The sequence below is a fragment of the Frigidibacter sp. genome, from assembly GCF_030695035.1.
In the GTDB taxonomy this organism is placed as follows: domain Bacteria; phylum Pseudomonadota; class Alphaproteobacteria; order Rhodobacterales; family Rhodobacteraceae; genus Frigidibacter.
In genome coordinates, this window is sequence record NZ_JAUYTT010000005.1 from 168,727 (window position 1) to 391,686 (window position 222,960).

A 222,960-nucleotide genomic window follows, 5' to 3' on the forward strand; every position below is an offset into this window, starting at 1 on the left:
GAAATGCGCGGCGTCCCCAATTCGGAACGCGGGCCCAAGGTCCAGCGCGCGCTCGACATGGTCAAGCTTGGCCATCTGGGCGACCGGCGCGTCACCCAGCTGTCGGGCGGCCAGCAACAGCGCTGCGCCATCGCCCGCTCGCTGGTGATCGAACCCGAACTCCTGCTGCTGGACGAGCCGCTGTCGAACCTCGACGCCAAGCTGCGCGACGAGATGCGGGATGAGATCCGCGAGATCCAGTCCCGCACCGGCGTGACGGCGATCTTCGTGACCCATGATCAGGACGAGGCGCTGTCGATGGCCGACCGGCTGGCGGTGATGTCGGCCGGCCGGATCGAGCAGATCGGCACCCCGCGCGAGATTTTCGACGCGCCCGCCAACGAGTTCGTCGCCGGCTTCATCGGGGCTGGAAACTTCCTGTCGGGCCGCGTGACCGCGCCGGGACAGGCCGAAATCGAAGGGCTCGGCCCGCTGCGCTTTGCGGCGCCGGCCAGCGTCGGCTCTCGGGTGCAGCTGATGGTGCGCCCGCACCGCTTCAAGCTGGCAGCGCCGGGGCCGAATGCCTTTACCGGGCAGGTCGAAAGCCTGGTCTATCGCGGCCAGATCCTGACGCTTGCCATCACCGTCGGTGGCAGGCGGCTGACGGCAGACCTGCACACCCATGCCGGCACCCTGCCCGCCAAGGGCGATACGGTCACCCTGGCCGTCGCGCCCGGCGACGTCACCTTCCTGTCCGAGGCCGCGGCATGAGCGGGGCCGCGGCCCCCGCGCAGCAGATGACGGGCTCGAACCGCTATATGCTGCTGATCTTGCTGGTGCCGGGGCTGCTGGCGCTGATGACGACCTTCCTGTTGCCGATGGTCTGGCTGGCGCGGGCGTCGTTCTCGACCTCGTCGATGTCCGCCTTTGGCGGTGGCGTGACGCTGGAGCATTACCACGCCGCGCTGACCGATCCCTTCTACTGGAAGGTGGCGATGAACACCCTCTCGCTTGGGGTCACGGTCAGCTTCTTCGCGGTGATCCTGTCCTATCCGATCGCGCTGTTCCTGACGCGCAGCACCAGCCGCTGGCGCGGGGTGCTGACCGCGCTGGCCGTCGCACCGCTGCTGACCTCGGCCGTGGTGCGGACCTATGGCTGGATGGTGATCCTCGGCGACCGCGGCGTCATCAACAGCACGCTGCAATCGCTGTCGCTGACGACCGATCCTGTGCGCCTGTCCAACAACACCTTCGGCGCCACCGTCGCGCTGGTGGAAATCCTGATGCCCTATGCGATCCTTGCGATGCTGGCGGGCTTTGGCCGGTTGAACCCGCAGCTGGAAGAGGCCGCCTCGATGCTGGGGGCCAGCAAGCTGCGCGTCTTCTGGCGCATCATCCTGCCGCTGTCGCTGCCCGGCATTCTGACCGGGGCGCTGCTGGTCTTCGTGCTGGCCATCTCGGCCTTTGTCACGCCGCGGCTGATGGGCGGCGGCCGGGTCTTCGTGCTGGGGACCGAAGTGTTTCAGGAGGCAACGGTCACGCTGAACTGGCCGCTGGCCGCGGCGCTGTCGGTCGTCCTGCTGGCGCTCTTCTCCTCGGTCATCGTCATCTATCAACGCGCCCTGCGCCGGCTGGAGGCCTGACATGTCCCGCACCCTCTGGCACTTCCTGATCGCGCTGCTGTACCTGTTTCTGCTGGCGCCGATCCTTGTGGTGGTGATCGTGTCCTTCGACACCCGCCAATATCTGGCCTTCCCGCCCGAAAGCCTGTCCTTCGGCAGCTATGCCAAGGTCTTCGCCAACCAGACCTTCATCTCGGCCTTCGGGCGCAGCGTGATGATCGGGCTGGCGGTCGGGCTGGCGGCGGTGGTGATCGGCACGCTCTTGTCGATGGCGCTGGTGCGCTACCGCTTCCGCGGGCGCGAGGGGGTCAACTTCCTGATCCTCGCGCCCTTCCTTGTGCCGCATATCGTGCTGGCAGTGGGGATCATGCTGGTGCTGGCGCCGATGCAGCTGCTGGACAGCTATACCGGCATCATCCTCGCCCATCTTGGCATCACCGTGCCCTACACCGTCCGCACCATCACCATGAGCCTGATGTCGGTAGACCGGCGGGTGGAAGAGGCGGCAATGGTCCATGGCGCCACCCCCTTCGCGGTGTTCCGCCGCATCACCCTGCCACTGATCGCGCCGGGCCTGATTGCGGGCGGGGTCATCGCCTTCCTGATCTCGTTCGACGAGGCGACGATCTCGCTGTTCATCGTGTCGGTGAAGGTCTCGACCCTGCCGACAGAGATCTACAACTACCTCGAGGTCTCGACCGATCCGCAGATCGCCGCGCTGTCGGTGCTGCTGATCGCGGTGTCCATCGTGGTGGTGATCGCGGTCGAGAAGCTGATCGGCCTGAGACGCGCCCTGTGACTCCGGTCGTCCAGACCGAGGCCGGCCGCGTCTCGGGCCTGATCGAGCCGGGGGGCACCTACGCCTTCCTCGGCGTGCCCTATGCCGCGCCGGTGACCGAGGCGCGGCGCTTCGAGGCGCCCGCGCCGGTGGAGCCCTGGGAAGGGGTGCGCCAGTGTTACCGGCACGGGCCGGTCTGCCCGCAGCTGCCGACCTATGGCCCGGTCGGCACCGCGGCAGCCTCGGATCTGGCGCAAGGCTTAGATTTTCTAAGCCTCAATATACGCACTCCGACCCTGTTTGGTCGGGTGCCGGTGCTGGTCTGGATCCACGGCGGCGGCTATGCCGTCGGCTCCGCGAATGAACCCGTGGTGCAGTCTGGCGCCTTCGCCGCCTCGGGCGTGGTCGAGGTGACGGTGAACTATCGCCTTGGCGCGCTTGGATTTCTCAGCCTGCCGGGCAAGCCCGAGAACCGCGGGCTGCTGGACCAGATCGCCGCGCTGCACTGGATCCAACGCAACATCGCCTTCTTCGGCGGTGATCCCGCCCAAGTCACCTTCGCCGGCCGATCCGCAGGCGGCTTCGCGGTGGCGGCAGTCATGGCCATGCCCGCCGCCCGCGGTTTGTTCGCGCGGGCAATGCCGCAGTCCGGCGCCTCGACCGGGCTGGCGATGCCGGAGGATGCGGCGAAGCTGACGCGCCGCATGGCGGCGGCGCTTGGCACCGACGTGGCCGGGGTCGCCGACGTGCCGTTGAAGGCGTTGATCGCCGCGCAGCGCGACCTGTGCAACGAAAGCTATGACCGCCACGACGCCGCGCGCGACGGGCGGGCGTCGATGCTGGGCGTGCCCTTCGTGCCGGTGATCGACGGCAACAGCCTGCCGGAGCACCCCGAGGCGGCGGCGGAGCGCGGCGAGACGGCGGCGGTGCCGATGATGATCGGCTGCACCACGGCGGAATACCTGACGCATTCGACGGTGCTGCCCGCGGACCTGACCTATAAGGTGGCCGCGCGGCTTCTGGATCAGCGCGTGCGCCCACTAGCGCTGACCGGCGCGCAGATCGTGGCCCGCTACCGCAAGGCGCTGCCGGACCACAGCCCGCAGGGGATCTGGCGCGCGGTGGGCGGCGATCTGGTGTTCCAGTGCCCTGCGATCCGCTTTGCACGCGCCCATGCCCGCCATCAGCCGGTGTGGAAATACCTCTGGGGCGCGCTTGCCCCCGATGAGACCGGCGCCGCGCATGGGGCCGAGGTGGGCGAGGTCTGGTATCGCCCCGGCATGGACCAGTCCACCCGCCCCGAGCGCCAGCGCATCAGCGATCAGGAAGCCGCCTCGCGGACGCACCAACTGTGGTTGTCCTTCATCCGGGGCGAGACGCCGGCCACCGGCGGTGTTACCACCCCAGCATATACCGCCCGCGATCCGCGGTTGATCTGGCTGCGCCCGGACGGGGCCGAGATCACCCGCGACCCGTTCGAGGCGCGCATGGCCCTGTGGGCCGTCGACTGCACAGCACAAGGATGACCAAGATGCCTGATCCCTGCCTTTGCCCCGACCTTGCGCCCCTGCCGGATTGCAAGAACCGGGACTGGGCCCGCCGCGCCATCGCGCTGCTGGAGGGGGATGGCCGCCGGTCTGCCGATACCCATCTGGTCAAGCCGGCCTTTTCCGGGCTGGGGGACATCCAGATCTATCTGAAGGATGAAAGCACCCATCCCACCGGCAGCCTCAAGCACCGGCTGGCGCGGTCGCTGTTCCTGTATGGCATCTGCAACGGGCGCATCGGGGAAGGCACAACACTGGTCGAGGCCTCCTCCGGCTCCACCGCCGTGTCCGAGGCCTATTTCGCGCATCTTCTGGGGCTGCCGTTCATCGCGGTCATGCCCCGCTCGACCAGCCCGTCGAAGATCGACGCGATCAGGTGCTTTGGCGGGCGCTGCCATTTCGTGGACCATGCAGGCGAAGTCTATGCCACGGCCGAGAGGCTGGCGGCGGAAAGCGGCGGCCATTACCTCGACCAGTTCACCTATGCCGAGCGGGCGACGGATTGGCGCGGCAACAACAACATCGCCGAAAGCATCTTTGCGCAGATGCAGGGCGAGGAGCATCCGGTGCCCGACTGGCTGGTGATGAGCGCGGGCACGGGCGGCACCTCGGCCACGCTTGGCCGCTATATCCGCTACCGCAACCTTGCCTCGCGGCTGTGCGTGGTCGATGTGGAAAACTCCGCCTTCTATGACGCCTGGGTCAGCGGCGACCGCGAGGTGACCGCGCCCGGCAGCCGGATCGAGGGGATCGGGCGGCCGCGGGTGGAGCCGTCGTTCATTCCGGGCGTGATCGACCATATGATCCGCGTGCCCGATGCTGCCTCCATCGCTGCGGCGCATGTGCTGTCGGACCGGCTGTTCCGCCGCGTCGGCGCCTCGACCGGCACCAACTTCTTCGGCCTGCTGTGGATCGCGGCCAATATGCGGCGCGAAGGCAAGTCCGGCTCGCTGGTGACGCTGATCTGCGACAGCGGGGACCGATATGCCGCAACCTATTACAATCCCGAGTGGCTGGCTGCGAACAGCCTCGACATCGCGCCGTGGCGGCGGATGATCGAGACATTCCTGAACACCGGGATCTGGTCCGAATGCAGCCCATGACGAGCCCCTATCTGGATACGCGGCAGCTGGAAGCCTTTGTCGCGGTGATCTCGATTGGCTCCATGACCGGGGCCGCGCGGGCGCTTGGCCGCTCGCAGCCGGTGGTGACGCGGCTGATCCAGGAACTGGAGGCGGAACTGGGTTTCCCGCTGCTGCATCGCAACGGGCCGCGCATCTCACCGACCCAGCAAGGCGTGGCGTTCTATGGGCAGGCCGAGGTGATCCTTGGTGGGTTGCGCACCATTGCCGAGCGGGCGCGGGGCATCGCGGGCGCCGCACCGCAGCCCATCGAAATTGCCTCGTTGCCGTCGCTGGCTGCCAGCGTGGTGCCGAAGGTTCTGGCGGGACTGACCGAAGGCGAGACGCCGGCGCGCATCCATCTGCGCACCGCCGCGGCCGAGGCCATCGTGCAGGCCGTGGCCGACCGCACCGCCGATATCGGGCTGACCTCGCTGCCGCTGGACAACCCGGGGGTGGAGGTTCACTGGACGGCGGAAGTGCCTTGCGTCGCTGTCGTGTCCACCAGCCACCGCCTTGCCGGTCGCGCCGAGATCACGCCCGAGGATCTTGTCGGCGAGCGGATGATCGCCTCGCACAATCCCTACCGGCTGCGCCTTGCGATCAATCAGGCGCTTGGGTCCTTCGATGTGACGCCGATGGCGCTGATCGACAGCAACTCCAGCCCGGTGTCGATTGCGTTGGCGCGCGAGGGGCTTGGCGTGGCGGTGGTGGAGCCGCTGACGATGACGGGCCTGCCCGTGGCGGGTGTCGCCGTGATCCCGCTGAGCTTTCACATCCCGTTCCGCTTTGGCGTGATCACTGCGGCGGGCCGGCCCCTGCCGCCGCTGGTCCAGCGGCTGATCGGCGACATCAAGGCGCAGCTGGCGGCTCTGGTGCCGGGCTACCGCCTGCTGGACGATGCCGATACAGGCAAAGCCTGCTAGCTTGGACCCTCGGACGCGAACCATTCGGCAAGTATATCAACGTCGAAGGCGGCTTGGAGTATGACAGCGTCATGCAGCTACGCCTCGTAAATGTTTTCTGATCACTTCCCGGCCCGGTGGCGTCTTGGGCCGGACCACGCAAGAAGGACCAACCGTGCCCAAGACCATCATCTCCTGCGCCATCACCGGCTCGATCCACACGCCCTCCATGTCGCCCTACCTGCCGGTGACGGCAGACCAGATCGCCGAATCCGCCATCGGCGCGGCAGAGGCGGGGGCGGCAATCCTCCACCTGCACGCGCGGGTGCCCGAAACCGGTGCGCCCAGCCAGGACCCTGTGCTCTACGCCGCCTTCCTGCCCCGCATCCGCGAGGCAACCGATGCCATCGTGAACATCACCACCGGTGGCGGCCTTGGTATGTCCTTGGAGGCCCGCATCGCCCCTGCCTTGCAGGCCGCGCCAGAGCTGGCCTCGCTCAACATGGGGTCGTTCAACTTCAACATCTCTGCGGCCGAAAAGGCGCTGAAGGATCCCCAGCCCTGGGAGGTCGACTACCTGCGCAGCACCCGCAACCTGATCATGTCGAACACCTTCACCCAGATCGAGGAAGTGGTGACGCGGCTCTCGGCGCAGGGCACGCGGTTCGAGTTCGAGTGTTATGACACCGGCCACCTCTACAACCTCGCGCATTTTGCCGATGCGGGCCTGATCAAGCCGCCGTTCTTCGTGCAGGCGATCTTTGGCGTCACCGGCGCGCAGGGCACCGACCCGGAAAACCTGATGCACATGAAGGCCACCGCTGACCGCCTGTTCGGGAAGGATTACCTGCTGTCTGTCCTGGGCGCGGGCCGGGCGCAATTTCCACTGGTCACCATGGGTGCGATCCTTGGGGGGCATGTGCGCGTCGGGCTGGAGGACAACCTGTATATCGCCAAGGGGGAACTGGCAAAAAGCAACGCGCAGATGGTCGCCAAGGTGCGCCGCATCCTCGAAGAACTGGGCCACGAGATCGCCACCCCCGACGAGGCCCGCGCCCTGCTGGCGACCAAGGGCGCGGACAAGGTCGCGTTCTGATGACGACCGGATAAGTAGATTCTGGGCGCGTCTGGGGGAGGCGGAGCCGATGCCCGGGGGCCTTCCTCAAGATCCCGTCAAACCAGCCCAACTGGCGCAACTGCACGCTTCGCTTCTGCCAGCTTCGTAGCGAGACGGCGAAGGACCGTGTCGGCCGGCAGGGTATCTTCGGGGCATGGCGCTGCGGCTTGCGGGCAGCGTTCCCCTGCCGCAGACTCGGGCGATGTTCAACCTGCCCAGCCTCGAGATCAAGCCGGCGCGCGCACTGGCAATGACGCAAGACCTGCGTGCCGCCATCGGGCTGCTTCGCTGCACGAACACCGAGCTTTCGGGCGAACTGGAACGGCTGGGAGGCGGAGATCCGTGCCTGCAGATCGTGCCAAGCCCCTCCAGCAGATCGCGTCGATCTGGCAGGACCTACGGACCACGCCCCCACCTGCCCCGCAGGGGCTTGGCAGGTCTCGGCGGAGCATAGGGCGGCCGGCGCGCCGGGGCTGCATGACCATGTTCGCCGACAGATCGGGATGATGTTCCGCGATGAGCGGCAGCACCAACTGGCGCTGTGCTTTGCGGATGCGCTTGAACCCACGGGTGGCTGGGCCTGTCCGTCGCCGGGATTGCACAATCCTGCGGGGTGCCGCTGCACGAGGCCGAGGCGGTTCTGGCCCGGCTGCAGCAGGTCGAGCCGGCGGGGCTGTTTGCGCGCCCGCTTGCAAGATTTCGGCCGCCTCGGTTCGCCACCAGATTGCCGCGCTGATTGCGGCCCAGCGCCCCGAGGCACCGCTGAGCGAAGCGGCGATTGCAGCGCATTTCCAGGCTCAAGGTGTCACATTGGCACGGCGCACCGTGGTGAAGTATCGCGAGATGCTGAAGCTTCCTGCCGCCGTGCGTCGTCGCATGGCGCCGCGGTAGCCCCTGGCACGTAAGGCATCGCCATTCGGCACGCAGCGAGGGGCGCGCAGGCCGCGCATCTTGCGTGGAATCTGCGCGAAGATTTTGCCGCTGACGGGGCGCAAGGCGCCTGACAGCGGCCGATTATCGCGCTGGCACCGGGGCCCCCGCGCCCCTAATATGGCGGAATGAGCGATCCAACAGATGAACAGGTTGCCGATCTTGCCGCTGCGCTGGATGTGTTTTCGCGGCGCTTCAAGCTGACGGATGTCGGCGCCGGCCGGGCGCTTGCCGAGATCGACAAGCACATCTTGCACTATGTCGAGGCGCATCCCGATTGCGGGCCGACGGATGTGGCGCGCAGTTTCGGCGTGGCCATGACGACGATTTCGTCGGCAACCGACCGCCTTGCCAAGCGCGGGCTGCTGGAACGGCTGCGCCCCTCGGACGACCGGCGGGCCGTTGCGCTGCGGCTCACGGCCGATGGCACAAGCTACACGGCCGACCACAAACGCGCCTACATGGTCATGTTCAGGGCGATGCTGGCCCCACTGTCGCCGGCGGAGCGGGATGCGTTTGTGGCCATGATGACGAAAATCGCATCATACGAGTCTTGAATACTACGAACTACGTATTAAACTGATAGCCACTCGTCATCGCTCCAGCCAGAAGCAAGGGGATGCAGACATGGCCATATCCGTCAACGGGACCGACATTCCCATCCCCGATGACCCGCGCGTTTCGCTGCTGGATCTGCTGCGGGAACGCGCGCATCTGACCGGCACGAAGGTCGGGTGCAATCAGGGGGCCTGCGGCGCCTGCACCGTGCTGGTCGACGGCGAGCGGGTGCTGTCTTGCCTGACCCTCGCCGTGCAGGCCGATGGCCGCACGGTCACCACGATTGAGGGGCTCGGCGATGGCGCGACCCTTCACCCCCTGCAGCAGGCCTTCATCGACCATGACGGTTTTCAATGCGGCTATTGCACCCCCGGCCAGATCTGCGCCGCCGTTGCCATGCTGCGCGAGCTTCAAGGCGGCGTGCCAAGCTATGTCACCGCCGATCTGGCGGGGCCCGGGGCGCCGACGGCAGAGGAAATCCGCGAACGGATGAGCGGGAACCTGTGCCGCTGCGGTGCGCATAACGGCATCGTCGAGGCGATCTTGCAGGTCGCGAAGGAGCAGGCGGCATGATCCCGTTCACCTTCGCCCGCGCCACCTCTCCCGAAGACGCCCTTGGACTTGCCGCGCTGGAGGGGCACCGGCTGCTGGGGGGCGGCACCAACCTTGTCGACCTGATGCGCAAGGGTGTCGAGCATCCGGTAACGCTCGTGGACGTCACCGCGCTGTCCTCGGATATCAGCGAAACGGCCCAAGGCGGCCTGCTGATCGGCGGCGCCACCCGCAACACCGCGCTGGCCGCCCATCCGCTGGTTCGGACGCGCTATCCGGTCCTGTCGCGCGCCATCCTTGCGGGCGCTTCGGCGCAGATCCGTAACATGGCCACGGTTGCGGGCAATATCCTGCAGCGCAGCCGCTGCGCCTATTTCAACGACCCCGCCGCCTCTCGCTGCAACAAGCGCCTCCCCGGCAGTGGCTGCGATGCGCGCGAGGGCCTCAACCGCTATCACGCGATCCTCGGCGGCTCTGCCTCCTGCATCTCGGCCCACCCGTCGGACATGTGCGTGGCGCTGGTCGCGCTGGACGCGCAGGTCCACCTGCTCGGGCTGGCCGGGGCCAGAACGGTGCCGCTGGCGGAGTTCTACCGCCTGCCCGGCGAGACGCCGCAGATCGAGACCGTCATGGCCCCGGGCGAGATCATCACCGCCATCGAGCTGCCACCCTTGCCGGTTGCGGCGCGGTCGGCCTATCGCAAGGTCCGCGACCGCGCGAGCTATGCCTTCGCGCTGGTTTCGGTCGCGGCCTGTGCCAGCGTGCAGGACGGCGTGCTGACAGAGCTGCGGCTGGCCTTTGGCGGCATCGCGCCAAAGCCGTGGCGGGCTCTGCGCGCCGAACAGGCGCTGCTTGGCGGCCCGGTCACGCGCGACGCGGTTTTCGCGGCGATGGATCTGGAACTGGCGGAGGCCGCGCCGCTGGCCGGCAACGCCTTCAAACTGGAACTGGCACGGCGGACCGCATTTGCCGTGCTTGCCGATCTGACCGGAGAGACAGCATGAGCAGGGTTCAGAATGCCGTCATCGGCTCGGTCAAGACGGTGCTTGGCTGGATGCCGGAACGCTGGCTTCCCGGCGGCACGCCCGATCCGCTGATCGGGCGGCATGGCGAGGTCGGGCGCCAGGCCTCGCGCCTCGACGGACCGCAGAAGGTCCAGGGCAAGGCCCGCTTTTCGGCGGAAGTTGCGATGGAGGGCATGTGCTATGCCGCGCTGATCAACAGCCCCATCACCCGCGGCCGCATCGCGCGGCTGGACACCGCCGCGGCCGAGGCGGCGCCCGGCGTGGTGCTGGTCCTGACCCACCGCAACATGCCGCGGCTGGAGATCGTGCCGGTGATGAGCATCACCAACATGGGCGCCGTCGGCAACAGCGCGCTGCCGATCCTGCAGGACGACCAGATCCGCTATAACGGTCAGGTGATCGCGCTGGTGCTTGCCGAAACGCAGGAGCAGGCCGACCATGCCGCAACGCTGGTCGGGATCGGTTATGAAGAGGCCCCGGCGCGGACGCGGTTCGAGGAGGCGAAATCCAGCGCCCGCAGCCTCGCCTCAATCATGGTCGAGAAGAACCAGGTCTCCGTGGGGGATGCGCCGCGCGAATTGCAGCAGGCGCCCTACAGTGTTGACAACATCTATCGCACGCCGGGCCACAATCACGCGGCCATCGAGTTGCACGCGGTCACCACCGCCTGGGACGGCGATGCGCTGACGCTGCACGATTCGACGCAGGCGATTGCGCCGACCGCCAATGCGCTGGCCAAGCTGTTCGGCGTCAAGCGCGAGGGCGTTCGCGTGCTGTCGCCCTTCGTCGGTGGCGGCTTCGGCGGCAAGGCGTTCTGGGATCATCAGGTGGTGGCCATCGCCGCCGCCCGGATCGCCGCCCGCCCGGTGCGCCTGATGCTCAGCCGCGAGGCGGTCTACCGGATGATCGGCGGTCGCACACCAACCGAACAGCGGGTGGCGCTGGCGGCTGATCACGAAGGCAAGTTCACCGCGGTTGTCCACACCGGCTATTCCGTCATGCCGACCTATGCAGTCTGCCCGGAGCAATACTCCCTTGGCAGCCGGGCGGCCTATCGCTCGAAGACCTACCAGTTCGGGCAGCGCCACCTCGACCTCGACGTGGTGCCCAACACCTATATGCGTGGTCCGGGCGAGTCGGTCGGCAGCTTTGCGATGGAAAGCGCCGTGGACGAGCTGGCGCACCAAATGGCCATCGACCCGATCGAGCTGCGCCGGCGCAACGAGCCGGACAAACACCCGCTGTCCGGCACCGCCTTCTCGCAGCGCGGGGTGCTGGAAGCGTATCGCATGGGCGCCGAGCGGTTCGGCTGGGACCAACGCAGCGCGCAGCCCGGCACCCGGCGCGACGGTGAATGGCTGACGGGCATGGGCTGCGCCACGGGCAGCTTCCCCTATGTGCGGATGCCAGCGGGCGCGGTGCGCATCCATCTGACGAAAGGTGGGCAGGCAACCGTCTCCTGCTCGGCCCAGGACATGGGCATGGGCACCTCGACCGTGCAAAGCCAGCATGCCGCCGACAGGCTGGGCCTGCCGCTGGACGCAATCACCTTCGAGATGGGCGATTCCGACCTGCCCCCTGCCCCGATGGCAGGCGGCTCGGCGCAGACGGTGTCGATTGCCGCCGCCATTGCTGCGGCGGCCGACAAGCTGGCGGGCGAATTGCTGCGGCTTGCCGGCAATGCCAGCCCGGTCGCGGGCCTGCGCGCCGGCGAGGTGCGGCTGGTCGATGGAAGTCTGGTCAGCCTTGAGAACCCTTCGCGCCGCGACAGCTTCCACGCCATCCTGTCCCGCGCGGGGCGCGAGGCGGTCGCCGTGACCGCCAGCGCCAGCGCGCCGCTGGAGATGCTCAAGTTCGCCATGCAAAGCATGTCCGCGATCTTCTGCGAGGCGCGGGTCAGCGAGGTGACCGGCGAAGTGCGGGTGACGCGCCTCTTGGGGTCGTTCGACTGCGGCACGATCCTGAACCCCAAGACCGCCGCCAGCCAGTTCCGCGGCGGCATGATCATGGGGCTGGGGATGGCGCTGACCGAGGAAACCCTGTTCGACGAACGCAGCGGCCGGATCATGAACGCCAACCTGGCCGACTATCACATCCCCGCCCATCTGGATGTGCCCGAGATCGACGTGATCTGGACCGGCATCCCCGACCCCAGATCGCCACTGGGCGCGCGCGGGATCGGCGAGGTGGGCATCACCGGCGTTGCCGCAGCCATCGCCAACGCCGTGTTCAACGCCACCGGCAAGCGCGTGAGGGACCTGCCCCTGACGCTCGACAAATTGCTGTAAGGTCACCAGATGTACCCACAATTCACACTCGCGCCTCTCCCTGCGCCCCGGCATCCCGCGATGCTGGACCCGTGGGACAGCGCCTTGACATGGGGCGCCGGCACGGTTCTGGCCGTGCTGACCGCGACCGAGGGACCGGCCTACCGCAGCGCGGGCGCGGCGATGGCCATTCACCCCGATGGCAGGTTCGCGGGGGCGATCACCTCGGGCTGCATCGAGGCGGACCTGATCTTGCGGGCGGCAGAGGTGCGCGAGACCGGGCAGGTTCAGGACCTGCGCTATGGGCAGGGCTCGCCGTTCTTCGACCTGCGCCTGCCCTGCGGCGGCGCGGCCCAGATCCGGCTCTTCCCGCTGCAGGACACCGACATTCTGGACGATCTGGCCCAAGCCCGTGCTCGCAGGCGGCCCGCCTCGCTGCTGGTCTCGGCAGAGGGGCGGCTTGCCATTGAGGGCTGGCAGCCAACGCGGCTGCAGGGCGCAGCGCTGCGCATCGGCTTCCTGCCGCCCCTGCGCTTCCTTGTCTTCGGGACAGGCGCCGAGGCGGCGGCCTTCACCGGGATCGTGCGGGGCATGGGCTATGAGCACATCCTGCTCTCGCCCGAGGATCTGAGCCTTGGGGTCGTGCGCGCCGCCGGCAGCCCGGTCATGCAGATCGATCCCGGCTTGCCCGCCGCGCCCTTGCACGCAGATGCGGATACGGCGGCGATCCTGTTCTTTCATGACCACGACCTTGAGCCGGCCATCTTGCAGCATCTGCTGCAGACGCCGGCCTTCTACGTCGGCGCCCAAGGCAGCCGCGCCGCGCAAGCCGTGCGCCTGTCCCGCCTGCGCGAGATGGGCGTTCCCGAGGATCAACTGGGGCGCATCCACGGGCCGGTCGGACTGATCCCCTCTTCGCGCGAACCGAATGCGCTGGCGGTTTCCGTCCTGGCCGAGATCATCGACCTGCATGTGCAGCGCGCGACGGCGACAGCATGATCCGAACCGGTTGCACCGCAACGACGATGGTGGCGCGAAAAGCCCGACCCGTGACGGCGGATCGGGCCACACATTTCACGCGCCGGATCAAAGGAACATGCCACCCGAGGCCTCGATGCGCTGCCCTGTCATCCACCCCATCTCGCCCACCAGCAGGCTGGAGATCGCACCGCCGATATCATTGGGCAGACCGAGGCGGCTCATACCCGTCTGGCTGGCGATATACTGGTTGAGCCTGACCACGTCGCGCACTACGCCGCCGCCAAAATCGGTTTCGATCGCACCCGCAGCGACCACGTTGACGGAAATGCCGCGCTCTCGGGCGGGGCCGGTCGCTCATTGTCAGCCTCGACCTTCCCGGCCTGTTGCGCATCACCCGTGCCAGCGCGGCCGAGCCCTATGTCGCCCTCGCACTCGAATGCGGGGCAGCGCCGAGGTCTTCGTGCTGTCGCCCATATAGACAGCGAGAATCCGCACCCGGCCGCTCCCCATATTGGGCGATTGTGCGGCCAGTTCACCGCTTCGACCAGCGTATCCCCCGTGAGTAGAGGCAAAGGCCCTTGATGCCATAGTCAACGGTCAATTGGCCCTCAAGCACCTGCGCGAGGAACGGCACCTCATACAGGTGCCAGCCGGTCGAGACGTCCTGTTCCAGATGCACGATTGCAGCGGTGACGACGGCTGTCCCCGAAGGATAGAAGATCGGCTGGACGACCGCGTCTGTCGAGGTTTGCATGATGGGTTGGACCGTAGGCCCCAGGCGCCGAGGGCAGAGCTGCGCCCGCCAGCAGGGTCGCGTCACGCAAGCGCGGACAGGCCAAGCAGCACGCCTTCCACATGGGTTCGGGTCCGGCCACCGATCCAGACATCGCCCGCCGTATCCCGCATCGCATGAACACGACCCTTCCGGCCCAGCCTTGTGCCTTGCGCGGCGATGTAGCCGGCATCCGCCACCCCTGCCGCGAACAGCCATTGCGCGAGCGACGCGTTGAGGCTGCCGGTGACCGGGTCTTCCATGATGGATCCGGTATGATCGCTGAAGAAGGCGCGTACCTCGAACGCAGCCTCAAAGCCCGGCGCATGGGGGCCTATCACCCCGATCTCCATCCGCCGCGGCCAGCTTCGCGCCGGATCAAGGGCCAGAACCGCCTCGGCCGAGACCAGCCGGAGGCCAAGCCATCCCGGCCCGTTATCGACCCAGGCGGCATCGACGATCTGGCCGCCGTCGATCCCCAAAAACTCCAGCGCCTCGGCAAGCTCGTCGGCCGAGGGCGCACCGGACCGGATCAGCGGCGGCGCGGCAAAGGACAGCCGCCCTTGATCGCGCCGGATGCGGACGAGGCCCGCCCCGCATTCCTGCACGATCTCTGCCCCGCCTTTCGGCACGCCGCCGCTTTGCAGCCACGCATGACAGGTGCCAAGTGTCGGATGCCCGGCGAAGGGCATCTCGCGATCCAGCGTGAAGATCCTGACGCGATAATCCGCCTCGGGATGGACCGGGGGCAGCAGGAAGGTCGTCTCCGACAGGTTGAACCAGCGCGTCAGGCGCTGCATCTCCTCTGCCGCAAGATCACCGGCGCCGAGGATCACGGCCAGAGGGTTGCCCGAGATCGCGTTCGATCCGAAGACGTCGATCATGTGAACCGAAGCGGTCATCGGCCTGTCACCTCTCGGACGTAAGCAGTTTCAGCCCGGCGACGGCGAACAGGGCGCAGAGGCCGCCCTCGATCCAGCGCCGTAGCCGCGCATAAAGGCTGATCATCGGCGCGGTCGAGAACAGCACCGCATAGCCGCCGAAGACCAGAACCCCCAGCACGGCACAGCCACCGATGATCGCCGGCAGCACCCCGGCGGGGGCATCCGCCCCAAGCCCCAGCGTCATGATCGCCATCCATCCCAGCACCGCCTTGGGGTTACCAAGATGCATCAATACGCCCTGACGATAGAGCTTGCGATAGGACGGCGTCAGGCGGGCACTGTCCCGGCCGCGGGTGCCGGTATCCGGGCGCATCGCCGATCGGCCCGCGCGGAACGCCAGATAGAGGAGATAGATCCCGCCCAGAATCTTGAGGGCGAACAGCGCCTCGGCATAGGCCGCCAGCAGCGCCGACAGGCCGGTCGCCGCAAGCATCGCCCAGAACAGCGAGCCCGTCATGACCCCGGCCGCCAGCACCAGCGCCGGACCACGGCCATCGCGCATCGCTGTGGCCATGATCGCCATGTTGCTTGGCCCCGGGCTGGCAGTTGCGAGCAGATAGGCGCCGTAGACGAGGGCAAGCTGGGTGAGGATCATGCGAAAGGCTCCTGAAGGGCGACAGGCATTTACATGGCGGAACTCGGCCGCGGCAGGCAATGTGAATATTGTATCGGTGGGGGTCACGCCTGCCGAAGGGCCCGGCGTTTAGGGTTGGCCTCGCTGGCGCTATCCGGCAAACTTGCTTGACGTGATCGCCCGCGTCGGCTCCAGCGACAGGATCGTGGTCACGATGCGGTTGCGGAACAGCTCCACATGCTCGCCAGCGCAGCGCTCGGCCGTATCGGCATCACCGTCGGCAATGGCCTGCACGATGGTGCGGTGGTCGCTGATGGTCGCCTCCAGATGCTCATGCTGGCGCGCGCGGACCCCGTCATGTTCGGCGAAGGTGACATGGCCGATGCGCATCCCCTCGACCAGACTGCGCAGATAGGCGGTGTGCAGGTAGCCCGATTGCGCGGCGGCCCCAATGGTGGCGTGGAAGGCATAGTTGATCTCGTTGATCTGGTCGACATCCCGGCGCGCGGCGGCGGCTTCGAACGCTGCCATATGGGCGCGGATGCTGGTCAGATCGACAGCCGTCCGGCGCAAGGCGGCCAGCCGGGTCAGCGAGCGTTGCAGCACATCCAGCCCTTCGAAAAAGTCCCGCAGGTTGGCAAGGTTCATCGCGGCGACCCGCGCGCCGCGGCCGCGGGCAGAGCTGACCAGCCCCTCGGCCGTCAGCCGGATCAGCGCCTCGCGCACCGGGGTGCGGGACACGTCGTAGCGCACCGAGATCGCCGCCTCGTCCAGATCGGCGCCGGGGGGCAGATCCAGCCGCAAGATCGCCTGGCGCAGCAGCTTGTAGACCATATCACCGCCCGAGCTTGCCGCCACGATGGTGTCTTCGCTCTTGGTCATTGTCTCGGCTCGTTTCCTGAAAGTTCAACTTTTGGGCAGCGGCGGCAGGCATCCCCGGATCATCGCGGTTTTCTGCGGGTGTTCCAAGAAGATGACTTGACGCAATGCCAGTATACTTTGAGCATACATATAACATACAGGTAGAACACGGGTTGCACCAGAATGAAGACAGGCAGCTGGACGGTAGGGGTCGATGTGGGGGGCACATTCACCGACCTTTGCGCCGTGGATCAGCAGACGGGGCAGGTGGCGCTGCACAAAGTCTCCAGCACGCCGGCGAATCCGGCCGCCGCGATTATCGCCGGGCTGGAGGGGCTGGCCGCTAAGATCTGCATTGATCTGGCAGACGTCAGCGCCGTGGCGCATGGCACGACCGTGGCGACCAACGCGCTGATCCAGCGCCGGGGCGCGCGCGTGGCGATGGTCACCACCCGCAACTTCCGCGACCTGGTCGAGATCGGGCGGCAGATCCGGCCCAGGATGTATGACCTGAAGGCCGATTTCCCGATGCCGCTTGCCCCGCGCGAGCTGCGCTTCGAGGTCGATGAACGCGTCGGCCCGGCGGGCGAAGTGATCACGCCGCTGGACATGGCAAGCGTCGATGCAGTGATCGACCGGCTGCGCGCCGAGCAGGTCGAGGCCGTCGCCATCGCCTTCCTGTTCGCCTATCTGAATCCCGCACATGAGCAGGCGGTGAAGGCCCGCATCGCGGCGGCGCTGCCGGGCGTTGCCATCTCGACCTCGTCCGAGGTGCAGCCGGAGTTCCGGGAATATGAGCGATCCTCGACCACGCTGCTGAACGCCTACCTGCAGCCCACCTTCTCGACTTACATGACCACCTTGAAGGATGAGGTGGCAGCGCGCTCGCCCGGCGCGACTCTTGGGGTCAATCAATCCAACGGCGGGTTGATGTCGGTCGATACCGCCCGCGACTTCCCGATCCGCACGGCGCTGTCCGGCCCGGCGGCGGGCGCGATGGGGGCGATCCACACCGCGCGCGCCTCGGGCCTGTCGAGCATCATCACCTTCGATGTCGGCGGGACCAGCGCCGATGTGGCCCTGATCCGCGACCTGCAGGTGAAGCTGTCCTTCGACCGCGATGTGGCCGGCTTCCCGGTGCGGATGCCGATGGTGGATATCAACACGGTCGGCGCGGGGGGCGGCTCCATCGCCTGGCAGGACAGGGACGGGCTGCTGAAGGTCGGCCCAGCCAGTGCCGGCGCGCAGCCGGGGCCCGCCTGCTATGGCCGCGGCGGCACGGAGCCGACGGTGACCGACGCGAATGTGGTTCTGGGCCGACTGTCCACGCGCGGGTTGCTGGGGGGTACCATGTCGCTGGACACCGATGCATCCTTCCGCGTGGTGGGCGAGATGGCGGCGCAGCTCGGGCTGAGCGTGGAGCAGGTGGCGCGCGGGATCCTCGAGATCATGTCGGCCAACATGGTGCGCGCGATCCGCGCCATTTCGGTGGAGCGGGGGCATGACCCGCGTGACTTCGTGCTGATGCCGTTTGGCGGGGCAGGGCCGCTGCATGCCGAGGGATGCGCCCGCGCGCTTGGCATCGGCCAGATCCTGATCCCGCTGCTGCCGGGCATCCTGTGCGCGCAGGGCCTGCTGGTGTCGGACCGGTCCGAAAGCTTCGTGCGCTCCAAGCGCATCGCGGCGCGGGAGGAGAATGCCGGCGCGCTGGCAGAGATGGTCAGTGCGATGCAGGTCGAGGCAGAGGACTGGTGGGCGCGCGAAGACATCGACCCCGCAGACCGCAAGGTGCAGCTGGCCGCCGACATGCGCTATGCCAGCCAGAATTACGAGCTGCAGATCACGCTCGACGCGCTGCCGGATATCGCCACGCTAAAGCAGATGTTCTTCGCGGCCCATGCGCAGGCCTACGGTTTCTTCAACCCCGACGATCCGGTGGATGTGGTGGCGCTGCGGCTGACCGCGCTTGGTACCCGCCCGGCGCTGCAGACCCCGGCGCAATCGGGCACGGCGACAGCGGCGCCCCAACCCCGCTCGCATCGCCCCGTGTGGTTCTATGGCGTCACGCCAATCACCGCGCCCGTCTATGACCGCGCCGACTTCGCGGCGGGCACCACCCTCACCGGGCCCGCCGTCATCGACCAGTTCGACGCGACGCTGCTGCTGTTCCCCGGCGATACGGCGCGGGTGGACGATGCCCTTAACATCCTCATCCAGCGCGGGAACCTTGACCTGTGAGTGCCACCGTTGATCCGATCACCATCGAAATCGTCACCAGCGCCTTCCGGTCTGTCGTGGACGAGACGTTCATCGCGCTGATGAAAAGCGCCTATTCCACCAATATCAAGGAACGGCACGACCACTCCACCGCCATCTGCGACCGGGACGGGCGGCTGATCGTGCAGGCGGAAATGTCCCTGCCGATCCACATCGCCTCGATGACCGGGCTGATGGAGACGCTGCTTGCCAAGTATCGGCTGGATGAGATTCATGAGGGCGATGTCTTCGTCGCCAATGACCCGCATGTCGCAGGCGGCACCCACCTGCCCGACATCAACTACGCCGCCCCGCTGTTCCTTGAAGGCGAGCTGGTCGGCTTCATCTGCAACATCGCCCACCACGCCGATATCGGCGGTATGGTGCCCGGGTCGATGGCGGGCGGCATGTCGGAAATCTATCAGGAAGGGCTGCGGATCCCGCTGGTCCGCCTGTTCCGCAAGGGCGAGCTGCAGCAGGACATCATGGACCTGTTCCTGTTGAACGCCCGCATCCCCGACGAGCGCCGGGGCGATCACTTCGCGCAGATTGCGGCCTGCAAGCTGGGGGTGCGCCGCGTGGCCGAGATCGGAACGCGCTATCCGCTGCCGCTGATCCGCGAGGTCTGGGACGAGCTGATCCGCCGCACCCATGACCGGATGCGCGCCGCCATCACCGCGGTTCCCGATGGTGTCTATGCGTTCGAGGACGTGATGGATGATGACGGGCTGGGTACCACCAACATCCCGCTGAAGCTGAAGATCACCGTTGCGGGCGACCGCGTGGTGTTCGATCTGCGCGGCTCTGCCCCGCAGGTGCGCGGCAACATCAACCTGCCGCTGAACGCCACCAAGGCGGCGGTGGCCTATGCGCTGCGCACGCTGCTGGACCCTGAGATCGCCAACAACCAGGGCATCATCGATTGCTGCGAGATCGTCGCCGATCCGGGCAGCATCGTGAACTGCCAGGCGCCCGCCCCGGTGGCGCAGCGGCTCAACACCTCGCAGCGGCTGGTTGATGTCATCATCGGTGCCTTTGCCCCAGCCATTCCGGGCCGGGTCGTGGGGGCCGCGAATGGCGCGAACACCACCGCCGTGTTCTCGGGCATCGATCCGCGCAACGGCCAGCCCTACCTCTATTTCGAGACGCTGGGGGGCGGCTTTGGCGGGCGCGATGACCGCGATGGCAAGGACGGGGTGCAGGTGCATATCACCAACACCTCGAACCTGCCGATCGAGGCGATCGAGACGGAATATCCCCTGCGCGTCGTCAGCTACGGCTTCATCGAGGATTCGGGCGGGGCGGGCCAGTATCGCGGCGGGGCGGGCCTGCGCCGTGTGATCCAGCCGGTGGGCCATGACTGCACATTCAACGGCGCGGGGGAGCGGTTCACGAACGCCCCTTGGGGCATCTTCGGGGCCGGGCCGGGGGGAACCGGCCGCTTCGTGCTGACCGGCCCCGCAGGCGAGACAGTGCTGGAGGTGAAACCCTCGGCGGTCGCCGTGCCCGAAGGCAGCTCTGTCACCGTTGAAACCCCGGGCTCGGGCGGATACGGGCCCGCCGAGGATCGCAGCGCCGGGGCGGTGGCCGGGGATGCAAGGTCCGGCAAGTTCTCGGACGGCTTCTTGCGCCGGAACTACCCCGCCCAGATGACTGCCCAGAAGACCCCGCGGACCGAACCCGCGTGACCGAACACCCATAACGACAGAGGCGCCAAAGCGCCCGAATGCCGAAACCCACCTGCCAAATGGTCCCCGGACCGACGGCACCCAACAGGGAAACGACACATGACCACACTCCGCAGCGCCCTTTTCTCGCTTGGCCTCATCGGCCTTGCAGGCACCGCCTCCGCCCAGTCCGTCACCTGGGATCTGGCGAACGAATACCCGCCGAACTCCGTCCACGCCCAGTCGGCCGACACCTTCATCGCGGCCCTCGCAGAGCTGAGCGCTGGCGACATGGTGGTGACCGCCCATCACGGCGCCGCCCTTGGCTACAAATCCGTGGATCAGTATGACGCTGTGGGCGATGGCGCGGTCGATATCGCCTCGTCCTTCGCCACGCCGTGGTCGGGCGTTCACCCGGTCTTCACGCTGTCCTCGATTCCGTTTCTGGCGAAGACCGCGGACGAGAACCGCAAGCTCTATGACATCGCCAAACCCTATTACGCCGCGGTGCTGGAAGAGGATAACCAGATCCTGCTGTTCGCCACGCCCTGGCCGCCGAGCGGCCTGTGGGGGCGCGAACCTCTGGACTCGATGGAGGCTATCGCCGGCGTGCGCATCCGCACCTATGACGCGAACGGCACGGTGACCTTCGGCAATGCCGGCGCCACCCCGATCCAGCTGTCCTGGGCCGATACCGTGCCGCAGCTGACGACCAACGGCCTCGACGCGGTACTGACCTCGGCCGATGGCGGCGCGGCCTCGCAGCTGTGGGAGCATCAGTCGCATTTCACCGAAGTGAATTATGCGATGCCGCTGCAATTCGTGCATATCAACCGCGATGTCTATGATGCGCTGTCGGACGAGCAGAAGGCCTGGGTTGCCGAAGCCTCGGCGACGGCCGAGGCCTTTGGCTGGGACCTGCTGGCGAACCGCGTGGGTGAGAATTACGCGCAGATGGAGCAGAACGGCATGACCATCGTGAAGGACGTGTCGCCCGAGTATCTTGCCGCCCTCGGGGCGGCGGCAGAGCCGACGCTGGTCGACTGGAAGCAGAAGCTTGGCGCCGATGCCGATGCGATCCTGTCTGCCTATGAGGCTGCGAAGTAAGCCATCATGGTTTTCGGGCCGGCTGTCCGCCGGCCCGGACCTGACCGGGAGCGTCCCCTTCATGACCGGAGCGCGAATGAACACCTTCCAGACCGCGGCTTTTGGCCTGTCCCGGTTCTGCGCCGCCCTTGCGGCGCTGATGATCGTGGCGATGACCCTGCACATCCTGACCGAAATCGTGCTGCGAAGCTTCTTCGCGACATCGACCTTCGTGCTGGATGAGATGGTCGGCTATTGCATTGCCGCGGCGACCTTCCTGTCGCTTGGCTATGCGTTCGAGCATTCCAGCCTCGTGCGCGTCGGCCTGCTGGTCGACCGGTTGTCGGGCCGCCCGCGCCGGGCGCTGGAGGCGTTCTGCGCGCTGGCGACGCTGGCGGTGATGGGGCAGATCACCTGGTATCTGATCAATACCGCCCTGCGCAGTCATTCGCGCGGCCGTGTCAGCAGTTCGGTGGCCGAGATCCCGCTGTGGATCCCCGAGGCGCTGTGCGCCTTCGGCCTCGCCACGTTCTGCCTGCAGGTCATCGCCTACCTTCTGCGCCAGATCACTGGCGCGCCGGGCCCGGTGCAGGTGCCAGACGGCGACCTGCAGAACGACCTCTGACCCTTTACGGAGACGCCGATGGACCCCTTTATCGCCGGTGCCGCGCTGACCGCCTTTCTGATCGTGTTTCTGGGAAGCGGGATCTGGATCTTTGCCGGACTTATCCTCGTCTCGGTCGCGGCACTGCATTTCCTTGTCGGGATGAATCTCGACCGGATCGGAACGATTGCCTCGTCCATCGCCTATCGCAGCGCGGCGACGTGGGAGCTGGCGGCGGTGCCGCTGTTCATCTGGATGGCCGAGCTGATCTTTCGCACCGATGTGTCGGAACGCCTGTTCCGCGGCCTTGTGCCGTTCGTGGACAAGATCCCCGGGCGGCTGCTGCACACCAACGTTCTGGGTTGCACGCTGTTCGCGGCCATCAGTGGATCCTCTGCCGCGACCACCGCGACCGTCGGCAAGATCACGATGGGAGAGCTGAGCCGCCGTGGCTACAACACCAGGATCGCGGTCGGCTCGCTGGCCGGGGCGGGCAGCCTTGGCCTGCTGTTGCCGCCCTCGATTGCGATGATCATCTATGGCATTCTCGCCGAGGTCTCGATCAGCCGGCTCTTCGCGGCGGGGGTGCTGCCGGGGTTGCTGGTGGCCGCGCTCTACTCAGCCTACATCATCGTCGTCGCGCTGATCCGGCCGGAGATCGCACCTGAAGGGTCGAACCGCTATCGCCCGCTGGATTACCTGATCGCGCTTGGCAACCTGACGCCGATCATGTTCCTGATGGCCGTCGTCCTCGGCTCCATCTACACCGGCATCGCTACCCCGTCCGAGGCGGCGGCGGTCGGCGTCTTTGCCGCGGTGGTGCTGGTCAGCGCGATGGGCCAGATGTCCTTTGCCCTGCTGCGCGACAGCCTGATGGGCACGGTGCGCACAAGCTCGATGGTCTGCATCATCCTTGTGTCGGCGGCGCTGTTGTCCACGACGCTTGGCTATCTGCACCTGCCGCAAGAGCTTGGCGCAGCGATTGCCGCACTGGAGCTTGGGCCGGTAGCGCTGATCCTCATCCTCAGCCTGTTCTACCTCGCGCTCGGGATATTCGTCGACGGTGTGGCGATCATCGTGATGAGCCTGCCGATGACCCTGCCGCTGGCGCTCGCCGCCGGTTATGACCCGATCTGGTATGGTGTGTTTCTGGTGCTGATGATCGAGATCGGGATGCTGACCCCACCCGTGGGCATCAATCTCTTCATCCTGCAGGGGATGACGCGCTGGACCCTGTGGCAGGTGTCCGTCGCGTGCTTCCCGTTCTTCCTGCTGTTCAGCTTTGCCGTGGTCCTGCTGGTGATCTTCCCCGAGATCGCGCTTTGGCTGCCGCGGGTGCTTTACGGCTGAGGAGCCCGCGAGACGCGCCCGCCTCAGAACCCGGGGGCCTCTATCCCTGCCGCCATCTCAGTCTTTCTCGCCGCGTTGGCGATGGAGAGGCTATGCGACCTGCCGGATGCGAAGCTAGACGCAGATGCGGGTTTAGCGGCCCAGAGGGTGAGCAACCTCGCAACCTGCGCGAGATGTCGCGGCCAGATGACGCTTGCCCGAGTCTTAGGTTCAGAACCGCAACGGTCCAACGAATCGCTGGCCCATCGCCTCAATGGGAAGTGCCCGCATGGCCCATGGCGTCTGGCAGCAGAGCCGAATGGCCCGGCAGATCCTGGGCGCACGACGGGCTTTCATCCTGTGCAGGCTGCGGAAACTCTCGGCGCAAGCCCCGCCGCGTGATCCTTTATCGCCGCGAACCCCCCAGTTGTTCACAGGGCTCTTGACAGACCGTCAGGGTGTTTATCAAGGTGTGTCATAATATGGCATACCAAAAACAACAGGGAAAATGAGACATGACGCTTCAGCCTTCCACCTCCCGCTTTTGCGCAACCTCTTCGCGTGCCGCGCTGTGCTCTGCGCTCGTCATCCTTGCGGCCGGCACTGCCCAGGCCCAGGACTGCGCACCGCGCATTGCCGACGAGTTTCTGGTCGAACCCGGCACCCTGACGATGGCCACCAGCCCGACGCTGCCGCCGATGGCCTATGCCGACCAGAACGGCACCTTGATGGGCCTGCGCATCGAACTGGGGGTTGAGGTCGCCAAGCGCCTCTGCCTTGAGCCCAAATATATCAGCACCGAATACGCTACGATGATCCCGGGCCTTCAGGGTGACCGCTGGGATATGGTCAATGCCGGCCTGTTCGTGACCGACGCCCGGCGCGAGATCTTGCTGATGATCCCCTATGAAAGCCTTGCGATCAGCATTTCCACGGTGACGGGCGATACCTCGATATCCGAGATCGACGATCTGGCCGGCAAGACCGTCAGCGCCGATATCGGCGGTTATGCCGAGCGGAAGATGAAGGACCTGAACGCCGAGTTCGAGGCGCGCGGGCTGGAGCCGATGACCATCAACCTCTTCGACAATTACGCAACCGTCTATCAGGCGCTGCGTGCGGGTCAGGTTCAGGCCGCGGTGTCGATCGACCCGGTCGCCAAGCAGTATCAGGACCGCGGCGAATTCACCCAGGCGATTGCGGGAATGTATGCGACGCCGGGGTCCTTCGCCTTCATCTCGCCGGAAGTTGCCGAGGGGATTTCGACGGCGCTTAAGGAAATGAAGGCCGACGGCGCGTTCGATGCGCTGATGGACTCTTATGGCGTGGTCCCCGCGCCGGGCGATCTGAGCTACCTGCCGCTGATCCAGTGATCCTCCATGAGACGCCCGGCCGGCATGGCCGGGCACGATATCCGACTGCAGAAGGGAACATGTGGTGAAAGGCTGGAACTGGGACGGCTTCTTTGACTACCTGACGAATTACTACCTGTTCGAAGGGGCCCTGGTGACCCTCGGGCTGACCGTCTTCGCCATGACAGCGGGGCTGGTGATCGGGTTCGTGCTGGCGATGATGCGGTTGTCCAGGCACAAGCTGCTGTCAGGCCCCGCCGTCTTCTACATCTGGGTGTTTCGCGGCACGCCGCTGCTGGTGCAGCTGATCATCATCTATACCGGCCTGCCGCAGCTTGGCATCAAGTTCACGGTGATCGAATCCACGCTGATCGGCCTTGCCATGTGCGAAGGCGCCTACCTTGCCGAAATCCTGCGCGCCGGGATCACGGCGGTGCCCTCTGGTCAGGTCAACGCGGCCCGCGCCATCGGCATGACCGAACCGCAGGTGATGCGCTACGTCATCGCGCCGCAGGCGCTGCGCATCGTGATCCCGCCGCTGGGGAATTCGGTCAACAGCGTGCTCAAGACCACCTCGATCGCCTCGATCATCTCGATGGAGGAGCTGCTGAGGCGCACGCAGGTGCTGATCCAGGAGAGGTTCCTGGTGCTCGAGCTGTTCGTGGTCGCGGCGCTTTACTACCTGGCGATGACCACCGTCTGGGACCTGATCCAACGCCGGATCGAGCGCCGCTTTGGCAAGGCCTATGGCCCCATCTCGGCCGGAAAACACTGAGGAGGCCCGCATGGCAAACCCTGAAACCGTGATTGAACTGCACGATGTCAGCAAATGGTATGGGCCCAGCTTTCAGGTCCTGAAGAACTGCAGCCTGACGGTCGCGAAGGGGGAAGTCGTGGTGATCTGCGGCCCCTCCGGTTCCGGCAAGTCGACGCTGGTCAAATGCGTCAACGCGCTGGAGCCGATCCAACAGGGCCGGATCAGCGTCACCGGAGTGGAGGTGAGCGCGCCGAAGACCAACCTGCCCAAGCTGCGGGCACGGGTGGGGATGGTGTTCCAAAGCTTTGAGCTGTTCCCGCACATGACGATCCTTGAAAACCTCTGCATCGGGCAGCGCAAGGTGCTGGGGCGCAGCACGGCCGAGGCCATCGTCAAGGCCAAGGCGCTGCTGGAACGGGTCGGCCTGACCGCGCAGGCCAGCAAATATCCCGGCCAACTTTCGGGCGGCCAGCAGCAGCGCGTGGCGATTGCCCGCGCGCTGGCGATGGACCCGGTGGCGATGCTGTTCGACGAGCCGACATCGGCGCTCGATCCCGAGATGATCAACGAGGTGCTGGACGTGATGGTCGCGCTGACCCGCGAGGGGATGACGATGATGGTCGTCACCCATGAGATGGGCTTCGCGCGCAAGGTCGCCGACCGGATCGTCTTCATGGACGAGGGCGAGATCGTGGAGGTCGGAGAGCGTGGCACCTTCTTTGACAACCCGCAGACCGACCGGGCCAAGGCCTTCCTTTCCAAGATCCTCTCGCATTGACCGGACGCGGCCAGAAAGACCCCAGACCATGATCAACCGCATCCTGACCCCGCGCGAGCTTCTTGTCGGTGGCGGCGCGCGCCACAAGCTGGCCGGGCTGCTGCAATCGCTCGGCGTGCGGCGCCCCCTGGTGGTGACCGATCCGACCATGGTGAAGGTCGGCCATGCGGCCGAGATGATGGAGGGCCTGACCGCCGCGGGCCTGGGCGCGGGCCTGTTCGCCGAGGTGGTCGAGGACCCGACCGATCTGTCGGTCGCGGCGCTGGTCGCCGCGGCGACAGCAGGGGGGCATGACGGTCTGGTCGCGCTTGGCGGCGGCAGCGCCATCGACACGGCCAAGGCGGCGGGGATCGTCCTTGCCACCGGCGAGGCGCTCAGCGCGCTCAAGGTGCCGCGGATCGTTGACCTTGCCACCATGCCGCTGGTGGCGATCCCGACCACGGCGGGCACGGGCTCAGAGGTGACGCGCGCAGCCGTCATCACCGACACCGGCGCGAACGAGAAAATGCTGATCCTCGGCTCCGCCGCGCTGCCGGTCGCGGCGATTGTGGATTACGAACTGACCTTCACCTGCCCGTTCCGCGTGACGGTGGATACCGGCATCGACGCGCTGACCCATGCGCTGGAAGCCTTGGTCAACCGCAACGCCAATCCCCATTCCGATGCGCTGGCCCTGTCGGGGCTGGCGCTGATCGGCGCGCATCTGGAAACAGCCGCGCGCGAGCCCCAGAACGCGGTGGCGCGCGAGGCAGTCATGCTCGGCGCAATGCACGCGGGGCTTGCCGTGTCCAACACCTCCACCGCGTTGATCCACGGGCTCAGCCGGCCGATCGGGGCGTTCTTCCATGTGCCGCATGGCATGTCGAATGCGATGGTCCTGCCGCTGGTCAGCCAGTTCTCCATCGCCGCCGCGCCTGCAAAATACGCGATGGCGGCCCGGGCGCTTGGCCTTGCGCCGGCCTCGGCCCCGGATGCCGAGGCGGCCGCGCTGCTTGTCCCCGCGTTTCAGGATCTGAACCGGCGGCTGGAGGTGCCGACCCCGCGCAGCTTCGGCATCGACCCGGACCGCTACCGCGCGCTGATCCCGGAAATGACCCGGCAGGGCATCGCCTCGGGCACGCCCGCCAACAATCCGCGCGTACCGACGCCCGAGGAAATGGCGCGCCTCTACACCCTCGCCTTTGACGGATCGCTCGACTCCGATCTCTGACCGTCCCGCCAAACGGCGCCGCTGTTCGACCAATATAAGGACCATCCAAATGGCTATCGAGATCCGCAAGACCCTGCTTCAGGTCGAGACCACCCTGATCGAAGGGGGCAAGACGGCGCCGCAGCCGATGAAGCTCTATTCCGCGTTCGCCGTGGTCAGGAACCCCTGGGCCGGGCGCGGCTATGTCGAGGACCTGCAGCCGGAAATCCGCACGGCTGCCCCGATCCTGGGCGCCCTGCTGACGGAAATGATCCTCGATGCCGTCGGGTCGGGCGAGGCGGTCGAGGGCTATGGCAAGGCGGCCGTCGTCGGGCTGGACGGCGAGCTGGAACATGCCAGCGCGCTGATCCACACACTGCGGTTCGGCAACCACTACCGCAATGCCGTGGGCGCGAAATCCTATCTGGCCTTCACCAATACCCGCGGTCCCGCCAATGCGCCGATCATGATCCCGCTGATGGACAAGAATGATGCTGGCCGCCGGTCGCATTACCTGACGATCCAGACCGCGATTGCCGATGCGCCTGCGGCGGATGAGATCGTGATCGCCCTCGGCGCCTCGGTCGGCGGGCGCCCGCATCACCGGATCGGTGACCGCTACCTGGACCTGGCAGAGCTTGGCCAAGGCGTCGACAATCCGGCAGGCGTGTGACCGTGGCGCAGGACACAATGGTGCCGCCGTCGCTGCGGGGCGCCTTTGCGGAGCTTGGCACCGCCAAGCGCCGCCAGACGCGCCGCGGCACCGCCTATGTCCAGATGGGCGCTGGCGAGCCGCTGGTGCTGGTCCACGGCGTCGGGATGCGACTGGAGGCGTGGGCCCCGCAGATCGTGCATTTTGCCCGTAGCCACACCGTCATCGCGCTGGACATGCCCGGCCACGGGGACAGCGCGCCGCTGCCCATCGGCAGCAACCTGCGCGACTTCGTGGGCTGGTTCGGCGAGGTGCTGGACGATCTTGGGCTGGAAGCGGTGAATGTCGCTGGCCATTCCATGGGCGCCCTCATCGCCGGGGGCGCGGCCGCCAGCCTGCCGGACCGTATCCTGCGCGTCGCCTGCCTGAACGCCGCCCATTGCCGCAGCATGGCCGCCAAGCGCGCCGTCCTGGAACGCGCCGCTGCGATCTGGACCGAAGGCGTCGATCCCGACGGCCCCATCGGTCGCTGGTTCGACAGCTCGGAAGGCAGCCGGGAGGTCAGCTCTGTCGTGCATGGCTGGCTGGCGGGGGCCTCGGCCCAAAACTATGCCGTCACTTACACCGCCTTCGCCACGGGGGATGAGATCTATGCGGCTGCATGGCCCGGCGTCACGGCGCCAGCGCTGTTCCTGACCGGATCGGACGATCCCAACTCCACGCCAGAGATGTCGCGGCAGATGGCGGCGCTCGCCCCGCGCGGGCAGCTCGCGATCATCGAGGGGCACCGGCACATGGTCAATCTGACCGCCCCCGGCCCCGTGAACGCCGCGATGGAGGCATGGCTGGCCACTGCCTGCGCGATGCCAGCAGGGGCGAGGTAAACGATGAGACAATTCCAGCACTATATCGATGGCATGCTCTGCGACGGCCCGGCCGTCTTCCCCAGCATCGACCCGTCCAGCGGCGAGCCTTGGGCGTTGATGCCCGAAGCGCGCGAAGCCGACGTGGACCGGGCGGTCATGGCCGCGCACCGCGCCCTGCACGATGGCCCTTGGGCGACGATGACGGCGACGCAGCGCGGCAAGCTGCTGTACCGCCTTGCCGATCTGGTCACCCGGAATGCCCCGGCGCTGGCTGAGCTGGAAACCCGCGACACCGGCAAGATCATCCGCGAAACCTCTGCTCAGATCGCCTATGTGGCGGATTACTACCGCTATTACGCGGGCCTTGCCGACAAGATCGAAGGCGCGCATCTGCCCATCGACAAGCCCGACATGGAGGTCTGGCTGCGGCGAGAGCCGGTCGGCGTGGTGGCGATGATCGTGCCGTGGAACAGCCAGCTGTTCCTGTCGGCCGTCAAGCTGGGGCCCGCGCTTGCGGCGGGCTGCACGGCGGTGCTCAAGGCCTCGGAAGACGGCCCCGCGCCGCTGCTGGAATTTGCGCGGCTGGTGCAGGAGGCGGGGTTTCCGCCGGGCGTGGTCAACATCCTCACCGGGTTCGGCCCCAGTTGCGGCAGCGCGCTGGCGCGCCACCCCAAGGTCGCGCATATCGCCTTCACCGGCGGGCCCGAGTCGGCACGGCATATCGTGCGCGGATCGGCCGACAATCTGGCGACCACCTCGCTGGAGCTTGGCGGCAAATCCCCCTTCATCGTCTTCGCCGATGCCGATCTGGAAAGCGCCGCCAATGCGCAGGTGGCGGGTATCTTCGCCGCGGCAGGCCAAAGCTGCACCGCAGGATCGCGGCTGGTGGTGGACCGGCGGATAAAAGACCAATTTCTGGCGATGCTGAAGGCCAAGGCCGAAGCCATCCGGATCGGTGACCCCTCCGACATGGCGACCGAGATGGGGCCGCTGGCCACCGTCCGGCAGATCGCCCATGTCGGCGCGCTGATCGGCCGGGCGGTGGAGGCAGGGGCGCGGGTGGTCTGCGGCGGCAGCGCGCTGGACCGGCCGGGCTTCTATCACGCGCCGACCATTCTGGATTGCGACGGCGTCTCCTCGCCCTCGATGGTGGAGGAGTTCTTCGGCCCGGTGCTGTCGGTGGTGTCCTTCGAGACGGAGGCCGAGGCGCTGCGGATTGCCAACGACACCCCCTTCGGTCTGGCCTCGGGGGTCTTCACCAGCAACCTGCCGCGCGCCCACCGGATGATCCGCGGCATCCGGGCCGGGGTGGTCTGGGTCAATACCTACCGCGCCGTCTCTCCCATCGCACCCTTCGGCGGCAGCGGCCTGTCCGGTCAGGGGCGTGAGGGCGGCCTTGCCGCGGCGCTGGACTACACCCGTACCAAGACCGTCTGGCTGCGCACCTCGGACGACCCGATCCCGGACCCGTTCGTGATGCGGTAGAGGCCTGTTGCCGCACACCGAAAAACAGGGTGTCATTGCGCAGGATGCCGCTGTACTCGGTATCCCATATTATGCCTGCAAAGTGCGGGACAGGGTGGGCGAGGGTGACGGATGGACAGCAAGGCCGCGAAAACGGGCATGAAGGTCGAGCGACCGGCCAAGACCCTGCGGGAACTCGCCCTTGGCAACCTGCGCGAGGCGATCCTTGAGGGTGTCTTCAAGCCGGGGGATCGTCTGGTAGAGCGGGATCTCTGCGAGCAGCTCGGCGTCAGCCGCACCATCGTGCGCGAGGTTCTGCGCCATCTGGAATCCGAGGGGCTCGTCAGCACCCAGATCGGCAAGGGGCCGATCGTCGCCCCGCTCGATGCCGACATCGCGCAGCAGATCTATGAGGTGCGGGGGGCGCTGGAAGCCATGGCCGCGCGCCTTTGTGCCGAAAGCGACGATCCGACCATCGCACCTGCGCTCGATGCGGCGCTCGCCGGCATCCGCAAAGGCTATGCCACGGGCGATATGGGCCATGTGCTGACCAGCACGTCAGAGTTCTACCGGGTGCTCTTCAGCAAGGTGAACCGCCACGTCGCCTGGGACATCGTCAACATGCTGACGGTGCGGATCAACCACCTGCGGTCCATGACCATCAAGACCGACAAGCGCGATGTCGAAGGGCCCGCGCAGATGGCTGCCATTGTCGATGCGATCCGCGACCGGGACGGCGCCCGCGCCTACCGCGTGGCGACGGAGCATGTGGCGAGCGCAGCGGACATCGCCATGCAGATATTTGCGGATCGCGAGCAGACTTAGGCGGCAAGCGCCTTTGGTGCGCGCGGCGATCTGAGGCTGGCCTTCGCCAGACCCTGACTGCGCCGCACGCAGCTGGCCGCGTCTAAAGCCCTGCCTCGATCAGAATAACCGATGGAGCCGCCGCGGTTGTTGATCCAGTCATGCGGCCCGGCCCCGGCGCAGGCCGGGAACAGATGCACGCCGCTGGTGGTGGATTCGTGGACGATGATCGCATTCGCGGGCATGGCATGGGCGACGACCCCGGCCGGCGTTTTTGGCGTGATTGGGCCGGATTGGGGCGGGGCGACGTCCTCGGCCACCATGGTCCCGAGCGCGACGGCCAGACTCTGCAACAGCCCGTCCAGATCGGCCAGCGGCGGCGACAGGGTCAGCACCTCGGTCGCCTCGGGCGGCAGGACGTGGATCAGGCCTGAGCGGGCCTACTGCCTTCCGCAGTCCGGTTCAGGGCCGCCAACACGGCATGTGGCACGGTGCCCGCCCGCTTGCGCCATCCGGGCAAGGCCGCGGAAGTCGAGCCGCTGGCCGCTGGTCTGCAGGTCCGCCTCTGGCCCGCACAGTAGGCCCTCGACCGCCATCTCCACACCCTCCTTGCTGAGGATCGAGACGGTCTCGCTGATGGCGTCGAACCGGAAGGGCACCGACAGCCCGCCACCCGGCGACGGGGGGACGCGCAGCACATACCAATGCGCCAGCGTCACCTCGCAGACGGTGCCGGGCGGGCCCTCGATGCTGACGGGGGCCGGGACCGGGGCCGCCGAGGCCGCGCCCCCCATCAGCATCAGCGCGAGGGCGGCGCGGATCATGCGGCGACCTGCGCCTTGAAATCGTCCATGTCCCAGAAGTCGGTCGTCTGCACGATCCGCCCCTCGGCGATCTCGAACAGATGCACCCCGTGCAGCGCGATCTTCTGCCCGCGCGCCTGCATCGGGCCAAGGTCGCGGGTCATCACCCCATGCATCACATAGGGCACCACCACCTTTGCCCCGGCCCGTACCGGCCGCGAGGTCTCAAAACGCAGCCCGTCCAGCATCCCCAGAAAGCCGCGAAGTCCCTTCAGCAGCGCCTCGTGCCCCTGCCGCGCCTGCCCCGAGGCTGCCTCGACATGCGCCCCATCCTCGGCATAGAGCGCCACCGCCGCCTCTGCCTGCCCGGTATTGTAGGCGCGGTAGAAGTCGTCGATCAGATCCTGATAAGCCAAGATCAGACCCCGGCCAGCTTGCGCGCCAGCTTCACATGCTCGGACCTGTCATATTCGTTGAACAGCCGCGTCCGCAGCATCGGTGCCGCGCCGGCGTTGACATTTTCGAACAGCGCCACCCGCCCGGCATGGCTGGAGGTGGTCAGGTCCCAGATGAAGTTCATCACCCGCTCCTTCTCCATCCCGGTCACGCCATGGCCGGGCAGCAGCTCCTGCAGGTGGTGGCCGATATCGGGGCTGAGGAAGGCCTTGCGGCCGAAGCGCATCACAAGGCCCTGGCCGCACAGCTCTTGCAGGGTGTGGATGATGTTGGGGTAGTGCTGGATCGAATACATCCGCCCGGCCGTCAGCAGCGGGATATCGGGGGCCATCACGCCATTCTCGGTCGGCTTCGCCTGCGCCTCGGCGGCAAGGACGAAGGCGCGCAGGGTCTGGGCATATTGGATGAGGTCGGCCACCAGCTGCTGCACCGGGCCGATCTTGCCCGTTCCCAGCACATCCAGCACCAGCTGCGCGGTGCCCACGAACAGCTCTGCCTTGACCATCAGCCGGGTCAGGATGTGCCAATGCGCCCAGTTGCAGGTCTTGCCATACATCGTCACCAGTTCGGGATCGCCCAGATTGAAGATCCGTTCCTTCGGCACGAAGACATTGTCGAAGATGCACAGCTGGTCCGCCTCCTCGCCCTTGTGGTTCAGCGGGTGGTCGAACGGGTCGGCGCCCGGGTTCGACAGGCATTCGCGGCTGACCAGCATCAGCCCTTCGGTCGCCATCGGGATCGAGCCCCAGATGCAGCTTTCGGGCGGCGTGCCCTCATAGGCGAGGTTGGTGAAGAACAGCTCGTTGGTCTGCGCGGCGATGGAGCCCACAGATTTCGCGCCCGAGATATAGACGCCGTCCTTGGTGGCCTTCTTCACCCGCAGCAAGGACGCCGCCTGCGCGAGGGGTTGCGATCGGTCATTCTGCGGCCCGGTCAGGCTTTCGGCGCAGGTGATGTTGTTCAGGCGGCCATGCTCCATATACCGCTCGATGTTCTCGGCGAAGTCGGGCTGGCATTCGGCAAAGGCCGAGGCGCGGCCCTTGAAGGTGGGCAGGAACGCCCAGAGGCCCATGGCGATGGACGGGCCCAGATCCGGTGGGCGGCCATAGGTGCCGGCGGTCTTCTTTGACGTGTATTCGATCATCTTGCGGCGGGCGACCAGCTCTTCGGCGCTCATCGGTGCCTGCCAGGACCGGGTGACGATCTTGCCGAGCTTGGGTTCGTAATAGGTCGTCGCCTCGGCATGTTCCTCGGTGAACTGGTCGTCGAACATCTCGGCCAGCGTGTCGATCCCGGCGGCAAGATGCGGCGCCTCGAACACATCGCCCAGAAGCTCGCCATCCAGCCAGACCTTGCGGCCGTCCTTCAGCGAGGCCTTGTATTCGGCGCCGGTGCGCAGCTGCTTTTCTGGCATCATCGTGCTCATCTCGTTCATGGGGAACTCCTAGCGTTGGCCGCGGTGGTAGGGCTGCCCGAGCGCGCGGGGGAGCCGGGCGTTGCGTCCGAAGAGGACAAGCACGGCCATCACCGCAAGGAAGGGCAGCATCTGGATGAAATCGGTGGGCACCTCGATGCCGCCGACCTGCAAGGCGGTGGTGGCGGAAAGGCAGAACCCGAACAGCAGCGCCCCGCCGACAACCCAGAGCGGGCGGTCGCGGGCCAGCATGGCAAGGACGATGGCAATGTATCCGGCGCCGCCGGTCATGTGCGGCACGAAGATGCCCGACCCGATGACGGCCATGTATGCGCCGCCAAGCCCGGCCATCGCGCCCGCCACCATCACCGCCACGCTGCGGGTGCGGGTCACGTCGATCCCGGCGGCATCGAGCGCGTCGGGCTTCTCCCCCGCCGAGGCGAGGTTGAGGCCCAGGAAGGTCTGGCGGTAGACGAAGGCGAAGACCAGCGCCACGAACAGCCCCGCCCAGGTGGCCGGATGATGGGTGAAAAGGCCCGGGCCAAGGACCGGGATCTGCGATAGGCCGGGCAGCGCGATTTTCTCGGCCGCGTCCAGCCGCGGATAGGTGCGCGAATACCAGGCGTTGTGCATCAGCGAGGTGACGCCGGTGGCCCCCAGCGTGATGGCAATGCCGACGATGATCTGGTTCATGCCCTGCCGCACGCAGAAAAGCACCATGATCACCGACACCGCCGCGCCAACCAGCCCCCCCGCCAGCATCCCGCCCCAAACGCCAAGGCCCGCCAGCGTGGCGGCAAAGCCCGCCAGCGCGCCGGCCATCATCATCCCCTCCAGCCCGATATTCATCACCCCGGCGCGTTCGGACATCTGCTCTCCCAGCCCCGCAAGGATCAGCGGCAGGGCGGAGATGATCGCGCCGGTCAGCAGCGCGGCAAGGAAGGGCTCATTGAAGATCGGCGGCATCGGTCAGACCTTCTTGGCACGAAGACGCTCGCCCGCATATTCGGACAGCGCGAGGAACAGGAGGAGGAAGCCCACAAGGACCAGGGTGAAATCCTGCGGTACGCCAAGGCGCGTGGCGGCAGAGGCAGATCCAATCTGCAGGACGGAAAAGGCAAAGACGAAGACGATCACCGCCCAGCCATTCATCCGCGCCAGAAACACCAGCGGCACCACGGCAAAGCCGTAGCCCGGATGCCAGCTGGCCTGCATCTTGCCTAGAACGCCCGTCAGCTCGACCGCGCCCGCCAGCCCGCCAAGTGCGCCGGACAGGCACAGTACCGACAGCGTCAGCTTCGGCACGCCAAGCCCTGCATGGGTGGCCGCCGCTGGGTTCAGGCCAAGGATGCGGAAGCGCAGGCCGGTCGCACTGCGCATCATCAGAGTATGCGCGGCGATGACGAGGCCGAGGGCGATGAAGATCCCGATATTGATGTCGGTACCCGCCAGCAGCGGCAGCCGGTCCTCCACCGGCAGGGTCAGCGTCTGCGGCTCCAGCGAGGCCGGGTCCTTCAGCCACAGCTTGATGGCGGCGGCGGTCAGGGATGCCGCAATCAGCGACATCATCAGGCCCGAGATCACCTCGTTGATCCCCGCCCGGGCGCGCAGCAGGGCGGGGGGCAGCGCCCAGAGCGCGCCCGCGACGGCGCCCGCCAGCATCGCCAGCGGCAGCGCGACGATGGACGGGAACGCGCCCGCCAGCAGCGGCGCGGTGGCCCCTGCCGTCAGCGTGCCAAGCAGGTACTGCCCGTCGATGCCCAGATTCCACAGGCCAGAGCGGAAGCTGACGATCAGCGCCCCGCCAAGGATCAGCAGCGGCACCATGTTCACCACCGTCGCCTGCAGCCCGCGCCAGCGCAGCAGCCCGCGCTGGACCACGTAGCTGTAGTATTCGATGGGGTCAGAGCCCAGAACCAGCAGCACCAGCCCCGCCGCCACCAGCGCAGCCATCACGGGAAGCAGCGCCAGCCCCAGCGGCAGAAGGAAGCCGAAGCGCGGTGCGGCGGGCGTGGCCCCGGTGATGAATTCGGTAGATTCGGTCATGCCGCCTCTCGCTCTGTGATGCCGGCCATCAGGCGGCCCACTTCCAGCCGCGCCTCGGGGCCGTTCTCGACGATGCCCACCAGCCTGCCGCGGACCATCACCCCGATCCGGTCGGACAGTGCGAGCACTTCGCCAAGGTCGGTGGAGATGAGAACGGTCGCCACGCCCGCCTCAGCCGTCTCGCGGATGCGGCGGCGGGTGGCCTCGATATTGCGCAGGTCAAGCCCGTGGGTGGGCTTGGAATAGACGATCACCTTGGGGCTGCCCGACAGCTCGCGCGCCAGCAGAACCTTCTGGATATTGCCGCCCGACAGGCGGCCAACCGGCGTGTGGATGCCGGGGGCGCGCACGTCATGGGCGGCGAAGAGCGCGCTGGCATGGGCGTCAATCGCCGCGCGCCGCTCGATCCCGCGGCGCCAGAAGGGCGCGGCGCCGATTTCCTTCAGCACCATGTTGGTCGAGATCGGTAGCTTTCCGACCATGCCCTCGCCATTCCGGTCATCGGTCGCGTAGCGCAGGCCAAGCTGGTAGCGCAGCGCCACGTTGGCGGGGCCAAGCTCGCGCCCATCCAGCACGACGGATCCGGTGGCCGCGATCTGCCCGGCCAGCGCCTCGGCCAGCGGGGTCTGGCCGTTGCCATCGACGCCGGCGATGCCGAAGATCTCGCCCTTGCGGACATGGAAGGACACATCCTCGAAGCTGGAACCCGAGCGGGGCGAGCGGCCGGACAGGCCCACGACCTCCAGCATCTTCGTGTTAGGCAGGGCCCGGGGAACATGTGCACCGCCTTCGGCAGCCTCGGCAGAGGCAAGGCCGGTGCCGAACATCAGCCGCACCACCTCTGCCATCGCGTCCGCCCGGGGCAGGGCGGTCAGCGTCTCGGGGGCGATCCCGCCGACCGACCGGCCACCGCGCAGCACGGAGACCCGGTCGCCGAAATCAAGTGCCTCGGTCAGGTGGTGGGTGATGAAGACGATGCCGATGCCAAGCGCCTTCATCCGCCCCATCATCGCGCCCAGTTCCTCGACACCCTTGGGCGACAGCATCGCCGTGGGCTCGTCCAGCACCAGCAGCCGCCCGCCGCGCCACAGCGCCCGGATGATCTCTACCTGCTGCTGCTCTCCCAGCGACAGGTTTTCCACCCGCGCATCAGGATCGACCGAGACGCCGAAGGCCGCCGCCGCCTCGCGGAAGCGCGCCCGGACACCGCCAAGCGCCGGGCGCCGCCACCAGGGCGCGCCCAGCATCAGGTTTTCCGCCACCGTCAGCGTCGGCACCAGCATCCGGTGCTGATAGACCGTGCCGATCCCCAGCGACAGCGCGTGCCTGGGCGAGGCGATGGCCACCGCCGCGCCGTCCACCGCGATCTCTCCCTCATCCGGGCGCTGCACGCCCGCAAGCATGGAAATCAGCGTGGACTTGCCCGCGCCATTTTCGCCAAGCAGGGCATGAACCTCGCCCGGGAAGAAATCGAGCGAGACCCGGTCATTGGCGATCACGCCGGGAAACCGCTTGGTGACCTCGCGGAGCGACACGACAGGGGAGGGCGCGGCGGTCATCGGCTTACTCGGCCGCGGCGACCGTCGTGGACATCATCGCCCGCGTCGCCGCCGGTTCCAGTACCAGATCCACGGTGATCTCACCGGCCATGATCTGCGCCTTCACCGCCTCCAGTTCTGCCCAGATCTCTGCCGGGATATGGTCCGTCTGCAGCAGCCGCTGGCTGCCATCCTCCAGCGCCAGCGCATAGGTGGTGGTGCCGAAGACATCGGCGCGCACATCCTCGACCATCTGGGTGAAGACCGGGGCCATGTCCCAGATCACCGAGGACAGCAGGTGGCCCTTGTCGATCGAGGTCTTGTCGCCGATCACGTCGATGAACCAGACCTTCTCGCCCGAGGGCGGCGTCACCGTCTCCACCGCTTGGATCATGCCGAAGGATGACCCGTTACCCTGCCCGAAGATGATGTCGGCATTGGAGGCGATGACGCTTTCCGTCACCCGCCGGGCGCCGGCCACATCGGCATAGGCCGCCGGCCCGATGATCGCATAGCGTAGCTCGATCTCCGGCGACACGGCGCGCACGCCCTGGGCGAAGCCGGCCGATTGCGCATTCCAGTTCGGGCTTTCCGAGGAGACGACGATGCCAAGCACCTTGGTCTTGGTCATCTTCGCAGCCAGCACGCCGGCCAGATAGGCGCCCTTCTCGGCGGTCAGGTTGTAGTTGGCGACCAGCGGCGGTTCCGACGGGTTGCCCGTGACCATGTGGACGCCCATCTCCTTGGCGACCTCGATGGCCTCGGTCGAATAGCCCGAGGCATGGGCGATGATCAACTGCGCCCCATCCTCGGCCAGTTCGCGCAAGGTCGGGCGCACGTTGCCGTAGCCAAGCCCTTGGGCGATGATCGCCTCGGTGCCGGTTGCCTCGGCGGCGGCTTCCAGCCCTTCGATGCCCTGCTGGTTCCAGCCAAAGTCGGTGCCCTGTTCGGGCGTGACGATGGCAATGGTGTCCACATCGGCCGCGAGGGCCGGGGGCAGGGTTACCGCAAGAAGGGCAAGCGCGGCAGAGGAGGAGCGGAGCAGGCTGAGCATGTCTGGATTTCCCTGGGTGATGACACGAGCGATCTTCGGATGCCGCTCTCGTTGTTCCCAAAGCACCGCTTCCTGCCGACCGTCGTCAATGGTTATGAAAACCACAGAATTGGTTTAGATGTTGGTTGAAGGCTGCCCTAGGGCGTTGCGCATAGATTTCATGCGCCGGCCGCGATCAAATTGTGATAATTGCGCATATCAATGATGGCACCGACGCGACGCCGCACCCGAGTCGTGGGCCCAACCAGTTGTTAGTGGTTGAATCCCTGGCCCGACCCATGCCAAGGGGACACGTAGAACGGGAGTTGGGTGTGGGGGAGAGACGTTGAGTAAGGGTGCTGATCAGACTGTGCGATTCGCGGATAAGGATGGTGACGATCTTGCCCCGGTGACGGAGGCGATCTTGCGCATTCAGGCGCAGGACGGATCGCTGCCGGCAGAACGCGCGCTTGCGGACAGGCTGAACATCAAGCGGCACCTGCTGCGCCGGGCACTTCTGGCGCTGCGGGACCGCGGCGCGCTGCCGACCCCGCTGCCGCGCCCGCGGCGCCCGCAACCGACCACGGGCGGGGCAGGGGGCATCGCGCGCGACACCAACCCTGTAGAGGTGATGGAACTGCGCCTGATGGTCGAGCCGCCGCTGGCGCGGCTGGCCGCGGTGCGTGCCACGCCCAACCAGATCGCACAGATGCGCGCGCTGATCGAGGGCGGCGTGCGGCAGGGCGGCTCGGCGGCCGATCTGCACCGGATGATCGCGGCGGCATCCGGCAATGCGCTGGCGCGCGTCATCCATGACATGATCCGCACCATCGACCATGAGGTCCGGGAAAGCGTTCATGCCGCGAACCTGCGCCCCGCCAATGACGCGGACGAGCATCGCGCCATCGTCGAGGCCATCGCCGGGCGCGACCCCGAGGCCGCAGAGGCGGCGATGCGCGTTCACCTGACCTCGATCCACCGGGTGCTGTCGGCGATCCTTGGCTGACCCGGCGCCGCGCCCTCAGGCCCGCAGCTCTGCCGGATAGGCGAAGCTGCCGGCCGAGTAGATCAGGCTGCGGCTATCGTCATTGCGGACCATGCCCATGACGCGCCCGATCAGGATCGCATGGGTGGGGCTGTCATGTTCCCGCTCCAGCTCGCAATCGAACACCGCCAGCGCGTCCATCAGCACCGGCGCGCCGGTTGCCAGCGTCTGCCAATCGCCCTCGGCGAAGCGATCCGCGCCGTAAACCTTTGTGCGGCCTGCAAAACGCTCGGCGACATGGCTTTGCGCGTCGGTCAGGAAGTTCGCGCTGAAACATCCGGTCTCGCGGATCAGCGGCAGCGCTGCCGAGGCCAGGTTCACGCAGGCGAGGATCATCGGTGGCGTGTCGGACAGCGAGCAGACGGCCGAGGCGGTCAGCCCGCCCCGCGCGGCGCCGCTGCCCGCCGCCAGAACGGTCACTGAGGTGGCCGGCAGCCGCATCGCGGCCCGGAAGCTGATTGCGTCGGGCGGGGGAAGCAGTCTGGTCACGTCCGGGTCTCCGTCATTTCACGGCATAGCGCGCGGGGTCGGCGCCGCCGTTCAGCCATTGCAGGATCGCGGTCAGGTGCAGCCGCATCGCGTCTTCCGCCTCTGCGGCGTGCCGCGCGCGGATCGCCTCGACCAGCATTTCGTGGTGCCGCCAGCCGGTTTCGGCGGTGAAGGCCGGAAAGCGCGAGCGAAAGCCCGGATCGCGCGTCACGTCCATCACCTGATCGATCAGATGCAGGGCCAGCGCATTGTGGCTGGCGATGGCGATGGCGCGGTGGAAGGCGATGTCGAGCTCCAGATCGAACACCGTCGGTTCCGACCGCTGATGGGCGGCCTTGATCGCATCGAGTTCGGCCGCGGTGCCGCGCACCGCTGCCAGCCGCGCAATCTCGGGTTCCAGCGACAGACGTACCTCCCACAGCTCGGCCGGGCTGGTCAGGTCGATAATGCCGCCCGCACCGACCGAACGGCGCTTGCCGCGGTTGCGGGGCCGGCTGGCGGGGATTTCTTCGTTCTGGCGCAGGCCATCCAACGCCTTGCGCAGCACATAGCGGTTCACGCCAAGCCTGTCCGCAAGGTCGCGCTCTGCCGGCAGCCGCCCCCCGGCGGCCAGCGCGCGGATCTGCGCGGCGATCTCGGTGATCATGTCCTGACCGTCACTGCTCATGCTGCCGAACGTCCCGTGCCTATGGCGAGCAGTGTCGCCGCTTGATCCATCCTTCAACCAATCCTCACCCACACCGCAAACCAAAAGACGGCAGCGCGCCGGATTTGGTTGGTTGGCGGCTACCTCTGCATTGGTTGACGCCTTGGTTCACTGCATTTTCTGCAGTTGCAGAGGCGATAATGATTTATTTGAGGCAGATATTTAACTGATTAAGTCATTAATTCACAGTTTGTTGCGAGAATTTCCTCAGCTTGGTGCTGCCCTTTCAGCCCCCGAGCCTCTCGCATCTGCAAAAACTCTCCGCTTTTTCTCAACTGGCAACCAGACCTATGGTTGCGGCAACAGGTTCGGTTTGGTTGAGGCGAATCGCCACGCCATCCGGACCATGGGATCAGACGGAAGGACCACCATGAACAGCATCGCCCTCGGGACGAAACCCGCCCATGCGCTGAAGACCGGCGCCGAGTTCAAGGCCTCGCTCGACGATGGCCGCCAGCTTTGGGTGAACGGCAAGAAGCTTGCCAAGGTCACCGACGAACCGGCGCTGGAGGCGGGCATCGACCTGATGGCCTCGATGTTCGACGACCAGTTCGACCCGGCCTTCGAAGAGGCGACCACGACGTTGGACCCCAAGACCGGGCTGCGCGTCGGGCGGTCCTGGCAGGTGCCGCAGACTGCCGAGGACATCAAAGGCCGCCGCGCCATGATGGAATACACCTCGCTGAAGACCGTGGGCACCTTTGGCCGTCCGGTGGATCTGGGCCCGACGCTGGCGGTGGGCATCCTCGCACATCTGCACATGTTCAACGGGTTCAAATCCGCCTTCGACGGCTGCCAGCCCGACTTTGCCGAGAACGTGCAGCGCTATGTCGAGGAGGGCCGCCTCAACTCGATCACCTGCGCCGAAAGCCTGACCGGGCCGCAGAATGACCGCTCCTCGCCGCTGGCGCAGGCCGCGTCGCTGCTGCGGGTGAAGTCGGTGGAAAAGAACGGGGTCCGCATCTCGGGCGCGAAGTCGGTCGGCTCCATCGCGGCGCAGACCAACGAGATCTTCTTCTCGAACCTCGGCTATCCGGGCACGCCCGCCGAAGCCTGCGTCTGGGGCGCGGTGCCGATCAATTCCGAAGGCATCAAGCTTGTCTCGCGCGAGATGCTGTCGAACCCGGGCGCCGACCCGTTTGACCACCCGCTGACCCACAAGGGCGAAGAGGCCGACCAGCTGGTGATCTTCGACAACGTCTTCGTGCCGAAGGAGCGGATCTTCAACCTCGGGTCTGAACATGGCCTCGCCATTTCCGGCAAGGCGACGATCTTCGCGCATTGGCATGTGCTGACCCGGCTGAAGGTGAAGTCGGAAATCTTCGTCGGCTGCGCGCAGATGGTCACGGAAATCCTCGGCACCGACACGATCCCCGCCGTCCGCTCCATGCTGGCCGAGATCATCGAATACAACCGCACGCTTGAAGCCTTCGTGATCGCCGCCGAGGCGGGCGCCTTCGTCAACGAAAGCGGCGTGATGGTGCCCGACGTGATGATGCTGACGACTGGCCGACTCTACGCGATCCGCAACTACCCCCACATCATCCATGTGCTTCAGGAAATGTGCGGCCAGGGCCTGGTGATGCGCTTTGGCAAGGCCGCGTTCGAGAACCCGGATATCGGCCACCACCTGATCGAACTGCTGCCCGGCAAGGGCGTCAGCGGGATGCACAAGGAACGGCTGATGAACTTCATCTGGGATCTGACCTGCTCATCGCTCGCGGGCCGCGTGGCCCTGTTCGAGAACGTGAACGCAAGCCCGGCGCCGCGGATGCGCGAACGCCTTGTCGCCGAATTCGACCGCTCGGACCTTGTTGCCAAGGCCCGGGACGCGGCCGGCCTTTGAGGGAGACGCCGATGCCCAGCCAAGTGGAAATGGTGAAGCTGTTCACGGAACAGCTGAAGCTGTGCAAGATGCAGCCGCATGAGACGGTGATCATCCTGTGCGAGGATGATATCCGCGTCGATTATGCGCAGGCCTTCATGCTGGCGGCGCAGGGGCTGGGGGCGACGCCCTTCCAGATCACCCTGCCGCTGCGGGCCAAGCGAACCGACAAGCAGACCACCGGCAAGAACGCCCTTGCCGGCAACCGCCCGGCCATCGAGGCGCTGAAGAAGGCCGACCTGATCGTCGATGTGATGGGCACCCTCTTCTCGCCCGAGCAAGATGAGATCACCGCCGCCGGCGCGCGGATGCTGTTCGTGCGCGAGCCCTTCGACATCCTCGCGCAGAACTTCCCGAACGAGGACCTGCGCCGCCGGATCGAGTTTGGAGAGAGCCTGCTGAAGAAGGCCGAGGTGCTGCGCATCTGGTCCGACGCCGGTACCGACTGCACCTTCGAGATGGGCGGCTACCGGGTGATGACCCAGTATGGCTATACCGACACGCCCGGCCGCTGGGACCATATGGGCACCGGCCAGGTGCTGAGCCAGGCCCATGATGGCCGCGTGAACGGCAAGGTCGTCATCATGCCGGGCGATACCGTCACCGCCTTCCAGCGGATGGTCGAAACCCCGGTGACGCTGACGATTACGGATGGGTTCGTGACGGATATTGCCGGCACCGGCATGGATGCGGCGCTGCTGTCCGACTACATGGAAAGCTTCCGCGACCCGCGCGCCTATGCAATCAGCCATATCGGTTGGGGCCTTCTGGATACCGCGACCTGGTATCACCGCGCCATCACCCGCACCCGCCCGGCGGAGATCAGCGTCAACTCGCTGTCCTATTACGGCAACGTGCTGTTCTCCACCGGACCCAACACCGAGCTGGGGGGCAAGAACGACACGATGTGCCACATGGATATCCCGCTGCGGAAAACCTCGCTCTCGCTCGACGGGGTGACGATCGTGGACAAGGGCCGCATCGCCATCCCCGAAATGGCTGTCTAGGGAAGGGCGGGGGCATGGCGCAGATCGAGGTTGCAGACGGGGTGGGGCGGCTGAAGCCCTCGGGTTCGCCCCAGACCACCGCATGGGACCTACAGCGGCGGCGGCTGACGCTGTCGCTGATGGCCCTGCCGCTGGCGGCGATGGTACTGCTGTTCATCGCGCCGATCCTCGTGCTGGTCTGGATGAGCTTTGGTGGCGGATCGGCGGACGCCGCCCCCTTCGCCGGATATCAGGCGCTGCTGCAGCCGGTCTATCTGCGGCTTCTGGGCTTCACCTTGCAGCTCGCGCTGACCACGACGCTGATCTGCGCGCTGCTGGCCTATCCGATCGCCTATCTGATGGTGAACATTGAATCGCGGTTCAACCAGTGGATGGCCATCACCCTCTTCATCGCGCTGTGGCTCAGCTTTCTGGCGCGGACCTTCAGCTGGATCATCATCCTGCAACGCCGGGGGGTGGTGAACAACTTCCTCGTCGGCACCGGGATCACCGATCAGCCGCTGGAACTCGTCTACAACAAACTGGGCGTCTATATCGGGATGGTCCACATCCTGCTGCCCTTCATGGTCATCACCCTGATCCCGGCGATGAAGGCGATCGACCCGGCCTATGTGCGCGCCGCGTTGTCGCTGGGGGCGACCCCTGCGAAGGTGTTCCGCCAGATCTACCTGCCGCTGTCGCTGCCGGGGCTGGTGGCGGGGTCGATGCTGGTCTTCACGCTTGCCTTCGGCTTTTTCATCACCCCGGCGATCCTGGGCGGCGGGCGGGCGCCGACCATCGTTCTGGCGATCCGCGACCAGATCCAGCAGCTGGGGAACCTGCAACTGGCGGCCGCCACCTCGATGGTGCTGCTGGTGATCTGCCTCGGGCTGCTGGTCGCGTATGACCGGGTGTCGGGCGTCGACAAGCTCTATGACAGAGGGGGGCGCTAGGATGGAGCTTCTGGCAAAAGGTTGGACCCTGACCGCGCTCAAGGTCTATGGCTGGGTGATCCTTGCCCTGCTGGCCGCGCCCGTGCTGCTGCTGGTGCCGATCTCGTTCGGGCAGGGGCAGGCGATCACCTTCCCGCCCAAGCACCTATCGTTCGAATGGTATACAGAGTTGGTGGACGATCCCCGCTGGGGCCGCACCGCCTGGCTGTCCTTGCAGGTGGCGGCGCTGGCGACGGTCATTGCCACGATCATCGGAACCGCCGCCGCCATCGGCATCGCCCGCGTGGCGAACCCCAAGCTGGCGAAGGTGCTGAAGATGTTCTTCATCGCGCCGATGATCGTTCCCTTGATGGTCATTGGCGTCGGGCTCTACATCGTCTTTGCGAAACTCGGTCTGCTCGGCGCCGTCTGGCCACTGGCCTTTGCCCATGCCATCGTCGTGCTGCCCTTCGTGGTGATGCCTGTGATGTCGCGGCTGACCTCGCTGGACCCGGCGTTTGAACGGGCCTCGGCCTCGCTTGGTGCGGGGCAATGGTGGACGCTGGTCTTCGTCACGCTGCCGTTGCTGGCCCCCGCGATCATCGCCGCCGCCGTCTTCGCCTTCGTCTTCTCGTTTGACGAGGTGGTGCTGGCCCAGCTTCTGGCCGGCCCGCGGTTTGAGACCCTGCCGCGCAAGATCTATGAAAGCCTGACGCAGGACGGGCTCGACAAGACCATCACCTCCATCGCCTCGCTTCAGCTGTATCTGGTGCTGGCGGGCTTGGGGCTCCACGCCCTTTGGCGCCGCCGCAAGACCCGCCGGGTGGCGCGGTCGCTGTCGGCCGCCGCCTCGGCCGAAAAGCTGCAGCCGGATCTGACGGGCCTGCCAGAAGCCCCGCCCGCCCTCGTGCCCCTGCCCGGAAAGGCGCCCGCCATGAAAGATGTCTCCACGCTCTTCCCCGCTCCGGCCGAACAACGCGGCTTCGGCATCCAGTTCCAGCGGCTGACCAAGTTCTACGGCGACAAGGCAGCGGTCGAGGAAGCCGATTTCACGGTGCAGCCCGGTGAGTTTGTCACGATCCTCGGCCCCTCGGGGTCCGGCAAGACGACGCTGTTGATGCTGATCGCCGGCTTCATCTCTCCCGATGCCGGGCGGCTGGTGCTGGGGGACCGCGATATCAGCCGCGTGCCGCCGCATCAGCGCGACATCGGCGTGGTGTTCCAGTCCTACGCGCTGTTCCCGCATATGACCGTGGCGCAGAACGTCGCCTATCCGCTGAAGGCCCGCGGCATCGCCCGGGCCGAGCAGGAGCGGCTGGTGACATGGGCGCTGGACCGGGTGCACATGGGCCAATACGCGGACCGGCGCATCCCGCAGCTGTCGGGCGGCCAGCAACAGCGCATCGCGCTGGCCCGGGCCATCGCCTTCAGCCCCCGCGCGCTGCTGATGGATGAGCCGCTGTCGGCGCTCGACCGCAACCTGCGGGTGGAAATGCAGCGCGAGATACGCTCGTTGCAGCGCGAGCTTGGCCAGACGGTGATCTTCGTCACCCATGATCAGGACGAGGCGCTGAACATGTCCGACCGCGTGGCGGTGATGAACGAGGGGCGCATCCAGCAGGTGGCGACGCCCAAGGATCTGTACCTGTCGCCGGTCAACAGCTTCGTTGCTGATTTCTTCGGCGAATCCAACCTGTTCCGCGGCGTTGCTCATGCAGATACCCTTTCGCTTGGCGGCTCCGCGCTGCCGCTTCCCGCGCGGAAGTCCGGCGCCGCAGTGCTGTGCGTGCGCCCCGAGGTGGTGCGGCTTGACGATCCCCTCGCGCCGGACTGGGCCTTTGACGGGGTCGTCACCGATGCCCGTTTCCTTGGCTCGTTGCTGCGCATGGAGTTTGCCACGCCCTTCGGCCCGATGGTGGTGACGCGCCAGACCGACGGGCTTTCCGCCGCGCCCGTTGTCGGCGACCGCCGCAAGATTTCCTGGGTGCCTGCCATGAGCCATGTGATGGCGACCTGACGGGCCCCGACACTCCCAATTCACCGACGAGGCCAGAGCAACCGGCCCGCATCACCCGACAGGAGAGAAGGACACCATGTTTAAAGCACGCATGGCGCTCGCCGCGGCGACCGCCCTTACCATCGCACTCCCCGCCCTCGCGCAGGACGCGCCCGAAGCCTTCAAGGGCTCGGGCACGCTGATCGTCAACAACTGGGGCGGCCCCACGGTCGAGAAGATGCACGATGCCTGGTATGGCGACTTCCCCGCCGCCACTGGCATCGACATCGCCTTCACCTCGGTCCCCGATGTCGCCAAGCTGCAGATCATGGCGCAGGTCGGCAATATCGAATGGGACATGGTGGACTTCGAGGGCAACCAGATGCTCATGGCCATGAAAGAGGGCCTGCTGGAGCCGATCGACTATGACCTGCTGTATTCGCTGGTGCCCAAGGAGAATCTCGACGCCGCGGTGCTGACCGAATACGGCGTGGGCTCTGTCGCCTTCTCGACCGTCATCGCCTGGAACACCGAGCTGTTCCCCGAAGGCGGCCCCAAGGACTGGGTCGAGTTCTTCGACACCGACAAGTTTCCCGGCCGCCGCGCGCTCTATGCCAACCCCAAGCCCGCGCTGGAAATTGCGATGCTGGCGGCGGGCAAGGCGCCCAACACCCTCTATCCGATGGATATCGACGAGGCCTTTGCCGCGCTGGATGCCATTGGCCCGAAGGTCGACCTTTGGGTCGAGAAAACCTCGCAATGGGATGTGCTGATCCAGAACAGCGAGGTTGACCTGATGGGCTCCTCGCTGGCGCGGACGATGGCGCAGATCCAGGCGGGCGAGCCCTATGCGCTGACCTACAATCAGTCGATCTCCGAGCAGTCCTACTGGACCATCCCCAAGGGCGCGCCGAATGTGGCAGACGCGCAGAAGCTGGTCGCGTGGACGGTGCGCGAGGAGGGCGCGAAGAAGGCGCTGGAGCTGCTGCCCTATTACGGGATGACCAATATCGCGGTCTATGACGACCTCGCGCCAGAGCTGAAGTCCGAACTGCCCGGCGCGCCCGAGAATGCCGCGACCGCGCACAAGATCGACGCGCAGTGGTGGTTCGACAATGGCGCCGAGGTCCGCACCCGCTGGCTCGACTGGCTCAGCCAGCAGTGACCCCGGCCTGATCGCAGATTACCACGGCCTGCACCCTGCCGGCCGTGGTCCCCGACCTGGAGCCTGATATGGAACTGTCCAACCTGACCGCACGGCAGATGTTCGAAAACCTCGCCGCGAACCCCGCCCGCAAGCCCTATGGCTTTGGCACAAGGCCGATGCTGATCAACGTCGATCTGCAATGCGCCTATACCCAGCCCGGCACCTATGTGACGGCTTATGAGACTGACCCGAGGCAGGCCGAGTACGTCAACCGCCTCGCCACCTATACGCGCAAGCTGGGGATGCCGGTGATCTGGACCTATGTGGCCTTCTCGACCTCGGGCGATGATTGCGGAGTGTTCGGCACAAGGGCGGATGACCCCGACGCGCTGAAGAACATCAAGATCGGGTCGGACCGCGCGGCGCTGGACCCGCGGCTGGAGATCGGGGCCGAGGATGTGGTGCTGAACAAGAAGATGCCCTCGGCCTTCTTTGAAACGCATATCGACAGCCTCGCCCGCTTTCACAAGGTGGATACGGTCATCGTCACCGGCGGCTCTACCTCGGGATGCGTGCGGGCGACGGTGGTCGATGCGCTCTCGCGCAGCTTCCGCACCATCGTGCCCATCGAATGTGTGGCGGACCTGCATGAAAGCCCGCATTTCGCCAACCTCTACGACATGCACAAGAAATACGCCGACTGCATCCCGGTGCAGGAGGTCTTCGACTGGTTCGACAGCCTTGCGTGATCTTGCCGGCCTTCTTGCCCCGCGGCCCTTCGTGACGGATGGCACCCAGCCGCCGCCCACGGGCCTGCGCGGCGGGGTGATGCTGCTTGGCAGCTTTGATGGGATGCACCGCGGCCATGCGGCGCTGGTCGCCGCCGGGCGGGTCGAGGCGGCACGGCGCGGGGCGCCGCTGGCCATCTTGCAATGTGACCCGCATCCGCGGGCGCATTTCGCCGGCCCCTCGCGCTTTCGCATCAGCCCCGGCCTCGCGCAGGCGGCGCTGATCGCCGAGGCCGGGATCGACCTGATCTATGCTCCGCGCTTCGATGCAGCCTTTGCCGCGACGCAGGCCGAGCAGTTCGTGACCGACCTTTTGCTGGCGCGCCTGCAGATCGGCGGGGTCATCGTCGGGAGTGATTTCCGCTTTGGCTGCAGCCGCAAGGGCGACCCCGGGCTGCTGCGCGCGCTTGGCGCCCGCCACGGCTTTTCGGTGACCGTGGTCGCGGACGAGGTGGAGGGGGGCGCCCGCGTGTCCTCGACCGCGATCCGTAGCGCGATAGTCGCCGGGCGGCTGGACGAGGCGCAGCGCCTTCTGGGCCATGTCTGGACAACCCATATCCAGCGCAGCGCTTCTGGCTGGCGCTTTACCGAGGACCAGATCCTGCCGCCGCCGGGCCTTTGGCCGGTGACGGCGCTGGATGGCAATGGCCGCCCGCTCACCCCCGCCCGCCTGGCGCTTGGGCCAGACTGCAACGCCCGCGCCGAGTTGCCTTCCCAGACCGCCTTGCTTGCCTGGCACGCCCCGGCCACGATCCCCACCGGAGACACAGAATGACCGATTACGACACGCTCGATGCGCTTGCGATGGCCGATCTGGTGCGGCGCCACGAGGTCGCGCCGGATCATTTCGTGCAAGAGGCGGCGGCCCGCGTGGCGGTGCTGAACCCCGTGCTGAACGCCGTCGTGCATGACTTCGCGCCCATGGACGCGCCGGTGGAGGGCGCCTTTGCCGGTGTGCCGCTGTGGCTGAAGGATACCGGCGTTGCCATCGCGGGCGAGCCGATCACCTCGGGCACGCGGCTGCATGAAGGGGTCAGGGCGCTGACCGACAGCACGGTCGGTACGCGGATGCGCAGGGCCGGCTTCGTCTTCATGGGTCGCACCAACACGCCGGAACTTGCGCTGTCCTTCACCACCGAGGGCGCGCATTTCGGCCCCGCCCGCAACCCCTGGGATATGGAGCGCACCCCCGGCGGATCCTCTGGCGGCGCGGCGGCGTTGGTGGCCGCGCGGGCGGTGCCGCTGACGCAGGCGTCGGACGGCGCAGGATCGATCCGCGTTCCTTGCGCCCATACCGGCACCTTCGGCTTCAAACCTTCGCGCCTGCGCAACCCCGCTGGCCCCGCCGTGGCCGAAGGCATGGCGGGGATGGCGACGCTGCACGGCATCTCGCGCACTGTCCGCGACAGTGCGGCGCTGCTCGACGTGACCCACGGGCCGGACCGGGGCGACCCCTGGGCCTGCCCGGCACCGTCAGGCAGCTTCCTCGCCGCGGTTTCGGCCCCGCCTGGCAAGCTGCGCATCGGGATGCAGCTGGAAGGGCCCGACGGTTTTCCGCTGGCGCCAGACGTGGTTGCCGCCACCACCGCCGCGGCCCGGCTGCTGATCGACCTTGGGCATGAGATCGAGCTGGCGACACCCGCCTATGACAATTCTGCCCTGCGCGAGGCGTGGTTCGTGATCGCCGCGGTGAATGTGGCGCGGGGGGTGAAGGGCTTCGCGCGGGCCAAGGGGCTTGCCGATCCGCTGTCGCTGCTGGAGCCGGTGAATGCCGAATGGGTGCGCCGCGCAGCGGGGATTTCGGGCGAGGATTACCTTGGCGCCCTGCAAACGCTTCACGCCACTTCGCGGGCGATGGGGGCGTTCTTCGACCAGTATGATATCTACCTTTCGCCCGTCGCCGCCGAGGTCGCCCCGAAGTTGGGCGAGCTTGCGGGCGCGGGAAAGGGGCCCGAGGAGTTTTTCCACCGCTTCTGGGCCCATGCCCCGCTGACCGCCGTGTTCAACGCCTCGGGCTGCCCGGCGATGAGCGTGCCGCTGCACTGGACCGCCGCGGGCCTGCCGGTCGGCGTGCATTTCGGCGCCGCGTTCGGCGCGGATGAGCGGCTGTTCTCTCTCGCGGGTCAGCTCGAGGCCGCACGGCCCTGGGCTGCCCGCCGACCGGCGCTGGAGGCGCTTTCCTCGTGACCCCATTCAACCCGAAGACCGCCACCGCCCGCGGGATCGCTGCTGCGGTGCGCAGCGGCAGCCTTGCGCCCGAAACCGTCGCCGAGGCCTATCTGGACCGTATCGCCGCGGTGGAGCCCAGCCTTCACGCCTTTGCCTGGCTCGATCCGGCCCATGTGCGGGCCGAGGCCGCGACCCGGTGCGGCGGGTTGCTGGCCGGCGTTCCGATCGGGATCAAGGACGTGCTCGACACCGGCGACATGCCAACGGAATACGGCTCGCGCGCTTACCCAGGCGTGCGCCCGGCGCGGGATGCCGGCGCCGTTCATATCGTGCGGCAGGCGGGGGCCTTTGCCATCGGCAAGACCGTCACCACCGAATTCGCCACCGCCGCCCCGGGCGCGACCGTCAACCCCTTCGACAACGCCCGCACCCCCGGCGGGTCGTCCTCCGGCTCTGCGGCGGGGCTTGGCGCCGCGCTGTTCCCGCTGGCCTTTGGTACGCAAACCTCTGGCTCCACCGTGCGCCCGGCCTCGTTCTGCGGGGTCGTGGGCTACAAGGCGAGCCCGCATCTGATCGACAGGACCGGGGTAAAGCCGCTCTCTGAAACCCTCGACGTGGTGGGCTTAATGGCACGCGACACCCGCGATTGCGCGCTGCTGGCGGCCACCGCCATGCGCCGCCCGGAGCTTGTGCCGACCGAAGAGGCGATAGACCTGCCAGCCATCGGCCTCTTTGCCCCCGATGAGGCTGACGCCCCCTCGGCCCAATCCCTTGCCGTGCTGGACCGCGTGGCGGGCCTTGTCGCGCGGCCGGGGGCGCGCCCGATACCCGCATGGTGGGACGGGCTTGGCGCCGCGCAAAGCGACGTCTTCGCCTGGGAGGCCTCTGCCTGCCTTGGGCCGGAACGCGATCTGCACTGGGATCTGCTGCACCCCGCTACCCACGCCTTCCTTGGCCGCCATGACGGCATCACCCGCGATCACTGGCTGGCCGGCATCGCGGCGCGGGACGCGGCCCTGCGCGACCTGGATGCACTGTTTGGCGATTGCGACATGCTGATCACCCAATCTGCGCCTGGCGAGGCGCCGCTGGGGCTCGGCTCCACGGGGCAGGCGGCCTACAATATCCGCTGGACGCTGCTCGGAACGCCCTCGCTGTCCATCCCCGCCGGGCTGGGGCCCAATGGCATGCCCATCGGCATCCAGCTCGTCGCCCGGCCCGGAGAGGATGCGCGCCTGCTGGCCGCGGCCGCCGCGGTCGAGGATGCGCTGCGCGGCGCCGGTCTGGTGGCACGGCCGGAATGAGCGCAGTGCATTCGTCCGGGCTGGGGCGCTGGCCCCAAGCCGTCCAATGGCTGCTGCTGCTTGGCGGCGGCATCGTGCTGGCGCGGGGGATGGAGCTTGCCCATGTTCCGGCCGCGTTGCTGCTGGGTCCGCTGATCTGGGGCGCGGCGCTTGCCATGCGCGGCACCACCGTGCGCATCGGCCGTCTGCCGCATCTGTTCGGGCAGGCCATCGCCGGCACGCTGATCGCCAACAACCTTGATCCGCAGGTGCTGACCCAAACGTTGGATCTGTGGCCGGTGGTCATGCTGTTTGTGGTGCTGACCCTCGTGCTGGCCTGCGCGGTCGGCCTTGGCGCGGCAAAGGTCTCGGGGCTCGACCGCGAGGTGACCGTCTGGGGCTTCCTGCCCGGCATGGCGGGCACGATGATCGCGCTGGCCCATGAACGCGGGATCGACAGCCGGATGGTGGCCTTCATCCAGATCCTGCGGCTGCTGATGGTGATTGGCGCCATGGTCACGGTTGGGGCGGTGCTTGTCGGCCCGGCGGTTCCGCATGGCGCAGGCGCGTCGCCGCCCGATCTGGCCTCCACGCTGTGGGTGCTTGCACTCTGCGCCCTTGGGGTTGCGGTGGCGCGGCTGTTGCCGATGGTGCCGGCGGGGGCCTCGCTGGTGCCGCTGTTCATTGGCGGGGCGCTGTGTGTGAACGGCGTCAACCTTGCCTCGCCGCATTGGTTGATCGCCTTTGGCTATCTGATGCTGGGGGCGCAGGTCGGGCTGCGCTTCACGCCCGAGATGATCCGCACCGGCGCCCGTGCGCTGCCGATGCTGGTGCTGGCCGTGGTTGCGCTGCTGCTACTGTGCGGGGCGACCGGGGCGCTGCTTTCTGTCGTTGCGGGGGTGGATCTGATGAGCGCGATGCTGGCCACCGTGCCCGGCTCCATCGACTCCATCGCGCTGATCGCGCTGTCCACCGGCAGCGACATCTCGTTCATCATGACGCTGCAGACGGTCAGGCTGTTCGCGGTGGTGCTGCTGGGGCCACCGCTGGCGCGCTGGATCCTTCACCTCGCGCAGCGGATGAGCCGCCCGGGCACCGGCTGAAGGACTGCCCGTCAGTCGGGCGCATCAAGTTACAGGCCGCCCGGGGTGACATTCAGCGCCTCGAGCTTCGCCTGCCCGCCGCGGAAGGCAAGGACGGTCAGGCTGGCGGGACCGACCGGCAGGATGCGGCGCGGTGCCGGGCCGATCAACCCGTCCAGCAGAGCGCGGATCACGCCGCCATGGCAAACCATCAGGACCGCCTCCGTCTCCACCTCCTCCACCCCGGCGACCACGTCGCAGACCCGCGCGCGGAACGCCTCCCACGGCTCGCCGCCTTGCGGGCTATGGGTGCCGGCCCGCCAGCCCTGATACTGGGTGGGGTCCAGCGCCTCGATCTGTTGGCCGGTCCAGTCGCCGACCGAATGCTCGCGCAGCAGCGGTTCGGGCAGGGCATCGGTGTGGCCCAGGATCTCCGCCGTTCGCCGGGCGCGCTGCAGGTCCGAGGTGAGGGCTAGCCCAGAGCCAGCCGTGCGATGAGCGGCGAGAGAGCCCGTGCCTGATCTTCCCCGCGGGTGGTGAGCGTCATGTCGGCCTGTCCCTGAAGGCGGCGAACGGCGTTCCACGTGCTCTCGCCTCGGCGCACCAGAAGAAGTCGTTTCATGCCAGGCGGTTTCCTTTTGCGTCGAAGAGAGCCGCGGGCGCAGAGGGCAGGCGGAAGTGGAGATCGGGCGGGAGCGGGCTGTAGGCATCCGCGATGGCGGTGATGCGCTGGCCATGGGCGATGCCGGTGTCCGCATCTCGACGCGCAGGGTGGCGTCGACGATCCCCATCCCCTCCAGCAAGCCGTCGCCGCCGACCCGGCCATTGCGGAAGACCGTGCCCCAGGCGAGGGCGGTGGCAAAGCTGGGGATCATGAAGGGGAGGGTGGCCAGAAACCCGATCAGCCCCCGGAAGGGCATGTCCGTCATCACCACCAGCCAGGCAAGGACCCCGCCGATCAGTACGCAGCCGGCGGCGACGCCAAGGCCGAGGATCATCGTGTTACCGGCAGGCCGCCAGAACAGGTTGCGCGACAGCGGGCTTGCCAGCACATCGCGCCATGCGCCCGCCCGGCCCGGCTCCAGCGTCTGCATCAGGATCGTCAGCAGCGGCGCGGCCACCAGCAGCGCCAGCAAGACAAGGTTGAGGCCAAGCCCCGCCGGCAGGCGCAGTCGTGAACACGGGTGTGCGGTCATCCCGGTGGCTCCTTCATTGGGCGAGCGGGTGGCAGATGCCACCCGCCCGCGTCCGTTGGTTATTGCAGCTGCAGGATCAGGTCCGCGACCTCCGGATCCCGCCGGAGTGAATCGGCGCGGCCCCATTGATTCCAAATCGTAATTGGATATCGGCACCCCCGCCGGGCCATGCTTGGGCCCGGAGGTGGCATCATGTCCGCCTATCTGTGCAAGATCGATGCCGCCGGGAACATGGCGCGTTTCCACCATGTCGATCTGGCGCCGAACCTCTTTGGCGAGGTCTGCGTGCCGCGCGCCTGGGGCCGGATCGGCATGCAGGGACGCGCGATGGTCGAGACCTGCGCGTCACCCGCGGCGGCGCAGGCCTGCGCAACCCGGCTCGTCCGCGCCAAGCTGCGCCGCGGATATGTGGCAGCGTCATCGAGAGGGCTCTGGCACCCCGAGCTGGCCGCGCGGCCGCATCACACCTGCCCCTTCAGTGCCTTTTGCAGGAACCCGTAGAAGCGCGGGTCTTCCGACCGCGTGATATTGATCCGCAGGGCAGGGGGCCCAGGCTCTTTGTCATTGACGCGAAAGACGCTTCCGGGGGCGAAGAAAATGCCATGTGCGGCGCCGCTGCGGACGAACCCGGCCTCGTCGGTGGCGGGGGGCAGCAGAAGATAGCTGTAATACCCCTCCCCATCGCCCCCCAATGTCTGCAGGCCCAGCTTGCGGATGCGCGCCAGATAGTCGGCGCGGGCCAGCGCAAGCCGTGTCTCGATCTTGCGGACATGGCGCTGATAGCGGCGGTTGGCCAGAAGGTCGGCCACCAGCGTCTCTGCCAGACCCGAGCTGTTGACGATGGTGACCAGCTTCAACTCGGCAATGCGCTCGCAAACCTCGGTCGGCGCGATGATGTAGCCCACGCGGATGCTGGCCGACATCAGCTTGGAATAGGAGCCGATCTGGATCACCGAGCGGAACTGGTCGAGCTGCCCCAACCGTGTTCCATTGGTGCCAGGCAGGTCGATGAACGGGTCATTGTCGACGATGGCGAAGCCGTATTGCTTGGCCAGTTGCAAGATGCCGTGCGCGGTGGGCAGGTCGATCGAGGTGCCGGTCGGGTTCTGGCACAGCGACTGGGTGAAGAACATGCGCGGGGAATGGCTGACGGCAAGCTGTGCCAGCGCCGCCAGATCGGGGCCGGTCGCGGTGCGGGGAACGCCGACGACCTTCAGCCCCTGCAGCGACAGCTTGGCGAACAGCGGGTAATAGCCCGGATCGTCCACCAGTACCGTCTGCCCCTCGGCCAGAAGGCGGCGGATCACCAGGTCCAGCGCGTGATTGGCGCCAAAGGTGGTCAGGACATTGCCGGCGTGGATCTGGATGCCCTTCAGCCGGTGGGACAGAACGATCTGGTCGCGCAGGGCCGCGCTGCCATGGACATTGCCATATCCGGTCTGGTCGCCCCCCAGCTCTGCCAGAACCTTGGGGCCAAGACGGGCCGGGATGACGCCCTGGCTCCACGAGGTGGGCGGCCGGCCATCGCCGACGCGGAGGCTGAAATCGCCCCCCAGCTGCGCCCCCAGAAGCGAGATGCGGTCCACCGCCTGCGTGATGCTGGGCGGCGGTGGGGCGGGGGTCATCGCGCCCATGCTGCGCTGGTCCGACACGTAGAAGCCAGATCCCGGCCGCGCCTCGATCAGGCCCTGCGCGCAGAGCCGGTCATAGACCCCGACCACGGTGTTCTTGGAGACGCCGAAATGCTCCGCCGCGCGGCGCACTGGGATCAGCTTGCGCCCCGGTGGCAGGGTGCCTTCGCGGATCTGGCCAGCGATCAGGTCCAGGATTGTGTCGGTCTTGGTCATGGCGGTCCCGGCTGTACCTACGGCGGGGAGGGTACAGCCGCGAGATTGTGCCTGCAACCGTGCCAGTTGCTATGCAGCAGCAAGCCCCGCCACGATTGCCTCGGCCTTGCGCAGCGCCTCCATGTCGATGCCATGCGAAAAGCCACGGCGGGCAATCATGTCCAGCGCGCGGCGCGTGTCGATGTTGCCCGGCGCGCCCGGCGCATAGGGGCAGCCGCCAAGCCCGCCGACCGAGGCGTCGAAGCAGCGCAGGCCATGATCCAGCGACAGGCCGATCAGATCGGCCGCGCGGCCCGACGTGTCATGAAAATGCCCGGCCAGAGCCAAGGGATCGACATGCTGCAGCAGCGTTGCGAACAGCGCTTCAAGCGTGCCCGTCGTTCCCGCCCCTATCGTGTCGCCCAGAGACACTTCGTAGCAGCCGATCTCCAGCAGCCGTTCTGTCCAGCGCCGCACGGCTTCGGGAGGGGTGGGGCCGTCGAAGGGGCAGGCGATCACGGTGGACAGATAGCCGCGCACCGGCAGGCCCTGTGCGCGGGCCAGATCCATCACCGGGGCGAAACGATCGAGGCTTTCAGCAATCGAGCAGTTCAGGTTGGCGTGGCTGAAGCCCTCGGAGGCGGCGGCAAAGACCGCCACCTCGTCGCATCCTGCCGCCAGTGCCGCCTCGAGCCCGCGCAGGTTGGGCGTCAGGGCCGCGTAACGCACGGCAGGCACGCGGCGGATGCTGGCCATGACCTGCGCGGCATCGGCCATCTGCGGCACCCATCTGGGGCTGACGAAGCTGGTCGCCTCGATGCTCGCAAACCCTGCGGCGGATAGCGCGTCGATCAGGGCGATCTTGGTTTCGGTCGGGACCCAGGCGCCTTGGTTCTGCAATCCGTCGCGGGGGCCGACCTCAAACAGTGTCACATGGACTGTCATGGCCGGGATTCGCTCATCAGCTCTGGCAGCCAGGTCACCATGCCGGGGAAGACGGCAAATAGGATCAGCGCGGCGACCTGGATGAAGAAGAACGGCATTACGCCGCGATAGACCTGGCCCATGCCGATGCCCGGCGGCAACACACCCTTCAGGTAGAACAGGGTATAGCCGAAGGGGGGCGTGATATAGGCCATCTGCGCGGTGATCATGAACAGCACCCCGAACCAGAGCGGGTCGAAATCCAGCGCGGCGACGATGGGAATGAACACCGGAACGCAGAGCAGGATGATGCCGATCTCATCCAGGAACAGCCCGAGGAAGATCAGAATCACGATCATCGCCCCCAGGATCACCCAACGCGACGCCTCGAGCCCTTCGACAAAGCCAAGGATGCCATCGGCCCCGCCGGTTGCGACGAAGACCGACACGAAGGCCCGCGCGCCGATGGTGATCCACAGGATCATCGCCGTGACGCGCAGCGTGTCGGTGGCGGCCGCGGAGAGCATGCTGAACCGGAAGCCGCGCACTGCAATGGCCGAGACCATGGCCCCCAGAACCCCCACGGCGGCAGCCTCGGTCGGGGTCGCGATCCCGGCATAGATCGATCCAAGGACGCCGACCACCACAAAGGCGGGCAGGATCAGCGCCTTCAGCTTGGCCAGCTTGACCCGCAGCGGAATGACGTCGACCTGCGGCGACCGCGGCGCCAGCGCCGGGTTCAGCCAGGTAAGGATGGTGATATAGGCGATGTAGCTGCCGGCCAGCACCAGCCCGGGCACCACGCTCGCCGCGAACATCTGCCCGATCGAGATCTGCGCCGTGATCGCATAGACGATGGTCACCACCGAGGGCGGAATCAGGATCCCCAGCGTGCCGCCCGCGCAGATCGTGCCCAGGGCCAGCGGCGGGTAGTATCCGCGCGACAGCATCGAGGGCAGCGCCAGAATGCCCATGGCGGCCACGGCGCCGACGACGACGCCCGTCATCGCGGCCAGGATGGTGCAGATCACGATGGTGCCGATTGCCAGCCCGCCATTGACGCGGGCGAACCAGGTTTCCATCGCGTCATAGAGCGACTCGATGATCCCGGATTTCTGCAGGATCGACGCCATCAGGACATAGAGCGGAATGGCCATCAGCGATTCCGAGGTCATGGTCTCGAAGGTGTTCAGGACCGCCACGATCAGCGCGGAGGGCCCCCAGAGCAGGATGGTGGAGACGAAGGCGATGGCCCCCAGCACGAAGGCGAGGCCGGCGCCGGTCAGCATCAGCAGGATCAGCGAGGCGAACATGAACAGAAGGACGAAGGAGCTTTCCATCAGGCGGCCTCTGCCATGCGCGGGGTAAGGATCGCATCGGCCAGCGCCTGCAGCGACAACAGCAGCGCCGACAGCGGCAGAAAGGCCTTTGCGGGCCACAGCACCGGGTTCCAGGCGGAATAGCTGGTCTCGCCATAGCTGAAGGATTGCAGCGCCAGCGGCAGGCTGAACCACAGGAGGATCGCCCCGAACGCCGCCGCAAGGGCCAGCCCGACCAGCCGCAAGACGTAGGCCACCTGTCCTGTCGCCTTGGCCGACAGGATGTCGACCGCGACATGGCCGCCCAGATGCAGCAGATGCGGCCCCCCCAGCAGGAAGAACGGCCCGAAGATCAGCATCGCCAGTTCCGGTGCCCAGGATGTGGGGCTGCCAAACGCATAGCGTGACAGCACTTCCCACAGCATCAGGAAAACAATGGCGTAGATCAGCCATTTCGCCAGCTCGAACAGCCAGCGGTTAAGCGCGGTGATGGACCGGGCCAGCAGGATCATGGAGAGGCTCCGCGAATATAGGATCGGCCCCGCGCGCGGTGGACCGGCGCGGGGCGTTCGACGTTCTGACCCTTGGATCAGAGCAGGCGCAATTCCTGCATCAGCGCCACCTGGCTGTCCATCATGCGCTTGGACAGGTCATCCGTTGCCGCCTTTGCCCAGGAATCGACGGCCCTGACCCGCGCTTCCGCGATGTCGGCCGGATCAAGGTCGATCACCTCGACGCCCGCCTCCTGGAACTTGGCCAGATACTCGCCGTTCTTGACGATGATGTTCTGGCGCAGCGAACCCGAGATTTCGCGTGCTGCCACTTCCAGCGCCACCTTCTGCTGGTCCGACAGCGCATTGTGCGCCGCCGTGTTCGCGACATAGGAGGTGGCGGTCGAGGGCTGGTGAAAGCCCGGCAGGATCAGGAAGGGCGCCACTTCGTGCAGGCCTTCTTCGTAATTGGCCTGAATGTCGCCGCGGTCGGCCATGTCGACCAGCCCCTTGTCCAGCGCAGAATAGACCTCGCCGGTGGGCAGCGGCGACACGGCAACGCCGAAATCGCCCATCACCGCCGCGGCAAGGCCGACGAAGCGGCCCTTCTTGCCGTTCAGATCGGCGATGGACCGGATCGGCACCGTCGAATGCAGCGGCTCTTCGCCATAGACGGTGGGGGCGATGTAGGTCATCCCGGCCGAGGCATAGCTTTCGCGGGCCAGCTCCAGCCCGCCGCGTTCGTAGAACCAGGCCTCGTACTGGTCCGCCTCGGGGAAGCCGAAGGGCACGGTCGAGGAAAACCCATGGGCCGGGATCTTGCCGGCGGTATAGCCGTCGAAGGTCTTCATCATCTGGAAGGCGCCGCCGCGCACGGCGTCGAAGGCCTGCGCCGCGGGCACGATCTGCCCGCCGGCAAAGGGCGTGATCTCCAGCGTGCCGCCCGTCAGTTCCAGCACGCGCGCACAAAAGCGTTCCTCATAGAGCATCGGCGTCGTGCCGCCGCCCCACAGCGCCTGCATGCGCCAGCGGGTTACGTCCTGCGCGCCGGCGCGTCCCGATGCCAGAATGGCGGGCGCTGCCAGCGCAGCCGCACCGACCGTCACAAAGTGACGACGAGTCGTATGTGTCATGTGGTATTCCTCCCTTTTGGTTTTTTTCGTCAGGTGCCCTCCAGCACCCGTTTTGCGCAGCCGACACTGACATCGCCCTGCTCAACAATGGCGCGCGCAACCCGGTCGACGTCGGCCCCGGTTGCCCCCGCAGTAATCGCGATGTTGCGCGCGTGCAATTTCATGTGTCCGCGCTGGATGCCCTCTGTCGCAAGCGCGCGCAGGGCCGCCATGTTCTGTGCCAGCCCGACGGCGGCGGTCACTTCGCCCAGTTCCTGTGCGCTGGTGATATCCATCAGCCGAAGCGCCGCCTGCGCCGCCGGATGGGTGCGCGTGGCCCCGCCGACGATACCCATCGCCATCGGCATCTCCAGCGTGCCCACAAGCGCGCCATCGCGGCCGATCTCCCAACGGGTCAGCGAGGTATAGCGCCCCGACCGCGCCGCATAGGCATGGGCACCGGCCTCGATTGCACGCCAGTCATTGCCGGTGGCCACGACGACCGGGTCGATACCGTTCATGATGCCTTTGTTGTGGGTCGCGGCGCGATAGGGGTCGATGATCGCAAGCGCACAGGCCTCGACGATGCCCGTGGCAACGTCCTCGCCGGGCAGGTCGCGTGTGCTCAGCGCGGCGGCAGGCACCCGGACGCTGGCCGTCACCACCCGCCGATCCGCGAGGTTCGACAGGATGCGCAGACAGACCCGGCCGCCGGTGATCTCCTCGACTCGCGGTGCCAACATCTCGGCCATGGTGTTCACCGTGTTGGCCCCCATCGCATCGCGCACATCGACCAGCAGATGCACGACGACCATGGCGCCGATCGGGCTTTCGTCAAAGACGGCAACCTCGATATCCTTGCACCCTCCGCCGAGTCCGATCAGGACCGTATCCTTCGAGTTCGCCAAGGCGATCAGCTCATCCCGGTGCGCCAGCAGCACAGAGCGCGCGCCGTGGGGGTCGCCCAGATCGAGGATCTGTATCTGTGCGCGCATGATCGGCAGGGTCGTGCTTGCGGTGAACCCTCCGCCTGCACGGGCCAGCTTGGCCATATAGGACGCCGCCGCGACGACCGAGGGCTCCTCGACCGCCATGGGCACCAGATAGTCGCGCCCGTTGACGATGAAGTTCGTGGCGACGCCCAGGGGCAGCTCGAACGTGCCGATCACATTTTCGATCATGCCATCGGCAACATGGATCGGCAGGGCGGGGCGGGCCGACAGGGCCTCGCCGGTCGCGACGTCCAGGCCGCAGGCGTCGACGATTGCAGCGCGGCGCGCATCAGGGTCCATGTCGCGCAGGCCCCCGATACGCGATGACGCGGCGGGGCGGATGCCACCCAACTTGAGATTCATTGTTCTTCTCCTCCACACGCCGACGACTATTCCCCCAGAGACCGAGATTGTATTGGTACAGTTGCGGCTTTTATAGGCAATCTGTGCCCTTTCAAAATTAGGTACGAATCTAGATTGCATGGCGTGGTCGTGCGAGGCGCCCTGCCGGGGCCTTGGCCCTCGGGCCGCGCCTGACGCAAAAAATGACCAGATGTGATCCGCCAAGGCCCCAGCGACGTGTTAGCTTTGCCCGGACGGGATGCACAGGATGTACCGCCCCGGCGCCGCAGGTGTCAGGTCGCGGCACAGACAGAATTGGACCCGCTCCAGAAGGAGGCACTCCCATGGCTACTCCATCTTTCGACCGCCGCGCATTCCTGGTGACGGGCAGCTCGGCGCTCGTCATCGGCACTGCGGCACCGATCCTGCCTGCCTATGCCCAGTCACTGGCGCCGACCGAAAGCATGCGCGGCGGGGCCAACAACTACATTCCCGGCGCGGCGGTCGTGGACCGGATCGGCGGCGGCGGGTTCTGGATGTCCGGCACCGTCCGGCGGGCAGGGGATGGCGCACCCCTGGCGGGCCAGCGCATCCAGATCTGGGCCCACACCACCGAGGGGCGCGAGAGTGACCCGCATAGCCACGGCGCGACGCTGACCGACGCGAATGGCGTGTTCCGCTTGGAAATGCCGCAGATTGTGCCCACCTTCGGCCAGCCCCATGCCCATTTGGCCTATGACAGCAGCGAATTCAAAACCGTCTTCCTCCGGCCGATCCTTGCGAGTGCGCGGGACACGAGCCTTGAGGCGCATTTCGTGCTTCAGCCGGTTTGATGTCGCCTGAGCACAGCAGGATCCGGGCAATCGCCATCTGGTCTGGCCTGATCGCGGCCGTGGGCATTCCGCTTGCCGCGGCCGCGACAAGCCCGCTGCTGGCGTGGCGTGATCCCGTCTACATTCTGGCGGCCTTTTTCGGAGTGGTTGGCCTCGCGCTTCTGCTGCTGCAACCGCTGCTGATCGCGGGGGCCCTTCCGAACGTCCCGCGGGTGACCTCGCGCCGACTGCACCGCCTGACCGGCGTGTGCCTTGTCGCGGCAGTCACCCTGCATGTTGGCGGCCTGTGGATTACCAGCCCGCCCGACATGATCGACGCGTTGCTGTTCGCATCCCCGACGCTGTTCTCGGTCTGGGGGGTGGTGGCGATGTGGGCGGTGATCTTCACCGCCCTTCTTGCGGCGCGGCGACGCCACCTCGGCTGGCGACGATGGCGATATGCCCATGTCGCGCTGTCCGTGATCGTGGTTGCGGGCACGATTGCCCATGCGCTGCCGATCGAGGGGACGATGGGCCAGAGGTCGAAGATTGCGCTGTGTCTGTTGGTAGGCCTTGCGACGCTGGCCGCACTTGCGAAACACGTCTGGCCAATCCGCCGCAGTGCGCCTGCGCGATCCTGACCAAGGCATCCAGCGCCGGAACACCACCGAACACTGCCAGCAGCAGGGCCAGCGCCGCCATCGTCAGCGGCATCATGACCAATGCAAGCCGCAGCGAGCGTTGGATCAGGAAGGCGATCAGTAGGTTCCGAGGAAATTGGCCAGACCAAAGCCGAACAGGATCGCGGTCACGCCATCCACGCCAACGCCGGTGATGTTTTCCAGAAACGGGCGGATAGCCATGAACCAGTAGATGGCCCCATCCAGCGACAGGTGCCTGAGGCCGGGAAGCAGATCATCTCGCGCCTGCGCTCTTCATGTCCGATAATCTTGCATTCCCGGAATGGATAGAGCGCGCAGGGCACGGCGGTTCTGGTGGTATATGCTGGCGATATACCGCCGCGGCGAAGTAGGCTCGTGCATGATGAAACCGCTCGCCTCCCCATCCCCCGACGCTGACACGATCCGCTGGCTGCCGGGCTGAATTGCCGCAGGTGCCGCGAAAGACTCGGAGGACACAGCCTTTTTGGCAGGCGCAGCGCTCGCATCTTGATCAGCTGCTGCGCTCTGAACACCGTCCAGCCGTCGGCCGATCTGGGCCGAGCGGCCGGTTCACGACGGCAACGGATGCCCGCGGCAAACGCCGTCCCGGTATGTCATCCGCGGCGCTGACCAAAGGCAGGTACGAGCTTTGCAGCATCGCCGATGCTTGACGCGGTCGGAGCATTGAGCTAATAGACTACTTGATTATCTTTGGCTGTGCGCGCCATCATAACCAACATTCAGTCTAGGCCAGCCTCCAGTAATGTTTCCTGATCGGCCGATTGTAGCAAAAGGAACCAGGGAGTTGGACGAAGGATCACCCGGGGCGCTACACCTCCGCCTGTCACGGCGGCTTCGCCCGCTCGGCATCGGCGCGATAGAGCAGATCCTCGACGGATTCTGGGGTGGGTCGAGGGCGATATGGCCGCGCTGGCCAATGCCATTGTGGCGGTGCCGAACCTTGCCGACGCGCAGGGTGTTTGGGTCGCCGAAGCGGAAATCAATGCGGTGCTGGTGCTTTTCGAAAAGCAAGGCTTTCTGGCGGCCGATGGTCTGGCAAGGGTGATAAAGACATGAGCGGTACCGTCCATCTGCAGCGCGAGGGCGCAGTCGGCATCCTTGTCATTGACAATCCGCCGGTGAATGCCGGCTCGTCGGACATCCGCAAGGCGCTTCTGGCGTGCATTGCCGAAGTTGAGGCCGATGCCGCTCTGGCCGCGGGCGTGCTGATCGGCGCGGGCAAGACCTTCATCGCCGGGTCAGACTTGCGCGAGTTCGACCTGCCGCTCGCCACGCCGCAACTGCCCGCAGTGATCGTGGCCCTGGAGGGCTCTGCCAAGCCCTGGGTAGCGGCGCTGCGGGGCGCAGCGCTTGGCGGCGGGTATGAGCTGGCGCTTGGTTGCGACGCGCGCATTGCAGCGGCGGGCACGGTCGTCGGCCTGCCGGAATGCGGGCTTGGGATCATCCCCGGCGCGGGCGGCACGCAAAAGCTGCCGCGTCTGGTGGGCAAGGTGGCAGCCATTTCGCTGATCACCAGCGGTCGCAGGGTCGGCGCAGAGGAGGCGCTGAAGCGGGGCATGATCGACGCGCTGGCGCTCGGCGACCTCAGGGTGGAAGCGGCGGCGCTCGCACTGTCGCTGGTAGGCCGCAAGGTGCGGGTCATCGAGCGTGATGCGCCCACGGAAGATGAGGCTGCCATCGAGGCAGCGGCACGCAAGGCTGCCGCCTCCGGCCGTGGCCGCCCGCATATCCTGTCGGCCATCCGCCATATCCGCGCTGTGGGCAGCGTTCCTGCCGCCGAGGGGCTCACAGCCGAACGTGCAGATTTTCAGGACCTGCGCATCTCGGCCGAGGCCAAGGCCCTGCGCCACATCTTCTTTGCGGAACGCGAGGCGGCCCGCGGCGCGGCGCCGGCCGGCCTGAAACCGGCCCCCTTCGCCAGCTTCGGCATTCTTGGCGCGGGCACCATGGGTGCAGGCATCGCGCTCGCCTGCCTGCAGCGCGGCTTTGCCACCACCGTGGTCGACACCGACCCCGCCGCCATCGGGCGGGCCCGCACACGGATCGAGGAGGAGATCACCAAGTCCTCCACTGCGGGCCGACTGACCGAAGCCGAGGCGGATGCCGCCCGCGCCGGCCTGACGCTCGGCAGCGACATGGCATTGCTGGCGGGCAGCGACGTGATCATTGAGGCGGTGATCGAGGATATGACGGTCAAGCAGCAACTCTTCGAGGCAATCGACAAGGTTGCGCGCCCGGATGCGCTGCTGGCCACCAACACCTCCTATCTCGACGTCGATGCCATCGCCGCGGCTGTGGCGGACCCCGGCCGCTTCATCGGGCTGCATTTCTTCAGCCCTGCCAACATCATGAAACTGCTGGAGGTTGTCGGCGGCACCCGCAGCACGCCCGAGGCGCTGGCTACCGGCCTTGCCGTGGCGCGCGCGCTTGGCAAGCAGCCGGTGCAGGCTGGTAATGCCTTCGGCTTCATCGGCAACCGGATCTACGCTGCCTATCGCACCGCCTGCGAATTCATGCTGGAAGACGGCGCCATGCCGCAAGACGTGGACAAGGCGATGACCGAGTTCGGCTTTGCAATGGGCCCCTTCGCCGTGGCCGATCTATCGGGCCTCGACATCGCATGGCGGATGCGCCAGCAGCAGGCCCCCAGCCGAGATCCCGCTGCCCGCTATGTCCACATCCCCGACCGGCTGTGTGAGGCCGGGCGTCTCGGGCGCAAGACTGGCGCAGGCTATTACAGCTATGGCGCCGCCGGCATCCCCCAGCCGGACCCGCAAGTAGAGGCCGTCATCGTCGCGGCTTCGGCCGAGAAGGGCATTGAGCGCCGCCGCCTCACCGCTGAGGAAATCCAACGCCGTGCCCTTGCCGCCATCGTGAACGAGGCGGCGCTGGTGGTGCAGCAGGGCGTCGCGCTGCGGCCCGGGGATGTCGATGTGGTGATGGTCAATGGCTATGGCTTTCCGCGCTGGACCGGGGGGCCGCTGCACTGGGCCGGCACGCAGGAGCTCGCGCAGCTGGCAGCCGACTGCGCCGCCGTCGCGGCAGCTGCGGGGGCGGGCCGGGAACTGGCCGATCTGGCCGCGGCCGGTATCCTGAAGTCCTGACTGGGGCGGCCAGCCGCTGCGCAAGGCCGCCAGACCCCCTGCGCCGGCACGAAGGATCGTCCGCTTCCAGCCCGCCGCCCTCGACAAAGACCATCCACCTCAGCACCATTGCAAATCCTGAATGTGGATCCGGCCCACGGGCACCCATCGGGGCCAATGAGCGCTTGAATCATAGAAATATATCATGCATTTATTAACTATCCAGAGCTCGCGTGCCGGTAGCGGGACCGGCCGTCAGTCCTGCGGCGCCTGACAGTCGCCGTTATCAACACACGAAAGCCGGAGGGTGGAATGTCAAACTATCGCGTTGCGATCATCGGGGCGGGGCCGGTCGGCCTGCTCTGCGCGCTGGGACTTGCCCGGAAGGGTGTGGACAGCGTTGTCATCGAGCGCGAACCCGGCGTCGTCGACAGCCCACGCGCCATCGCACACCACTGGTCGACGCTTCCCGGCATGGACGAGCTGGGGATCCTCGACAAGGCGATCGCCCGCGGCTTTGCGAAGAATGACTTCGCCCTGAAGGTCCACAAGACCGGCGAGGAGATCCGCTGGAACCTCGATGTCCTTCAGGGGCATGTGAAGTTTCCGTTCAATGTCTATCTGCCGCAGCACATCCTGGCGGATGTCATCCTGGAGGAGCTGGCGGCCTATCCGGGCACGCGGGTGCTGTGGGGCACCACCTTTGCCGGTCTCAGGCAGACCGACAAGACTGTGACCATCAGCCTGCAGAACGACGCCGAAGGTGCCTTCGAGATGAATGTCGAATGGCTGGTCGGAGCGGATGGCGCCCGTTCGGCGGTGCGAAAGGCCTTGGGTGTCGGCTTTGACGGATTCACCTGGGACCAGCAATTCGTCGCCACGAATATCCGCATCGACCTGAGCAAGCATGGCTATGCGCGCTCGTTGCTGCTGGTCGACAAGCCGAACGGCGCAGTCCTCGCAATGATCGACAATGAGAACCTGTGGCGTTGCGCCTATGCCGAGGATTCCGGGCTGCCGGCCGAGGGGGTCGTTGAGCGCATCCACGCCATGCTGCCCAGGATCATCCCAGAAGCGCGCGACGGGTATGCGCTGGAGCATCACTCCGTATACCGGATACACCAGCGCAACGCCACCGAGTTCAGGGTGGGGCGGGTGTTGCTGGCGGGGGATGCGGCGCATGCGACCAACCCTGCAGGCGGCTTCGGGCTGACGACCGGCTGTCTGGACGTGTTCATCCTCTATGAAGCGCTGGCCGCCATTCTGGGCAATCAGGCCCCTGTCGATATCCTTGATACCTATGCCCGCGAGCGCAAGCGGGTCTTCCTCGAATTCACCTCGCCACAAGCTACCCGTCTGATGAAGCTCCTCCTTCAGGAAGAAGGCCTTCAGGAGGGTCTGGAGCGTTTCCGGCTGCTGGCGACGGATGAGTCTGCCCGCCTGAAATACTCCCTCTTTGCCGGAAACCTGGAAACACCGTCGCTGGTGACAGGGCGGCGCCACAGTCCACAAGTCGCGGCATGACGACCGCAGTGCGCGCACGCGCGCCTCTTGTCGCCCTGTTCACCTACGCCGCGGCGGACCCGGGGCATGTCGCGGTCATGGACGTGGCGCAGGCGCATCTGGAGCGGCAGGGGGTCAGGGCTACGTATCTGCGGGTGTTCGGCAACCGCGACATCCTCAGGACCGGCCAACTGGCGAAGGAGATTGTCGCGCGTCGGCCAGATGTGGTGCTGTCGTTCATGACCAACGCCAATCTGGCGATGATCGCGGCGACACAGGGTGGCGTCTGTCCCGTCGTGGGCTGGTCGATGGATCTGACGGGTGCCTGCCTGCAGAACCTGCAAACCGGCGCGAAGGGAAACGTGACTGGCGTTTCGTTTCCCGCCAGCGTCCAGCACGATCAGCTGACCTTGCTGAAAGCGCTCAAACCCGGGGTACGACGCATCGGCCATCTGTACAATCCGGGCTATGCCGTGGCGCAGCCTGTTCTTGAACGGATGCAGAAGGCGGCTGCCGGTCTTGCGCTGGACGTTACGCCCTATCTGTGCGAGGCGGCCGGGGAATTTCCCGCGGTCATCGCCCGCATGGCGGGGGAGGGCATCGAGGCGCTGACAGTCGGCCCGCATGAATTGTTCAATGCCCACGGCAAGGCCATCTCGGCCGCCGCGATGCATCTTGGCTTGCCCGCGGTCGGGCTGGAATCGATTGCCGTAGAGGACGGTGTAGCGGGATTTGCCCCTGATTTCCCGGCGATCTGGGAACGCGGCGCTGAAATGGCGGCGCGTATCCTGCAGGGTGAAAGCGCAGGCGCGATCCCGGTGGACGTGAGCATTGCACCGCAGATCATCCTCAACCTGCGTTCGATACGTCGTCTCGGCCTGCAGGCGTCAGTGGGCGTTATCAGGAGCGCGACCCGCGTGATCAAAGAGTGACGCGTCATTCGACTGCGTCAAGTCGGTCACGCGCGAGGCCCTGCCCACCGCCGGGAGCCGCCGGATGCTGGTGCTAAGCTGCTTCTCTTGGTTATCGGCAAGCCCTGCGTCGGATGCGCTGCCTGAGGGACCGGGACGCGCCTTACGTGCGAGACACCGCTTGACAGGCTGGGTTTCAACTTATAAATCACTTTTATGATTTATTTAATCCCGCAGGGGCGCGGGAAAGCCGCGTCGTCTGGGCCAACCAGGGTACAACGACGGGTGACCAAGGGGGGGGACGGCGATGGAATGGTTGAACGGCACCAGCGGTGAGCCGCCCAGTCCCTACAGGCCTGCGCCCGAATATGACGGGCGAATTGACCAACCCGATGTCCGCGTCCCGATGCGCGATGGCGTATCGCTTTGCGTTGATGTCTATCGCCCGGAGACCGCCGACCCGCTGCCGGCGCTGCTGGCTTTCGCGCCCTACAACAAGGATCTGTCAGGGCGCGAGTATGCCAGCGTTGTGGGGCCGCAGCCGCCATGGTCGCCACTCTGGGCCGGGGAGATCGAGGCCGGAGACACCGACTTCCTGACAGCCCGCGGCTATGTGCATGTCATCGGCACTGCGCGCGGCAACGGCAAGTCAGAGGGCGGCGGCAATCCTGAGACCGACCTTTACGACCTGATCGAATGGATCGCCGCGCAGCCCTGGTGCGACGGGAATGTCGGGATGATCGGCATCTCGGCCTTTGGGGCCGCGCAACTGCAGGCCGCAGCCTTGCAGCCGCCCTCGCTCAAGGCGATCTTTCCCTATGATCCGGGCCCGGCCTACCGAGAATTCCGCGACCGCAACCCCGGCGGAGTGGTCCATGCTTTCCCGCTGATCATCGACGCAGGTTCGGTGGCGCACACCAGATCCGGTCCGCCGGGCGCGCTGTCGGAAGCCGATGAAGCGGCGTGGCGCGAGGCGATGGCCAACCCCGACTACATCGCGCACAGCAAGATCTACAACATCCTCGCCATGAAGGGGCAGAAGGCGCCGATCTTCTTCCGGACGCTGATCCAGCCCTTCGATACGGCCCAGGCCGTGGAAGCCGCCGAGAAACGGTTCAGTGATCTAAAAATCCCGGCCTATTTCGGCACCGGCTGGTATGCGCAGACCTACAAGTCGCATTTTCAGGGCACGCAGAACTGGTACCGCAACACCACGGCGCCCAAGCGCCTGATGTTCACCGGCAATGCACAGGTCGACCGGCCGTTCCGCGCCTTTCATAATGAGATCCTGCGCTGGTACGATCACTGGCTGAAGGGCAGGGACACCGGCATCATGGACGAGCCGCCGGTCAGGATGTATGTGACTGGCGCGAACCGCTGGCTGACCGCCGCCGACTGGCCGCTGCCCGAGGCGATGTGGACGGAATTCTACCTCGATTCCTGGGAACGGCTGCGCCGGGAACCCTTTGCCCCCAGAAGCCGGGATGGCAGTGGTGGCCCCGATGCCTTTGTGCAGATGCCGGCAACGCAGACCCGGACCATCCAGAAGCTTCGCTACCTGTCCGAGCCTCTGGGCACCGACATGCTGTCCGCCGGACCGGTCAGCGCCACACTCTTTGCCTCGATCGACTGCGCCGACACCAACTGGTTCGTCACCATCAAGGACGTCGGACCCGACTGGCCGCTGCGCATGGCACAGGACACGGATCCTGTTCAGGCAGCGGAACATGTGGTCAGCCGCGGGTGGCTCAAAGCCTCGTACCGCGCGCTGGACGAGGACCGCTCCACCCCCTGGAAACCTTGGCACAAGCTGACGCGCGAGGCGCGTCAGGCGGTGACGCCCGGCGAGGTGGTCGAATACAGGATCGAGCTGATGTCCTTCGCCCATTTGTTCCGTCGCGGGCACCGGCTGTGCGTCGAGATCAGCAGTGCCGATTTCACTACCGGCATCGGCGGGGGCAACAACGTGGAATACATCCCCTATCACATCGGCCGCAGTGAGACGGTCCTGCACAAGGTGTATTTCGGGCCCGATCATCCCTCGCATGTCCTGCTGCCGCTGGTGCCGCTGGGCGCCATCCACGACGCCGGAGATCAGACATGAACTGGGTCGAAGCCAACGGCGCCGTGTTGCGCTATGTCCGCTCTGGCGATTGGACGTCGGGTCGCATCCCCGTTGTCCTGCTGCACGAGGCGGGCGGGGCCATCGAAAGCTGGGCCGAGGTTGCCGCGCTGCTATCCCCGTCATGGCAGGTTCTGGCCTATGATCAGCGCGGGTTCGGCCAGTCCGAACGGGCCAAGGTACTTGATCTGGCGACCATGACCGCGGACCTTGGCGCGTTGCTGGAGGCGCTTGGCATTGAGCGGGCGCATCTCGTTGGCACCGCGATGGGCGGCACCATCGCCCTGGCCTTTGCTGCGGAATCTCCGGACCGGGTGGCATCGGTGGTGACGAACAGTCCGGCGACGGGGAACGTGTCAGAGGTTGCGCAGAAAAACCTGCTGGCGCGAGCCGATTATGTCGAGCGCGCCGGAATGCGGGCAGTGGCCGACGCGGGGCTGGAGAAGGCCTATCCCGAGGGCCTGCGCGGCGCGGGCTTTGCCCAGTACCGGCTGCGCTATCTTACTAACGACCCGGCCAGCGTTGCGGCCCTGAGCCGGATGTTCGTCACCCTCGATCTGGGGCCGCTGGTGCCCCGGATCACCGCACCCACGCTGATTTTGGGATGCACGCTGGACCCGATCAAGCCGCTCGAGGAATGCCGCACCCTCGCCGGGCAGCTTCCGGACGGGCGCTATGGCGAGCTGGTCACCGGCCATTTCGCCGGATTGATCTCGCCCGGGCCTTTCGCGGCAGTCATCACCGGTTTTCTGGAGAGCCTCGATGCGTGATTCCGCCAACCCCGATTGGGTCAACCAGTTTCGGTCCACCCCGAAAAATCCGCTTCCTGCCGGCGCCTGGGACACCCATGCTCATGTGTTCGGTCCCTTCGCGCAATACCCGCTGATGCCGGGCTGCCCCTACCTGCCGCCCATCGCACCGCGCGAGGCGCATCTGGCCGGGCTCGAAACAGCGGGGTTCGGGTTTGGCGCGCTGGTGCATGCCTCCGCCAACGGTTTCGACAATTCCGGCGTGCTGGATGCCGTCGCCGCGGCGCCGCAGCGCTTGCATGCCGTGGGTGTCGTGGCCGCGGACAGCCCGGCGACTACGCTGGAAGCGATGCACTGGGCCGGTATGCGGGCGCTCAGGTTCTGCGAGACGGGGCCGGCTTACGGCGGCCCCAAGCCCATCGGAGTTCTGGGGCTGGAAAGCCTGAAGGACTTCGCACCCGTGATGCGCGAACTGGGCTGGTATGCCGATATCTGGGCCAAAGCGGCCTATGTGGTCGAGGCGATGCCCTGGCTATCCGCGCTCGGTTTGCCGCTGGTCCTTGATCACATGGGCAATTACGACGCGGACGAAGGGGTTGATGGACCCGCGATCAGCGCGCTCCGCAATCGGGTGGCCGAGGGCAATATCTGGGTGAAGCTCTGCGCGACAAGGGTCACGCGCGGCGCCTGGCCAGACTACGCGGATGTCCGGCCGTTCCACGACGCCTTTCTCGAGGCCGCGCCGGACCGGATGATCTGGGGCAGCGACTGGCCCTATATCATGATGGACAAGGCGACGCCCGATATCGGCGGGCAGGTCGACCTGTTCGACGCCTGGACCGCCGACGACACGCTGCGCCGGAAGGTGTTTGTCGACAACCCCCGCGCGCTGTTCGGCACGCCCTGACACAGGAGGCTGCAATGAGCGCCTATGAAACCCTCGCCCTGAGCGTCACCGATCATGTCGCCACGATCACGCTGAACCGCCCGCCGGTGAACGCGCAGAACAACCGCCTGCGCGAGGAACTGGTCAATGTGATCGACGCCCTCGGCGACCGGAGCGATGTGCGCGCCATCGTGCTGACCGGCGAGGGGAAGGCCTTTTCTGCCGGGGCCGACCTCTCCGAACGCCCGACGCAGGATCCGGGTCATTACACCGCCCATAATCGGCGGGTGCGGGCCAGTTTCGACTGCCTGCTGGAATGCCCCAAACCGATCATCGCCGCGGTCAACGGCGCGGCAATTGGCGCCGGCTGCGTGACGGCGCTGTGCTGCGATATCCTCGTGGTTTCGGAGAAGGCTTTCCTGCAGATGACCGAGGTGACGGTCGGTCTCGCCGGCGGCGTGGCGCATCTGCGGCGCCATTTCGGCGAAAGCGATGCGCGGCTGATGATCTATACCGCGCGCCGGGTCTATGGGCCGGATCTGCTGCGCATGAACGTCGCCTCGGCCTGCGTCGCGCCCGAGGCCTTGCTGGACACTGCGCAGGCCATTGCGGCCGAGATCGCGCGCGCCAGCCCTTCGGCTGTCCGCGCCGCGAAGAAATCGTTCCAGATGACAGAAGGTCTGTCGATCTATGAGGGCTACCGCTTCGAGCAGGGGCAGACCAAGGCCCTATCCCTGTCCGACGATACGGCCGAAGCCATGGCCGCCTTCCGCGAGAAGCGCGCGCCGGTGTTCAGGAGCTGAGCGCTCTCAGCGCAGCTTCATCTCGATGCGCACGCTGTCGCCGCGATAGAGGCCGATGGCGAAGACCAGCGGCTTGCCGTCGCGGTCGAAGATTTTGCGTACCACTCTGGCAATCGGGAAATCCGGCTGGATCTGCAGTTGCTGGGCGACGGCGTAGTCCGCCCGCTCGATGGTCAGGATCTGGCTGGCGTCGGCGATTTCCACATCTTTCAGATCGGCCACCAGCCGGGTCGCGGTCTTGGTCCGCAGATCTTCCTCGGTCAACATGGCGGCGATGCCCTCCGGCACGAAGACATGGCCCAGCAGGAAGCGGACATTCTCGCGCGTGTGGCGGCGGACGAGGTGGCGGTAACGCAGGCCCTCGGAGGCAACACCCTCGATCGTGTCGGGCAGCCGATCCACCATTTCGTCTTCCAGCACCTCGATCGTCGCGCCGAGCCGCGACATCAGCAGGCCGGACAGATCCGTCTTAACGTCGCACCACAGATCCCGTTTCGGCCGCGCCCGAACGAAGGTGCCCTTGGCGCGGAACCGCTCGATCAGGCCTTCGGCTTCCAGGATCCCCAGCGCCTGACGGATTGTCATCCCCGCCGCGCCATAGGACTTGGCGAGGTCCTCGACCGTCGGGATGCGGCCCCCGACCACCCATTCGCCCGAGTCGATGCGCGACCGGAACATGCTTGCCAGCTTGGCATAGAGCGATACGCCCGGACGGTCGTCGCTGAGCGTGGATTCTGCCAGTGTCTGTTTCATCGCCGATCTCCGTTCGTCGCCGCAGGTGTCAAATAAATCATTAATATGGCACAATGGTTCAGGTTTGCCTTGCCACCGATCTGCCTGCCCTATAAAAACATATAGTTAGGTTATCGATCTTACAAGCCACAGCCAAGGAGCAAACATGCCGGGGCCCCTGGAACATTTGCGCGTACTGGACCTTAGCCGGATCATGGCCGGTCCTTGGTGCTGCCAGATTCTGGCCGATCTGGGCGCCGAGGTCATCAAGGTCGAGCGTCCCGGTCTGGGCGACGACACCCGCAGTTGGGGGCCGCCTTATCTCAAGGACAGCGAAGGCCGAGACACTCGCGAATCCGGCTATTACCTGTCGGTCAACCGGGGAAAGCAGTCGATCACCCTGGACCTCGCGACCGACGAGGGCCGCAAGACGGTGCTTGCGCTGGCGGCGACCTGCGATGTGGTGGTGGAGAATTTCAAATCCGGCACGCTGGACCGGATGGGCCTTGGCTATGCTGCGCTGCTCGCAGCAAATCCCGGCATCATCCTCGCCTCGGTGACCGGCTTTGGCCAGACTGGCCCTCGGGCCGGCGATGCGGCGTATGATTTCATGATTCAGGCGATGAGCGGGCTGATGAGCGTTACCGGCCCGGCTGATGGCGAAACGGGTGGTGGGCCGCAGAAGGTGGGCGTGCCGATCGTCGACATCATGACTGGCATGTACACCGCTATTGCAGTGCTGGCGGCGGTCGCCAACCGCGAGCAGAGCGGCAAGGGCGACCATATCGACATCGCCATGCAGGATGTCGCGGTGGGCTTTCTGGCCAATCAGGCGATGAACTATCTGGTTTCGGGCACGGTCCCGGTGCGGCGCGGCAACCGGCACCCCAATATCCAGCCGCAGGACGTGTTCCAGGTGGCGGACGGGCATCTTGTGCTGGCGGTCGGCAACGACGGCCAGTTCAGGGCCTTTGCCGAGGCGCTCGGCCGGCCGCAATGGGGGGATGATCCGCGGTTCTCGCGCAATGATGCGCGGGTCGAAAACCTCGCCGCGCTGCATCCCCTGATCTGCGAAGCACTGAGCGCCCAGCCTCTGGCGCATTGGCTGCAGGAGCTCGGGCACCGCGGCGTGCCCTGCGGTCCGATCAACACCATCCCGATGGCGCTGGAGGACCCGCAGATCCAGCACCGCCGCATGGTGCGCGAGCTGCCGCATCCCTTGTCCGGCAGTGTTCGGCACGTAGTCAGCCCGATGAATTTCGCCAATTCCCCCCTCGCGCTGGATCGCAGCGCGCCGCTGCTGGGCGAGGATACCGAAGCGGTTTTGGCAAGGCTGGCAGGCAGCGCCTAGAAGGCCGGGCGCTGCAGTATCAGGGGCATGACCACATCGCCCGTATCCGCCGCGCCGTCATCCTGTACGCCTGTGGCTGCCAGAGATGGCCGGCGGTTGAGGTCTTCGGCCCATTCGGCCAGAGCCGGAAAGGCAAGGCGCCAGCCGCAGTGGGGATAGCGGAAGTCCAGCTGTCCGAGGGCGCAGGCGATGGCGATATGCCCCAGCCCAAAGGGCACCGCAGCAAGCGCCGCACATTCCGCTTCAAGGGACGACAGGATCGCCGGGATCTTGCCGCGGTACGAGTCCGAGATCGGCGAGTCCGCGGCAATGCCGTTGCGGATCAGGCTTCGCCATAGCAGCAGGATATCGGTGAGACCGTCGCCGAGCACCTCCCACCGCAGGCTGTCCAGACGAGCGCGAGGATCGGCGGGCACCAGTCCCGGGCCGTCGCCGAGGCCACCCAGAAACGCGCAGATGACGGGCGAGCCGAGGATTACGCGCCCCTCGTCGCAGACCAGCGCCGGGATCTTTCCCAATGGGTTGACGCGCATCAGCGCCGGATTCAGCGGTCCGTCAAGCTGCACCGGCGCGCGGATCAGTTCCACCCGGTCGAGCAACCCCCGCTCATGCAGCACGATCATCACCTTGCGCACGAAGGGCGAGCGTGGCGACCAGTAGAGCTTCATCCGTTCAGGTCCGCGCTGAGGAACGGAAGCACAAGCGCGTTGAACGCCTCGGGACGCTCGAAATTCGGGACGTGCCCTGAAGCCGCGACCGTTTCGATCCGCGCGCCCGGCACCGTGCCAAAGACCCGCCGCATGGTTTCGGGCATCGTGCCGTCCTCTGCCCCGGCAATGACGAGGAGCGGGCAGGTGATCGTCTCGACCACCGCGGTGTAATCGTAATCCTGCAACGCCCGGACCGATTGCACCAGACCGTCGAAGGGCGTCGCGGCGATCATCGCCTGCAGCCGCTTACCCAGCGGTCCGTCCCGCGTGTCGGGCTGAAGCCAACGTTCCGTGATCGTGGCGGCGTAGCGATCCATACCAAGATCGCGGGCCGTGGCCAGGCGCTCGGCCCAGGCCGCCGCGCCGCCCGGCGCAGTCCGCGCCATCCCGTCGACCAGGATGAGCCTGCCAAAACGGCCGGCAGCGCGTCGATAGGCTGCAAGCCCGGTCGGAACCCCCATCGACAGGCCGACCAAGCTGCAGCGCTCGATCCCGACATGATCGAGCAGGGCGACCAGATCGCCGCCCAAGGTCTCGAATCCTGCGTCGATGGCAGCGACCGGCGAGGCGCCGTGCCCGCGCTGGTCATATCGCAGTAGATTGAACCGGGGGCGCAGCGCCTCGGCCTGCGCATCCCAGACACTCAGGTCGGTGGTCAGTGAGTTGCTGAAGACCACCCATGGGGCAGCGGGGTCGCGGATCTCTACCCGCAGGTTCAGCCGGGTGTCGCCGATAGCCACGATACGGTCCATTGTCGCTCCTGACGCGTTGGTCGGCGCTTCCGGCGCCAAGTCTAGATCGGGCCCTCGTATGAGCCGCCGTCAATCTGCAGGTTCTGACGGGGCGGCACCGCCAACAGCCCCCGCAAACGCGGGTATCGAGGGCGTCGATCGTCGCCTGCCATATGGTTTCATCACGGCGATGCCATTGCCCGGCTCTCTTTCTCAGGCGAGGTGAAGCGGTCAGTGCAAGCGGCGAACTTGCGCTTCCCCGGCGTGGGGAAGCGCGGGGCCGGGTTTACTGCGCCGCGTAAGCGGCTTCGAAGGCGCTCAGATAGGCCGCGCCATTCTCGGTGGTTGCGACCCAATGATTGCGAACCGCGGCGAAGGCGGGCTCAAGAGTGGTGAGGTCAGCCTCGCTCAACTCGGTGAGAGTGATGCTGCCTGCCGTTTGAAGGGTCTGCAGCTCCTCTTCCTCGTACTTCTGGAACAGATCAGAGGCCCAACGCGAGGTCTCAGCCCCGGTATTGTTGTCGATGACCGCCTTGAGATCATCGGGCAGCGAATCGTACCAGGCCTCATTGAGGAAGACGATAGAGACGCCGGCGCCCCAGGGCGCGACATAGCCGTTCGGAACCATCTCGTGATAGCTGTAGGTCAGGAACGCGCCGGCATTTGTCATCACACCTTCGGCTGCACCACGCGCAAGCGCCTGATAATACTCGGGAACGCGCAGGGACAGCGGCACACCACCCATGCCGGAGATGGTCATGCCGCGCAGCGCCGATCCGGCGATGATCCGCTGGCCTGCAAGGTCGGTCGCAGTCGCCAGCGGCTCTCTGGTCCAGACCATCACGGTGTTCTGAACCTGGAACATGGCCATTTTAACACCGGGGATCGCCGGAAAAGTTCCGTCTTCCTGCAAGGACCACAGGGCCGCAGCGGTGTCGCTGGCATCCTCGCCCAGACCCGGAATGCCGACCACGCCGTAATGCGCGAACCGCGCGCCGTAGACGTTGGGCAGATCGAAGCCCGCATCCGCCACCCCCGCGGCGACCCGGGTCACGGTATCGCCTGGGCGGCTCAGCGTGCTGTCACAGAGCACCTCCACGTCGATGCGTCCGTCGGACTCGGCCTCGATCTCTGCCGCCCACATCGTGAAGATGTCGGTGCAGACGAAACCGGTGCTCACCGAGGGTACCGAAATGCGCATGGTCACCTCTTGCGCAGCGGCGGCAGTTGTCATGCCTATGGTTAGGCAGAGGGCGCTGGCCCCCCATGTGCAGAGTCTCATTCTGTTCCTCCCTGTTTACCTGTCCGCCAGTCCCTGCGGGCTGACGTTCCCTCCCTGTCCAACGGAAAATCCGCTCCCATTGTACCAAATAATATATATAGCTATCATATAGCCTTAAATGTCAAGCCCGTCGGGTTCCGCCGCCGTTGATCTGCCCGGGGAGGAGGCCCGAAAGAACGCAACCAGCGCTGCGTTGAACGCCTCGGGAGCTTCCACATGCGGTGCATGGGCGGCGTCCTCGAACACCGTCACCCGGTCTATTCCCGCCTCGAAGGCGACCTGCCTGAGCAGTCTGGGCGGCATGTAGGCATCCGCGGCCCCGGTCATCAGCAGGACCGGAACAGGACACCTGCCCAGCCCGGCGGTGGTGATGTCGGTGCGCAGCGGTTGTTGCAGGAAGCGGGTGCCCTTGGGCGCCGCCACCGGCGGATTGAGCGCCTGAAGGCGGGCCCATTCGGCGACCCCCTCTGGGGAGAAGCTGCGGAACCCCGCGCCCAGTTCCTTGGCTTCGGGCGGCAGGGCACGGAACCAGTCCGCGGTGAGGATCGAAACCCGCGCCCGGAACTGCGGATCATCCAGCCCCATCAGGCTGGAAGCAGCGCAGACCGATAGAGCCCTGTGGGGATACGACAGCGCCATATCCAGAACGCTGGCGCCCCCGGCGGCGACGCCGACAAGATGGGCCTGAGCCACGCCGCGGGCATCGAGCAGCGCCGCAAGGTCATCGGCCTGGGTGCCGGCATCATCCGCAACCAGCGGCGAGGACCGGAAGTAGCCGCGACGGGACCAGGCGATGATGCGGAAACCCTGCGCGGCAAGGGCCGGAACCTGATGCGCCCAGGACAGGTAGTTACCGGTATGCGCATGCGCCAGGACAACAGTCTCGCCGACCCCGCCGGAATCCCAGCACCACACTTCCGCGCCGTTGCCGACCTCGACAAGCCCGTCATGGGCCGCGTCTAATGCATAGCGCCACATGTCAGCTTCCATCGGTGCGTGGCCCCCCTGAGGTCCTGTCGCCACGCCTGCGAGGGCGTGGCACATCGGAGCATTAAGATCATATAACTATCTTTTGACTTCATGCCATCGCTCCGCTAGACGTTTCAAGCAGATTCTGGACCGTGGAACAATTTCGAAAGGCGCCCCTATGTGTCACAGCGATGTCCAAAGGCCTGATGCAGCGCTCGACGGGATTGATGAAGACTTCCTCACCTTCGCCTCTGATCGCGGTCCTCATTTCGCGTCGCTGTTCCGCCCACAGCAGGAACCGCGGGGCTGCGTCCTTGTCGCGACCGATGTTTTCGGCCGCAGCCCGTTCTACCGCCAACTGGGCAAGCGACTCGCCGCCGCGGGTTTCGTCGCGGTGGTGCCGGAAATGTTCAGCCATCTCTGGCCGGTTGCGGATGGCGATGTCAGATCCGCGGGCGAGCGTCTGGCCCGGCTCGACCGTAGCGCAACGCTCGAAGAATTTGTCGTGCTGTCCGATCATCTGCGGTCGACCCATCCGGGGCAGGGCGTCGGCGTCATGGGGTTCTGCCTCGGTGGTGCACTGGCGCTGACGCTTGCAAACCGGACCCGTCTTGATGCGGCCGTCCTTTACTACGCCACTATCGAGCGTCGACCCACCAGCGGGCTGTCGCCTTTCACGGCGATGGACGAACTCCAGAGCCTTCGCACTCCGCTCCTCGCCCATTGGGGCGACCTGGATGAGTTTGTCTCCGCTGCCGCCATCGCCGAGGCCAACGGCATTTTGCAGGGCAGCGGCACACCACATCAGGTCAGCATCCTGCCGGGGCAACGCCACGCCTTTCTGACCTTTGACGAGCGTGATCCGGCCTATGCAGCTTCGGCGCAGTCCTGGGCGCAATCGCTCGATTTCCTTGGCGCCCGGATGATGGCTTTCCGGGGCGGCGCCGCGAACTGATCACCGGGTCCGCCCGACACCGATATCAGGAGCACCATGATGACCGATGCTACGATGATGAACGCCATCCGGTTCCACACCAATGGAGGGCCCGAGGTTCTGGTCTACGAGCAGGTCAACCGACCGGAGCCCGCGCCCGGTGAGGTGCTTGTTAAGACCCGGGCGACCGGTGTCAACTTTGCCGACATCCTGCGCCGCAAAGGCGGGGTCTATCCCGTGCCATCGGTCATGCCCTACCTGCTGGGCGGCGAAGCGGTCGGCATCATCGAGGCCTTGGGCACAGGTGTCGATCCGGCGATGCTGGGTGAGCGCGTTCTGGTTTTCCCTGGGCAGGGCAGCTATGCGGAATGGGTCGCCGCGCCGGTGGACCGGGTCTATCCGCTGCCGATGGGTTTGCCGGACAGTACAGCGCTGGCGCTCTTCGTTCAGGGGCTGACGGCGTCGCTGATCCTCAAGCGCCACCTTCGGATCGCCAAGGGCGAATCGGTGCTGGTGCAGGCCGCTGCGGGGGGCGTGGGCTTGATCGCGGTCCAACTGGCGCGCCTTTACGGCGCAGGCACGGTCATCGGTTGCGTGAGCACGCCCGAAAAGGCTGATCTGGTGAGATCATTGGGGGCCGACGCTGCGGTGAATTATACCGCGGAAGGCTGGGACGAAGATGTCCGCAATATCATGGCGGGGCGGGGGATCGATGCCGTGCTGGACTCGGCCGGCGGTGAGGTTTCGCGAAAATCCTTCGGGTTGCTGGCCACCTTTGGCCGCGTGGCGGTCTTTGGTCAGACCGGCAACGAGCGCTGGAGCCTCGATACGCAGGCGCTCTGTCCGCCCTGCGCCTCGGTTTCCGGTTTCTGGCTCAAACCGCATCTGGCCGACAGGGGCACCATCGTATCCGAGTTTCATGCCCTCGCCGAGCTCGTGGTGCAGCAAAGGCTCAGGATCAAGCTGGGCGGGGTGTTTCGGCTGTCTGACGCCGCCGCCGCGCATCGCGCGCTGGAGAGCCGGGAAACGTCCGGCAAGCTCGTTCTCGTGCCAGACGCGCTTGCTGACCAGGCAGTGACGCCAACAGGCGGTAGAAACAAAGTCTGAAAGACCCGTTGCGCCGCATTATTTTATTCGCTAGCTTTATGTCTTATATGGGCGGGGCAGCGCCGCCCTGCTGGGGGGGACCATGACTGTGAACATAGAGCCGATGGAAAACCTGGGGGACACCGGCAACGGCTTCGTGCGTCTCGTTGCGCGCATCGAGGCGTTCCTGCTTGGTATCGCGCAGAAGATCGCCCTCACAGCCGTCGCCGCAATTCTGCTGATCTCGTTTTCAACCATCGCCGCCGCTGGCGATCATCAGCGAGATCATCGCCCCCGCAAAGGTGCCAAGCGCGACCCCCGCCAGCAACATCGGGCCGGGGGCAAAGCGGTTGCGCGCCGCCAGCACGATGACGACGGCGAAGGCCACCAGCGCCCCCGCCACCGCCCCGGCCAGCATGGCCGCCGCCCCGCCCGCGAACAGCCCCGCGATGATGCCGAGACCCGCGCCCGAGCTGATGCCAAGGCTTTCCGGGCTTGCCAGCGGATTGCCGGTGACCGCCTGCATCACCACCCCGGCCAGCGCCAGCATCAGCCCGGCGCTGGCGGCGGTCAGCACCCGCGGCCAGCGCCCGCCCCACAGCTCGGACGCGGCCAGCGCCGGAAGGTGAAGTGTCTCGGTCAGCGATAGGGCGATGGCAGCGATCAGCACGGCGATGGCCAGCGCGGTGGCCAGCGTCGGGCGGCGCGAGGGCGCGGCCAACGGCTGGACCGGGCGGTCGGCGATGCGTCTCTGCCACAGCAGGCCCAACAGGATCGCGCCGCCCAGAACCGGCGTCAGGATGCCAGTCGGGAAGATCAGCGCGACATGCTCCCCCAGCAGCCGGCCAAGCGCCTGCGCGGTCCCGTCTGCCGCCAGCAGCAACGCCGCGCCCACCGCCGGGGCTGCCAGCGCGCGGCCCTGCAGCGTCCGGATGCCAAGGCCCTGCGCAATCATCGGCGCGGCCAGGCCGATAAAGCCGATGACGCCGACCCGCGCGGTGACCATTGCCGCCAGCAACGTCGCCAGCACCAGCGCCGCAAGCCGCAGCCGGCCGACATTCGCCCCCAGCCCGCGGATGCTCTCGTCGGACAATGTGAACAGCACCAGCGCCCGCAGCGCCAGCAGCAGGACCGGCCCCAGAACTGCCAGCCGCAGGGCCAGGGCAATCGCATCATCCGGGCCGTTCTGCGAAAGATTGCCGCTGGCCCAGACAAAGACCGACCGCAGGTATTCATGCCGCAGCAGCGCCAGCACCACGAAGACCGAGCCGATGACGAGGTTCACCACCAGCCCCGCCACCAGCAGCACCGGCCCTGAGGCCCGCACCCCCGCCAGCAGCACCACGGCGGCAAGGGCCAGAAGCCCGCCGCCAAGGCCCACCGCCTCTCGCAGCGCAGGATCGAGCGTGACGGTGCCGAGGCTGGCCAGCGTGATCGCCAGCTGTGCGCCGGACAGAACGCCAAGCGTGCCCGGTTCGGCCAGCGGGTTGCGCAGCACTTGCTGGAAGATCAGCGCCGACAGGCCAAGGGCCGCCCCTGCCAGCAGCGCGACCCAGACCCTTGGCACCAGCGCATGCGCCCGCCATGCGCGCACGAAGCTGTCGGGCAGGCCATCCTGCGCGGCGCCGGGCACCGTCAGCGTCCAGATCGTGAGCGCGACCACGGCCGCAATCAGGGCCGCCGGCGGCAGCAGGGCTGACCGGAAGACGGTTCTCATGCCGCCCCCAGCAGGTCTGCGAAACGGATCGCCGAAGGCACGCCGCCGAATACCCAGACCGGCGGCAGCACCGTGACCTGCCCCGCCTGCATCTGCGGCAGCGCGCGCCACAGGGCACTGTTCAGCAGTCGGGCGGGCGGCGCAGGTTCGATGATGACCAGTCGCGCGGCCGGATAGCGGGCCAGCTGATCCAGCCCGGCGGTGGCAAAACCCCAGCTGTTGGTCGGTCCGGTCCAGGCATTGCGCAGGCCCATTGCCGCCAGCACGTCGTGAAACAGGCTGCCCGGCCCATAGACATCCAGCAGCCGGTCATCGGCGAATTTCACGATCAGCAGCGGATGGTCATCGGGAATGCCCCGGGCCAGCGCCACATCCAGCGCCGCCAGCAGTTGCGCCCCTTCGGCATGGCGGCCCGTCAGCGCCGCCAGATCCCCCACGGCCCGTCGGGCCAGCGCCAGCGGCTTCCGCTCGGCCGAATACAGCGGCAGTGCCCGCACCGGCGCGATGCGCTCGAGCCGCGCGGGCGGGATGCCATAGCCTTCCATCGTCACAATCAGATCCGGGCGCAGGGCGCGCAAGGCCTCAAGGTTGGGCCAGCTGCGCAGACCCACATCCTGCGTCTGCGCCGGCAGCGCGGGCTGGACCACCCTTTGCGCATAAAGCGGCGCCTCGGCCACGGCGACAAGCGGCGCGCCGAGGGCCGCCAGCGTTTCGGCCATCGCCCAGTCCAGCGCAACGATCCGGCCGGGCACGCCTGCAAAGGCGTCCCGGCCGGACAAGACCGATGCAACCAGCGCCCCGGCGACCATGCGCCGCCGGGACAGCAGCCCCGCTCCTACCATGTGTAGTTCAGGCTTGCCGTGACGGCCCGCCCCGGACCCCAGTAGCAGCCCGAGGTGCCAAGGCAGGTCGAGACATATTTGCGGTCCTCGAGGTTGGTGACGTTCAGGCTGGCCTGCGCCCCCTCATGGCCGATGGCGGCCAGATCATAGCGGATCGCCGCATCGATCAGCGTGAAGGAGGGCACGCTGAACGCGTTGGCATTGTCGCCATAGGTCTGGCCGACATGACGCGCCCCGCCGCCCAGGCTGAGCCCGCCCCAGGCCGTATCGGACTGCACCCGGTAATCCAGCCACAGCGCCGCCTGCTGCTTCGGAACAAAGGCCGGGCGATTGCCCTCATACCGGGTGTCGCTGGTTATCTCGGCATCGCTATAGGCCCAGGACCCGATCAGGCTGAGCCCGCTTGCCAGTTCGGCCTTTGCCTCCAGCTCCAGCCCGCGCACGCGCACCTCGCCGGTCTGGGTGTTGTAGCTGGTGTTGGCGGGGTCGGGGGTCAGCACGTTCTGCTGCGTCAGATCATAGGCAGAGAGGCTGACCATGAGCGGCACCCCCTCGGGCGCATAACGCAGGCCGATCTCTACCTGCTCTGCCGTGGTAGGCTCGAACGGGGTGCCCGCGCGATCTGTGCCGCCTGCTGGATAGAACGAGGTGGAATAGCTGGCATAGGGCGAGATGCCGTTGCCGAAGTGATAGACCGCCCCGATCCGCCCCGTCAGTTCCTCGTCATCCTGATCGACGGTGCTGTCCGCCGTCGATGTGACGGTGCGGGTACTCGTCTCGGCCCAGTCATAGCGCAGCCCGGCCGAAATCACGGCCTGGCCAAGGGTGATCTGGTCCTGGGCGTAAAGGCCCATCTGCTTGCGGGTCTGCGCGATGGTCATCGCAACCGCCGGGCGAGTGACGCCGCCCACATAGCTGGGATCGAACACATCCCATCCGACCGACACATAGCTGAGCGCGGTTTCGTCGAAATGGCTGTCTTCCTTGGACACATCGAAGCCGAACAGCAGGTCATGCTGCAACGCCCCGGTCTGCACCTGTCCGTTCAGCCGCGCATCATAGGACCACAACTCCGAGGTTTCGGGAAAGCCCCAGGCGTAGCGGACCGCCTCGGAGGGGCCGCAGGCCAGGGTCAGGCAGTAAAGCTGCACCCTTTGGGTATCCACATCGACATCGCTGTAGCGCAGGGTCTGACTGAGGTTCCAGTTCGGAGAGAGCTGCTTTTCCAGCGTGAAGCCAGCCTGCGTCTGGCGCGCATCGAATTGGTCGAAATCGGGCTCGCCCACGAAGGTCGAACGGGGCAAGTACCCATCTGGTGCCTCGTAGAGCGTGCCCGTTGCGGGCAGCGCAGGGGCGCCGCCGCCGCCGGGCGAGTCGATGTCCTGATACTCGGCAAAGACCGTCAGCGTCAGGCTGGGATCGATCTTCCAGGACAGCGACGGCGCGACATAGAATTTCTGTTCGCTGACATGGTCGTACTCGGTATCGCCATCCCGGGCCATGGCGACGAAGCGATAGAGAATGTCGCCATTCTCATCCAGCCTGTCGCCGATATCGACGCCGATCTGCTTGCGGTGATATGATCCGTAGGACAGTTCTACCTCGCGCACCCGTTGGTCGACGGGGCGCTTGGACACGACGTTGACGATACCGCCCGGCGTGGCCTGACCATAGAGCACAGAGGCCGGGCCCTTCAGAACCTCGATCCGCTCCAGCCCGAAAGGCTCGGCGCGGGCCTGCGCATAGCCGCGGGCGCCGAAGTTCTGGCGCAGCCCATCGGCATAGCGGTCGGGCCGGAAGCCACGGACGGTCAGCCAGTCATGGCGCACATCGGTATCGCCATATTGCCCGACAACCCCTGGCGTATAGGACAGGCCAGAGACCACCGAGCGCCCGCCCTGCGCCGCCACCTGATCGGCCGTGACCACATTCACCGCCTGCGGCACGTCGCGCAGGTCGGCTCCGGTCTTGGTTGCGGTGCCGCTGGACCGGGCGATCAGTCCCGGGGCCGCCCCGAATGGCTGTTCACCCGGCGCAACCACCACGATCGGATCAAGCAAGATAGTGCCGCCTGCTGCAGTCGCCCCGGGCCCGGCCTGCAGGGTCAGCGTGTCGTCATTCACGACGCCGGGCTGCAGCCCGCTTTCGCCCATCATGATGCGCAGCGCCTGCTGCGGGGTCATGGTGCCGGACACTCCAACGCTGCGCCGGCCCGCCATGAGCCGGTCATCGATGACGACCTGCAGGCCGGTCTTCCGCCCCAGTTCCAGCACCGCTGACGCCAGCGGCTGCGCCGCAATCTCGATCCGCCGCGCGTCCTGTGCCTGCGCGGCGCCGGCCGCAAGGCTTGCCAGCGTCACAAGCATGGCAAACTTGCCTGTCATTCTCTGCATTCCGTCATCCCCATCTGGCCGGTTACCAATGACAAGACAATCGGGGCGGCCCGGGTAATTACAGCGGCGCCGAAATAAATCCCGGGACCTCACCGAAGGCGCAGCACGACGATATCGCCCGGCAGCCGCGTCACCCGCACCGGCAGCGTTCGGGCTATTGTTTCCGGCGCCTGATCCAGCTGTGCCTGATGGAACATCGCAGTCACGGGCAGGCGCCGGGCAGGTTCGGTGATCACCACGGTCCAGCCGGCATTGCGGCCCAGAACATCCATCACCTCGCCGAGGGTTGCGCCCTGGAAGACAAAGGCCCCCTGTCGCCATGACGTCGCCTGATCGGTCGGAATGGTCTGCACCGTCCCGGGACCGGCCGGGCCATAGACCAGCCTCTGCCCTGCCGAGACGACCCTTTCCCCCGCCCCGTCGCTGCGCGCCCGCACGGCATGCTCAGTGACGGAAACACTGACATCCTCACCCGTCAGGCGGATGTTGAAGGCAGTGCCAAGGGCGGCGACCTCCCCGGCGCCGGCCCGCACCACGAAGGGCCGCTGCGGATCGGGCGCCACCTGAAAGAACGCCTCGCCGACATGCAGCGTCAGCCCCCGCCGCGACGACCCATAGGCCAGCGACAGCGCGGATCCGGCCGCAAGATCGACGGTGCTGCCATCGGGCAGCGCCAGATGCCGCGTCTCGCCGGCTGCCGTACGGTAATCGGCAAAGCGGCCCGACCTCGTTGACCATAGCAGCGCCGGAGCCAGAAGCGCCGCCGCGCCAATCGCCAACGCGGCGCGGCGCGTCATACGGCGCTGCCGCCCCATCTCTTGCGTGACCGGGCTCAGCCTGATCCACAGCGCCTGTGCCCGGTCCCAGGCCTCGGCATTGCCGGGCCGCTCCAGCCAATGGGCGAAATCCCTGCGCGCCGCCGCCTCGACTCGGATGTCGTTCAGGCGGACCAGCCATTCCAGCGCTTCGTCATCGGCAGCGCTCATGTCCTACATGTCCAACGCGCGGCGCAGGTCCGACAGGGCGCGGACGATCTGCACCATGACGGTGTTGCGCGAAATGCCCAACTGGGCCGCGATCTCGTCATAGGTCCGGTTGTCGACGCGCGACAACACGAACACCTCGCGCCGCCGCGCAGGCAAGGCGGCAATCGCCCGCATCACGCGCAGCAATTCCTCGCGGGCGATCAACCTCTCGACCACCGGGGGCGCCGGGTCGGGCATCTCGGCCGCGGCGTCATCGGACACATAGCGCTGCTGGCGCCGCAGCGCATTGATCGCTATGTTCCGCGCGGACTGATGCAGGTAGGCTCGCGGGTTGCGGATCTGGCTCGCCCGGACTTCGGTTTCCATCAGCCGCACGAAGACATCCTGCACCAGATCGTCCGCCATGCTGAGGCTGCCCGTCATCCGCGATAGCAGGCGGCGCAGGGCGGGCTGCTCATGCAGATAGAGGCAGGCAAAATGGACAGGATCATTCATCCGAGATGTTCCTGGGTGCAGGGAAAATGTCGCAGGCCACGCTGCGATCTTGGTACCTGACTAAATCAATAAGTTAATTGCATCAATGCAAAACATTCATGGCCAAGACGACCTGCCCTTTGGCTGGCTGCTTTCATATGATCAAGGACGAGCGCGGCGATGCTCAGGCGGGTCTTCCGGTGCGAAGTGCCCGCCCATCCTCAAGGATGGTCAGCCGCGATCCGGGGATGGCGCGATGGAGCTTGTCCTCCATGATCTTGGCAGGCCGAGTGCTCGACTCGGTAGGACCGTCTTGCCGAGACCATTGAAGCACGTGATGCGGTGCCATTCTGTGTCCATGGTCCGGTACACCTTATCCCGCACATGCCTTTCACATCCATGCCTTTGTCTTCGTGCTGACGATGGTGCTACTTGCCGTAATCAATGCCACCAGCGGTCCACCCTTTTGGGTGCTTTGGGCGTTCCTCGGCTGGGGGATCGGCTTGCTAAGCCACTGGTGGTTCGTTCTTGGTCCAGGAGCAAGGCCTGAAACCGAATGGCGCAACTCGGAGCGTCGCCATCGTTCAAGGGAGGGTTGCGCAAGCGCCTTGCCTCGGCCGATCGGATCGGCACGGCGACTGACGCATCAGCACGCGTCCGAATGGTTCGGAGAGCAGCGACCAATGACAGCGACCTCCTGCGCGGGCAGATCGCCGCGAAAGGCACCATCGCGAGCATCCCTTTAAGCGCAACCGCAAGAAGACCCTCGCATTCAGCCGCGACATCTACCTTGCCCGCAACCATCGAGCGCTTCTTCGGAAAGCTCAAGCACGCCAAGGGACCTGCCACTCGCTACGACAAGCGCGCCATCAAGATCCTCTCGCCGCGCATCTGGATCAAGGCTTATGAGTCTACGGTCTAGGCGGACAATCGTTCGAACAAGCGGGCCACGGCCTCGGCTCCGGGGTCAATATGCCCCTTCAGCTGCTCGGAGTTGATGTAGGCAGACCGCCCGGCATTCGCCCTGGTCATCTGCGCCGTCCGATTGGCGCCGTCCCGCGCGGCCCTCGCGGCTTCGGGCAGACCCTCCGGCAGTTTTTCGAGCGCCGGCAGAAGGGCGTCGATCATTGTCCGGTCGCCCATCTGCGCCCCGCCGATCTCCTGCATCCGCGACAACCCCGCCTTGAAGGCCTCGCGCTGCGAGAGACCGCTGGAGGCTGCGTCCCCGGTCGCGGCAAAGAAGATGGCAAGCAACACGCCCGACGAACCGCCCATTGTCTGGCTCAGCTCCAGCCCGATCGCGCGACAGAGCTGGGTGTGATCCGCGAGCGGCAACCGGTCCATCGCAGCAATCAGCGCCCGGGCAGCGCCCGCGACGGTAGAGCCGGTGTCGCCATCGCCCGCCCGTGCATCGAGCGCGTTCAGGTCGTCCTCTGCCTCGATGAATACCTCGCAGCAGCGTGTCAGGAAGGCGCGGGTCGGGGGATGATCGGACGGCACCGGCCGGATCGGCCGAAGCCCGTCGGGCAAATCCACGACAGTCACCTTGCCAAGGGCAGACAGGCCCGGCCAGGCGGCGAGCGGGGTCTGCGCGGTCAGCGCAACGATGTCGTCTGGGGTTGCCGGATAGACCGAAACCGAGAACCCTCGCATTTCGAGAGACGTCATCATGGCCGCCGGCCCGATGAGGTGTCCTAGGCGCTCCCCTATCGGAGAATGCGCAAGTTCGTAGGCGAGGATCTGCATCTCCAGCACCGAGGTCCCGCCGAGGTTGTTGAGCAGGGCCACATGGGGCGTGCCGGGCGACATATGGGCCGAAAGCCGCTCGGCCACCATCTGCATCGCGGTCCGCGCATCGGTGTAATCGACCTGCTCGACGCCGGCTTCGCCATGGATGCCGAGACCGAGTTCGGCCTTGCCGCTCTGGATCCGCAGATCCTTGGGCATCCCCGGGACCGTGCAAGTATCGAGCGACATCCCGATCGACCGCGTTCCCGCGATCACCCGCTCGGCGGCCGCCTTCACCGTATCGAGGTCGGCGCCGCTTTCGGCAAGCGCCCCGGCGATCTTGTGCACGAACAATGTGCCAGCGACGCCACGGGCTTGCGGCAGATCCGGCAGCGCGATGTCGTCATCGACCACGACCATGCTCACTTTCAGGCCGAAGGCACGCGCACGTTCTGCCGCAAGGCCGAAGTTGAGCCGGTCTCCGGTGTAGTTCTTCACGATCAGCAGGCATCCCTCGGGACCGGTCACTGCAAGGATGCCCGCAAGCACGGCATCCATCGACGGCGAGGCAAAGATGTCGCCGCAAACGGCGGCGGTGAGCATTCCCTTGCCAACGAACCCTGCATGCGCCGGTTCATGGCCCGATCCGCCGCCCGACACCAGGGCGACCTTCGATTTGTCCCAGTCGCTGCGCAGGACGACGCGGATATGCGGATAGCCGTCCAGCCGCGCAAGCCTTCCCCCAGAAGTGGCGATCATCCCGTCCACAGCCTCGGCGACAATGTCTTCTTTCCGGTTGATGAACTGTGTCATTGGCTCCTCCCTCAATGGACACGCGCGCCCGAGGCGTCGAAATAGAACGGACGTTCCGGCCGGATCCTCACGACGTCGCCGGACCGTAGGGCCGTATGCGGGTCGGTCACGGTGACAAGGGCGTGGTGGCGGAACGACAGATGCAGGCGGGTCTGGTCCCCAAGATGCTCGACGCGGGTCACGATGCTGTCCTCGCCCTCGCCCTGGCGGATCTGTTCGGGGCGCAGCCCGATCGTCTTCGCGCCTGCGGGGGCGCCGGCGAATAGGTCTGCCGGAAGCACGTTGATCCGCGGTTGGCCAAGGCGGCTTGCGGCATAGATGCTGATCGGGTTTTCGTAGATCTCGCGCGGGCTGCCGATCTGCACAAGGCGGCCCCGGTCCAGAACGCCGACATGGGTGGCCATGGTCATGGCCTCGGTCTGGTCGTGGGTGACATAGAGGAAGGTCGCCCCCATCTCCGCCTGGATGCCCTTCAGTTCCACCCGCAGGTCTGCGCGCAGCTTGGCATCGAGCGAGCTGAGTGGCTCGTCCATCAGATAGACCGCGGGGTTGCGCACCAGCGCGCGGCCGATCGACACGCGCTGCATCTCGCCGCCCGAAAGCGCGGTCGCCCGGTTGTCGAGCTTGTGCGAGATCTGCAGCATCTCGGCCACCTCGCGCAGCTTCCGCTCGATCTGTTCGGGCGGCGTCCGCAACTGGGGCGACTTCAGGGGAAAGGCGAGGTTCTCGCGCACGGTCATGTGCGGGTAGAGCGAGTATTGCTGGAACACCATCGCCACGTTGCGTTGGGCAGGGGTGAGGGATGTCACCGGCATCCCGCCGATCCTGACCTCGCCGCTTTCGGGGCGTTCGAGGCCCGCAACGATCCGCAGGGTGGTCGTCTTGCCGGCGCCGGTCGGGCCGAGCAGGACGACGAAGGCGCCATCAGGCACGGTCATGGACACGCCGTCCAGCGCGCAGGTACGCCCGAAGTTCTTGGTGATGGCGGCAAGCTCAACCTCAGCCATGGGCCAGCACCCTCTCGCTTGCCGCCGAGCGCAGGGCCCTGCCGCTTTTTCGGTCGAACAAAGTCAGGGTTCGCGCATCGAGCGAGAGGCCGGTAGTTTCCCCCTCCCGCACCAGCGTGTCGCCCAGGACGCGCGCCTTGATGTCTCCGTGGCCGGTCCGCAGCGTGACGATCTGCGTGGTGCCGAGATATTCCACCGCAACCACGCGCGCCCTGTAGTCCGACGCGTCGTCGAGCCGGACATGCTCGGGGCGGACACCCAGGGCGAGCTCGCCGCTGCATCCCTCGCGCAGTTCCGGAATGCCGAACCGGCTGTGCCCGAGAGCGACCTCGGTCGTTCCAGGCGGCGCCGTCCCCTCGTAGCTGAGGAAGTTCATCGGCGGCGAGCCGATGAAACCTGCGACGAACATGGTCGCTGGCCAGTCGTAGATGTCCTGCGGCACGCCGAACTGCTCGACCTCGCCATGGTTCATAACGACGATCTTGTCGCCCATCTGCATGGCCTCGAGTTGGTCGTGGGTGACATAGACCGTGGTCGCCCCCATCCGGTCATGCAACGCCCGCAGTTCCTCGGCCATGTGTTCGCGGAACTCCGCATCGAGCGCCCCGAGCGGCTCGTCCATGAAGAACGCCTTCGGTTTGCGGACGATGGCGCGGCCCAGAGCGACGCGCTGCCGGTCGCCGCCCGAAAGCCCGCCCACCGGCTTCGTCAGGATGTCCGCGATGCCGAGGATCCGCGCGACCTCGGCAACCGTCTCGCGGATCTCGCGCCTTGGCATTCCCTGGCTGCGCAGCGGGTAGGCGATGTTCCCTTCGACCGACATGTGCGGGTAGAGCGCGAACATCTGAAAAACGAAGGCGATGTCGCGCTGGCGCGCGCGCTTCTGCCCGACCTCTTCGCCGTCGATGTAGATCTGCCCCGAGGTCGGCAGGTCCAGACCCGCCATCATGCGCAGCGTCGTCGTCTTGCCGCAGCCCGAGGGGCCGAGCAGCATGAAGAACTCGCCATCCTCGACCGTGAAACTCGACGAGCGGACCGCAGTGAAGCCGCCGAAATCCTTGCGGACCTTCTCGATCCTGATCTGCGCCATTCGCTACTCCGGGAAATGGCTGACGATGATGAACATCACCGTGCCGGTCAGGGTCACCAGGAAGGACCATGTATAGGCCCACAGGAAGAATGGCTGCATCAGCATGATCACCCCGAGACCGATCAGGATCGAGGCTGCCATCTCCCACGGTCCCCGCACCAGCAGCCGGTCGGCCGGGTGGATGCGGTAGCCCCTTTCGGCCGCCTCGCCTGGCGTGCCCAATTCGGGCCGGGGCAGCGTTCTTTCCGCCTTCAGTTCGTCGTCCGTCAGGTTGCGGTTGGGGTCGAAGGGAGAGTGGATCGGGGTCATTTGCGCACCGCTCCAAAGGTGATCCCGCGCAGCAGGTGCTTGCGAAGGAGGATGGTGAAGACCATCACCGGCAACAGGAAGATTGTCGCGCCGGCGGCGACGGCGGGCCAGTCCTGGCCGCCGACGCCGATGATGGTCGGGATGAAGGGCGGCGCCGTCTGTGCGGTGCCCGACGTCAGAAGCACAGCGAAGGCATACTCGTTCCAGGCGAAGATCAGACAGAAGATCGCGGTCGAGGCGATGCCCGTGGCTGCCTGCGGCAGCACCACCTTGTAGAACGCCTGAAGGCGGGTGTAGCCGTCAATGAGCGCCGCTTCCTCGTATTCCAATGGGATCTCGTCGATGAAGCCCTTGAGCAGCCAGACCGCCAGCGAGAGGTTCACCGCCGTGTAGAGCAGGATCATCCCGGCATGGGTGTCGTTGAGCCCCAGCGAGCGGAACATCAGAAAGACCGGGATCGCCACTGCGATCGGCGGCATCATCCGGGTGGAAAGCACGAAGAACAGCAGGTCGTCTTTCAGCGGCACCTTGAAGCGCGAGAAGGCATAGGCCGCGAGGGTGCCGAGGAACACCGACAGGAAGGTGGAGCCGAAACCGATGATGACCGAGTTCATGAACCGCTCGCCGAAACGGGACGGTCCGGCGATGACCAGCCCCCGCTCATGCACGATCCCGTCGTACCAGGTCTGCGGCGGATTGGCGGCAAGGACCTCTGGCGACTGCCGGGTCTGGGTGGTGAAGAGGTTCACATATCCTTCGAGCGTCGGTTCGAACAGCAGCGTCGGCGGGTAGGCGATCGAGTCGGCAGACGACTTGAACCCGGTTGCGACGATCCAGACCAGCGGCAGGATCGTGATGAGCGCGTAGCCCGCGACAAGGATGCCTGCGATCCACTTCTGGCCCGGCGACACGTTGGTGACAGAGAACGCGCTCATCTTTCCTTCACCTTGTTCAGCGCCTTCACATAGATCGAGGCCAGTCCGAAGACCGTCACGAACAGGATGATGGCATAGGCAGAGGCATAGCCCGTGCGCCACTTCTCGAACGCCTCGCGCTTGAGGTTGATCGACGTGAGTTCCGTGGTCGATCCGGGGCCGCCCCCGGTAAGCTGCACCACCAGGTCGAACATCTTGAAGTTCTCGATGCCGCGGAACAGGACCGCAAGCATCAGGAAGGGCAGCGTCATCGGGATGGTGATGGTCCAGAACTGCCGCCAGTTCGACGCCCGGTCGCATTCGGCCGCCTCGTAGATCGAGTCCGGGATCGATCGTAGCCCGGCAAGGCAGATCAGCATCACGAAGGGCGTCCACATCCAGGTATCGACGATCACGATGGACCAGGGCGCCAGCGCTACATCTCCGATCATGGAGAAGCTGGTAGGGTCGGCGCCGGTGAGGAAGGCGACCGTGTAGTTGAAAAGCCCGATCTGCGGCTGGTAGAGAAAGGTCCAGAAATTACCCACGACCGCAGGGGACAGCATCATCGGCAGCACGATGATCGTGGTCCACAGGTCGTTGCCCCGGAACTTCCGATTGATCAGCCAGGCCAGCGCGAAGCCGATCAGCACCTGGAAGAAGATTGTCCAGAGCAGAAAATGCGCTGTGGCCTGCATCGTGGCCCAGATGTCGGCGTCGGTCAGGATGCGCTGATAGTTGCGCAGGCCCACCCATTCCACCTCGGCGTTGGGCCGGTTGGCGCGGAAGTTCGTGAAGCTGAGGCGGATGGTCCAGATCAGCGGGAAGATGTTCACTGCCAGAAGCAGGAAGATCGTCGGCGCGACGAAGATCCAGGCAATGGCCCGGTCCGACAGGCCGCGGATGCGCCGTGCGGTAACGCTTGGCGTTGCGGCGGCGGCACGCTCAATCATGGAGTTCGCCATCTGTCGTTCCTCGGGGCCTTGCGATTGCGTGCGCGGTGCGGGGCCTTCGACAGGGCTCCGCACATCGGCCCCTTGCCCGGAGGGGAGTTGTCCGGGCAAGGGGCGCAGGTCACATCTTGCCTTCGTCTTCGAAGACCTCGGTCCAGTCCTCGACAAGGGAATCCAGCGCCTCCTGCGCGGTACCCTCGCCGGCCACCACATAGCTGTGCACGTGGTCCTGCATCGCCAGCAGCAGCGAGGCGTAGGCAGGTTCGGCCCAGAAGTCCTTCACGATCGCCATCGAGTCGAGGAAGGTCTGCGCATAGGGCTGGCTGGTTGCAAAGCCCGGATCCTCGACCACGGCGCGAAGGGCCGATGCACCGCCCATGTCCCACCAGCGCTGCTGGACCTCTGGTCCGGCGAACCACTTGATGTATTCAAGCGCCGCATCCTGGCTGCCAGAGTAGGACACGACCGAGATGCCCTGCCCGCCAAGCTGAGCGAAATGACCGGCAGGACCTTCGGGATTGACGAAATAGCCCGACCTGCCGCCGCCGACATTCGGGTCCGCCTCGACCCCCGGCCAGATGAAGGCAAAGTTCATCTGCAGCGCAACCTGACCGGATTTGTAGGCATCGATGTTCTCGGACATGTACCAGTTTGATGACCCTGGCGGGGTGCAGCAATCGTAGAGCTCCTTGTAGAATTCCAGTCCCGCCGCGGCCTCGGGCGAGTTCACCACGCCCTCCAGCAGATAGGGATTGTCAGGCGTGCCATAGTCGAAACCGTAGTTGTACAGCGCGTTGGTCGCGCCCATGGTGATCCCTTCCGAGCCGCGCTCGGTGTAGATCGCCGCCCCGTAGACCGCTTTTCCGTCAATCTCGCGGCCCTGGAAGAACTTCGCGACATCCATCAGTTCGTCCATCGTCTTCGGCGCCTCGAGCGGGCGACCATATGTCTGCTGGAACTCGGCCTGTAGCTCCGGACGCTCGAACCAGTCCTTCCGATAGGTCCAGCCGACCACGTCGGCATAAGCCGGCAGAGCCCAGTAATTGGGCGTGCCTTTCGGCCATTCGGCATATCCGGTCACCGTGGCCGGCAGGAAGTCGTCCATGGTGATGTCGTTGGCTGCGAAGAAATCGTTGAGCTTGATGTAGTGACCCGCCTCGGCGCCAAGGCCGATCCACTGGCTGTCGCCGATCATCAGGTCGCAAAGCTGCCCGCCCGAGTTCAGCTCGTTGAGCATCCGGTCGGCAAAGTTCGGCCACGGCACGAATTCGAACGACATCCGGTGGCCGGACTGCGCCTCGAAATCCTTGGAAAGCTCCACAAGGGCGTTTGCCGGATCCCAGGCAGCCCAACATAGCGTGAGGTCGTCGGCCCACGCGGCGGACGATGCGGCCAGCAATACAGCCGTCGCCGCAGGAAAGGTGCGTTTCATTCCATTTCCTCCCTGGAAGGCCGGGACCTCCTCGCCCCGACACATGTATTTTTGTCATTATTACATGAGGCACGCACCTCAGCGCAAGCAAATTGTGAGGTACGCACCTCATTCACATTGCGCCCACCTTCTGAAACGTGAAACACTGGGGCCCCAAGACCCAGGAGATAGAGGCATGCGCCCCACGACCAAGGATCTCGCGAAAGCTGCCGGGGTCAGCCTTGCAACGGTCGACCGCGTCCTGAACAACCGGCCCGGCGTGCGCAGGGAAACCGTGGACTCGGTCACTGAAGCGATCGAGAGGATCGGCTTCGTGCGCAACCAGTCTGCGGCCAACCTGGCGCGCGGACGCAGCTATCGCTTCGAGTTCCTGTTGCCGAAGGCTGGAGACGATTTCATGGCTGCGGTAATCGACCGGATCCGGGAATCGAGCGAGGCTTTCCGGCTCGACTCGATCGAGGTGTCGTTCCGCTGCGCTCTGCCGAACGATCCCCACAAGGCTGCAGAGCTGCTTGCCCGGATCTCGCCCGAACGGATCGACGGCGTCGCGATAATGGCACCGGAAAGCCCGCAGGTGCGCGATGCGACGACACGTCTGATCGAGCGCGGGGTCCGGGCGGTGCAATTTATCTCGGGTCAGCACGACCTGCGCCCGATCGACTTCGTCGGGGTGGACAATGATGCGGCAGGCGCAACCGCCGCGCGTCTCCTCGGCCGCTTTCTCAGCCCGCGAACCGGCAAGATCCTCGTCGTGTCCGAAACGATGAACTCCCTGGACAGCGTCGAGCGGCGTCTGGGTTTTGACCGCGTCCTGACAACCGACTTTCCCGGCCTGATCCCGCTGCCCTCGCTCGAGACGTTCGGGGATGCGCAGCGGACCCGGACCGTCGTCCGGACGTCCTATGCCAACCATCCCGACATCGTCGGGGCCTATGTGCTGGGATCGGAAGCGCGCCTCTCTCTTGAAGCGATCCGCGAGTTCGGTGATCCGGACAATGAGGTCATCATTGCCCATGAACGGACACGCTACACCGAGGAAATGCTGCGCAAACGGATCCTTGATGCCGTCATCGCGCAGAACCCCGGTCACCTCGTCCGCAGCGCGATCAGGTTGCTGAAGGCGCGCTGCGACGGGCGCGAGCCGCTCGCCTCCCAGGAGCAGATCCGCATCGAAGTGCTGATCGAAGACAATCTCGAGGCCCGCTGCCCGGATCTTCCCGGCCGCTCAGCTGGTCCAACGGAACGGCATCGCGCAGATCTCCGGGCGCCGTGAACGCGGGCTTCGTCCGGTCACCGGCAGCCGCTTGAGCAAGACTCCCCTACGACGCTCGGCTTGGACACCTCGCCCCGGGCGGGTGGCCCTTTTCATCAGCACTTTTGCGCGCGCACTGGTCGGCCAGCTGGACGACATCGGCCCAGAGGCCGAACCGCGCCGTACGCGCTGAAGCGCCTTGCAGGTCCAGTACCTTCGAAATCGTCAGTCTCATAGCACCATTCCGGCCGCCTGCATTTGCTGATCGGGCGAAATCAGCAGTTACGTTGGAGGGGTAGCAGAGCGCTGTTCCTTCCGCGCCTCGCGGGCTAAACCTGTCTGCGGAGAGCACAAAGGAGACAGCGATGCGCAGAACCCTCTTTCGCTCGGTGGTGGCGGGCGCATTGGCAGCCGTGCTTGGCGCCGCGCCGGCAGCTGCTGGCTGGCGCGACCGCTATGAGGTTCATGGCGTCGAGGATGATGACATGCTGAAGATGCGCGCGGGTCCCGGAACGGGCTATGTCGTGATCGCCGGCCTTCCGAACGGCACGGTCCTGCGTGTCCACAGTTGCCAGCAGACCGGCGGCACCCGCTGGTGCAACGTCTCCCTGGAGCGGGCTCGTACGCTCAAGGGCTATGTCTCATGGGCCTATTTGCGCAAGATGTGACCCTGCGGCGATCCGCCCCGGATCGGTTAGGGGCCGACGGAGGCCTTATGGTCCGCCGAAGGGTCGCACGGTTGTCTGCATCGGCTCGCTTTGCGCCACGACCGTCCCGTCCGAGATGACGGCAAGCCGCGCGGGGCGCAGGCGCAGGGCCTCGATGGGATCGGCGCAGTCCAGCACTACAAGGCTGCCACGCGCGCCGGGGTGCAGGCCAAACTCCAACCCCAGGATCCGGGCCGGGGCGGCGGTGACCATGTCGAAACAGCTGCGCATGGCAGTGGGAGAAGTCATCAGCCCCACATGCAGGCCCATATGCGCCACGTCCAGCATGTCGCCCGATCCCAGCGGATACCACGGGTCCTTCACGCAATCCTGCCCGAAGGCAACGGTCACGCCAGCTGCCAGCAGCTCCGGCACCCGCGTCATGCCCCGCCGCTTGGGATAGGTGTCGGATCGGCCCTGCAGGGTGATGTTGATCAGTGGGTTCGGGATCGCCGCCACCCCGGCCTCGGCGATCAGCGGGATCAGCTTGGAGACGTAGTAATTGTCCATCGAATGCATCGAGGTGAGGTGAGAGCCCGCCACCCGGCCCTGCAGCCCATGCGCCAGTGTTTCCGCCGCCAGCGTCTCGATATGGCGCGACAGGGGATCGTCGCTTTCGTCGCAATGTAGGTCGACCATCAGCCCGCGCTCGGCCGCCAGCCGGCAGGCGGCGCGCACCGCCTCGGCCCCGTCCGCCATCGTGCGTTCGAAATGCGGGATGCCGCCCACGACATCGACGCCGGCATCCAGCGCGCGGATCACCTGCGCGCTGCCGCCGGGCGCGCGGAACCAGCCATCCTGCGGGAAGGCCACCAGCTGCAGGTCCATCATGCCCTTGATGCGATCCCGTACCTCCAGCAGGGCCTCTACCGTGTGAAAGGCGGGGTCGGTCACATCGACATGGCTGCGGATCGCCAGCACGCCGCGGCCCATCGCCTCGCGGCAGTACTTCAGCGCGCGGGCGATGATGTCTTCGCGGGTCTGGATCCGCTTCAGCTCGCCCCAGAGGGCAATGCCTTCCAGCAAGGTGCCCGATGCGTTGACGCGGGGGCGGCCGTAGCTGAGGGCGGAATCCATGTGGAAATGCGCGTCAATGAAGGGCGGGCTGACCAGCTTGCCCGCCGCGTCGATCACCGTTCCGGCCTCGGCGGTGATCCCGGGCTCCACGGCAGAGATCCGGCCCTTTGCTATGGCGATATCCGCCTGCCGCCCATCCGCCAGCACTCCACCGCGGACGATCAGGTCAAAGCTCATGTCTGACGCTCCGTATAGGTCGGGAAGGGCAGCGTGCGCAGGCGGCCTTCGCGGCGCAGGGCCTCGGCATGATCCGCAATCTCGCCAAGCGTGGCGAACCACGCGCCAGAGGTCAGCGCGGATTCCAGCCAGCGTTCCACCACTTGCCAGCGCGCCCGCCGCCCGGTCAGGAACGGATGCCAGACCGCGTGCCATAGGCCCCCATCCTTCTTGGCCGCCTCGAACTCCTCGAAGAACGGCGCCAGCCCCTCGGTCGGGCCGCGCACCGGCATCATGTAGCCGATCTCGGCGTAATGGGCGAAGGGCGGCCAGTCGTCGATGCCCCAATGCGTCGGCACCTCGATCAGGGTGCGCCCGCCCAGATCCAGCGCGTAGGGATCATCATCGGCCATCATCGAGCTGTCATAGGCAAAGCCGCGATCGGCAATCAGCGCCGGGGTGTCATTGGTTAGCAGATAGACCGGCGCCCGGTAGCCGCGCGGGCGGTATCCGGAAAAGGCGGCCATCGCGTCCAGCGCGCGGTCAAGGTCTTCGCCCTGTTCCGCCAGCGTGCGCGCCGAGGGGTTCTCGTGGATCCAGCCGTGGCAGCCGATCTCATGCCCGCCCTCCAGGATCGCCTCGACCGCGCGGGGATAGGTCTTCACGCACCAGCCGGGGATGAAGAAGGTCTGCCGCATCTCCAGCCGGCGGTAGGTCTCCAGAATCCGCGGGATGCCGACGGTGGGGCCATACTGGCCCATGCTGATCACATAGGGGCGCTGCCAGCCATCGGGTTCGGCGGCATGGATCAGGCTGTCGGCATCCATGTCGAAGGTGATTGCCGCCGCGAAGGGCGCGTTGTTGGGCCAGTCCATCCGTCAGCCTCCCATCACATGCACGCGGGCCGGATCCCAGGACAGCCAGAAGGCCGCGCCGGGTTCGGGCTGCAAGTCTGCCAGTTGCTCTTCGGTCACCTGCGCCTTGAACTCGCTGCCATCGGCAGCTTCGAAATAGCAGATGATGCCGGTCCCGGCGAATTCTTCGGAGAGGAACGCCACCTTGACCGCGGGGCCGGCCTCCGGCGGGGCGCGCAGTACGGTCACGGTGTCCGCCGCCACCACGATCTCGGCCGAGCCATCGGGGGCCGCGATGGGGAATGCTCCATGCTCGGAGCTGAGGATTCCCCCGGCAACCACGCCCGCGATGATGTTGTTGCGCCCGACGAATTCCGCCACGAAGCGGGACCGGGGGGTGCGGAAAATCTCGCGCGGGGCACCGATCTGCTCGATCTCGCCATGGCCCATGATGACCACGCGGTCGGCCATCGCGAAGGCTTCGGAGTGGGAGTGGGTGACGTAGACGAAGGTGATCCCAAGCTCGCGTTGCAGTTTGGTCAGCACGCCCTGCATCCGGATCACCAGATGCGCATCCAGCGCCGAAAGCGGCTCATCCAGCAGCAGCATCTCTGGCTCGGTGACCAGCGAGCGGGCCAGCGCAACCCGTTGCCGTTGCCCGCCCGACAGCTGGTCGATGCGGCGCGCCTCGAACCCCTGCAGGCCCATCCGCTCCAGCCACATCATCGCGCGGCTGCGGCGTTCACCCGCGGCCACTCCGCGCATCCGCAGGCCGAATTCCACATTCTCGACCACGCTGAGGAACGGGAACAGCGCCAGCGATTGCCAGACCAGCGGCGTATCGCGCTGATGGGCGGGCACGTCGTTCATCAGCTTGCCGCCGATGGTGATGCTGCCAGCGGTCGGCGTCTCCAGCCCCGCCAGCATCCGCAAAGTGGTGGTCTTGCCGCAACCCGAAGGCCCCATCAGCGCGACGAACTCGCCCCGGCCGATATCAAGGTCCAGCGATTTGACGGCAATGGCGGAGCCATACAGCTTGCGCACCCCGCGGAACTGCACAAGCGGGGTTGGGGTAGGGTCAGTCATGGCGCCTCCGCCGGAAGATCATCAGTTGCGCCAGAACCACCAGCGTCATCGAGGTCAGGAACACCACGCTGCCGATGGCATTGATCTGCGGGTCGACATTGCCCTGCAGGATTTCCAGGATCATCACCGGCACGGTCCGGTTCAGGCCCGACACGAACCACGCGACGATGAATTCATCGAAGCTGACCGCCGCCGTCAGGCACAGCGACGAGACGATGGCAGGCGCGCAGAACGGCAGGATCACATGGCGCATCGCGCCCCATTGCCCGGCACCAAGGTTCCAGGCCGCAGCCTCCAGCGTCGTATCCATCTGCGACAGGCGCAGCCGGCAGATTGCCATGGCAAAGGGCGTGGCCAGAACGGTATGGGCGATGATGATGCCCCGCAGCGTGCCTGATAGCCCAAGCTGCGACAGCCAGGCCAGCATCGCCAGCCCCATGATCACCAGCGGCATGGTGGGCGGCAGCAGCGCCAGCGCCAGATAGGCCTGCTTGAACCGAAAGCCATAGCGGAAATCGGTATAGGCGGTGGCAAAGCCGATGAAGGTGGCCAGCACCGAGGTGACGGCTGCGACCAGCAGGGAGTTGGCAATCGCCTCCCACAGCTCGGGCCGCGAAAAGGCGCGGGCGTACCAATCGGTCGTGAAGCTCCCCAGCGGCAGCGTCGGGAAACGGTCGGAGTTGAAGGAGAACACCACGCTGGCCGCGATGGGGGCGAAGACAAAGACGAAGAGCGCGACCAGATAGATGGCGCCCAGAAGATCCCCCGCCCGCCTCATCCGCGCCGCCCGTAAGCAAGGCGCAGCGCGGCGGCGGCAGTGGCGAAGAGCGTGACGATCATCATCACCGAAACGACGGCAGCCCGCGGCCATTGTTGGCCCGATTTCGTGGTGTCGATGATCAGGATCGACAGGGTCGGCGGCTTCGATCCGCCAAGGTAGGCCGGGCTGACGAAATCGCCGAAGCTCATGATGAAGGCGAAGACGGCGCCCAGCAACAGCCCCGTCCGCGCGGCAGGCAGGATGACGCGCAGCAGCGTTTTCACCGGGGTCGCGCCAAGGTTCCACGCCGCCTCGATCAGCGCGCGGTCGATGGCGGCAAGGCTCCATGTCTGGAAGATCACCACCAGCGGCAGGACAAGCGTCAGATAGCCGACCATCGTGCCGAAGCTGGAGTTGAGCATGGTGAACGGCCCCAGACCCACCCCGCCAAGCACCGCGTTGACCGGGCCGCTTTCGGCAAGGATCACCTGCCAGGCATAGGCCCGCACCAGGAACGAGGTGAAGAACGGCACGATCAGGCACAGCAGCACGAAGCGCCGTCCAGCCTCGCCCATGCGGAAGGCCAGCACATAGGACGCCGGGAACGCCACCACCGAGGCGATGAGCCCCGCCAGTGCCGCGCGCCAGAGCGTGACCCAATAGGCATCCCAGAATACCGCCCGCCCCAGCATCCGCTGCCAGTTGGTCCAGACGAAGGCCGGTTCCATCCGGTAGTTCTGCACCAGCCAGAAGGTCATTGCCGCCATGAAGCACAGCGGCACGACGAAGAACGCCCCCTGCCACAGCAGAAGGGGCAAGCGCCATGTCAGGCGGTAGAGGCCGGAACGGTCGATCATGCATTCGCTTTCTGGGAAACGAGCCGGCGCGCGTGTCGCCGGCCCCGTCGGACCTTAGGCCGATTTGTAATCCGACCAGAAGTCGTTCCAGTCTTCCAGCGTCTGCTGCTTGGGCGTGTCGCGGTAGAAGATGCGCCCCTCGCGGAACAGCTTGATCGGGTCGTTGTCATCGCCCTCGATCAGGCCGGACCGCTTTGCCTCGTCCGGGTTCGCCTCCTGAATGGCCTTCCAGCCGGATTTCGTGGGCGACAGGCCCGGATAGGCCGCCATCTGGATGGATTTGACCTGACCCTTCGGCCCCAGCATGTAGTTGATGAACTTGTTGATGATCTCGGTCTTCGAGGTGCCCTTGCCGATGGAATAGCTCTCGGTCCACTGGATGCCGCCCTCTTCGGGGATCACGCTGTCGACCTTTGCGCCATCCTTGCGCAGCACGCCGGTGATCCAGTCGCCGATGCCGACCATCGCCAACATCTCGCCGTTCTTCAGGCTGGAGAACGTGCCGCCATAGTCGAAATACCCGCCGACCTGCGGCTTGAGGCTGAGGGTCTTTTCCTGCACCGCCTCCCATGCCGCCTCGTCGATGTCGAAGGGCGTGGGGGACTTGTTGCCGTTCAGCAGCGAGATCTGACCAAGGCTGGGCAGATGCCAGTCGAAATGCCCGACCTTGCCGGTCAGCTTGGGGTTCCAATAGGCATTGTAGCTCATGGCTTCGGCGCGGGTCAGCGCGTCGGTGTTGTAGGACACGCCCAGAAGGCCGTAGCGCACCATCACCGACCACAGGGTATCATCGGTCCAGTGGCCGGGGAATTTCTGGAACTCGGGGAAGAAGTCGTCGAACGGATAGAGCGAGGGGTCCATTTCCTCGATATACCCGGCGGCGTTCAGCTGCTGCACGAACTCGGCATCCGACAGGATCAGGTCATAGGTGCCGGGTGGGGATTGCGAGATCAGCGCCAGCATGTTGTCGCCGCCGGCATAGTATTTCGGCACGAACTTGACGTTATTCTCGGCCTCGAATTCGCCCACCATGTCTGGCTCGGCATGGCCATACCATGCCAGCATGGTGATCTCGGTGGGGCTTTGCGCCCAGGCCCGGTTCAGCATCGGGGCAGAAAGGGCGACGGCCCCGGCGCCGCGCAGCAGCGTGCGGCGGGTCAGCGAAAGTCGGCTCTGTGTCATGTGAGAAGATCCCCGTTGTGATGGCCGTGGTCTGATTCGCCGTGGCCTTGGGGAAGATTAGGGGCGGCTATCTGCGTTATGGAAATTTGGTCTGCGTATGTCATCATAAGCGGCGCTTATGCACCGGCATCGCCCCCGGCCGCCTGCCCGGCAAGGGTGATATGCTGCATCAGCCATTGCGCAAGGCCATGCCCCGCCTTCGACAGGCGGGCGTGTTTGTAGAAGAGGCCAATGCGCAGCGGGGCCAGCGGGGGGAAGCCTTCATCCGCGCGCCCGATCCGCATTCCGGGCACCAGCGTGGCGGGCGTCAGCGCGCTGACGCCGATGCCGGCGCAGATGGCCGCCTGAATGCCGGCCACATCCGTCGCCACCATCATCGTGGTCCAGCTTTTGCGCGCGCCGCGCAGTGCGGCCACCATCCGTTCAGCGTATTCGCAAGGATCGGGGTGGCGCACGATGGGCAGCGCGGTGCGCGGCTCCCACCGAAAGCCCTCGGCCACGGCCCAGAGGGGAGTGATGCTGGCGGAGTTGACCAGGAACGCCTCATCTTGCGTCGGCGCGATGCCGGCCACCAGTTCCAGCCGGTCCGCCGCAAGCTCGGTGCGCAGGTTGCGCGACAGAAGGCTCGTCACCTCGATCCGCACATCGGGATGGCTGGCGGCAAAGCGGGTGATGGCGTTCAGCAGGAACGAGTTGGAAAAGTCGGTCGGCAGCCCGACCCTGATCCAGCCCGACAGCGATTCATTGGCGAAATGCGCGACGATGTCATCATTCAGCCGCAGCATCTGCCGTGCATAGGGGCCAAGCGCCACGCCTGAATCCGTCAGCCGCATCTGCCGGCCTTCGGTCTTCAGCAGGTTGGTGCGCAGCAGCTCTTCCAGCCGCCGGATCTGCAGGCTGATCGCCGGTTGCGTGCGCCCCAAGGCCGCCGCTGCCCGGGTATAGCTGCCAAGGTCCACCACGGTCACGAAGGTGCGCAGCAGGTCTGTCGGAACGTTGATGGGCATGGCGATCCATTTCCAGCTCTTATGGGAGCATTGTAAATATAAATTTCTCCAATCCTCAATCGCTTCTTACGCTCCCTCAAGTCGAAGGAGCCTGACATGGACCGAAGCGCTTTCCACCGTCTGTTCAAATCGCCGGGTCCGGTGGTCACCCCGGTGATCCATGTGCTGGGCGCCGCACAGGCGCTGCGCAACATCTCCACGGCGGCGCGGCTGGGTGCCCCAGGCATCTTCCTGATAAACCATGACTTCCCGGTGGACCAGTTCTTGCCGATCCTGCGCGAGGTGCGGGCGGCCTGCCCCGACATCTGGCTGGGCGTGAACTTTCTGGCGCAGTCGGGGCGCAGCGCCTTCCCGGTTCTGGGCCAGCTTGCGGCAGAGGGCTTCGCCCTCGATGCCTACTGGGCCGACGATGCCGGAATGGATGAACGCCAGCCGACCCAGTCCGAGGCCGAGGCCATCGCCGCGATCCGCGATGCCAGCGGCTGGCGCGGGCTTTATTTCGGCGGCGTCTGCTTCAAGAAGCAGCGCCCTGTCGATCCGGCGCTGAATGAGCATTCCGCCCATATCGCCCGCCCGTTCATGGAGGTGGTCACTACCTCGGGCCTCGCCACCGGCCATGCGGCGGATATGGACAAGATCACCGCCTTCCGCCGCGGGCTCGGGCCTGCGCCGCTGGCGGTGGCCTCGGGCATCACCCCCGACAATGCCGCCAGCTACGCCGCCGATGTCGACTGCTTCCTGGTGGCGACCGGCATCAACCATCCTGGCGATTTCTACACCATAGACCCGGCGCGCCTTGCCGCGCTGCTTGACCTGTCCCGCGATTTCGGAGCACCCCGCCCATGACCGACCCCAAAGGCCCCCGCGACGACCGCTGGTATCTGCCGCTGATGTCCCCCAACACCAAGGGCCCCAAATTTGCCTGGCTGGACCCGACGTCGATCTACATCAATGCCGCCGCGTTCGAGGATCTGCTGGATGACCTGATCGCGGACCTGAAGGGCGTCGATTTCGACGTGGTCGGCGGATGCGACGCGATGGGCTTTGTCCTTGGCGCCGGCATCGCCGCACGCACGGGCCGCGGCTTCCTGCCGGTGCGCAAGGCGGGCAAGCTCTGCGTCGATACTGACCGCGTCAGCTTTACCAACTATTCCGGGCGCACGCAGGACATGGAGATGCGCCTGCCGGCCTTCGCGCCCGGAACGCGGGTGCTGCTGGCGGATCAGTGGATCCAGACCGGCGGCACGATGGAGGCGGCCATTGCCCTGGTCGAGCGCCAGAACGGCGTCGTCGCGGGCCTTGTCAGCATCGCGATGGAAACCTGCCCCGCGACGCAGGGATTCCTTGCGCGGTTCCCCGTGGTCACCGCCGTTGTGCCGGGCAGTCATTGGCAGCGGGACTGCGATGCGCAGGTGCTTGCCAGCTTCGGGACCTATGACCCCGCGCTGACCTTCCCCACTGCGGGCCGGACCACGCCGCTCATGGCCTGACGCCGCGCAAGCTCCTCTGCGCCGGCGATGTCGAGGTGGATGGACGTGTCGATATGCGCCCGCACGGCACGTTCCGCCTCGTCCGGCCCGGCCGCGGTCAGCGCCCGGTACAGGTCCTCATGCTCGGCCACCAGCGGGTTGCGCAGCGGCCAGTGCCGTTCCGACCAGCGATAGAGCCACTCGACCTTGCCCGCCAGGGACCGGTGCCGCCGGATCAGGTGGCCGTGGCCGGTCTGGGTGACGAAACTGGCGTGAAAGCCGAGGTCGGCGGCGACGCGCGCATCCGTGTCATTGCCATCGGCAAGGTGCAGTGCCTCGAAGGCCGCATCGACCAGGTTGGTGCCAAGCGCCGCGCGCCGTTGGGCCAAAATCCGGGCGGCGAGGCCTTCGAAGGCGGCGCGCAGGGTGTAGATTTCCCAGATGTTCTGCGCATCGAGCGGGGCGACGCGCCAATTCGAATAGGGCGTGCGCATCACCAGCTCTTCGCCCTCGGCCATGAACAGCGCGGCGCGCACGGTGCTGCGGCCCACACCGATGGCCTCGCTCAGCGCAATCTCGGTCAGCACCGATCCCGGAGCGAACTCTCCCAGGATGATCGCGCGGCGCAGCCAGTCCGTCGCATCATCCTGAAGGCTCTTCCGCTCCAGTTTCTGCCGCATCACCTGTTCCTTTGAAAATGGCCCGACACGAAGGCGCGGCAACGGTCGGAAACCGGGTTGCCGAACACCTGATCCGGGTGACCATCTTCCTCGATCAGCCCCTGATGCAAGAAGACCGTACGCGACGAGACTTCGCGCGCAAAGCCCATCTCATGCGTGACGATCAGCATGGTGCGGCCTTCCTCGGCCAGGCTGCGGATGACCTTCAGCACCTCGCCCACCAGTTCGGGGTCGAGCGCGCTTGTCGGCTCGTCGAACAGCAGGGCGCGGGGGTGCTGCGCCAGCGCCCGCGCGATGGCGACGCGCTGTTGCTGGCCGCCCGACAGGTGGACGGGCCAGGCATCGCGCTTGTCCGACAGGCCAACCTTGTCCAGCAGTGCCTCGGCCTCCTCAACGCACTCGGCGCGGGGGCGGCCCTGCACGTGGATCGGTGCCTCGATGACGTTTTCCAGCACGGTGCGATGGGGCCAGAGGTTGAAGCCTTGGAAGACGAACCCCAGCTCGCTGCGGATTGTGCGCGCCGTCACCTTGTCGCGCCGCGACAGGATCCCGCCGCGGGGTTCGATGACATGCTCGCCGACTGCGACGATGCCGCTGTCTGGCACCTCCAGCATCGGGATGCAGCGCAGGAAGGTCGACTTGCCGGAGCCCGAGGCACCGATCAGCGAGATCACGTCGCCATCTTGTGCCTTCAGGTCGATGCCGCGCAGCACGGCATTCGCCCCAAAGCTCTTGTGCAGGCCGGTCACGGCGATGGCGGGGATGCTCATGCAGACACTCCAAACTTGTACGGAGAGAGGCGCCGTTCCAGCCAGCCCGCGCCCCGTGTCACCAGCAGCGACAGGGCAAGGTAGATGACGGCGGCGCAGAGGAATATCTCGACCGCGCGATAGGTGGCCGAAACCTCGGCCCGTGCGAGGCCGGTGACATCCAGCAGCGTGATCGTGCTGACAAGCGCGGTGGCTTTCAGCATCGAGATGATCTCGTTGCTGTAGGCAGGCAACGCCTGCCGCATCGCCAGCGGCAACACGATGCGGCGCATGACCATGATCCGGCTCATGCCCGACACGCGCCCGGCCTCGACCGCACCCTGCGGCACGGCGCGCAGGCCCCCGCGCAGGATCTCGGAGGTATAGGCGGCATCGTTCAGCGCCAGCGCCAGCAGGCCGCACCAATAGGGCTCGCGCAGGAAGGGCCACAGGAAACTGCTGCGCACGGCGTCAAAGCTGGCGAGGCCATAGTAGATCATGAAGATCTGGATCAGCAGCGGCGTACCGCGGAACACGAAGACGTAAGTCGCGGCGATGGTATTGCCGAGGCGGCTCGCGCGCATCAGGTTCAGCAGCAGCGCCAGCATCCCTCCGCCCAGAAGCGACAGCGCGGTCAGGTTCAGCGTCAGCGGCAGGCCGGTCAGCAGCTTGAGGAAGATCCCCGACAGGAATTCGGTATCCATGTCAGGCATGTCCCTGCTGATGGCCGCGCAGCGAGCGCCGCTCGGCAATGCGGAAGACGATGTCCGACAGGCTGGTGATGATCAGGAAGATCACCGCGCCGGCGAGGTAGAACATGAAATGCTCTTGGGTGGAGCCTGCGGCGATGGAGACCTGGCGCATCGTTTCGACCAGCCCGGTGACCGAGATCAGCGCCGTCTCCTTGATGACGGATTGCCACTGGTTCCCCATTGCCGGAATGGCGGTGGTCAGGGCCTGCGGCGCGATCACCCGGCGGAACAGCGTCAGGCGGCCCATGCCGACCACGCGCCCCGCCTCGATGGTGCCGGTGGGAACCGCGTAGTAGGCGCCCCGCAGCACCTCGGATTGCGCGGCGCCGGAGATCAGGCCGATGGCCAGCACCCCCGCGACAAAGCCGCTGATATCGAAGGGCCCCTCGAACCCAAGCGCGGTGCCGACGGCCGCCACCACCTGACGCCCGCCAAAGTAGAAGAGGTAGATCACCAGAAGGTCAGGCACGCCGCGCAGCACGACGGTATAGCCGATGGCCAGCCGCTGAACCCAGCGGCTGCCGGCGATCCGGGCCCAGGCACAGAGCGTGCCCAGGACCAGACCCAGCATAAAGGCGCAGATGGACACGACCAGCGTCATGCCGCCGGCCCGGATCAGGACCATGCCCCAGCCTTCCGGGCCGAAGCCGAGCAATGCCCAGTCGAAATCCACCTGAGGCCTCAGAGCTTCGGGGTGACGTCGATGCCGAACCACTTGGCCGACAGGTCCGACAGGCTGCCGTCATCCGACATCGCCTTCAGCCCCTCGTTGAACATCGCGGCAAGGTCGCTGCCCTTGGCGATGGCGATGGCCGCGCCATTGCCCATCAGCCCGCCGCCGAAGGTCGGGCCGCTGATTGCAACCTTGCCCTCGTTCTTCTTGAGGAAGGCCGACAGGTTGGTGACCGAGGCCATGACCGCATCCGCCCGCCCGTTGAGCAGATCCTGATAGGCCTCGGGCCCCGTCTGATAGGCGCGCACCGTCACGCCCTGCGGCGCAAGATAGGTGTCAAGGAATCCCGACTGGATGGTCGAGACCTGCACCGCGACGGTCTTGCCTTTCAGCGCTGCGGCAACGGCGTCGATGGCGGGTTTTGCACCGGCCTCATCCGCAAGGTCCACCTTGATCCCGGTCTCGGGCAGGGTCAGGCCGGTTTCATTGACCGTCACGAAGGCCGATCCGCCGGTGGTGTAGGGCAGCGAGAAGTCGATCACCTCCTGCCGCGCCGGTGTGACGGAAATGGCATCGACCACGGCGTCATACTTGCCGTCGATCAGGCCCTGGATCATGCCGTCCCAGGCCTGGGCGATCAGCTCGAATTCAAAGCCCTGACGTTCCGACAGCGCCTGCACCAGCTCCGGCTCGAACCCGGTGATCGCGCCCGAAGGGGCGGTCTGGTTGAACGGAGGGAACGCGCCCTCCGTGGCGAAGCGGATGGTGCGGGCCTGCGCGCGCAGCAGGCCGGGGGCGGCCAGCAGGCCGGTGCCGGCGGCGAGGGTCGAGACGAAGGTTCTTCTGGTGACGGTCATGGGAGGGGCCTCTGGGTCAGGATGATCAGGACAGGAGTTCGACGGCCATTCGGGTCAGGGCCACCGCGCTTTGCGCGATGCAGGCCTCATCCGGCTGATAGTCGGAGTTGTGGACGCGGTCGTCGCGCCCCGGCTGGCCAGAGCCGACATGGATCTGGATCGAGGGCATCCGTTCCGAGAAGAACGAGAAGTCCTCGGCCCCGAAGCTGGTGCCTTGCTGCACCTCGGGTGCGGCGCCGAATTGCGCGGCCAGCACGGTTGCCGCCAGATCGACCAAGCGGTCATCGTTCAGCACCATCGGCGCGCCGCGGACATACTCGACCTCGGCCCGCAGGTTCTGCGCCATGGCGACGCCCTCGCAGATCCGGCGCAGCGATGCCTCGGCCCGGTCGCGGGATGCGGGCGTGCGGGCGCGGACGGTGCCCTCGAACATGCAGCTGTCGGGGATGATGTTCTGCGTGGCCCCGCCGGTAATATGGCCCACGGTCAGCACCGCCGACATCGCCGGGTCCATCTCGCGCGAGATCACGGTTTGCAGCTGCGCGATGACGAAGGCCGCCGCGACGATGGGGTCGGCGGCGGCATGGGGGCGCGCGGCGTGCCCCGATTTGCCATGCATCACCACGCGGAATTCGTCGCTGGAGGCTGTGCTGGCGCCGCGGTTCAGCAGCACTTGTCCTGCCGGGATTTCCGGGCGGTTGTGGAAGGCAATCGCCATGTCGGCCCCGTCGGCCGCCCCATCGGCAACCATCGCGGCGGCGCCGCTGTCTTGCGTCTCCTCGGCCGGCTGGAACACCAGCCGCACGGTGCCGCGCAGCCGCGGGGCCAGCTCCTTCAGCGCCGAGGCTGCGCCAATCAGCGCCGCCGTATGCAGGTCATGCCCGCAGGCATGCATCTTGCCGGGAATGGTCGAGGCGAAGGGCAGGCCCGTCATCTCGTGGATCGGCAGCGCATCCATATCGGCGCGGAGGATCAGGCACGGGCCGGGCGCGGCACCGGCAATCTCGGCCACCACGCCGGTCCGGCCGACGCCGGCTTTCGGCGACAGGCCCAGGGCTTCCAGCTCGCGCATGACGCTGGCGGCGGTGCGGACCGTCTCGAATCCGATCTCGGGATGGGCGTGGATGTCGCGGCGGATCTCGATGAGGCGCGCCTCGACCGACTGGATGAGGGCGGCGATTTCCGGCCCTGGATCGTTGACGAGAGTTTGCGCCATGATGCGTCCTTCGAATGTGCCTTGCAGTGACCGGCCTCTCTAGGGCACGTTGCGAGCGGCCGATGTCAAGGATCGACAATCGACAGTCAATCCTCAAGACGAGATACGACGAAATTTTGGGCGGTTGCACAAGAAGATGAAGATCGACACCCTCCTTGCCGGGCTGGACGGCGTCACCGATGGCGCAGGCGGGCTGGTCCCGCCGCTGCGGCTGTCGGTCACCCATGCCGCGCAGCCGGGCGGGCCGTCGCGTGGCTATGCCCGCTCTGGCCCAGACGGCGAGACGCTGCTGGAAACGATCCTCGCCCGGCTGGATGAGGCGGCAAGCGCTCTCGCCTTCGCCTCTGGCGCCTCGGCGGCGCAAGCAGCGCTGGCCCTTGTGCCGCCGGGGCGCGAGGTCTTGCTGGAGGCCGAGGGCTATTACGAGTTTCGCGGCATCGTGCAGCGCGCCACTGCCGCGCGCGGGCTGTCGCTGCGACTGGTCGAGATGACCGACCTTGCTGCCGTCGCCGCGCAGTTGTCATCGGGACGTGTGGGCATGGTCTGGGCAGAGTTTCCCGGCAACCCGCTGTGGCAGGTGCCGGACCTGCGCCGCCTGTCGGCCCTGTCGCACGGCGCGGGCGCGCTGCTGCTGGTCGATGCGACCGCCGCCACGCCCCACCACATCCGCCCGCTGACACTTGGGGCCGATGTGGTGCTGCATTCGGCGACCAAGTTCCTGAACGGGCATGGCGACCTGATGGCAGGAGCACTGGCCCTGGCCGATCCCGACGCGCGCGCGGCGCTGGTCCAGCACCGCACCGATACCGGCACGATCCTGGCCCCCTTCAGCGAATGGCTGCTGCTGCGCGGCCTGCGCACCTTCGTGCTGCGGATGGAGCGGGCCTCGGCCACGGCCGCGCGGCTGGCGGTCTGGTTGGCGGATCAGGGGCTGACGGTCCATTATCCCGGCCTGCCGGACCATCCGCAGCACGCCATCGCCTGCGCGCAGTACACCAATGGTTTCGGGCCGATGCTGTCCTTCCGGATGGGCACTGCCGCCCGCGCCGATGCCGTGGTGGCGGCGGTGCGCATCTTCCGCCGCGCCACCTCGCTCGGCTCGACCGAAAGCCTGATCGAGCGACGGGCGGCGACCGAGGGCCCGGGCACCCGCTGCCCGGCGGATCTGATCCGGCTCTCCATCGGGCTGGAGGCGGCGGAAGACCTGATCGGCGACCTTCAACACGCCCTCGATACCATCAACCGCACAAAGGACAACCCCACATGATCACGATCCTGGACGGCGGCATGGGCCGCGAGCTCGAGCGTAGCGGCGCCCCCTTCCGCCAACCCGAATGGTCGGCGCTGGCGCTGATGGAGGCACCCGAGACGGTGCGCGCCGCGCATGAGCGCTTCGTTGCGGCGGGGGCGACCGTCATCACCACCAACAGCTACGCGCTTGTGCCCTTCCACATCGGTCAGGCCCGGTTCGATGCCGATGCCGAGCGTCTGGCCTCGCTGGCCGGGCGGCTTGCCCGCGAGGCGGCGGATGCTGGCACCGGTGTGCAGGTGGCCGGCTCCTTGCCGCCGGTCTTCGGCTCCTACCGCCCCGACCTCTTCCGCGCAGGCGAGGCCGCAGCACTGCTGGCCCCGCTGGTCGCGGGCCTTGCGCCCCATGTCGACCTGTGGCTGGCCGAAACCCAGAGCAGCCTAGAGGAGGCCGAGGCGGCCGCCAAGGCCGTGGCCGGCACCGGCAAACCGATCTGGCTGTCCTTCACCCTGCGCGATGGCGATGAGGCGACGGACGAGCCCTGCCTGCGCTCTGGCCAGCCGGTGGCGGAGGCGGCGACATTGGCGCTGCGCGTCGGGGCCTCGGCGATGCTGTTCAACTGCTCGATGCCCGAGGTGATGCAGGGCGCGCTGGACGCCGCCCGCGCGGTGATCGGCGACCGGATCCCGCTTGGCGTCTACGCCAATGCCTTCACCTCGCAAGATGAGGATGGCGGCGCGAATGAGGTGGTCAGCGCGGTACGGGATGACCTGACGACATCAGCCTATACGGCGATGGCACAAGGCTGGGCGGCGGGGGGTGCCACGATCATCGGCGGCTGCTGCGGGATCGGGACGGAGCATATCCACGCCGTCGCGGGCGCCCTGCGACGGTAAACGGCACGCATAAATCCACGGACAAGGGCAGGGATGGTACGCATCCATGCCCTTGTCGATGCGCGTTCAGCCGATCAGCTTCGCCAGCTTCATCGCCACCGTCGGGTCGCCAGACACCTTCAGCTTGCCCGTCACCACCCCCGTCATCGGATTCAGCTTGCCGGTCAGCAGCTTCACCAGATTGTCCTCGGTGATACGGATCGTGCAATCCGCCGCCCGGTCGTCCCGGCTCGCCGTGCCATCCGCCAGCACGATCACCCCCGCCTCGCCGCAGTCGAATTTCAGCGAGCCGGAGAACGGCGTCACCGCCAGTTTCTCGCGCATCTTCTCGGTGATCCTGTCCAGTGCCATCAGCGCCCCCTTGCCATCTCAGGGCACCCTGCTGCGGGGCCAAAAGCCGGGCAAGTGTGCCGCTGCGTCACGGACCCGCATTGCATAGAAAAAGGGCGGCCCCGTGAGGAACCGCCCGTAACCCGTTGCTGCGCCTCGCTTACTTGAACCGCGCGTTCCGCGTGGCCAGCAGTTTCAGCCGCAGCGCGTTCAGGCGGATGAAGCCCGCCGCGTCCTTCTGGTCATAGGCGCCGGCGTCTTCCTCGAAGGTCACATGCGCCTCGGAATAGAGCGAATGGTCCGACCAGCGCGCCACGGTTCGGGCAAAGCCCTTGTACAGCTTCACGCGCACGGTGCCGGTCACATGCTCCTGGCTCTTGTCGATCAGCGCCTGCAGCATCTCGCGCTCGGGGCTGAACCAGAAGCCATTGTAGATCAGTTCCGCATAGCGCGGCATGATCGAGTCCTTGAGGTGCCCCGCGCCGCTGTCGAGTGTGATCTGCTCGATCCCGCGATGCGCCTCCAGCAGGATGGTGCCGCCGGGGGTCTCATAAATCCCGCGCGATTTCATCCCCACGAAGCGGTTCTCCACCAGATCCAGCCGGCCGATGCCGTGCTTGCCACCCAGCTCGTTGAGCTTCGTCAGGATCGTGGCCGGGCTCATCGCCTCGCCATTGATCGCCACGGCATCGCCCTTCTCGAAGGTGATCTCCACCATTTCGGCCTGATCGGGCGCCTGTTCGGGGCTGACGGTGCGCTGATACACATAATCCGGGGCTTCCTCGCCCGGGTTCTCCAGCACCTTGCCCTCGGAGGAGGTGTGCAGCAGGTTCGCGTCCACGCTGAACGGCGCCTCGCCGCGCTTGTCCTTGGCGATCGGGATCTGGTTGGCCTCGGCGAATTCCAGTAGCTTGGTGCGCGAGGACAGATCCCACTCGCGCCACGGCGCGATCACCCGGATCGAGGGGTCGAGCGCATAGGCCGAAAGCTCGAACCGCACCTGGTCATTGCCCTTGCCGGTGGCGCCATGAGACACCGCGTCTGCGCCCGTCTCATGCGCGATCCGCACCAGATGCTGCGAGATCAGCGGCCGCGCGATCGAGGTGCCCAGCAGATACAGCCCTTCATAGAGCGCGTTGGCGCGGAACATCGGGAACACGAAATCCCGCACAAACTCCTCGCGCACATCGACGATATGGATGTTCTCGGGCTTGATCCCCAGCATGATCGCCTTCTGGCGCGCGGGTTCCAGCTCTTCGCCCTGGCCGAGATCGGCGGTGAAAGTCACGACCTCGCAGCCGTATTCCGTCTGCAGCCATTTGAGGATGATCGAGGTATCGAGGCCGCCGGAATAGGCGAGGACGACTTTCTTGGGCGCGGACATCAGGGCGGCTCCATCGCATTGGGTCAACTGACACGCGGGCGTAGTCGGTTTTTCCCTGTGCGACAAGGCCCGCGCTTGGGCAGGGCTTCGGCAAATTGTATCGGGCGCAATGCCGGATCGGGCTTGCCAAGCCGGAACGGCAGCGGCAGGACTGGCGGATGACCGATTTTCCCCAGAACGCCCGCCTTGCCACGGCAGCCTTGCGCGACCTGTTTGACCCAACCCCCTTGCAGCGGAACGACTTCCTGTCGGCCCGCTACGGTGCCGAGATCTGGCTGAAGCGCGAGGATCTGACGCCGGTGCGCAGCTACAAGCTGCGCGGCGCCTTCACTGCGATGCGCAAGGTGCGCGATGCGCAGCCGGGGCAGGGGCATTTCGTCTGCGCCAGCGCCGGCAACCACGCGCAGGGCATGGCCTTTGCCTGCCGGCATTTCGGCGTGCAGGGCACCATCTTCATGCCGGTCACGACGCCGCAGCAGAAGATCGACAAGACCCGCGCCTTTGGCGGCGACAAGGTGCAGATCGTGCTGACGGGGGATTATTTCGACCAGACGCTCGCCTCGGCCCAGACGTTCTGTGCGCAGGCGGGGGCGCATTTCCTGGCGCCCTTCGATGATGAGGACGTGATCCTGGGCCAGGCCTCGGTCGCGGTGGAGATGATGGAGCAGCTTGGCCGCGCGCCCGATCTGGTGGTGCTGCCGGTGGGTGGCGGCGGGCTGTCGGCGGGCGTGACCAGCTACCTGCGCGAGGTGGCGCCAGAGGTGGACTATCGCTTTGTCGAGCCGCTTGGCGGCGCCAGCCTGATGGCGGCGCTGCAGGCCGGGGAGCCGGTGACGCTGAAGCGGGTGAACAGCTTCGTCGATGGCGCGGCGGTGGCCCGGATCGGTGCCCGCACCTTTGCGCGGCTGGCTTGGGCAAGCCCCGATCAGGTGCTTCTGGCGCCCGAGGACCGGATCTGCGGCACCATGCTGGAGATGCTGAATGTCGAGGGGATCGTGCTGGAACCGGCGGGCGCGCTGTCCATCGACGTGCTGCCGCTGTTGGCAGACCGGATCGCGGGCAAGACGGTGGTCTGCGTGACGTCGGGCGGCAATTTCGACTTCGAACGTCTGCCCGAGGTGAAGGAACGCGCGCAACGCTTTGCCGGGCTGAAGAAATACTTCATCCTGCGGATGCCGCAGCGCCCCGGTGCCCTGCGCGAGTTTCTGGAGATGCTAGGCCCCGATGACGACATCGCCCGCTTCGAATACCTGAAGAAATCGGCGCGCAACTTCGGCTCGGTCCTGATCGGCATCGAGACCAAGCAGGCCGACAGCTTTGGCCGGCTGACGGCCCTTCTGGATGCGGCCGGCTTCGCCTATCGGGACATTACCGATGACGAAGCCTTGGCCGAGTTCCTGATCTAGGCTGCGGCGCTGCGCCCCTCGGCGCTGCAAAACTCGCCGAGCCGCAGCATGAACTCCTGCCGCGAGGCGCCGTAGCAGGCGAGGATCGCCGCAATGTCGATCTCACCCCCGCGCCCGGCGACGGCCTTGCGCTCGCCATCTTGGCACAGCGCGCCGAAGGCGGCGAAGCCAAGGTTCCAGGCGCTGCCCTTCAGGAAATGCAGGTCATCCTCGAACTTTGCCGGGTCCGGCGCGGTGCCAAGGCGCATCACGACGCCTTCCACCTCATCAAGGAACAGATCGACGACCTCGCCAAACCCCTCCGCGCCAATTTCAGAGCACAATTCCACCACTCGATCCCAATCGATCATCCCACACCTCACCCAATGATGCCCCACACACCAAGGGCCACCATGATCCCGCGCGTTTAACGGGCGGTTAATCCGGGTCGGCATCTCCTGCACATTTGCAACTTCATCGCCCCTTAACGCCGCACAGTATTAATGGCCCGAAGCGAGGAGGAGCCACCGACCTTGAAGCTGCCCCAACAGACGCAGATCACGGAGGACGGCAGCCCCGGCTTCGGGGCGGTGCGCCGGGTGCTGGTCGTCGATGACAGCCGGATGCAGCGCCGCATCCTGTCGGCCACGCTGGCCCGCGCGGGCTATGAGGTGATCGAGGCTGCCTCGGGCGCCGAGGCGCTGGAGATTGCGGCGCGGCTGGTGCCCGACCTGATCCTGTCGGACTGGATGATGCCGGGGATGGACGGGCTTGAGTTCTGCCGGGCCTTCCGGGCGCAGATGCTGGGCCGCTATGTGTACTTCATCCTGCTGACCTCGAAGACCGAAACCAACGACGTGGCAGAGGGGTTGCAATCGGGGGCGGATGATTTCCTGACCAAGCCGGTGAATGGTCAGGAGCTGAGGGCGCGGATCGCCGCGGGCGAGCGGATCTTGCGGATGGAGCGCGAGCTGAACGAGAAGAACCGACTGGTATCCTCGACCCTCGATGCCCTGCAATCCCTCTACGACTCGCTGGACCGCGACCTGATCGAGGCGCGCAAGCTGCAGCAAAGCCTGGTGCGCGAGCGCCATCGGAGCTTTGGCAATGCCGAGGTGTCGCTGCTGCTGCGCCCCTCGGGCCATGTGGGTGGCGATCTGGTCGGGTTCTTTCCGATCAACGCGCGCCGGGTCGGGCTGTTCTCTATCGACGTGTCGGGGCATGGCGTCACCTCGGCGCTGATGACGGCGCGGCTGGCGGGGCTGCTGTCGGGTACCTCGCCGGAACAGAACATTGCGCTGGTGCTGTCGGATTTCGGCATCTACGACGCTCGCCCGCCCGCCGAGGTTGCCGCGCATCTGAACCGCGTGCTGCTGGAGGAGATGGACACTGAAACCTACTTCACCCTGCTTTATGCCGATGTGGACCTGATCTCGGGGCAGGTGGCGATGGTTCAGGCCGGGCATCCGCACCCGGCGATCCAGCGGGCCTGCGGGCGAATCGACTATCTTGGTGCAGGCGGCCTGCCGGTCGGGCTGCTGGAGGGCGCGGCCTATCAGGACTTCACCGCTACGCTGCGCCCCGGCGACCGGCTGCTTCTGGCCTCGGACGGGATCACCGAGGCGGCGGATGCCGAGGGGGTGCAACTGGGCGAGCAGGGACTGTCGCGCCTGATGACCCGCAGTGCCGGGCTTGGCGGACCAGCGTTTCTCGAGGCGCTTGTCTGGGATCTGGAGGCGTTCACGGGCGGCGCGTTCACCGATGATGTGTCGGCGGTGTTCTTCGAGTTTCACGGCGCCAAGGAGAATGTCGGCTAGCGGTGCCGGGCCATCGCCTCCATCAGGAAATGCCGGTCGCCCTCATTCCCCAGATGCGCCGCTGCATCCGCCGCGGACATCCAGACGGCGCTGTGCCCGGGTTCAGTGGGCGGCCCCAGCGGGCGCACCGGGCGCGCCAGATAGACGGTGCAGAGCTTCTCGGCCCAAAGGTCATATTCCGGCATGTAGGTGAAGCGCCGGAATGCCCCCAGCCTCCGTGCCCCCGCGATGGTCCAGCCGGTTTCCTCCATCACCTCGCGGTGCAGGGCGCGCAGGGGGTGCTCGCCCGGATCGATCCCGCCGCCGGGCAGCTGAAACTCCGGCACCGGGGCGGATTGATGGGTCAGCAGCACGTCGCCTGCCAGCGCCAGCACCGCGTAAACCCCGGGCCTCCGCGTGTAGCGCTGCCCGGCTTTCGGCGGCTCGCCCACCCGTCTGATCATTGCATACCCCTTGGTCCAAGCGTTGCCGCGCCTATATGATCGCGGTATGCCAAGGCGCAAGCGCCAAGAAAACCCCCCAAGACTCGTCTGAAGTCTCCCCCGAAGGATACCCCATGACCACGCTGTCGCAGATCGCCTGGGACGATACCGTCCTGCCGTTTCAACTCGACAAGGCCGATATCCGTGGCCGTGTCGCGCGGCTGGATGGCGTCCTGGAAAATGTCCTGAGGCAGCACAACTACCCCGCGGCCATCGAGGCGCTGGTGGCGGAGGCTGCGCTGCTGACCGCGATGATCGGCCAGACCATCGACCTGCGCTGGAAGCTGTCGCTGCAGATCCGCGGCGACGGGCCGGCCCGGATCATCGCCACCGATTACTACGGCCCTACGGCCGAGGGAGAGCCGGCGCGGATCCGTGCCTGGGCCAGCTATGATGCCGACCGTCTGGTCGAGGGCGTGCGGCCGTTCGATCTGATCGGCAAGGGCTATTTCGCGGTGCTGATCGACCAGGGCGAGGGCACCGTGCCCTATCAGGGCCTGACCCCGATTGCCGGCGAGTCGTTGTCGGACTGCGCCGAGGCGTATTTCGCGCAGTCCGAACAGCTGCCGACCCGGTTTGCGCTGTCCTATGGCCGCTCCACCCTCGCGGGCCGCTCCGAGCGTTGGCGGGCGGGCGGGGTGATGCTGCAGCACATGCCCAAGGCATCGCCCTTTGTCGCGCTGGAAGGCGGCAGCGGCGAGGGCGGGCTGCTGTCGGCATCGGATCTGCTGGATGGTGATGAGGGCGAGAACTGGACCCGCGCCAACCTGCTGCTCGACACGGTCGAGGAGCTGGAGTTGATCGGCCCGACCGTGCAGCCGACCGACCTGCTGGTGCGGCTGTTCCACGAGGAAGGCACCCGTGTCTACGATCCGCAGCGGGTGGAGTTCGGTTGCACCTGCTCGGCCCAGAAGGTCCGGCAGAGCCTGTCGATCTATTCGGCCAAGGACATCCGCTACATGACGACGCCCGAAGGCACCGTTACCGCCGATTGCCAGTTCTGCGGCGCGCATTACGTGCTGGACCCGCTGACGCTGGGGTTCGAGGCGACGCGCACGCCGGAGGGTGACGATGCCTGATACGCTGGCCCCCCGTGACCCGCTGGCCCCGGTGATCCGGGCGCTGGCGCGTCCGGGGCGGCCCTCGTCGGATTATGACCTGGCCCGCGGCATCACCTTGCCCGCGGGCCGGGTGCTGCGCGCGGCCGGGGTGCTGGTGGCGTTTCAGGACGGGCCACGCGGGCCCGAGGTGGTGCTGACCAAGCGCTCCTCGCGGCTCAAGCACCATCCGGGGCAGATCGCCTTTCCGGGCGGCAAGGTCGATCCGGGGGATGAGGGTTCGGTGGATGCCGCCCTGCGAGAGGCGGAGGAGGAGGTGGGGCTGCCCCGCGACCGCGTCGAGGTTCTGGGCGTGATGCCGGCGCATGAGACGGTGACGGGTTTTGTGGTGACCCCGGTTCTGGCGCGCATCCGCGGGGCGTTTATGCCGGTGCCCGAGGCGGGCGAGGTGGAGGAGGTCTTCACCGTGCCGCTGTCGCATGTCGGCAACCCCGCGCGCTATCGCATCGAGCATCGGCGCTGGCTCGGGGTACAGCGGCCCTATTGGGTGGCCCCCTACGGCCCCTATTACATCTGGGGCGCGACCGCGCGTATGCTCAAAGCGCTGGCGGATCGGATGGCCGAAGATGCGGATCACGGATGACTGGATAGCAGAGCCGGGGCTTCAGGCGGTGCTGGCGATGCTTGGGGACGCGGGGCACCGGGCGCTGCTGGTGGGCGGCTGCGTGCGCAACGCCCTGCTGGGCGCGCCGGTCAGCGATATCGACATCGCCACCGACGCGCCGCCGCAGCGGGTGATGGACCTGGCGGCGGCCGCGGGCCTGAAAGCGGTGCCGACGGGGTTTGACCATGGCACGGTGACGGTGATCGCCGCCCATGTCCCGCATGAGGTGACGACCTTCCGCCGCGATGTGGAAACCTTCGGCCGCCACGCGACCGTGGCCTTCGCGGACAGAGTCGAGGATGACGCCTCGCGCCGCGACTTCACCATGAACGCGCTTTATGCGCAGGCGGATGGCACGGTGGTCGATCCGCTGGGTGGCCTCGCCGACCTGCGGGCGCGGCGGGTACGGTTCGTCGGCGATGCCGATGCCCGCATCCGCGAGGACTATCTGCGCATCCTGCGCTTCTTCCGCTTTCACGCCTGGTATGGCGATGCAGGGGAGGGGCTGGATGCGGACGGCCTCGCCGCCTGTGCCGAGCATTCGGCTGGAATAGAGACGCTTTCCCGCGAACGAGTGGGCGGCGAGATGCGCAAGCTGCTGGCCGCGCCCGACCCCGCGCCGGTAATGGCGGCGATGCAGATCAGCGGCGTTCTTGCCCATGTGCTGCCGGGGGCCGAGATGCGGGCGCTGGCGCCGCTGGTGCATCTGGAGGACGGGCTGGCCCCCGACGCGATCCGGCGTCTGGCGGTTCTCGGCGGCGATGACCCGGTAGAGCGGCTGCGACTGTCCCGCGCCGATGCGCGTCGGCTGGACCTGTTGCGCGGGCTGATCGGCAGCATGGCGGGGCCGGCGGAATTGGGCTTTGTCCACGGTACCGACATGGCGCGCGATGCGCTGCTGGCGCGGGCGGCGGTGATGGAGCAGCCCTTGCCGGAGGGGTGGGAAGAGGCGGTGGCCAAGGGTGCCCAGGCCACCTTCCCGGTGAAGGCCGCCGACCTGATGCCCGCGCATGAAGGCCCTGCCCTCGGCGCGCGGCTGGCAGAGCTGCAGGCGCGCTGGATCGCCTCGGGTTTCACCCTTGGGCGCGAAGACCTCCTCGGCTGACCGGCGGTTTCCCTTCCCGGCAAACAGGTTTATATGCGGGGGGCAACGGAAAAGGCGCGCCCTCCCATGTTCCGCTTCTTCGAAAATCTTGTCGATCCCTTCGCGGCTTACACCGAGTCGGACGTGCCGCCGCGCAAGCTGTGGCCGTTCCTGTGGAACTATTGCCGGCCGTTCAAGGCGGTGTTCGCCGCGACGGCGCTGCTGTCGGTGATCGTCGCTGCGCTGGATGTGGTGCTGATCTGGTATGTGGGGCGCATGGTCGACCTGCTGGCCAGCGGCGCGCCGGCGGCGGTCTGGGCCGAGCATGGGACGGAGTTCATTCTGGCCGGCCTCGCCATCGTGTTCCTGCGCCCCGTGCTGGCGGGGGCCGACGTGGCGCTGCTGCACAACACCATCTTGCCCAACTTCGGCACGCTGATCCGCTGGCGGGCGCATCGCCATGTGCTGCGCCAGCCGGTCGGGTGGTTCGAGAACGATTTTGCCGGCCGCATCGCCAACCGGATCATGCAGACGCCGCCCGCCGCCGGGGACGCGGTGTTCCAGACCTTCGACGCGGTGGCCTTTGCCGTCACCACGGTCATCGGCTCCATCGCGCTGCTGGCCGGGTCCGACCCGCGGCTGGTGGTACCGCTGCTGCTGTGGCTGCTGGGATACGGGCTGCTGCTGCGCTGGACGATCGGGCGGGCGGGGCCGGCGGCCAAGGCCTCGTCCGATGCGCGGTCTGCGATCACCGGGCGGGTGGTGGACAGCTATTCCAACATCCATTCGGTGAAGCTGTTCGCGCATCATGATCGCGAGATCACCTATGCCCGCGACGCCATCGAACATGCGCGCACGACCTTCCAGAAGGAAATGCGGATCATCACCACGATGGATGTGGTGCTGACGCTGCTGAACGGTCTGCTGATCGTGGGCGTGACCGGCTGGGCCGTGGTGCTGTGGTATCAGGGATCGGCCACTGTCGGCGTGGTGGCCGCGGCGGCCGCGCTGGTGCTGCGGCTGAACAACATGACCTATTGGGTGATGTGGGCGACCACGGGCCTCGTGCAGGCGCTTGGCGTGGTGGCCGAGGGGATGGAGACCATCGCCCAACCCATCGCGCTGACCGACGTGAAGGATGCCAAGCCCCTGAACCTGACCGACGGGCGGATCGAGGTGCAGGGCCTGTCGCACCACTATGGCCGTGGCAGCGGCGGTCTGGACCGGATCAGCCTGTCGATTGCCCCGGGCGAGAAGGTGGGGCTGATCGGCCGCTCTGGCGCGGGGAAATCCACGCTGGTGAAGCTGCTGCTGCGCTTCTACGACGCCGAGGGCGGGCGGATCCTGATCGACGGGCAGGACATCGCGCAGGTGACTCAAGACAGCCTGCGCGCCCGCATCGGCATGGTGCAGCAGGACAGCAGCCTTCTGCATCGTTCGGTGCGCGAGAACATCCTCTATGGCCGCCCCGATGCCACCGAGGCAGAGATGATCGAGGCGGCGCAACGGGCGGAGGCGCATGACTTCATCCTGACGCTGCAAGATCCCGAGGGGCGTGCGGGCTATGACGCGCAGGTCGGTGAGCGGGGCGTGAAACTGTCGGGCGGCCAGCGGCAGCGGGTGGCGCTGGCGCGGGTCATCCTGAAAGACGCGCCGATCCTGGTGCTGGACGAGGCGACAAGCGCGCTCGACAGCGAGGTCGAGGCGGCGATCCAGGACACGCTCTATGGCGTGATGGAGGGCAAGACGGTGATCGCCATCGCGCACCGCCTGTCGACCATCGCCCATATGGACCGGATCGTGGTGATCGAGGATGGCCGCATCGCCGAGCAGGGCAGCCACGGGGAGCTGCTGGCCAGCGGCGGGCTTTATGCCCGGTTCTGGGAGCGGCAATCGGGCGGCTTCATCGGCACGGAGGACGCAGCAGAGTGAGCTCGATGAAACGGCTGGGCAACCTGATCGACGCCTTCCGCCCCGCGACAGGAGAGCCGCCGCGCAAGCTGTGGCCTTTCATGCGCTGGTGCCTTGACGGGGCGTGGCCGATGCTGGGCGTAGCCGGGGCGATCTCGGCGCTGACCGGCTCGCTGGAGGTGGTGTCGGCGCTGATCCTCGGCTGGCTGATCGACGGGGCGCTGGCTGCGGGGCCGGAGAGCTATTTCAGCGCGCAATCGGGAATGCTGGCGCTGTTCGTGCTGTTCTACCTTGTGCTGCGGCCGATGGCTTTCGGCTTTGCCTCGGCCTCCAACGCCATCATCGTCGGACCCAATGTCATGCCGCTGGTGCTGAGCCGGCTGCACCGCTGGACGCTGGGGCAGGCGGTCACCTTCTTCGACAACGATTTTGCCGGGCGCATCAGCCAGAAGCAGATGCAGGCGGCGCGGGCGGTCACCGATGTGGCGACCGAGATCATCAACACCGTCTGCTTCGCGCTTGCCTCGATCATCGGTTCGGTCATCTTCCTGATCGCGGTCGATTACCGGGTCGCGCTGGCGCTGGCGGTCTGGCTGGTGGCCTATGTGCTTCTGATCCGCCATTTCATGCCCCGCGTGCGTGAAAACTCTGCAGCGCGGGCCGCGGCGCGGGCGATGGTGTCGGGGCAGGTCGTGGACACGATCACCAATATCAAGACGGTCAAGCTGTTCGCCCATGCCGCCTATGAGGATCAGGTCGCGCTGAAGGCGATGGAGCGGTTCCGCGAGAAGAGCGTGGAGTTTGGGATCATCTCCACCTGGTTCCGCACCGCGCTGATGACGTTGGCGGGGCTGCTGCCCGTGCTGCTGATCGGCGGCACGCTGCTGCTGTGGCAGCAGGGGCTGACGACGGCCGGGGCCATCGCGGCGGCGGGGGCGATCTCGATGCGGATCGCGCAGATGTCGGGCTGGGTCAGCTTCACGTTGATGTCGATCTACACTTCGGTCGGCGAGGTCGAGGATGCGATGGCCACGCTGGCGGTACCGCATGGCCTGCAGGACGCGCCGGCGGCGGTGGGCCTTCAGAAGATCCGCGGCGAGATCACCTTCGAGGATGTCAGCTTCAGCTATGGACGCAAGCAGGGCGGGGTGCGCAACATCTCGCTCCACATCGCGCCGGGCGAGAGGCTGGGGATCGTCGGCGGTTCCGGCGCGGGGAAATCCACGCTGGTGGCCTTGCTGCTGCGGCTTTACGACGTGGAAAAGGGGCGGCTGCTGGTCGATGGCCAGGACGTGCGCGAGATCACGCAGGAAAGCCTGCGGCGGCAGATCGGCATGGTCACGCAGGAAACCGCGATGTTCAACCGCTCGGCCCGCGACAACATCCGCTACGGCCGGCCCGATGCCAGCGATGCGGAGCTGCTGGACGCGGCCCGCGCCGCCGAAGCGGATGAGTTCATCGAGGGCATGATCGATCATACCGGCCGCACCGGCTATGATGCCTATCTGGGCGAGCGGGGGGTGAAGCTGTCGGGCGGGCAGCGCCAGCGGATCGCGCTGGCCCGCGCCTTCGTCAAGGACGCGCCGATTCTGGTGCTGGACGAGGCGACGAGTGCGCTGGACTCAGAGGTGGAGGCGTCGATCCAGACTGCGCTGGTGCAGGTGATGCAGGGCAAGACCGTGCTGGCCATCGCGCACCGCCTGTCCACCATCGCCGAGATGGACCGGATCGTGGTGATGGAAGACGGGCGCATCGTCGAGCAGGGCAGCCATGCCGAGTTGCTGGCGCAAGGCGGGCTCTATGCGCGCTACTGGAATCGGCAGTCGGGCGGGTTCATCGGCACCGATGAAGCTGATGAGGCCGCCGAGTGATCCTGACCATCGACAGGCTGGGCCATCTGGGCGACGCCATCGCACAGGGACCGGAGGGGCCCGTCTATGTGGCGCAGGCGCTGCCGGGGGAGGTGGTGGAGGGCGAGCCGGTGGCGGGCCGCATCGCCGCGCCGCGGATCATCACGCCCTCACCCGACCGAGTGCGCGCGCCTTGTCCGCATTTCCGCGCCTGTGGGGGGTGTTCGCTGCAATACGCCTCGGACGGGTTCGTGGAGGGGTGGAAAGCCGATGTCGTGCGCTCTGCGCTGGCAGGGCAGGGGCTGGAGGCGCCGCTGCGCCCGGTGGTGACCTCGCCCGCCCGGTCGCGCCGCCGTGCCACGCTGGCGGGGCGGCGCACCAAGAAGGGCGCTCTGGTCGGCTTTCACGGTCGCGCGTCAGAGATGCTGACCGAGATCGAGCAGTGCCTGCTGCTGCACCCGGCGCTAATGGCCACGCTGCCGCTGCTGCGCGAGGTGACGGTGGCAGGGGCAAGCCGTCAGGGCGAGCTGGGGCTGATGGTCACGCTGACGACCGGCGGCTTGGATCTGGCGGTGACGGGCGGCAAGCCGATGGACGCAGCCCTGTTCGCGGCGCTGGCGGGGCTTGCCGAAGCCGGCGATCTGGCGCGGCTGTCCTGGAACGGTGAGCCGGTGGCGACGCGCCGCCCCCCGGCGCAGCGCTTCGGCGCCGCCGAGGTGGTGCCGGCCGCCGGTGCCTTCCTGCAAGCCACTGCCGAGGGCGAGGCGGCTTTGCTGGCTGCTGTCACGGAGGCTGTGGGCGGCGTGCGCAGCATCGCCGATCTGTTTGCCGGGTCGGGCACCTTCGCCCTGCCGCTCGCATCACGCGCCGAGGTTCATGCAGTCGAGAGTGAGGTCGCCGCGCTCGCCGCCCTGGATACCGGCTGGCGCCGCGCGGGCGGGCTGCACAAGGTCAGCACCGAGGCCCGCGATCTGTTCCGACGTCCGCTGCTGCCCGACGAGCTGCGCCGCTTCGGGGCCGTGGTGATCGACCCGCCGCGGGCCGGGGCCGAAGCGCAGGCGGCGGAGCTCGCGCGCAGCGCGGTCCCGGTGATCGCCGCAGTGTCCTGCAACCCCGTCACCTTCGCCCGTGACGCGCGGCTGCTGCTGGCGGGCGGCTACCGGATCGACTGGCTGCAGGTGGTGGACCAGTTCCGCTGGTCGCCGCATGTGGAGCTGGTGGCGCGGTTCTCGCGATAGGCTCACCGTTCCGTGAGTCCAGTCCGGCCATCTTTGCGGCGAAGTGATTCCAGTGTATCACTGGAAAAAACGGGACAGGCACTTTTCCTCATGCGCATCATCAGAACACTTCTGCTGCTTGCAGGACTCGCAACGCTTGCGGCTTGTGGGGATTCGAAGTTCAAGACCTACAAGGGGCCCGAGGTAACGCAGGTCTATGTGAACAAGACCGCGCGCAAGATGTATCTGTTGCACCACACCAAGGTGCTGGAATCCTATGACATCGCGCTTGGCTTCGCGCCGCAGGGCCACAAGCAGTTCGAAGGTGACGGTCGCACGCCTGAAGGCGTTTACTACATCGACCGGCGCAACCCCAACAGCGCCTATCACCTGTCTGTCGGCATCTCCTACCCCAACCCCTATGACCGCCAGGCCGCCGAGGCGGTGGGCAAGCGGCCGGGGGGCGACATCTTCATCCACGGCCAGGCCGGCAAGAACAAGGGCGCGCCGCCCGACTGGACCGCGGGCTGTATCGCCGTAAAGGACAAAGAGATTGAGGATATCTATGCGATGCTGCGCGACGGAACGCCGATCATCATCGCGCCGTAAGCCCCTGGGCAGCCAAATGCAAAAGGGCGGCCCCCGAGCCGCCCTTTGTGTTTTCAGCCGCCGGTGATCATCGTCCACCAGAGCTTGCCGCTTGGCTCCTGATACCAGGCAAAGCCCAGATCCCGCGCTGCCGGGTCGACGACGACGGCAGCGGTGGTCGCATCGCCCATCCAGGCAGAGAGGGTTTCCAGCTCTGTCTCGAAGGTCTCGGAGATGTTCTCGCCCAGCATCGTGCCCATGTAGCCCGCGCGGCGCACCCGGTCGATCGGCGAGGAGCCGTCAGAGCCGAAGTGCCAGGGCCGGTTCTGCACCGCCATGTCGCGCGAATGGGTCGCGGCGGCGGCGTTCAGGGCCGAGTTGAGCTGGAGCGGCGTCGCGCCCCGTGCCGAGCGCAGGGCGTTCACCGAATCCAGCAGGCGATACTGAACCTCGCCTTCCGTCCCCGGCTGGATCAGATAGGCCCGCGGCATCGGCTTGCCGTCGGGGCCAAGGCGCGGCGGCTCGCCCGTGGCGCAGGCCGAGAGCGCGAGGGCGGCGGTAAGAAGAAGTCCGTGAAGGGGTGTCATTGGTTCTGGCCCGATGTTCCGTTGCCGGCCAGCCTTACAGCCTTGCCCGGCGCGGATCAAACCCAAGCCTTCGTGAAGCGACCGAATTACGCGGGTTTGATTTGCGGCAGTGCCGCAAACCCAATATCCTGAACGGCGATCTGGCGTAGAGAGCCGGACCACGACCCATCGAGGAGTAGAGAACATGAGTGAAGATCGCCTCGGCGGGTTCGGCCGCCGTGCATTCCTTGGCACCGCTGCCGCCTTCGCCTCCGGGCTGGCCGCGCCGGCGCTGGCCCAGTCGATGAATGGCAGCACCGAGCTTGAGGGCAGCATCGTCACCGGCACGCGGCGCAATGCCTCCAGCTTCCGGTCGCTGCAATGGCAGCCCTATTTCAACAGCACCCGCAATGGCGCGATCCTGGTCGATATCACGTCGCGGGCGCTGCATTACTGGTCCGAGGATCAGACGATCTACAAGCTGTACCCGACCTCGGTTCCGGTGTCGGAAGAGCTGACGCGGCGGGGGCATACAGAGGTGGTGCAGAAGGTCGTCGCCCCGACCTGGCGGCCCACCCCGTCGATGAAAGCAACCAATCCCGACTGGCCCGATGTGGTCGAAGGCGGCTCGCCCGACAACCCGCTGGGGCCCTACGCGCTGTACCTGTCGTGGCAGTATTATCGCATCCACGGCACCCATGATACGCGCAAGATCGGGCGGCGGTCGTCGAACGGCTGCGTGGGGCTTTACAATGACCACATCGAGGAACTTTTCAGCCTGGCAAAAGTAGGCACGCAGGTGTTGCTAATTTGACGACATCATAAGGCCGTCTGCAGCATGACCAAGAGGTGCCCGTTGCAAATCGTTTCGGATGCTGGTTAGACGGAGACACGAGGTACAGACTTGAGAGCCCTATGCCGTCCTCACGCAATCGTCCTAGGGCCTAACTGGAGGTTATCATGAAGAAAATCGCGCTCGCCGCTGCTCTGTCGGTTGCCGCTTCCACCGCTTTCGCCGGCGGCTATGTTGAACCGATCGTGGAACCGGAAGTCATCGTCGAGGACACCTCGTCCTCGTCCGCTGGCATCCTGGTGCCGATCCTGCTGCTGATCCTGGTTGCTGCCGTCGTTTCGGCTGACTAATCAGATCCAGGCCGCAAGGTCTGAACGTAAAAAGGCGGTGGTCTCCACCGCCTTTTTCTATTTTCGGCACGGCTTGCCGGCCCTGCGCGGAACGTGACATCCCTGCCGTGCCCTGGTGCGATTATGTCGCACCAGGGTAAAGGGCCGCAGCGTCAGTGGATCCAGCCGGCGAGGTTGTCACCGATCACCGCCATCAGCGCAGCGATATGCGCGTCATCGTCATTCAGGCAGGGGATGTAGGTGAAGCTTTCGCCGCCCGCATGTTCAAAGGCCTCGCGAATCTCGCCGTTGATTTCCTCCAGCGTCTCGATGCAGTCGGCCGAGAAGGCGGGCGAAATCACGGCAATGTGTTTGCGCCCCTGCTGGGCCAGTTCGGCGACATGCTTGACGGTGTAGGGCTTCAGCCACTCTTCGGGGCCGAACACCGATTGGAAGGTGGTGTCGATCGCGCCCTTGTCCCAGCCCAGCCGTTCGCGCAGCAGGCGCGACGTTTTCTGGCATTGGCAATGGTAGGGGTCGCCCTCCATCAGATAGCGCTTCGGCATCCCGTGATAGGAGGCGACCAGCACGTCCGGCTTGCGCTCCAGCGCGGCATAGCCCCGCTCCACCGACTGCGCCAGCGCCTCGATATAGAGGGGGTGGTCGAAATACTCCGGCGTGGTCCGCACAGTGGGCTGGCGCTTTTGCGTCATCATTGCGCGGAAGAATTCATCATTGGCGGTGCCCGACGTGGCACCGGCGTAATGGGGGTAAAGCGGGAAGAACAGGATCTTCTCGCATCCCGCCTTCACCATCCGGTCCACCACCGACTTGGTCGAGGGGTTGCCGTAGCGCATGCAGTAATCGACCATAACCTCAGACCCGTAGCGCGTGGCCACTTCTGCGGACAGTTTCGCCACCTGCGCCTTTGTAATCGTCATCAGCGGGCTTTCATCCGCCTCGGTGTTCCAGATCAGCTTGTAGTTCGCGCCAGAGCTGAAGGGGCGCTTGGTCAGCACGATGGCCTGCAGGATCGGCTGCCATTTCCACGACGGATAGTCGATCACGCGCTTGTCCGACAGGAACTCGTTCAGGTAACGTCGCATGGACCAGTAGTCGTACCCGTCGGGCGTGCCCAGATTGGCGATCAGGATCCCGATCTTCGCGGCCGGCACCGGCGGATGATCGGCGGGCGCATGCAGCAGGCGGGGGGCGCGAGAGGTCTCGTTCATGGGATCTGTCCTGGTCTGAGAGCGGTCTGGGCTGCGTTTTGTCGGAACCGAACCGCACATAACCCGTTTTATCACGGGGTCAATCGACGGATGGACGCAGCCGCCCGCAGAAACCCGCAAGGACAGGACATTGAATGACGACTGACACCCTCAACACCGCGCCGCCTGAACTGGTTCCTGATGAGGATGCGATTTTTCTGGATTTTGACGGCACGCTTGTCGACATCGCCCCGCGCCCCGATGCGGTGCAGGTGCCGGACGGGCTTGCCGAAATGCTGATGGATCTGCACGCGATGTGCGGCGGCGCGCTGGCGCTGGTCTCGGGTCGGGCAATGGGCGAGCTGGCGGCGTTCCTGCCGCAGTTCACCGGCCCGCTGATCGGCAGCCACGGCGCCGAAAGCCGCGGGCTGGATCTGCCGGGGGCGAGCCACGCGGTGGACCTCGCCGCGCTGCACGCCTGCTTTGCCGAGTTTGCCGGGGCGAATGACCTGCTGGCCGAGGCCAAGCCCCACGGCGCCGCAATCCACTTCCGCAGCCGTCCCGAGGCGGAAGCCATGGCCCGCGCCTTTGCCGAAGAGATGATCGCCCTGCATCCCGGCCTGACCCTGCAACCCGCCAAGATGGCCTTTGAGCTGCGCCCCGAAGGCGCGACCAAGGACACGGCGCTGCGGTTGCTGGCCGGTGCCGCACCCTTTGCCGGGCGCCGCCCGGTCTATCTGGGCGACGACACCACCGACGAGCCGGCGCTGATCTGGGCGCAGGAGCTTGGCGGAATGGGCGTGAAGGTCGGCGAGGGGGACAGCGCGGCGCGCTGGCGTCTCTCAGGGCCCGATGCCGTCCGCACCTGGCTTGCCGCAGCGACAGAAACCTGAACAGGAGACATTTTCATGGGCAGGCTCATCTGCATCTCGAACCGCATTCCCCTTGGCCCCAACCCGTCGGGGGGCCTCGTCGTGGCCCTCGCCGATGTGCTGGAGCGGACCGGGGGCATCTGGATCGGCTCTGCCGCCGAAACGGTCGAGAACCCCGCCGACACCTTCACCGAGATCGAAGGCGGCAAGTTCCGGCGGCTGAGTTTCGATCTCTCGCCCGAGGACAAGGACAACTACTACGCCGGCTACGCCAATTCGGTGCTCTGGCCGCTGTTCCATGACCGCACCGACCTGATGGAGATCCGCAGCGAGTATTACGACGCCTATCGCAGCGTGAACCGGCGGCTGGCCAAGATGCTGATTGGCATCCTGCGCCCCGATGACCGGCTGTGGGTGCATGACTTCCACCTGATGCCACTGGCGCATGAGCTGCGGCTGCTGGGGGCGAAGAATGCCATCGGCTTCTTCCTGCACACGCCGTTCCCGACGCATCTGGCGATGCAGGCGATGCCCTACGGTGCCGAGATGTGCAAATGGCTGATGCGCTATGATCTGGTCGGCCTGCAGGTGGAGCGGGACGTGGTTCATGCCCGCGTCGGCCTGACGCTTCTGGGCGGTGCAGAGGAAGGCGAGGGCGACACGCTGCGGCTCGGCAAGGAGACCACCCGCGTGGTCGCCTTCCCCATCGGCATCGACGCCGCCGACTTCGCCAAGCTGGCGGCGGAACAGTTCGAGATGCTGCCGCAGGGCATCGTCAAACCCACCCGGCAGATGATGATCGGCGTGGACCGGCTGGATTATTCCAAAGGCCTGCCGCAGCGGTTCCGCGCCTTTGGCACCTTCCTCGAACGGCATGAGGACTGGCACCGGCATGTGTCGCTTCTGCAGATCTCGCCGCCCACGCGCGAGGGCGTGAAGGCCTATGACGACATCCGCGATGAGCTGGAGCATCTGGCCGGCCGCATCAATGGCCGCTTCGCCGACATCACCTGGGCCCCGATCCGCTACATCCACCGCCCGATCCCGCGCGAAACGCTGGCGGGCCTCTATCGCGCCGCGCATGTGGCCTTGGTGACCCCGCTGATGGACGGGATGAATCTGGTGGCGAAAGAGTTCATCGCCGCGCAGAACCCCAATGATCCGGGCGTCCTGATCCTCAGCCGATTTGCCGGCGCCGCCGAGCAGATGACCGACGCGCTGATGGTCAACCCGCATGATGACGAGCAGATCGCGGCGACGATGCTGACGGCGCTGACCATGCCCCGCTCGGAACGCAGCCGGCGCTACGAGGCGCTGATGGAGGGCCTGCTGCGGCAGGACGTGCATTGGTGGTCGGAAAGCTTCCTTGCGGCGCTGGACGAGGCGGCCTTGGCCTCAGCCTGAGCCGTCTTCCGGGATCCGCAGCGCATCGGCCAGCCGGTGCGTCGCCGATCCGGGGCGCAGCGGGGCCTGCTGGCCCTCATGCGGGGCCCAGCCGGTCAGGAAAATGGTCTCGAAACTGGCGCTGATCCGGCCTTCAGGCGCGGGGAAGCTCTCGGAATAGATCTCTGCCGCGCGGGCCAGCACCGGCCGGGGCAGCGGGCCGGGGCGGCGGGCGGCCAGCGCGTTGGTCTCGCCCATCCCGCGCAGGTCGCGCGTCAGGTGCCACAGGTCGCGGTAATGCACCGTCTTCACCGCGGCATCGGCCACCGGCAGCGCCAGCCCGGCGCGTTGCAGCAGCCCGCCCAGATCGCGGATTTCGCCCATCGGCAGCACCCGGGGCGACAGCCCGCCGGTCAGCGCCACCTCGGCCTCGGCCAGCGCGGCGCGCAGTTCCGCCAGCGTTTGCCCGCCGAACAGCACGCCCAGGAACAGCCCGTCCGGCGCAAGCGCCCGGCGGCATTGCACGAGCTGCCCTACCGGATCGTTCGCCCAATGCAGGCACATCGCGTGGATGACCAGATCATGAGCGCCCTCGGCCAGATCGAGGCGGTCGTCATCCGGCACCACCCGCGCACCGGGCAGGACATTGCGCCAGAACTCCGGGAATCCCGTCACGATCGCTGGTGCCGTAAACCTCCTGTTAACCTCACTCAGCCTTTGCTGGATCTCGTCCGCCGCATCCTGGTGCAGGAACAGGTCCGCGCCCTGCAGGGTGGCGCGGGCACGGTGCAGGGCTAGCGCCTTGCGGTCGGTCAGGTGCGGAGGACTGGGGGGCAGCATGGGCGCAGAGCTTACGGGGCTTCGGGAAGGAATGCAAAGCGGGCTGCGAGGTGGCTTGCGGCGCGGCTTGCGCCTCCTGTTCCCGCCGCAATGCATCTCTTGCGGCGGCGCGGTGGCCGAGGAGTTCGGCCTCTGCCCCGACTGCTGGCGCGACACCGGCTTCATCCGCGGCCTCGCCTGCGACAAATGCGGAACCCCGTTGCCGGGGGAGGCGGACGGCCGGGCAGAGTTCTGCGACGATTGCCTGACCATCGCCCGCCCCTGGGACCGGGGCCGCGCGGTGCTGGTGTATCGCGATACCGGGCGCCGGCTGGTGCTGGCGCTGAAACATGGCGACCGGCAGGATCTGGCGCGGCCCTTGGCGGGCTGGCTCGCCGCTTCGGCCGCGCCGATCCTGCTGCCCGGAATGCTGGTCACGCCAATCCCGTTGCACTGGCGGCGGTTCCTGAAGCGGCGCTTCAACCAATCGGCGCTGCTGTCGGGCGCATTGGCGAGGCTGGCGGGCCTGGACCATTGCCCAGACCTGCTGCAGCGGACCCGCGCCACGCCGAGCCAGGAGGGCCGCGGCCGCCATGAGCGGTTCGAGAACATGGCAGAGGCGATTCGCGTCAACCCCGCCCGCGGCGCACGCCTTGCCGGGCGGTCCGTGCTTATCGTCGATGACGTGATGACCTCTGGCGCGACTTTTGCCGCCGCCGCGGACGCATTGCAGGCCGCGGGCGCGGGTTCGGTTTCGATCCTGGCGCTTGCGCGCGTTGCGAAGGACGGCTGACTCCTTATATGGTCCTTAACAGAACAAGGACCCTCCCATGCAACGCGTTGAAATCTATACGACCCCCTGGTGCCCCTATTGCGTCGCCGCCAAGCGGCTGCTGACGGCGAAGGGCGTTGCCTTCGAGGAAACCGATGTCAGCTCCGATCAGGCCAAGCGCGCCGAGATGATGCAGCGCGCCAAGGGCCGCACTTCTGTGCCGCAGATATTCATCGGCGGGCAGGCGGTCGGCGGGTCGGATGACATCCACGCGCTGGACAAGGCCGGCAAGCTTGACGCGATGTTGAAGGGCTAAGCGATGCGCGCCGCCCTGTTCTTTGGCGATCCCCGATGACCGACGCGGTCGATCACCAGATCGAGTCCCTGGCTGCGGCGCTGTTCGCTGAAGTGTTCATGGCAGATCAACTGGCGCGCGGCGTTGTGCAGAAGGCACTGCCCAGGGGCATGGAAATCTCGCATTTCTCGGTGCTTAACCATCTGGCCCGCTCGCAGGAGGAACGCACCCCGGCGCAGCTGGCGCTGACCTTCCATGTGACGCGCGGTGCGATGACCAACACGCTGTCAAAACTGGAATGGGCCGGGCATGTGCATATCCGCCCCGATTGGGACGATGCCCGCCGCAAATTCGTGTCGATCAGCCCCGCCGGGCGCGCCGCGCGCGATGCGGCGCTGGCGGCACTGACGCCGGTGCTGTCCGAGGTGGTGAAGGCCGTGGGGGCCGACAAGGTGCGTGCCGTGCTGCCGGTGCTGCGAGAGTTCCGCAGCCGACTCGGCCTCGGCGACTGAACCTTCGCGCCCCTGCCGCGTTGGACCCCAGCAGCAGAAGGACCGCCGCCATGCCCAACTCCCCCAAGGAAGCCGAAGAGAAGCGCCCGAAGACGACGCGCCATCAGAATGCGCAGGATGACCATGAGGGCAGTGCGCACACGCCTGATGAGTTCATCAAGGGCGACCCTGTGCCAGCACCCGACAAGAAGACGCCCGGCAACAGGGCTCCCGACAAGAAGGACTGACCGTCAGGCCCGCTTCACGCTGGCGGTGACGTAGTTCACACTCAGGTCGGTCGCAGACAGCGACCATGACCAGCCAAGCGGGTTGAACACCATGCCCTGCCGGTCTACCGGATCAAGGCCCGCTTGGCGCAGCAGCCCGTAAAGCTCATCCGGGGTGATGAACTTCGCCCAGTCATGCGTGCCCTTGGGCAGCCAGCGCATCACCCATTCCGCGCCGACAATCGCCATCATGAACGACTTGGCATTGCGGTTGAGGGTGGAGCAGATCATCAGCCCGCCCGGTTTCAGCAGCATCCGGCAGGCGGTCAGGTAGTCGATCGGGCTCGCCACATGCTCCACCACTTCCATGTTCAGCACGACGTCGAACTGCTCGCCCGCCGCTGCCAGCGCCTCGGCGGTGGTGTGGCGATAGTCGATCTGCAGCCCCGACTGTTCCGCATGAAGCTGCGCCACCGGGATGTTGCGCGGGGCGGCATCGGCGCCGACCACTGTGGCCCCCAGCCGCGCCATCGGTTCGGCCAGCAGCCCGCCGCCGCAGCCGATATCCAGCAGCTGCAGCCCGGCGAAAGGCTCAGGGCCGGTCAAATCGCGCCCGAACTCCGCCGCGATCTGGCGGGTGATGTAGTCCAGCCGGCAGGGGTTCATCAGATGCAGCGGGCGGAACTTGCCGTTCGGGTCCCACCATTCTGCGGCCATCGCCTCGAATTTCGCCACTTCGGCCGGATCGACGGTGTTGGTATCGGCAGCTGTCATGTTGGTCCTCGGCAAATGCGCCCGGCGGTAGCGGGCAGTCGTTTTGCGTTATATAGTGCGATCATGGACAGAACCGCAGGTCAAAAGCGCGCGCCCGGCGCCTATCTCTATCCGCCGGCTGATCCGTTCGATCAGCGGATGCTGGAGGTGGGCGATGGCCACCGGCTTTATGTAGAGCAATGCGGGCATTCGCAGGGCCTGCCCGTGGTCGTGCTGCATGGCGGGCCGGGGGGCGGATGCTCGCCGGCGATGCGGCGATATTTCGATCCGGACACCTATCGCATGGTGCTGTTCGACCAGCGGGGCTGCGGGCGTTCGCGCCCCCATGCCGAGGTTGCGGCCAACACAACCTGGCATCTGGTCGCCGATATCGAGCGGATCCGCGAGGCGCTTGGCATCGACCGCTGGATCGTGTTCGGCGGCAGCTGGGGCGCGACGCTGGCGCTGATCTATGCGCAGGCGCATCCGGACCGGGTGGCGCATCTGGTGCTGCGCGGGGTGTTCCTGGCGACGCAGGCAGAGCTGGACTGGTTCTATGGCGGCGGTGCGGGGGCGTTCTGGCCCGATCTCTGGGCCGAGTTCCTGCGCCCGATCCCCGAGGATGAGCGCGGCGACCTGATCGCGGCTTACAATCGGCGGCTGTTCTGCGGTGATTACACCACCGAGGCGCGCCATGCCCGCATCTGGGCGCATTGGGAAAACGCGCTGGCGACGGTGGACCATGCCCTGCCGATTGGCGAGGCCCCGCCCGACTATGCCCGCGCCTTTGCCCGGCTGGAGAACCATTACTTCCGCAACTCGGCCTTTCTGGAGGAAGACGGCCAGATCCTGCGCCAGCGTCCGCGGATCGAGCATATCCCCGCCACCATCGTGCAGGGCCGTTACGACATGATCTGCCCGCCGGTGTCTGCCTGGAAGCTGGCCGAGGGCTGGGGCCGCGCCGATCTGCGAATGGTGCCCGCGGCGGGGCACGCACTGTCGGAACCCGGGATCAGTGCTGAGCTGGTGCGGGTGATGAACGCGCTGCGCGACGGGGACTGAGCCAGTGCCTCTGAGGGGGCTGTTCCCGTGCCGTGAAACGCACCCCAACGGCGTTGTGCGCCAAAAGCCAAGACATCTGCGCCTCGCAGCGAGAGTAGGCCCGGTCTCTGCGGTTTGAAATGGTGCCCCAGGAGGGACTCGAACCCCCGACCTCCTCATTACGAATGAGGCGCACTACCAGCTGTGCTACTGGGGCAGCGCGGCGCGACCTTTAAACGCGCGGGCCGCTTTTGTCTAGGGTCCTGCCACCCCCCTGCGCGATTATTGCGCGGACCCCCGAACTGGCAGCGCCGACTGGGCCAGACGTCCTCTATCCGCGTGCAGCCTGCGTCTCAGGCGGCGGGGTCTGGCTTGACCCGGAACACGAGCGATCAACGGTCAACGTTTGCTGCGCTTAACCGCCCCCCGGGGGGTTGAACGGCGATTTTCAGAGGTGAGGACGCGCAGCGTGCCCTGCCCCGTCCGCCATTCGCCCTCACCACTTCTTGCCCCGCGGAACCACCGTCCGGTTCCCCCGCGGCCCCGTCTCCACCGGCGTGTTGTCGCGGTTCTCCTCGACCAGCTTGCGCCAGCGGTCGAGGCGGGCCGGGTCCAGCGTTCCGGCCTTCACCGCGGCCTGAACGGCGCAGCCGGGCTCGTGCCCGTGGGTGCAGTCGCGGAAGCGGCAGTTCGGGGCCAGTTCGGTGATCTCGGCGAACAGCGTCTCCAGCCCCGCCGCCACGTCGCTGACATGCAGCGTGCGCATTCCGGGCGTGTCGATGACCCAGCCGCCGCCCTTGATCCCGTGCAGGGACCGCGAGGTGGTGGTGTGGCGGCCCTTCGCATCATCCTCGCGGATATCGCCGGTTTCCTGTTCATCCTCCGGCGCCTTGTCGGCGAGGATGTTCAGCAAGGTGGACTTGCCGACGCCGGATGAGCCGACCAGCGCCACGGTCTGCCCCGGGCCGCACCAGGGCGCGAGGATCGTTGCCGCCTCGGGGCTTTTGGCGTTCAGCGTCACCACGTCCAGTCCGCGTTGCAGGGCCGCGGCCTGCTGCTGGAAGGGTGCGGGGTCGTCGACCTGATCGGCCTTTGTCAGCAGGATCACCGGGCGGGTGCCGGCCTCGTTGCACAGGGCCAGATAGCGCTCCAGCCGCGCCGGGTTGAAATCGGCGTTGCAGGAGGTGACGATGAACAGCGTGTCGACATTGGCGGCGATCAGCTGCGGGACGCGGGCGCCCTCGGTATGGCGCTGCAGCAGGGCCTTGCGGTCCAGCCGGCGGATCAGCAGATGGGTTTCGGGCTCGGCCAGGACCCAGTCGCCCACCGCAAAATCGCCGGTGTTGAGCTTGGGGGGCAGGCGCAGCTTGACCGCGCCGGCCGCGCCAATCGCGGTCATCCTCGCGCGGTGGACGGTGGCGATGCGCTGCGGGGCAAGCGCGGCCTCACCTTCCGCCAGCTGATCGCTGAAGAAGTCGGACCAGCCAAGGGCGGGCAGGGTGGGGAATGCGTCATGTGCGGTGTCGGTCATGGCATAGCCATGTCTGCGGGGCCGGGCGGATGCAAGCGTTTCCGCATCGGCCCACGCTGGCGTCTGCACAAGTCCGCAGCAATGCGCTATCAAGGGACATGGTCGATCTGCCAACCCGCCTTGCGCCTGCCGCCCTTCGACCCCTGCGGCTGCCCCGCTGGGGCGCGCTGCTGCTGTTGGCTGTGCTGCTGGCTGCTGTTGTCGTGGTGCCGGGGCGCGAGCGGCTGGTGCGGCTGGCGCTGGAGGAAGCCGAGAGCCGCGCCCAGAACACGCTGCGGCTGGCGGTGGCGGGCCTGCGGGGCGAGCTGGCGCGGTTCGAGCGATTGCCGCAGTTGCTCGCGCAGCAGGCGCGGATCGCCGAAGCTGTCGAATTGGCGGCCCCGGCGCGAAGCATCGATGTGGCCAACCGCTATCTGCATGATGTGAACCGCCTGATGGGCTCTTCGGACATCTACGTGATGCGCCCCGATGGCCGCACCGTTGCGGCCAGCAATTTCAACCAGCCGGCGCCGTTCAACGGCCAGAACTTCGGCTACCGGCCCTATTTCACCGAGGCGCTGGCAGGGGGCGAGGGCCGGTTCTTCGCGCTTGGCACCACCTCGCGCAAGCGCGGCTACTATTTCGGTGCGCCGATCCGCCGCGAGAGCGAGATCCTCGGCGTGGTCGCGCTGAAGATCGACGTGGATGCGCTGGAGGATTCCTGGCGCGCCGCAGATTACGAGATCATCGTGACCGATCCGCAGGGGATCGTGTTCATGGCCAGCCGCCGCGCCTGGCATTTTGGCACCCTTGCGCCACTGCCCGAGGCGATGCTTTCCGAGGTCGCCGCGACCAGGCGCTATGACGGAAACCCGCTGACGCCGCTGCCGTTGACTCCGGCGGGGCAATTCCAGGGACATGAGCTGCTGCGCCTGACCGAGGCGGAGGGCAGCCGCGAGTTCATGGTGCTGTCCGAACAGATGCCGCTTGCAGGCTGGACGGTGAACGTGCTGATGGACACCGCTTCGGCCCGCGCGCAGGCCTGGACCAGCACGCTGACCGCGCTGCTGGCGGTGGCGCTGGCGACGCTGGGGCTGGCGGTCTATCTGCAGCGCCGGGGCCGGATGCGCGAGCGGCTGGAGATGCAGCGCGAGGCGCAGGCGCAGCTGGAACAGCGGGTGGCCGAGCGCACGCGCGAGCTTGATGAGCTGAACACGCGGCTGCGCGGCGAGGTGGCCGAGCGGCGGGCGACAGAGGCAGAGCTGCGCCGCACCCACAGTCGGCTGATCCAGTCGGGCAAGCTGGCGGCCCTTGGCCAGATGTCGGCGGCACTGTCGCATGAGTTCAACCAGCCGCTGGGGGCGCTGCGCAACTTTGCCGACAATGCGCTGGCCTATATCGACCGCGGCCGCGTGCCCGAAGCACGGGAGAATATCGGGCGTATACTGGGGCTTGCCGAACGGATGAGCGGGATCAGCCGCACCTTGCGCAACTTCGCCCGCAAGCCGAACAGCCACCTCGGCGCCGTCGATGTGCATCAGGTCTGGGCCGATGCGCGCGAGGTGATCGACTGGCGGCTGCGCGGCACGGAAGTGGTGCTGGAGGCGGATCTGGGCCCCGCGCCGCTGAGGGTGCAGGGCGGCGCGGTGCGGCTGCAGCAGGTGCTGGTGAACCTGGTGTCCAACGCCATCGACTCGCTGGAGGGGCGCGAGGGTGGGCGGGTGCTGATCGCGGCGGGTGCCGAGGGCGAGCGCGTCAGGATCACCGTCACTGACAACGGTCCGGGCGTGGCGCCGGGGCTGGCGGAGCGGATTTTCGATCCGTTCTTCACCACCAAGGGCGTCGGGCGGGGGCTTGGTCTGGGGCTTTCGATTTCCTACAATATCGTCAAGGACTTCGGGGGTGATCTTCGTGTAACTGGCGCTGCAGGTGGCGGTGCCTGCTTCGAGATCACCCTGCCGGTCCCTGCCGCGGGCATCTTGTCTGCAGAAGACAGTGACGAGGATATGGGCGAGGCATGAACGGCGGGCGGATCCTTCTGGTCGATGACGAGGCCGATATGCTGCTGTCCACCAGCCAGACGCTGGATCTGGCGGGGTTTGACGTGGAATCCTTCACCAGCGTGCAGCCGGCGCTGGATCTGGTCAGCTTCGGCTTTCGTGGCATCGTCATCACCGACATTCGGATGCCGGGCATGGATGGCCTCAGCCTGATGCGGCGGATCCATGATATCGACCCGGAAATCCCGGTCATCCTGGTCACCGGGCACGGCGATGTGCAGCTTGCGGTGCGGGCGATGCGCGAGGGCGCGCATGACTTTGTGGAAAAACCCTTCGACGGCTCGCAACTGGCCGAGATCACTGCGCGGGCGCTGGCCTACCGGCGGGTGGTGCTGGAAAACCGGGTGCTGCGCGCTGCGGCGGGGCAGGTCGATGATCTGGAAACCCGGCTGGTGGGGCGCACCAACCCGATGGTCGACCTGCGCCGCCGGATCCGCACCATCGGCCCGACCGATGCCGATGTGCTGATCATCGGCGAAACCGGGTCGGGCAAGGAGGTGGTGGCGCGGGCGCTGCACGACCAGTCGCCGCGGGCCAACAAGTCCTTCATCGCCATCGACTGCGCCGCGCTGCCCGCCAACCTGATTGAATCAGAGCTGTTCGGGCATGAGGCCGGGGCCTTCCCCGGCGCGCTGCGCCCGCGCTTTGGCAAGTTCGAACATGCGCAGGGGGGCACAATCCTGCTCGATGAGATCGGGTCGATGCCCATCGACCTGCAGGGCAAGTTCCTGCGCGTGGTGCAGGACAGGGTCATCACCCGCCTTGGCTCGCATGAGATCCGCCCCCTGGATGTGCGCTTCATCGCTACCTCGCGCAGCCCGCTGGAGGGGGAAGTGGCGGCGGGGCGGTTCCGGGCCGACCTGCTGTATCGGCTGAATGTGGTCACGCTGACGGTGCCGCCGCTGTCGGCGCGGCGCGAGGATGTGCAGTTGCTGTTCATCAAGCTGGTGCAAGAAGCCGCCTCGCGCCACCGGCGTGACCCGGTGCCGGTGCCGCCGCAGCTGCTGGAAGAGATTGCCCGCCGCGACTGGCCCGGCAATGTGCGGGAGTTGCGCAATGCCGCCGACCGCCATGCGCTTGGCATCGCCTTGCAGCCGGCGGACCGCCCCCTCGCCTCGCAGCGGCTTGCCGACCGGGTGACGGGGTTTGAGCGTGAGGCGATCGTGGCGGCGCTGGCGGCCTATGGCGGGCGGCTGAAGCCGGTCTATGAATCGCTCGGCCTGTCGCGCAAGACACTGTATGAGAAAATGCAAAAACACGGCATCGACAAGGCCCAGTTCGGGGTGCATCCCGAGGACAGCGGCGAAGAGTAACGGGCGCATGGGAGGATTTCCACCCGCGTCCTTATGCCGATGTAACGAAATCCACCCATTGCCGCAGTGCAGAGCAGGGTTTCGTTAACGGAATGGCTCCACGGGTGTTGCGCGGCGCGGCTGAGGCAGGCTTCCTCCGTCTGTCTGGTCGCCGGGGCCTCCTGTGCGACCTGCCACAGAAGCATTGGGAGGAAATCCATGCGCATTCTTACTGCTGCCGCCGCTGCGGCAAGCCTCGCCCTGTCCGTTTCCGGCGCCGTCGCGCAGGACCGGGCCGACTGGCCCTCGAGCCTGACCATCGGCACCGCGAGCCAGGGTGGCACCTACTTCATCTACGGCACCGGCCTTGCCGGTCTGATGACCCAGAAGCTGGGCATCAACACCTCGGCCGAAGTCACGGGCGGCCCGACCCAGAACGCGACTTTGGTCGAGACCGGCGATCACCAGATCGCCCTGCTGACCATGGGCCCCGCCTATGAAGCCTGGGTCGGCAAGAGCGAGCTTGCGCCAGGGCTGGAGCACAAGAACATGCGGGCGCTGTTCCCGATGTATCAGACCCCGTTCGAAGCGGTGGCGCTGAAGTCTTCGGGCATCACCGATGTTGCCGGCATGGACGGCAAGCGCGTTTCTGTCGGCCCGGCCGGCGGCACCGCCGCTGCCTACTGGCCGCGCTTCTTCGAGGTTCTGGGCGTGTCGCCTGACGTCAGCTTCTCGGGCGCCAATGACGCGACCGGGCAGGTGAAGGACGGTCTGATCGACTCCTTCGCCTTTGCTGCCGGGGTGCCGATCTCGGCCTTCGCGCAGATCGCCGCCGAGAACGAGGTGAACATCTTCGGCTTTACCGAAGAGCAGCGCGCCCAGATCCTGGAAGCGATGCCGGAAGTGGCGGCCTTCGACGTGCCGGGCGGCATGTATCAGGGTTTCCCCGAAGGCCACGGCACCGTCGCCATGTGGAACTTCGCCGTTGCCACCGCCGACATGCCCGAGAGCCTCGCCTACGAAATCACCAAGATGGTGATGGAGAACAACGAGTCGATGATGCAGATCCACGCCACGGCGGCGGAAACCATTCCGGCCAATGCCGACAAGAACAGCTTCCTGCCGTTCCATCCGGGCGCCGTGAAGTACTTCGACGAAGCGGGCATCGCGATCCCGGACGAACTGCGCGGCTGACCTGCGCTGCTGCGGCCCGTGCCGCGGTGAGAATGCGGGGCGGCGGTTCCCATGCGGGGCCGCCGCCTCTGCGGCCAGGGCGGCCTGAAGCCTGACCCCAAAAGTCTGAACCCCCCTTTTCCAGTCAACCGGCGCCGTCCTGCGCCATCCGACGTTTTGGAGAGACCCATGTCACACCCCTCTGCCCTGCCGCAGGACGCATCGCCCGTCATTGCCAAGGGCGTCGATGACGAGCCGCTGGCCAGCAACCAGCGCGAAGCCACGAACCAGCTTGGTCTGGTGATCGCGGTGATCTGCGCGCTTTACACTGCGTTCCACATCTTCGTGATGAACGCCTATCCGCTGGAAACCTGGACCTACCGGATGATGCACCTGTCCGGCGGGCTGGTAATCGGCTTCCTCGCCTATTCGGCGCTGGTGCAGAAGGCGGTGCCCGAAGAGGGCATGGCCCCGCCCCGCGGGATCGTGGAAATGGCGGTACTGGGTCTGGCCGCGCTTGGTGTCGGCTACGGCTTTGCGATGGTGGCCTTTGCCTGGGCGGGCTGGTGGGTTGCGGGCGTTGCCGCCCCGGCGCCGTTCGTGCTGCAAAGCCACGGGCTGCCGCTGGTGGCGGGCACCGTGCTGGCCGTAGTTGCGGGCTGGATCTGGTCGCCGCGCGACCGCAGCCGTGTCTATCTGGGCGACTGGCTGCTGTGTCTCGCCTCGATCACCGTGGCGGGCTACATCCTGTTCGTGGTAGGCGCGCTGCGCCTGCGGGCCGGCACCTCGCTGGCACAACCGGCAGACCTTTATGCCGCCCTCGCCGGGGTGATCCTGATCCTCGAGCTGACGCGGCGGCTGACGGGGCTGGCGCTGGTGGTGATCGTCGGCGTGTTCATCGCCTATTCGTTCCTTGGCCCCTGGCTGCCCGGCTTCCTCGCGCATCGCGGCTATGACGCGAAGCGCTTCTTCACCTATATCTTCACCGATCAGGGCATCTTGGGTGACCCTATTGCGGTATCCTCGACCTATATCATCCTGTTCATCGTCTTCGCGGCCTTCCTGCAGGCCTCGAAAGTAGGCGATTACTTCGTGAACTTCGCCTTTGCCTGCGCCGGCCAGACCCGCGGCGGCCCGGCCAAGGTGGCGGTCTTCGCCTCGGGTCTGATGGGGATGATCAACGGCACTTCGGCGGGCAACGTGGTGTCCACCGGATCGCTGACCATCCCGCTGATGAAGAAGGTGGGCTATGCGCCCAAATCCGCTGCGGCCATCGAGGCGACGGCGTCCTCGGGCGGGCAGATCCTGCCGCCGATCATGGGCGCGGGCGCGTTCATCATGGCCGAGGTGACCGGCATCCCCTACACCGACATCGTGATCGCGGCGATCATCCCGGCGGTGCTGTACTTCATCTCGGTCTATTTCATGGTCGACCTGCAGGCGCTGAAGCTGGACATGAAGGGCCTGCCGCGGTCGGAGCTGCCGAAGTTCAGCGTGCTGATCCGTCAGGTCTATCTGTTCTTGCCGATCATCATCCTGATCTATACGCTGTTCGCTGGCTATTCGGTGATCCGCGCCGGCACGCTCGGCATGGCCTCGGCGGCGATGGTCAGCTGGCTGACCCCGTTCAAGATGGGCCCCAAGCAGGTGTTCCAGGCGCTGGACCTTGGCGCGAAGATGTCGGTGCAGATGGTCGCGGTCTGTGCGGCGGCCGGTATCATCGTCGGCGTCATCGCGCTGACCGGGGTTGGCGCCCGCTTCTCGGCGCTGCTGCTGTCGATTGCGGACCAAAGCCAGCTGCTGGCGATGTTCTTTGCGATGTGCATCGCCATCATCCTTGGCATGGGGATGCCGACGACAGCGGCCTATGCGGTGGCGGCGGCGGTGGTTGCACCGGGTCTGGTGCAGCTGGGGGTGCCGGTTCTGGTCGCGCACTTCTTCGTCTTCTACTATGCGGTGATGTCGGCGATCACGCCACCTGTGGCCTTGGCTGCCTATGCCGGGGCGGCCTTGGCGGGCTCTGACCCCATGAAAACCTCGGTCGAGGCGTTCAAGCTGGGGTTGGCGGCGTTCATCGTGCCGTTCATGTTCTTCTCGTCGCATGAGCTGCTGATGCAGGGCGAATGGGCCGACATTGCCCATGTCTTCGTCTCGGCGATGCTGGGCATGTTCCTGCTGTCGGCGGCGGTGATCGGCTACTTCTTCGGCCGCATCGGGGTCATCCCGCGGGTCCTGTTGCTGGCAGCGGCGCTGGCGATGACCGATGGCGGCTGGCTGACCGATGGGATCGGGCTGGCGGTGGCGGCGGCGCTGTTCTTCTGGCAGCGCAAGATGGTCACCCCCGCCTCGCTGAGCCGCGGCGCGGTGGACTGACCTTGGCGCGGGGTCTGACCTCGCCCCATCCGTGACGCGCAAAGAAAAGGGAGCGGGGCCTGCAGGCTCCGCTCCCTTCTTTTCGTGTCAGGCTTGGGTCAGGTTTTGTAGCCGCGGGCCGCCGCGACCGATGGGGGTTCGGCGAAGGGATCTGCCTCTTCGGGTTCCGCGGGCGGGGCCGGCTGAGGCCCCGGTTCCGGTTCGGGCGGCGTCACGTCCACCGGCTCGCGCGGCGGGGGCGGCGTCTCCACCTCCTCCTGCACCGGCGCGGGGCGGCCCACGATCAGCGGCAGCATTTCCGCCCCATGCGGCAAGGGCGGGGTATCGGGCGCTTCGCGCCAGCTGAGCGTGTCGAACCCGCCGCAGGCGCCGCAGACCGGCGACCAGTCGGCGGCGACGGTCTGGCACTTGTCGCAGATCCATTGCGGGCCGCGGCTCGCGGACACCGCCCGCGTCAGCCAGCCGCGCACCTCTGCCTCGTCGGCGCCCTCGCCGCGGGCGATGGCGGCCATCAGCGTCAGCGTGCGGGCGGTGGGGTGACGCTCGGCCAGATCGCCCATCACCCGCCGCGCGCCGGGGAAGTCTTCCGCGGCGATCAGCAGCTCGGTGCGGGTCAGCACCGTTTCCTCGGCGCCGGGGTTGGCCTTGAACAGCGTCTCGAACCGCGCCAGCCGGTCGATCGGCGATTCCTCGGGCACCATCCCGGCGAAGGCTGCGGCGAGGTCGGGATGCGGCTGCACCTCCCAGGCCTTGCGCAGCACCCGCAGCGCGCTTTTGGGCTCGCCCTTCGCGATATAGCTGCGCGCCGCCATTACCGCGGCGGGGATCAGGTCGGGCGAGGCCTTGTTGGCGGCAATCGCCGCCTCGCGCGCTTCGATGCTGTGGCCATCGGCGAACACGTCCTTCGCCTCCTGCAGCGCCAGCAGCGCGTCGCGGCGCTTGTGCACGTCGCGCGGCAAGCGGCCCTGCCGTGCCTCTGCCCCCAGCGTGGTGCGCGCGCCGGCCCAGTTGCCCGATTCCGTTTGCAGGCGCAGCAGAATATCCTGCACCTCTTCATGCCGGGGCTTCATCTCGAAGGCCTTCTCGGCCAGCCGCAGCGCGGTTTCGGTATCGCCCTCGGCCAGCTTCTGGTGCATCAGCCCGCGCACCCCGGCAAAGCGGGTACGGTCGTCGGACAGAAGCCGCTTGTAGATCTCGATGGCGCGCTTGCGGTCGCCCTGCATCTCGGCGGCCTGCGCCGAAATCAGGTTGGTCAACTCGGGCCGGTGCAGCAGACGCTCGGCACGATGCGCGCGGGTCTGGGCCAGCTTCCCCTCGCCCGAGGCCAGCGCCATCATCCCCTCGGCCAGCGCCTCATAGCCCTTGCGCTCGCGGTTGCGGTCGAAATAGCGGCTGATCGCGGTTTCATCGCCGCTGAGGAATTTCAGCACGGCGACAATAAACCCCAGTACCTTCAGGAACAGCCAGACCGCCAGGATCAGCACCACTGCGGCAATCGCCGCCTGCAGCGCGCCAAGGGTGAATTCCATCCCGGCGACGGCGACGCGGATGCCCTCGCCGCTGTCGGACAGCCAGGTGGCGCCGAGCGTCAGCGCGGCGATGGCGGCGACAAACAGCGCGACCTTGACGAAAGACCAGATCATACGCGCCCCCTCACTGGATGTCTGCGGCGAGGGCGTCGGCCGCCCCGGTCGCGGCGATGCGGGATGCGGCCTGCGCCTCCCATGCGGCAGTCTCGGCGCGGCCCTCGGCAGGCAGCCCTTCAAGCTCTGCCAGCGTGCCGGGCAGGTCGCCAGCGGTCAGCGCGGCTTCGGCGCGGGAGAGGACGGCGTCGGGATCTGTGCCCTCACGGGGGCCGAGGCTACGGGCCCCCGTCTGCGCCTGCAGGAAGGCGCCGACGCGGTCCCAGGTGCCGGTGCCGGCGGTGACGGGGAGGGAGGCGGCCAGCGCGGCGCGGGCAGCTTCGGGGAAGCTGTCCTGCAGGCTGCCGAGCGTTGGCACGCCATCGGGCAATGTGGTCAGTGCCTCGGGCACGGTCAGGCCCGCGGCGCTCAGGTTTTCGATCACCGGTGCCAGCGGCGCGCCGCTTTCCAGCGCGGCCCGCAGGTGTGACAGCGCGGCGCGGGACTGGGCGGCGGTGGCGGCGGCTTCCGCCTCTGACGCGAGGCGGGCGGCCTCGGCCTCGGCGGCGGCGAGGCGTTCCTCGGCAGAGGCTGCTGCTGCGGCCACCTCCTGCTGCGCGCCGCGCTGTTCTTCGATCAGTTGGCGCATCGCCTCCATCTCGGCGCGCACGGCATCGACGGTGCCGGGTTCGACGCCACCGGTGCTGCCGCCAAAGCCGGTGCCGGATTCGAGGCTTTCGAGCCGGGTTTCGATGTCTTGAAGTCGCGTAAGTGCCTCGGCCTGCGCGTCATTCGCGGCGGCGAGGTCGCGGGACAGAGCCTCGGTCGTTTCCACCAGCGAGGTGTCGGGCTCGGGGGCCGGGGCGGATTTCAGCGCTTCGATCTCGGCCGTCAGGGCGGCGAGCTGTGTTTGGGTCGCCTCATCGCGGGCAATCTCTTCGGCCGAGGGGCCGGCCGGCTGCCAGCCTTCCGGCAGCAGATAGAGTGCGGCCCCGGCACCGAGGCCGGCCGCGATCACGCCTCCCAGCAGGGCCGGGAAGAACCCGCCGCGGCGGCGGGATTCGGGGGCGGCCTCCGGGTCGGATTTCGTGGAAATGGGTTCAGCCACCGGCTTCGGCTCCGGGTCAACCGTATCCAGAACCGGCGGGGGCAGGACAAAATCCGGCTGGGGTTCGGGGACGGGCTCGAAGGGCCCGGGCAGCGGGTCGCTGCGCAGATCGGGGGCTTCGGCCTCCGGCTCGGGCGTCTCCATTGGCTCTGTCAGCGGGTCGTTGCGCAGGTCGGGGGCGTCGCCTTCCGGCTCTGTCGGCGTGCCCATTTCCGGGCCCAAGATCAGCGGATCCTGCGGTGCGACCGGGTCTGGCGTCGGGGCTTCGGTCTTGGCGTCGGCATCCGTCTGCGGGCTGGTCTTGCGGGGCGTTTTCACCGGGCAGCATCCTTATCTCGGGGCGGTCCTGCCAACACCTTAGCGGCGCACCCGGGATGCCTCAAGCGCCGTGCGGCGGCGTTTGCTGCAGGGTGGCAATCAGCCGCCCCAGGGCATCCAGCAGGGCGCCGGCGTCGGGGCGGGCCGCAAGCTCAAGCCGCAGCGGGGCGAGTGGTTCCGCAGCTTGGGCGACGGCGGGGCTGATTGCGGCGATGTGGAGGCGGTGGGGAGGGGCGGCCTCGGCCAGAAGGCGGGCGGAGCGGGGGGAGAAGAGGGGTGCCAGAACCGGGCCGGGGCGGGTGAGGAGGGCGCGGGCTTGCTCGGTCAGGGGGCAGGCGGTTTGGTCGTAAGCCATTGCTTCAGCGACGGTAATTCCGGCGGGGGCCAGCGCAGTAGGAAGGTCCGCGACGACGTGGCGGCCTCGGGCATGGAGGAGGTTGGTGCCTTGGGCGTGGGTTTTCAGGAGGTTGGTTAGGCTGGCGGCGTCCTCGGCCACGCCTGCCACCGGAAAGCCTGCCGCACGGGCGGCGGCGGCGGTGCGGGAGCCGACACACCAGGCGGGGAGGCGGAGGGCGGTTTGCGGGGCGAGGGCGGAGACGGCGTTTTCGGAGGTGAGGATGAGGGCGTCCACGCCCGCAACATCCTGTGAAAGCGGCAGATTTACAATTTGCATCAGGGGCGAGATCAGCACCGGCACGCCCGGAAAGCGTTCCGCAAACTCTGCCGCGAACCGCTGGGATTGCGGGGCGGGGCGGGTCAGCAGCAGGGTCGGCTGGGCCATCGGTGCCCCCGGGATTGTGTGGATGCCCTACGGGTGTTACCTGCGGCAAGGGGTTCCCGCAACGGTTGGTGCGATGGGCGAGACGATCACCTTTCTGGGGCTGGAAAGCAGCTGCGACGATACCGCGGCGGCGGTGGTGCGGCTGCGGGATGGCCGCGCGGAAATCCTGTCTTCGGTGGTGGCCGGGCAGGTGGCTTTGCATGCCGATTTTGGCGGGGTGGTGCCGGAACTGGCGGCGCGGGCGCATGTGGAGAAGCTGGATCTGTGCGTGGAAGAAGCGCTGGATCAGGCGGGTTTAGCCCTTGAAAACATGGACGGAATTGCGGTGACAGCCGGGCCGGGGCTGATTGGCGGGGTCATGGCCGGGGTCATGTGTGCCAAGGGGCTGGCGGCGGGGGCGGGGTTGCCGCTGGTGGGGGTGAACCATCTGGCGGGACATGCGCTGACGCCTCGGCTGACGGATGGTTTGGCGTTTCCGTACCTCATGCTGCTGGTGTCGGGCGGGCATTGCCAGTTCCTGATCGTGCGCGGGCCGGAGGAGTTTACGCGGCTCGGTGGCACCATTGACGACGCCCCCGGTGAAGCCTTTGACAAGACAGCGAAATTGCTGGGGCTGCCGCAGCCGGGCGGGCCTTCGGTGGAGGCGGAGGCGCGGAATGGGGATGCCAAGCGCATTCCTTTTCCGCGGCCGCTGCTGGACCGTCCGGGCTGTGACATGAGCTTTTCGGGGCTGAAAACCGCGCTGTTGCGGGCTCGGGATGCGGCGATGGCCGAGAAGGGCGGGCTGACGCGGCAGGACCGGGCGGACCTCTGCGCGGGGTTTCAGGCGGCGGTTTCGGATGTGCTGGCCGAGAAGTCGCGGCGGGCGCTGAAGCTGCTGGGCGAGGCGTATGGAAACCATGCAGAACCCATGCACATGTCATATGCAAACCAGAATGGTCAGGAATACGCGCCGGTTCTGGCCGTCGCGGGCGGTGTTGCGGCCAATTCGGTGATCCGCGCGGCGCTGGAGCGGGTGTGCGACGAGGCGGGCGCGCGGTTCCTGGCGCCGCCGCTGCGGCTGTGTACCGACAACGCGGCGATGATCGCCTGGGCGGGGATCGAGCGGTTCCGGATCGGGGCGCGCGACGGAATGGACCTTGCGGCGCGGCCGCGCTGGCCGCTGGACCAGCACGCGGCGCCGATGCTGGGCGCGGGCAAGCGGGGGGCCAAGGCATGATCGCTGTGATGGGCGCGGGCGCGTTCGGGACGGCGCTGGCGTTGGCGTTGGCGCGGGGCGGGCAGAGCGTGGGGCTATGGGCCCGCGATGCAGATCATGCGGCGGCGATGGTGGCGAGCCGGAGCAATGACCGGAGGTTGCCGGGGGTGGAGCTGCCGGAGGGGGTGACGGTCTCTGCCAAGCTGGAGGATTTCGCGGACGCAAAGACGGTGCTGCTGGCGATGCCGATGCAGCAGATGGCGGGGGCGCTGGGCGCGCATTGCGCGAGCCTGTCGGGGCGGGCGCTGGTCGCCTGTTCCAAGGGCATCGACCTTGCCACGCTGGAGGGGCCGACGGGGCTGATCGCGCGGACCTGCCCGGGGCTGGCGCCGGCGATCCTGACCGGGCCGAGCTTTGCCGCCGATATCGCGCGGGGGCTGCCGACGGCGCTGACGCTGGCTTGTGCCGATGCGGCGCTGGGGGCGCGGTTGCAGGGGGAGCTGTCGGCACCGACGCTGCGGATCTACCTTTCCGCCGACCCGCTGGGGGCGGAGCTGGGCGGGGCGCTGAAGAATGTGATCGCCATTGCCGCGGGCGTGGTGATCGGGGCGGGGCTTGGCGAATCGGCGCGGGCGGCGCTGGTGACGCGCGGCTTTGCCGAGATGAGCCGGCTGGCGCTGGCGCTGGGCGCGCGGGCGGAAACGCTGGCCGGGCTGTCGGGGCTGGGCGATCTGGTGCTGACCTGCACCTCGGCCCAGTCGCGCAACTTCCGGCTGGGGCAGGCGCTGGGGCGCGGCGAGGGCTTCGACCCGGCCGTGACCGTGGAGGGTGTGGCGACTGCCGCCGCCGTGTCGAAGCTTGCGGCGCAGCGCGGGGTGGAGATGCCGCTGGCCGATATGGTCACGGCGCTGTGCCAGCACAAGATTACCGTGGCAGAGGCCGCCGAGGCCCTGCTGTCCCGTCCCCTGAAGAAGGAATGACCTGATGCTTTATGCCGTGATCTGCCGCGACAAGCCCGGCCATCTGCAAACCCGGCTGGATACGCGGGACAGCCATGTGGCTTATCTGAAATCCACTCCGGTGGTGCTCGCCGGGCCGTTCCTGGAGAATGGCGAGATGTGCGGGTCTTTGGTGGTGGTGGAGCAGCCGGACCTTGAGGCGGCGCAGGAGTGGGCGGCGGGCGATCCCTATGCCCATGCCGGGTTGTTCGAGAGCGTGAGCGTGACCGAGTGGAAGCGGGTGATCGGCTGATGGCCTACTGGCTGTTCAAATCGGAGCCCGATGTCTGGGGCTGGGACGCGCAGGTTGCCAAGGGTGACGTGGGCGAGGAATGGGGCGGGGTGCGGAACTATCAGGCCCGCAACCACATGCGCGCCATGAAGATCGGCGATCTGGGGTTCTTCTACCATTCGAACATCGGGAAAGAGATCGTCGGGATCGTCGAGGTCTGTGCCGAGAGCCATCCGGACAGCACCACCGAGGATGCGCGCTGGGACTGCGTGGATATCCGGGCAGTGCGGCCTCTGGCCCGGCCGGTGACGCTGGCCGAGGTGAAGGCGGATCCGCGGCTGAAGGATATGGCGCTGGTCACGTCGATGCGGCTGTCGGTGCAGCCGGTGACGGACGCGGAATGGAAGATGGTCTGCGAGCTGGGTGGGGTGGAGCCCTAACCCCAGCAGTTGGCGGGCACGCGCCAGAGGGTGATGGTCTTGCCTTGCCATGTGCCGCGGGCGGGGGTGATGGTTTGCAGCGGGGCGGCGGCGCAGTCGGGTGCGCCGTCCATGCTGACCAGCAGCACGTCGCCCGGCAGGCCCGGCTCCAGCGGGAATTTCAGCGCGTAGTGATGCTGGGGGCGGCCGGGTTGCGGCTCTGCCCGGTAGGTGAGGCCTGCCTCGCGGCCGGTGTAGAAGAGGTCGGCGAGGATGTCGCGGTTGCGGGCGACGACGGTTTGCAGGTTTTCGGATTGCGCCTCGGCGATGATCTGGTGCGAGAGCTCTGACTGGCCGATCTGGCGGGCGAGGAGGAGGTCGTCGGGGTCGCCCAAGGTCAGCCGGTCGGCGAAGATCGCGGCGAGGGGCAGGGCGAGGCAGAGCGCACCGTTGACCGCGAAGGAGATGCCCAGCCAGGCGCGGGCGCGGGCCAGCAGCCACGGCACCACGGCGAGCGTGCCGGCGAGGTAGGCGGAGGCGGCCCAGTTGGCATAGGCATCGGACAGGAAGGCCTGCACGGTGACGACGGCGAGCGCGGGCAGGGTGAAGGCCAGCAGCAAAGGGACTGGCGCGCCGGTGCGGCGGCGGAGGGTGGAGACGGTCAGCGCGCAGAGTCCGCCGAACAGCACCGGGCCGAAGACGGCGAATTGCGCGGCGAGGAAGGCGGCGGGGCCGGCCAGCGACAGCTCTATCCGCGCGGCGGGGTCGCGGACCCAGTCGGCATTGTCGAGCGTGTGTTCCAGCGTCGAGAAGCCGTTGGCCATGTTCCACAGGATGTTCGGCGCGACGGTGGCGGCGAAGGCGAGGAGGGCGAGCAGCGCGAGGGCCGGTTTCACGCGTGCGGCGGGGGAGAGCAGCGGGGCGAGGACGGCGCCGATCAGGAAATATATGGCTGCGTATTTGGCGAGGATGGCGAGGCCGAGGCAGAGGCCTGCGGCGATTGCTGTGGTGGCGCGGGGGCGTTCGGCCGTTTGCAGCCACAGCAGCAGGGCGGCGGCGAGGAAGGGGAACATCACGCTGTCGGTCGAGATCAGCAGCGAGGCGACGCCGACCATTGGCAGGGTGGCATAGGCGAGCGCGGTGAAGAGCGCGGCGCGGGGCGACCAGAGCCGGGCGGCGATGGCGCCGAGGAGGAGGGCGGTGGCCATGTGGAGGAGGGGGCCGGGCAGGCGCACCCAGAAGGGCGCGTCGGAGCCGGCGAGATCGGTGACGGCGCGGATCAGCCAGGCGATGAGCGGGGGTTTGGAGTAGTAGCCGAAGGCGAGGTCCTGACCCCAGAGCCAGTATTGCGCCTCGTCCACGAACAGGTCCATCGGGGTGAGGGCGAGGGACAGGATGCGGGCGGCTGTGAGGACGGTGAGCGCGACGAGCGCCGGGCCCAGCCAGCCGGCCGAAGTGTCAGGCCGCACGACGCTCTGCCCGGATCAGCCACAGGTTGCGGACGTAGATGAAGAGGCCCATCGACTGGCCGAGGATGAAGACCGGGTCCTTGCGGTAGAGTGCATAGGCCAGAAGGATCAGCCCGCCGCCGATGGAGAACCACCAGAAAGCCACCGGCACGACGGACTTGCGGGCCTTCTCTGACGCGAGCCATTGCACGAGGAAGCGGCCGGTGAACAGGAGCTGCCCGACGAGGCCGATGATGACCCACCAGAACTCTGTCCAGCTTTGCACATGCAGGAAGGAGAAGACGGCTTCGGTCATGCGCCCGCCCCCGGCAGCGTGACCTCGGTGGGCCGCGCGGTCTTGCGGCGGCGGATCAGCCAGGCGACGCCGATCAGGTCATAGGCGCCGACCAGCGCGCGCTGCAGGTTGGAGTAGTTGGAGCTGCCCGCCTGCCGGTTGCGGTGGCTGACATCGACATGGGCGATGTCCCAGCCGTCGCGCCGGAACAGCGCCGGCAGGTAGCGGTGCATGTGGTTGAAATAGGGCAGCGCCAGAAACGCCTCGCGCCGGAAGGCCTTGAGCCCGCAGCCGGTGTCGCGGGTTCCGTCCTTGAGCATTGCGGCGCGCAGGCGGTTGGCGGCGCGGGAGGCGAGTTTCTTCGACCATGTATCCTGCCGTGCCACGCGCTGCCCGGCAACGAGGCCGAGGCGGCCGGTGCCATCGGCCAGCAGCGGGGCCATCAGGCCGGGAAGTTCCGAGGGCGGGTTCTGGCCGTCGCCATCCAGCGTGCAGCAGATCGCGCCGCGGGCCGCCAGCACGCCCGAATGCACCGCGGCCGATTGGCCGCCAGAGACGGGGTGCCGCAGCAGGCGCAGGTTGGGGAGGGTGGCGGCAAGGCGGGCCACAGCCTCGCCCGTGCCATCGGTGGACCCGTCATCGACCACGATGATCTCGAAGGCGGGGCCGGCCGCGCAGGCGGCGGCGATATCCGTCACCAGCGCCGCGACGTTCCCGACCTCATTCTTCATCGGGATCACGATGGATACTTCTGTCATCGCGTCCGCCCGGATCTGGCCAGTTGTCATTGCCGCGCCGTTAAACACGACGGCGCGGCGCTTGTCCATCTAGGCGCCTTACAGCTTGCGGATCGTGTCGCCCGGTTGCAGGCGCGGGGTCAGCTCCACCCGCTCGCCGCCCACCAGCCCGCTGCCGCTTTGTCCCGCGATGATCTCGGCCGCGCGCTGGCCGATCTCGCGCCGGCAGGCGTCCATCGTGGCGAGCTTGCGGGGCAGGCCGTCCAGCAGATCGACGCCGTTGAAGCCGGCGAGGCCGAGCTTGCCGGGGACGTCGATGCCCTTCTCCAGGCACCACAGCAGGCCGCCGGCGCCGATCATGTCATTGGAGTAATAGAGGAAATCGAGGTTCGGGCTGCGCGCCAGCATTGCTGCCGTCATCTCGCGGCCCTTGGCGAGGGCGGAGCCGCCGGAGTAGAACTCGCGGTCCTCGATGCCCACCCCGGCCTCGGCCAGTTCCGCCTCGAAGCCCTGCATCCGTTTGCGGGCCCGGTAATCCTCGGGCATCTTGGTGCCCAGAAAGCCGATGCGGCGATAGCCCGCCGAGATGATCGCCCGCGCCATTTCGCGTCCGGCGCGGACATGCGAGATGCCGACGACCGAATCGATGGGATCGCCATCGACATCCATGATCTCGACGATCGGGATGCCGGCATTGCGCAGCATGGCGCGCGAGGCATCTGAATGCTCCAGCCCCGCCACGATCACCCCAGAGGGGCGCCAGGACAGCATCTCATAGAGCACCGACTCCTCGCGTTCGGGCGAGTAGTTGGTGACGCCGAAGACGGGTTGCAGGCCGGTATCTTCCAGCGTTTCGGAAATGCCGCCGAGAACCTCGGGGAAGACCAGATTGCTGAGCGAGGGCACCACCACCGCCACCAGGTTCACCCGCTGGCTGGCCAGCGCGCCGGCGATCTTGTTGGGCACGTAGCCCAGCATCTTGGCGGCGACCAGAACCTTGTCACGCGTCGCATCCGACACGTCGCCGCGGTTGCGCAGCACCCGGCTGACCGTCATCTCCGACACGCCCGAAGCCTCGGATACATCGCGCAGGGTCAGTGGCCGCAGGGCCGGGTTGCGCGGAAGGGGCCGGCGGGTATCGGGATCGGTCGGTCGGCTCACGGGCGCATCCTTGTTGCAGCGAGGTCACTGTCCCTGCTTATCGCCAAAGGATTTCCTTGTGCAAGCGAGGCGGCGAAGGCTATGTGACCGCTAACAGCCCCGGCTGACAAGACCCCGCGCGCCCTGCAAGCCTTCCATCCGAAGGGCGCGATGGACCTGGAGGGGGAGCGGTGGGCCAAACAATCTGCTCCCCCGCCTTCTTTTGCCCGACCCTTGCTGCACCCTTGCCCGCATTTCCCAAGCCCTGATCCCGCTGCGCGGCTTGCAACGCAGGCCATTTGCCAGCATGAAGAGCCCCGTGGGCCCCGTAGCTCAGGGGATAGAGCGGCCGCCTCCTAAGCGGCAGGTCGATGGTTCGAATCCATCCGGGGTCACCAGTTCAACCTCTTATGTGATGCTGATGAAGCATAACCATGCACGAAATGGCCATAAGCGTGCACACCCCCGTCAAGAGAAATCTTGCCGAGTTGCGAAGATACGCTCCTAAGAGGCTGTGATTGCAGGCTAGATTTCTGTGGGCGTGGCGTAGTTTGTGCGGCGGCGTCGACAGGCCCGAGGCAATGCTCCGATTAGTCCAACTTGTCAAACTCTGCCCGAGACACCAGGAAGCCTGATACGGGTGATCGCTTGGCTGCATGCGGACGCGAATCCGCTTCTCGCGGATGCCAGAAATTATGCGGCCCAGGCTATCCGAGCGCGGCTAGGAGCTCGCAACCGGCGATGCCGGCGCTGTTACACTCATTGTCCCAGCCGTCATGGTAATTGACCGGCAGTTGCCTGCGCAAGAAATCCGCGACCAGGGTCGCGGTCTCCTCGTTGGCCCTCATCTTTACCTGGTGCACTGATGAACTTGAACCAGCTGGAGACGAGCCTCAATCGGTGAGTAGGGCCATGATGGCACGCTGGGCGCTCATCACGCCATGGTCGGCCTGGCGCTGCTTTGTATTGTGTCGTGGCGCAGAACCGGCGCGCGTCATCCGGACACGAAGCGTGCGCACCGCGTCAGTTTGGATGAGGTGGAGGACGCTGTGGCTCGACTCCCGCTGGATGCATCGTTCAGGAGGACGGCGCGCACCACGACATGTCCTGTTCCAAACCGCCCTTGCCACCGCTCGTCACAGTCCGGTTCTGAAACCGGGCGCGCGCGTCAGAATGCGCGGCAAACCGCACAAGCTCGTCATCATCGCCGTCGCCCGCAGATTGGTCACCATCCCAAACGCTACCCTCAAAACGGGCGTCGCATGGCGGCAAAACACCGTCACCTGAACAGTTGCTAGTCCGTCCCCGACCCCGGCGCGTCATCGTAGATGGCCCAGCCAAGGTCTCGCCCAGTCTCCGGCAGGTCGGTCGGTTTCAGGTTCCTGGCCATGTAGGTCTTGGCTATGAAATGCGCAGTGATCGGTGCCGTCAGGAATAGAAAGAGCGTGATCAGGAGTTCGTGGAAGGAAAGCGTGCCGCCGACCAGAAGGAAATAGAGCATCGAGGCGATCAGCACGCCACCCACACCGAGTGTCGTCGCCTTGGTGGGAGAATGCAGGCGTTGCATTGTCGTGCGCAGCTTGAGCAGCCCAAACGAGCCCACGAGCCCGAAGATGCCGCCGACGACAAGAAAGAACGACACCAGTATCTCGGCGATGACAGTCATTCTGGATCCTATTCGATGATGTCGCCGCGCAGCACGAAGCGGCAGTAGGCGACCGTCGAGACGAAGCCGACCATGGCGACCAGCATTGCGGCCTCATAATAGATCGTGGTGCCGCGGAGGATGCCGTAGACCATGACCAGCGCGATGACGTTGATCACCATGGTGTCGAGCGCGAGGATCCGGTCGGCAGCGTCCGGGCCCACCACCATCCGCCAGGCGTTCATCAGCAGGCCAAGCCCGAAGCAGGCGAAGGCGAACCAGAGGGCGGCGGCGATCATGGGAATATCTCCTTCAGCGGGGCTTCGTAACGGGCCTTGATCGTATCGCGCACGTCGCCCGGATCATCGGTATGCAGGCAGTGCACCAGGATACTACTCGCATCGGCCGACAGCGTCGCGGAAACCGTCCCGGGCGTCAGGGTGATCGTGCCAGCAAGCCAGGTGATAGCCTCGGGCGACGTCAGATCAAGCGGGATGACGATCCATTGCGAGTGGACCTCGTCCCGTCTCTTGAACAAGATGATCATCGCGACCTCGACGTTGGCGATGACGATATCCCACAGGACCATCCCGATATACCTGGCGGCGACCATCGGTTTGCGCAGCCTGGGCCTGTTTGGCCAGTAGGCTGCCGTCAGCATTGGAATGGCAAGTCCCAGCATGGCGCCGAGCAGAAGGTTGCCGAGCGTGACCTTGTTGACGAGGCCGAGCCAGACCAGGGTCAGGGTGGCGCTGAGGATCGGGTGGGGAACAAGACGCGTGATCATGGCTGGTCCTCCGCCCCGGTTCCAAGCACGGCCCCGATATAGCCGTCGCGATCAAAAATCTGCTCGGACGCGTCAGCCAGGTAGGCCGATACCGGCCCGGCGAAGACCGATAGCCCTGCTAGCACGGCCAGCGCAGTCAGGGTCGGCGCGATCTCGATCGCCGAAGCGGCCCGGACGGGCGTGACAGGCCCGCGATCGGGCCCTTTCGGAGCCGGGGCCGGAATGCTGGTCGATTTCCAGAAGAGCTGGCTGCCCGCGCGGGCAAAGCCGACGATGGTGACCAGCGAGCCGGCAAGCACCGCGCCCCAAGCCCAGGGCATCTGGCCGGGATCGCGCAGCGCGTCGAGGATCAGCAGTTTTCCCAAGAAGCCGCTGAGCGGGGGCATGCCCGCCATGCCGATTGCAGCAGCAAAGAAGAGGCTGGCGAAGAGCCCATTCTGCACGGTAGGCGGCAGCGGGATCAGCGTCTGGTCCTTGCGGCGTGACAGCAGCAGGTCGGCCACGAGGAACAGCGCGGCGCCGGCGAAGGTCGAATGGACGAGGTAATACAGGGCGGCCAAGGTCGCTTCGGGAGTGAAGCTTGCCACGGCGACCATCAAGGTCCCCATCGACCCCAGGATCGAGAAGGCGATCAGCGGCAGCAGCCCGCGGGCGCCCAGAACCCCCAATGCCCCGATCACGATGGTGACGATGGCGGCCGGAAACAGCCATGTCGCGGCGAGCGGGCCGGTTGCCTCGATATCCGGCCCGAAGGCCAGGGTATGCACCCGGATGATCGCATAGGCCCCGACCTTGGTCATGATGGCGAACAAAGCGGCGACCGGGGCGGGCGCGTTGGCGTAGGTGCCCGGCAGCCAGAACTGCAGCGGGAACAGCGCCGCCTTGAGCGCGAAGACGATCATCAGCAGCATCGCGGCGACCCGGACCAGCGCGGCGTCCTCGATTGGGATCTCGCGCAGCCTGAGCGCGAGATCGGCGATGTTCAGCGTTCCGGTGCTGGCGTAGAGGACGCCCAATGCGAACAGGAACAGGGTGGACCCGGCAAGGTTCATGACGATGTATTGCACGCCCGCCTGCATGCGTTCGCGCCCCCCGCCGTGGATCATCAGGCCGTAGGAGGCGATCAGGAGAACCTCGAAGAAAACGAAAAGGTTGAAGATGTCTCCGGTCAGGAAAGCCCCGCAGATGCCCATGATCTGGAATTGGAACAGGGCGTGGAAATGCCGTCCGCGGGCGTCCCAGCCGGTGGCGACGGCGTGAACCAGCACGATCAGGGCAAGAACGCTTGTCAGCAGCACCATCAGGGCCGAGAGCCGGTCGAGCACGAGCACGATGCCGAAGGGCGCCGGCCAGTTGCCAAGGTAGTAGACCTGTGTTTCTCCGCTGGCCGAGGCCACCGTGAGGCCGACCGCTATGGCGACGATGGCCACCGCCCCTGCCAGAGAGGTGGTGCGCGCAAGCGTCAGGTCGTGGCGCATGACGAAGGCGATCAGCGGCGCCAGCAGCGCCGGCAGGATCACCGGCGCGATAATCCAGTGGTTCATCTGTGGCTCTCCCGGGGTTCGGCATCGTCCTCGCGCGGGGCGATGTCGATCCGGTCGGTGCCGGATTCCAGGAACGCGCCAAGCGCGACGATGACCAGCACTGCCGTCATCCCGAACGAGATGACGATTGCGGTCAGGACCAGCGCCTGTGGCAGGGGATCGGTGTATGTGGCGTCACCGTATCGCGACAGGACAGGCGGCAGGCCGGTTGCCAGCCGACCCGAGGCGAACAGGAAGATGTTCACCGCATATGACAGGAGGGCAAGTCCCAGGATAACGGGGAAGGTGCGCAGACGCAGGATCAGGTAGACACCCCCTGCCGTCAGCACCGCCACCGAGCTTGCGACCACGATCTCCATCTCACACGCCCTCCTTCGGGTCTGTCTTACGTTCCGTCGGATCAAAGTCCATAGGCTCGAGATTTGTGGATTCGCCAGCATAGCGCGCGATCCGCGACAGGCTGTAGAGCATCAGCATCACGGCTCCCAGCACGGCAAGAAATACGCCGAGGTCGAATGCCATGGCGGTTGCCAGCTCGAACTCCTCGATCGGCGGCAGATGGACATAGCCAAAGGCGCTGGTCAAGAAGGGCCGGCCCGCAAGCCAGGCAGCCGCGCCGGTCAGCCCTGCGATCAGGACTCCCCAGCCGATCATGGTGTGGTACTCGACCCTCTGGCGCGCCTGCGCCCAGGCGAAGCCCGAGGCCATGTATTGCATCAGCAGGGCAATCGAGACCACCAGACCGGCCACAAAACCGCCGCCGGGCTGGTTGTGGCCGCGCAGGAAGATGTAGACCCCGACCATGATCGCGATTGGCATCATCACGCGGGTGGCGACGACCATCATCAGCGGGTGACGGTCGCGGGACCGGTCCTGCGCATAGTTGGTATTCCGGATCCGGGCCGCCGCGGGGCCCCTCAGCAGGGCCTCTATCGCGGCAAAGATGACAAGGCCGGCGATCGCCAGAACGATGATCTCGCCATAGGTGTCGTAGCCGCGGAAATCGACGAGGATGACGTTGACGACATTGGTTCCGCCGCCGCCCACGTAGGAATTGGCCAGATGGTAGCCCGAGATCGTGTCGACATCCCTGAGCATGAAGACATAGGCCAGCGCACCGACGCCGCCGCCCGCGGCTGCGGCGATCACGCCGTCGCGGATCCGGCGGAACCAGCTGCTTTCGATCGGGGTCGTCTTCGGCAGGAAATGCAGCGCCAGCAGCAGCAGCATGATCGTTACGGTCTCGACCGAGATCTGCGTCAGGGCCAGGTCGGGCGCCGAGAGGTAGACGAACCCGGCCGAGATCATCAGCCCGATGATCGAGATCAGCACCAGCGCCAGAAACCGCGAGCGATGTGTCACCACGACCGAGACCGCGCCCAGCAGCAGCAGCGCCCAGCCAATCGCGACCACAAGCGGGACAGGCTGCAACCCGCGGGTCGGCGGGGGTGTGCCGCCGCCGGTCCAGGCGACCGCACCGAGCGCAACCGTGGCCACCACGAAGATGGCCAGATAGCGGCTCATGGCACCGTCATGGGCCCCGTCCGTGATCCGGCGTGCCAGCGAGACGGCGGCCGCGATCAGCCGGTCGAAGATCACCTTGGCCTCCGGGCGCGGTGCCAAGCTCCACGCCCTGTCGAGAGATGCGTGTCGCCACAGCAAGGCGAGGCCGCCGAGGATCGCGGCAGCCGACATGAAGAGCGCAGGGGTGACCCCGTGCCAGATCTTGAGCGAATAGTAGGGCAGCTCGCCGCCGCCGATCACCGCGCCCCCGGCGACGGCGACCAGAGGACCGACGATCAGTGCCGGAACGAGACCGATCACGACGACCCCGACCACAAGCAGCGCCGGCGCGGCCCAGAGGCCGAAGGGGGGGTCGTGCGGCTCCGCCGGGTAGTCGTCGCGCACCGGGCCGAAGAAGACATGCATGATGAAGCGGAAGGAATAGGCGACCGACAGCAATGCGCCGAGGGTTGCCAGAGCCGGCACCACCCAGGCGCTGCCTGCCCAGCCGGTACGGGCGGCCTCGTCCAGCATCATCTCCTTGGACAGGAAGCCATTGAACAGCGGGATGCCGGCCATCGACAGCGCTGCGACGGTGCCGATGACGAAGGTGATCGGCATCAGATGCCGGAGCCCGCCCAGCCGCTTGATGTCACGGCTATGCACCGCGTGATCGACGATGCCGGCGGTCATGAAGAGCGCCGCCTTGAAGGTCAGGTGGTTGATGATGTGGAACACCGCGACGATCGCCGCGAATTTGGTTCCGAACCCCAGGAGCATCGTCAGCAGCCCCAGGTGACTGACCGTCGAATAGGCCAGCAGCGCCTTCAGATCATTCTTGAACAGCGCGATCAGCGCGCCAAGCACCATCGTGACCAGCCCGGTCGTCGCCACGATGTAGAACCACGCATCGGTGCCTGCCAGGACCGGCCACATCCGCGCCAGCAGGAACACGCCCGCCTTCACCATCGTTGCGGAGTGCAGGTAGGCCGAGACCGGGGTCGGCGCCGCCATCGCATGGGGAAGCCAGAAGTGGAACGGGAACTGCGCCGACTTGGTGAACGCGCCGAGCAGGATCAGGATCAGCGCGGGAAGGTACCACTCGGATGCGCGGATCGCATCGCCCTGGCTCAGGATGTCGGTCAGGTTGTAGCTGCCTGCGATATTGCCGAGGATGAGCATCCCCCCGATCATCGCCAATCCGCCGCCGCCGGTGACCGCCAGCGCCATGCGCGCGCCCTGACGGCCCTCGGGAAGGTGCTTCCAGTAACCGATCAGCAGGAAGGACGACAGCGAGGTCAGCTCCCAGAAAATCAGCAGAAGCAGGATGTTGTCGGACAGGACAATGCCCAGCATCGCGCCCTGGAACAGCAGGAGGTAGGTGTAGAACTGACCCATAGGGTCGTCGCTCGACAGGTAGAAACGCGCGTAGAGCGTGACCAGAAGCCCGACGCCGAGGATCATGCCGGCGAAGAGAAGTCCCAGACCGTCGAGAAAGAACGACACCGAAAGCCCCAGCTGCGGAAGCCAGTCAAGCTCGACCCGGATCACCTCTCCTTGCATGACCGAAGGCGCCAGGATCAGCAGCATCGTCAGCGCAAGCGCCGTCGGCACCGCCGCGAAGGTGGCGCAGGCCGTCCGCCCTGCACGGATCATCAGCCCGGGGATCAGCGCACCGAGAAACGGAAGCGCGGACATGACAAGAAGAAACACGCCCTCGCGCGACATTGCTGGTACCCGCCTGTTGGTCCTTGGTTCTAAGTCACGGTAAGATAGGTCAAGTTCGCGGCGATGGAAACCAGCTAGACGCGCAATCCCATGGTCTCGGGAAACGCGCCGCGGGTAGCGCACAGTTTGGTCTTGAGCGCCGCGTGAAGTGTCAGACAAAACCGGCTTGCGGCCGCCACGGATTCTGCGCGATCTGCTCCGTCAGGTGCTCGACCCGCCCCTTGGCATCCCCGATGGCATCGATGTAATCCCGAAGGACAATCTGTTGCGCCGGATGCGTGAAACGCACCGTCGCCAGCCAGCGCCGATTGCCCCGTGCAGCCATTCTTGCCGGGGTAGATCCGACCGTGGCGCAGCACAAAGCCCTGAAGGTGCTGGCGCGCCTTGCCCCCGTCACCCGCATCGCCGTCGAGCGTGCCCGCATCAGATCGCGCATCGCCTCTTGCGCCGCGTCCGCACCCAGGCCGACGTCAGATCTCGGGCCCGATGCAGCGCTGAATGACCTCCATGCGACAGACGAACGTCTAGCCTGCGCGCGTCGGCATGACCGAGGAAGGGTGGGCGCGGTGGACAGAGGGTATTCTCATGTCTACCGATCTTCGTCCTCCGCTCCTCGCACCTCATAACGCTTGGAACAAGGGCCGCATCATCGGCCAGAAGCGCTTCCCCTACTTCCCCGGCCCGTCTGGTCCATCAGGGCGACGAGATCCTCAGCGATGCCGAGTTTCTCGTCGCGACGACTGGAGAACGGCACGCTCGAAACAAACGCGGTGGTGGCAGCACCGAAATCCGCGCTCTCGTTGTGGGCGAGTATGTCGAGATCGACGAGTGCAAGGCATCCCTCGTCGTGTCGGCAAAGATGCGCGGAACGTGAGAGAGCCTCGGGCGCGGGACCGGACAACCTGATGAGTCTCATCGACCACGCCGACTGAACCACATCCCTTCATTCGGAGTTCGAAAGCCCGCCTCGTGCGGGCTTTTCGCGCTTCCACGTCATGTGGACAGGGGGTGTGTGCACGCTTATGCATAATCTGCACTTATGTGATCGGCAGAGAAATCCCGCCCCGTCCGAAGCACACTTGGGCGCCGGCTCCGCTGTTCGACGCAAGCGCGCTGGCAGCTAGGTAGCTGGGCCTCCCCCTCACATCGGATGCACATCCCGCCCCATGCCCGGCGCAGCCTCGTCGCCGGTGTTCGGCACCCCGTCCTCGCCGCGGATCTCGTCGCCTTCGGGGCCGAGGGGGGCCGGGCGTTCGCCGCCGAGGAAGTTGCCGAGCCGCTCCAGCCCCGGGATGTGGTCGCAGAGCACGCGGAACACCACCAGCATCGGTACGGCGACGATCATCCCCGCGACTGACCAGAGCCAGGCCCAGAGCGCGACGGTGATGAAGACCACGACTGTGTTCATTTCCAGCCGGCGCGAGACGCTGTAGGGGGTGATGAGTTGGCCCTCGATGGAGGAGAGGCCGGCATAGGTGGCGCCGACCAGAAGCGGCGCGAGGAACCCGTCCATCGTGACCAGCGCGATGGCGGTGGCCATGATCATGCCGAACAGGAGGCCGATATAGGGGATGAAGTTCAGCAAGAACGCGCCGACGCCGAACATCGCCGGGGCCGGCATCCCCCACCACCACATGGCCAGGCCGATGGCGATGCCAAGCCCGGCATTGATGACGGTGATGGTGCCAAGATAGCTGCCAAGGCTGTCCTCGATCTGCCGCAGCGCCGCATAGGCGCGGCGCTTTTGCGACATGGTGGCGAAGCTTTGCACGATCTTGAGGTACAAAAGATCGCCCGACGCGAGCATGAAGAACAGCAGCAGCAGCACGAAACCGATCTGCCCCAGAAGCGCCGGGGTGGAGCTTGCGATGGACATGATGAGGTTGGTGCTGTCGACCGGGACCAGGTCTTCTTCTTTTTCCTCGGGGGGGGCCTCCTCCTCGGCGGGGGGCAGCTCTTCGAGGCCAAGCGAGCTTGCCACGGACCTGGGGCGAAGCGGGGCATCTGCCTCGTCAGCGGGCTTGTCGCCGTCCAGCCGGTTCAGGAAGCCGCGCATGTCGGAGACCCGTTCGCGCAGGCCGCCGAATTTCTCTTCCAGCCGGTCGGCGATCTGCGGGGCGCCGCGCACAAGGTCGCTGGCGGGGCCGGAGAGGATGAGGCCGATGGCGAAGATGACCCCGATCAGGCCAAGGGTGACGCCCGAGGCGGTCAGCGCCGGGGGCACGCCGCGGCGGCTGAGCCGGCGGCGCAGGGGGGCGAAGACGAAATACAGCAGCACCGCCATCGTCAGCGGCATCAGGAACACCCGCGCCAGCATCAGAGAGGCGAAGAGCAGGATGATGAAGATGCCGACGACGGCCCAGCCGGGCGCCCAGTTCGGCGGGGGAGTGACTGGCCCGAGCGGCACATTCTGATCGTACGGCCCTGGCGTCTGCGACATCGGTCACTCCCATTGCGGCGAAAGCGCCGCGCATCGCCAACCGGCTGCGCGGCGATTGGTTGCATCCGCGCGGCCGGCGCAAGCGGATTAATCCCGGACTGTGCCCGGAATGGCGGGTCAGATCATGCGGATCGTGTCCTTGCCGACCGACAGGACATAGCCCTTGCGGGCGATGTTCTTGACCAGCAGTTCCGACACCAGTTGATTGCCAAGCGCGTCGCGCAGCCGCTTGATCCGCGTCGCCCCCGCCGCCTCGTCGCAATCGGCGGCATCGCGGCCAGAGATGACGGCCTCGATCTGCGCGCCGGTCATCACCTCGTCATCCATCCGCGCCTCGGCCAGAACGGCGAGGGTTTCGATGGCGGCTTCGGTCAGTTTGAAGGTCATGTCGTTCAGCACCACGGCATTCTCGGCGCGGCTGATGAGGAAGGAGGAGACCTCGATCCCCTGCCGCTGAATTTCCGACATGCGGCGGTTGAGGCCGAGGATGACGACGAGGAAGACCAGCGCCGCGATCAGCAGGGCGGCGGCGAAGACCAGCAGCACGAAGATGATGATCCGGTAGGAGGTGAGCACATCCGAAAACGCGGTGCCGGATTGCGCAAGGATCTCCAAGAGGCGGATCACCTCGGGGCCGATCAGCGCGTCATTCTCGACAAAGATCCGCTCCACCCGCGCATTGAAGGCATTGGCGTCGGGCAGCGACAGGAACAGCAGCACCGCTGCGCCCAGAAGCAGCACGACAATGGCGGCCAGGCCGAAGCCCAGCACCCGGCTGCCCCGGCGCAGCGTTTCAGTAGCGGAGGAAGAATTGTCCGGCACTGTCTTTCCTTTGCTCCAATCCGTCGGGGCCAAAGATCGACAGGACGTTTAGAAGGGTCCACCCCCCGGCGGCAAGGCGCGGGGCAAGCGCGTCGGCGGCATCTTGCTTGGAGCCGCAGGCGCGGTCCGGCAGTTCGGCGATGCCGTAATGCAGCTTGAGCGCGCCACCATCCTGCTTGGCCTTGTAGTCGGCAAAGCACCCGGCCGCGGCCGGGGCAGCGGTGGCGAGCGTCAGGGCGAGGGTGAGGGCGATGCGGGTGATCATGGCCGAACTCTGCCGGTCTGCGCGGTGATATTCAATCACAACACGGGCTCCGGGCGCCGGGGGCGGGCTGTTATCGGATAACAGGGGGCCGATATTGCTAGGCAGCGGCGGTTGGGCGCTTCTGGATCCATCGCATCGGGTGGCCCATCGGCAAGTCGCCGCGGCCCGCCTCCCCCTGAAGCTGCCCCTCGGAAGGATTGCCCCCATGAAACGCCTCGTCACCGCCGCCAGCGCCCTTGCCATCGCGCTGACCTCCTTCACCGCCACCCCGGCGGCCGCGCAAGATAACCGGAACCGGGATGCCATGGCGCTGGTGCTGGGTCTTGCCGCCATCGGTGTGATCGCGCACCAGGCCGACCAGAAGCGGGAGAAGGAGAAGAAGAAGGACAAGAAGAACAACACCTACTATTACGACGACCGCAATGACGGTCGCAACGATGGGCGCCACAACAGCCATAACGGCGGCCACAATGGCCGCGACGACTGGCGCGATGACAACCGGCACGACAACCGTGGCAACCAGCGCGTCGATCAACGCAAGCTGATCCCCGAGCAATGCGTGGTGCAGGCGCGCGTCAATGGCCGCAATACCAACGTGGTGTCGGAACAGTGCTTCCGCCGGGCGCAGGGCGCGAGCCTGCCGGGTGCCTGCGAATTCGAGATCCGCACCGATCGCGGCCGTCAGGACGTGTACGGCATGAACTGCCTGCAGGACCGCGGCTTCCGCGTCACCCGGCGCTGACACAAGTTACAGGCAAGAGGGCCGAGCTACGGCCCCGGGCAGCCGGCCGGCATCAACCCCCTTGGCGCCGAGCCGGATGCGGGACGGGGGCGGAGAAATCCGCCCCCGTCTTTCTGTTTGTTCTTTTGCCCCGCCTACTTTTTCGTTGAAGCGTGGCGCGGTTTGCGGTTTGCAGGGCGCATGTCCATGCTTGCTCTCATCGCTCCCGATTTCAGCCGCGAAGACGCCGCCCAAGCCCGCGGCGCCACCTGTATCGTCGGGCTGGACGAAGCTGGCCGTGGCCCGCTTTGCGGCCCTGTCACCGCAGCGGCAGTGCGGCTGTTTCCGGGGCGCATCCCCGCGGGACTCAACGATTCCAAGAAGTTGACCGCCGCGGCGCGGGAGCGGCTGCATGACGAGATCCTCGCCAATGCCGAATGCGCAATCGCCCATGCCAGCGTGGAAGAGATCGACGAGCTGAACATCCTGCGCGCCTCGCATCTGGCGATGTGCCGGGCGGCGGCGGCGTTGCCGACCCCGCCTTGCCATGCGCTGATCGACGGCAACATGATCCCGCGGGATTTCGGCTGGCCGGCCGAGGCGGTGATCGGCGGCGATGCGCTGTGCCTGTCGATTGCCGCGGCCTCGATCCTGGCCAAGGTGGCGCGCGACCGGATCATGGTGGGATTGGCGCAACAGCATCCGGGCTATGGCTGGGAGCGGAACTGCGGCTACCCGACGAAGCAGCATCTGGAGGCGCTTCTAAATCTTGGTGTGACCCCTCACCATAGGCGTTCGTTCAAGCCCGTCCACAACATCTTGTATCAAGAAGTTTCTGTAAGTGCTTGATTCAAAAAGGATTTGACGGCGAATCGCCTGTGACTCATCCTGTGTTCAACAAATCGGCACCATAAGCCGTGGAACGAGGCAGAGATGACAAAGACCATGACGCAGGGGGCGGCGCAGGCCGCGCTTCCCCTGAACCAGATCCTTGCGGGTGATTGCATCGAGGTGATGCGCAGCCTTCCCGAGGCGAGCGTGGACCTGATCTTCGCCGATCCGCCCTATAACCTGCAGCTGCGGGGCGATCTGCACCGGCCCGACAACTCCAAGGTGGATGCGGTCGATGATGCCTGGGACCAGTTCGCCAGCTTCGAGGCCTATGACCGTTTCACCCGCGACTGGCTGGCGGCGGCGCAGCGGCTGCTGAAGCCGAACGGCGCGATCTGGGTCATCGGCAGTTATCACAACATCTTCCGCGTCGGCTCGGCCATGCAGAATGCCGGCTTCTGGATCCTGAACGATGTGGTCTGGCGCAAGTCGAACCCGATGCCGAACTTCCGCGGCAAGCGGCTGACCAACGCGCATGAGACGCTGATCTGGGCCTCGAAATCCGAGGCCGGGAAATACACCTTCAACTACGAGGCGATGAAGGCCCTGAACGAGGGCGTGCAGATGCGGTCCGACTGGGTGATCCCGCTGTGCACGGGGCATGAGCGGCTGAAGGACGCCGCCGGCGACAAGGCGCATCCGACGCAAAAGCCCGAGGCGCTGCTGCACCGTGTGCTGGTCGCGACGACCAACCCCGGCGATGTGGTGCTGGACCCGTTCTTCGGCACCGGCACGACCGGCGCCGTGGCCAAGATGCTGGGCCGCGACTTCATCGGGATCGAGCGCGAGGAGAATTACCGCGCCGTGGCGCAGGACCGCATCGACCGGGTGCGCAAGTTCGACAAGTCGGCGCTGGAGACCACGGGGTCCAAGCGCGCCGAACCGCGGGTTCCCTTCGGGCAGGTGGTCGAACGTGGAATGCTGCGGCCGGGGGAGGAGTTGTTCTCGCCCCGCGGCGGCATCGCCAAGGTGCGGGCCGACGGCACGCTGGTCGGCAATGACGTGAAGGGCTCGATCCATCAGGTCGGCGCGCATCTGGAAGGGGCGCCGTCCTGCAACGGCTGGACCTACTGGCACTTCAAGCGCGACGGCAAGCTGATCCCCATCGACCTGCTGCGTCAACAGATCCGCGCCGAGATGGACGCCGATCTGGGCCGGCCGAACTGATTTCCTGACAGTCTTGCGCGCGGCCCACGGCTGCGGCGCTGCGAACCGCCGGTGCCGTGGCCCTTTTGCCGCGGCACATACCTGCCCCGCCGTGCGTGACGCCGGCGGGGTTTTTTTTGTGGGGGGTTAGGAGAGGGCGGAGAGCTTGGCGCGGATGCGGTTCAGTGCTTCGCTCGCGGTCTGGAAATTGTACGGCATATGCTCGGGATCATAGACCCGCATCGCCGCCTCGAAACATTGCGCCGCCCGCATCCACTCGGCCCGCTTGTCGGGTGAGGTCTCGTTCTCGGCCAGCGTCTCATGCGCCAGCCCGAGATTCTCCAGCGTCATCGCCCATTGCACCGGATGCTCGCGCTCGGTGCGGACGCGGAGCGCGACGCGGTAGGCCGCCACCGCCTCTGCCAGCAGCGCCGCGCCCTCCGCGCCGTCGCTGCGGCGGCCCTGCTCTGCAAGCGCATTGCCGATGTCGTTCTGGCACATTGCCCACATGTAGGCGTCTGTGGTTTCATCAAGTGCGTCGAGATTGACCCTCCCGAGTGCGATTGCGCCGGCTAGCGCGATTCCACCATAGCGGAGCCCGTACTCGCAGAGGGCGTCCAAATAGCCCCTGCGCCGTTCGACCGCCTCAAACCTATCGAACGGCGCGAAGCTGTCCGCCGCACCTGCCAGCAGCCGAAGCGCCTCGCCCGCCTCGCCTTCCAGCAGCGCGATCTCGGCTTCGGTCTCGACAAGGGCGGCGTCGTCGCGCAGGGCGGCGAGGGTGCGCTCGGCGCGCTGGACGGCGATGGCGTCGCGGATCAGCTGCTTGGCCTCGTCGAGCCGCAGGGCGCGGATGGCGTCTTCGGCGGCGGCCTTGAGGTTGGCGATGCGGCCGTCGCGGTCCTGCAGGGCTTGCACCTGCGCAAGCAGGCGGTGGTAGTCCTTGGCCTTGTCGATCAGGATGCCGCGCAGTTCGGCCAGTGGCAGGCGCTCGGGCTCGGTGATGCCGAAGCGCAGGGCGAGCGCCTCCAGCGTATCGCGGGACTGGGCGGCGATGTCGTCCAGTTTGGCACCGAAATTCACGATCTCATGGTGGGTGGCGGCCGTCTGCGCGTTGATCCGGTCCAGCAGCTGCAACTGCAGGCCGTGCTGGCGGGCGGCGTCGAGCAGCAGGTCCTGCGTCAGGTCGCGGTGGAACTCCGGGTCCTGGCGGCAGGTGGCGATGGCTGCGGCGAAGACCGGCATCAGGATGTTATGGAGGGCGTGGTCGGCGGGTTCGGCCAGCGCGCCCGCGAGGCGGCGGGCGAGGGCGTCGTTGAAGTCCTCCGTCGCGGCGGCCTGGCGCAGGTCGGCGGGGGACAGATCGACGGGGCGCTGGGCGTCCTTCAGGAGCGCCGCCGCGCGGGCGAGGTCTGCGGGTGCGAAGTCGGGGTGCTTGTTCAGCTGCTCCAGCGCGGCCCTTGAGGCCCGGTCGCAAGTTCGGCGGATATTGCTCCGCCAGATCTTGAAGCCAATGGCCCCCAAGGTCGCGGCGGGTACCGCTGCGGCGGCAATCGCCGGCCCGGACGCTGGCACGAGGACGAGCGCCAGCGCGGCGGCGCAGAGGGCTGTGCCGTGCTCGGCGATGTCCTTGGCGTTGCTCATGGTCTTGCCGCGATGCCCCCCGCTGTCCCGACAGCGAGGCTGAAGGCCGGGTGGCCAATCAGCAAGGGATTTGTTGCCTCACTGGGATTGACCGGGCAGGGCCGTGGCCAGCGTCTGCCGGCCCTTGGCACCCGCCACCCCGGCGCGCTAGACTCCGCCCCAGCAAGAGACGGAGCCGATGTCGCATCCCTATTCAGACCTGCCGCCCGAAGCCTTCTGGCGCAGCGGTGTTGCCGAGACCGACCCCGCGGCGCTGACCGCGCTTTATGTGCCGAAAGTCCGGATCGGCCCGCAGACGCGCATCGCCACCGCCGGAAGCTGTTTCGCCCAGCATATCGGCAGGGCGCTGCGGGGTGCCGGGGTGGCGGTGCTGGATGCCGAGCCTGCGCCGGTTGCGCTGCCCGACGAGGCGGCGCGGGCGTTCGGATATGGCCTGTTCTCGGGCCGCTACGGCAATATCTACACCGTCCGCCAACTGGTGCAGCTGCTGCGGGATGTGCAGAGCGGTGACGTGTCGGAGGCCTTCGTCTGGGAGAAGGACGGGCGATTTTACGATGCGCTGCGCCCGGGGGTGGAGCCCTTGGGCATGGACAGTCCCGAGGAGGTTCTTTTCCTGCGCCGCGCGCATCTGAAGGCGCTGGGCAAGATGCTGGCCGAGGCGGAGGTGTTCGTCTTCACCTTGGGGCTGACGGAGGCCTGGATCGACCAGCCCACGGGCCGGGTGTTCCAGACCTGCCCGGGGGTGATCGCCGGGCAGTTCGACCCCGAGTGCCACGTCTTCCACAACTTCACCCTGCCCGAGCTGCGCGCCGATCTGGAGCTCGCCTTCGGGCTGCTGCGCAGCTTCCGCAAGCGGATGCGGATGATCCTGACGGTCTCGCCGGTGCCGCTGACAGCCACGGCCAGCGGCGGGCATGTGATTCCGGCGACGATGCACAGCAAGGCGCTGCTGCGGGTGGCGGCGGGGGAGTTTGCGGCGGCGCATGCCGATGTGGATTACTTCCCGTCCTATGAGCTGGTAACCAACCCCGCCGCGCGCGGGCGGTTCTTCGAGGCGAACCAGCGCACGGTGACGGCAGAGGCGGTACAGATGGTGATGGCCGCGTTTCTGGGCGCGCAGGGGCTGGTCGAAGCGGTCTCGATTCCGGCAATGGCGTCGGCAGAGCCCGGCAAGGATGCCGAGGATGACGGGCTGATCTGCGAGGATCTGCTGCTGGATGTGTTCCGCCAATGACAGGGCAGCCGATGACGTGGCAGCCAATGACTGGGCCGCCGGAGCGCCGCGTGCTGATCCTTGGCAACTCTCACATCGCCGCCGTGAAGGCTGCTTATGGCAGCGCGCCCGATCGCTGGCCCGGTCTGGCGGTGCAGTTTGCGGGCGGGCACGGGGATGCGCTGGCAGCGCTTCAGGTGCAGGGCGGGCGGCTGGTCCCGCAGACCGAGGCGGCGCGCGACAACCTGCAGCTGCTGAACCGGCGCGAGGCGTGGAGCCTGGCCGACTACGATGCCTTCGTTGTCGTCGGCTGCGAGGTGGGGATCTACCGTGCGCTGGTGCCCTATCGCTCGGCGAGGTTCCTTGGCCTGTCGCCCGGGGCCGCGGCTGCGGTGCCGGTGTCGCGCGCGATGTTCGATCTTGCGGTGCGCGATCAGGTCACACAGTCGCTGGGCGGGGCGCTGGCGCTGCGCATTCTGGCGGGGGTGCAGGTCGGGGGGCAAATGGCACAGGTGATGCTGGCCGAGCAACCGCGCCCGTCCTTCGATTGCCGCCGCAACCGCAGGAGGTTCACCGGGTTGCTGCGCGCGCATCGGCTGGGCGATGGCGCCGTGCTGGCCGAGGTGTTCGAGGCGGCGGCGCGGGCCGCGCTGCCCGGCATCACGTGGCTGGCGCAGCCCGAGGACACGCGGCATGGCGGGGTGTTCACCCAGCCGCGCTATTCGGTTGGCTCGGTGCGGCTGATGCCGGGCAACCGCCGCGTCGCGCATTCCGAAGACGATTTCATCCACGCCAATGCCGAGTATGGCGCGCTGGTGCTGGACCAGATCGCCGCGGCGGTGCCTTGACTCAGGCCCCGCGCGGCAGCGGCGTGTCGCCGCGGTTATAGGGCTTCCAGTCGGTGATCTCTGGGTAATATTTCTTCCGCCAGGCCCGTACCCGCGGGTTCATCCGGCGGCGCCACAGCGGCGGGATCATCGCCATCGTCGTCATCGCCGGATAGCCGAAGGGCAGCTGCGGCGCGTCATCCTCGGTATAGGTCTGCAGCAGGGGAAAGCGGCGGTCGGGTTTGTAATGGTGGTCGGAATGGCGCTGCAGGTTGATCAGCAGCCAGTTCGACGCGGTATGCGAGGCGTTCCAGCTGTGGCGGGGCAGCACGTGTTCATACTTCCCCTCCCCCAGATGTTTGCGGGTCAGGCCGTAATGCTCGACATAGTTGGTCAACTCCAGTTGCCAGATCGCGATGAAGGCCTGGAACAGGAACAGGCCAAGCCCGGTCCAGCCGCCAAAGGCCAGCGCCAGCGCCAGCATGGCCAGCTGCAGCAGGGCATAGCGCCAGAACGGGTTGCGCGCGTCGAGCGGGCCCTTGCCCGCGCGGGCCAGCATCTGCACCTCGGCCCGCCAGGCAGAGGCGGGGCATTCGCGCAGCACCCGGAAGAAGAAGTGGTGGAACCCCTCGTTATACCGCGCCGTCACCGCATCGCGGGGGGTGCCGACATGGCGGTGATGCACCAGCAGATGTTCGGTGCGGAAATGGCTGTAGAGCACCGAGGCCAGCAGCAGATCGCCCAGCCAGCGCTCCACCCGGTTCTTCTGATGGAGCAGCTCGTGGCTGTAGACGATGCCAACGGTGCCAGAGATAACGCCGACGCCGAAGAACAGGACCAGCGTTTCCAGCGTGCCGAGGTGATCGGTATGGGTGACCCACCAGATCAGGCCGAAGATGGTGACAAACTGGATCGGGAACCAGACCATGGTGATGGTGCGGTACCACAGCAGGTCGGCTTCGGGCGTGGTGGGATCGGGGTTCTCGTCATTGAGGCCAAGGATCGCGTCCAGAACCGTGACCAGCATCCAGCCATAGACCGGCAGCAAGGCGGTGGTCCAGCCGCCGACCGTGGCGCCGAGGATCGCCAGCGGGATCATCCCCAGTGACAGCCAGAAGGGCAGCGCCCGGCGCAGCGAGCGCATGGTGGTGGCAGATGGGGAAAGGTCGGTCATGGCAACTCCTGCGGCGGGCCGGTTCTGCCTTTGGCTTGCAGGGGCTGGCTGAGGCTGGGGCCAACGATAGCGCGGGGCGGGGCGGTTCGCAAATGCTGTGCGCTGCGGCAAAGAGGTCAGGGCAGATGCGGTTCGGCGGCCTGCCAGACCTTCAGCATCAGTGTCGGCAGGTCGCCGGGGCGGAAGTCGGCGCGGGGAGTGAAGGTGCCGTGGGCGGGGGCGGCTGTTTGCGGGAGCGTGGCCAGATGCACGGTCAGGTCCAGATGGAAATGGGTGAAGGTGTGGCGCACGGCAGAGGGGACGGGGGTCCAGTCGGCGGGGACGGGCGGGGCGGGGGCGGGGTCTTGGGACCAGTCGCTACCGGGAAAGCCCAGCATCCCACCGAGAAGACCTTTGGCGGCGCGCGTCTCCAGCAGCACCGCCCCATCAGCGCGCACCGCCACATAGGCGATGCCGCGGCGGGTGGGCTTGGGTGCCTTCGGGCTCTTGCGTGGCAGATCGGCGGCGATGCCTTGCGCGCGGGCGGCGCAGAGCGACCAGAGCGGGCAGATGCCGCAGGCGGGCTTGCGCGGGGTGCAGATTGTGGCGCCGAGATCCATCATCGCCTGGGCGAAATCACCCGGGCGCTGCGCCGGGGTCAGCGCTGCGGCGAGGGTCACCAGCGCGGGCTTGGACGCGGGCAGCGGAGTTTCGACCGCATGGAGCCGGGACACCACCCGTTCGACATTGCCATCGACCACCACGGCGGGCTCATCAAAGGCAATCGCGGCGACTGCGGCGGCGGTATAGGGGCCGATGCCCGGCAGGGTGCGCAGCCCCGCCTCGCTGCCCGGAAACTCCCCGCCATGATCGGCCACCACCGCCCGCGCGCATTTCAGCAGGTTGCGGGCGCGGGCGTAGTAGCCAAGGCCGGCCCATTCGGCCATCACATCCGCATCCTCGGCTGCCGCCAGATCGGCCACGGTCGGCCAGCGTTCGGTGAAGCGGCGGAAATAGGCGCGCACGGCCGCGACGGTCGTCTGCTGCAGCATCACCTCGGACAGCCAGACGCGGTAGGGATCGGGCCGCTCCCCTGCTGCCCGCTCTGCTGGGGCGGTGCGCCACGGCATCACGCGGGCGTGGCGGTCATACCACGCCAGCAGCAGCGCTGCCGCTGCCCCAAGCTCAGCCACCCCGTCACGCATCCCGTCACGCATTCTTTATGGCCCCTTTCGCCGGCCCGGATGCAATTGGCTGGCATCGGGCGCTCGCCTGCCTAGAATAGGGTGCAAGCGGGGGATTGCCAGCGATGCCGACAGATCAGCCAGAGGCGGAGGGACAAGGTCGGGAACGGCCCGAACAGTCACGCCGCCAACGGCGGATGCGCGGCTTTGAATCCGCATCCGGCCTGCTGCGCGACAAGATCCGTGTTGCGGGTGAGGCGCGCGGCTTTGCCGTCGCCCGGCTGCTGACCCATTGGGCCGAGGTGGTGGGGGATGAGGTCGCCGCCATCGCGCGCCCGGTGAAGATCGGCTATGGCCGCGGCGGGCTTGGCGCCACGCTGACGCTGCTGACCACCGGCGCTGCCGCCCCGATCTTGCAGATGCAACTGCCCAAGATCCGCGAGCGGGTGAATGCCTGCTACGGCTACAACGCGATTTCGCGCGTGGCGATCACCCAGACCGCGCCCACCGGCTTTGCGGAGGGGCAGGCGGCCTTCGCCCATGCCGCGCCGGTGACGCGCGAACCCGCCCCCGAAATCCTTGCCCGCGCCGCCGAGACGGCGCTGGGCGTTTCCGATCCCTCCCTGCGCGCCGCTCTTGAAGCGCTGGGGCAGAATGTCCTATCCCGGCCGCAAGCCGGGGCCACTGACAGAAAAGGCTGACCTACCATGAAACGTCGCACCTTCACCCTTGCCGCGCTGTCGGCGATCCTTGTGGCTGGCGGGTCGTTCCTGACCTTCCGCAAGCCGGGCCAGACCGCTGCCCCGCTGCCGGGCGCCGCGCTGGCACAGGACACGGGCGCCGAGCCGGTGATCCGCCCCGATTTCGTGCTGGGCCAGGCCGATGCGCCCATCGAGCTGATCGAATACGCCTCCTACACCTGCCCGCATTGCGCCAGTTTCCATGCGCAGGTCTTCCCGCAGCTGAAGGCCAATTACATCGACACCGGCAAGGTGAAGTTCATCCACCGCGAGGTGTATTTCGACAAGTTCGGCCTCTGGGCCGGGATGGTCGCGCAATGCGCGGGCGAGATGCGCTATTATGGCGTGTCGGGGATGATCTATGACACGCAAGAAGAGTGGATCGGCACTGGCGACGCCGGGGCCATCGCCGACAACCTGCGCAAGATCGGTGCCAAGGCCGGCCTCAGCAAGGCAGATCTGGACGCCTGCATGAACGACGGCGCCATGGCGCAGTCGATGGTCGCCACCTACCAGAAGAACGCCGAAGCCGATGACGTGCAGGCGACGCCGACGCTGATCATCGACGGCGAGAAGCATTCGAACATGAGCTATGACGAGCTGGCGGCGATCCTCGACGCGAAGCTTCCCCAGTAAGCCATGCATCCGCTGCAAGGGCTGAAGGTCGTCGAACTGGCGCGGATCCTGGCGGGCCCCTGGGCCGGGCAGGTCCTGGCCGATCTGGGGGCAAAGGTCATCAAGGTCGAGGCGCCCGAGGGTGACGACACCCGTCGCTGGGGCCCCCCGTTCATTGAGCGGGGGGAGGAACGCAGCGCCGCCTATTTCCACGCGACCAACCGGGGCAAGCAATCGGTTCTGGCCGATTTCCGCGACCCGGACGATTGCGCGATGGTGCGGCGGCTGGTGGCCGAGGCCGACATTTTGATCGAGAATTTCAAGGTCGGGGGCTTGCGGAAGTATGGGCTGGATTACGACAGCCTGCGCGAGGTGAACCCGCGGCTGATCTATTGCTCGATCACCGGCTTCGGGCAGGACGGTCCCTATGCCCACCGCGCCGGATACGACTACATCATTCAAGGCATGTCGGGGTTGATGAGCGTCACCGGAGAGCCGGACGGCCAGCCCCAGAAGGTGGGCGTGGCGGTGGTCGATGTGTTCACCGGCATCTATGCCTCGACCGCTATTCTGGCAGCCGTTGTGCAGCGGCAGACGACTGGGCAGGGCCAGCATATCGACATGGCGTTGTTCGACGTGGCGACTTCGGTGATGGCCAATCAGGCGATGAACTACCTCGCCACCGGCACCTCGCCGCAGCGGCTTGGGAACGCCCATCCGAACCTTGTGCCCTATGCGGTGTTCGGTTGCTCGGATGGCTGGATCATCATCGCCACCGGCAATGACGGGCAATACCGGCGGCTCTGCGGTCTGCTGGGCCTGCCGGAGTTGGCCGAGGCGGCGGAGTACCTGACCAACGCGGGCCGCGTGGCGAACCGCACGGCGCTGACCGAGGCACTGACGGCCGCGACCATCCGCTGGACCAAGGCGGACCTGCTGGCCGCCTGCGAAGAGGCAGGCGTGCCCGCCGGCCCGATCAACGAGATGGCCGAGGTCTTCGCCGACCCGCAGATCACCGCGCGCGGGATGCAGATCGCGCCCGACGGCGTGCGCGGGGTGCGCAGCCCGATGCGGTTCTCGGATGCCGAACTGGCGCTGGACCGCGCCTCGCCGAAGCTGGGCGAGCATGACGCAGCGGTGCGGGCGCGGTTGAAGGGGTAAGGGTGGCGGAGCGCTGCTTGCGATGCGGGTCGAGCCTGGCAGATGAATTTTGACTTCCGTAGCGTGAAGCGCCCAACTGATGGTTTTTCAGGATTGCCCCGGCGGCGAGCAATAATTCCTTAACTCTCCAGCAGCAGGACCTTCGGATAGAACGCGCCGGTTCCGTGAAAACTACACGAGCCATCCTTCGAAGAGACAGCCAAGACAGTGTCGCGCCATTCCACATGAACGATTGCGCCCGGATCGCACTCCACGCGTCTGGAAGCAACGCCAGCCGCCGCGGCCCTTCGCTGGGAGCTATAGATCGCGATGACTGGGACATCGTTGATACCGAGGCCGGTTTCGCTGCGCAGATAGACGCAGCGCGTTCCACGGGAATCGCATTGACTTGATACCTTTGCCCAACCGCCACCGAAGAGCAAACCGCCCATGTTGGAGTACCAGGTCGGAACAGAAAACAGCAGGACCGCAGATGCGATGGCGCCGCAACAAAAAGAGATCAAGGTCCTGCGCATTGTGTCTCCAGACTACCTGTCTTGGCTACCTTGGCCTGCGAGCCGCTCCAGCGCCCTATCCAGCGGTGCCCAATCGTCCAGCTCCAGCCGCACCGGCAGGGTCAGCACCTTGCGGCGGAAGGCCGTGGGCATCCGGGCGGCGTCTTTCTCGGTGGTGACCAGCTGCGCGCCGCGCAGCCGCGCCTCGGCCTCGAGCCGGTTCAGCAGGGCGGTGGTGTAGGGCTGGTGATCCTCCAGCGCCTCGGCGCGCACAAGCTCGGCGCCAAGGCCGCGCAGGGTGGCGAAGAACTTCTCGGGGTGGCCGATGCCGGCAAAGGCCAGCGCGCGCAGGCCCTGCCAGTCCATCCCGGTCTGCAGCGGGGCCAGTTGGCCGGTCAGGTGCGGCAGGTGGATCTGGCTGCCCCAAGCGGCGCGGAACGCCTGTTGCGCAGCTGGGGGCCCGATCGACAGCAGCAGATCGGCGCGGGCGAGGCCGACCGGCACCGGCTCTCGCAACGGCCCCGCGGGCAGGCAGCGGCCATTGCCGAAGCCCTTGGCGGCATCGACCACCACAAGCGCCAGATCCTGCACCAGCGCGGGGTTCTGGAAGCCGTCATCCAGCAGCACCGCCTGCGCGCCCGCGGCCACCGCGGCGCGCGCCCCGGCCGCCCGGTCCTTCGCCACCCAGACCGGCGCGAAGGCGGACAGCAGCAGTGGCTCGTCCCCCACCTCGGCGGCCTTGTGGCGGCGTTCGTCCACCCGCACCGGGCCCGGCAGGCTGCCGCCATGGCCGCGGCTGACCACATGCACCGCGACGCCCCGCGCCTGCAGCCGCATCGCCAGCGCGATCACCGTGGGCGTCTTGCCGGTGCCGCCGGCGTTGATATTGCCGATGCAGATCACCGGCACGTCGAGCGTCACGCCGCTCTTGGCTAGCCGCCGCGCCGTGGCCCGCGCATAGAGCGACCCGAGCGGTGCCAGCAGCCGCGCCTGCCAGCCGGGCGCCTCCGGTGCGTTGAACCAGAACTGCGGTGCGCCCATCACTTGGTCCCCTTGGCGGCGCGGGCATCAAGCGCCGCAAAGATCGCGCGCATCACCTGCTCGCTCGCCCCAGCGCCCACCGAGGACACCTGCCAGGCGTGATGCGCCAGGATCGCCGCCCGGTCCGCCGCGATCAGATCCACCAGGGCATCGGCCAGTTCCGCCTCGCCGCTGACCTGCCGCGCCGCCTGCGCCGCCGCGAGCCGCGCATAGGCCGCCTCCTGCGGCACCTCCTGCGGGCCATAGAGGATGGCCGAGCCAAGCGCCGCTGGCTCGAACGGGCTGCGCCCGCAGGTCCCGGGATGCAGCGTGCCGCCCATGAAGGTGACGGGGGCCAGCCGATACCACAGCCCCATCTCACCCTCGGTATCGGCGATCAGCACTTGCACCGACTCTTCGGGTTCCTCCTCACGCGAGCGTAGCGCGACCTCCCATCCCTCCGCCGCCAGCTTGGCCGCCAGCGCCGGGCCGCGGGCCGGATCGGCGGGGGCGAGGATCAGCAGCATTCGGTGCGCGTGCTGGCTGGCGCGGGCATGGGCGGCCAGCACCGCCTGCTCATCCTCGGGCGCGCAGGAGGAGGCGAACCAGACCGGCCGCGTGCGCAGCAACCCGGCGATGGACTCGCGTTCGGTCTCGTTGCAGGGCAGCGGCTCGCTGGTTTCCTCGATCGGCCCCGTCACCTCCACCGCCAGCCGTCGCCCGCCAAGCCGCCGTAATCGCCGGGCGCTGTCACCATCCTGCGCCAGCACCGCGGTAAAGCGCGACAGCAAGGCCGAGGTCAGCCCCGAGCGCCAGCGCCGGGCCTTCCATCCCTCCAGCGTCATCTGCGCATCGGCGAGGATCAGGGGGATGCCGCGGGCATGAGTCTCATGGATCAGGACGGGGGGCAGGGCCGATCCAGTCAGCACTGCCACATCGGGCCTCAGCCGGTCCAGAAAGCCGCGCATCGCGGGGATGGTCTGGGCCGGGGCAAGCAGCACCGCTGTGCCGGTGGGGAAGCCCTGCGGCGCCTCCTCCCCCGGTGCCATCGTCAGCGCAAAGCGCAACTCGCGCCGGGCGCGGCGCATCTGCTGGGCCAGTTGTACCAGCCCAGCCACCCGCGCGCCTTGCCCGGGGTTCAGCCAGACCAGCGGCCCGGTACCCTCGGGCGCAGTTGGGCCATCCGGTGCCGGGGCACCGCCGCGCGCCGAGAACAGGGCCAGCCACAGCGCGAGGGATCTTGCCATGGGGGTGCCTTACGCGCCCAGTTCCTCGGTCGCGCTGGCCGCGGCCGCCTCGTCCCGCAGCCGGTGGAGGTGGGCGATGAAATAGCGGGTCTGCGCATCATCCACGGTGCGCTGCGCCTCGGATTTCCAGGCGCGGTAGGCGCTGGCATAATCCGGGAAGATCCCGACGACATGGATCTTGCTGACGTCCTTGAAGGTGGTCGCGCCGGTCGAAACCAGTTCGCCGCCGAAAACGAGGTGAAGGCGCTGTGCCATATTGGGCTCCTGTGGTCTGCCGGACTCGGGGCAACCTACATGAGCGGGGCGGGTGTCTCAAGCGGGAGTCAGGGGTACTGCGGCTTGCTCCAAGTGCATTGGCGAAGGCCATCGCCTTCGCCACGTCGTGTCTTACCAATTTGCACCGGACGGGCCCCCAAAGGGCCCGGCCAGCGCCCGCCCCGCCCTCGGCGGGCGCTTCTCGCCCGCCAGGTCGGGCGCTGTCCTCATTCGGTTTTGTGTTGCCGGTGGCTCTGGGTGAACGGTCCCGCAGCGGGCGGGGCGAGGCAGTGCCTCGCCTTTTTCCGCCCGAACAAAGGATCTTATCCCCCTACTCCGGCCAGCCGGCCAGCCGCTCCATCACCGGCCCATGCAGCGCCGGTGCGGCCGCCACCAGCCCCTGTGCCTGACCGGCGGGGCTGTTGTAGCGCACCCGCAGCCCGGCGCGGTCGGTTACCACCGCCCCCGCCTGCCGCGCGATCAGGTCGCCCGCCGCCAGATCCCATTCCCAGATCGGCCGGAACGACAGCGCAGTATCGTAGCGCCCCGCCGCCACCAGGCACAGCCGCCAGGCCAGCGCCGTGCGGAACGAGCGGCGGAAGCCCGGCGCGATGCCAGAGCGCCAATGCTGCGGGTCCAGCGCCTGATGCGGGGCGAGCAGCCGCGCGCCTTCGGGATGCGCCGCCTCCGAAGCGACAATCGGCACGCCGTTCAACGTGGCGGGGCCGTCCGCGGTGGCCGCATAGGTCTCGCCGCGCGCCGGAAGGTGGATGACGGCGGCGATGATCTCGCCCTTGTGGGCCACGGCCAGCGCGACGGCGAACCCGTCCTCGCCGGCGATGAAGGCGCGGGTGCCGTCGATGGGGTCGACGATGAACACCGTCTCGGCGGCCAGCCGGGCGGCGGGGTTGTCCTCGGTCTCCTCGGACAGCCAGCCATAGCCCGGCCGCGCCGCCAGCAGCTCGGCGCGCAGCATCCGGTCCACCGCGATGTCGGCCACCGTCACCGGCCCCGCGCCGCCCGCCTTCTCCCAGGCCTCGGGCGCCTGCCGCCAATGGCGCATGGCGATGGCGCCTGCCTCATCGGCCGCCGCCGTCAGTAGGGCCAGATCACGCGCCGGCAAGAGTCAGCCCTTCCACCAGAAGCGACGGGATCACGTGGCTGAGGTGCGTGCGCCCGTCATTGGCGGGGGTGATCCGCATCAGCATGTCACGCAGGTTGCCTGCGATGGTGCATTCGTTCACCGGATAGGCGATCTGCCCGTTCTCGACCCAGAAGCCCGAGGCGCCGCGCGAGTAATCCCCGGTGGTGGGGTTGATCGAGGAGCCGATCAGCTGCGTCACGATCAGCCCGGTGCCCATGTCGCGGATCAGGTCCTCGCGGCTGGCGGTGCCGGGGGTCAGCGCGATATTGGAATGGCCGGGCGAGGGCGGGGAGGAGGTGCCGCGGCTGGCATTGCCGGTGCTCTCCATCCCCAGCTTGCGCGCGGTGGCAAGATCCAGCGTCCAGCCGGTCAGAATGCCGCTGGCGACGATATCGCGGGCTTGGGTGGGCAGGCCTTCCGCATCGAACGGCCGGCTGCCGCCGATCCGCACCCGGTGCGGGTCTTCGCGCACCGTCAGCCCCGCGGGCAACACCTGCGTGCCGAGCGCATCGCGCAGCCAGGAGCTGCCCCGGGCGACCGAGCTGCCATTCACCGCCGCCAGAAGATGCCCGATCAGCGAGTTGGAAATGCGTTCGTCATAGAGCACCGGGAACGCCCCGGTCGGCGGCTTGCGCGAGCCGCTACGCTCTGCGGCGCGCTGGCCGGCAAGCGTCCCGATCTCCTCGGCGCCCGGCAGGTCCGCCTGCCAGATCCGGCTCTCGGCTGCCCAGTCCCGCTCCATCCCCAGCCCCTCGCCGGAGATGGCCACGGCCGAGATATGGCGCGAGGTGCGGGTATAGCCGCCCGAAAAGCCGTTGCTGGCGGCGATATGGATGGCGCGGCGCGAATAGGCGGCGGAGGCGCCCTGCGCCTTGCTGACGCCCGGCACGGCGAGAGCTGCCGCCTCGGCCCGCAGCGCGTCCTGTTCCAGATCGGCGGCGGAGGGTTCTGCCGAGAGGTCGGCCAGTTCCAGCGCCGCGATGTCCCAGCCCTGCGCAAGTTGCGCAGGATCCGCCAAGCCGGCGTTGGGATCATTCGGCGCCTCGCGCGCCATCGCCACGGCACGTTCGGCCATTTCCGCCATCGTGAGCGCCGAGATGTCGGAGGCGGAAACGCAGGCCTGCCGCCCCCCGATCAGCACGCGCAGGCCGATCTCGATGCCCTCGGACCGCTCCGCCTGCTCCAGCTTGCCCTCGCGCACGTCGATGGACAGCGCGGTGCCATCCACCGCCATCGCATCGGCGGCCTCGGCACCGGCCTTGCCGGCGGCATCCAGCAGGGCGGCAGTCAGGCGTTCGAGACGGTCGGTCATGGTGGGCTCCCTCTTTGGTCCAGCACTTACGCCTTCAGGCCGAGGTTGCAAGAGCGGGGGGCCAGCCCCCCGCGCCCCCCGGGATATTTCCGCCAGAACGAAGGGAAAGTCAGGTGATGACATCCGGCGTGGGGCGCCCGGTGCGGGCGGTGATGCCGATGATTGCTTCGGCGGCCTCGATCACCGGGGCGAGCGCGTCCTGCACCTCATCCGCCTGCTTGGCCGGGTCCGGCTCGTAGCGTTCGAGATAGAGCCGCAGCGTCGCGCCGTCTGTCCCCGTGCCCGACAGCCGCAGCACCAACCGCGAGCCATCCTCAAACCCGATACGGATGCCCTGCTGCGCCGAGGTGGAGCCATCGACCGGGTCGGTATAGGCGAAGTCATCGGCGCTGGCGACGGTCAGGCCGGCAAGGGTCTGCCCCGGCAGGCCCGGCAGCGCGGCGCGCAGGTCGGCGACCAGCGTGTCGGCGAGGGCCTTGTCCACCGCCTCGAAGTCATGGCGGCTGTAATAGGTGCGCCCGAAGCGGGCCCAATGGTCGGCCAGCAGCTGCGAGACGGACTTGCCGGTGGCGGCGAGGATGTTCAGCCACAAGAGCACGGCCCAGAGCCCGTCCTTTTCGCGCACATGGTCGGACCCGGTGCCGAAGCTTTCCTCGCCGCAGATCGTGGCACGGCCGGCGTCCAGCAGGTTGCCGAAGAACTTCCAGCCCGTCGGCGTTTCAAAGGCCGGGATGCCAAGCGCCTCTGCCACCCGGTCCGCTGCGCCCGAGGTCGGCATCGAGCGTGCGATGCCCTTCAGCCCGCCGGCATAGCCCGGCGCGACCGTGGCATGTTCCGCCAGCACCGCCAGACTGTCCGAGGGCGAGACATAGCAGCCCGCACCGACGATCATGTTGCGGTCGCCGTCACCATCGGACGCCGCGCCGAAATCGGGCGCGCCCTCTCCCATCATCTCATCCATGAGCACATTGGCCCAGGTGGGGTTCGGGTCGGGATGGCCGCCGCCGAAATCCGGGAGCGGCACTTCGTTGATGACGGTGCCGGGGGCGGCACCGAGGCGGCGTTCGAGGATTTCGGTCGCGTAGGGCCCGGTCACGGCGTGCATCGCGTCGAACCGCATCCGGAAACCGCCGGCGAACATCGCGCGGATGGCGGGGAAGTCGAACAGGCCTTCCATCAGCGTGGCATAGTCGGTGACCGGATCCACGACCTCGACCACCATGTCACCGAGGTTGCTTTCCCCAATCGCGTTCAGGTCGATGTCCTGCCCCTCAACAATGCGGAATTCACCGGGGGCCTTGGCCTTGGCAAAGATCGCCTCGGTCACCGCCTCTGGCGCGGGGCCGCCATTGGGCATGTTGAACTTGATCCCGAAATCCTCATCAATCCCGCCCGGGTTGTGGCTGGCCGACAGGATGATTCCGCCATCGGTGCGACGCAGGCGGATCAGGTGCGAGGCGGCGGGCGTGGACAGGATCCCGCCCTGCCCGACGATCACGCGGGCCGCGCCATTCGCCGCCGCCATCCGTACGATCACCTGCACGGCGCGGTCGTTGAAATAACGCCCGTCACCGCCGACGACATAGGTACGCCCTGCAGCGCCGCCGGTGGCGTCGAAGATCGCCTGCACGAAGGTTTCAAGATACATCGGCGTCAGGAAGACCCGGGTCTTCTTGCGCAGGCCCGAGGTGCCGGGCTTCTGGTCGGCAAAGCCGGGGGTCTGGTGGGTGGCGGTCTGCATGGCGGCAATGGCTCCGGTCAGGAAAGGGTCAGACGTCTGGGCCGGACTGCGGCCCGGGTGGCACTCACGCAGGGGACTGGGCAAAAACGGCAACCGATTGCGGCGCGACCTGCACCATTGGCGCGGCCACGGGCGCATCGGTCTGGCCGGGAAGGGCGGTGTCAAGGATCTGGGTCCAGATCCGCCCCGGCAGGCACTCGGGCAGATGCACCTCGGCGGCGGCATCGGCGTTGAACACTGCGAAAATCACATCATCGGTCATGGAATAGGCCGGCGTGAAACTTGACGCACGCATCTCGACACAGAGCGTGCGCCAACTGGGATCGTGCCAGTCCTCGGGCGAGGGCGTCTCGCCGCAGGGCTTGCGCCAGTAGAGGTCGGGGATGCCATCCTTGTCGCGCGGCAGGGCGTGCAGGAACAGGCGCTGGCGCAGCACCGGATGCTCGCGCCGCAGTTTGGCAAGCCGCGCGACGAAAGCGCTCAGCGCCTTGTCGGGGCGGTCCCAGTTGACCCAGCCGATGCTGTTGTCCTGCGCATAGGCGTTGTTGTTACCGCCCTGGCTGTTGCCGGCCTCATCCCCCGCCAGCAGCATCGGCGTGCCCTGGCTGAGGAACAGCGTCGCCAGCAGGTTGCGCTTGCGACGCTCGCGCGCGGCGCGGACCTTGGTATCCTCGGTCGGCCCCTCCACCCCCATATTGTCGGAATGGTTCGGCTCATGCCCGTCGCGGTTTTCCTCGCCATTGGCCCAGTTGTGCTTGGCGTTGTAGGAGACCAGATCGTGCAGGGTGAACCCGTCATGCGAGGTGATGAAGTTGACCGAGGAAGTCGCGCCCCGCCCGTCATGGTCGAAGAGTTCGGCCGAGCCCAGAAGGCGGCTGGCGAGGTCGGCCGTTGCCAGCGCCTCGCCCTTCCAGAACCGGCGCACGCCGTCACGGTAGCGGTCGTTCAACTCCATGAACGGATGCGGAAATGCGCCCAGTTGATAGCCGCCGGGGCCGATATCCCAGGGCTCTGCCACCAGCTTCACCCGGTTCAGCACCGGGTCCTGCCGGATGGCCGAGATGAACCCGCGCGAGGCATCGAAGCCCGCCGGCCCCCGCCCCAGCGTGGCGGCCAGATCGAAGCGGAAGCCGTCGACATGCATCGCCTCGACCCAGTAACGCAGGCTGTCCATCACCAGCCGCAGCACGGCGGGATGTTCAAGGTTCAGCGTGTTGCCGGTGCCGGTGAGGTCATCGTAAAAGCGCGGGTTCTGCGCCAGCCGGTAGTAGGCGCGGTTGTCGAGCCCGCGGAAGCAGACGGTCGGCCCCAACTGGTTGCCTTCGCCGGTGTGGTTGTAGACCACGTCGAGGATCACCTCGATGCCCGCCGAATGGAAGCGGCGGACCATCGTCTGAAACTCCCACAGCTCCCCTTGCCGCAGGAATCGTGGATCGGGGGCGAAGAAGGCCACGGTCTGGTAGCCCCAGTAGTTCAGCAGCCCCTTTTCCTGAAGGAATCGCTCATCCAGATGGGCCATCACCGGCATCAGCTGCACGGTGGTAACCCCCAGCGTGTTCAGATGGTCCAGCACCGGCGCCGAGCAGAGGCCGAGGAAGCTGCCGCGCCGCTTGCGGTCCACGCCGGGATGCTGCGCGGTCATGCCCTTCACATGCGCCTCGTAATGCACCGAGACGGACCGGCGGTGCCGGGGGGCGCGGTCGTCGCCCCAGGCGAAGCTGGGGTCGGTGACGATGCTCTTGGGCACCGCAAAGGCGCTGTCGCGATTGTCGAACGACAGATCGACCCGGTTCGAGCGCGCCGAGTAGCCCAGCAGAGCTTCGGAATTGCGGAACTTGCCCGACAGGCGCCGTGCATAAGGATCGATCAGCAACTTGTTGGGATTGAAGCGGAATCCCTCATCCGGGGCATAGCGGCCATGGGCGCGAAAGCCGTATTGTGTGCCCGGCGTCAGCCCCGCGACATAGACGTGCCAGACATCGCCATCGCGTTCGCGCAGCGGGATCCGCGCCAGCTCTTTCCGGCCATCCTCCGAGAACAGGCACAGCTCGACCAGCGAGGCATCGGCCGAGAACACCGCGAAGTTGACGCCCTCGCCATCCCAGGTCGCGCCCATCGGGTCGGGACGCCCTGCCGACAGCCCGTGATGGGGCAGCTTGGCGGGGATCGTCCGAGCCTCGGCCGGGCGGGCCTGGGATTGCATGTTCAACGGGCAATGTCCTCATAAAGCCGGGCATAGGCGGCGGCGGAGCGGCGCCATCCCATGTCCTGCTTCATACCTGCCCGCTGCATGGCGCGGAAGACCCCGGGTTCGGCGTATAGGTTACAAAGTTGATCGAGTGCCTGCGACAGCCCCATCGCATCCACCTGCGTGAACACGATGCCTGTCGCGCAACCGGCATCGAGTGCGGCCTTGTTGGCATGGATCACGGTATCGGCGAGCCCGCCCACGGCCGCCACCACCGGCACCGCGCCATAGCGCAGCCCATACATCTGTGTCAGCCCGCAAGGCTCGAAGCGCGAGGGCACCAGCACCGCATCGCCGCCTGCGAACATCCGGTGCGGCAAGGCCTCGTCATACCCGGTGCGCAGCGCCACCCGGCCCGGATAGCGCGCCGCCACGCCAGACAGCGCCGCGGCGATATCGGCATCCCCGGCCCCCAGCAGCGCCAGCCCGCCGCCGCGCGCCACGAACCCGTCCAGCACCTCTGGCAGCAGGTCGAGGCCCTTTTGCCAGCTCATCCGGCTGACCACCACCGCCAGCGGGCCCGGCACATCGGTCAGCCCGAAGTCGCCCTTCAGCCGCTCGCGGTTCGCCGCCTTGGCTTTCAGCGTGCGGACCGAGAAGGGCAGGATTCCCGGATCGGTCTCGGGGTTCCACACCGTCTCGTCGATGCCATTGAGGATGCCCTGCATCGCCGCGCCGCGAGCCGAGATGACGCCCTGCAGGCCCATCCCGAACTCGGCCCGCAGCAATTCGCGCGCATAGGAGGGCGAGACGGTCGTGACCCGGTCGGCCAGCAATATCCCGGCCTTCAGCGCCGAGATCTGGCCGTAATATTCCAGCGTGCCATCGTTGAACGCGCCTTCGGGCAGGCGCAGCGCGCCGATGCGGTCGCGGGCCGTCACGCCCTGAAAGGCGATGTTGTGGATGGTCAGGACCGAGGGCACCGGGATGTCGCCATAGGTGAGGTAGGCGGGAACCAGCGCGCCCTGCCAGTCATGGGCATGGACCAACTCTGGTCGCCAGCCATCAGACAGGCCATCGCGGGCAATCTCGGCCGCGACCCAGCACAGGGCGGCAAAGCGTTCAGGGTTGTCGGGGTGGTCATAGCCATCGGGGCCGAGATAGGGGCCGCCGCGCCGGTCATAAAGATGCGGCGCCTCCAGCAGCAGCATGTCCAAGCCGCCGTGGCGCAACGCCACCACACGCGCCGGGCCGCCAAACAGGTTGTCGGACTGCCAAACCGGGGTGCGGATACCTTTCGCAGAGATCCCGGCATAGGCCGGCATCAGCACCCGCATCTGCCAGCCATGCGGGGCGAGGGCCGCCGGCAGCGCGCCGGCCACATCGGCCAGACCGCCGGTCTTGATCAGCGGTACGCATTCCGAAGCGACAGAGAGCACCCGCCGCACCGCCGATATAGTCATCTGTTACGCCCTTTCGATCTCTGGCAGGCGCCGCGCCCCCCGTTTCCCGCTTAACCCCGGCATGGGCGTCATGTTCCCAAGGCTGCCCCGCGAGCATCGAGCATGGGCTGGGTGATCAGTACCACCCCGCCTTCGCTGACGCGGAACCACTTGGCATCCTCCGCGGGGTCCTCGCCCACCACCAGCCCGGCGGGCACATCGACCCCCCGGTCCAGCACCACGCCCGTCAGCCGCGCATGGCGGTTGACCTGCGCGTAGGGCAGCGCCACCACCCGGTCCAGCGCCGAATAGCTGTGGGTCCGCACCCCGGTGAACAGCAGCGATTCCCGCACCTCGGTGCCCGAGATGATACAGGCCCCCGATACCATGGAGGATATGGCATATCCGCGACGTCCATCCTCGTCATGGATGAATTTCGCCGGCGGCACGATCTCGCCATAGGTCCAGATCGGCCAGCTGGTGTCGTAGATGTCGAGTTCCGGGATGAAATCGGTCAGGTCGATATTCGCCTGATGGAAGGCGTCGATGGTGCCGACATCGCGCCAGTAGGGCTTCGGGCTGGCCCCGGTGCAGACGGCGCTGTCGTTGAAGAAATGCGCCATCGCGCGGCCGTTCTTCACGATGTCGGGGATCAGGTCGGTGCCGAAGTCGTGGCTGGAATTGCTATCCTCGGCATCGCGTATCAGCAGGTCGCGCAGGAACGGCCAGCTGAACACATAGATCCCCATCGACGCGAGCGCGTGATCGGGGTCGCCGGGCATCCCGGGCGGGTCTTTCGGCTTTTCCAGAAATTCAACAACCCGCTTCTGGTCGTCGATCTTCATCACGCCGAAGGCGGTCGCGTCCATCCGTGGCACCGTCAGGCAGCCGATGGTCACGTCTGCGCCGCTTTCGACATGCTCGCGCAGCATCACCTCGTAATCCATCTTGTAGACATGGTCGCCCGCCAGCACGACGATGAAGTCCACGTCATAGCTGTCCACGATATCGATGTTCTGCGTCACTGCATCGGCGGTGCCCATGTACCACTTGTTCTCATTCACGCGCTGGCTGGCGGGCAGGATATCCAGATACTCGTTCCGCTCGGCCCGGAAGAACGTCCAGCCGCGCTGCAGGTGGCGGATCAGGCTATGCGCCTTGTATTGCGTCGCCACCGCCATCTTGCGGATGCCGGAGTTGAAAGCGTTCGACAGCGCGAAGTCGATGATCCGGGTCTTGCCGCCAAAATAGACCGCGGGCTTGGCGCGCAGGTCGGTCAGCTCTTTCAGCCGGCTGCCGCGGCCGCCCGCCAGCACGAAGGCCATCGCGCGGCGGCTGAGCCTGTCAGTCTGTAGGTGCCTCATCCGGTCCTCCTCCAAGTAAGCGTCTCATCCCCTGCGGAACATGACGACCGACAGCGGCGGCAGCGTCAAGAGCGCGGAGTGCCCCTGACCGTGCCACGGCACTTCCTCGGTCGTGATGCCGCCCATATTGCCGCGGTCGCCGCCGCCATAGGTGCCCGCATCGGTGTTCAGCACCTCTGACCAGGTGCCGTCTTCCGGAAAACCCACCCGGAAGCCGGTTCGTTCCATCGGCGTGAAATTCGCGACCACCACCACCGGATCGTCGCCCACCGCGCCGTGGCGGCTGAAGGCAAAGATCGACTGTTCCGCGTTGTCGGCATCCAGCCAGCCGAACCCCTCGGGCCGTGTGTCATTCACATGCAGCGCCGGCAGCTCGCGGTAGACGCGGTTCAGATCGCGCACCAACCGCTGCACCCCGGCATGGGCCGGATCGTCCAGCAGGTGCCAGTCAAGGCTGATGTCGTGGTTCCACTCGCGCCCCTGCGCGAACTCCTGGCCCATGAACAGCAGCTTCTTGCCCGGATGCGCCCACATGTATGCGTAATAGGCGCGCAGGTTTGCGAACTTCTCCCACGCGGTGCCCGGCATCTTGCCCAGCATCGAGCCTTTGCCATGCACCACCTCGTCATGGCTGATCGGCAGGATGAAGTTTTCCGACCACGCATAGGACATGCCAAAGGTCATCTGGTTATGGTGCCATTTGCGATAGACCGGCTCGCGCTGCATGTAATCCAGCGTGTCGTTCATCCAGCCCATGTTCCACTTGAACCCAAAGCCAAGCCCGCCCTCATGCACCGGGCGCGATACGCCCGGAAAGCTGGTGCTCTCCTCGGCCACGGTCATGATGCCGGGCACACGCTCATAGGTGGCGATGTTCATCTCGCGCAGGAACTCGATGGCTTCGAGGTTCTCGCGCCCGCCATGGATGTTCGGCACCCACTCGCCTTGGGGCCGCGAATAGTCGCGGTAGAGCATCGAGGCGACGGCATCGACGCGCAGCCCGTCGGCGCCATATTGGGCCAGCCAGTAGACGGCATTGGCGATCAGGTAGTTGCGCACCTCGCGCCGGCCATAATTGTAGATCAGGGTGTTCCAGTCGCGGTGGAAGCCCTCTTTCGGGTCGGCATGTTCATAGATCGGCGTGCCGTCGAACTGGCCAAGGCCATGCGCATCGGACGGGAAGTGCCCCGGCACCCAGTCGAGGATCAGCCCAAGCCCGGCATCGTGGGTGGCATCCACGAGCGCCCGGAACTCGGCCGGGGTGCCGTGGCGGATGGTGGGGGCGAACATGCCCACGGGCTGGTAGCCCCACGATCCGTCAAAGGGGAACTCGCTGATCGGCAGCAGCTCGATATGGGTAAAGCCCATGTCCTTGGCATAGCCCACCAGCTCCACCGCCAGCTCGGTATAGGACAGGCGGCGATTGCCATCCTCGACCTTGCGCCGCCAGGATCCCAGATGCACCTCGTAGATGGAGATCGGCGCGTCGATGCTGTTGGCGGCGGCGCGGCTCAGCGGCAGGGGGGGCTGCGAGGGCGGGGGCAGGCGGCGCACCACAGACCCGGTCGCAGGGGGATGCTCGGAGCCAAACCCGACCGGGTCGGCCTTTTGCGACACTGGCGCGCCGTCCGGCCCCAGCAGGTCATATTTGTAGACAGTGCCCTCACCGATCCCGGGCAGGAAAATCTCCCACACCCCCGTGGCGCCGCGCTTGCGCATCACCGCGCGCCTTGCATCCCAGAAGTTGAAGTCGCCGACGACAGACACCCGCTGCGCATTCGGCGCCCAGACGGCGAAATGCGTGCCCGCGACGCCCTCATGGGTGATCTCATGCGCGCCAAGCCGCTGCCAGAGGCGCATGTGCCGGCCTTCGGCCATCAGATGCTCGTCCATCTCACCGAGCACCGGGCCAAAGCGGTAAGGGTCGTCCAGCTCCCACGCAGCGCCATGCCCCTCGGCGCGCAGGCGGTAGGATACCCGCTCTGCCAGCAGCCCGGCAAACAGCCCCGGCACACCGGCGACCTGCGGCAAGGCCACTTCGCCCGCCTCGGTCAGCGCTGTCACCCGTTCCGCGCCGGGTATGAAGGCCCGCAGCACCTGCCCCTTGCCCCAAGGATGGATCCCCAGCGCCTTGAACGGCTCGCCATGCCGGCCTGCGGCAATCGCCTCGGCCTCTGCCCGCCCGATCAGTTCCATGCGCAGCACCCTTCCGAAAGCCGGGGCCCGCACCCCCCGTCAGATGGCGGGCGGAACGGACCAGATATCTGACATGTAGCCCTTAATCGTCCGATCGGAAGAGAAGAAACCCATCCGGGCGGTATTCAGCGCAGCCATGCGGTGCCAATCGGCCGGGTCAGTATAGGCCCGGTCCACCGCGCGCTGCGCCTGATAATAGGCCTCGAAATCGGCGGTCACCAGATAGTGGTCATGGTGCCACAGCATATCGGTCAGCGCGTGATAGCGGCCCGGCTCGCCGGGGCTGAACACGCCCTCGGCCAGCATCATCAGCACGTCGCGCAACCGCTGGCTTTCGCCGATGGCGGCTTTCTCATGCCCGATCCGCGCGCGGCGGGCGACCACTTCGGCCGCCGTCAGCCCGAACAGGAAGAAGTTCTCGGCCCCCACATGCTCGCGGATTTCCACATTGGCCCCGTCCAGCGTGCCGATGGTCAGCGCGCCATTCAGGCTGAACTTCATGTTGCCGGTCCCCGACGCCTCGGTCCCCGCGGTCGAGATCTGTTCCGACAGGTCCGCCGCCGGCACCAGCCGCTCGGCCATGCTGACATTGTAATTGGCCGGATAGACGATCTGCAGCCAGTCGCGCGTGACAGGATCGGCATTCACCTTGGTCGCCACATCGTTGATCAGCCGGATGATCAGCTTGGCGGTGGCATAGCCCGGGGCCGACTTGCCGCCGAAGATCTTCACCCGCGGCACGATGGCGCTGGAGGGATCCTCGCGGATCTCGTGCCACAGCGCGATGGCCTCGAGGATGTTCAGGAGTTGCCGCTTGTATTCGTGGATGCGCTTCACCTGCACGTCGAACAGCGCATCGGGGTTGACCTTGGCGCCGCCGGTCGCGGCGATCCAGTCGGCCAGCCGCACCTTGTTCTCGCGCTTGGCCGCCGCGAATTGGCCAAGGAAGCCAGCATCGGTCACATGCCGCTCCAGCCCCTTCAGCTTGTCCAGATCGGCTTGCCAGCCATCGCCGACCACATCCGTCACCAGCTTTGCCAGCGGCGGGTTGGCCAGCGCCAGCCAGCGCCGCGGGGTGATGCCGTTGGTCTGGTTGACGATCCGGTCCGGGTGCAGCGCGTTCAGATCGTGGAACACGGTCTTGCGCATCAGATCGGTATGCAGCGCCGATACCCCGTTGACGCGGTGCGCGGTGACAAAGGCCAGCGTGCCCATCTGTACCTCGTCATGCGCCAGGATCGACACGCTTGCGGGGCGCTTGGGGTTCATCCGGCGGTGCCAGTCGTCGATCCGCTCGATGATCTGCATATGCCGCGGCAACACCGATCCCATCGTCCAGGTGGACCAGCGCTCCAGTGCCTCGGGCAGCAGGGTGTGGTTGGTGTAGCCAAGCACCTGAAGGGCCACCTCGCAGGCCTCGTCGAAGGGAATGCCCTCCTCATCCACCATCACGCGGATCAGCTCGGGCCCGGCAATGGCGGGGTGGGTGTCGTTCATCTGGATCGCCACATGCGCCGGCAGCTTGCGCAGGTCGCTGTGCTGGCCGCGGAAGCGGCGCAGGATATCGGCGATGGAGGCGGCGGTCAGGAAATATTCCTGCTTCAGCCGCAGCTCCTTGCCGGCCTGCGTGCCATCATTGGGATAGAGAACCCGGCTCAGCGTCCGCGCCAGCGCCTCTGGCTCCGACGCGGCGGTGTGGTCGCCGGCATTGAAGCGGGCAAGGTCGAACAGCGTCGTCGGCCGCGCCGCCCACAGCCGCAGCGTATTGGCCCAGCGGCCCTGCCAGCCGACCACCGGCATGTCATGCGCCTCGGCCACCACCGTCTCGCCGGGATGCCAGACAGACCGGCCGCCCTGCGTTTCCACATGGCCGCGGAACCCCACCGTCGCCACCGCCTCCGGCCGCTCGAACACCCAGGGGTCGCGGCGGATCAGCCAGTCTTCCGGCGTTTCCACCTGCCGACCGCCCTCGAAGCGCTGGCGGAAGATGCCATGCTCATAGCGGATGCCATAGCCATAGCCGGGACAACCCAGCGTCGACATGGAATCCAGGAAACAGGCCGCCAGCCGCCCCAGCCCGCCATTGCCCAGCGCGGCATCCGGCTCATCCTCGATCAGGGTGCGGAACTCCGGCCCGACCCCCGCCAGCGCCTCCTCGATCATCCCGTGCAGGCCAAGGTTGATCGCCGCATCTTCCAGCATCCGGCCGATCAGGAATTCCATCGACAGGTAATAGACGCGCTTCCTGTCCTCGCCATAGGTGCGGCGGGTCGCGGCGAACCACGGCTCCATGATCAGGTCGCGCAGCGTGTGGCTGACCGCCATCCGCCAGTCATAGACCGAGGCATGGCCCGGATCCTTGCCAAGGCTGGTGCGCAGATGCCCGAGGATGGCGTCCCGCAGCATCGCAACACTGACCCCGGACAGGGTCGGAACGGTGGTCAGCAAATCGGTCATGGGGCGCGCCTTGGTCCTGTTATCCTGGCCCCACACGTCCCACAGCGCCGCGCCCGGCGCCAGAACCCCGCCAGCGAATTCCCGTGATCCGTGGCCCCGCCGCCAGCATTCGCGCGCGAAACTGCCAGCCCGGGGCCCCGAACGCGCGAAAACACGGCATCGTGGCCACGATGCGCGCATTTTTCACGCCCGGGCGTTGCGGCGGGCGCCTCGCGCGTTACCCATTGGGCAACGCAGGAATGGAGGCTCCGATGAACGAATGGTGGCGCGGCGCGGTGATCTATCAGATCTATCCCCGGTCCTTTCAGGATGAGAATGGTGACGGCATCGGTGACCTGCCCGGCATCACCCGGCGCCTCGATCATGTCGCCCGCCTCGGCGCCGATGCGATCTGGCTCTCGCCGATCTTCCCCTCGCCGATGGAGGATATGGGCTATGACGTGTCCGACTATACCGGGATCGAGCCGCTGTTCGGCACGCTGGACGATTTCGACGCCCTCATCGCCCGCGCCCATGACCTTGGCCTCAAGGTCATCATCGACCAAGTGATCTCACACTCCTCGGACCAGCACCCTTGGTTCACCGAAAGCCGCAAGTCCCGCAAGGGCCCCAAGGCCGACTGGTATGTCTGGGCCGACCCCAAGCCCGATGGCAGCCCGCCCAACAACTGGCCCTCGGTCTTCGGCGGCTCGGCCTGGGCCTGGGATGCCGGGCGGCGGCAATATTACCTGCACAACTTCCTGACCAGCCAGCCGGACCTGAACCTGCATTCCCCCGCCGTGCAGACGGCCCTCCTGGACACCATGCGCTTCTGGCTGGAGCGGGGGGTGGACGGCTTCCGCCTCGATACCGTCAACTACTATTTCCACGACGACAAGCTGCGTGACAACCCGGCCCTGCCCGCCGCCAAGGGGGCCCTGCCGCCGGTCAATCCCTATGACATGCAGAACCACCTCTATTCCAAGACCCGGCCCGAAAACATCGCCTTCCTGCAAAGGATGCGCGCCCTGACCGACGAATATTCCGCCCGGATGCTGGTGGGCGAGGTCGGCGATTCCCTCCGCGCGGTCGAGATCATGGGCGAATACACCGAAGGCACCGACCGGCTGCACATGGCCTATTCGTTCGAGCTGCTGGGGCCGGACTTCACCCCCGCCCATTTCCGCTCCACCATCGAGGGCTTCTTCAAGGGCGCCCCCGATGGCTGGCCCTGCTGGAGCTTTTCCAACCATGACGTGAACCGCCACGCCACCCGCTGGGCCAAGCACGATTCCGGCGGCGACGCCCTCGCCCGCCAGGCCGCCGCGCTGCTGCTGTCCTTCGAGGGCGCCATCTGCCTCTATCAGGGCGAGGAGCTGGGCCAGACCGAGACCGACATCCTGTGGGAGGAGCTGACCGACCCCGTCGGCATGCGCTTCTGGCCCGACAACAAGGGCCGCGACGGCTGCCGCACCCCGATGGTGTGGGAGCGTGACGAACACGCCGCCGGCTTCTCCACCGCCGAGCCCTGGCTGCCGGTCAAACCCCCGCAACGCGCCCGCGCCGTCGATACCCAGGACGGGGTGGAGGGGTCAGTGCTGGAAACCTACCGCGCCCTCATCGCCTTCCGCAAAGCCACCCCGGCCCTGCTGCACGGCGCGACCCGGTTCCTGGACCTGCCCGCCCCGCTGCTGGGGTTTGTGAGGGGCGAGGGCGAGGGGGCGGTGACCTGTGTGTTCAACCTGTCCGCCAAGGCGGCGAAGCTCCCGAAGGGGGTTGGAGGCGTGACGGTCGGCCCGGCGCAGGGGATGGAGACGGCGGGGGTTGTCGGGGCGAATGGGTGGGGGTTTGTGAGGTAGGGGGAAGAAATCGGTTGATATTCCAAGAGCCTGCGAGCTTAACTTCCATCACAACAGGGGGGTCTAGCTTGCCAGTTCGATTTATTTTTCGACAAGTCTATGTTGGGGACATGCCCCGCTTCTTGGCCGATGGGGTAATCCGCGCCAAGAACTGCAAGCCCCAACAAGCCTGCCATCAAGCCTCATACCAACAAATTGTTGACCGACGCGGGACTCAAGATTTCCCCACCCCGTGCGGCGGAGTGGTGAACGACTATGTGCCATTTTACTTTTCACCAATTACCTCATTTACTTACACTATATACAAAGGCAATGTCCCTCTGGTAGCTCCCGACGGCAGGGTCCTAGGTAAGGCGACCGAGGATGATCGCGTGTTCTTCGTGGCTCGCCCGCTGCGCGTGGCGGAGGCAGCATTGACTTACTGCTTCAGTGACTTCGCGCTCAACTCGCACGCCCCGTTGCCCACCCTTGAGCAGCATATCGCACGCCTTGAAGAACACGTTCACTGGGGCGTCTTCGATGAGGAGCCTCTGACCGCGAGGATACCAGAGGTTGGCTACACTGGGGTCTGCAGGTATTTCATGAACACAGCTACCCCACCCGAGCGGCAGACCCGCAACCAGAAGCGGATGGCAGAGTTCTTGGTGCTTGGCTCTGTTCCTCTCGATGTGATCGACTGCGTAGTTGCTAAGTCTGATCAAGTAGGAGATACGTTGCATCAGATGATGCACGCGTCGGCGTGGAACATTCCGATCTATATAAAACGTGACTGTTACTTCTCATGACACTTACCTTCAAGAAGGGCGATATGTTTGCGGAGCCTGCGGAGGCTCTGGTCAACACTGTAAACTGCGTGGGTGTCATGGGGAAAGGTGTCGCCCTTGAGGTAAAGCAACGTTGGCCGGAAAACTATCGAGCTTATAAGGCGCTGTGTGATGCTCGCGGTCTGCGGCCTGGGCAAATGTTCGTTTTCGACGCAAAGCGATTTTTTGGTGCCGAGGGCCCTCGCTATATAATTAACTTTCCGACTAAGGATCATTGGCGGGGAAAGTCAAAGCTCTCATATGTATCTGAGGGTCTTGATGCACTCGTGGCTTCCATCGAAAAGTACGAGATTTCGTCCGTCGCACTGCCCCCTCTGGGCTGCGGCAACGGCGGCTTGGACTGGAACGAGGTTCGAGAGCTAATCGTAGATAAGCTCTCACCCCTAAAGGATACGTCAATTGTGGTGTTCTCGCCCAGAGACGCTTCCGACGAGCCTGAGCATACGAGTGCCTCACTTCCAATGACCTACGGAAGGGCAGTTTTGCTGAGGGCTCTGGGAGACCTAGAGGCGCCGTTCAACGGCGCGTTCGACCGGATTACTCTCCAGAAGATTGCATACTTTCTCCAAGTCCTTGGAGTTAAGCTAAACCTGCAGTTCTCACGCAATCTTCATGGGCCCTACTCGGAGACACTTCGGAAAGCCTATATTGCGCTTGAAAAGAGAAAGATGATTTCGGGTTTCTCCACAAATGATCGACTCGCTCGGGTGTCTCCGGCGGGCTACGCAGCCGCGGATGAGTTCCTTAGTGAAAACTCACGCGACGAGGTTAATATTATTACTCGCCTCGATAAGCTAGTTCAGGGCTATGAAAGTCCTTACGGTCTTGAGCTCCTCTCCTCGGTCCATTGGTTGGCGGTTCATGAAAATTGCTATCCGGTAGAACGCATCGTTGAGGCAATGCGAGCATGGAGCGAGGCCAAGAGGAACACATTTTCGGAAAAAGATATCCGTGCTGCTTATAACCGGCTGGTAGAGGACAATTTGGCCCGGGCCTAATTGGTTCACTATCTACCAAGCCCCCAAACACCAAGGGGCGCCCTCCCGGACGCCCCTCCCCCACATCCCTCACAGCAACTCACTTCAGCCGCTGACCGTTCGCATAAAGCCCGCCATCCTCGCGGACCTCGATGGTGGAGTTGAGCTCGTCCGGCCCCGGTCCGGCATTGGCGAAGAGGCCCGCCATCATCCGTACGCCCATCGCCTGCTCTTCGGGCACGATGCCCATGGCGATCAGCTTGTCCAAGAGCCCATTGCCGCCCAGCAGCTTCAGGCTGACGGACCCCAGCGGCTTGGGGAAGCCGTCATAGGTGACCATGTCGGTATTGTCGAAGGTGAAGGCGCCATCCCCGGTCAGGTCCGCGCCGCCGAAGGTCAGTTTCAGCTCGTTCAGGTCCAGCGCATGCAGCTCGCCGGGCACCGCATCGTCGGTGGCCGAGGTCGGGTCGAAGATATCGACCAGCATCCGTGCCGCGCCGCTGATGTCGAGGATCAGCGTCGCCGGATCGCGCGGCAGCTGCGCCATCGGGTCGAACATCGCCCAGACCTCATCGTTCACCGTCAGGTCCACCAGCCGCGTCTCGAACGCGAAGGGCGCGGGCGTGTCGGATTGCGACACCGGCATCAGCAGGCTGAACGCCGATTCCGCCAGCGCGATGTTCACCGGGAACGGGATCTGCGAGCCGGTCAGCGCCATCGTCGCCCCGGTCCCCTCCGCGCCATAGCGCAGGGCCTCGGCATTCATCGCCACGTCAAAGCTGCCGCCCATCCCCGCGGCCTCGATGTTCATCGTGTCGGTCGCGTCCACCACATCCATGCTGTAGGCGCCGGCGCCATAGCTGAAGCTGCCATCGATGGTCAGCCCCGCCGCCAGCGCCGCGGCCATGTCATTCATGTCCACACCCTCGGGCAGGGTCATCGACCCGGTACCGGCCAGGTCGGTCATGCTGCCGTCCATCGAGAAGGTGCCGCCCGCCTCGGGGTCAACCGCCGAGACGGTGAAGGTCATCTCAGGCGAGGCAAATTGCTGGGTCGCGATCGTATCCCCGGCCGTCGCCATCACCGAGGTGCCGGTCACGTCGCTCGCCGTCAGGTCCATGGTCATCTCGACCGGCGCGCCGTTCACCACCATCTCGGTGATGGTCATGCTCAGCGACGGCGCGGTGAAGTCGTATTTCATCTCTTCGGGCGTGCCCGAGACGGTCATCACCATCTCCGGCTGCGAGAACAGCATCGACATCTCGGTCGTCTCGCCCTCTACAACTGTGGTCATGTCGAACGGCACTTCGGGCGACATCGTGATCTCGACCGCGCCGCCCCGTTCCACCATCACCACTTCGGCAATGGTCACGCTGCCGCTGGCTTCCGGCGTGGTGGTGGTCGCGGTCACGTCGCGCAGCGTCAGCGTGCCGCCCGAGGCGTCCTCGGACCCGGCGGTCACGGTATAGCCCATGTCGGCGTAATAGTCCTGCCAGCTCTGCCAGACTTCGGCTGCCGTCACATCGGCCTGCGCCGCGGTGCTGCACAGCAGGCCTGCCAGCAGCGTGCTGCAGCCCAATGATTTCCACTGTTCCATAATGATGCCTTGCGGTTTGAAAACGCTCGGGCGGCAGCATCCTGCCCCCCGGCGCCAAGGTCAAGCGTTTCCCGGGCGATGGTTTTTCTGCTATTGCACAGGGAATGAACGGCTTTGGGGCAGGGATGGCAATGATTGCACTCGAATGTGATGGCGGCGTGTGGACGGCAACGATCAACCGGCCCGACAAGGCCAATTCGCTGACCGCCGCGATGCTGGAGGAGCTGGAGCGAATTGCAGGCGCCGCCGCCGATGAAGGTGCCCGCGTTCTGGTGCTGACCGGCGCCGGCAAGGTTTTCTCCGCCGGCGCCGATCTCGATGAGGCCCGCGCCGGCCTCGCCACCAGCCCGGTCTGGGAACGTCTGTCGGGCCGAATCGCCAGCCTGCCCTGCCTGACCATCGCCGCGCTGAACGGCACGCTGGCGGGGGGCGCGATGGGCATGGCGCTGGCCTGTGACATCCGCATCGCGGCAGAGGGGGCCAAGTTCTTCTACCCGGTGATGAAGCTCGGCTTCCTGCCGCAGCCGTCAGACCCGCCGCGCCTCGCCGCGCTGGTCGGCCCCTCGCGCGCCAAGATGATCCTGATGGCGGGCGCGAGGATCGACACCGCCGAGGCGCTGGCCTGGGGCCTGATCGACCGGATGGTGCCGGGGCCTCAGCTGATGGACACCGTCGCCGCCCTCTCTGCCGATGCTCGCGGCGCCAGCCCCGCGCATGTCGCCGGCATCAAGGCGCTGGTGCCTTAATCCTTCCGCTAGTCTTTTCGGCGCCGCCCCGGCGGCCCCGGCACCTTCGACAAAAACTCCGGCGGCCGCTTTGCCACCCATTCCGCAAATTTCTGCAACCGCGGATGTTCGCGCAGCGCCTCCGGCGTGGAGAAATTCCGCGCCAGCTCGCCTTCCGTCAGCGAGGCATGGATCTCCTTGTGGCAGATGTCATGCAGCAGCACCGTGGGCCCGTGCCGCCCGCCCTTCAGCTTGGGGATCAGGTGATGCAGGCTTTGCGGCACATCCGCCGGAATCGGCCGCAGGCACAGCGCGCAGATCGGCTCCGGCACGTCCGGCGCCGCCTCTTCTTCATCCTCGACCCATGTCTTCCGCGCCATATCGCCCCCAACCCCGCTTGCCCGGCCCCCTTGCTCGTGGCGGCCTTCGATGCCACAGGGATGATATAGCCGCCACTTGGCAAGGGAAAAGCAATGACCGATGCGCTGGTGATCGGGGCCGGTCCCGCCGGTCTGATGGCAGCCGAGGCGCTGGCCGCCGCCGGGCGCCGCGTCGTCATCGCCGAGGCGAAACCCTCCCCGGCGCGCAAGCTGCTGATGGCTGGCAAGTCCGGGCTGAACATCACCCACGATGACCCTGCCGCCGGGTTCGCGGGGCATTACGACGCCGACTGGCTAGCCCCGATCCTCGCCGGCTTCGGCCCGGCCGAGGTGATGGACTGGTGCCGCGGCCTCGGGCAAGAGGTCTTCACCGGCTCCTCGGGCCGGGTCTTCCCGCAGGCGATGAAGGCCTCACCCCTGCTGCGCGCCTGGCTGCGGCGGCTGGAGGGCGCGGGGGTGGTCTTGCACACAAGCTGGCGCTGGACCGGCTGGCAAGACGGCGCGCTGGCCTTCGACACGCCCGATGGTCCCCGCTTTGAGCGTCCCGCCGTCACCGTGCTGGCGCTCGGCGGCGCCAGCTGGCCGCGCCTTGGCTCCGATGCCGCCTGGGTGCCGTGGCTGGAAGGGCAGGGCGTTCCCGTCGCGCCCTTCCGCCCCGCCAACATGGGCTTCAGCGTCGACTGGTCGGGCAAGATGCCACCGCTCTTCGGCAGCCCCGTCAAGGATGTCGCCCTGATCGCCGGCGACCAGCGCGAACGCGGCGAGTTCGTCATCTCCGCCCGCGGCATCGAGGGCGGCGGCGTCTATGCCGTCTCCGCCGCCGTGCGCGATGGCGCGGCCCTCACGCTCGACCTCGCCCCCACCCGCAGCCTCACCGAGGTCGCCGGCCGCCTCACCCGCCCGCGCGGGAAAGAGACGGTGGCGAACTGGCTGCGCAAGGCGCTGCGGCTCGACCCTGTCAAGATCGCGCTGCTGCAGGAATGGGGCCGGCCGCTGCCGTCCGATCCGGCGCGGCTCGCGCAGATCATCAAGGCGCTGCCCGTCCGCCACACCGGCCCCCGCCCCATCGCCGAGGCAATCTCCAGCGCCGGCGGCATCCCCCGCGCGGCGCTGACCGAGGGGCTGGAGTTGCAAGCTCTTCCAGGCACCTTCGCCTGCGGCGAGATGCTGGATTGGGAGGCGCCGACGGGCGGTTACCTGCTCACCGCCTGCCTTGCGACCGGGCTGCACGCAGGCCGCGCCGCCGCCGCGAAGGGGTAAAAGGGGCCAAGGCGGCTGCAGAAATCATGCGCATGACATATGCATGGTTTCTGCATGGGTTCTGTATGCCCCTCAGGCGGCCAGTTTCCCCAGATCGCCCATCGCCCCCGCCGCGATCTCGAACGACCGCTTTCGCTTGCCGTGGTCATGGATCTGGCTTGTCAGGATCACCTCATCCGGCCGGTGCCGCGCGATCAGCGCCGCCAGTTGCGCCCGCACTGCCTCTGGCCCGCCTACCGCGGTGATTGACAGCGCCTCCTGCACCGCCGCCACGATATGCCTTGGCAATATGGCCCCCACATCCTCCACCGGCCGCGGCAAGGGCCCCGGTTTTCCGGTGCGCAGATTGGCAAAGGCCTGCAGCATGGACGAGCGAAGGTAGGCACCCTCCGCATCATCCGTCCCGGCGAAAACATTGATTGCCATCATGAAATGCGGCTTGGACAGATGCTCTGACGGCTTGAACGTGCGCCGATACACATCCGCCGCCTGCTCCAGCGCGGCGGGCGCGAAATGGCTGGCAAAGGCATAGGGCAGCCCCAGATAGGCCGCCAGCTGCGCGCCATAGAGCGACGAGCCAAGGATCCAGACCGGCACCCTGGTGCCCATGCCCGGCACCGCGACGATCGGCGCGCGCGGCTTGGCCCCGGCCATATAGCCAATCAATTCAACGACATCGGCAGGGAACTGGTCCTCCTGCGACATCCCCCGGCGCAGCGCCTGCATCGTCGCGCCATCGGTCCCCGGCGCCCGCCCCAGCCCCAGATCGATCCGCCCCGGATAAAGCTCCGCCAGCGTCCCGAACGCCTCGGCCACCTGCAGTGGCGCGTGGTTCGGCAGCATGATCCCGCCCGAGCCGACGCGAATTTCCTGTGTCGCGCCAGCCACATGGCCGATCAGAACCGCCGTCGCCGCGCTGGCAATGCCGGTCATGTTGTGGTGCTCTGCCAGCCAGAAACGCTTGTACCCAAGCGCCTCGGCATGGATCGCAAGGTCGCGCACATTGGCCAGCGCCTCTGCCACCGTCGCGCCCTCGGGCACGGGCGCAAGGTCAAGCATCGAATAGGGAATCTCGGAGTTCGACTGGGTCATGGGGGGATCCTTTCCCCCTTCATGTAGGGTGCCGCGCCGCGGAAAAAACCCTCAGCCGCGCAGCCCGGTCGCCTCCAGCATCCCGCGCCGCTTGGCCTCATAGTAATAGCCGCGGGAATACCAGCCCACAGCCGCATCATGGCTGCCATCCGACACCATCCAGGCCCCGCGCAGGTATTTCACCGCGTATTTCAGGTTGGTCTCGGGGTTCAGGAGGTCGGTGGGAGCGCCGCGAAAGCCCATGGTCGAGGCGGTCTGCGGCAGTATCTGCATCAGGCCATAGTAAGGCCCGTTGCGGGCCGCGGGATTGTAGCTGCTCTCGCGCTGCACAACGCGGTGAACCAGCGCCGGGGGCACGTCATATTCGCGGGCATAGCGGTCCACCAGTGCCAGCAGCTCGGGCGAGGCGGCGGCATAGGTCGGCGTCGCGTAACGCGTAACTTCTTCTTCCTTGCTGCCGCAGCCGGCCAGCGCGATGACCAGCGCCGACACCCCGGCAAGCGCCACACGGTTAAGTCCTGACATGTCCCCGTTCCCCTGTCCCGTCAGGCCTTTGCGGCCCGTTCGCGCGGAAAGATAGCAGAGCAGGGGGCTGCGCGAAAAGCGGCAGGTTCCCGCCAATAGGTCGCATCGGCGGCCCGTCGCCTATGGTTCAGCGCCGGTTCATCATCGCCAGCCGGATCAGCGCCCGTTCCATCACCGCCATCGCCGGGGCGCGGCTGGTGGACCGCAGCGTCAGGTCGGTCTCGATGATGGTGGACAGCGCCTGTTCCAGCCGCTCCATCCCCCAGTTCTGCGCCTGCCGCAGCATCCTGTCGCGCCGCGGGCCGAAGATCGGCGGGCGCATCCGGGCAATGCCGGCGGCCGGCCCACCCGGATCGGCGCTGGCGGCGTGGAGCGCCCGGAAATGGCGCAGCGTGGCAATGCACAGCGTCACCGGGTTCACCCCCTGCCCCTCCAGCCGCCGCATCATCGGGCCAAGCTCTCCGGTCCGGCTTTCCGCGACGATGGACAGCAGGTCATCGACCTCGGCCTCGATGGTCGCAGGCGCGCAGGCATCCACATCGGCGGGGGTGAGGGGGGTGGTGTCGCCGTACTTGTAGAGGGCGATCTTCTCCACCGTCTGGCGGAAATCGCCGGGGTCGAGATCCTTGGCCAGCGCCAGAAGGTCGGTCATCGCCTCGCGGTCGATCTCTCCAAGCCCCGACTTGCGCAGGGTTTCCTCGATCTCCTCGCGGCTTGGCGGATCGTCATAGATGCCGATGGCATAGGCATTTGCGTGATCTTCGAAGATCTTGCGCAGCGCCGACTTGGCCGTCAGGTTGCCCGCCGTCACCACGATGGCCGCATCGCCGGGGCGCCAGTCGGCCATGGTCGCCTGCACCACCGGCGCGAGGCCGTCGCTGGCATCCTCCAGAAAGGCCACCCGCGGGCCGGGGAAGAAGCCCTGCGCCTTCACCGCATCTTGCAGCGCGGCCGGGTCGCGGCGCAGATCGCCCGCCGGGATCCGCGCCAGCCGCATCTCGGCCTCGCCTTCCGGCCCGATCAGCGCGGCGATAACCTCTTGCCGGCGCAGCGCCACGCGCATCCCGTCGGCGCCGAAGATCAGCAGCCCCGCCCGCGACGCATCCGGCCGCGCGAAATACCGCACCGCCGCCGTGCCGGTCAGCTTCACGGCACGTTCCAGCCTGCGGAAGAGGCGATCAGCTCGTTCACGATCTGGTCGGCCAGCAGCCGCATCAACCGCTCATAGGCGTCCTCCTCGGCGGCATCCGTCGCCACGGTAGAGCCGGAGGCGGAATAGGACACGAAGGTGGTGACATCGCCCTGCGCCAGCGGCGTGCCGGTTTCGGCATCGGCAAGCAGGTAGGTCGCCATGCCGTCAATATTGTAGCGGGTGGTATCGTTGTCGGGCGTGATCCCCAGCCCCTTGCTGCGCGTGGTGATGCCATAGCTCAGGCGGAAGGCCACGTTCTGCGGGCGGCCCAGCCGTTCTTCCAGCCGCTCCACCAGATCGAAGGCGTTCTTGTCGGTCGGGTCTTCGATCCGCACCCGGTTCAGCAGCTCGCGCGCGGGCCCGCCGGTGCCATAGACCGGCGCAAAGCCGCAGGCGACCAGCAGGGCCGGGGCCAGCAGCGCCAGAACGGCCCGGCGGCCAAATGACAGGTCAGATGACGACATTGACGATGCGCCCCGGAACGACGATCAGCTTCTTCACCGGCTGCCCGGCCAGGAACCTGACGACATCATCCACCTCCAGCACCAGCTTTTCAACCTCTGACGCGGGCATGTCGCGCGGCACGGTGATTTCCGCCCGCCGCTTGCCGTTGATCTGGATCGGCAGCGTCACCGAGTCGTCAACCAGCAGCGCCGGGTCCGCCTCGGGCCAGCGCGCCTGCGCCACCAGCCCCTCGCCGCCCAGCATCGACCAGACCTCTTCGGCCAGGTGCGGCACCATCGGCGACAGCAGCTGCGCCATCACCCCCATCGCCTCGCGCTTGACCGCGCTGCCCGCCTGCGATTTCGACAAGGTGTTGGCAAAGGCATAGAGCTTGGCGACCGAGGTGTTGAAGGCAAAGCCCTCGATCCCCGCCGTCACATCGGCAATCGCCCGGTGGGTGGCGCGGATCAGCGCGGCATCTTCGGCGGCATTCTCGGGCGCGGTCGATACCGCGATCTCATCCGCCAGCCGCCAGACCCGGCCGAGGAAACGGAATGCCGCATCAGCGCCGGAGGCCGTCCATTCCACATCCCGTTCCGGCGGGCTGTCCGACATCACGAACCAGCGCGCGGTATCGGCGCCAAAGGCGCTGATGATGTTCACCGGGTCGACGACGTTCTTCTTGGACTTCGACATCTTGGCCGAGGGGATGATCTCCACTGCCTCGCCCGTCGCCTTGACGGTCCCGCCCTCGACATCCTCGGGCAGGTGATAGACCGGCCGCCCCGCTGCGTCGCGGGTCTGATAAATCTCATGCGTGACCATCCCCTGCGTGAACAGCGCATTGAACGGCTCGATGGCCTTGGCGGGCAGGTGGCCGGTCGCGTGCATCGCCCGCGCGAAGAAGCGGGAGTACAAAAGGTGCAGGATCGCGTGCTCGATGCCGCCGATATACTGGTCGACGTTCATCCAGTAGTCGGCATCCTCGGCAACGGTCGGCGTGTTCGCCCGTGGTGCGGTGAAGCGGGCGTAGTACCAGCTGGAATCCACGAAGGTATCCATCGTGTCGGTCTCGCGCCGGGCCGCGCCGCCGCAGGTGGGGCAGGTGGCCTTGGTCCAGGTCGGGTGCCGGTCCAGCGGGTTGCCGGGTTTGTCGAAGCTGACATCCTCGGGCAGCGTGATCGGCAGGTTCTCTTTCTTCTCGGGCACCACGCCGCAGGTGGCGCAATGCACCACGGGGATCGGGCAGCCCCAGTAGCGCTGCCGCGACAGGCCCCAGTCGCGCAGGCGGTAGTTGGTCACGCCGCGGCCAACGCCATTCGCCTCGCAGAAGTCGATGGCAGCGGCCACCGCCGCCTCGCCGGTCTGCAGGGCCTCGCCGGCAAAGCCGCGGATGTATTCCACCTTCTCGGATTTCAGCGGCACGAAGGCCTCGGCCAGCGGAGCCTCCTCCGCGCCCTCGGGCAGGAAGACGGGCGGGATCGGCAGGCCGTACTTGGTCGCAAACTCGAAATCGCGCGCATCATGCGCCGGGCAGCCGAAGATCGCGCCGGTGCCATACTCCATCAGCACGAAGTTGGCGATATAGACCGGCAGCTCCCATGAGGTATCGAACGGGTGCCGCACCTTGATGCCGGTATCCATCCCGCGCTTTTCGGCCTTCTCCAGCGCCTCTTCCGAGGTGCCGATGCGCCGGCATTCCGCGACGAACTCCGCCACCGCCGGATCGTGCCGCTCCAGATGCTTGGCCAGCGGGTGATCGGGGCTGATCGCGGCAAAGCTCGCGCCCATCAGCGTGTCGGGCCGGGTGGTGTAGACCTCCAGCCGGTCAAAGCCCTCGGGTGCCTCTGCCGTGGAAAACGCAAACTGCAGCCCGCGCGACTTGCCGATCCAGTTGGCCTGCATTAGCCGCACCTTCTCGGGCCAGTTCTCCAGCCCGTCCAGCGCCTCCAGCAGATCGCCCGCGAAATCCGAGATGCGGAAGAACCACTGCGTCAGCTCCTTGCGCTCGACCAGCGCGCCAGACCGCCAGCCGCGCCCGTCGATCACCTGCTCATTCGCCAGAACAGTCATGTCGACCGGGTCCCAGTTCACCTGCGCCGACTTGCGGTAGACCAGCCCCTTGTCCAGCATGTCGATGAACATCGCCTGCTGCTGGCCGTAATATTCCGGGTCGCAGGTCGCGAACTCGCGGCTCCAGTCGATGGACAGCCCCAGCGGCTTCATCTGCGCGCGCATGTCGGCGATGTTGCCATAGGTCCAGTCGCGCGGATGGCCGCCACGCTCGATGGCGGCATTCTCGGCCGGCATCCCGAACGCGTCCCACCCCATCGGGTGCAGCACCGAGAACCCGCAGCTGGCCTTGTAGCGCGCGATCACGTCGCCCATCGTGTAGTTGCGCACATGGCCCATATGGATGCGCCCCGAAGGGTAGGGGAACATCTCGAGCACGTAATACTTCGGCTTCGCCGGATCGCGCCGCGCGGTGAACACCCCGGCCTCGTCCCAGGCGCCCTGCCATTTCGGTTCGGTGACGGCGGGATCATAGCGCGACATAATAGGGTAGTCCTTCCATGCGAACGCCGGGCGAAGCGGCCCGGCGTTTATACTCTGTCGTGCAGGGGATTCCAGATGCTCTGGAAACCGGCGTCAAAGCTTGCTGTCGCGGATCCGCAGCTGCCGGGCGCGGGTCAGGATCGCATCCTCGACCGCGCGGACGGTATCGGCCGCAACCGGCCCGCCCGAGGTTTCCATCGCCAGCTTCAGGCTGCGCGCGTCCAGTGCCGGGTCCTGCACATAGACAGTGGCGCGATAGGCGCGCCCGCCGCCCGGAGGCGTACCATAGCCGGTGACGATCACGCCCGAGAACGGATCGACCGACTGGATCGGCAGGAAGTTCAGCACCTCAAGGCTCGCCTGCCACAGATACTTGTTAACCTCGACGGTCACGTTCGGGTCGGCATTGTCGTTGAACAGGTCGAACAGGGACGAACGGTTGCTGCGGATCTCGTCCTCGGTGTCATAGTCCACCAGGGCGTCGAGCTCGGCGCGCTGCTGCGCGTTCGTCTCGGGCGTGCCAAACATGCTGCCCGATCCGCAAGCGGACAACGTGGCAAGAAGGGCGGTGATCAGGCCGGCGCGCAGAAAGCGTTGGACGAGCATATTAAGGAGAGCCCCCGTTCATCTTTCCCGTTGTCTAGCCGATGCCCCCGAAGGCGACAAGGTTTTTCCCCCGCGCCGGATGTCGCTGCCTCGTGGGCGCTACCGGCACTACTTTGGCGCAGGCTGCCGGGCCGGTCTGTGGTCACTGTGGCAAGACTGCACCACGCCCCCCGCCTTTCCGTTACATACGCCCGTTTCCGTTGCAATGTGGCAGGTGAAGGGCGAAACAAGGGCATACCCAACTCGGATTCCCCTGAGATGGGCACACCTTTTGAGACAACGAGGGAAAACGATGAAAAATCTTCTTCTTGCTTCGACCGCTCTGATCGGCTTCGCTGGCTTTGCCGCCGCTGAAGTGGTCGTCGAAGGCTCCGCGGAAATGGGCGTCACCGGTGGTGACGACAAAGAAACCCAGTTCCACAACAGCTACAACATCAACTTCGTGATGTCCGGCGAAACCGACACCGGCCTGTCGTTCGGCGCCACCTACCGCCTGGACGCCGACGGTTCGTCGGAAGAAAACCAGAACCCGGTTGGCGACAACGGCACCGTGTTCATCTCGGGCGCTTTCGGCAAGCTGACCCTCGGTGATACCGATGGCGCGCTCGACTGGGCGATGACCGAGACCGCCATGGGCACCTCGATCACCGACGAGGGCACCACCCACGTTGGCTACTACGGCAACGCCCACGGCGACGGCCGCAATGACGACCAAGTGCTGCGCTACGAATACGCCTTCGGCGACTTCGGCGTTGCTCTGTCGGTTGAGCAGGACGACGGCAACTTCATCGCTGCCTCGGGCCTCGACAACAACGGCACCCCGCTGAACAACACTGATGACTTTGCAGTCGCTGGTGACTCCTCGGGCGACGGCGATCCGATCATCGGCCTGGGCGCAAAATACGCCACCGAAATGTCGGGCGTTGCTCTGGGCTTCGGCCTTGGCTACCAAACCGGTCAGATCCGCTTCTCTGACGGCACCCAGACCACCGGCGTGGCTGGCGCTGTCGGCGCTGGCGTCGGCTACCAAGACTTCGACGCTTACGGTGTGAGCGCCAAGGCTGCGATGGACGCTGGCTTCAGCATCGTGCTGAACTACTCGGTCATGGACTTCGACGTCTCCGACGACTGGGATCACTTCGGTATCGGCCTGGGCTACGAAATGGGCGCGCTGCTGCTGCACGCGAACTACGGCAAGTTCGACTTCGACGGCGCCACCGAAGACCAAGACAGCTTCGGCCTGATCGCCAACTACGATCTGGGCGGCGGCGCGATCCTGGCTGCTGGCTACGCTTCGGACGTTTCGACCGACGACGGCGACCAGGACCAGTTCTCGCTGGGCATGTCGCTCTCGTTCTGATCCCACGGATCAAGACGGACATTGGAAGAGCGGGCCTTGTGCCCGCTCTTTCTTTTTGCGCGCTGGCGTCCCCCGGCCGCTCCCTCGACAGCGCCCGCCCCCGCCGTTATGGTCCGCCCCGAACCAAGGGCAGATGGATAGCGGCAGGTCATGGCGACACTCAGCGAAGCGCGACTGAAGCAGCTTTACGATCAGGCGATGAAGCTGCAGGCCGCCAAACGGCATGAAGAGGCGCTGGCCTGCTACGAGCAGATGATCGCCGCCAACCCCCGCATCGCCGAGGTGCATTTTCAGGTGGCGCGGATCTTCACCGAGGCCGGAAAACCCGCCCGCGCGCTGCCCCACCTTCAGGCTGCCGCCGCGCTGCGCCCCGCCGAGCCGGCGATCTGGCGGCTTTGGGCCGCCGCCGTGGCCCTGACCGCCGAACCGGAGGTGGAGGCAAGTTTCCTCGCCGCCCTCAAGGCATCGACCCTGCCGCCGGCCTTGAAGCTGCGCCTGCAGGACCGCTTCACCCCCGGCCATGCCTATCTCCCCGTCCTCCCCCCCGCGCTCCGGGCCGAGGTGCGCAAGGTGGTGCCGCTGATGAAGGCGGGGCGCTTTACCGAGGCGGAATTGCTGGCCTCCTCGCTGCTCTCGCGCCATCCCCGCTGCGCCGCCGCCGCCAACCTTCTGGCCACTGCGCAAGCCAGGCAGGGCAAGATCGACGCCGCCGTCGCCAATTACAACAAGGCCGCCGCGCTTGACCCCGAGGATGGTGAGCCGCTGAACAACCTCGGCCAGGTGCTGATGGAGGCCGGCCGCTTGCCTGAAGCCACCGAAGCTTTCCGCGGCGCCACCATCGCCGCGCCCTGCATGGTCCCGGCGCTGGCAAATCTGGCGATGGCGATGCAGCGCAGCGGCAAGATCGCGGCGGCACTGCCCTTCGCGCTGCGCGCCGCGCGGCTGGAACCGAAAGACCCGGTGCCGCTGATCACGCTTGCCAACCTGCACACCCTGCTGCGCGACCCCGAGGCCGCCGCGGCGGTGCTGCGCCGGGCGCTGGTGCTGGCGCCCGCGCGGGCCGATGCGCAGGCGCTGATGGGGCAGGCCCTGTCGCGGCTTGGCGATGACGAAGCGGCGATGCAACATTACGACCGTGCGCTGGACCTGCAGCCCGACCTGCCGCTGGCGATCAGTGGCAAGGCCTCGCTGCTACAGACTCTCGGCCGGTTCGACGAGGCGGAGGGCTGGTTCCGGCGCGCCTTCGCGCTCGACCCCGCGAATGGCGAGCATTACAGCACCTTCCTCGTGTCGCATAAGGTCAAGCCCGGCGACCCGATCCTGGATGAGATGATCGCCCGGTTCGAGGATCCGAAGACCACAGATGCCAATCGCATCAGCTTTGGCTTCGGCATCGCCAAGGCGCTGGAAGACCTGAAAGACTATGACCGGGTGTTCCCCTATCTGCGCGCCGCGAATGACCTGACCCGCAAGGCGCATCCCTATGACATCGAACTGCGCCGTAAGCGCGTTTCCGCGCTGCTGCAGAGCCTGGAAAGCCGCGACTGGCCGGGCGCGCCGGTGCCGGGAGCCAGTGACTTCGCCCCGATCTTCGTGACCGGGATGCCGCGGTCGGGCACCACGCTGGTCGAGCAGATCATCGCCAGCCACTCCACCGTCACCGGCGCGGGCGAGGTCAACATCCTCGCCGATCTGGCCGCGAAGCTGCTGTTCCCGGGCCGCGAGGCGCTTGCCATGGCGGACCTGCCGCCCGAGGCCATCGCCGGTCTGGGCGAGGATTACCTCGCTGCCCTGCGCCAGCGCCATCCCGAGGCTGCGCGGATCACCGACAAGTCGATCCAGAGCTACATGTATATCGGCCTGATCAAGCTGGCGATGCCGAACGCCCGCATCGTCGTGGTCCGCCGCGACCCGCGCGACAACCTGCTGTCGATCTACAAGAACAAGTTCACCGACGGCACCCACCTCTACTCCAACAACCTGCGCGACCTTGGCGAGTATTACCGCAGCTTCCACGAGGTCATCGAGTTCTGGCGGGCCCGCACCCCGGACTGGTTCCATGAGGTGCAGTACGAAGAGCTGGTCGCGAACCCCGAGGCCGAGACGCGCAAGCTGATCGCCGCCTGCGGGCTGGACTGGGAAGAGGCCTGCCTGAACTCGCACCAGAACACCCGCAAGGTCGACACGCTGTCGGTCTTCCAGGTGCGCCAGCCGATCAGCAAGAGCTCGCTGAACGCCTGGCAGCGCTATGAGTCGCATCTGGGCGAGATGTTCGAGGCCTTGGGCGACCTGCTGCCGGAGGATACACATGCCACTGTCTGACATCCGCGCCCGCATCGCCGCGGCCGAGCTGGCGGCGGGCCGCGCCCCCGGCTCCGTGCAGCTGATCGCGGTATCGAAGCTGCAGCCAGCAGACCGGGTGCGCGCCGTGCTGGACGAGGGCCAGCGCCTGTTCGGCGAGAATTACGTGCAGGAGGCCGCGCATAAATGGCCCGCTTGGCGCGAGGCCTATCCGGGGACCGAGGTTCACATGATCGGCCCGCTGCAGACCAACAAGGCCAAGCAGGCGGTGGAGCTGTTCGAGTGCATCCACACGCTCGACCGCCCCAGCCTCGCTGAACGGCTGGCCCGGATGGCGCAGTCCCGCGGCGTCAGCCCCGCGATGTTCGTGCAGGTGAATACCGGCGCGGAGCCGCAGAAGGCTGGCATCGTGCCGGACATGGCCGATGATTTCATCGCCGCCTGCAAGATGATGGACCTGCCGCTGGCCGGCGTGATGTGCATCCCCCCCGATGACGAAGACCCCGCCCCGCATTTCGCGCTGCTACGCGAGATCGGCGCGCGGAACGGGCTTGCCGGCCTGTCGATGGGGATGAGCAGCGATTTCGAGATCGCGGTGGCGCATGGGGCGACGCATATCCGCGTCGGCAGCGCCATCTTTGGGAATCGTGCGCCGCGTCCGGCGGCGTAGCGGGGGTTTCACATCCCGCACCCCCGTGGGATATTTGAACAAGGCAAAGGCGAAACAGGCGCCTCGTGCTTTGCCTTTTCCAAATATCCCCCGGGGGGGGCGCAGGCCGTTGGGGCAGCGCTCCCCTTCAACGCTTCAGCCCGGCACCACCAGTCGCGTTTCATGCCGGACGCGGTTCGCGATCCAGATCAGGTGATGGCGGCGGAAGGCTACGCAGCCCGCCGTCGGTGCGCCGGGGCGGCGCCAGCTGTGCAGGAAGATCGCCGAGCCGCGGCCCGGCTGCGCCTCGGGCCAGTTCCAGTCGGTGATCAGCACCAGATCATACATCGGGTCGGCGCGCCGGAGCACCTCATGGCTGGCGGTGAAGGGGGCGGCGACCATCTGGTTGTAGTCCTCATGGTCGCTGTCATCGCACCACAGATCGAATGGCCGGATCGGCACCGCCCATTTCGGCAGTTCGGTGCTGGCAATCCGGTCGGGCCGGTAGAGCATCCCCACGATGCGGTGGATGCCGGCGGGGGTGGCCCCATCGCCCTCGCGCTTGTGGGAGGTGATGCCACCACGGCCGATGGTGGCGGGGAAGGTCCGGTTCAGGAAGCGCACGCCCATCGGCGTGACGACAAGGTCGGTGGGTTTCAAAGCAGATGTCCTGATTTGGCGGCCTTGGTGGCCAGATAGGCGGCGTTGTGGCGGGTCTGGCCGACGCGCAGCGGCACCCGCTCGGTAACGGCGATCCCGTTCGCCTCCAGCATCCTGCATTTGGCGGGGTTGTTGGTCAGCAGCCGCACCGCACCAAAGCCCATCTGCCGCAGGATGCCGGCGCCAATACGGAAATCGCGCTCGTCATCCTCGAATCCCAGCCGGTGATTTGCCTCGACCGTGTCGAAGCCCTGATCCTGCAGGCGATAGGCGCGCATCTTGTTGGCAAGGCCAATCCCGCGCCCCTCCTGGTTGAGGTAGAGCAGCACGCCCGCGCCCTCGGCCCCCATCTGCTCCAGCGCGGCGTGCAGCTGCGGGCCGCAATCGCATTTCAGGCTGCCAAGCACATCGCCGGTGAAGCAGGCCGAGTGCAGCCGCGCCAGAACCGGCGTATCGCGGGGGGGCTGGCCGATCTCGATGGCATAATGCTCCTCGCTGCCATCGCCGGGGCGGAAGATGTGCAGGCGGCCCTTTTCCGCGGCCGCCATCGGCAGGCGGGCGCTGACCACCGGCGCGAGCGGCGCCGCAAGCTCCAGCGCCGGGCCGGCCTGGCCCATGTCTATCAGCGTCAGCCCCTCGGCCGCGGCAAGCGCGGGCCCGTCCGCCACCGGCAGCACCAGCGCCGCGGGCAGCAGATGCGCCGATTTCGCCAGCCGGATCGCGGCGCGGTGCAGGCTCGCGGAGCCATCACGCAGGCTGTGGAACGGCCCCTTCATCGGCGCATCCAGATCGCGCGCCGGGTCTGCCACCGCCCGCAGCCAGGTCATCGGCGCATCGGCAGGCACCGCGATGCGGGCCAGATCGCCGTCATAGGCCCGCGCCTTGAGCGTGGCAGCGCGCCTGTCGGTGATCGCCAGCGCCAGATCGCCGCCCATCGCGCGCATCCCCGCCAGCCGGGCCGCGTCCACCGCTTCCGCCGCCACCACCAGTGCGCAGCCGTCCGCACTCATCAGCACCACCGGCACGCCCATGCGCAGATCGGCGCGGGCGCGGTTCAGGCGTTCGAGGATCGTGGGGCCAAGCGGCATGGAAACTCCGGGGCATGTGCCGGTTCTAGATAGACCCGGCCGACATGAATTGAAACATATCCCGCCCCAGCGACACGTCCGCGTGAGGGTTTTGACGCATAGCTTGCCGCAGCCCTGCACTGCGCGCATGTCTGACTACAGCAAAACGAGCCCGTCTGATCACAGACAAACAAGGAGGCGAGAGCATGGCCAACCTGAAGAAGATCCTGCTGGTGGACGATGAGGAAGACCTGCGCGAAGCGCTGGCCGAACAACTGGTCGCCACCGAAGATTTCGACGTGTTCGAGGCCGGCACCGGCCATGACGCGGTCGAAAAGGTGAAATCCGCGATCTACGACCTGGTGATCCTCGATGTCGGCCTGCCCGATACCGATGGGCGCGAGCTGTGCAAGCGGCTGCGCAAACAGGGCGTGAAATGCCCGGTGATCATGTTGACCGGCCACGATACCGATGCCGACACCATCCTTGGCCTCGATGCCGGCGCGAATGACTACATCACCAAGCCGTTCAAGTTCCCGGTGCTGCTGGCCCGCATCCGCGCGCAGCTGCGCCAGCATGAACAGTCCGAAGACGCGGTGTTCCAGCTGGGGCCCTATACCTTCAAGCCGTCGATGAAGATGCTGATCGATCCCAAGGAGCGCAAGATCCGGCTGACCGAGAAGGAAACCAACATCCTCAAGTTCCTCTACCGCGCGCCCGATGGCGTGGTACCGCGCGATGTGCTGCTGCATGAGGTGTGGGGATACAATGCCGGGGTGACCACCCACACGCTGGAAACCCACATCTACCGCCTGCGCCAGAAGATCGAGCCCGACCCCTCGAACGCGCGGCTGCTGGTGACGGAAGCTGGCGGATATCGGCTGGTGGCCTGAGCGGCCAGCGGAAACCGGGGCCGCCGTGGGAACCGGAAACGGCTTTCGCGGTTGGACCCGGACCGTGCCGCAATATGGCGCGGCGCGTGAAATTCGAAGCCCTCCCGCGCCGGGGTCATGGCGCGGCTTCCCTCCCTGTCGGACTTGCCCGGGCATTTGCCCGGGCATTTTTTTTGCCCGTTACTGGACGGGGGCGGAGCTGGCCGATGGGAAGCTGACGCCCTTCAGGAACGGATAGGCAATCGACACCAGCTCTTGCTGCTGTGCGCCTTCGATCCGCATCATGTACCACTGGCCGGCCTCGTTCAGCACCAGTAGCGGCTGGCGGTTCAGCACCTTGCCGCCCGCCGTTTCCACGGTGAACTGCGTCGGCACCACCGTCCAAGTCACGCGGCTGCCGTCGGCCAGCACCGAATCCGTGGCATCGACGGCAGAATAATCGGCCGCGAAGTCATCGAATTTGGCGGCGTCCAGCAGCGCCTCGGTCTGCTCGATCAGCACGCCGTCGAGCTTGCCGGCCTCGATCCCGGCAGAGCCGGCAAAGATATTCTTGATCCGCGGCGGCAGCGCGGCCACCACCCGGGCAGCCTCGCCCCGGCCGATGGACCGCAGGTAGACATCGACAGAGGTCTGCATCTTGCGGGCCTCGGACCCCTCCATCGGGCGAGCGAAGCTCGGGGCGGCGACAGCCAGCGAGAGCATCAGGCCGAGGGCGAGCGGGGCAAGTTTGCGCATGGGTCAGTTCCTTCTTCTGTTGCGGAAAGGTGTCGCATGCCCGAAGGGTCAGGCCAAGTCACATTGGGGTAAGCACTCTGTAACCCCAAGCCGTTGCCGCCCCCGCCTGCTCTGGCTATGGTCGCGCGCAGCCTGCAGGAGACAGCCATGCCCTTCACCATCGCCACCTGGAACATCAACTCCGTCCGCCTGCGCGAAGGGCTGGTCTCGCGCCTGTTGACCGACGAGGCGCCAGACGTCCTGTGCCTGCAAGAATGCAAGGCCCCGGTCGACAAGATGCCGCTGGAGACGTTCGCGGCGCTTGGCTACACGCATTGCGTGGCGCGGGGGCAAAAGGGTTATAACGGCGTTGCCATTCTGTCGAAACTTCCCATGACGGATGCCGGCGACCGCGATTTCGCCACGCTCGGCCATGCCCGCCACGTCGCCGCAAAGCTGGAAAATGGCGTCACCATCCACAATTTCTACGTCCCCGCAGGCGGCGACATCCCCGACCGCGAGCAGAACCCGAAATTCGGGCAGAAGCTGGATTTCCTGACCGACATGCAGCACTGGTTCGCTGCCGACCGCCCGCACAAGGCCATTCTGGTCGGCGACCTGAACATCGCCCCGCGGGAAGATGACGTCTGGAGCCACAAGCAGCTGCTGAAGATCGTCAGCCACACGCCCATCGAGGTGGAGCAGCTGGCCCGCACTCAGGAAGCCGGCGGCTTTGTCGACATCACCCGGCAGGATATCCCCTCGGGCCTGCTGTACAGCTGGTGGAGCTACCGCGCCGCCGACTGGGATGCCGCCGACAAGGGCCGCCGGCTGGACCATGTCTGGGCCACGCCCGACATTGCCAGCGCCGCGCATTCCAGCCGCGTGCTACGGGATGCGCGCGGATGGACGCAGCCATCCGACCATGCGCCGGTCTTTGCGACATTCGACCTGTGACTGACCCCTTGGCGCCGCCAAACGCAGCGCGCATATAAGGGCAAACCATCCGAAGGGGGCTGCAATGCTTGGCTTGACAGGGTCTGCCGGAACCGCACCGGCAAAGAATGAATGGGTCCGCGACGTGTCGGAACGCGACTTCATGGCCGAGGTCGTGGAGCGCAGCCGCGAGGTGCCGGTGATCGTCGATTTCTGGGCGCCGTGGTGCGGCCCCTGCAAGACACTTGGCCCGGCGCTGGAGGCTGCGGTGGCCGCGGCCAAGGGCAAGGTCGTCATGGCCAAGGTCAACGTGGACGAAAACCAGATGATTGCCTCGCAGCTGCGGGTGCAGTCGATCCCCACGGTCTATGCCTTCTGGCAGGGCCAGCCGGTCGATGCCTTCCAGGGCGCGCTGGCGGGGTCCGAGATCAAGGCCTTTGTCGACAAGCTGTCTGCGCTGGCCGGGGATGGCGGCTTGGCCGAGGCCATCGAGGCGGCCGAGATGATGCTGACCGAGGGTGCGGCGGTGGACGCCGCCGAAACCTTCGCCGCGATCCTTGGCGAAGAGCCCGAGAATGCCGATGCCTATGGCGGCCTCGTCCGCTCGCACATCGCGCTTGGCAACCTGGATCAGGCCGAGGGCTTCCTGACCGCCGCCCCCGCCAAGATCGCCGCCGCCGCCCCGGTGGAAGCTGCCCGCGCCCAACTCGCGCTGGCGCGGCAGGCCGAGAATGCCGGCCCGGTGACCGATCTGCTGGCCCGGACGGAAGCCGACCCCAGCGACCATCAGGCCCGCTACGATCTGGCGCTGGCGCTGCATGCCGCGGGCCGGGTCGAGGAGGCGGTGGAGCAACTCCTCGACCTCTTCCGCCGTGACCGCGAGTGGAACGAGGGCGCCGCCAAGGTGCAGCTGCTGACGATCTTCGACGCGCTGAAGCCGACCGATCCCATCGTGCTCAAGGGCCGCCGCAAGCTCAGCTCGATGATCTTCCTTTAGCCCCGGGTTTGCCGGGCACCGCGACCGGACTAGATGCAGGGCATGATGACATTCGCAGAGCTGCCCGACACGATCCCGCTGTTTCCGCTGCCCGGGGCGCTGCTGCTGCCCCGGGCGCGGCTGCCGCTGCACATCTTCGAACCGCGCTACCTGCAGATGCTGGAAGACGCGCTGAAAACCCGGCAACGGATGATCGGCATGATCCAGCCGCGCGGGATGCCGGCGAGTGGGGGTGAAAAACGGCTCAGCGCCATTGGCTGCGCGGGCCGGGTTACCGCTTTCTCGGAAACCGAGGACGGGCGCTACATGATCACCCTCACCGGCATCTCGCGCTTCCGCCTGCGGCGCGAGGTTCCGGGCTTCTCGCCCTATATCCGCGCCGAGGTGACGTGGGACGGGTTCGAGCGGGATCTTGGCCGCACCGAACAGGATGACGGTTTCCGGCGCGAGCAGTTTCTGGACCTTCTGGGCCGCTATTTCGCCAGCGAGCAGCTTGCCACCGACTGGGGCACGCTGAAGGATGCCGAGGATGAACTGCTGCTGAACTCGCTGTCGATGCTGCTGCCCTTCGAGCCGGAGGAGAAGCAGGCGCTGCTGGAGGCGCCGACCCTGTCGAACCGGCGCGAGACGCTGGTGACGCTGATCGAGTTCGCCCTGCGCAGCGGCGGCGAGGAGGAGATCTTGCAATGACCGACGACACCCGTTCCGACCGCCGGATGCTCGAGGCGCTCGTCTGCCCCCAGACCCACGCGCCCTTGGCCTATGACTCCGAGGCGATGGAGCTGATTTCACGCGCGGCGCATCTGGCCTTCCCGATCCGCAACGGCATCCCGATCCTGCTGATCGACGAGGCGCGGCAGATCGACTAAAGGGGCCGCCCTGCAAGCAGGCGAGGCAGCTTGCCGAAGGGACCCGCCGACAGGCCAGCCGCCTGCCGCATGAACCCGCGCCGCAGCGCCGGGATCGCCTGCACCACGCCCATGCCAAGGTCGCGGCCCGCACGCAGCAGCGGGTTGTCGTTGGAAAACAGCCGGTTGACGCTGTCCATCCCAAGCGCGAGCGTGGTGGAATCGAACCGCCGCCACTGCTGATACCGCTCCAGCACATCCGCAGCCCCGATATCCTCGCCGCGCCGTTTCGCCTCGGCCAGCACCTCCGCCAGCGCTGCCGCGTCGCGCAGCCCAAGGTTCAGGCCTTGCCCCGCAATAGGGTGGACGCCATGGGCGGCGTCGCCGATCAGGGCGATGCGGGGGGCGGTGTAAGAGTTGGCGAGGGTCAAGTTCAGAGGATACATGAAGCGCGGCCCGCAAAGGCTTATTGCGCCTAGGAAATCCCCGAACCGGGGGCGCAGCACCTCAAGGAACGCCGCATCGTCCAGCGCGGCGATGGTTTTCGCGGCCTCGTCGCTCTCGCTCCACACGATCGAGCTGCGATTCCCGGTCAGCGGCAGGATCGCCAGCGGGCCGGAGCGCATGAAGAACTGCTGCGCGACGCCGCCATGCGGGCGTTCGTGGGCTATCGCGGCGACCAGCGCCGTCTGGCCATAGCCCCAGCCGCTGCGGGTGATCCCGGCGCGTTCGGCGACGCCCGACCGGCGGCCATCGGCGCCGATCAGCAGGCGGGCGGTTAGGGTCTGGCCGTCTGACAGGGTCACGGCAATGCCCGCCGCCTGCGGCTCCTGCGCGACCACGCTGGTGGCGGGAATGTGGGTGATCTGCGGGTTCGCCTGCATCGCGGTAAGGAAGGCGGCGTAGAGGTGGCGATCCTCCAGCATGTAGCCTACGGGGCCTTCCTCCAGCTCTGCCGACTGGAAATCGAGGAAGAAGGGCGAGGGGCCTTCACCGGCGCGCCCGTCGCTGGCCTTCACGGCCGTCATTGGCTGCACCTTGTCGGCAAGCCCGGACCAGAGGCCGACCGCCTCCAGCAGACGTTTGGACGCTACGGCCAGCGCATAGGCGCGGCCATCGAACGCGGCATCGGCGCGGGCGCGCGCGGGCTGCGCGTCGACCACGGTCACGGTCAGCCCCGCCCCGGCGAGGGCGAGGGCAAGCGCGGGGCCGTTCAGGCCGCCGCCGGCGATGAGCACGTCTGTATCGGTTTTCATGCTGCAAATATGGTGCGGCGCGCGGGATTGTCCATGCGCCGTTCGGCCGCTAGCCTGCGTGCAAAGCAGATGAGGGGCGCGACATGCAGGACTGGCTGACCAAACCCGCGGCAGAGCAGGGCCGCGCCATCGGCCGCGGCGATCTGGACCCGCTGGCGCTGACGCAAGGCTATCTGGCCGCCGCCAAGGCGCATCCCGATACGGCGCGAATCTATGCCCGCCTGACCGAGGAACGGGCGCTGGCCGAGGCCGGGGCGGCATCGCAGCGCGCCAAGGCCGGTCTGCGGCGCGGGGTGCTGGACGGGGTGCCGATCAGCTGGAAAGATCTGTTCGATACGGCGGGGGTGGCGACCGAGGCAGGCTCGCGCCTGCTGGAGGGCCGGGTGCCGACCGCGGATGCCGAGGTGGTGGCGACGGCGACGGCGGGCGGGCTGGTCTGCCTTGGCAAGACCCATATGACCGAGTTGGCGTTCTCGGGCCTCGGGCTCAACCCGATGACCGCGACGCCGCCCAATGTGAACGATCCGGCGCTGGCGCCGGGCGGCTCCTCCTCGGGCTCGGCGGTGTCGGTGGGGCTGGGTCTGGCGGCCGCTTCCATCGGCTCTGATACCGGCGGGTCGGTGCGCATCCCTTCGGCCTGGAACGGGCTGGTGGGGCTGAAAACCACGCATGGCCGGCTGTCCTTGCAAGGCGTGGTGCCGCTGGCGCTGCGCTTTGATACCATTGGCCCGCTGGCCCGCACGGTCGAGGATTGCGCGCTGCTGCTGGCGGCGCTGGAGGGCGGGCGCGCGGCCGACCTGACCGGCGCGCAGATCAAGGGCGCCCGGCTGCTGGTGCTGGAGGGGCTGCCCTTCGAGGGCGCGCGCGATGTGCCGGTGGCGGCGTTCGAGGCCGCGGTGGCGCGACTGGCCGAGGCGGGCGCGCAGATCGACCGGCGCGAGCTGCGCATCACCGATTTTGCGATGGCGCTGTCGCCGACGCTGTTCGCGCCCGAGGCTTATGGAATTTGGGCCGACGTGATCGAGGCGGCGCCGGACAAGATGTACCCATTGATCCTCGAACGCTTCCGCAGCGGGCAGGCGGTGTCAGCCCCTGAATATGTGGCGGGATGGCAGCGGCTGGCAATGCTGCGCCGCGAATGGGCGGCCGAGGTCGCGGGATATGACGCGGTGCTGGTGCCGACCGCGCCGATCCTGCCGCCCGATGCGGCGCGGCTGCTGTCCGACCCGGCCTATTTCGCCACCGAGAACCTGCTGGCGCTGCGCAACACCCGCATCGGCAACCTTTTTGGCCTGTGCGTGCTGACGCTGCCGACCAGCGTGCCCGGAACCGGGATCTCGCTGATGGTTGCGGCCGGGCAGGAAGAGCGGTTGTTGCGCCTTGGCCACGCGGCAGAGGCGGCCTTGGGCTGAAATACCACAAAAGCGCCCTGCAACCGCCGGGAAGGCATCGCTTTTTGTGGACCCCTCGGCGGCGATTGGCTACACTTTGACCATACGGGGCGACATGACCCCGACGAGAGAGGCAGCCATGGCATTTCCCGAGCGGTTCTCGAACCTGCCGGAATACGCATTTCCGCGTCTGCGGTCCTTGCTGGATCATCACCCCGCGGGCGGTGAGCCCATCGCCATGACCATTGGCGAGCCGCAGCACCCCTTCCCGGACTGGGTGGGCGAGGTGCTGGCGGCGAATCTGGCGGGCTTTGCGAAATATCCGCCGAACGAGGGCACTCCCGGTTTGCGCGCCGCGATTGCCGGCTGGATCGGGCGCCGCTATGGCGTGGCCGTCGATCCGATGACGCAGGTCTGCAACGTGAATGGCACCCGCGAGGCGCTGTTCAACGCCTGCCTCGCCGTCAGCCCCGAGCGCAAGAACGGCCAGCGGCCGGCGGTGCTGATGCCCAACCCGTTCTATCAGGTCTATGCCGTGGCCGCGGTCGCCGCCGAGGCGGACCCGATCTTCGTGCCGGCGACCGCCGAGACCGGCTTTCTGCCGGATTACGAGGGCCTGCCCGCTGATGTACTGAACCGGGTGACGGTGGCTTACCTCTGCTCGCCCGCCAATCCGCAGGGCGTTGTGGCGCCGCGGGACTATCTGGCGCGGCTGCTGGCGCTGGCCGAGAAGCATGATTTCATTGTCTTCGCCGACGAATGCTATTCCGAGATCTGGCAGGGCGAGGCCCCTCCCGGCGCGCTGGAGGTGGCGGCAAGCACGGGGGCGGACCCGGAGCGGGTGATGGCCTTCAACTCGCTGTCCAAACGGTCGAACCTGCCTGGCGCGCGGTCTGGCTTCGTGGCCGGTGGCCCGAAGTCGATGGCCCGGGTGATGCAACTGCGCAGCTATCAGGGGGCGCCGGTGCCGCTGCCGCTGCAAGCGGTCAGCGAGCGGGCGTGGAATGACGAGGCGCATGTGGTGGCGAACCGGGCGCTCTATGCCGAAAAATACGCGGCAGCCGACTCGGTCTTTGCCGGGATGCAGGGTTACAAGACGCCCGAGGGCGGCTTCTTCCTGTGGCTTCCGGTCGAGGATGGCGAGGCGGCGGCGCTGAAATTGTGGACCGAGACCGGCGTGCGCGTGCTGCCCGGCGCCTATCTGGCGCGCGAGGCGAACGGGCACAATCCGGGCAAGGGTTATGTGCGCGTGGCGATGGTGGCCCCAAAAGAAGAAATGCAGCGCGGGCTGATCCAGCTTCGTGACTGCCTGTACGGGTGAGGTAGGGAAGATGGCGTCTTATCAGGCAAGGCAGCGCGATCCGCTTCTGGACCAGAACATGCAGGCGGCGCTGGAACGGCGCGGCAAGGAGTTGCTGGGCGCGGCGCTGGTGGTGCTGGGAGTGCTGACGGCGATGATGCTGGCCAGCTACTCGCCCGACGATCCGAGCTTCCTCGCCGCCACGGACGAGCCGGCAATGAACCTTCTGGGCCGGTTCGGGGCTGCCATTGCCTCGCCGCTTTACGTGATTGCCGGGCACGGGGCGTGGGGGATTGCCATTGCCTTCATGGCCTGGGGCCTGCGCTTCATCATGCATCGCGGGGAGGAGCGTGCCTTGGGGCGGGTGATCTTCGTGCCAATCGGCGTGGCGCTGATGTCGGTCTATGCCTCGACCCTGATGCCGGGGCCGCTGTGGACGCACAGCTTTGGTCTGGGCGGGCTGTTCGGCGATACCATTCTGGGCGCGCTGATCGGGGTGGCGCCGGTGAAGGCGACCTTCGGGCTGAAGCTGATCTCGCTGCTGGTCGGGGCCGGGGTGCTGGTCGTTGGCGGTTTCGTCACCGGATTCGACCGGACCGAGACCAAGGCGATCCTGCGCTTCCTGCTGATCGGGTCGGTGCTGGTCTATACGCGCATCCTGATGCTGGCCGGGCGCGGGGCCGAGGCGTCGGTGCGCGCCGCGCAAGTGGCGGCTGACAAGGCGCGGGAACGGCGGGCTTTGGCGCGGGATCGCGCCGCTGAGGCAACTGCCTGGGCCGAGGCAGAGCGGGCCGTGCCAGCGCCGCAGGCCGCGCGCCGGGTGATGCGCGCCGATC

215 protein-coding genes, 2 tRNA genes and 2 pseudogenes (2 of these 219 cut by a window edge) are annotated in these 222,960 nt (G+C 66.7%); 111 read left to right on the top strand and 108 right to left on the bottom strand.

The features are described 5' to 3' along the window. The 14 genes from Q8S30_RS02805 to Q8S30_RS02860 form a co-directional block, all read left to right on the top strand. Positions 1-750, top strand: the 3' portion of a protein-coding gene (locus Q8S30_RS02805; protein WP_305664517.1) for an ABC transporter ATP-binding protein. The gene continues 312 nt to the left of window position 1, outside the view; 750 of the gene's 1,062 nt are visible here — the last part of the coding sequence; its start codon lies beyond the left edge, outside the window; its stop codon occupies positions 748-750. Further along, positions 747-1,622, top strand: a complete 876-nt coding sequence (locus tag Q8S30_RS02810) for an ABC transporter permease (RefSeq protein WP_305664518.1) — start codon at positions 747-749, stop codon at positions 1,620-1,622. Before Q8S30_RS02805 ends, Q8S30_RS02810 begins: the two co-directional genes overlap by 4 nt. Position 1,623: 1 nt before the next feature. Continuing rightward, on the top strand, positions 1,624-2,400 hold the full coding sequence (locus Q8S30_RS02815; RefSeq protein ID WP_305664519.1) for an ABC transporter permease: 777 nt from the start codon (positions 1,624-1,626) through the stop codon (positions 2,398-2,400). Further along, positions 2,397-3,905: a carboxylesterase/lipase family protein gene (locus tag Q8S30_RS02820; RefSeq protein WP_305664520.1), complete on the top strand. Its 1,509-nt coding sequence runs from the start codon at positions 2,397-2,399 to the stop codon at positions 3,903-3,905. The genes Q8S30_RS02815 and Q8S30_RS02820 overlap by 4 nt, the downstream gene beginning before the upstream one ends. Before the next feature lie 5 nt (positions 3,906-3,910). Beyond that, positions 3,911-5,029, top strand: a complete 1,119-nt coding sequence (locus Q8S30_RS02825; protein WP_305664521.1) for a PLP-dependent cysteine synthase family protein — start codon at positions 3,911-3,913, stop codon at positions 5,027-5,029. Continuing rightward, the gene (locus Q8S30_RS02830) at positions 5,026-5,973 is read left to right on the top strand and encodes a LysR family transcriptional regulator (RefSeq protein ID WP_305664522.1); all 948 of its coding nucleotides are present in this window, start codon (positions 5,026-5,028) and stop codon (positions 5,971-5,973) included. Before Q8S30_RS02825 ends, Q8S30_RS02830 begins: the two co-directional genes overlap by 4 nt. Before the next feature lie 154 nt (positions 5,974-6,127). Next, positions 6,128-7,048 carry a 3-keto-5-aminohexanoate cleavage protein gene (locus Q8S30_RS02835; RefSeq protein WP_305664523.1) on the top strand — a complete coding sequence of 307 codons (921 nt, stop codon included), beginning with the start codon at positions 6,128-6,130 and terminating at the stop codon, positions 7,046-7,048. Positions 7,049-7,643: 595 nt separating this feature from the next. Further along, the gene (locus Q8S30_RS21085; RefSeq protein WP_371135432.1) at positions 7,644-7,805 is read left to right on the top strand and encodes a hypothetical protein; all 162 of its coding nucleotides are present in this window, start codon (positions 7,644-7,646) and stop codon (positions 7,803-7,805) included. Next, entirely contained in the window at positions 7,766-7,960 is a 195-nt protein-coding gene (locus Q8S30_RS21090) for a hypothetical protein (RefSeq protein ID WP_371135433.1), read from the top strand. Before Q8S30_RS21085 ends, Q8S30_RS21090 begins: the two co-directional genes overlap by 40 nt. Positions 7,961-8,127: 167 nt before the next feature. Continuing rightward, positions 8,128-8,556: a MarR family winged helix-turn-helix transcriptional regulator gene (locus Q8S30_RS02840; protein ID WP_305664524.1), complete on the top strand. Its 429-nt coding sequence runs from the start codon at positions 8,128-8,130 to the stop codon at positions 8,554-8,556. 70 nt (positions 8,557-8,626) lie between these two features. Beyond that, positions 8,627-9,130 (top strand): (2Fe-2S)-binding protein, encoded by a 504-nt coding sequence (locus Q8S30_RS02845; protein ID WP_305664525.1) that lies wholly within the window; start codon positions 8,627-8,629, stop codon positions 9,128-9,130. Next, a complete protein-coding gene (locus Q8S30_RS02850) occupies positions 9,127-10,113 on the top strand; it encodes a xanthine dehydrogenase family protein subunit M (protein ID WP_305664526.1) in 987 nt (328 codons plus the stop codon). Before Q8S30_RS02845 ends, Q8S30_RS02850 begins: the two co-directional genes overlap by 4 nt. After that, positions 10,110-12,422 (top strand): xanthine dehydrogenase family protein molybdopterin-binding subunit, encoded by a 2,313-nt coding sequence (locus tag Q8S30_RS02855; protein WP_305664527.1) that lies wholly within the window; start codon positions 10,110-10,112, stop codon positions 12,420-12,422. The genes Q8S30_RS02850 and Q8S30_RS02855 overlap by 4 nt, the downstream gene beginning before the upstream one ends. A gap of 60 nt (positions 12,423-12,482) precedes the next feature. After that, the gene (locus Q8S30_RS02860; RefSeq protein WP_305664528.1) at positions 12,483-13,400 is read left to right on the top strand and encodes an XdhC family protein; all 918 of its coding nucleotides are present in this window, start codon (positions 12,483-12,485) and stop codon (positions 13,398-13,400) included. A gap of 87 nt (positions 13,401-13,487) precedes the next feature. On the opposite strand, the gene Q8S30_RS02865 is transcribed toward Q8S30_RS02860, so the two are convergent. The 5 genes from Q8S30_RS02865 to Q8S30_RS02885 all read right to left on the bottom strand — a co-directional run bounded on the left by Q8S30_RS02865 (position 13,488) and on the right by Q8S30_RS02885 (position 16,554). Further along, complete coding sequence (locus Q8S30_RS02865) at positions 13,488-13,709, bottom strand: SDR family oxidoreductase (protein ID WP_305664753.1); 222 nt, start codon at positions 13,707-13,709, stop codon at positions 13,488-13,490. 205 nt (positions 13,710-13,914) lie between these two features. Then, positions 13,915-14,136 (bottom strand): hypothetical protein, encoded by a 222-nt coding sequence (locus Q8S30_RS02870; RefSeq protein WP_305664529.1) that lies wholly within the window; start codon positions 14,134-14,136, stop codon positions 13,915-13,917. Between the two features lie 62 nt (positions 14,137-14,198). After that, positions 14,199-15,056: a PhzF family phenazine biosynthesis protein gene (locus Q8S30_RS02875; protein WP_305664530.1), complete on the bottom strand. Its 858-nt coding sequence runs from the start codon at positions 15,054-15,056 to the stop codon at positions 14,199-14,201. A gap of 7 nt (positions 15,057-15,063) precedes the next feature. Then, positions 15,064-15,693 (bottom strand): LysE family translocator, encoded by a 630-nt coding sequence (locus Q8S30_RS02880; protein ID WP_305664531.1) that lies wholly within the window; start codon positions 15,691-15,693, stop codon positions 15,064-15,066. Positions 15,694-15,822: 129 nt separating this feature from the next. Continuing rightward, the gene (locus Q8S30_RS02885; RefSeq protein ID WP_305664532.1) at positions 15,823-16,554 is read right to left on the bottom strand and encodes a GntR family transcriptional regulator; all 732 of its coding nucleotides are present in this window, start codon (positions 16,552-16,554) and stop codon (positions 15,823-15,825) included. A 162-nt stretch (positions 16,555-16,716) separates the two neighbouring features. Here Q8S30_RS02885 and Q8S30_RS02890 point away from each other — a divergent pair, with 162 nt between their 5' ends. The 13 genes from Q8S30_RS02890 to Q8S30_RS02950 all read left to right on the top strand — a co-directional run bounded on the left by Q8S30_RS02890 (position 16,717) and on the right by Q8S30_RS02950 (position 31,358). Further along, complete coding sequence (locus Q8S30_RS02890; protein WP_305664533.1) at positions 16,717-18,771, top strand: hydantoinase/oxoprolinase family protein; 2,055 nt, start codon at positions 16,717-16,719, stop codon at positions 18,769-18,771. Beyond that, positions 18,768-20,477: a hydantoinase B/oxoprolinase family protein gene (locus Q8S30_RS02895; protein WP_305664534.1), complete on the top strand. Its 1,710-nt coding sequence runs from the start codon at positions 18,768-18,770 to the stop codon at positions 20,475-20,477. The genes Q8S30_RS02890 and Q8S30_RS02895 overlap by 4 nt, the downstream gene beginning before the upstream one ends. A 99-nt stretch (positions 20,478-20,576) precedes the next feature. Next, the gene (locus Q8S30_RS02900; RefSeq protein ID WP_305664535.1) at positions 20,577-21,563 is read left to right on the top strand and encodes a TRAP transporter substrate-binding protein; all 987 of its coding nucleotides are present in this window, start codon (positions 20,577-20,579) and stop codon (positions 21,561-21,563) included. Positions 21,564-21,639: 76 nt separating this feature from the next. Continuing rightward, on the top strand, positions 21,640-22,167 hold the full coding sequence (locus tag Q8S30_RS02905; protein WP_305664536.1) for a TRAP transporter small permease subunit: 528 nt from the start codon (positions 21,640-21,642) through the stop codon (positions 22,165-22,167). 18 nt (positions 22,168-22,185) lie between these two features. Further along, a complete protein-coding gene (locus tag Q8S30_RS02910; RefSeq protein WP_305664537.1) occupies positions 22,186-23,496 on the top strand; it encodes a TRAP transporter large permease in 1,311 nt (436 codons plus the stop codon). Positions 23,497-23,990: 494 nt separating this feature from the next. Next, positions 23,991-24,848, top strand: a complete 858-nt coding sequence (locus Q8S30_RS02915; protein ID WP_305664538.1) for a transporter substrate-binding domain-containing protein — start codon at positions 23,991-23,993, stop codon at positions 24,846-24,848. 64 nt (positions 24,849-24,912) lie between these two features. After that, the gene (locus tag Q8S30_RS02920) at positions 24,913-25,602 is read left to right on the top strand and encodes an amino acid ABC transporter permease (protein ID WP_305664539.1); all 690 of its coding nucleotides are present in this window, start codon (positions 24,913-24,915) and stop codon (positions 25,600-25,602) included. 10 nt (positions 25,603-25,612) lie between these two features. After that, positions 25,613-26,362, top strand: a complete 750-nt coding sequence (locus tag Q8S30_RS02925; RefSeq protein ID WP_371135425.1) for an amino acid ABC transporter ATP-binding protein — start codon at positions 25,613-25,615, stop codon at positions 26,360-26,362. Between the two features lie 28 nt (positions 26,363-26,390). After that, a complete protein-coding gene (locus tag Q8S30_RS02930) occupies positions 26,391-27,572 on the top strand; it encodes an iron-containing alcohol dehydrogenase (RefSeq protein ID WP_305664540.1) in 1,182 nt (393 codons plus the stop codon). 49 nt (positions 27,573-27,621) lie between these two features. Next, positions 27,622-28,224 carry an amino acid synthesis family protein gene (locus tag Q8S30_RS02935; RefSeq protein ID WP_305664541.1) on the top strand — a complete coding sequence of 201 codons (603 nt, stop codon included), beginning with the start codon at positions 27,622-27,624 and terminating at the stop codon, positions 28,222-28,224. Between the two features lie 2 nt (positions 28,225-28,226). Beyond that, positions 28,227-29,087, top strand: coding sequence for an alpha/beta fold hydrolase (locus Q8S30_RS02940; RefSeq protein WP_305664542.1), 861 nt, complete (start codon positions 28,227-28,229; stop codon positions 29,085-29,087). A gap of 3 nt (positions 29,088-29,090) precedes the next feature. Then, entirely contained in the window at positions 29,091-30,554 is a 1,464-nt protein-coding gene (locus Q8S30_RS02945; RefSeq protein ID WP_305664543.1) for an aldehyde dehydrogenase, read from the top strand. A gap of 111 nt (positions 30,555-30,665) precedes the next feature. Further along, positions 30,666-31,358: a GntR family transcriptional regulator gene (locus Q8S30_RS02950; RefSeq protein ID WP_305664544.1), complete on the top strand. Its 693-nt coding sequence runs from the start codon at positions 30,666-30,668 to the stop codon at positions 31,356-31,358. On the opposite strand, the gene Q8S30_RS02955 is transcribed toward Q8S30_RS02950, so the two are convergent. From Q8S30_RS02955 to Q8S30_RS02990, 8 genes are read right to left on the bottom strand one after another with little or no spacing between them, the layout of a single operon-like run. Continuing rightward, positions 31,355-31,732, bottom strand: coding sequence for a hypothetical protein (locus Q8S30_RS02955; protein ID WP_305664545.1), 378 nt, complete (start codon positions 31,730-31,732; stop codon positions 31,355-31,357). The genes Q8S30_RS02950 and Q8S30_RS02955 overlap by 4 nt on opposite strands. Before the next feature lie 45 nt (positions 31,733-31,777). Further along, complete coding sequence (locus Q8S30_RS02960; protein WP_305664546.1) at positions 31,778-32,161, bottom strand: hypothetical protein; 384 nt, start codon at positions 32,159-32,161, stop codon at positions 31,778-31,780. Next, entirely contained in the window at positions 32,158-32,556 is a 399-nt protein-coding gene (locus Q8S30_RS02965) for a nuclear transport factor 2 family protein (protein ID WP_305664547.1), read from the bottom strand. The genes Q8S30_RS02960 and Q8S30_RS02965 overlap by 4 nt, the downstream gene beginning before the upstream one ends. A 2-nt stretch (positions 32,557-32,558) precedes the next feature. After that, entirely contained in the window at positions 32,559-34,031 is a 1,473-nt protein-coding gene (locus Q8S30_RS02970) for a 4-hydroxyphenylacetate 3-hydroxylase N-terminal domain-containing protein (RefSeq protein WP_305664548.1), read from the bottom strand. A gap of 9 nt (positions 34,032-34,040) precedes the next feature. Next, positions 34,041-34,976: an ABC transporter permease gene (locus Q8S30_RS02975; protein ID WP_305664549.1), complete on the bottom strand. Its 936-nt coding sequence runs from the start codon at positions 34,974-34,976 to the stop codon at positions 34,041-34,043. Positions 34,977-34,979: 3 nt separating this feature from the next. After that, positions 34,980-36,056: an ABC transporter permease gene (locus Q8S30_RS02980; RefSeq protein ID WP_305664550.1), complete on the bottom strand. Its 1,077-nt coding sequence runs from the start codon at positions 36,054-36,056 to the stop codon at positions 34,980-34,982. After that, positions 36,053-37,615, bottom strand: coding sequence for an ABC transporter ATP-binding protein (locus tag Q8S30_RS02985; RefSeq protein WP_305664551.1), 1,563 nt, complete (start codon positions 37,613-37,615; stop codon positions 36,053-36,055). The genes Q8S30_RS02980 and Q8S30_RS02985 overlap by 4 nt, the downstream gene beginning before the upstream one ends. A gap of 4 nt (positions 37,616-37,619) precedes the next feature. Further along, positions 37,620-38,648, bottom strand: coding sequence for a BMP family protein (locus Q8S30_RS02990; RefSeq protein WP_305664552.1), 1,029 nt, complete (start codon positions 38,646-38,648; stop codon positions 37,620-37,622). Positions 38,649-38,997: 349 nt separating this feature from the next. On the opposite strand from Q8S30_RS02990, the gene Q8S30_RS02995 reads away from it, so the two are divergent. Then, entirely contained in the window at positions 38,998-39,633 is a 636-nt protein-coding gene (locus Q8S30_RS02995; RefSeq protein ID WP_305664553.1) for a FadR/GntR family transcriptional regulator, read from the top strand. Between the two features lie 15 nt (positions 39,634-39,648). Here Q8S30_RS02995 and Q8S30_RS03000 read toward each other — a convergent pair whose 3' ends face one another. Continuing rightward, the gene (locus tag Q8S30_RS03000; RefSeq protein WP_305664554.1) at positions 39,649-40,161 is read right to left on the bottom strand and encodes a flavin reductase family protein; all 513 of its coding nucleotides are present in this window, start codon (positions 40,159-40,161) and stop codon (positions 39,649-39,651) included. Positions 40,162-40,174: 13 nt separating this feature from the next. Continuing rightward, on the bottom strand, positions 40,175-40,828 hold the full coding sequence (locus Q8S30_RS03005) for a FadR/GntR family transcriptional regulator (RefSeq protein WP_305664555.1): 654 nt from the start codon (positions 40,826-40,828) through the stop codon (positions 40,175-40,177). Between the two features lie 409 nt (positions 40,829-41,237). Here Q8S30_RS03005 and Q8S30_RS03010 point away from each other — a divergent pair, with 409 nt between their 5' ends. The 10 genes from Q8S30_RS03010 to Q8S30_RS03055 all read left to right on the top strand — a co-directional run bounded on the left by Q8S30_RS03010 (position 41,238) and on the right by Q8S30_RS03055 (position 53,156). Continuing rightward, positions 41,238-42,713, top strand: coding sequence for a 4-hydroxyphenylacetate 3-hydroxylase N-terminal domain-containing protein (locus tag Q8S30_RS03010; RefSeq protein WP_305664556.1), 1,476 nt, complete (start codon positions 41,238-41,240; stop codon positions 42,711-42,713). Between the two features lie 11 nt (positions 42,714-42,724). Continuing rightward, entirely contained in the window at positions 42,725-43,759 is a 1,035-nt protein-coding gene (locus tag Q8S30_RS03015) for a leucyl aminopeptidase (protein WP_305664557.1), read from the top strand. A gap of 14 nt (positions 43,760-43,773) precedes the next feature. Continuing rightward, positions 43,774-44,691, top strand: a complete 918-nt coding sequence (locus tag Q8S30_RS03020; RefSeq protein WP_305664558.1) for an ABC transporter permease — start codon at positions 43,774-43,776, stop codon at positions 44,689-44,691. Position 44,692: 1 nt separating this feature from the next. Beyond that, entirely contained in the window at positions 44,693-46,687 is a 1,995-nt protein-coding gene (locus Q8S30_RS03025) for an ATP-binding cassette domain-containing protein (RefSeq protein ID WP_305664559.1), read from the top strand. Positions 46,688-46,763: 76 nt separating this feature from the next. Beyond that, entirely contained in the window at positions 46,764-47,831 is a 1,068-nt protein-coding gene (locus Q8S30_RS03030) for an extracellular solute-binding protein (protein WP_305664560.1), read from the top strand. A gap of 68 nt (positions 47,832-47,899) precedes the next feature. Next, on the top strand, positions 47,900-48,562 hold the full coding sequence (locus tag Q8S30_RS03035; RefSeq protein WP_305664561.1) for an isochorismatase family protein: 663 nt from the start codon (positions 47,900-47,902) through the stop codon (positions 48,560-48,562). Continuing rightward, positions 48,555-49,376, top strand: coding sequence for a hypothetical protein (locus Q8S30_RS03040; RefSeq protein WP_305664562.1), 822 nt, complete (start codon positions 48,555-48,557; stop codon positions 49,374-49,376). Before Q8S30_RS03035 ends, Q8S30_RS03040 begins: the two co-directional genes overlap by 8 nt. Continuing rightward, positions 49,373-50,788, top strand: a complete 1,416-nt coding sequence (locus Q8S30_RS03045) for an amidase (protein ID WP_305664563.1) — start codon at positions 49,373-49,375, stop codon at positions 50,786-50,788. Before Q8S30_RS03040 ends, Q8S30_RS03045 begins: the two co-directional genes overlap by 4 nt. After that, the gene (locus Q8S30_RS03050) at positions 50,785-52,074 is read left to right on the top strand and encodes an amidase (RefSeq protein WP_305664564.1); all 1,290 of its coding nucleotides are present in this window, start codon (positions 50,785-50,787) and stop codon (positions 52,072-52,074) included. The genes Q8S30_RS03045 and Q8S30_RS03050 overlap by 4 nt, the downstream gene beginning before the upstream one ends. Then, the gene (locus Q8S30_RS03055) at positions 52,071-53,156 is read left to right on the top strand and encodes an AbrB family transcriptional regulator (protein ID WP_305664565.1); all 1,086 of its coding nucleotides are present in this window, start codon (positions 52,071-52,073) and stop codon (positions 53,154-53,156) included. The genes Q8S30_RS03050 and Q8S30_RS03055 overlap by 4 nt, the downstream gene beginning before the upstream one ends. Before the next feature lie 29 nt (positions 53,157-53,185). Here Q8S30_RS03055 and Q8S30_RS21095 read toward each other — a convergent pair whose 3' ends face one another. Further along, positions 53,186-53,719 carry a histidine phosphatase family protein gene (locus Q8S30_RS21095; protein ID WP_371135426.1) on the bottom strand — a complete coding sequence of 178 codons (534 nt, stop codon included), beginning with the start codon at positions 53,717-53,719 and terminating at the stop codon, positions 53,186-53,188. After that, entirely contained in the window at positions 53,608-53,961 is a 354-nt protein-coding gene (locus Q8S30_RS21100) for a histidine phosphatase family protein (RefSeq protein WP_371135427.1), read from the bottom strand. The genes Q8S30_RS21095 and Q8S30_RS21100 overlap by 112 nt, the downstream gene beginning before the upstream one ends. Before the next feature lie 562 nt (positions 53,962-54,523). On the opposite strand from Q8S30_RS21100, the gene Q8S30_RS03065 reads away from it, so the two are divergent. Further along, positions 54,524-54,832, top strand: coding sequence for a WGR domain-containing protein (locus tag Q8S30_RS03065; RefSeq protein ID WP_305664567.1), 309 nt, complete (start codon positions 54,524-54,526; stop codon positions 54,830-54,832). On the opposite strand, the gene Q8S30_RS03070 is transcribed toward Q8S30_RS03065, so the two are convergent. From Q8S30_RS03070 to Q8S30_RS03095, 6 genes are all read right to left on the bottom strand, one after another. Next, positions 54,793-56,178 (bottom strand): PLP-dependent aminotransferase family protein, encoded by a 1,386-nt coding sequence (locus Q8S30_RS03070; RefSeq protein ID WP_305664568.1) that lies wholly within the window; start codon positions 56,176-56,178, stop codon positions 54,793-54,795. The two genes, Q8S30_RS03065 and Q8S30_RS03070, sit on opposite strands and share 40 nt — an antisense overlap. A gap of 69 nt (positions 56,179-56,247) precedes the next feature. Further along, complete coding sequence (locus tag Q8S30_RS03075; protein ID WP_371135428.1) at positions 56,248-57,090, bottom strand: hydroxymethylglutaryl-CoA lyase; 843 nt, start codon at positions 57,088-57,090, stop codon at positions 56,248-56,250. 8 nt (positions 57,091-57,098) lie between these two features. Further along, positions 57,099-58,421, bottom strand: a complete 1,323-nt coding sequence (locus Q8S30_RS03080; protein WP_305664570.1) for a TRAP transporter large permease subunit — start codon at positions 58,419-58,421, stop codon at positions 57,099-57,101. Beyond that, entirely contained in the window at positions 58,421-58,912 is a 492-nt protein-coding gene (locus tag Q8S30_RS03085) for a TRAP transporter small permease subunit (RefSeq protein WP_305664571.1), read from the bottom strand. Before Q8S30_RS03085 ends, Q8S30_RS03080 begins: the two co-directional genes overlap by 1 nt. A 77-nt stretch (positions 58,913-58,989) precedes the next feature. After that, positions 58,990-60,024, bottom strand: coding sequence for a TRAP transporter substrate-binding protein DctP (gene dctP, locus Q8S30_RS03090; RefSeq protein WP_305664572.1), 1,035 nt, complete (start codon positions 60,022-60,024; stop codon positions 58,990-58,992). A gap of 29 nt (positions 60,025-60,053) precedes the next feature. After that, complete coding sequence (locus tag Q8S30_RS03095) at positions 60,054-61,358, bottom strand: hydroxymethylglutaryl-CoA reductase, degradative (protein ID WP_305664573.1); 1,305 nt, start codon at positions 61,356-61,358, stop codon at positions 60,054-60,056. A 323-nt stretch (positions 61,359-61,681) separates the two neighbouring features. Between Q8S30_RS03095 and Q8S30_RS03100 the strand changes: the two genes are divergently transcribed. The 10 genes from Q8S30_RS03100 (at position 61,682) to Q8S30_RS03145 (ending at position 72,889) form a co-directional block, all read left to right on the top strand. Continuing rightward, on the top strand, positions 61,682-62,170 hold the full coding sequence (locus tag Q8S30_RS03100) for a twin-arginine translocation pathway signal (RefSeq protein ID WP_305664574.1): 489 nt from the start codon (positions 61,682-61,684) through the stop codon (positions 62,168-62,170). Continuing rightward, positions 62,170-62,790 (top strand): ferric reductase-like transmembrane domain-containing protein, encoded by a 621-nt coding sequence (locus Q8S30_RS03105; RefSeq protein ID WP_305664575.1) that lies wholly within the window; start codon positions 62,170-62,172, stop codon positions 62,788-62,790. Before Q8S30_RS03100 ends, Q8S30_RS03105 begins: the two co-directional genes overlap by 1 nt. Before the next feature lie 942 nt (positions 62,791-63,732). Continuing rightward, a complete protein-coding gene (locus Q8S30_RS03110) occupies positions 63,733-63,888 on the top strand; it encodes a hypothetical protein (RefSeq protein WP_305664576.1) in 156 nt (51 codons plus the stop codon). After that, positions 63,885-65,936, top strand: coding sequence for a 3-hydroxyacyl-CoA dehydrogenase NAD-binding domain-containing protein (locus Q8S30_RS03115; RefSeq protein ID WP_305664577.1), 2,052 nt, complete (start codon positions 63,885-63,887; stop codon positions 65,934-65,936). Before Q8S30_RS03110 ends, Q8S30_RS03115 begins: the two co-directional genes overlap by 4 nt. 291 nt (positions 65,937-66,227) lie before the next feature. Beyond that, positions 66,228-67,439, top strand: coding sequence for an NAD(P)/FAD-dependent oxidoreductase (locus Q8S30_RS03120; RefSeq protein WP_305664578.1), 1,212 nt, complete (start codon positions 66,228-66,230; stop codon positions 67,437-67,439). Then, entirely contained in the window at positions 67,436-68,350 is a 915-nt protein-coding gene (locus tag Q8S30_RS03125) for an ABC transporter substrate binding protein (RefSeq protein ID WP_305664579.1), read from the top strand. The genes Q8S30_RS03120 and Q8S30_RS03125 overlap by 4 nt, the downstream gene beginning before the upstream one ends. Positions 68,351-68,636: 286 nt before the next feature. Further along, positions 68,637-70,433 (top strand): CocE/NonD family hydrolase, encoded by a 1,797-nt coding sequence (locus Q8S30_RS03130; RefSeq protein ID WP_305664580.1) that lies wholly within the window; start codon positions 68,637-68,639, stop codon positions 70,431-70,433. Next, entirely contained in the window at positions 70,430-71,221 is a 792-nt protein-coding gene (locus Q8S30_RS03135; protein ID WP_305664581.1) for an alpha/beta fold hydrolase, read from the top strand. Before Q8S30_RS03130 ends, Q8S30_RS03135 begins: the two co-directional genes overlap by 4 nt. After that, positions 71,214-72,107 (top strand): amidohydrolase, encoded by an 894-nt coding sequence (locus Q8S30_RS03140; RefSeq protein WP_305664582.1) that lies wholly within the window; start codon positions 71,214-71,216, stop codon positions 72,105-72,107. The genes Q8S30_RS03135 and Q8S30_RS03140 overlap by 8 nt, the downstream gene beginning before the upstream one ends. A gap of 14 nt (positions 72,108-72,121) precedes the next feature. Further along, the gene (locus tag Q8S30_RS03145; protein ID WP_305664583.1) at positions 72,122-72,889 is read left to right on the top strand and encodes an enoyl-CoA hydratase/isomerase family protein; all 768 of its coding nucleotides are present in this window, start codon (positions 72,122-72,124) and stop codon (positions 72,887-72,889) included. Between the two features lie 6 nt (positions 72,890-72,895). Here the strand turns inward: Q8S30_RS03145 and Q8S30_RS03150 are convergent, their stop codons facing one another. After that, on the bottom strand, positions 72,896-73,642 hold the full coding sequence (locus tag Q8S30_RS03150; RefSeq protein WP_305664584.1) for a GntR family transcriptional regulator: 747 nt from the start codon (positions 73,640-73,642) through the stop codon (positions 72,896-72,898). Between the two features lie 145 nt (positions 73,643-73,787). Between Q8S30_RS03150 and Q8S30_RS03155 the strand changes: the two genes are divergently transcribed. Further along, a complete protein-coding gene (locus Q8S30_RS03155) occupies positions 73,788-74,972 on the top strand; it encodes a CaiB/BaiF CoA-transferase family protein (protein ID WP_305664585.1) in 1,185 nt (394 codons plus the stop codon). Here Q8S30_RS03155 and Q8S30_RS03160 read toward each other — a convergent pair. The 4 genes from Q8S30_RS03160 to Q8S30_RS03175 form a co-directional block, all read right to left on the bottom strand. Continuing rightward, entirely contained in the window at positions 74,969-75,640 is a 672-nt protein-coding gene (locus Q8S30_RS03160) for a glutathione S-transferase N-terminal domain-containing protein (RefSeq protein WP_305664586.1), read from the bottom strand. The genes Q8S30_RS03155 and Q8S30_RS03160 overlap by 4 nt on opposite strands. Next, positions 75,637-76,434: an alpha/beta fold hydrolase gene (locus Q8S30_RS03165; protein ID WP_305664587.1), complete on the bottom strand. Its 798-nt coding sequence runs from the start codon at positions 76,432-76,434 to the stop codon at positions 75,637-75,639. Before Q8S30_RS03165 ends, Q8S30_RS03160 begins: the two co-directional genes overlap by 4 nt. Before the next feature lie 265 nt (positions 76,435-76,699). Next, positions 76,700-77,647 carry a TRAP transporter substrate-binding protein DctP gene (gene dctP, locus Q8S30_RS03170; RefSeq protein WP_305664588.1) on the bottom strand — a complete coding sequence of 316 codons (948 nt, stop codon included), beginning with the start codon at positions 77,645-77,647 and terminating at the stop codon, positions 76,700-76,702. 162 nt (positions 77,648-77,809) lie between these two features. After that, positions 77,810-78,673: an alpha/beta fold hydrolase gene (locus Q8S30_RS03175; protein ID WP_305664589.1), complete on the bottom strand. Its 864-nt coding sequence runs from the start codon at positions 78,671-78,673 to the stop codon at positions 77,810-77,812. 169 nt (positions 78,674-78,842) lie between these two features. On the opposite strand from Q8S30_RS03175, the gene Q8S30_RS03180 reads away from it, so the two are divergent. Continuing rightward, the gene (locus Q8S30_RS03180) at positions 78,843-79,619 is read left to right on the top strand and encodes a dienelactone hydrolase family protein (protein WP_305664590.1); all 777 of its coding nucleotides are present in this window, start codon (positions 78,843-78,845) and stop codon (positions 79,617-79,619) included. 54 nt (positions 79,620-79,673) lie between these two features. Further along, entirely contained in the window at positions 79,674-80,705 is a 1,032-nt protein-coding gene (locus Q8S30_RS03185; RefSeq protein ID WP_305664591.1) for a zinc-binding dehydrogenase, read from the top strand. A gap of 229 nt (positions 80,706-80,934) precedes the next feature. Here the strand turns inward: Q8S30_RS03185 and Q8S30_RS03190 are convergent, their stop codons facing one another. The 6 genes and pseudogenes from Q8S30_RS03190 to Q8S30_RS03215 form a co-directional block, all read right to left on the bottom strand. Then, complete coding sequence (locus Q8S30_RS03190; RefSeq protein WP_305664592.1) at positions 80,935-82,401, bottom strand: iron chelate uptake ABC transporter family permease subunit; 1,467 nt, start codon at positions 82,399-82,401, stop codon at positions 80,935-80,937. Then, positions 82,398-83,243: an ABC transporter substrate-binding protein gene (locus tag Q8S30_RS03195; protein ID WP_305664593.1), complete on the bottom strand. Its 846-nt coding sequence runs from the start codon at positions 83,241-83,243 to the stop codon at positions 82,398-82,400. Before Q8S30_RS03195 ends, Q8S30_RS03190 begins: the two co-directional genes overlap by 4 nt. Continuing rightward, positions 83,237-85,627 carry a TonB-dependent siderophore receptor gene (locus Q8S30_RS03200; RefSeq protein WP_305664594.1) on the bottom strand — a complete coding sequence of 797 codons (2,391 nt, stop codon included), beginning with the start codon at positions 85,625-85,627 and terminating at the stop codon, positions 83,237-83,239. Before Q8S30_RS03200 ends, Q8S30_RS03195 begins: the two co-directional genes overlap by 7 nt. A 98-nt stretch (positions 85,628-85,725) precedes the next feature. Continuing rightward, positions 85,726-86,622, bottom strand: coding sequence for a FecR domain-containing protein (locus Q8S30_RS03205; protein WP_305664595.1), 897 nt, complete (start codon positions 86,620-86,622; stop codon positions 85,726-85,728). A 3-nt stretch (positions 86,623-86,625) separates the two neighbouring features. Next, positions 86,626-87,117 carry an RNA polymerase sigma factor gene (locus Q8S30_RS03210; RefSeq protein ID WP_305664596.1) on the bottom strand — a complete coding sequence of 164 codons (492 nt, stop codon included), beginning with the start codon at positions 87,115-87,117 and terminating at the stop codon, positions 86,626-86,628. A gap of 261 nt (positions 87,118-87,378) precedes the next feature. Further along, positions 87,379-87,465: pseudogene (locus tag Q8S30_RS03215) on the bottom strand (single-stranded DNA-binding protein); the annotation flags it as partial. A 53-nt stretch (positions 87,466-87,518) separates the two neighbouring features. Between Q8S30_RS03215 and Q8S30_RS21105 the strand changes: the two are divergent. Both Q8S30_RS21105 and Q8S30_RS03220 read left to right on the top strand, forming a co-directional pair. After that, positions 87,519-87,608 (top strand): annotated as a pseudogene (locus tag Q8S30_RS21105) (XRE family transcriptional regulator); the annotation flags it as partial. A 44-nt stretch (positions 87,609-87,652) separates the two neighbouring features. Continuing rightward, entirely contained in the window at positions 87,653-88,018 is a 366-nt protein-coding gene (locus tag Q8S30_RS03220; protein WP_305664597.1) for a hypothetical protein, read from the top strand. Here Q8S30_RS03220 and Q8S30_RS03225 read toward each other — a convergent pair. The 7 genes from Q8S30_RS03225 to Q8S30_RS03255 all read right to left on the bottom strand — a co-directional run bounded on the left by Q8S30_RS03225 (position 88,015) and on the right by Q8S30_RS03255 (position 95,342). Beyond that, positions 88,015-89,637 (bottom strand): dihydroxyacetone kinase subunit DhaK, encoded by a 1,623-nt coding sequence (locus Q8S30_RS03225; RefSeq protein WP_305664598.1) that lies wholly within the window; start codon positions 89,635-89,637, stop codon positions 88,015-88,017. The two genes, Q8S30_RS03220 and Q8S30_RS03225, sit on opposite strands and share 4 nt — an antisense overlap. Before the next feature lie 11 nt (positions 89,638-89,648). Beyond that, positions 89,649-90,644: an ABC transporter ATP-binding protein gene (locus tag Q8S30_RS03230; protein WP_305664599.1), complete on the bottom strand. Its 996-nt coding sequence runs from the start codon at positions 90,642-90,644 to the stop codon at positions 89,649-89,651. Next, positions 90,637-91,734 (bottom strand): ABC transporter ATP-binding protein, encoded by a 1,098-nt coding sequence (locus Q8S30_RS03235; RefSeq protein WP_305664600.1) that lies wholly within the window; start codon positions 91,732-91,734, stop codon positions 90,637-90,639. The genes Q8S30_RS03230 and Q8S30_RS03235 overlap by 8 nt, the downstream gene beginning before the upstream one ends. A gap of 3 nt (positions 91,735-91,737) precedes the next feature. Further along, positions 91,738-92,043 (bottom strand): hypothetical protein, encoded by a 306-nt coding sequence (locus tag Q8S30_RS03240; RefSeq protein ID WP_305664601.1) that lies wholly within the window; start codon positions 92,041-92,043, stop codon positions 91,738-91,740. Continuing rightward, the gene (locus Q8S30_RS03245) at positions 92,040-92,978 is read right to left on the bottom strand and encodes a carbohydrate ABC transporter permease (protein ID WP_305664602.1); all 939 of its coding nucleotides are present in this window, start codon (positions 92,976-92,978) and stop codon (positions 92,040-92,042) included. The genes Q8S30_RS03240 and Q8S30_RS03245 overlap by 4 nt, the downstream gene beginning before the upstream one ends. Then, a complete protein-coding gene (locus tag Q8S30_RS03250) occupies positions 92,975-93,922 on the bottom strand; it encodes a carbohydrate ABC transporter permease (RefSeq protein WP_305664603.1) in 948 nt (315 codons plus the stop codon). The genes Q8S30_RS03245 and Q8S30_RS03250 overlap by 4 nt, the downstream gene beginning before the upstream one ends. Before the next feature lie 109 nt (positions 93,923-94,031). Continuing rightward, positions 94,032-95,342 (bottom strand): ABC transporter substrate-binding protein, encoded by a 1,311-nt coding sequence (locus Q8S30_RS03255; RefSeq protein ID WP_305664604.1) that lies wholly within the window; start codon positions 95,340-95,342, stop codon positions 94,032-94,034. A 175-nt stretch (positions 95,343-95,517) separates the two neighbouring features. Here Q8S30_RS03255 and Q8S30_RS03260 point away from each other — a divergent pair, with 175 nt between their 5' ends. Together Q8S30_RS03260 and Q8S30_RS03265 are read left to right on the top strand one after the other, a co-directional pair. Continuing rightward, positions 95,518-96,615 carry a LacI family DNA-binding transcriptional regulator gene (locus Q8S30_RS03260; RefSeq protein WP_305664605.1) on the top strand — a complete coding sequence of 366 codons (1,098 nt, stop codon included), beginning with the start codon at positions 95,518-95,520 and terminating at the stop codon, positions 96,613-96,615. A gap of 344 nt (positions 96,616-96,959) precedes the next feature. Next, positions 96,960-97,262, top strand: coding sequence for an SH3 domain-containing protein (locus tag Q8S30_RS03265; protein WP_305664606.1), 303 nt, complete (start codon positions 96,960-96,962; stop codon positions 97,260-97,262). Positions 97,263-97,307: 45 nt separating this feature from the next. On the opposite strand, the gene Q8S30_RS03270 is transcribed toward Q8S30_RS03265, so the two are convergent. From Q8S30_RS03270 to Q8S30_RS03300, 7 genes are all read right to left on the bottom strand, one after another. After that, positions 97,308-98,555, bottom strand: a complete 1,248-nt coding sequence (locus tag Q8S30_RS03270; RefSeq protein WP_305664607.1) for a cytosine deaminase — start codon at positions 98,553-98,555, stop codon at positions 97,308-97,310. Next, complete coding sequence (locus tag Q8S30_RS03275) at positions 98,552-99,409, bottom strand: polysaccharide deacetylase (RefSeq protein WP_305664608.1); 858 nt, start codon at positions 99,407-99,409, stop codon at positions 98,552-98,554. The genes Q8S30_RS03270 and Q8S30_RS03275 overlap by 4 nt, the downstream gene beginning before the upstream one ends. A gap of 3 nt (positions 99,410-99,412) precedes the next feature. Then, positions 99,413-100,474, bottom strand: a complete 1,062-nt coding sequence (locus tag Q8S30_RS03280) for an ABC transporter ATP-binding protein (RefSeq protein WP_305664609.1) — start codon at positions 100,472-100,474, stop codon at positions 99,413-99,415. After that, the gene (locus Q8S30_RS03285; RefSeq protein ID WP_305664610.1) at positions 100,467-101,252 is read right to left on the bottom strand and encodes an ABC transporter permease; all 786 of its coding nucleotides are present in this window, start codon (positions 101,250-101,252) and stop codon (positions 100,467-100,469) included. The genes Q8S30_RS03280 and Q8S30_RS03285 overlap by 8 nt, the downstream gene beginning before the upstream one ends. Beyond that, complete coding sequence (locus tag Q8S30_RS03290) at positions 101,249-102,091, bottom strand: ABC transporter permease (protein WP_305664611.1); 843 nt, start codon at positions 102,089-102,091, stop codon at positions 101,249-101,251. Before Q8S30_RS03290 ends, Q8S30_RS03285 begins: the two co-directional genes overlap by 4 nt. A 54-nt stretch (positions 102,092-102,145) precedes the next feature. After that, a complete protein-coding gene (locus tag Q8S30_RS03295; RefSeq protein ID WP_305664612.1) occupies positions 102,146-103,273 on the bottom strand; it encodes a spermidine/putrescine ABC transporter substrate-binding protein in 1,128 nt (375 codons plus the stop codon). Between the two features lie 116 nt (positions 103,274-103,389). Continuing rightward, positions 103,390-104,280 carry a LysR family transcriptional regulator gene (locus tag Q8S30_RS03300; RefSeq protein WP_305664613.1) on the bottom strand — a complete coding sequence of 297 codons (891 nt, stop codon included), beginning with the start codon at positions 104,278-104,280 and terminating at the stop codon, positions 103,390-103,392. 96 nt (positions 104,281-104,376) lie between these two features. On the opposite strand from Q8S30_RS03300, the gene Q8S30_RS03305 reads away from it, so the two are divergent. Together Q8S30_RS03305 and Q8S30_RS03310 are read left to right on the top strand one after the other, a co-directional pair. Then, positions 104,377-105,126, top strand: a complete 750-nt coding sequence (locus tag Q8S30_RS03305; RefSeq protein ID WP_305664614.1) for a BtpA/SgcQ family protein — start codon at positions 104,377-104,379, stop codon at positions 105,124-105,126. Beyond that, entirely contained in the window at positions 105,123-105,770 is a 648-nt protein-coding gene (locus tag Q8S30_RS03310; protein ID WP_305664615.1) for an adenine phosphoribosyltransferase, read from the top strand. The genes Q8S30_RS03305 and Q8S30_RS03310 overlap by 4 nt, the downstream gene beginning before the upstream one ends. Here Q8S30_RS03310 and Q8S30_RS03315 read toward each other — a convergent pair. Genes Q8S30_RS03315 through Q8S30_RS03340 form a run of 6 tightly spaced genes read right to left on the bottom strand, consistent with a single transcriptional unit; the run spans position 105,713 to position 110,676 of the window. Beyond that, positions 105,713-106,429 (bottom strand): GntR family transcriptional regulator, encoded by a 717-nt coding sequence (locus Q8S30_RS03315; protein WP_305664616.1) that lies wholly within the window; start codon positions 106,427-106,429, stop codon positions 105,713-105,715. The two genes, Q8S30_RS03310 and Q8S30_RS03315, sit on opposite strands and share 58 nt — an antisense overlap. Further along, positions 106,429-107,193, bottom strand: coding sequence for an ABC transporter ATP-binding protein (locus Q8S30_RS03320; protein WP_371135434.1), 765 nt, complete (start codon positions 107,191-107,193; stop codon positions 106,429-106,431). The genes Q8S30_RS03315 and Q8S30_RS03320 overlap by 1 nt, the downstream gene beginning before the upstream one ends. Before the next feature lie 2 nt (positions 107,194-107,195). After that, complete coding sequence (locus tag Q8S30_RS03325; protein ID WP_305664618.1) at positions 107,196-107,891, bottom strand: ABC transporter permease; 696 nt, start codon at positions 107,889-107,891, stop codon at positions 107,196-107,198. Further along, the gene (locus tag Q8S30_RS03330; RefSeq protein WP_305664619.1) at positions 107,884-108,603 is read right to left on the bottom strand and encodes an ABC transporter permease; all 720 of its coding nucleotides are present in this window, start codon (positions 108,601-108,603) and stop codon (positions 107,884-107,886) included. Before Q8S30_RS03330 ends, Q8S30_RS03325 begins: the two co-directional genes overlap by 8 nt. Positions 108,604-108,611: 8 nt before the next feature. Next, complete coding sequence (locus tag Q8S30_RS03335) at positions 108,612-109,460, bottom strand: transporter substrate-binding domain-containing protein (RefSeq protein ID WP_305664620.1); 849 nt, start codon at positions 109,458-109,460, stop codon at positions 108,612-108,614. A gap of 25 nt (positions 109,461-109,485) precedes the next feature. Beyond that, entirely contained in the window at positions 109,486-110,676 is a 1,191-nt protein-coding gene (locus Q8S30_RS03340; RefSeq protein WP_305664621.1) for a M20 family metallopeptidase, read from the bottom strand. Positions 110,677-110,812: 136 nt separating this feature from the next. On the opposite strand from Q8S30_RS03340, the gene Q8S30_RS03345 reads away from it, so the two are divergent. Together Q8S30_RS03345 and Q8S30_RS03350 are read left to right on the top strand one after the other, a co-directional pair. Continuing rightward, positions 110,813-111,943 carry a PLP-dependent aspartate aminotransferase family protein gene (locus tag Q8S30_RS03345; RefSeq protein ID WP_305664622.1) on the top strand — a complete coding sequence of 377 codons (1,131 nt, stop codon included), beginning with the start codon at positions 110,813-110,815 and terminating at the stop codon, positions 111,941-111,943. Continuing rightward, positions 111,940-112,821: a homocysteine S-methyltransferase family protein gene (locus Q8S30_RS03350; RefSeq protein WP_305664623.1), complete on the top strand. Its 882-nt coding sequence runs from the start codon at positions 111,940-111,942 to the stop codon at positions 112,819-112,821. Before Q8S30_RS03345 ends, Q8S30_RS03350 begins: the two co-directional genes overlap by 4 nt. A gap of 66 nt (positions 112,822-112,887) precedes the next feature. On the opposite strand, the gene Q8S30_RS03355 is transcribed toward Q8S30_RS03350, so the two are convergent. Continuing rightward, positions 112,888-113,172 (bottom strand): SCP2 sterol-binding domain-containing protein, encoded by a 285-nt coding sequence (locus tag Q8S30_RS03355; RefSeq protein ID WP_305664624.1) that lies wholly within the window; start codon positions 113,170-113,172, stop codon positions 112,888-112,890. A 139-nt stretch (positions 113,173-113,311) separates the two neighbouring features. After that, on the bottom strand, positions 113,312-114,538 hold the full coding sequence (locus Q8S30_RS03360) for an argininosuccinate synthase (protein WP_305664755.1): 1,227 nt from the start codon (positions 114,536-114,538) through the stop codon (positions 113,312-113,314). A gap of 155 nt (positions 114,539-114,693) precedes the next feature. Here Q8S30_RS03360 and ilvA point away from each other — a divergent pair, with 155 nt between their 5' ends. Further along, on the top strand, positions 114,694-115,941 hold the full coding sequence (ilvA, locus tag Q8S30_RS03365) for a threonine ammonia-lyase IlvA (protein ID WP_305664625.1): 1,248 nt from the start codon (positions 114,694-114,696) through the stop codon (positions 115,939-115,941). Here the strand turns inward: ilvA and Q8S30_RS03370 are convergent. Further along, entirely contained in the window at positions 115,938-116,291 is a 354-nt protein-coding gene (locus tag Q8S30_RS03370; protein ID WP_305664626.1) for an Hpt domain-containing protein, read from the bottom strand. The two genes, ilvA and Q8S30_RS03370, sit on opposite strands and share 4 nt — an antisense overlap. A gap of 162 nt (positions 116,292-116,453) precedes the next feature. Here Q8S30_RS03370 and Q8S30_RS03375 point away from each other — a divergent pair, with 162 nt between their 5' ends. Further along, positions 116,454-117,737 carry a PP2C family protein-serine/threonine phosphatase gene (locus tag Q8S30_RS03375; protein ID WP_371135429.1) on the top strand — a complete coding sequence of 428 codons (1,284 nt, stop codon included), beginning with the start codon at positions 116,454-116,456 and terminating at the stop codon, positions 117,735-117,737. Here the strand turns inward: Q8S30_RS03375 and Q8S30_RS03380 are convergent. Then, on the bottom strand, positions 117,734-118,180 hold the full coding sequence (locus Q8S30_RS03380; protein ID WP_305664627.1) for an NUDIX hydrolase: 447 nt from the start codon (positions 118,178-118,180) through the stop codon (positions 117,734-117,736). The two genes, Q8S30_RS03375 and Q8S30_RS03380, sit on opposite strands and share 4 nt — an antisense overlap. Before the next feature lie 113 nt (positions 118,181-118,293). On the opposite strand from Q8S30_RS03380, the gene Q8S30_RS03385 reads away from it, so the two are divergent. The 7 genes from Q8S30_RS03385 to Q8S30_RS03415 all read left to right on the top strand — a co-directional run bounded on the left by Q8S30_RS03385 (position 118,294) and on the right by Q8S30_RS03415 (position 126,612). After that, on the top strand, positions 118,294-119,298 hold the full coding sequence (locus tag Q8S30_RS03385) for an Hsp33 family molecular chaperone HslO (RefSeq protein WP_305664628.1): 1,005 nt from the start codon (positions 118,294-118,296) through the stop codon (positions 119,296-119,298). Next, entirely contained in the window at positions 119,291-119,920 is a 630-nt protein-coding gene (locus Q8S30_RS03390; RefSeq protein WP_305664629.1) for a CoA pyrophosphatase, read from the top strand. Before Q8S30_RS03385 ends, Q8S30_RS03390 begins: the two co-directional genes overlap by 8 nt. After that, positions 119,904-121,046, top strand: a complete 1,143-nt coding sequence (locus Q8S30_RS03395; protein WP_305664630.1) for a CCA tRNA nucleotidyltransferase — start codon at positions 119,904-119,906, stop codon at positions 121,044-121,046. Before Q8S30_RS03390 ends, Q8S30_RS03395 begins: the two co-directional genes overlap by 17 nt. A gap of 66 nt (positions 121,047-121,112) precedes the next feature. Beyond that, positions 121,113-122,957, top strand: coding sequence for an ABC transporter ATP-binding protein (locus Q8S30_RS03400; protein ID WP_305664631.1), 1,845 nt, complete (start codon positions 121,113-121,115; stop codon positions 122,955-122,957). 5 nt (positions 122,958-122,962) lie between these two features. Then, on the top strand, positions 122,963-124,807 hold the full coding sequence (locus tag Q8S30_RS03405; RefSeq protein WP_305664757.1) for an ABC transporter ATP-binding protein: 1,845 nt from the start codon (positions 122,963-122,965) through the stop codon (positions 124,805-124,807). After that, positions 124,804-126,024, top strand: a complete 1,221-nt coding sequence (locus tag Q8S30_RS03410; RefSeq protein ID WP_305664632.1) for a class I SAM-dependent RNA methyltransferase — start codon at positions 124,804-124,806, stop codon at positions 126,022-126,024. The genes Q8S30_RS03405 and Q8S30_RS03410 overlap by 4 nt, the downstream gene beginning before the upstream one ends. 90 nt (positions 126,025-126,114) lie before the next feature. Next, positions 126,115-126,612 carry a murein L,D-transpeptidase family protein gene (locus tag Q8S30_RS03415; RefSeq protein ID WP_305664633.1) on the top strand — a complete coding sequence of 166 codons (498 nt, stop codon included), beginning with the start codon at positions 126,115-126,117 and terminating at the stop codon, positions 126,610-126,612. 53 nt (positions 126,613-126,665) lie between these two features. Here the strand turns inward: Q8S30_RS03415 and Q8S30_RS03420 are convergent, their stop codons facing one another. Then, positions 126,666-127,178 carry a CAP domain-containing protein gene (locus tag Q8S30_RS03420; protein WP_305664634.1) on the bottom strand — a complete coding sequence of 171 codons (513 nt, stop codon included), beginning with the start codon at positions 127,176-127,178 and terminating at the stop codon, positions 126,666-126,668. 184 nt (positions 127,179-127,362) lie between these two features. Here Q8S30_RS03420 and Q8S30_RS03425 point away from each other — a divergent pair, with 184 nt between their 5' ends. Both Q8S30_RS03425 and Q8S30_RS03430 read left to right on the top strand, forming a co-directional pair. Further along, entirely contained in the window at positions 127,363-127,971 is a 609-nt protein-coding gene (locus tag Q8S30_RS03425; RefSeq protein WP_305664635.1) for a L,D-transpeptidase, read from the top strand. Between the two features lie 146 nt (positions 127,972-128,117). After that, positions 128,118-128,300, top strand: a complete 183-nt coding sequence (locus Q8S30_RS03430) for a hypothetical protein (protein ID WP_305664636.1) — start codon at positions 128,118-128,120, stop codon at positions 128,298-128,300. A gap of 152 nt (positions 128,301-128,452) precedes the next feature. Here Q8S30_RS03430 and hemH read toward each other — a convergent pair whose 3' ends face one another. Further along, positions 128,453-129,511, bottom strand: coding sequence for a ferrochelatase (gene hemH / locus Q8S30_RS03435; RefSeq protein ID WP_305664637.1), 1,059 nt, complete (start codon positions 129,509-129,511; stop codon positions 128,453-128,455). 134 nt (positions 129,512-129,645) lie between these two features. Between hemH and otsB the strand changes: the two genes are divergently transcribed. Further along, a complete protein-coding gene (gene otsB / locus Q8S30_RS03440; protein ID WP_305664638.1) occupies positions 129,646-130,383 on the top strand; it encodes a trehalose-phosphatase in 738 nt (245 codons plus the stop codon). Positions 130,384-130,398: 15 nt separating this feature from the next. Continuing rightward, complete coding sequence (locus tag Q8S30_RS03445; RefSeq protein ID WP_305664639.1) at positions 130,399-131,766, top strand: trehalose-6-phosphate synthase; 1,368 nt, start codon at positions 130,399-130,401, stop codon at positions 131,764-131,766. Here Q8S30_RS03445 and Q8S30_RS03450 read toward each other — a convergent pair. Then, positions 131,758-132,585, bottom strand: a complete 828-nt coding sequence (locus Q8S30_RS03450; RefSeq protein ID WP_305664640.1) for a methyltransferase domain-containing protein — start codon at positions 132,583-132,585, stop codon at positions 131,758-131,760. The two genes, Q8S30_RS03445 and Q8S30_RS03450, sit on opposite strands and share 9 nt — an antisense overlap. 31 nt (positions 132,586-132,616) lie before the next feature. On the opposite strand from Q8S30_RS03450, the gene Q8S30_RS03455 reads away from it, so the two are divergent. The 4 genes from Q8S30_RS03455 to Q8S30_RS03470 are packed head-to-tail and all read left to right on the top strand — an operon-like array spanning position 132,617 to position 134,370. Next, positions 132,617-133,357: a double zinc ribbon domain-containing protein gene (locus Q8S30_RS03455; protein ID WP_305664758.1), complete on the top strand. Its 741-nt coding sequence runs from the start codon at positions 132,617-132,619 to the stop codon at positions 133,355-133,357. A 37-nt stretch (positions 133,358-133,394) separates the two neighbouring features. Then, on the top strand, positions 133,395-133,652 hold the full coding sequence (gene grxC, locus Q8S30_RS03460) for a glutaredoxin 3 (protein WP_305664641.1): 258 nt from the start codon (positions 133,395-133,397) through the stop codon (positions 133,650-133,652). 35 nt (positions 133,653-133,687) lie between these two features. Then, positions 133,688-134,143, top strand: coding sequence for a MarR family winged helix-turn-helix transcriptional regulator (locus Q8S30_RS03465; protein WP_305664642.1), 456 nt, complete (start codon positions 133,688-133,690; stop codon positions 134,141-134,143). A 50-nt stretch (positions 134,144-134,193) separates the two neighbouring features. Beyond that, positions 134,194-134,370 carry a hypothetical protein gene (locus Q8S30_RS03470; RefSeq protein WP_305664643.1) on the top strand — a complete coding sequence of 59 codons (177 nt, stop codon included), beginning with the start codon at positions 134,194-134,196 and terminating at the stop codon, positions 134,368-134,370. 3 nt (positions 134,371-134,373) lie between these two features. Here the strand turns inward: Q8S30_RS03470 and ubiG are convergent, their stop codons facing one another. After that, on the bottom strand, positions 134,374-135,123 hold the full coding sequence (ubiG, locus tag Q8S30_RS03475; RefSeq protein ID WP_305664644.1) for a bifunctional 2-polyprenyl-6-hydroxyphenol methylase/3-demethylubiquinol 3-O-methyltransferase UbiG: 750 nt from the start codon (positions 135,121-135,123) through the stop codon (positions 134,374-134,376). A gap of 63 nt (positions 135,124-135,186) precedes the next feature. On the opposite strand from ubiG, the gene pip reads away from it, so the two are divergent. After that, a complete protein-coding gene (gene pip / locus Q8S30_RS03480; protein WP_305664645.1) occupies positions 135,187-136,164 on the top strand; it encodes a prolyl aminopeptidase in 978 nt (325 codons plus the stop codon). Between the two features lie 120 nt (positions 136,165-136,284). Here the strand turns inward: pip and Q8S30_RS03485 are convergent. Continuing rightward, positions 136,285-136,360: transfer RNA gene (locus tag Q8S30_RS03485), tRNA-Thr, on the bottom strand. A 279-nt stretch (positions 136,361-136,639) separates the two neighbouring features. Continuing rightward, the gene (rsgA, locus tag Q8S30_RS03490) at positions 136,640-137,674 is read right to left on the bottom strand and encodes a ribosome small subunit-dependent GTPase A (protein WP_305664646.1); all 1,035 of its coding nucleotides are present in this window, start codon (positions 137,672-137,674) and stop codon (positions 136,640-136,642) included. Positions 137,675-137,772: 98 nt separating this feature from the next. Here rsgA and Q8S30_RS03495 point away from each other — a divergent pair, with 98 nt between their 5' ends. From Q8S30_RS03495 to Q8S30_RS03510, 4 genes are all read left to right on the top strand, one after another. Next, positions 137,773-139,674, top strand: a complete 1,902-nt coding sequence (locus Q8S30_RS03495; RefSeq protein WP_305664647.1) for an ATP-binding protein — start codon at positions 137,773-137,775, stop codon at positions 139,672-139,674. Continuing rightward, positions 139,671-141,026, top strand: coding sequence for a sigma-54 dependent transcriptional regulator (locus tag Q8S30_RS03500; protein WP_305664648.1), 1,356 nt, complete (start codon positions 139,671-139,673; stop codon positions 141,024-141,026). The genes Q8S30_RS03495 and Q8S30_RS03500 overlap by 4 nt, the downstream gene beginning before the upstream one ends. Before the next feature lie 198 nt (positions 141,027-141,224). Then, positions 141,225-142,199: a TAXI family TRAP transporter solute-binding subunit gene (locus Q8S30_RS03505; RefSeq protein ID WP_305664649.1), complete on the top strand. Its 975-nt coding sequence runs from the start codon at positions 141,225-141,227 to the stop codon at positions 142,197-142,199. 168 nt (positions 142,200-142,367) lie between these two features. Then, positions 142,368-144,551, top strand: a complete 2,184-nt coding sequence (locus Q8S30_RS03510; RefSeq protein WP_305664650.1) for a TRAP transporter permease — start codon at positions 142,368-142,370, stop codon at positions 144,549-144,551. A gap of 98 nt (positions 144,552-144,649) precedes the next feature. Here Q8S30_RS03510 and Q8S30_RS03515 read toward each other — a convergent pair whose 3' ends face one another. From Q8S30_RS03515 to Q8S30_RS03525, 3 genes are all read right to left on the bottom strand, one after another. Next, the gene (locus tag Q8S30_RS03515) at positions 144,650-146,194 is read right to left on the bottom strand and encodes a heme biosynthesis protein HemY (RefSeq protein ID WP_305664651.1); all 1,545 of its coding nucleotides are present in this window, start codon (positions 146,192-146,194) and stop codon (positions 144,650-144,652) included. A 10-nt stretch (positions 146,195-146,204) separates the two neighbouring features. Continuing rightward, entirely contained in the window at positions 146,205-147,599 is a 1,395-nt protein-coding gene (locus Q8S30_RS03520) for a hypothetical protein (RefSeq protein ID WP_305664652.1), read from the bottom strand. A gap of 61 nt (positions 147,600-147,660) precedes the next feature. Beyond that, entirely contained in the window at positions 147,661-148,380 is a 720-nt protein-coding gene (locus Q8S30_RS03525; RefSeq protein ID WP_305664653.1) for a uroporphyrinogen-III synthase, read from the bottom strand. Between the two features lie 73 nt (positions 148,381-148,453). Between Q8S30_RS03525 and tsaD the strand changes: the two genes are divergently transcribed. Genes tsaD through Q8S30_RS03545 form a run of 4 tightly spaced genes read left to right on the top strand, consistent with a single transcriptional unit; the run spans position 148,454 to position 151,248 of the window. Then, positions 148,454-149,599 (top strand): tRNA (adenosine(37)-N6)-threonylcarbamoyltransferase complex transferase subunit TsaD, encoded by a 1,146-nt coding sequence (gene tsaD / locus Q8S30_RS03530; protein WP_305664654.1) that lies wholly within the window; start codon positions 148,454-148,456, stop codon positions 149,597-149,599. After that, positions 149,596-150,558, top strand: coding sequence for an NAD(P)H-dependent glycerol-3-phosphate dehydrogenase (locus Q8S30_RS03535; RefSeq protein ID WP_305664655.1), 963 nt, complete (start codon positions 149,596-149,598; stop codon positions 150,556-150,558). The genes tsaD and Q8S30_RS03535 overlap by 4 nt, the downstream gene beginning before the upstream one ends. Positions 150,559-150,562: 4 nt before the next feature. Then, the gene (locus Q8S30_RS03540; RefSeq protein WP_305664656.1) at positions 150,563-150,829 is read left to right on the top strand and encodes a YciI family protein; all 267 of its coding nucleotides are present in this window, start codon (positions 150,563-150,565) and stop codon (positions 150,827-150,829) included. After that, on the top strand, positions 150,829-151,248 hold the full coding sequence (locus tag Q8S30_RS03545; protein WP_305664657.1) for an EVE domain-containing protein: 420 nt from the start codon (positions 150,829-150,831) through the stop codon (positions 151,246-151,248). The genes Q8S30_RS03540 and Q8S30_RS03545 overlap by 1 nt, the downstream gene beginning before the upstream one ends. Here the strand turns inward: Q8S30_RS03545 and Q8S30_RS03550 are convergent. The 4 genes from Q8S30_RS03550 to Q8S30_RS03565 all read right to left on the bottom strand — a co-directional run bounded on the left by Q8S30_RS03550 (position 151,245) and on the right by Q8S30_RS03565 (position 154,868). Next, the gene (locus Q8S30_RS03550) at positions 151,245-152,696 is read right to left on the bottom strand and encodes a glycosyltransferase family 39 protein (protein ID WP_305664658.1); all 1,452 of its coding nucleotides are present in this window, start codon (positions 152,694-152,696) and stop codon (positions 151,245-151,247) included. The genes Q8S30_RS03545 and Q8S30_RS03550 overlap by 4 nt on opposite strands. Beyond that, positions 152,686-152,991: a lipid-A-disaccharide synthase N-terminal domain-containing protein gene (locus Q8S30_RS03555; RefSeq protein WP_305664659.1), complete on the bottom strand. Its 306-nt coding sequence runs from the start codon at positions 152,989-152,991 to the stop codon at positions 152,686-152,688. The genes Q8S30_RS03550 and Q8S30_RS03555 overlap by 11 nt, the downstream gene beginning before the upstream one ends. After that, on the bottom strand, positions 152,988-153,728 hold the full coding sequence (locus Q8S30_RS03560) for a glycosyltransferase family 2 protein (RefSeq protein ID WP_305664660.1): 741 nt from the start codon (positions 153,726-153,728) through the stop codon (positions 152,988-152,990). Before Q8S30_RS03560 ends, Q8S30_RS03555 begins: the two co-directional genes overlap by 4 nt. A gap of 78 nt (positions 153,729-153,806) precedes the next feature. Then, on the bottom strand, positions 153,807-154,868 hold the full coding sequence (locus Q8S30_RS03565; RefSeq protein ID WP_305664661.1) for a LacI family DNA-binding transcriptional regulator: 1,062 nt from the start codon (positions 154,866-154,868) through the stop codon (positions 153,807-153,809). A gap of 301 nt (positions 154,869-155,169) precedes the next feature. Between Q8S30_RS03565 and Q8S30_RS03570 the strand changes: the two genes are divergently transcribed. Next, positions 155,170-155,245, top strand: a tRNA-Arg gene (locus Q8S30_RS03570). 896 nt (positions 155,246-156,141) lie between these two features. Here Q8S30_RS03570 and Q8S30_RS03575 read toward each other — a convergent pair. The 10 genes from Q8S30_RS03575 to Q8S30_RS03620 all read right to left on the bottom strand — a co-directional run bounded on the left by Q8S30_RS03575 (position 156,142) and on the right by Q8S30_RS03620 (position 165,581). Further along, positions 156,142-156,513 carry a Na+/H+ antiporter subunit G gene (locus Q8S30_RS03575; protein ID WP_305664662.1) on the bottom strand — a complete coding sequence of 124 codons (372 nt, stop codon included), beginning with the start codon at positions 156,511-156,513 and terminating at the stop codon, positions 156,142-156,144. 8 nt (positions 156,514-156,521) lie between these two features. After that, complete coding sequence (locus Q8S30_RS03580) at positions 156,522-156,791, bottom strand: K+/H+ antiporter subunit F (protein WP_305664663.1); 270 nt, start codon at positions 156,789-156,791, stop codon at positions 156,522-156,524. Then, a complete protein-coding gene (locus Q8S30_RS03585; protein WP_305664664.1) occupies positions 156,788-157,279 on the bottom strand; it encodes a Na+/H+ antiporter subunit E in 492 nt (163 codons plus the stop codon). The genes Q8S30_RS03580 and Q8S30_RS03585 overlap by 4 nt, the downstream gene beginning before the upstream one ends. Then, a complete protein-coding gene (locus Q8S30_RS03590; RefSeq protein ID WP_305664665.1) occupies positions 157,276-158,823 on the bottom strand; it encodes a monovalent cation/H+ antiporter subunit D in 1,548 nt (515 codons plus the stop codon). The genes Q8S30_RS03585 and Q8S30_RS03590 overlap by 4 nt, the downstream gene beginning before the upstream one ends. Next, positions 158,820-159,182, bottom strand: a complete 363-nt coding sequence (locus Q8S30_RS03595; RefSeq protein ID WP_305664666.1) for a Na+/H+ antiporter subunit C — start codon at positions 159,180-159,182, stop codon at positions 158,820-158,822. Before Q8S30_RS03595 ends, Q8S30_RS03590 begins: the two co-directional genes overlap by 4 nt. Position 159,183: 1 nt before the next feature. Beyond that, entirely contained in the window at positions 159,184-162,054 is a 2,871-nt protein-coding gene (locus Q8S30_RS03600; protein ID WP_305664667.1) for a monovalent cation/H+ antiporter subunit A, read from the bottom strand. Between the two features lie 151 nt (positions 162,055-162,205). Continuing rightward, positions 162,206-162,490: a hypothetical protein gene (locus Q8S30_RS03605; RefSeq protein ID WP_305664668.1), complete on the bottom strand. Its 285-nt coding sequence runs from the start codon at positions 162,488-162,490 to the stop codon at positions 162,206-162,208. Between the two features lie 705 nt (positions 162,491-163,195). Beyond that, positions 163,196-164,494, bottom strand: a complete 1,299-nt coding sequence (locus Q8S30_RS03610) for an AI-2E family transporter (RefSeq protein ID WP_305664669.1) — start codon at positions 164,492-164,494, stop codon at positions 163,196-163,198. A gap of 117 nt (positions 164,495-164,611) precedes the next feature. Beyond that, the gene (locus tag Q8S30_RS03615) at positions 164,612-165,316 is read right to left on the bottom strand and encodes a helix-turn-helix domain-containing protein (protein WP_305664670.1); all 705 of its coding nucleotides are present in this window, start codon (positions 165,314-165,316) and stop codon (positions 164,612-164,614) included. Then, positions 165,288-165,581, bottom strand: a complete 294-nt coding sequence (locus tag Q8S30_RS03620) for a hypothetical protein (protein ID WP_305664671.1) — start codon at positions 165,579-165,581, stop codon at positions 165,288-165,290. Before Q8S30_RS03620 ends, Q8S30_RS03615 begins: the two co-directional genes overlap by 29 nt. Before the next feature lie 205 nt (positions 165,582-165,786). On the opposite strand from Q8S30_RS03620, the gene Q8S30_RS03625 reads away from it, so the two are divergent. From Q8S30_RS03625 to Q8S30_RS03635, 3 genes are all read left to right on the top strand, one after another. Then, positions 165,787-166,323 (top strand): hypothetical protein, encoded by a 537-nt coding sequence (locus Q8S30_RS03625; RefSeq protein WP_305664672.1) that lies wholly within the window; start codon positions 165,787-165,789, stop codon positions 166,321-166,323. A gap of 180 nt (positions 166,324-166,503) precedes the next feature. Next, positions 166,504-167,151 (top strand): ribonuclease HII, encoded by a 648-nt coding sequence (locus Q8S30_RS03630; RefSeq protein WP_371135430.1) that lies wholly within the window; start codon positions 166,504-166,506, stop codon positions 167,149-167,151. A gap of 84 nt (positions 167,152-167,235) precedes the next feature. After that, positions 167,236-168,360 (top strand): site-specific DNA-methyltransferase, encoded by a 1,125-nt coding sequence (locus Q8S30_RS03635; RefSeq protein ID WP_305664673.1) that lies wholly within the window; start codon positions 167,236-167,238, stop codon positions 168,358-168,360. A 126-nt stretch (positions 168,361-168,486) separates the two neighbouring features. On the opposite strand, the gene Q8S30_RS03640 is transcribed toward Q8S30_RS03635, so the two are convergent. Further along, complete coding sequence (locus Q8S30_RS03640) at positions 168,487-169,983, bottom strand: hypothetical protein (protein ID WP_305664674.1); 1,497 nt, start codon at positions 169,981-169,983, stop codon at positions 168,487-168,489. 178 nt (positions 169,984-170,161) lie between these two features. Here Q8S30_RS03640 and Q8S30_RS03645 point away from each other — a divergent pair, with 178 nt between their 5' ends. Next, entirely contained in the window at positions 170,162-171,217 is a 1,056-nt protein-coding gene (locus tag Q8S30_RS03645) for a GSCFA domain-containing protein (protein ID WP_305664675.1), read from the top strand. Between the two features lie 26 nt (positions 171,218-171,243). Beyond that, positions 171,244-172,044 (top strand): hypothetical protein, encoded by an 801-nt coding sequence (locus Q8S30_RS03650; RefSeq protein WP_305664676.1) that lies wholly within the window; start codon positions 171,244-171,246, stop codon positions 172,042-172,044. 1 nt (position 172,045) lies between these two features. Here Q8S30_RS03650 and Q8S30_RS03655 read toward each other — a convergent pair whose 3' ends face one another. Together Q8S30_RS03655 and mutY are read right to left on the bottom strand one after the other, a co-directional pair. Next, positions 172,046-173,197: an alkane 1-monooxygenase gene (locus Q8S30_RS03655; RefSeq protein WP_305664677.1), complete on the bottom strand. Its 1,152-nt coding sequence runs from the start codon at positions 173,195-173,197 to the stop codon at positions 172,046-172,048. Between the two features lie 116 nt (positions 173,198-173,313). After that, entirely contained in the window at positions 173,314-174,393 is a 1,080-nt protein-coding gene (gene mutY / locus Q8S30_RS03660) for an A/G-specific adenine glycosylase (protein ID WP_305664678.1), read from the bottom strand. Between the two features lie 164 nt (positions 174,394-174,557). On the opposite strand from mutY, the gene Q8S30_RS03665 reads away from it, so the two are divergent. The 3 genes from Q8S30_RS03665 to Q8S30_RS03675 are packed head-to-tail and all read left to right on the top strand — an operon-like array spanning position 174,558 to position 176,876. Then, positions 174,558-175,061 carry a DUF721 domain-containing protein gene (locus Q8S30_RS03665; RefSeq protein ID WP_305664679.1) on the top strand — a complete coding sequence of 168 codons (504 nt, stop codon included), beginning with the start codon at positions 174,558-174,560 and terminating at the stop codon, positions 175,059-175,061. A 6-nt stretch (positions 175,062-175,067) separates the two neighbouring features. Continuing rightward, entirely contained in the window at positions 175,068-175,736 is a 669-nt protein-coding gene (locus Q8S30_RS03670) for a DsbA family protein (protein ID WP_305664680.1), read from the top strand. Positions 175,737-175,739: 3 nt separating this feature from the next. Next, positions 175,740-176,876 (top strand): CaiB/BaiF CoA-transferase family protein, encoded by a 1,137-nt coding sequence (locus Q8S30_RS03675; protein ID WP_305664681.1) that lies wholly within the window; start codon positions 175,740-175,742, stop codon positions 176,874-176,876. Between the two features lie 119 nt (positions 176,877-176,995). Here the strand turns inward: Q8S30_RS03675 and Q8S30_RS03680 are convergent, their stop codons facing one another. From Q8S30_RS03680 to Q8S30_RS03735, 12 genes are all read right to left on the bottom strand, one after another. Further along, on the bottom strand, positions 176,996-177,391 hold the full coding sequence (locus tag Q8S30_RS03680; RefSeq protein ID WP_305664682.1) for a hypothetical protein: 396 nt from the start codon (positions 177,389-177,391) through the stop codon (positions 176,996-176,998). Positions 177,392-177,403: 12 nt separating this feature from the next. Beyond that, a complete protein-coding gene (lpxK, locus tag Q8S30_RS03685) occupies positions 177,404-178,411 on the bottom strand; it encodes a tetraacyldisaccharide 4'-kinase (RefSeq protein ID WP_305664683.1) in 1,008 nt (335 codons plus the stop codon). Further along, positions 178,411-179,637, bottom strand: a complete 1,227-nt coding sequence (locus Q8S30_RS03690) for a 3-deoxy-D-manno-octulosonic acid transferase (RefSeq protein WP_305664684.1) — start codon at positions 179,635-179,637, stop codon at positions 178,411-178,413. Before Q8S30_RS03690 ends, lpxK begins: the two co-directional genes overlap by 1 nt. 9 nt (positions 179,638-179,646) lie before the next feature. Further along, positions 179,647-179,892, bottom strand: a complete 246-nt coding sequence (locus Q8S30_RS03695; protein ID WP_305664685.1) for a DUF4170 domain-containing protein — start codon at positions 179,890-179,892, stop codon at positions 179,647-179,649. Positions 179,893-180,223: 331 nt separating this feature from the next. Then, positions 180,224-181,015, bottom strand: a complete 792-nt coding sequence (locus Q8S30_RS03700; protein WP_305664686.1) for a 3'(2'),5'-bisphosphate nucleotidase CysQ — start codon at positions 181,013-181,015, stop codon at positions 180,224-180,226. Further along, complete coding sequence (locus Q8S30_RS03705) at positions 181,002-182,348, bottom strand: TldD/PmbA family protein (protein ID WP_305664687.1); 1,347 nt, start codon at positions 182,346-182,348, stop codon at positions 181,002-181,004. The genes Q8S30_RS03700 and Q8S30_RS03705 overlap by 14 nt, the downstream gene beginning before the upstream one ends. A 109-nt stretch (positions 182,349-182,457) precedes the next feature. Continuing rightward, on the bottom strand, positions 182,458-184,089 hold the full coding sequence (locus Q8S30_RS03710; protein WP_305664688.1) for an alpha-D-glucose phosphate-specific phosphoglucomutase: 1,632 nt from the start codon (positions 184,087-184,089) through the stop codon (positions 182,458-182,460). Between the two features lie 64 nt (positions 184,090-184,153). Then, a complete protein-coding gene (gene glgX / locus Q8S30_RS03715) occupies positions 184,154-186,292 on the bottom strand; it encodes a glycogen debranching protein GlgX (RefSeq protein ID WP_305664760.1) in 2,139 nt (712 codons plus the stop codon). 2 nt (positions 186,293-186,294) lie between these two features. Beyond that, on the bottom strand, positions 186,295-187,740 hold the full coding sequence (gene glgA, locus Q8S30_RS03720) for a glycogen synthase GlgA (RefSeq protein ID WP_305664689.1): 1,446 nt from the start codon (positions 187,738-187,740) through the stop codon (positions 186,295-186,297). Between the two features lie 68 nt (positions 187,741-187,808). Then, entirely contained in the window at positions 187,809-189,083 is a 1,275-nt protein-coding gene (gene glgC / locus Q8S30_RS03725; protein WP_305664690.1) for a glucose-1-phosphate adenylyltransferase, read from the bottom strand. Between the two features lie 24 nt (positions 189,084-189,107). Next, the gene (gene glgB / locus Q8S30_RS03730; protein ID WP_305664691.1) at positions 189,108-191,279 is read right to left on the bottom strand and encodes a 1,4-alpha-glucan branching protein GlgB; all 2,172 of its coding nucleotides are present in this window, start codon (positions 191,277-191,279) and stop codon (positions 189,108-189,110) included. Positions 191,280-191,318: 39 nt separating this feature from the next. Then, positions 191,319-193,736 carry a glycogen/starch/alpha-glucan phosphorylase gene (locus Q8S30_RS03735; protein ID WP_305664692.1) on the bottom strand — a complete coding sequence of 806 codons (2,418 nt, stop codon included), beginning with the start codon at positions 193,734-193,736 and terminating at the stop codon, positions 191,319-191,321. A gap of 251 nt (positions 193,737-193,987) precedes the next feature. On the opposite strand from Q8S30_RS03735, the gene Q8S30_RS03740 reads away from it, so the two are divergent. From Q8S30_RS03740 to Q8S30_RS03750, 3 genes are all read left to right on the top strand, one after another. Beyond that, complete coding sequence (locus Q8S30_RS03740; RefSeq protein WP_305664693.1) at positions 193,988-195,574, top strand: alpha-glucosidase; 1,587 nt, start codon at positions 193,988-193,990, stop codon at positions 195,572-195,574. A 110-nt stretch (positions 195,575-195,684) separates the two neighbouring features. Then, positions 195,685-196,359 carry a DUF4433 domain-containing protein gene (locus tag Q8S30_RS03745; RefSeq protein WP_305664694.1) on the top strand — a complete coding sequence of 225 codons (675 nt, stop codon included), beginning with the start codon at positions 195,685-195,687 and terminating at the stop codon, positions 196,357-196,359. Beyond that, positions 196,356-197,396: a macro domain-containing protein gene (locus Q8S30_RS03750; protein ID WP_305664695.1), complete on the top strand. Its 1,041-nt coding sequence runs from the start codon at positions 196,356-196,358 to the stop codon at positions 197,394-197,396. The genes Q8S30_RS03745 and Q8S30_RS03750 overlap by 4 nt, the downstream gene beginning before the upstream one ends. Before the next feature lie 79 nt (positions 197,397-197,475). Here Q8S30_RS03750 and Q8S30_RS03755 read toward each other — a convergent pair whose 3' ends face one another. Next, complete coding sequence (locus Q8S30_RS03755) at positions 197,476-198,972, bottom strand: DUF2125 domain-containing protein (protein WP_305664696.1); 1,497 nt, start codon at positions 198,970-198,972, stop codon at positions 197,476-197,478. A 131-nt stretch (positions 198,973-199,103) separates the two neighbouring features. Between Q8S30_RS03755 and Q8S30_RS03760 the strand changes: the two genes are divergently transcribed. After that, positions 199,104-199,718 (top strand): enoyl-CoA hydratase/isomerase family protein, encoded by a 615-nt coding sequence (locus Q8S30_RS03760; protein WP_305664761.1) that lies wholly within the window; start codon positions 199,104-199,106, stop codon positions 199,716-199,718. 8 nt (positions 199,719-199,726) lie between these two features. On the opposite strand, the gene Q8S30_RS03765 is transcribed toward Q8S30_RS03760, so the two are convergent. Then, complete coding sequence (locus Q8S30_RS03765; RefSeq protein WP_305664697.1) at positions 199,727-200,077, bottom strand: HNH endonuclease; 351 nt, start codon at positions 200,075-200,077, stop codon at positions 199,727-199,729. Between the two features lie 93 nt (positions 200,078-200,170). Between Q8S30_RS03765 and Q8S30_RS03770 the strand changes: the two genes are divergently transcribed. Continuing rightward, positions 200,171-201,337 carry a TIGR03862 family flavoprotein gene (locus Q8S30_RS03770; RefSeq protein ID WP_305664698.1) on the top strand — a complete coding sequence of 389 codons (1,167 nt, stop codon included), beginning with the start codon at positions 200,171-200,173 and terminating at the stop codon, positions 201,335-201,337. A gap of 72 nt (positions 201,338-201,409) precedes the next feature. Here Q8S30_RS03770 and Q8S30_RS03775 read toward each other — a convergent pair whose 3' ends face one another. The 6 genes from Q8S30_RS03775 to Q8S30_RS03800 form a co-directional block, all read right to left on the bottom strand. Beyond that, positions 201,410-202,429: an LLM class flavin-dependent oxidoreductase gene (locus Q8S30_RS03775; protein WP_305664699.1), complete on the bottom strand. Its 1,020-nt coding sequence runs from the start codon at positions 202,427-202,429 to the stop codon at positions 201,410-201,412. 51 nt (positions 202,430-202,480) lie between these two features. After that, positions 202,481-202,954, bottom strand: a complete 474-nt coding sequence (locus Q8S30_RS03780) for a lytic transglycosylase domain-containing protein (protein WP_305664700.1) — start codon at positions 202,952-202,954, stop codon at positions 202,481-202,483. A gap of 127 nt (positions 202,955-203,081) precedes the next feature. After that, the gene (holA, locus tag Q8S30_RS03785) at positions 203,082-204,104 is read right to left on the bottom strand and encodes a DNA polymerase III subunit delta (RefSeq protein WP_305664701.1); all 1,023 of its coding nucleotides are present in this window, start codon (positions 204,102-204,104) and stop codon (positions 203,082-203,084) included. Beyond that, a complete protein-coding gene (gene lptE, locus Q8S30_RS03790; RefSeq protein WP_305664702.1) occupies positions 204,101-204,610 on the bottom strand; it encodes an LPS assembly lipoprotein LptE in 510 nt (169 codons plus the stop codon). Before lptE ends, holA begins: the two co-directional genes overlap by 4 nt. Next, positions 204,597-207,146: a leucine--tRNA ligase gene (leuS, locus tag Q8S30_RS03795; protein WP_305664703.1), complete on the bottom strand. Its 2,550-nt coding sequence runs from the start codon at positions 207,144-207,146 to the stop codon at positions 204,597-204,599. The genes lptE and leuS overlap by 14 nt, the downstream gene beginning before the upstream one ends. Positions 207,147-207,239: 93 nt before the next feature. Beyond that, the gene (locus Q8S30_RS03800; protein WP_305664704.1) at positions 207,240-207,752 is read right to left on the bottom strand and encodes a DUF3576 domain-containing protein; all 513 of its coding nucleotides are present in this window, start codon (positions 207,750-207,752) and stop codon (positions 207,240-207,242) included. Positions 207,753-208,044: 292 nt separating this feature from the next. Between Q8S30_RS03800 and Q8S30_RS03805 the strand changes: the two genes are divergently transcribed. From Q8S30_RS03805 to Q8S30_RS03815, 3 genes are all read left to right on the top strand, one after another. After that, positions 208,045-209,112, top strand: a complete 1,068-nt coding sequence (locus Q8S30_RS03805) for a porin (protein WP_305664705.1) — start codon at positions 208,045-208,047, stop codon at positions 209,110-209,112. A 150-nt stretch (positions 209,113-209,262) separates the two neighbouring features. Further along, the gene (locus Q8S30_RS03810) at positions 209,263-211,434 is read left to right on the top strand and encodes a tetratricopeptide repeat-containing sulfotransferase family protein (protein ID WP_305664706.1); all 2,172 of its coding nucleotides are present in this window, start codon (positions 209,263-209,265) and stop codon (positions 211,432-211,434) included. Further along, positions 211,421-212,083, top strand: a complete 663-nt coding sequence (locus Q8S30_RS03815) for a YggS family pyridoxal phosphate-dependent enzyme (protein ID WP_305664707.1) — start codon at positions 211,421-211,423, stop codon at positions 212,081-212,083. Before Q8S30_RS03810 ends, Q8S30_RS03815 begins: the two co-directional genes overlap by 14 nt. A 135-nt stretch (positions 212,084-212,218) precedes the next feature. Here the strand turns inward: Q8S30_RS03815 and Q8S30_RS03820 are convergent, their stop codons facing one another. Then, on the bottom strand, positions 212,219-212,722 hold the full coding sequence (locus Q8S30_RS03820) for a L,D-transpeptidase (RefSeq protein WP_305664708.1): 504 nt from the start codon (positions 212,720-212,722) through the stop codon (positions 212,219-212,221). Beyond that, entirely contained in the window at positions 212,719-213,810 is a 1,092-nt protein-coding gene (gene ribA / locus Q8S30_RS03825) for a GTP cyclohydrolase II (protein WP_305664709.1), read from the bottom strand. The genes Q8S30_RS03820 and ribA overlap by 4 nt, the downstream gene beginning before the upstream one ends. Before the next feature lie 185 nt (positions 213,811-213,995). On the opposite strand from ribA, the gene Q8S30_RS03830 reads away from it, so the two are divergent. After that, the gene (locus tag Q8S30_RS03830) at positions 213,996-214,682 is read left to right on the top strand and encodes a response regulator transcription factor (protein ID WP_305664710.1); all 687 of its coding nucleotides are present in this window, start codon (positions 213,996-213,998) and stop codon (positions 214,680-214,682) included. Positions 214,683-214,862: 180 nt separating this feature from the next. On the opposite strand, the gene Q8S30_RS03835 is transcribed toward Q8S30_RS03830, so the two are convergent. Then, positions 214,863-215,417, bottom strand: coding sequence for a hypothetical protein (locus Q8S30_RS03835; RefSeq protein ID WP_305664711.1), 555 nt, complete (start codon positions 215,415-215,417; stop codon positions 214,863-214,865). Positions 215,418-215,564: 147 nt separating this feature from the next. Between Q8S30_RS03835 and Q8S30_RS03840 the strand changes: the two genes are divergently transcribed. From Q8S30_RS03840 to Q8S30_RS03855, 4 genes are all read left to right on the top strand, one after another. After that, entirely contained in the window at positions 215,565-216,353 is a 789-nt protein-coding gene (locus Q8S30_RS03840) for an exodeoxyribonuclease III (RefSeq protein WP_305664712.1), read from the top strand. Between the two features lie 64 nt (positions 216,354-216,417). Beyond that, positions 216,418-217,329, top strand: coding sequence for a tetratricopeptide repeat protein (locus Q8S30_RS03845; RefSeq protein ID WP_305664713.1), 912 nt, complete (start codon positions 216,418-216,420; stop codon positions 217,327-217,329). A gap of 42 nt (positions 217,330-217,371) precedes the next feature. Beyond that, positions 217,372-218,019, top strand: a complete 648-nt coding sequence (locus Q8S30_RS03850; RefSeq protein WP_305664714.1) for an LON peptidase substrate-binding domain-containing protein — start codon at positions 217,372-217,374, stop codon at positions 218,017-218,019. Beyond that, positions 218,016-218,198 (top strand): Trm112 family protein, encoded by a 183-nt coding sequence (locus tag Q8S30_RS03855; RefSeq protein ID WP_305664715.1) that lies wholly within the window; start codon positions 218,016-218,018, stop codon positions 218,196-218,198. Before Q8S30_RS03850 ends, Q8S30_RS03855 begins: the two co-directional genes overlap by 4 nt. On the opposite strand, the gene Q8S30_RS03860 is transcribed toward Q8S30_RS03855, so the two are convergent. Further along, positions 218,195-219,433, bottom strand: a complete 1,239-nt coding sequence (locus Q8S30_RS03860) for a UbiH/UbiF/VisC/COQ6 family ubiquinone biosynthesis hydroxylase (protein WP_305664716.1) — start codon at positions 219,431-219,433, stop codon at positions 218,195-218,197. The genes Q8S30_RS03855 and Q8S30_RS03860 overlap by 4 nt on opposite strands. Before the next feature lie 83 nt (positions 219,434-219,516). Here Q8S30_RS03860 and Q8S30_RS03865 point away from each other — a divergent pair, with 83 nt between their 5' ends. The 3 genes from Q8S30_RS03865 to Q8S30_RS03875 all read left to right on the top strand — a co-directional run. Continuing rightward, on the top strand, positions 219,517-220,845 hold the full coding sequence (locus Q8S30_RS03865; RefSeq protein ID WP_305664717.1) for an amidase: 1,329 nt from the start codon (positions 219,517-219,519) through the stop codon (positions 220,843-220,845). Between the two features lie 118 nt (positions 220,846-220,963). Continuing rightward, positions 220,964-222,145, top strand: a complete 1,182-nt coding sequence (locus Q8S30_RS03870; protein ID WP_305664762.1) for an aminotransferase class I/II-fold pyridoxal phosphate-dependent enzyme — start codon at positions 220,964-220,966, stop codon at positions 222,143-222,145. A 10-nt stretch (positions 222,146-222,155) separates the two neighbouring features. Beyond that, a protein-coding gene (locus Q8S30_RS03875) for a DNA translocase FtsK (protein ID WP_305664718.1) crosses the window boundary here: on the top strand, positions 222,156-222,960 show its 5' portion. The gene runs 2,345 nt beyond the window's last position; 805 of the gene's 3,150 nt are visible here — the first part of the coding sequence; it begins with the start codon at positions 222,156-222,158; the stop codon falls past the right edge of the window.

Excerpts from the sequence above, each read along its gene's own strand:
- Q8S30_RS03400 (WP_305664631.1), top strand. The coding sequence starts at position 121,113 with ATGTTCCGCTTCTTCGAAAATCTTGTCGATCCCTTCGCGGCTTACACC.
- Q8S30_RS03525 (WP_305664653.1), bottom strand. The coding sequence starts at position 148,380 with ATGGCCCAGCCGACCCTGCTGCTGACCCGCCCCGCCCCGCAATCCCAG.
- Q8S30_RS03800 (WP_305664704.1), bottom strand. The coding sequence starts at position 207,752 with ATGCTCGTCCAACGCTTTCTGCGCGCCGGCCTGATCACCGCCCTTCTT.
- Q8S30_RS02960 (WP_305664546.1), bottom strand. The coding sequence starts at position 32,161 with ATGATCCGCGCCGCCCTCGCGCTGATGCTGATGGGGGGCGCGGCCTCG.
- Q8S30_RS03190 (WP_305664592.1), bottom strand. The coding sequence starts at position 82,401 with ATGAGAACCGTCTTCCGGTCAGCCCTGCTGCCGCCGGCGGCCCTGATT.
- Q8S30_RS03125 (WP_305664579.1), top strand. The coding sequence starts at position 67,436 with ATGACGACCGCAGTGCGCGCACGCGCGCCTCTTGTCGCCCTGTTCACC.
- Q8S30_RS03740 (WP_305664693.1), top strand. The coding sequence starts at position 193,988 with ATGAACGAATGGTGGCGCGGCGCGGTGATCTATCAGATCTATCCCCGG.
- Q8S30_RS03510 (WP_305664650.1), top strand. The coding sequence starts at position 142,368 with ATGTCACACCCCTCTGCCCTGCCGCAGGACGCATCGCCCGTCATTGCC.
- Q8S30_RS03745 (WP_305664694.1), top strand. The coding sequence starts at position 195,685 with ATGCCCCGCTTCTTGGCCGATGGGGTAATCCGCGCCAAGAACTGCAAG.
- Q8S30_RS03130 (WP_305664580.1), top strand. The coding sequence starts at position 68,637 with ATGGAATGGTTGAACGGCACCAGCGGTGAGCCGCCCAGTCCCTACAGG.
- Q8S30_RS03105 (WP_305664575.1), top strand. The coding sequence starts at position 62,170 with ATGTCGCCTGAGCACAGCAGGATCCGGGCAATCGCCATCTGGTCTGGC.
- Q8S30_RS03415 (WP_305664633.1), top strand. The coding sequence starts at position 126,115 with ATGCGCATCATCAGAACACTTCTGCTGCTTGCAGGACTCGCAACGCTT.
- Q8S30_RS03150 (WP_305664584.1), bottom strand. The coding sequence starts at position 73,642 with ATGAAACAGACACTGGCAGAATCCACGCTCAGCGACGACCGTCCGGGC.
- Q8S30_RS02875 (WP_305664530.1), bottom strand. The coding sequence starts at position 15,056 with ATGACCGCTTCGGTTCACATGATCGACGTCTTCGGATCGAACGCGATC.
- Q8S30_RS03585 (WP_305664664.1), bottom strand. The coding sequence starts at position 157,279 with ATGATCACGCGTCTTGTTCCCCACCCGATCCTCAGCGCCACCCTGACC.
- Q8S30_RS02905 (WP_305664536.1), top strand. The coding sequence starts at position 21,640 with ATGAACACCTTCCAGACCGCGGCTTTTGGCCTGTCCCGGTTCTGCGCC.
- Q8S30_RS03005 (WP_305664555.1), bottom strand. The coding sequence starts at position 40,828 with ATGAGCAGTGACGGTCAGGACATGATCACCGAGATCGCCGCGCAGATC.
- dctP (WP_305664572.1), bottom strand. The coding sequence starts at position 60,024 with ATGACACATACGACTCGTCGTCACTTTGTGACGGTCGGTGCGGCTGCG.
- Q8S30_RS02985 (WP_305664551.1), bottom strand. The coding sequence starts at position 37,615 with ATGACCGCCGCGCCCTCCCCTGTCGTGTCGCTCCGCGAGGTCACCAAG.
- Q8S30_RS02930 (WP_305664540.1), top strand. The coding sequence starts at position 26,391 with ATGATCAACCGCATCCTGACCCCGCGCGAGCTTCTTGTCGGTGGCGGC.
- Q8S30_RS03255 (WP_305664604.1), bottom strand. The coding sequence starts at position 95,342 with ATGAAACGCACCTTTCCTGCGGCGACGGCTGTATTGCTGGCCGCATCG.
- Q8S30_RS03265 (WP_305664606.1), top strand. The coding sequence starts at position 96,960 with ATGCGCAGAACCCTCTTTCGCTCGGTGGTGGCGGGCGCATTGGCAGCC.
- Q8S30_RS03200 (WP_305664594.1), bottom strand. The coding sequence starts at position 85,627 with ATGACAGGCAAGTTTGCCATGCTTGTGACGCTGGCAAGCCTTGCGGCC.
- Q8S30_RS03045 (WP_305664563.1), top strand. The coding sequence starts at position 49,373 with ATGACCGATTACGACACGCTCGATGCGCTTGCGATGGCCGATCTGGTG.
- Q8S30_RS03135 (WP_305664581.1), top strand. The coding sequence starts at position 70,430 with ATGAACTGGGTCGAAGCCAACGGCGCCGTGTTGCGCTATGTCCGCTCT.
- Q8S30_RS03080 (WP_305664570.1), bottom strand. The coding sequence starts at position 58,421 with ATGGAAAGCTCCTTCGTCCTTCTGTTCATGTTCGCCTCGCTGATCCTG.
- Q8S30_RS03210 (WP_305664596.1), bottom strand. The coding sequence starts at position 87,117 with ATGAATGATCCTGTCCATTTTGCCTGCCTCTATCTGCATGAGCAGCCC.
- Q8S30_RS21100 (WP_371135427.1), bottom strand. The coding sequence starts at position 53,961 with ATGGCCGGGTCGGCGGCGACGGCTTGCTGGAGGGGATGGGGATCGTCG.
- Q8S30_RS03260 (WP_305664605.1), top strand. The coding sequence starts at position 95,518 with ATGCGCCCCACGACCAAGGATCTCGCGAAAGCTGCCGGGGTCAGCCTT.
- Q8S30_RS03310 (WP_305664615.1), top strand. The coding sequence starts at position 105,123 with ATGACCGACCCCAAAGGCCCCCGCGACGACCGCTGGTATCTGCCGCTG.
- dctP (WP_305664588.1), bottom strand. The coding sequence starts at position 77,647 with ATGACAACTGCCGCCGCTGCGCAAGAGGTGACCATGCGCATTTCGGTA.
- Q8S30_RS03835 (WP_305664711.1), bottom strand. The coding sequence starts at position 215,417 with ATGCGCAAACTTGCCCCGCTCGCCCTCGGCCTGATGCTCTCGCTGGCT.
- Q8S30_RS03735 (WP_305664692.1), bottom strand. The coding sequence starts at position 193,736 with ATGACCGATTTGCTGACCACCGTTCCGACCCTGTCCGGGGTCAGTGTT.
- Q8S30_RS02980 (WP_305664550.1), bottom strand. The coding sequence starts at position 36,056 with ATGACCGAATCTACCGAATTCATCACCGGGGCCACGCCCGCCGCACCG.
- Q8S30_RS03165 (WP_305664587.1), bottom strand. The coding sequence starts at position 76,434 with ATGGACCGTATCGTGGCTATCGGCGACACCCGGCTGAACCTGCGGGTA.
- Q8S30_RS03010 (WP_305664556.1), top strand. The coding sequence starts at position 41,238 with ATGAACAGCATCGCCCTCGGGACGAAACCCGCCCATGCGCTGAAGACC.
- Q8S30_RS03595 (WP_305664666.1), bottom strand. The coding sequence starts at position 159,182 with ATGGAGATCGTGGTCGCAAGCTCGGTGGCGGTGCTGACGGCAGGGGGT.
- Q8S30_RS03445 (WP_305664639.1), top strand. The coding sequence starts at position 130,399 with ATGGGCAGGCTCATCTGCATCTCGAACCGCATTCCCCTTGGCCCCAAC.
- Q8S30_RS03645 (WP_305664675.1), top strand. The coding sequence starts at position 170,162 with ATGTCGCATCCCTATTCAGACCTGCCGCCCGAAGCCTTCTGGCGCAGC.
- Q8S30_RS03605 (WP_305664668.1), bottom strand. The coding sequence starts at position 162,490 with ATGCGCGATCTGATGCGGGCACGCTCGACGGCGATGCGGGTGACGGGG.
- Q8S30_RS03540 (WP_305664656.1), top strand. The coding sequence starts at position 150,563 with ATGCTTTATGCCGTGATCTGCCGCGACAAGCCCGGCCATCTGCAAACC.
- Q8S30_RS03395 (WP_305664630.1), top strand. The coding sequence starts at position 119,904 with ATGCGGATCACGGATGACTGGATAGCAGAGCCGGGGCTTCAGGCGGTG.
- Q8S30_RS03180 (WP_305664590.1), top strand. The coding sequence starts at position 78,843 with ATGTGTCACAGCGATGTCCAAAGGCCTGATGCAGCGCTCGACGGGATT.
- Q8S30_RS03855 (WP_305664715.1), top strand. The coding sequence starts at position 218,016 with ATGACCGACGACACCCGTTCCGACCGCCGGATGCTCGAGGCGCTCGTC.
- Q8S30_RS03285 (WP_305664610.1), bottom strand. The coding sequence starts at position 101,252 with ATGAGGCGGGCGGGGGATCTTCTGGGCGCCATCTATCTGGTCGCGCTC.
- Q8S30_RS03110 (WP_305664576.1), top strand. The coding sequence starts at position 63,733 with ATGGCCGCGCTGGCCAATGCCATTGTGGCGGTGCCGAACCTTGCCGAC.
- grxC (WP_305664641.1), top strand. The coding sequence starts at position 133,395 with ATGCAACGCGTTGAAATCTATACGACCCCCTGGTGCCCCTATTGCGTC.
- Q8S30_RS03235 (WP_305664600.1), bottom strand. The coding sequence starts at position 91,734 with ATGGCGCAGATCAGGATCGAGAAGGTCCGCAAGGATTTCGGCGGCTTC.
- Q8S30_RS03515 (WP_305664651.1), bottom strand. The coding sequence starts at position 146,194 with ATGATCTGGTCTTTCGTCAAGGTCGCGCTGTTTGTCGCCGCCATCGCC.
- Q8S30_RS03240 (WP_305664601.1), bottom strand. The coding sequence starts at position 92,043 with ATGACCCCGATCCACTCTCCCTTCGACCCCAACCGCAACCTGACGGAC.
- Q8S30_RS03300 (WP_305664613.1), bottom strand. The coding sequence starts at position 104,280 with ATGCCCATCAACGTTCCGACAGACCTGCTGCGCACCTTCGTGACCGTG.
- Q8S30_RS03370 (WP_305664626.1), bottom strand. The coding sequence starts at position 116,291 with ATGATCGATTGGGATCGAGTGGTGGAATTGTGCTCTGAAATTGGCGCG.
- Q8S30_RS03760 (WP_305664761.1), top strand. The coding sequence starts at position 199,104 with ATGATTGCACTCGAATGTGATGGCGGCGTGTGGACGGCAACGATCAAC.
- Q8S30_RS03545 (WP_305664657.1), top strand. The coding sequence starts at position 150,829 with ATGGCCTACTGGCTGTTCAAATCGGAGCCCGATGTCTGGGGCTGGGAC.
- Q8S30_RS03315 (WP_305664616.1), bottom strand. The coding sequence starts at position 106,429 with ATGCGGCAGAAACTGGAGCGGAAGAGCCTTCAGGATGATGCGACGGAC.
- Q8S30_RS02935 (WP_305664541.1), top strand. The coding sequence starts at position 27,622 with ATGGCTATCGAGATCCGCAAGACCCTGCTTCAGGTCGAGACCACCCTG.
- Q8S30_RS03155 (WP_305664585.1), top strand. The coding sequence starts at position 73,788 with ATGCCGGGGCCCCTGGAACATTTGCGCGTACTGGACCTTAGCCGGATC.
- Q8S30_RS03280 (WP_305664609.1), bottom strand. The coding sequence starts at position 100,474 with ATGACTGACCCTACCCCAACCCCGCTTGTGCAGTTCCGCGGGGTGCGC.
- Q8S30_RS03145 (WP_305664583.1), top strand. The coding sequence starts at position 72,122 with ATGAGCGCCTATGAAACCCTCGCCCTGAGCGTCACCGATCATGTCGCC.
- Q8S30_RS03405 (WP_305664757.1), top strand. The coding sequence starts at position 122,963 with ATGAAACGGCTGGGCAACCTGATCGACGCCTTCCGCCCCGCGACAGGA.
- glgA (WP_305664689.1), bottom strand. The coding sequence starts at position 187,740 with ATGACTATATCGGCGGTGCGGCGGGTGCTCTCTGTCGCTTCGGAATGC.
- Q8S30_RS03275 (WP_305664608.1), bottom strand. The coding sequence starts at position 99,409 with ATGGACTGGCCCAACAACGCGCCCTTCGCGGCGGCAATCACCTTCGAC.
- Q8S30_RS02990 (WP_305664552.1), bottom strand. The coding sequence starts at position 38,648 with ATGCTCAGCCTGCTCCGCTCCTCCTCTGCCGCGCTTGCCCTTCTTGCG.
- hemH (WP_305664637.1), bottom strand. The coding sequence starts at position 129,511 with ATGAACGAGACCTCTCGCGCCCCCCGCCTGCTGCATGCGCCCGCCGAT.
- Q8S30_RS02890 (WP_305664533.1), top strand. The coding sequence starts at position 16,717 with ATGAAGACAGGCAGCTGGACGGTAGGGGTCGATGTGGGGGGCACATTC.
- Q8S30_RS03575 (WP_305664662.1), bottom strand. The coding sequence starts at position 156,513 with ATGACTGTCATCGCCGAGATACTGGTGTCGTTCTTTCTTGTCGTCGGC.
- Q8S30_RS03640 (WP_305664674.1), bottom strand. The coding sequence starts at position 169,983 with ATGAGCAACGCCAAGGACATCGCCGAGCACGGCACAGCCCTCTGCGCC.
- ubiG (WP_305664644.1), bottom strand. The coding sequence starts at position 135,123 with ATGACAGCTGCCGATACCAACACCGTCGATCCGGCCGAAGTGGCGAAA.
- Q8S30_RS02815 (WP_305664519.1), top strand. The coding sequence starts at position 1,624 with ATGTCCCGCACCCTCTGGCACTTCCTGATCGCGCTGCTGTACCTGTTT.
- Q8S30_RS03425 (WP_305664635.1), top strand. The coding sequence starts at position 127,363 with ATGAGTGAAGATCGCCTCGGCGGGTTCGGCCGCCGTGCATTCCTTGGC.
- rsgA (WP_305664646.1), bottom strand. The coding sequence starts at position 137,674 with ATGACCGACACCGCACATGACGCATTCCCCACCCTGCCCGCCCTTGGC.
- Q8S30_RS03230 (WP_305664599.1), bottom strand. The coding sequence starts at position 90,644 with ATGGCTGAGGTTGAGCTTGCCGCCATCACCAAGAACTTCGGGCGTACC.
- mutY (WP_305664678.1), bottom strand. The coding sequence starts at position 174,393 with ATGCGTGACGGGATGCGTGACGGGGTGGCTGAGCTTGGGGCAGCGGCA.
- Q8S30_RS03345 (WP_305664622.1), top strand. The coding sequence starts at position 110,813 with ATGAAGATCGACACCCTCCTTGCCGGGCTGGACGGCGTCACCGATGGC.
- Q8S30_RS02860 (WP_305664528.1), top strand. The coding sequence starts at position 12,483 with ATGCTGGACCCGTGGGACAGCGCCTTGACATGGGGCGCCGGCACGGTT.
- Q8S30_RS03600 (WP_305664667.1), bottom strand. The coding sequence starts at position 162,054 with ATGTCGCGCGAGGGCGTGTTTCTTCTTGTCATGTCCGCGCTTCCGTTT.
- Q8S30_RS03220 (WP_305664597.1), top strand. The coding sequence starts at position 87,653 with ATGGCGCAACTCGGAGCGTCGCCATCGTTCAAGGGAGGGTTGCGCAAG.
- Q8S30_RS03245 (WP_305664602.1), bottom strand. The coding sequence starts at position 92,978 with ATGAGCGCGTTCTCTGTCACCAACGTGTCGCCGGGCCAGAAGTGGATC.
- Q8S30_RS03590 (WP_305664665.1), bottom strand. The coding sequence starts at position 158,823 with ATGAACCACTGGATTATCGCGCCGGTGATCCTGCCGGCGCTGCTGGCG.
- Q8S30_RS03355 (WP_305664624.1), bottom strand. The coding sequence starts at position 113,172 with ATGGCACTGGACAGGATCACCGAGAAGATGCGCGAGAAACTGGCGGTG.
- Q8S30_RS02825 (WP_305664521.1), top strand. The coding sequence starts at position 3,911 with ATGCCTGATCCCTGCCTTTGCCCCGACCTTGCGCCCCTGCCGGATTGC.
- Q8S30_RS03635 (WP_305664673.1), top strand. The coding sequence starts at position 167,236 with ATGACAAAGACCATGACGCAGGGGGCGGCGCAGGCCGCGCTTCCCCTG.
- Q8S30_RS03780 (WP_305664700.1), bottom strand. The coding sequence starts at position 202,954 with ATGTCAGGACTTAACCGTGTGGCGCTTGCCGGGGTGTCGGCGCTGGTC.
- Q8S30_RS02925 (WP_371135425.1), top strand. The coding sequence starts at position 25,613 with ATGGCAAACCCTGAAACCGTGATTGAACTGCACGATGTCAGCAAATGG.
- Q8S30_RS03020 (WP_305664558.1), top strand. The coding sequence starts at position 43,774 with ATGGCGCAGATCGAGGTTGCAGACGGGGTGGGGCGGCTGAAGCCCTCG.
- Q8S30_RS03870 (WP_305664762.1), top strand. The coding sequence starts at position 220,964 with ATGGCATTTCCCGAGCGGTTCTCGAACCTGCCGGAATACGCATTTCCG.
- Q8S30_RS03025 (WP_305664559.1), top strand. The coding sequence starts at position 44,693 with ATGGAGCTTCTGGCAAAAGGTTGGACCCTGACCGCGCTCAAGGTCTAT.
- Q8S30_RS03175 (WP_305664589.1), bottom strand. The coding sequence starts at position 78,673 with ATGTGGCGCTATGCATTAGACGCGGCCCATGACGGGCTTGTCGAGGTC.
- Q8S30_RS03710 (WP_305664688.1), bottom strand. The coding sequence starts at position 184,089 with ATGCAGACCGCCACCCACCAGACCCCCGGCTTTGCCGACCAGAAGCCC.
- Q8S30_RS03250 (WP_305664603.1), bottom strand. The coding sequence starts at position 93,922 with ATGGCGAACTCCATGATTGAGCGTGCCGCCGCCGCAACGCCAAGCGTT.
- Q8S30_RS03775 (WP_305664699.1), bottom strand. The coding sequence starts at position 202,429 with ATGACCCAGTCGAACTCCGAGATTCCCTATTCGATGCTTGACCTTGCG.
- tsaD (WP_305664654.1), top strand. The coding sequence starts at position 148,454 with ATGGGCGAGACGATCACCTTTCTGGGGCTGGAAAGCAGCTGCGACGAT.
- Q8S30_RS03390 (WP_305664629.1), top strand. The coding sequence starts at position 119,291 with ATGCCTGATACGCTGGCCCCCCGTGACCCGCTGGCCCCGGTGATCCGG.
- Q8S30_RS03630 (WP_371135430.1), top strand. The coding sequence starts at position 166,504 with ATGTCCATGCTTGCTCTCATCGCTCCCGATTTCAGCCGCGAAGACGCC.
- Q8S30_RS02850 (WP_305664526.1), top strand. The coding sequence starts at position 9,127 with ATGATCCCGTTCACCTTCGCCCGCGCCACCTCTCCCGAAGACGCCCTT.
- Q8S30_RS03325 (WP_305664618.1), bottom strand. The coding sequence starts at position 107,891 with ATGCCTGACATGGATACCGAATTCCTGTCGGGGATCTTCCTCAAGCTG.
- Q8S30_RS03305 (WP_305664614.1), top strand. The coding sequence starts at position 104,377 with ATGGACCGAAGCGCTTTCCACCGTCTGTTCAAATCGCCGGGTCCGGTG.
- Q8S30_RS03270 (WP_305664607.1), bottom strand. The coding sequence starts at position 98,555 with ATGAGCTTTGACCTGATCGTCCGCGGTGGAGTGCTGGCGGATGGGCGG.
- lptE (WP_305664702.1), bottom strand. The coding sequence starts at position 204,610 with ATGTCGTCATCTGACCTGTCATTTGGCCGCCGGGCCGTTCTGGCGCTG.
- Q8S30_RS03030 (WP_305664560.1), top strand. The coding sequence starts at position 46,764 with ATGTTTAAAGCACGCATGGCGCTCGCCGCGGCGACCGCCCTTACCATC.
- Q8S30_RS03805 (WP_305664705.1), top strand. The coding sequence starts at position 208,045 with ATGAAAAATCTTCTTCTTGCTTCGACCGCTCTGATCGGCTTCGCTGGC.
- Q8S30_RS03335 (WP_305664620.1), bottom strand. The coding sequence starts at position 109,460 with ATGACCGTCACCAGAAGAACCTTCGTCTCGACCCTCGCCGCCGGCACC.
- Q8S30_RS03350 (WP_305664623.1), top strand. The coding sequence starts at position 111,940 with ATGATCACGATCCTGGACGGCGGCATGGGCCGCGAGCTCGAGCGTAGC.
- Q8S30_RS03035 (WP_305664561.1), top strand. The coding sequence starts at position 47,900 with ATGGAACTGTCCAACCTGACCGCACGGCAGATGTTCGAAAACCTCGCC.
- Q8S30_RS03205 (WP_305664595.1), bottom strand. The coding sequence starts at position 86,622 with ATGAGCGCTGCCGATGACGAAGCGCTGGAATGGCTGGTCCGCCTGAAC.
- lpxK (WP_305664683.1), bottom strand. The coding sequence starts at position 178,411 with ATGGGCGCACCGCAGTTCTGGTTCAACGCACCGGAGGCGCCCGGCTGG.
- Q8S30_RS03535 (WP_305664655.1), top strand. The coding sequence starts at position 149,596 with ATGATCGCTGTGATGGGCGCGGGCGCGTTCGGGACGGCGCTGGCGTTG.
- Q8S30_RS03670 (WP_305664680.1), top strand. The coding sequence starts at position 175,068 with ATGAAACGTCGCACCTTCACCCTTGCCGCGCTGTCGGCGATCCTTGTG.
- pip (WP_305664645.1), top strand. The coding sequence starts at position 135,187 with ATGGACAGAACCGCAGGTCAAAAGCGCGCGCCCGGCGCCTATCTCTAT.
- Q8S30_RS03420 (WP_305664634.1), bottom strand. The coding sequence starts at position 127,178 with ATGACACCCCTTCACGGACTTCTTCTTACCGCCGCCCTCGCGCTCTCG.
- Q8S30_RS03695 (WP_305664685.1), bottom strand. The coding sequence starts at position 179,892 with ATGGCACAGCGCCTTCACCTCGTTTTCGGCGGCGAACTGGTTTCGACC.
- Q8S30_RS03850 (WP_305664714.1), top strand. The coding sequence starts at position 217,372 with ATGATGACATTCGCAGAGCTGCCCGACACGATCCCGCTGTTTCCGCTG.
- Q8S30_RS03055 (WP_305664565.1), top strand. The coding sequence starts at position 52,071 with ATGAGCGCAGTGCATTCGTCCGGGCTGGGGCGCTGGCCCCAAGCCGTC.
- Q8S30_RS03290 (WP_305664611.1), bottom strand. The coding sequence starts at position 102,091 with ATGATCGACCGTTCCGGCCTCTACCGCCTGACATGGCGCTTGCCCCTT.
- Q8S30_RS03185 (WP_305664591.1), top strand. The coding sequence starts at position 79,674 with ATGATGAACGCCATCCGGTTCCACACCAATGGAGGGCCCGAGGTTCTG.
- Q8S30_RS03455 (WP_305664758.1), top strand. The coding sequence starts at position 132,617 with ATGCAAAGCGGGCTGCGAGGTGGCTTGCGGCGCGGCTTGCGCCTCCTG.
- Q8S30_RS03195 (WP_305664593.1), bottom strand. The coding sequence starts at position 83,243 with ATGGTAGGAGCGGGGCTGCTGTCCCGGCGGCGCATGGTCGCCGGGGCG.
- Q8S30_RS02840 (WP_305664524.1), top strand. The coding sequence starts at position 8,128 with ATGAGCGATCCAACAGATGAACAGGTTGCCGATCTTGCCGCTGCGCTG.
- Q8S30_RS03650 (WP_305664676.1), top strand. The coding sequence starts at position 171,244 with ATGACTGGGCCGCCGGAGCGCCGCGTGCTGATCCTTGGCAACTCTCAC.
- Q8S30_RS03580 (WP_305664663.1), bottom strand. The coding sequence starts at position 156,791 with ATGATCGCCGCCGCCCTCTGGTTCGCCTTCGCCTGCTTCGGGCTTGGC.
- Q8S30_RS02915 (WP_305664538.1), top strand. The coding sequence starts at position 23,991 with ATGACGCTTCAGCCTTCCACCTCCCGCTTTTGCGCAACCTCTTCGCGT.
- Q8S30_RS02950 (WP_305664544.1), top strand. The coding sequence starts at position 30,666 with ATGGACAGCAAGGCCGCGAAAACGGGCATGAAGGTCGAGCGACCGGCC.
- ilvA (WP_305664625.1), top strand. The coding sequence starts at position 114,694 with ATGACCGATTTTCCCCAGAACGCCCGCCTTGCCACGGCAGCCTTGCGC.
- Q8S30_RS03665 (WP_305664679.1), top strand. The coding sequence starts at position 174,558 with ATGCGCGGCTTTGAATCCGCATCCGGCCTGCTGCGCGACAAGATCCGT.
- Q8S30_RS03115 (WP_305664577.1), top strand. The coding sequence starts at position 63,885 with ATGAGCGGTACCGTCCATCTGCAGCGCGAGGGCGCAGTCGGCATCCTT.
- Q8S30_RS03770 (WP_305664698.1), top strand. The coding sequence starts at position 200,171 with ATGACCGATGCGCTGGTGATCGGGGCCGGTCCCGCCGGTCTGATGGCA.
- Q8S30_RS03810 (WP_305664706.1), top strand. The coding sequence starts at position 209,263 with ATGGCGACACTCAGCGAAGCGCGACTGAAGCAGCTTTACGATCAGGCG.
- ribA (WP_305664709.1), bottom strand. The coding sequence starts at position 213,810 with ATGCCGCTTGGCCCCACGATCCTCGAACGCCTGAACCGCGCCCGCGCC.
- Q8S30_RS03465 (WP_305664642.1), top strand. The coding sequence starts at position 133,688 with ATGACCGACGCGGTCGATCACCAGATCGAGTCCCTGGCTGCGGCGCTG.
- Q8S30_RS03865 (WP_305664717.1), top strand. The coding sequence starts at position 219,517 with ATGCAGGACTGGCTGACCAAACCCGCGGCAGAGCAGGGCCGCGCCATC.
- Q8S30_RS03470 (WP_305664643.1), top strand. The coding sequence starts at position 134,194 with ATGCCCAACTCCCCCAAGGAAGCCGAAGAGAAGCGCCCGAAGACGACG.
- Q8S30_RS03295 (WP_305664612.1), bottom strand. The coding sequence starts at position 103,273 with ATGACACAGAGCCGACTTTCGCTGACCCGCCGCACGCTGCTGCGCGGC.
- Q8S30_RS03860 (WP_305664716.1), bottom strand. The coding sequence starts at position 219,433 with ATGAAAACCGATACAGACGTGCTCATCGCCGGCGGCGGCCTGAACGGC.
- Q8S30_RS03755 (WP_305664696.1), bottom strand. The coding sequence starts at position 198,972 with ATGGAACAGTGGAAATCATTGGGCTGCAGCACGCTGCTGGCAGGCCTG.
- Q8S30_RS03500 (WP_305664648.1), top strand. The coding sequence starts at position 139,671 with ATGAACGGCGGGCGGATCCTTCTGGTCGATGACGAGGCCGATATGCTG.
- Q8S30_RS02870 (WP_305664529.1), bottom strand. The coding sequence starts at position 14,136 with ATGCAAACCTCGACAGACGCGGTCGTCCAGCCGATCTTCTATCCTTCG.
- Q8S30_RS03690 (WP_305664684.1), bottom strand. The coding sequence starts at position 179,637 with ATGGCAAGATCCCTCGCGCTGTGGCTGGCCCTGTTCTCGGCGCGCGGC.
- Q8S30_RS03555 (WP_305664659.1), bottom strand. The coding sequence starts at position 152,991 with ATGACCGAAGCCGTCTTCTCCTTCCTGCATGTGCAAAGCTGGACAGAG.
- Q8S30_RS02810 (WP_305664518.1), top strand. The coding sequence starts at position 747 with ATGAGCGGGGCCGCGGCCCCCGCGCAGCAGATGACGGGCTCGAACCGC.
- glgC (WP_305664690.1), bottom strand. The coding sequence starts at position 189,083 with ATGAGGCACCTACAGACTGACAGGCTCAGCCGCCGCGCGATGGCCTTC.
- Q8S30_RS03140 (WP_305664582.1), top strand. The coding sequence starts at position 71,214 with ATGCGTGATTCCGCCAACCCCGATTGGGTCAACCAGTTTCGGTCCACC.
- Q8S30_RS02975 (WP_305664549.1), bottom strand. The coding sequence starts at position 34,976 with ATGCCGCCGATCTTCAATGAGCCCTTCCTTGCCGCGCTGCTGACCGGC.
- Q8S30_RS03625 (WP_305664672.1), top strand. The coding sequence starts at position 165,787 with ATGAAACGCCTCGTCACCGCCGCCAGCGCCCTTGCCATCGCGCTGACC.
- Q8S30_RS03655 (WP_305664677.1), bottom strand. The coding sequence starts at position 173,197 with ATGACCGACCTTTCCCCATCTGCCACCACCATGCGCTCGCTGCGCCGG.
- leuS (WP_305664703.1), bottom strand. The coding sequence starts at position 207,146 with ATGTCGCGCTATGATCCCGCCGTCACCGAACCGAAATGGCAGGGCGCC.
- Q8S30_RS02945 (WP_305664543.1), top strand. The coding sequence starts at position 29,091 with ATGAGACAATTCCAGCACTATATCGATGGCATGCTCTGCGACGGCCCG.
- Q8S30_RS02830 (WP_305664522.1), top strand. The coding sequence starts at position 5,026 with ATGACGAGCCCCTATCTGGATACGCGGCAGCTGGAAGCCTTTGTCGCG.
- Q8S30_RS03680 (WP_305664682.1), bottom strand. The coding sequence starts at position 177,391 with ATGCGCAGGACCTTGATCTCTTTTTGTTGCGGCGCCATCGCATCTGCG.
- Q8S30_RS03765 (WP_305664697.1), bottom strand. The coding sequence starts at position 200,077 with ATGGCGCGGAAGACATGGGTCGAGGATGAAGAAGAGGCGGCGCCGGAC.
- Q8S30_RS03015 (WP_305664557.1), top strand. The coding sequence starts at position 42,725 with ATGCCCAGCCAAGTGGAAATGGTGAAGCTGTTCACGGAACAGCTGAAG.
- Q8S30_RS03160 (WP_305664586.1), bottom strand. The coding sequence starts at position 75,640 with ATGAAGCTCTACTGGTCGCCACGCTCGCCCTTCGTGCGCAAGGTGATG.
- Q8S30_RS03085 (WP_305664571.1), bottom strand. The coding sequence starts at position 58,912 with ATGATCCTGCTGGCCCGGTCCATCACCGCGCTTAACCGCTGGCTGTTC.
- Q8S30_RS03675 (WP_305664681.1), top strand. The coding sequence starts at position 175,740 with ATGCATCCGCTGCAAGGGCTGAAGGTCGTCGAACTGGCGCGGATCCTG.
- Q8S30_RS03225 (WP_305664598.1), bottom strand. The coding sequence starts at position 89,637 with ATGACACAGTTCATCAACCGGAAAGAAGACATTGTCGCCGAGGCTGTG.
- Q8S30_RS03095 (WP_305664573.1), bottom strand. The coding sequence starts at position 61,358 with ATGAATCTCAAGTTGGGTGGCATCCGCCCCGCCGCGTCATCGCGTATC.
- Q8S30_RS03065 (WP_305664567.1), top strand. The coding sequence starts at position 54,524 with ATGTCCGCCTATCTGTGCAAGATCGATGCCGCCGGGAACATGGCGCGT.
- Q8S30_RS02885 (WP_305664532.1), bottom strand. The coding sequence starts at position 16,554 with ATGACCAAGAGCGAAGACACCATCGTGGCGGCAAGCTCGGGCGGTGAT.
- Q8S30_RS03705 (WP_305664687.1), bottom strand. The coding sequence starts at position 182,348 with ATGACCGACCGTCTCGAACGCCTGACTGCCGCCCTGCTGGATGCCGCC.
- Q8S30_RS03495 (WP_305664647.1), top strand. The coding sequence starts at position 137,773 with ATGGTCGATCTGCCAACCCGCCTTGCGCCTGCCGCCCTTCGACCCCTG.
- Q8S30_RS02970 (WP_305664548.1), bottom strand. The coding sequence starts at position 34,031 with ATGAACGAGATGAGCACGATGATGCCAGAAAAGCAGCTGCGCACCGGC.
- Q8S30_RS03505 (WP_305664649.1), top strand. The coding sequence starts at position 141,225 with ATGCGCATTCTTACTGCTGCCGCCGCTGCGGCAAGCCTCGCCCTGTCC.
- Q8S30_RS03830 (WP_305664710.1), top strand. The coding sequence starts at position 213,996 with ATGGCCAACCTGAAGAAGATCCTGCTGGTGGACGATGAGGAAGACCTG.
- Q8S30_RS03815 (WP_305664707.1), top strand. The coding sequence starts at position 211,421 with ATGCCACTGTCTGACATCCGCGCCCGCATCGCCGCGGCCGAGCTGGCG.
- glgB (WP_305664691.1), bottom strand. The coding sequence starts at position 191,279 with ATGGAACTGATCGGGCGGGCAGAGGCCGAGGCGATTGCCGCAGGCCGG.
- Q8S30_RS03620 (WP_305664671.1), bottom strand. The coding sequence starts at position 165,581 with ATGATCACCCGCATCGCCCTCACCCTCGCCCTGACGCTCGCCACCGCT.
- Q8S30_RS02900 (WP_305664535.1), top strand. The coding sequence starts at position 20,577 with ATGACCACACTCCGCAGCGCCCTTTTCTCGCTTGGCCTCATCGGCCTT.
- Q8S30_RS03340 (WP_305664621.1), bottom strand. The coding sequence starts at position 110,676 with ATGGCGCAAACTCTCGTCAACGATCCAGGGCCGGAAATCGCCGCCCTC.
- Q8S30_RS03380 (WP_305664627.1), bottom strand. The coding sequence starts at position 118,180 with ATGATCAGACGGGTGGGCGAGCCGCCGAAAGCCGGGCAGCGCTACACG.
- otsB (WP_305664638.1), top strand. The coding sequence starts at position 129,646 with ATGACGACTGACACCCTCAACACCGCGCCGCCTGAACTGGTTCCTGAT.
- Q8S30_RS02910 (WP_305664537.1), top strand. The coding sequence starts at position 22,186 with ATGGACCCCTTTATCGCCGGTGCCGCGCTGACCGCCTTTCTGATCGTG.
- Q8S30_RS03840 (WP_305664712.1), top strand. The coding sequence starts at position 215,565 with ATGCCCTTCACCATCGCCACCTGGAACATCAACTCCGTCCGCCTGCGC.
- Q8S30_RS03100 (WP_305664574.1), top strand. The coding sequence starts at position 61,682 with ATGGCTACTCCATCTTTCGACCGCCGCGCATTCCTGGTGACGGGCAGC.
- Q8S30_RS03120 (WP_305664578.1), top strand. The coding sequence starts at position 66,228 with ATGTCAAACTATCGCGTTGCGATCATCGGGGCGGGGCCGGTCGGCCTG.
- Q8S30_RS03070 (WP_305664568.1), bottom strand. The coding sequence starts at position 56,178 with ATGACCAAGACCGACACAATCCTGGACCTGATCGCTGGCCAGATCCGC.
- Q8S30_RS03610 (WP_305664669.1), bottom strand. The coding sequence starts at position 164,494 with ATGTCGCAGACGCCAGGGCCGTACGATCAGAATGTGCCGCTCGGGCCA.
- Q8S30_RS02855 (WP_305664527.1), top strand. The coding sequence starts at position 10,110 with ATGAGCAGGGTTCAGAATGCCGTCATCGGCTCGGTCAAGACGGTGCTT.
- Q8S30_RS03845 (WP_305664713.1), top strand. The coding sequence starts at position 216,418 with ATGCTTGGCTTGACAGGGTCTGCCGGAACCGCACCGGCAAAGAATGAA.
- Q8S30_RS02845 (WP_305664525.1), top strand. The coding sequence starts at position 8,627 with ATGGCCATATCCGTCAACGGGACCGACATTCCCATCCCCGATGACCCG.
- Q8S30_RS03750 (WP_305664695.1), top strand. The coding sequence starts at position 196,356 with ATGACACTTACCTTCAAGAAGGGCGATATGTTTGCGGAGCCTGCGGAG.
- Q8S30_RS03430 (WP_305664636.1), top strand. The coding sequence starts at position 128,118 with ATGAAGAAAATCGCGCTCGCCGCTGCTCTGTCGGTTGCCGCTTCCACC.
- Q8S30_RS03450 (WP_305664640.1), bottom strand. The coding sequence starts at position 132,585 with ATGCTGCCCCCCAGTCCTCCGCACCTGACCGACCGCAAGGCGCTAGCC.
- Q8S30_RS03385 (WP_305664628.1), top strand. The coding sequence starts at position 118,294 with ATGACCACGCTGTCGCAGATCGCCTGGGACGATACCGTCCTGCCGTTT.
- Q8S30_RS03560 (WP_305664660.1), bottom strand. The coding sequence starts at position 153,728 with ATGACAGAAGTATCCATCGTGATCCCGATGAAGAATGAGGTCGGGAAC.
- glgX (WP_305664760.1), bottom strand. The coding sequence starts at position 186,292 with ATGCAATCCCAGGCCCGCCCGGCCGAGGCTCGGACGATCCCCGCCAAG.
- Q8S30_RS02880 (WP_305664531.1), bottom strand. The coding sequence starts at position 15,693 with ATGATCCTCACCCAGCTTGCCCTCGTCTACGGCGCCTATCTGCTCGCA.